This is a genomic window from Pseudomonas sp. PLB05, from assembly GCF_021106615.1.
Classification (GTDB): Bacteria; Pseudomonadota; Gammaproteobacteria; order Pseudomonadales; family Pseudomonadaceae; genus Chryseomonas; species Chryseomonas benzopyrenica.
In genome coordinates, this window is the sequence record NZ_JAJOHO010000003.1 from 1 (window position 1) to 227079 (window position 227079).

At 65.2% G+C, this 227079-nt stretch carries 208 protein-coding genes, 10 tRNA genes, 1 other RNA gene and 5 pseudogenes (1 of these 224 only partly in view); 100 read left to right on the forward strand and 124 right to left on the reverse strand.

The genetic code is table 11. The features are described 5' to 3' along the window. The first annotated feature begins 385 nt into the window (after positions 1-385). Positions 386-2326: a UvrD-helicase domain-containing protein gene (locus LRS53_RS12700; RefSeq protein ID WP_231356127.1), complete on the forward strand. Its 1941-nt coding sequence runs from the start codon at positions 386-388 to the stop codon at positions 2324-2326. 88 nt (positions 2327-2414) lie between these two features. Here the strand turns inward: LRS53_RS12700 and LRS53_RS12705 are convergent, their stop codons facing one another. The 4 genes from LRS53_RS12705 to LRS53_RS12720 form a co-directional block, all read right to left on the reverse strand. Next, the gene (locus tag LRS53_RS12705) at positions 2415-3590 is read right to left on the reverse strand and encodes an L-rhamnonate dehydratase (RefSeq protein ID WP_231356128.1); all 1176 of its coding nucleotides are present in this window, start codon (positions 3588-3590) and stop codon (positions 2415-2417) included. Between the two features lie 93 nt (positions 3591-3683). Then, positions 3684-4697: a 4-hydroxythreonine-4-phosphate dehydrogenase PdxA gene (locus LRS53_RS12710; RefSeq protein ID WP_231356129.1), complete on the reverse strand. Its 1014-nt coding sequence runs from the start codon at positions 4695-4697 to the stop codon at positions 3684-3686. Continuing rightward, positions 4694-5644 carry an amidohydrolase family protein gene (locus tag LRS53_RS12715; RefSeq protein WP_231356130.1) on the reverse strand — a complete coding sequence of 317 codons (951 nt, stop codon included), beginning with the start codon at positions 5642-5644 and terminating at the stop codon, positions 4694-4696. The genes LRS53_RS12710 and LRS53_RS12715 overlap by 4 nt, the downstream gene beginning before the upstream one ends. After that, positions 5637-6959, reverse strand: a complete 1323-nt coding sequence (locus tag LRS53_RS12720; RefSeq protein ID WP_231356131.1) for an MFS transporter — start codon at positions 6957-6959, stop codon at positions 5637-5639. Before LRS53_RS12720 ends, LRS53_RS12715 begins: the two co-directional genes overlap by 8 nt. Positions 6960-7250: 291 nt before the next feature. On the opposite strand from LRS53_RS12720, the gene LRS53_RS12725 reads away from it, so the two are divergent. From LRS53_RS12725 to LRS53_RS12770, 10 genes are all read left to right on the forward strand, one after another. Then, positions 7251-8249: a tripartite tricarboxylate transporter substrate binding protein gene (locus LRS53_RS12725; protein WP_231356132.1), complete on the forward strand. Its 999-nt coding sequence runs from the start codon at positions 7251-7253 to the stop codon at positions 8247-8249. A gap of 28 nt (positions 8250-8277) precedes the next feature. Next, positions 8278-8796, forward strand: a complete 519-nt coding sequence (locus tag LRS53_RS12730; protein ID WP_231356133.1) for a tripartite tricarboxylate transporter TctB family protein — start codon at positions 8278-8280, stop codon at positions 8794-8796. Continuing rightward, positions 8793-10313, forward strand: a complete 1521-nt coding sequence (locus LRS53_RS12735; RefSeq protein ID WP_231356134.1) for a tripartite tricarboxylate transporter permease — start codon at positions 8793-8795, stop codon at positions 10311-10313. The genes LRS53_RS12730 and LRS53_RS12735 overlap by 4 nt, the downstream gene beginning before the upstream one ends. A 92-nt stretch (positions 10314-10405) precedes the next feature. After that, positions 10406-11359 (forward strand): LysR family transcriptional regulator, encoded by a 954-nt coding sequence (locus LRS53_RS12740; RefSeq protein ID WP_160923206.1) that lies wholly within the window; start codon positions 10406-10408, stop codon positions 11357-11359. 128 nt (positions 11360-11487) lie between these two features. Beyond that, positions 11488-12222, forward strand: a complete 735-nt coding sequence (locus LRS53_RS12745) for an SDR family NAD(P)-dependent oxidoreductase (protein ID WP_231356135.1) — start codon at positions 11488-11490, stop codon at positions 12220-12222. 199 nt (positions 12223-12421) lie between these two features. Continuing rightward, the gene (zigA, locus tag LRS53_RS12750; protein ID WP_231356791.1) at positions 12422-13657 is read left to right on the forward strand and encodes a zinc metallochaperone GTPase ZigA; all 1236 of its coding nucleotides are present in this window, start codon (positions 12422-12424) and stop codon (positions 13655-13657) included. A 14-nt stretch (positions 13658-13671) separates the two neighbouring features. Then, complete coding sequence (gene folE2 / locus LRS53_RS12755) at positions 13672-14571, forward strand: GTP cyclohydrolase FolE2 (RefSeq protein WP_231356136.1); 900 nt, start codon at positions 13672-13674, stop codon at positions 14569-14571. A 112-nt stretch (positions 14572-14683) separates the two neighbouring features. Next, the gene (locus LRS53_RS12760) at positions 14684-14947 is read left to right on the forward strand and encodes a hypothetical protein (RefSeq protein ID WP_231356137.1); all 264 of its coding nucleotides are present in this window, start codon (positions 14684-14686) and stop codon (positions 14945-14947) included. 266 nt (positions 14948-15213) lie between these two features. Continuing rightward, complete coding sequence (locus tag LRS53_RS12765) at positions 15214-15795, forward strand: hypothetical protein (RefSeq protein ID WP_231356138.1); 582 nt, start codon at positions 15214-15216, stop codon at positions 15793-15795. 395 nt (positions 15796-16190) lie between these two features. Beyond that, positions 16191-16412, forward strand: a complete 222-nt coding sequence (locus LRS53_RS12770) for a hypothetical protein (RefSeq protein WP_231356139.1) — start codon at positions 16191-16193, stop codon at positions 16410-16412. A gap of 447 nt (positions 16413-16859) precedes the next feature. On the opposite strand, the gene LRS53_RS12775 is transcribed toward LRS53_RS12770, so the two are convergent. Then, positions 16860-16947 (reverse strand) — tRNA-Ser (locus LRS53_RS12775). A gap of 127 nt (positions 16948-17074) precedes the next feature. Here LRS53_RS12775 and LRS53_RS12780 point away from each other — a divergent pair. The 7 genes from LRS53_RS12780 (at position 17075) to LRS53_RS12810 (ending at position 21206) form a co-directional block, all read left to right on the forward strand. Further along, positions 17075-17743, forward strand: coding sequence for a Bax inhibitor-1/YccA family protein (locus tag LRS53_RS12780; protein WP_017641775.1), 669 nt, complete (start codon positions 17075-17077; stop codon positions 17741-17743). 49 nt (positions 17744-17792) lie between these two features. Then, positions 17793-18188, forward strand: a complete 396-nt coding sequence (gene tusD, locus LRS53_RS12785; RefSeq protein ID WP_160923202.1) for a sulfurtransferase complex subunit TusD — start codon at positions 17793-17795, stop codon at positions 18186-18188. Between the two features lies 1 nt (position 18189). Then, positions 18190-18546, forward strand: coding sequence for a sulfurtransferase complex subunit TusC (gene tusC, locus LRS53_RS12790; protein ID WP_231356140.1), 357 nt, complete (start codon positions 18190-18192; stop codon positions 18544-18546). Further along, entirely contained in the window at positions 18543-18842 is a 300-nt protein-coding gene (tusB, locus tag LRS53_RS12795; protein WP_231356141.1) for a sulfurtransferase complex subunit TusB, read from the forward strand. The genes tusC and tusB overlap by 4 nt, the downstream gene beginning before the upstream one ends. Positions 18843-18844: 2 nt before the next feature. Then, entirely contained in the window at positions 18845-19159 is a 315-nt protein-coding gene (locus LRS53_RS12800) for a TusE/DsrC/DsvC family sulfur relay protein (protein ID WP_231356142.1), read from the forward strand. Then, on the forward strand, positions 19156-20139 hold the full coding sequence (locus LRS53_RS12805) for a glycosyl transferase family protein (RefSeq protein WP_231356143.1): 984 nt from the start codon (positions 19156-19158) through the stop codon (positions 20137-20139). Before LRS53_RS12800 ends, LRS53_RS12805 begins: the two co-directional genes overlap by 4 nt. Before the next feature lie 65 nt (positions 20140-20204). Further along, complete coding sequence (locus LRS53_RS12810) at positions 20205-21206, forward strand: glutathione S-transferase family protein (RefSeq protein ID WP_231356144.1); 1002 nt, start codon at positions 20205-20207, stop codon at positions 21204-21206. A 3-nt stretch (positions 21207-21209) separates the two neighbouring features. Here the strand turns inward: LRS53_RS12810 and cysG are convergent, their stop codons facing one another. The 5 genes from cysG to LRS53_RS12835 are packed head-to-tail and all read right to left on the reverse strand — an operon-like array spanning position 21210 to position 28391. Further along, the gene (gene cysG / locus LRS53_RS12815; protein WP_231356145.1) at positions 21210-22604 is read right to left on the reverse strand and encodes a siroheme synthase CysG; all 1395 of its coding nucleotides are present in this window, start codon (positions 22602-22604) and stop codon (positions 21210-21212) included. Beyond that, positions 22604-23881, reverse strand: a complete 1278-nt coding sequence (serS, locus tag LRS53_RS12820; RefSeq protein ID WP_231356146.1) for a serine--tRNA ligase — start codon at positions 23879-23881, stop codon at positions 22604-22606. The genes cysG and serS overlap by 1 nt, the downstream gene beginning before the upstream one ends. Positions 23882-23928: 47 nt before the next feature. Further along, complete coding sequence (locus LRS53_RS12825; RefSeq protein WP_231356147.1) at positions 23929-25257, reverse strand: replication-associated recombination protein A; 1329 nt, start codon at positions 25255-25257, stop codon at positions 23929-23931. A 9-nt stretch (positions 25258-25266) separates the two neighbouring features. Beyond that, a complete protein-coding gene (gene lolA, locus LRS53_RS12830; protein WP_007162303.1) occupies positions 25267-25890 on the reverse strand; it encodes an outer membrane lipoprotein chaperone LolA in 624 nt (207 codons plus the stop codon). A 17-nt stretch (positions 25891-25907) separates the two neighbouring features. Continuing rightward, the gene (locus LRS53_RS12835; protein WP_184290701.1) at positions 25908-28391 is read right to left on the reverse strand and encodes a DNA translocase FtsK; all 2484 of its coding nucleotides are present in this window, start codon (positions 28389-28391) and stop codon (positions 25908-25910) included. Positions 28392-28646: 255 nt separating this feature from the next. Here LRS53_RS12835 and aat point away from each other — a divergent pair, with 255 nt between their 5' ends. The 3 genes from aat to infA all read left to right on the forward strand — a co-directional run bounded on the left by aat (position 28647) and on the right by infA (position 30392). Next, positions 28647-29336 carry a leucyl/phenylalanyl-tRNA--protein transferase gene (gene aat / locus LRS53_RS12840; protein ID WP_017641764.1) on the forward strand — a complete coding sequence of 230 codons (690 nt, stop codon included), beginning with the start codon at positions 28647-28649 and terminating at the stop codon, positions 29334-29336. Between the two features lie 35 nt (positions 29337-29371). After that, positions 29372-30079, forward strand: coding sequence for an arginyltransferase (locus LRS53_RS12845; RefSeq protein WP_017641763.1), 708 nt, complete (start codon positions 29372-29374; stop codon positions 30077-30079). A gap of 94 nt (positions 30080-30173) precedes the next feature. Then, positions 30174-30392 (forward strand): translation initiation factor IF-1, encoded by a 219-nt coding sequence (infA, locus tag LRS53_RS12850; protein WP_002553999.1) that lies wholly within the window; start codon positions 30174-30176, stop codon positions 30390-30392. 71 nt (positions 30393-30463) lie between these two features. Here infA and clpA read toward each other — a convergent pair whose 3' ends face one another. Together clpA and clpS are read right to left on the reverse strand one after the other, a co-directional pair. Further along, the gene (gene clpA, locus LRS53_RS12855; protein ID WP_093248996.1) at positions 30464-32734 is read right to left on the reverse strand and encodes an ATP-dependent Clp protease ATP-binding subunit ClpA; all 2271 of its coding nucleotides are present in this window, start codon (positions 32732-32734) and stop codon (positions 30464-30466) included. 48 nt (positions 32735-32782) lie between these two features. After that, complete coding sequence (gene clpS, locus LRS53_RS12860; protein WP_017641761.1) at positions 32783-33139, reverse strand: ATP-dependent Clp protease adapter ClpS; 357 nt, start codon at positions 33137-33139, stop codon at positions 32783-32785. A gap of 221 nt (positions 33140-33360) precedes the next feature. Here clpS and cspD point away from each other — a divergent pair, with 221 nt between their 5' ends. Beyond that, positions 33361-33636 (forward strand): cold shock domain-containing protein CspD, encoded by a 276-nt coding sequence (gene cspD / locus LRS53_RS12865; RefSeq protein WP_093248999.1) that lies wholly within the window; start codon positions 33361-33363, stop codon positions 33634-33636. A gap of 2 nt (positions 33637-33638) precedes the next feature. Here the strand turns inward: cspD and LRS53_RS12870 are convergent, their stop codons facing one another. Continuing rightward, positions 33639-33959, reverse strand: a complete 321-nt coding sequence (locus tag LRS53_RS12870; RefSeq protein WP_231356148.1) for a SelT/SelW/SelH family protein — start codon at positions 33957-33959, stop codon at positions 33639-33641. A gap of 70 nt (positions 33960-34029) precedes the next feature. Between LRS53_RS12870 and LRS53_RS12875 the strand changes: the two genes are divergently transcribed. After that, positions 34030-36228, forward strand: coding sequence for a patatin-like phospholipase family protein (locus tag LRS53_RS12875; protein ID WP_231356149.1), 2199 nt, complete (start codon positions 34030-34032; stop codon positions 36226-36228). Here the strand turns inward: LRS53_RS12875 and LRS53_RS12880 are convergent, their stop codons facing one another. The 3 genes from LRS53_RS12880 to recQ form a co-directional block, all read right to left on the reverse strand. Beyond that, positions 36229-38436: a FimV/HubP family polar landmark protein gene (locus tag LRS53_RS12880; RefSeq protein WP_231356150.1), complete on the reverse strand. Its 2208-nt coding sequence runs from the start codon at positions 38434-38436 to the stop codon at positions 36229-36231. Between the two features lie 240 nt (positions 38437-38676). Then, on the reverse strand, positions 38677-39111 hold the full coding sequence (locus LRS53_RS12885; RefSeq protein WP_017641756.1) for a MarR family transcriptional regulator: 435 nt from the start codon (positions 39109-39111) through the stop codon (positions 38677-38679). Between the two features lie 73 nt (positions 39112-39184). Then, positions 39185-41323, reverse strand: coding sequence for a DNA helicase RecQ (gene recQ, locus LRS53_RS12890; protein ID WP_231356151.1), 2139 nt, complete (start codon positions 41321-41323; stop codon positions 39185-39187). A gap of 162 nt (positions 41324-41485) precedes the next feature. On the opposite strand from recQ, the gene LRS53_RS12895 reads away from it, so the two are divergent. Next, positions 41486-42070 (forward strand): UPF0149 family protein, encoded by a 585-nt coding sequence (locus LRS53_RS12895; protein ID WP_173148137.1) that lies wholly within the window; start codon positions 41486-41488, stop codon positions 42068-42070. A gap of 3 nt (positions 42071-42073) precedes the next feature. Further along, the gene (locus LRS53_RS12900; RefSeq protein WP_068383999.1) at positions 42074-42472 is read left to right on the forward strand and encodes a YbaN family protein; all 399 of its coding nucleotides are present in this window, start codon (positions 42074-42076) and stop codon (positions 42470-42472) included. A gap of 63 nt (positions 42473-42535) precedes the next feature. On the opposite strand, the gene LRS53_RS12905 is transcribed toward LRS53_RS12900, so the two are convergent. The 5 genes and pseudogenes from LRS53_RS12905 to LRS53_RS12920 all read right to left on the reverse strand — a co-directional run bounded on the left by LRS53_RS12905 (position 42536) and on the right by LRS53_RS12920 (position 46016). Then, positions 42536-42712 (reverse strand): hypothetical protein, encoded by a 177-nt coding sequence (locus tag LRS53_RS12905; RefSeq protein ID WP_017641752.1) that lies wholly within the window; start codon positions 42710-42712, stop codon positions 42536-42538. A 57-nt stretch (positions 42713-42769) separates the two neighbouring features. Then, positions 42770-43381 carry a tRNA-uridine aminocarboxypropyltransferase gene (locus tag LRS53_RS12910; protein ID WP_068383997.1) on the reverse strand — a complete coding sequence of 204 codons (612 nt, stop codon included), beginning with the start codon at positions 43379-43381 and terminating at the stop codon, positions 42770-42772. 62 nt (positions 43382-43443) lie between these two features. Beyond that, positions 43444-44445 (reverse strand): annotated as a pseudogene (locus LRS53_RS23935) (methyl-accepting chemotaxis protein); the annotation flags it as partial. Positions 44446-44727: 282 nt separating this feature from the next. Next, positions 44728-45009: pseudogene (locus tag LRS53_RS23940) on the reverse strand (PAS domain-containing protein); the annotation flags it as partial. A 104-nt stretch (positions 45010-45113) separates the two neighbouring features. Then, entirely contained in the window at positions 45114-46016 is a 903-nt protein-coding gene (locus LRS53_RS12920) for a LysR family transcriptional regulator (RefSeq protein WP_231356153.1), read from the reverse strand. 136 nt (positions 46017-46152) lie between these two features. On the opposite strand from LRS53_RS12920, the gene speB reads away from it, so the two are divergent. From speB to LRS53_RS12935, 3 genes are all read left to right on the forward strand, one after another. Next, positions 46153-47103, forward strand: coding sequence for an agmatinase (speB, locus tag LRS53_RS12925; RefSeq protein WP_231356154.1), 951 nt, complete (start codon positions 46153-46155; stop codon positions 47101-47103). Between the two features lie 135 nt (positions 47104-47238). Further along, positions 47239-48744 (forward strand): purine-cytosine permease family protein, encoded by a 1506-nt coding sequence (locus LRS53_RS12930; RefSeq protein WP_231356155.1) that lies wholly within the window; start codon positions 47239-47241, stop codon positions 48742-48744. Between the two features lie 63 nt (positions 48745-48807). Then, positions 48808-50187: a sodium:solute symporter gene (locus LRS53_RS12935; protein ID WP_231356156.1), complete on the forward strand. Its 1380-nt coding sequence runs from the start codon at positions 48808-48810 to the stop codon at positions 50185-50187. 53 nt (positions 50188-50240) lie between these two features. Here the strand turns inward: LRS53_RS12935 and LRS53_RS12940 are convergent, their stop codons facing one another. Next, complete coding sequence (locus tag LRS53_RS12940) at positions 50241-51503, reverse strand: cytochrome P450 (protein ID WP_231356157.1); 1263 nt, start codon at positions 51501-51503, stop codon at positions 50241-50243. Positions 51504-51702: 199 nt separating this feature from the next. On the opposite strand from LRS53_RS12940, the gene LRS53_RS12945 reads away from it, so the two are divergent. Then, positions 51703-52356, forward strand: coding sequence for a DUF2238 domain-containing protein (locus tag LRS53_RS12945; protein WP_231356158.1), 654 nt, complete (start codon positions 51703-51705; stop codon positions 52354-52356). On the opposite strand, the gene LRS53_RS12950 is transcribed toward LRS53_RS12945, so the two are convergent. Beyond that, a complete protein-coding gene (locus LRS53_RS12950) occupies positions 52353-54047 on the reverse strand; it encodes a dihydroxyacetone kinase family protein (RefSeq protein WP_231356159.1) in 1695 nt (564 codons plus the stop codon). The genes LRS53_RS12945 and LRS53_RS12950 overlap by 4 nt on opposite strands. Positions 54048-54259: 212 nt before the next feature. On the opposite strand from LRS53_RS12950, the gene msrP reads away from it, so the two are divergent. Together msrP and msrQ are read left to right on the forward strand one after the other, a co-directional pair. Continuing rightward, positions 54260-55270: a protein-methionine-sulfoxide reductase catalytic subunit MsrP gene (gene msrP / locus LRS53_RS12955; RefSeq protein WP_231356160.1), complete on the forward strand. Its 1011-nt coding sequence runs from the start codon at positions 54260-54262 to the stop codon at positions 55268-55270. Beyond that, positions 55270-55881 (forward strand): protein-methionine-sulfoxide reductase heme-binding subunit MsrQ, encoded by a 612-nt coding sequence (gene msrQ / locus LRS53_RS12960; protein WP_231356161.1) that lies wholly within the window; start codon positions 55270-55272, stop codon positions 55879-55881. The genes msrP and msrQ overlap by 1 nt, the downstream gene beginning before the upstream one ends. A 168-nt stretch (positions 55882-56049) precedes the next feature. Here the strand turns inward: msrQ and LRS53_RS12965 are convergent, their stop codons facing one another. Beyond that, on the reverse strand, positions 56050-56649 hold the full coding sequence (locus LRS53_RS12965) for an START domain-containing protein (protein ID WP_231356162.1): 600 nt from the start codon (positions 56647-56649) through the stop codon (positions 56050-56052). A gap of 50 nt (positions 56650-56699) precedes the next feature. Next, positions 56700-56954, reverse strand: a complete 255-nt coding sequence (locus LRS53_RS12970; RefSeq protein WP_231356163.1) for a YkgJ family cysteine cluster protein — start codon at positions 56952-56954, stop codon at positions 56700-56702. Positions 56955-57139: 185 nt separating this feature from the next. Here LRS53_RS12970 and LRS53_RS12975 point away from each other — a divergent pair, with 185 nt between their 5' ends. Beyond that, positions 57140-57691 carry an exonuclease domain-containing protein gene (locus LRS53_RS12975; RefSeq protein ID WP_068383975.1) on the forward strand — a complete coding sequence of 184 codons (552 nt, stop codon included), beginning with the start codon at positions 57140-57142 and terminating at the stop codon, positions 57689-57691. A gap of 83 nt (positions 57692-57774) precedes the next feature. Further along, entirely contained in the window at positions 57775-58056 is a 282-nt protein-coding gene (gene ppnP / locus LRS53_RS12980; RefSeq protein WP_017641737.1) for a pyrimidine/purine nucleoside phosphorylase, read from the forward strand. An 84-nt stretch (positions 58057-58140) separates the two neighbouring features. Here the strand turns inward: ppnP and pdxB are convergent, their stop codons facing one another. Next, the gene (gene pdxB / locus LRS53_RS12985) at positions 58141-59304 is read right to left on the reverse strand and encodes a 4-phosphoerythronate dehydrogenase PdxB (RefSeq protein WP_231356165.1); all 1164 of its coding nucleotides are present in this window, start codon (positions 59302-59304) and stop codon (positions 58141-58143) included. Between the two features lie 130 nt (positions 59305-59434). On the opposite strand from pdxB, the gene LRS53_RS12990 reads away from it, so the two are divergent. The 3 genes from LRS53_RS12990 to LRS53_RS13000 all read left to right on the forward strand — a co-directional run bounded on the left by LRS53_RS12990 (position 59435) and on the right by LRS53_RS13000 (position 63779). Then, on the forward strand, positions 59435-60796 hold the full coding sequence (locus LRS53_RS12990) for an MATE family efflux transporter (RefSeq protein WP_017639686.1): 1362 nt from the start codon (positions 59435-59437) through the stop codon (positions 60794-60796). Positions 60797-60889: 93 nt separating this feature from the next. Further along, complete coding sequence (locus tag LRS53_RS12995; RefSeq protein WP_231356166.1) at positions 60890-63043, forward strand: mechanosensitive ion channel family protein; 2154 nt, start codon at positions 60890-60892, stop codon at positions 63041-63043. Between the two features lie 109 nt (positions 63044-63152). Then, entirely contained in the window at positions 63153-63779 is a 627-nt protein-coding gene (locus LRS53_RS13000) for an SGNH/GDSL hydrolase family protein (protein ID WP_231356167.1), read from the forward strand. Between the two features lie 231 nt (positions 63780-64010). Here the strand turns inward: LRS53_RS13000 and LRS53_RS13005 are convergent, their stop codons facing one another. From LRS53_RS13005 to rlmM, 3 genes are all read right to left on the reverse strand, one after another. Continuing rightward, on the reverse strand, positions 64011-64592 hold the full coding sequence (locus LRS53_RS13005) for an Sbal_3080 family lipoprotein (protein ID WP_231356168.1): 582 nt from the start codon (positions 64590-64592) through the stop codon (positions 64011-64013). A 75-nt stretch (positions 64593-64667) separates the two neighbouring features. Then, positions 64668-64907, reverse strand: a complete 240-nt coding sequence (tusA, locus tag LRS53_RS13010) for a sulfurtransferase TusA (protein ID WP_231356169.1) — start codon at positions 64905-64907, stop codon at positions 64668-64670. Between the two features lie 56 nt (positions 64908-64963). Then, a complete protein-coding gene (rlmM, locus tag LRS53_RS13015) occupies positions 64964-66025 on the reverse strand; it encodes a 23S rRNA (cytidine(2498)-2'-O)-methyltransferase RlmM (RefSeq protein WP_231356170.1) in 1062 nt (353 codons plus the stop codon). A 188-nt stretch (positions 66026-66213) separates the two neighbouring features. On the opposite strand from rlmM, the gene acnA (LRS53_RS13020) reads away from it, so the two are divergent. Further along, positions 66214-68913: an aconitate hydratase AcnA gene (gene acnA / locus LRS53_RS13020; RefSeq protein WP_231356171.1), complete on the forward strand. Its 2700-nt coding sequence runs from the start codon at positions 66214-66216 to the stop codon at positions 68911-68913. A 48-nt stretch (positions 68914-68961) separates the two neighbouring features. On the opposite strand, the gene LRS53_RS13025 is transcribed toward acnA (LRS53_RS13020), so the two are convergent. The 12 genes from LRS53_RS13025 to LRS53_RS13080 form a co-directional block, all read right to left on the reverse strand. Then, positions 68962-69855: a LysR family transcriptional regulator gene (locus tag LRS53_RS13025; RefSeq protein WP_231356172.1), complete on the reverse strand. Its 894-nt coding sequence runs from the start codon at positions 69853-69855 to the stop codon at positions 68962-68964. Positions 69856-69984: 129 nt separating this feature from the next. Further along, positions 69985-71166, reverse strand: a complete 1182-nt coding sequence (locus tag LRS53_RS13030) for an acyl-CoA dehydrogenase family protein (RefSeq protein WP_231356173.1) — start codon at positions 71164-71166, stop codon at positions 69985-69987. Further along, entirely contained in the window at positions 71167-72492 is a 1326-nt protein-coding gene (locus LRS53_RS13035) for an LLM class flavin-dependent oxidoreductase (RefSeq protein ID WP_231356174.1), read from the reverse strand. It abuts the gene before it with no gap. Next, a complete protein-coding gene (locus LRS53_RS13040; protein ID WP_231356175.1) occupies positions 72489-73436 on the reverse strand; it encodes an ABC transporter substrate-binding protein in 948 nt (315 codons plus the stop codon). The genes LRS53_RS13035 and LRS53_RS13040 overlap by 4 nt, the downstream gene beginning before the upstream one ends. Before the next feature lie 69 nt (positions 73437-73505). After that, the gene (locus LRS53_RS13045) at positions 73506-74594 is read right to left on the reverse strand and encodes an LLM class flavin-dependent oxidoreductase (RefSeq protein ID WP_231356176.1); all 1089 of its coding nucleotides are present in this window, start codon (positions 74592-74594) and stop codon (positions 73506-73508) included. 834 nt (positions 74595-75428) lie between these two features. Then, on the reverse strand, positions 75429-76295 hold the full coding sequence (locus LRS53_RS13050) for an ABC transporter permease (protein ID WP_231356177.1): 867 nt from the start codon (positions 76293-76295) through the stop codon (positions 75429-75431). 15 nt (positions 76296-76310) lie between these two features. Next, entirely contained in the window at positions 76311-77192 is an 882-nt protein-coding gene (locus tag LRS53_RS13055) for an ABC transporter ATP-binding protein (RefSeq protein ID WP_017639670.1), read from the reverse strand. Positions 77193-77206: 14 nt separating this feature from the next. Beyond that, complete coding sequence (locus LRS53_RS13060; protein WP_231356178.1) at positions 77207-78088, reverse strand: TauD/TfdA dioxygenase family protein; 882 nt, start codon at positions 78086-78088, stop codon at positions 77207-77209. A gap of 26 nt (positions 78089-78114) precedes the next feature. Continuing rightward, positions 78115-79122, reverse strand: a complete 1008-nt coding sequence (locus LRS53_RS13065) for an ABC transporter substrate-binding protein (protein ID WP_231356179.1) — start codon at positions 79120-79122, stop codon at positions 78115-78117. A gap of 136 nt (positions 79123-79258) precedes the next feature. Then, the gene (locus LRS53_RS13070; RefSeq protein WP_231356180.1) at positions 79259-79924 is read right to left on the reverse strand and encodes an aspartate/glutamate racemase family protein; all 666 of its coding nucleotides are present in this window, start codon (positions 79922-79924) and stop codon (positions 79259-79261) included. 49 nt (positions 79925-79973) lie between these two features. Then, positions 79974-80447 (reverse strand): ribonuclease E activity regulator RraA, encoded by a 474-nt coding sequence (gene rraA / locus LRS53_RS13075; RefSeq protein ID WP_231356181.1) that lies wholly within the window; start codon positions 80445-80447, stop codon positions 79974-79976. A 30-nt stretch (positions 80448-80477) separates the two neighbouring features. Then, positions 80478-81161, reverse strand: a complete 684-nt coding sequence (locus tag LRS53_RS13080; protein WP_231356182.1) for a TerC family protein — start codon at positions 81159-81161, stop codon at positions 80478-80480. Positions 81162-81396: 235 nt separating this feature from the next. On the opposite strand from LRS53_RS13080, the gene acnA (LRS53_RS13085) reads away from it, so the two are divergent. The 8 genes from acnA (LRS53_RS13085) (at position 81397) to LRS53_RS13120 (ending at position 92095) form a co-directional block, all read left to right on the forward strand. Next, positions 81397-84084, forward strand: a complete 2688-nt coding sequence (gene acnA / locus LRS53_RS13085; RefSeq protein WP_231356183.1) for an aconitate hydratase AcnA — start codon at positions 81397-81399, stop codon at positions 84082-84084. A 160-nt stretch (positions 84085-84244) separates the two neighbouring features. Further along, a complete protein-coding gene (phbB, locus tag LRS53_RS13090) occupies positions 84245-84988 on the forward strand; it encodes an acetoacetyl-CoA reductase (RefSeq protein WP_017639663.1) in 744 nt (247 codons plus the stop codon). Between the two features lie 68 nt (positions 84989-85056). Continuing rightward, positions 85057-86394 (forward strand): CitMHS family transporter, encoded by a 1338-nt coding sequence (locus LRS53_RS13095; protein WP_017639662.1) that lies wholly within the window; start codon positions 85057-85059, stop codon positions 86392-86394. A gap of 141 nt (positions 86395-86535) precedes the next feature. Further along, positions 86536-87456 (forward strand): GntR family transcriptional regulator, encoded by a 921-nt coding sequence (locus LRS53_RS13100; RefSeq protein ID WP_017639661.1) that lies wholly within the window; start codon positions 86536-86538, stop codon positions 87454-87456. Positions 87457-87680: 224 nt separating this feature from the next. After that, positions 87681-88751 (forward strand): isocitrate/isopropylmalate dehydrogenase family protein, encoded by a 1071-nt coding sequence (locus LRS53_RS13105; protein ID WP_160923158.1) that lies wholly within the window; start codon positions 87681-87683, stop codon positions 88749-88751. 66 nt (positions 88752-88817) lie between these two features. After that, positions 88818-90089 carry a 3-oxo-tetronate kinase gene (otnK, locus tag LRS53_RS13110; RefSeq protein WP_231356184.1) on the forward strand — a complete coding sequence of 424 codons (1272 nt, stop codon included), beginning with the start codon at positions 88818-88820 and terminating at the stop codon, positions 90087-90089. A 19-nt stretch (positions 90090-90108) separates the two neighbouring features. Further along, positions 90109-91005: a LysR family transcriptional regulator gene (locus tag LRS53_RS13115; protein WP_231356186.1), complete on the forward strand. Its 897-nt coding sequence runs from the start codon at positions 90109-90111 to the stop codon at positions 91003-91005. A gap of 28 nt (positions 91006-91033) precedes the next feature. After that, on the forward strand, positions 91034-92095 hold the full coding sequence (locus LRS53_RS13120; RefSeq protein WP_231356187.1) for an AbrB family transcriptional regulator: 1062 nt from the start codon (positions 91034-91036) through the stop codon (positions 92093-92095). 75 nt (positions 92096-92170) lie between these two features. Here LRS53_RS13120 and LRS53_RS13125 read toward each other — a convergent pair whose 3' ends face one another. The 9 genes from LRS53_RS13125 to LRS53_RS13165 all read right to left on the reverse strand — a co-directional run bounded on the left by LRS53_RS13125 (position 92171) and on the right by LRS53_RS13165 (position 101416). Next, the gene (locus LRS53_RS13125) at positions 92171-92905 is read right to left on the reverse strand and encodes a transporter substrate-binding domain-containing protein (protein WP_231356188.1); all 735 of its coding nucleotides are present in this window, start codon (positions 92903-92905) and stop codon (positions 92171-92173) included. Between the two features lie 18 nt (positions 92906-92923). Continuing rightward, positions 92924-94240, reverse strand: a complete 1317-nt coding sequence (locus LRS53_RS13130; RefSeq protein WP_231356189.1) for an MFS transporter — start codon at positions 94238-94240, stop codon at positions 92924-92926. Positions 94241-94303: 63 nt separating this feature from the next. Continuing rightward, entirely contained in the window at positions 94304-95347 is a 1044-nt protein-coding gene (locus tag LRS53_RS13135; protein ID WP_231356190.1) for a lactonase family protein, read from the reverse strand. Between the two features lie 278 nt (positions 95348-95625). Continuing rightward, positions 95626-95958 (reverse strand): helix-turn-helix domain-containing protein, encoded by a 333-nt coding sequence (locus LRS53_RS23720; protein ID WP_331275305.1) that lies wholly within the window; start codon positions 95956-95958, stop codon positions 95626-95628. A gap of 14 nt (positions 95959-95972) precedes the next feature. After that, positions 95973-97313, reverse strand: a complete 1341-nt coding sequence (locus LRS53_RS13145; protein WP_231356192.1) for a CitMHS family transporter — start codon at positions 97311-97313, stop codon at positions 95973-95975. Positions 97314-97382: 69 nt separating this feature from the next. After that, positions 97383-98126 carry an acetoacetyl-CoA reductase gene (phbB, locus tag LRS53_RS13150; RefSeq protein ID WP_231356193.1) on the reverse strand — a complete coding sequence of 248 codons (744 nt, stop codon included), beginning with the start codon at positions 98124-98126 and terminating at the stop codon, positions 97383-97385. A gap of 135 nt (positions 98127-98261) precedes the next feature. Beyond that, positions 98262-99074, reverse strand: coding sequence for an amidohydrolase family protein (locus LRS53_RS13155; protein ID WP_231356194.1), 813 nt, complete (start codon positions 99072-99074; stop codon positions 98262-98264). A 109-nt stretch (positions 99075-99183) separates the two neighbouring features. Next, the gene (locus LRS53_RS13160; RefSeq protein WP_231356195.1) at positions 99184-100254 is read right to left on the reverse strand and encodes an isocitrate/isopropylmalate dehydrogenase family protein; all 1071 of its coding nucleotides are present in this window, start codon (positions 100252-100254) and stop codon (positions 99184-99186) included. Positions 100255-100537: 283 nt separating this feature from the next. Next, positions 100538-101416: a GntR family transcriptional regulator gene (locus LRS53_RS13165; protein ID WP_231356196.1), complete on the reverse strand. Its 879-nt coding sequence runs from the start codon at positions 101414-101416 to the stop codon at positions 100538-100540. A 301-nt stretch (positions 101417-101717) separates the two neighbouring features. Between LRS53_RS13165 and LRS53_RS13170 the strand changes: the two genes are divergently transcribed. From LRS53_RS13170 to LRS53_RS13195, 6 genes are all read left to right on the forward strand, one after another. Further along, positions 101718-103091, forward strand: a complete 1374-nt coding sequence (locus tag LRS53_RS13170) for an NAD-dependent succinate-semialdehyde dehydrogenase (protein ID WP_231356197.1) — start codon at positions 101718-101720, stop codon at positions 103089-103091. A gap of 22 nt (positions 103092-103113) precedes the next feature. Beyond that, positions 103114-103527, forward strand: a complete 414-nt coding sequence (locus LRS53_RS13175; RefSeq protein WP_231356198.1) for a cupin domain-containing protein — start codon at positions 103114-103116, stop codon at positions 103525-103527. A 67-nt stretch (positions 103528-103594) separates the two neighbouring features. Further along, entirely contained in the window at positions 103595-103780 is a 186-nt protein-coding gene (locus LRS53_RS13180; protein WP_231356199.1) for a tautomerase family protein, read from the forward strand. A gap of 23 nt (positions 103781-103803) precedes the next feature. Next, a complete protein-coding gene (locus LRS53_RS13185) occupies positions 103804-104097 on the forward strand; it encodes an antibiotic biosynthesis monooxygenase family protein (protein ID WP_231356200.1) in 294 nt (97 codons plus the stop codon). Between the two features lie 59 nt (positions 104098-104156). Then, the gene (locus LRS53_RS13190; protein WP_231356201.1) at positions 104157-104924 is read left to right on the forward strand and encodes an SDR family oxidoreductase; all 768 of its coding nucleotides are present in this window, start codon (positions 104157-104159) and stop codon (positions 104922-104924) included. A gap of 198 nt (positions 104925-105122) precedes the next feature. Continuing rightward, positions 105123-106463: a 2-hydroxycarboxylate transporter family protein gene (locus LRS53_RS13195; RefSeq protein ID WP_231356202.1), complete on the forward strand. Its 1341-nt coding sequence runs from the start codon at positions 105123-105125 to the stop codon at positions 106461-106463. A 128-nt stretch (positions 106464-106591) separates the two neighbouring features. Here LRS53_RS13195 and LRS53_RS13200 read toward each other — a convergent pair whose 3' ends face one another. Then, positions 106592-107554: an aliphatic sulfonate ABC transporter substrate-binding protein gene (locus tag LRS53_RS13200; RefSeq protein WP_442968522.1), complete on the reverse strand. Its 963-nt coding sequence runs from the start codon at positions 107552-107554 to the stop codon at positions 106592-106594. Between the two features lie 269 nt (positions 107555-107823). Here LRS53_RS13200 and LRS53_RS13205 point away from each other — a divergent pair, with 269 nt between their 5' ends. Next, complete coding sequence (locus tag LRS53_RS13205; protein ID WP_231356205.1) at positions 107824-109191, forward strand: LLM class flavin-dependent oxidoreductase; 1368 nt, start codon at positions 107824-107826, stop codon at positions 109189-109191. 17 nt (positions 109192-109208) lie between these two features. Further along, complete coding sequence (locus LRS53_RS13210) at positions 109209-109994, forward strand: MetQ/NlpA family ABC transporter substrate-binding protein (protein WP_231356206.1); 786 nt, start codon at positions 109209-109211, stop codon at positions 109992-109994. Between the two features lie 24 nt (positions 109995-110018). Here LRS53_RS13210 and LRS53_RS13215 read toward each other — a convergent pair whose 3' ends face one another. The 14 genes from LRS53_RS13215 to LRS53_RS13280 all read right to left on the reverse strand — a co-directional run bounded on the left by LRS53_RS13215 (position 110019) and on the right by LRS53_RS13280 (position 123581). Next, positions 110019-110621 carry a class I SAM-dependent methyltransferase gene (locus LRS53_RS13215; RefSeq protein ID WP_231356207.1) on the reverse strand — a complete coding sequence of 201 codons (603 nt, stop codon included), beginning with the start codon at positions 110619-110621 and terminating at the stop codon, positions 110019-110021. 29 nt (positions 110622-110650) lie between these two features. Continuing rightward, positions 110651-111397 carry an ABC transporter ATP-binding protein gene (locus LRS53_RS13220; RefSeq protein WP_231356209.1) on the reverse strand — a complete coding sequence of 249 codons (747 nt, stop codon included), beginning with the start codon at positions 111395-111397 and terminating at the stop codon, positions 110651-110653. A 3-nt stretch (positions 111398-111400) separates the two neighbouring features. Beyond that, positions 111401-112723: an ABC transporter substrate-binding protein gene (locus LRS53_RS13225; RefSeq protein ID WP_017639645.1), complete on the reverse strand. Its 1323-nt coding sequence runs from the start codon at positions 112721-112723 to the stop codon at positions 111401-111403. Positions 112724-112799: 76 nt separating this feature from the next. Further along, positions 112800-113846, reverse strand: coding sequence for a branched-chain amino acid ABC transporter permease (locus LRS53_RS13230; protein ID WP_231356210.1), 1047 nt, complete (start codon positions 113844-113846; stop codon positions 112800-112802). 10 nt (positions 113847-113856) lie between these two features. After that, positions 113857-114738 carry a branched-chain amino acid ABC transporter permease gene (locus tag LRS53_RS13235; RefSeq protein ID WP_017639643.1) on the reverse strand — a complete coding sequence of 294 codons (882 nt, stop codon included), beginning with the start codon at positions 114736-114738 and terminating at the stop codon, positions 113857-113859. Between the two features lie 28 nt (positions 114739-114766). Beyond that, positions 114767-115555 carry an ABC transporter ATP-binding protein gene (locus LRS53_RS13240; protein WP_231356212.1) on the reverse strand — a complete coding sequence of 263 codons (789 nt, stop codon included), beginning with the start codon at positions 115553-115555 and terminating at the stop codon, positions 114767-114769. Positions 115556-115558: 3 nt separating this feature from the next. Next, a complete protein-coding gene (gene sfnG / locus LRS53_RS13245) occupies positions 115559-116650 on the reverse strand; it encodes a dimethylsulfone monooxygenase SfnG (RefSeq protein ID WP_231356213.1) in 1092 nt (363 codons plus the stop codon). 291 nt (positions 116651-116941) lie between these two features. Beyond that, a complete protein-coding gene (locus tag LRS53_RS13250; protein ID WP_017639640.1) occupies positions 116942-117595 on the reverse strand; it encodes a methionine ABC transporter permease in 654 nt (217 codons plus the stop codon). After that, positions 117588-118685, reverse strand: a complete 1098-nt coding sequence (locus tag LRS53_RS13255; protein WP_231356214.1) for a methionine ABC transporter ATP-binding protein — start codon at positions 118683-118685, stop codon at positions 117588-117590. Before LRS53_RS13255 ends, LRS53_RS13250 begins: the two co-directional genes overlap by 8 nt. After that, complete coding sequence (locus tag LRS53_RS13260) at positions 118682-119524, reverse strand: MetQ/NlpA family ABC transporter substrate-binding protein (protein WP_231356215.1); 843 nt, start codon at positions 119522-119524, stop codon at positions 118682-118684. Before LRS53_RS13260 ends, LRS53_RS13255 begins: the two co-directional genes overlap by 4 nt. Positions 119525-119587: 63 nt before the next feature. Further along, a complete protein-coding gene (locus tag LRS53_RS13265; RefSeq protein WP_231356216.1) occupies positions 119588-120616 on the reverse strand; it encodes an ABC transporter substrate-binding protein in 1029 nt (342 codons plus the stop codon). A gap of 264 nt (positions 120617-120880) precedes the next feature. Then, on the reverse strand, positions 120881-121846 hold the full coding sequence (locus LRS53_RS13270) for an ABC transporter substrate-binding protein (protein ID WP_231356792.1): 966 nt from the start codon (positions 121844-121846) through the stop codon (positions 120881-120883). A gap of 5 nt (positions 121847-121851) precedes the next feature. Beyond that, the gene (locus LRS53_RS13275; RefSeq protein ID WP_231356217.1) at positions 121852-122805 is read right to left on the reverse strand and encodes an ABC transporter substrate-binding protein; all 954 of its coding nucleotides are present in this window, start codon (positions 122803-122805) and stop codon (positions 121852-121854) included. Beyond that, a complete protein-coding gene (locus LRS53_RS13280; protein ID WP_231356219.1) occupies positions 122802-123581 on the reverse strand; it encodes a class II aldolase/adducin family protein in 780 nt (259 codons plus the stop codon). The genes LRS53_RS13275 and LRS53_RS13280 overlap by 4 nt, the downstream gene beginning before the upstream one ends. Before the next feature lie 252 nt (positions 123582-123833). Here LRS53_RS13280 and LRS53_RS13285 point away from each other — a divergent pair, with 252 nt between their 5' ends. Beyond that, positions 123834-124436 carry a cysteine dioxygenase gene (locus LRS53_RS13285; protein WP_231356220.1) on the forward strand — a complete coding sequence of 201 codons (603 nt, stop codon included), beginning with the start codon at positions 123834-123836 and terminating at the stop codon, positions 124434-124436. Continuing rightward, positions 124433-126001 (forward strand): rhodanese-related sulfurtransferase, encoded by a 1569-nt coding sequence (locus tag LRS53_RS13290; protein ID WP_231356221.1) that lies wholly within the window; start codon positions 124433-124435, stop codon positions 125999-126001. Before LRS53_RS13285 ends, LRS53_RS13290 begins: the two co-directional genes overlap by 4 nt. Here LRS53_RS13290 and LRS53_RS13295 read toward each other — a convergent pair. Further along, positions 125998-126645 (reverse strand): alpha/beta family hydrolase, encoded by a 648-nt coding sequence (locus LRS53_RS13295; RefSeq protein WP_231356222.1) that lies wholly within the window; start codon positions 126643-126645, stop codon positions 125998-126000. The genes LRS53_RS13290 and LRS53_RS13295 overlap by 4 nt on opposite strands. Before the next feature lie 112 nt (positions 126646-126757). On the opposite strand from LRS53_RS13295, the gene hemN reads away from it, so the two are divergent. Then, the gene (gene hemN / locus LRS53_RS13300; protein WP_231356224.1) at positions 126758-128140 is read left to right on the forward strand and encodes an oxygen-independent coproporphyrinogen III oxidase; all 1383 of its coding nucleotides are present in this window, start codon (positions 126758-126760) and stop codon (positions 128138-128140) included. A 63-nt stretch (positions 128141-128203) separates the two neighbouring features. Further along, entirely contained in the window at positions 128204-128935 is a 732-nt protein-coding gene (gene fnr, locus LRS53_RS13305; RefSeq protein WP_017639628.1) for a fumarate/nitrate reduction transcriptional regulator Fnr, read from the forward strand. A 45-nt stretch (positions 128936-128980) separates the two neighbouring features. Here the strand turns inward: fnr and LRS53_RS13310 are convergent, their stop codons facing one another. The 12 genes from LRS53_RS13310 to LRS53_RS13365 all read right to left on the reverse strand — a co-directional run bounded on the left by LRS53_RS13310 (position 128981) and on the right by LRS53_RS13365 (position 142088). Then, on the reverse strand, positions 128981-131398 hold the full coding sequence (locus LRS53_RS13310) for a TonB-dependent siderophore receptor (RefSeq protein WP_231356225.1): 2418 nt from the start codon (positions 131396-131398) through the stop codon (positions 128981-128983). Positions 131399-131473: 75 nt separating this feature from the next. Further along, positions 131474-132403 carry a DUF4880 domain-containing protein gene (locus LRS53_RS13315; protein ID WP_231356226.1) on the reverse strand — a complete coding sequence of 310 codons (930 nt, stop codon included), beginning with the start codon at positions 132401-132403 and terminating at the stop codon, positions 131474-131476. Further along, complete coding sequence (locus LRS53_RS13320; RefSeq protein WP_017639625.1) at positions 132400-132909, reverse strand: sigma-70 family RNA polymerase sigma factor; 510 nt, start codon at positions 132907-132909, stop codon at positions 132400-132402. The genes LRS53_RS13315 and LRS53_RS13320 overlap by 4 nt, the downstream gene beginning before the upstream one ends. Before the next feature lie 98 nt (positions 132910-133007). After that, complete coding sequence (gene recR, locus LRS53_RS13325; RefSeq protein WP_231356227.1) at positions 133008-133607, reverse strand: recombination mediator RecR; 600 nt, start codon at positions 133605-133607, stop codon at positions 133008-133010. Positions 133608-133669: 62 nt separating this feature from the next. Further along, positions 133670-133996, reverse strand: a complete 327-nt coding sequence (locus LRS53_RS13330) for a YbaB/EbfC family nucleoid-associated protein (protein ID WP_007162246.1) — start codon at positions 133994-133996, stop codon at positions 133670-133672. Between the two features lie 33 nt (positions 133997-134029). After that, the gene (gene dnaX, locus LRS53_RS13335; protein WP_231356228.1) at positions 134030-136012 is read right to left on the reverse strand and encodes a DNA polymerase III subunit gamma/tau; all 1983 of its coding nucleotides are present in this window, start codon (positions 136010-136012) and stop codon (positions 134030-134032) included. Positions 136013-136190: 178 nt separating this feature from the next. Continuing rightward, on the reverse strand, positions 136191-136472 hold the full coding sequence (locus LRS53_RS13340) for a hypothetical protein (RefSeq protein WP_173148215.1): 282 nt from the start codon (positions 136470-136472) through the stop codon (positions 136191-136193). 190 nt (positions 136473-136662) lie between these two features. Beyond that, positions 136663-136759: signal recognition particle sRNA small type (gene ffs, locus LRS53_RS13345), an RNA gene on the reverse strand. 88 nt (positions 136760-136847) lie between these two features. Next, positions 136848-138614, reverse strand: a complete 1767-nt coding sequence (locus LRS53_RS13350; RefSeq protein WP_064308480.1) for an ABC transporter ATP-binding protein — start codon at positions 138612-138614, stop codon at positions 136848-136850. After that, positions 138611-139732 carry a beta-glucosidase gene (locus LRS53_RS13355; protein ID WP_017639611.1) on the reverse strand — a complete coding sequence of 374 codons (1122 nt, stop codon included), beginning with the start codon at positions 139730-139732 and terminating at the stop codon, positions 138611-138613. Before LRS53_RS13355 ends, LRS53_RS13350 begins: the two co-directional genes overlap by 4 nt. A gap of 8 nt (positions 139733-139740) precedes the next feature. Then, complete coding sequence (gene glf / locus LRS53_RS13360) at positions 139741-140919, reverse strand: UDP-galactopyranose mutase (protein ID WP_093249076.1); 1179 nt, start codon at positions 140917-140919, stop codon at positions 139741-139743. Then, positions 140910-142088, reverse strand: a complete 1179-nt coding sequence (locus tag LRS53_RS13365) for a glycosyltransferase family 1 protein (protein ID WP_093249078.1) — start codon at positions 142086-142088, stop codon at positions 140910-140912. Before LRS53_RS13365 ends, glf begins: the two co-directional genes overlap by 10 nt. 359 nt (positions 142089-142447) lie before the next feature. On the opposite strand from LRS53_RS13365, the gene galE reads away from it, so the two are divergent. Beyond that, entirely contained in the window at positions 142448-143536 is a 1089-nt protein-coding gene (gene galE / locus LRS53_RS13370; protein WP_231356229.1) for a UDP-glucose 4-epimerase GalE, read from the forward strand. A gap of 213 nt (positions 143537-143749) precedes the next feature. Here the strand turns inward: galE and ligA are convergent, their stop codons facing one another. The 3 genes from ligA to smc all read right to left on the reverse strand — a co-directional run bounded on the left by ligA (position 143750) and on the right by smc (position 150840). Continuing rightward, positions 143750-146134 (reverse strand): NAD-dependent DNA ligase LigA, encoded by a 2385-nt coding sequence (gene ligA / locus LRS53_RS13375; RefSeq protein ID WP_231356230.1) that lies wholly within the window; start codon positions 146132-146134, stop codon positions 143750-143752. Positions 146135-146249: 115 nt separating this feature from the next. Continuing rightward, the gene (gene zipA / locus LRS53_RS13380; RefSeq protein ID WP_231356231.1) at positions 146250-147149 is read right to left on the reverse strand and encodes a cell division protein ZipA; all 900 of its coding nucleotides are present in this window, start codon (positions 147147-147149) and stop codon (positions 146250-146252) included. Between the two features lie 205 nt (positions 147150-147354). Next, positions 147355-150840 (reverse strand): chromosome segregation protein SMC, encoded by a 3486-nt coding sequence (gene smc, locus LRS53_RS13385; protein WP_231356233.1) that lies wholly within the window; start codon positions 150838-150840, stop codon positions 147355-147357. A 168-nt stretch (positions 150841-151008) separates the two neighbouring features. Between smc and LRS53_RS13390 the strand changes: the two genes are divergently transcribed. Then, positions 151009-152004: a sulfate ABC transporter substrate-binding protein gene (locus tag LRS53_RS13390; protein ID WP_231356234.1), complete on the forward strand. Its 996-nt coding sequence runs from the start codon at positions 151009-151011 to the stop codon at positions 152002-152004. A gap of 91 nt (positions 152005-152095) precedes the next feature. Here LRS53_RS13390 and LRS53_RS13395 read toward each other — a convergent pair. The 6 genes from LRS53_RS13395 to LRS53_RS13420 form a co-directional block, all read right to left on the reverse strand. Next, positions 152096-152171: transfer RNA gene (locus LRS53_RS13395), tRNA-Gly, on the reverse strand. Positions 152172-152175: 4 nt separating this feature from the next. Continuing rightward, positions 152176-152251, reverse strand: a tRNA-Glu gene (locus LRS53_RS13400). Positions 152252-152315: 64 nt separating this feature from the next. After that, positions 152316-152391 (reverse strand) — tRNA-Gly (locus LRS53_RS13405). 4 nt (positions 152392-152395) lie between these two features. Beyond that, positions 152396-152471: transfer RNA gene (locus LRS53_RS13410), tRNA-Glu, on the reverse strand. 64 nt (positions 152472-152535) lie between these two features. Beyond that, a tRNA-Gly gene (locus LRS53_RS13415) sits at positions 152536-152611 on the reverse strand. 6 nt (positions 152612-152617) lie between these two features. After that, a tRNA-Glu gene (locus tag LRS53_RS13420) sits at positions 152618-152693 on the reverse strand. A gap of 171 nt (positions 152694-152864) precedes the next feature. On the opposite strand from LRS53_RS13420, the gene LRS53_RS13425 reads away from it, so the two are divergent. Next, the gene (locus tag LRS53_RS13425) at positions 152865-153632 is read left to right on the forward strand and encodes a hypothetical protein (RefSeq protein ID WP_231356235.1); all 768 of its coding nucleotides are present in this window, start codon (positions 152865-152867) and stop codon (positions 153630-153632) included. Positions 153633-153657: 25 nt separating this feature from the next. Here LRS53_RS13425 and LRS53_RS13430 read toward each other — a convergent pair whose 3' ends face one another. The 4 genes from LRS53_RS13430 to msrB all read right to left on the reverse strand — a co-directional run bounded on the left by LRS53_RS13430 (position 153658) and on the right by msrB (position 156020). Then, on the reverse strand, positions 153658-154146 hold the full coding sequence (locus LRS53_RS13430; RefSeq protein WP_231356236.1) for a GAF domain-containing protein: 489 nt from the start codon (positions 154144-154146) through the stop codon (positions 153658-153660). Continuing rightward, complete coding sequence (locus LRS53_RS13435; protein WP_231356237.1) at positions 154143-155030, reverse strand: ATP-binding protein; 888 nt, start codon at positions 155028-155030, stop codon at positions 154143-154145. The genes LRS53_RS13430 and LRS53_RS13435 overlap by 4 nt, the downstream gene beginning before the upstream one ends. Before the next feature lie 106 nt (positions 155031-155136). Next, positions 155137-155622: a glutathione peroxidase gene (locus LRS53_RS13440; protein ID WP_184290829.1), complete on the reverse strand. Its 486-nt coding sequence runs from the start codon at positions 155620-155622 to the stop codon at positions 155137-155139. Continuing rightward, complete coding sequence (gene msrB / locus LRS53_RS13445; protein ID WP_093249097.1) at positions 155619-156020, reverse strand: peptide-methionine (R)-S-oxide reductase MsrB; 402 nt, start codon at positions 156018-156020, stop codon at positions 155619-155621. Before msrB ends, LRS53_RS13440 begins: the two co-directional genes overlap by 4 nt. 156 nt (positions 156021-156176) lie before the next feature. Here msrB and LRS53_RS13450 point away from each other — a divergent pair, with 156 nt between their 5' ends. Continuing rightward, on the forward strand, positions 156177-157388 hold the full coding sequence (locus LRS53_RS13450) for a pyridoxal phosphate-dependent aminotransferase (protein WP_017642581.1): 1212 nt from the start codon (positions 156177-156179) through the stop codon (positions 157386-157388). Between the two features lie 193 nt (positions 157389-157581). Further along, complete coding sequence (gene htpX / locus LRS53_RS13455) at positions 157582-158460, forward strand: protease HtpX (RefSeq protein ID WP_017642582.1); 879 nt, start codon at positions 157582-157584, stop codon at positions 158458-158460. Positions 158461-158499: 39 nt separating this feature from the next. Here htpX and LRS53_RS13460 read toward each other — a convergent pair whose 3' ends face one another. Both LRS53_RS13460 and LRS53_RS13465 read right to left on the reverse strand, forming a co-directional pair. Then, the gene (locus LRS53_RS13460) at positions 158500-159675 is read right to left on the reverse strand and encodes a vWA domain-containing protein (protein WP_231356238.1); all 1176 of its coding nucleotides are present in this window, start codon (positions 159673-159675) and stop codon (positions 158500-158502) included. 8 nt (positions 159676-159683) lie between these two features. Continuing rightward, on the reverse strand, positions 159684-160517 hold the full coding sequence (locus LRS53_RS13465; protein ID WP_160923236.1) for an AAA family ATPase: 834 nt from the start codon (positions 160515-160517) through the stop codon (positions 159684-159686). 111 nt (positions 160518-160628) lie between these two features. Here LRS53_RS13465 and cysK point away from each other — a divergent pair, with 111 nt between their 5' ends. Continuing rightward, positions 160629-161603: a cysteine synthase A gene (gene cysK / locus LRS53_RS13470; RefSeq protein ID WP_231356239.1), complete on the forward strand. Its 975-nt coding sequence runs from the start codon at positions 160629-160631 to the stop codon at positions 161601-161603. 103 nt (positions 161604-161706) lie between these two features. Here the strand turns inward: cysK and LRS53_RS13475 are convergent, their stop codons facing one another. From LRS53_RS13475 to tig, 5 genes are all read right to left on the reverse strand, one after another. Beyond that, a complete protein-coding gene (locus LRS53_RS13475; RefSeq protein ID WP_231356240.1) occupies positions 161707-163563 on the reverse strand; it encodes a SurA N-terminal domain-containing protein in 1857 nt (618 codons plus the stop codon). 174 nt (positions 163564-163737) lie between these two features. Then, complete coding sequence (lon, locus tag LRS53_RS13480; RefSeq protein WP_064308841.1) at positions 163738-166134, reverse strand: endopeptidase La; 2397 nt, start codon at positions 166132-166134, stop codon at positions 163738-163740. A 126-nt stretch (positions 166135-166260) separates the two neighbouring features. Further along, positions 166261-167541 carry an ATP-dependent Clp protease ATP-binding subunit ClpX gene (clpX, locus tag LRS53_RS13485; RefSeq protein ID WP_017642587.1) on the reverse strand — a complete coding sequence of 427 codons (1281 nt, stop codon included), beginning with the start codon at positions 167539-167541 and terminating at the stop codon, positions 166261-166263. 110 nt (positions 167542-167651) lie between these two features. Continuing rightward, positions 167652-168293: an ATP-dependent Clp endopeptidase proteolytic subunit ClpP gene (gene clpP / locus LRS53_RS13490; RefSeq protein WP_007162222.1), complete on the reverse strand. Its 642-nt coding sequence runs from the start codon at positions 168291-168293 to the stop codon at positions 167652-167654. Positions 168294-168383: 90 nt separating this feature from the next. Further along, positions 168384-169694: a trigger factor gene (gene tig, locus LRS53_RS13495; RefSeq protein ID WP_160923123.1), complete on the reverse strand. Its 1311-nt coding sequence runs from the start codon at positions 169692-169694 to the stop codon at positions 168384-168386. A 281-nt stretch (positions 169695-169975) separates the two neighbouring features. On the opposite strand from tig, the gene LRS53_RS13500 reads away from it, so the two are divergent. Together LRS53_RS13500 and LRS53_RS13505 are read left to right on the forward strand one after the other, a co-directional pair. Then, positions 169976-171283 (forward strand): Nramp family divalent metal transporter, encoded by a 1308-nt coding sequence (locus LRS53_RS13500; protein WP_231356241.1) that lies wholly within the window; start codon positions 169976-169978, stop codon positions 171281-171283. A 54-nt stretch (positions 171284-171337) separates the two neighbouring features. Beyond that, on the forward strand, positions 171338-172288 hold the full coding sequence (locus LRS53_RS13505) for a 2-hydroxyacid dehydrogenase (RefSeq protein WP_231356243.1): 951 nt from the start codon (positions 171338-171340) through the stop codon (positions 172286-172288). Positions 172289-172317: 29 nt separating this feature from the next. Here LRS53_RS13505 and LRS53_RS13510 read toward each other — a convergent pair whose 3' ends face one another. Together LRS53_RS13510 and LRS53_RS13515 are read right to left on the reverse strand one after the other, a co-directional pair. Beyond that, entirely contained in the window at positions 172318-172764 is a 447-nt protein-coding gene (locus tag LRS53_RS13510) for a hypothetical protein (RefSeq protein WP_173148240.1), read from the reverse strand. Positions 172765-172862: 98 nt separating this feature from the next. Then, positions 172863-173819, reverse strand: coding sequence for a LysR family transcriptional regulator (locus LRS53_RS13515; RefSeq protein ID WP_231356244.1), 957 nt, complete (start codon positions 173817-173819; stop codon positions 172863-172865). 208 nt (positions 173820-174027) lie between these two features. On the opposite strand from LRS53_RS13515, the gene LRS53_RS13520 reads away from it, so the two are divergent. The 7 genes from LRS53_RS13520 (at position 174028) to LRS53_RS13550 (ending at position 182033) form a co-directional block, all read left to right on the forward strand. After that, a complete protein-coding gene (locus LRS53_RS13520) occupies positions 174028-175761 on the forward strand; it encodes an AMP-binding protein (RefSeq protein ID WP_231356245.1) in 1734 nt (577 codons plus the stop codon). Beyond that, on the forward strand, positions 175758-177272 hold the full coding sequence (locus tag LRS53_RS13525) for a CoA-acylating methylmalonate-semialdehyde dehydrogenase (protein WP_231356246.1): 1515 nt from the start codon (positions 175758-175760) through the stop codon (positions 177270-177272). Before LRS53_RS13520 ends, LRS53_RS13525 begins: the two co-directional genes overlap by 4 nt. A gap of 13 nt (positions 177273-177285) precedes the next feature. Then, entirely contained in the window at positions 177286-178182 is an 897-nt protein-coding gene (gene mmsB, locus LRS53_RS13530; protein WP_231356247.1) for a 3-hydroxyisobutyrate dehydrogenase, read from the forward strand. Beyond that, positions 178179-179231 (forward strand): enoyl-CoA hydratase/isomerase family protein, encoded by a 1053-nt coding sequence (locus LRS53_RS13535; protein WP_173148244.1) that lies wholly within the window; start codon positions 178179-178181, stop codon positions 179229-179231. The genes mmsB and LRS53_RS13535 overlap by 4 nt, the downstream gene beginning before the upstream one ends. An 11-nt stretch (positions 179232-179242) precedes the next feature. After that, positions 179243-180394: an acyl-CoA dehydrogenase family protein gene (locus tag LRS53_RS13540; protein WP_064308847.1), complete on the forward strand. Its 1152-nt coding sequence runs from the start codon at positions 179243-179245 to the stop codon at positions 180392-180394. A 137-nt stretch (positions 180395-180531) separates the two neighbouring features. Continuing rightward, the gene (locus tag LRS53_RS13545; protein WP_231356248.1) at positions 180532-181332 is read left to right on the forward strand and encodes a universal stress protein; all 801 of its coding nucleotides are present in this window, start codon (positions 180532-180534) and stop codon (positions 181330-181332) included. A gap of 149 nt (positions 181333-181481) precedes the next feature. Then, positions 181482-182033, forward strand: coding sequence for an ATP-dependent Clp protease proteolytic subunit (locus LRS53_RS13550; RefSeq protein WP_007162210.1), 552 nt, complete (start codon positions 181482-181484; stop codon positions 182031-182033). Between the two features lie 62 nt (positions 182034-182095). On the opposite strand, the gene LRS53_RS13555 is transcribed toward LRS53_RS13550, so the two are convergent. Next, positions 182096-183868 (reverse strand): glycoside hydrolase family 5 protein, encoded by a 1773-nt coding sequence (locus tag LRS53_RS13555; protein WP_231356249.1) that lies wholly within the window; start codon positions 183866-183868, stop codon positions 182096-182098. A gap of 397 nt (positions 183869-184265) precedes the next feature. Here LRS53_RS13555 and LRS53_RS13560 point away from each other — a divergent pair, with 397 nt between their 5' ends. Together LRS53_RS13560 and LRS53_RS13565 are read left to right on the forward strand one after the other, a co-directional pair. Beyond that, positions 184266-184673, forward strand: a complete 408-nt coding sequence (locus LRS53_RS13560; protein WP_231356250.1) for a response regulator — start codon at positions 184266-184268, stop codon at positions 184671-184673. Positions 184674-184737: 64 nt separating this feature from the next. Beyond that, positions 184738-184950 (forward strand): hypothetical protein, encoded by a 213-nt coding sequence (locus LRS53_RS13565; RefSeq protein WP_231356251.1) that lies wholly within the window; start codon positions 184738-184740, stop codon positions 184948-184950. Positions 184951-184963: 13 nt separating this feature from the next. On the opposite strand, the gene LRS53_RS13570 is transcribed toward LRS53_RS13565, so the two are convergent. Next, a complete protein-coding gene (locus LRS53_RS13570; protein WP_017642824.1) occupies positions 184964-185425 on the reverse strand; it encodes an Lrp/AsnC family transcriptional regulator in 462 nt (153 codons plus the stop codon). A 223-nt stretch (positions 185426-185648) separates the two neighbouring features. Here LRS53_RS13570 and LRS53_RS13575 point away from each other — a divergent pair, with 223 nt between their 5' ends. From LRS53_RS13575 to LRS53_RS13595, 5 genes are read left to right on the forward strand one after another with little or no spacing between them, the layout of a single operon-like run. Then, positions 185649-186881, forward strand: coding sequence for a thiamine pyrophosphate-dependent enzyme (locus LRS53_RS13575; RefSeq protein ID WP_231356252.1), 1233 nt, complete (start codon positions 185649-185651; stop codon positions 186879-186881). A 4-nt stretch (positions 186882-186885) separates the two neighbouring features. Beyond that, a complete protein-coding gene (locus tag LRS53_RS13580; RefSeq protein WP_231356253.1) occupies positions 186886-187944 on the forward strand; it encodes an alpha-ketoacid dehydrogenase subunit beta in 1059 nt (352 codons plus the stop codon). A gap of 1 nt (position 187945) precedes the next feature. Beyond that, positions 187946-189232 carry a dihydrolipoamide acetyltransferase family protein gene (locus LRS53_RS13585; protein ID WP_231356254.1) on the forward strand — a complete coding sequence of 429 codons (1287 nt, stop codon included), beginning with the start codon at positions 187946-187948 and terminating at the stop codon, positions 189230-189232. Positions 189233-189234: 2 nt separating this feature from the next. Continuing rightward, a complete protein-coding gene (gene lpdA, locus LRS53_RS13590; RefSeq protein ID WP_231356256.1) occupies positions 189235-190617 on the forward strand; it encodes a dihydrolipoyl dehydrogenase in 1383 nt (460 codons plus the stop codon). After that, on the forward strand, positions 190614-191633 hold the full coding sequence (locus LRS53_RS13595) for a helix-turn-helix domain-containing protein (protein WP_231356258.1): 1020 nt from the start codon (positions 190614-190616) through the stop codon (positions 191631-191633). The genes lpdA and LRS53_RS13595 overlap by 4 nt, the downstream gene beginning before the upstream one ends. Here LRS53_RS13595 and LRS53_RS13600 read toward each other — a convergent pair. The 6 genes from LRS53_RS13600 to tyrS all read right to left on the reverse strand — a co-directional run bounded on the left by LRS53_RS13600 (position 191630) and on the right by tyrS (position 196847). Beyond that, complete coding sequence (locus tag LRS53_RS13600; protein WP_231356259.1) at positions 191630-192025, reverse strand: ester cyclase; 396 nt, start codon at positions 192023-192025, stop codon at positions 191630-191632. The two genes, LRS53_RS13595 and LRS53_RS13600, sit on opposite strands and share 4 nt — an antisense overlap. A gap of 26 nt (positions 192026-192051) precedes the next feature. Beyond that, positions 192052-192837 (reverse strand): enoyl-CoA hydratase, encoded by a 786-nt coding sequence (locus LRS53_RS13605; protein ID WP_231356261.1) that lies wholly within the window; start codon positions 192835-192837, stop codon positions 192052-192054. A 14-nt stretch (positions 192838-192851) separates the two neighbouring features. After that, entirely contained in the window at positions 192852-194036 is a 1185-nt protein-coding gene (locus LRS53_RS13610) for an acetyl-CoA C-acyltransferase (RefSeq protein WP_231356263.1), read from the reverse strand. A gap of 10 nt (positions 194037-194046) precedes the next feature. Further along, the gene (locus tag LRS53_RS13615) at positions 194047-194814 is read right to left on the reverse strand and encodes an SDR family NAD(P)-dependent oxidoreductase (RefSeq protein WP_231356264.1); all 768 of its coding nucleotides are present in this window, start codon (positions 194812-194814) and stop codon (positions 194047-194049) included. Between the two features lie 100 nt (positions 194815-194914). Next, positions 194915-195592, reverse strand: coding sequence for an SDR family oxidoreductase (locus LRS53_RS13620; RefSeq protein ID WP_231356266.1), 678 nt, complete (start codon positions 195590-195592; stop codon positions 194915-194917). 10 nt (positions 195593-195602) lie between these two features. Continuing rightward, positions 195603-196847 carry a tyrosine--tRNA ligase gene (gene tyrS, locus LRS53_RS13625; protein ID WP_231356268.1) on the reverse strand — a complete coding sequence of 415 codons (1245 nt, stop codon included), beginning with the start codon at positions 196845-196847 and terminating at the stop codon, positions 195603-195605. Between the two features lie 607 nt (positions 196848-197454). On the opposite strand from tyrS, the gene LRS53_RS13630 reads away from it, so the two are divergent. Beyond that, complete coding sequence (locus LRS53_RS13630; RefSeq protein ID WP_231356270.1) at positions 197455-198627, forward strand: GAF domain-containing protein; 1173 nt, start codon at positions 197455-197457, stop codon at positions 198625-198627. Positions 198628-198632: 5 nt separating this feature from the next. After that, positions 198633-199244: a histidine phosphatase family protein gene (locus LRS53_RS13635; protein WP_231356272.1), complete on the forward strand. Its 612-nt coding sequence runs from the start codon at positions 198633-198635 to the stop codon at positions 199242-199244. Here the strand turns inward: LRS53_RS13635 and LRS53_RS23945 are convergent. The 8 genes and pseudogenes from LRS53_RS23945 to LRS53_RS13665 all read right to left on the reverse strand — a co-directional run bounded on the left by LRS53_RS23945 (position 199241) and on the right by LRS53_RS13665 (position 206141). Then, positions 199241-199783 (reverse strand): methyl-accepting chemotaxis protein, encoded by a 543-nt coding sequence (locus tag LRS53_RS23945; RefSeq protein ID WP_442968523.1) that lies wholly within the window; start codon positions 199781-199783, stop codon positions 199241-199243. The two genes, LRS53_RS13635 and LRS53_RS23945, sit on opposite strands and share 4 nt — an antisense overlap. Beyond that, positions 199784-200554 (reverse strand): annotated as a pseudogene (locus LRS53_RS23950) (PAS domain-containing protein); the annotation flags it as partial. A 248-nt stretch (positions 200555-200802) separates the two neighbouring features. Further along, on the reverse strand, positions 200803-202266 hold the full coding sequence (locus tag LRS53_RS13645; protein ID WP_231356793.1) for a chemotaxis protein CheW: 1464 nt from the start codon (positions 202264-202266) through the stop codon (positions 200803-200805). After that, positions 202266-202874, reverse strand: a complete 609-nt coding sequence (locus LRS53_RS23955) for a methyl-accepting chemotaxis protein (protein WP_442968525.1) — start codon at positions 202872-202874, stop codon at positions 202266-202268. The genes LRS53_RS13645 and LRS53_RS23955 overlap by 1 nt, the downstream gene beginning before the upstream one ends. 51 nt (positions 202875-202925) lie before the next feature. Next, positions 202926-203285 (reverse strand): annotated as a pseudogene (locus LRS53_RS23960) (PAS domain-containing protein); the annotation flags it as partial. 20 nt (positions 203286-203305) lie between these two features. After that, positions 203306-204730: pseudogene (locus tag LRS53_RS23965) on the reverse strand (PAS domain-containing protein); the annotation flags it as partial. Between the two features lie 144 nt (positions 204731-204874). Beyond that, on the reverse strand, positions 204875-205660 hold the full coding sequence (locus LRS53_RS13660; protein ID WP_231356277.1) for a sulfite exporter TauE/SafE family protein: 786 nt from the start codon (positions 205658-205660) through the stop codon (positions 204875-204877). A 118-nt stretch (positions 205661-205778) separates the two neighbouring features. Continuing rightward, positions 205779-206141 carry a hypothetical protein gene (locus LRS53_RS13665; protein ID WP_064307150.1) on the reverse strand — a complete coding sequence of 121 codons (363 nt, stop codon included), beginning with the start codon at positions 206139-206141 and terminating at the stop codon, positions 205779-205781. Between the two features lie 166 nt (positions 206142-206307). Here LRS53_RS13665 and LRS53_RS13670 point away from each other — a divergent pair, with 166 nt between their 5' ends. The 3 genes from LRS53_RS13670 to LRS53_RS13675 all read left to right on the forward strand — a co-directional run bounded on the left by LRS53_RS13670 (position 206308) and on the right by LRS53_RS13675 (position 207088). Next, positions 206308-206511 (forward strand): hypothetical protein, encoded by a 204-nt coding sequence (locus tag LRS53_RS13670; protein ID WP_017642805.1) that lies wholly within the window; start codon positions 206308-206310, stop codon positions 206509-206511. A gap of 76 nt (positions 206512-206587) precedes the next feature. Further along, positions 206588-206716 (forward strand): hypothetical protein, encoded by a 129-nt coding sequence (locus LRS53_RS23645; RefSeq protein ID WP_017642804.1) that lies wholly within the window; start codon positions 206588-206590, stop codon positions 206714-206716. Between the two features lie 177 nt (positions 206717-206893). Next, positions 206894-207088 carry a hypothetical protein gene (locus tag LRS53_RS13675; protein ID WP_231356279.1) on the forward strand — a complete coding sequence of 65 codons (195 nt, stop codon included), beginning with the start codon at positions 206894-206896 and terminating at the stop codon, positions 207086-207088. A gap of 119 nt (positions 207089-207207) precedes the next feature. Here the strand turns inward: LRS53_RS13675 and LRS53_RS13680 are convergent. From LRS53_RS13680 to LRS53_RS13690, 3 genes are all read right to left on the reverse strand, one after another. Then, positions 207208-207292, reverse strand: a tRNA-Leu gene (locus tag LRS53_RS13680). A 51-nt stretch (positions 207293-207343) separates the two neighbouring features. Further along, positions 207344-207419, reverse strand: a tRNA-His gene (locus LRS53_RS13685). Between the two features lie 35 nt (positions 207420-207454). Further along, positions 207455-207531, reverse strand: a tRNA-Arg gene (locus tag LRS53_RS13690). A 248-nt stretch (positions 207532-207779) separates the two neighbouring features. Between LRS53_RS13690 and folD the strand changes: the two genes are divergently transcribed. After that, entirely contained in the window at positions 207780-208634 is an 855-nt protein-coding gene (folD, locus tag LRS53_RS13695; protein WP_017642802.1) for a bifunctional methylenetetrahydrofolate dehydrogenase/methenyltetrahydrofolate cyclohydrolase FolD, read from the forward strand. A 42-nt stretch (positions 208635-208676) separates the two neighbouring features. On the opposite strand, the gene LRS53_RS13700 is transcribed toward folD, so the two are convergent. After that, entirely contained in the window at positions 208677-209522 is an 846-nt protein-coding gene (locus LRS53_RS13700; protein WP_371099831.1) for a glycine betaine ABC transporter substrate-binding protein, read from the reverse strand. A 269-nt stretch (positions 209523-209791) separates the two neighbouring features. Here LRS53_RS13700 and LRS53_RS13705 point away from each other — a divergent pair, with 269 nt between their 5' ends. Together LRS53_RS13705 and LRS53_RS13710 are read left to right on the forward strand one after the other, a co-directional pair. Further along, positions 209792-211102 carry an alpha/beta fold hydrolase gene (locus LRS53_RS13705; protein WP_231356280.1) on the forward strand — a complete coding sequence of 437 codons (1311 nt, stop codon included), beginning with the start codon at positions 209792-209794 and terminating at the stop codon, positions 211100-211102. Between the two features lie 97 nt (positions 211103-211199). Continuing rightward, the gene (locus LRS53_RS13710) at positions 211200-211916 is read left to right on the forward strand and encodes an MlaA family lipoprotein (protein WP_231356795.1); all 717 of its coding nucleotides are present in this window, start codon (positions 211200-211202) and stop codon (positions 211914-211916) included. 3 nt (positions 211917-211919) lie between these two features. Here LRS53_RS13710 and LRS53_RS13715 read toward each other — a convergent pair whose 3' ends face one another. Then, entirely contained in the window at positions 211920-213056 is a 1137-nt protein-coding gene (locus LRS53_RS13715) for a patatin-like phospholipase family protein (protein WP_231356282.1), read from the reverse strand. Continuing rightward, a complete protein-coding gene (locus LRS53_RS13720; RefSeq protein ID WP_231356283.1) occupies positions 213057-213992 on the reverse strand; it encodes a lipid A biosynthesis lauroyl acyltransferase in 936 nt (311 codons plus the stop codon). A 151-nt stretch (positions 213993-214143) separates the two neighbouring features. Between LRS53_RS13720 and minC the strand changes: the two genes are divergently transcribed. The 6 genes from minC (at position 214144) to LRS53_RS13750 (ending at position 218833) form a co-directional block, all read left to right on the forward strand. After that, positions 214144-214890 carry a septum site-determining protein MinC gene (gene minC, locus LRS53_RS13725; protein ID WP_017642795.1) on the forward strand — a complete coding sequence of 249 codons (747 nt, stop codon included), beginning with the start codon at positions 214144-214146 and terminating at the stop codon, positions 214888-214890. A 134-nt stretch (positions 214891-215024) separates the two neighbouring features. Further along, positions 215025-215843 carry a septum site-determining protein MinD gene (minD, locus tag LRS53_RS13730; RefSeq protein WP_017642794.1) on the forward strand — a complete coding sequence of 273 codons (819 nt, stop codon included), beginning with the start codon at positions 215025-215027 and terminating at the stop codon, positions 215841-215843. Then, on the forward strand, positions 215840-216094 hold the full coding sequence (minE, locus tag LRS53_RS13735) for a cell division topological specificity factor MinE (protein ID WP_017642793.1): 255 nt from the start codon (positions 215840-215842) through the stop codon (positions 216092-216094). The genes minD and minE overlap by 4 nt, the downstream gene beginning before the upstream one ends. Before the next feature lie 119 nt (positions 216095-216213). After that, the gene (locus LRS53_RS13740; protein WP_231356284.1) at positions 216214-216849 is read left to right on the forward strand and encodes an RluA family pseudouridine synthase; all 636 of its coding nucleotides are present in this window, start codon (positions 216214-216216) and stop codon (positions 216847-216849) included. A gap of 45 nt (positions 216850-216894) precedes the next feature. Continuing rightward, positions 216895-217473, forward strand: a complete 579-nt coding sequence (locus LRS53_RS13745) for a class I SAM-dependent methyltransferase (RefSeq protein ID WP_231356285.1) — start codon at positions 216895-216897, stop codon at positions 217471-217473. Between the two features lie 70 nt (positions 217474-217543). Beyond that, on the forward strand, positions 217544-218833 hold the full coding sequence (locus LRS53_RS13750; protein WP_231356286.1) for a M18 family aminopeptidase: 1290 nt from the start codon (positions 217544-217546) through the stop codon (positions 218831-218833). Positions 218834-218840: 7 nt separating this feature from the next. On the opposite strand, the gene LRS53_RS13755 is transcribed toward LRS53_RS13750, so the two are convergent. After that, positions 218841-219578 (reverse strand): UTRA domain-containing protein, encoded by a 738-nt coding sequence (locus tag LRS53_RS13755; RefSeq protein WP_231356287.1) that lies wholly within the window; start codon positions 219576-219578, stop codon positions 218841-218843. Between the two features lie 182 nt (positions 219579-219760). Here LRS53_RS13755 and LRS53_RS13760 point away from each other — a divergent pair, with 182 nt between their 5' ends. From LRS53_RS13760 to LRS53_RS13785, 6 genes are read left to right on the forward strand one after another with little or no spacing between them, the layout of a single operon-like run. Then, complete coding sequence (locus tag LRS53_RS13760; RefSeq protein ID WP_231356288.1) at positions 219761-220822, forward strand: ABC transporter substrate-binding protein; 1062 nt, start codon at positions 219761-219763, stop codon at positions 220820-220822. Positions 220823-220826: 4 nt separating this feature from the next. Further along, positions 220827-221624 carry an alkaline phosphatase family protein gene (locus LRS53_RS13765; RefSeq protein ID WP_231356289.1) on the forward strand — a complete coding sequence of 266 codons (798 nt, stop codon included), beginning with the start codon at positions 220827-220829 and terminating at the stop codon, positions 221622-221624. Then, entirely contained in the window at positions 221621-222454 is an 834-nt protein-coding gene (locus tag LRS53_RS13770; RefSeq protein WP_231356290.1) for an ABC transporter permease, read from the forward strand. Before LRS53_RS13765 ends, LRS53_RS13770 begins: the two co-directional genes overlap by 4 nt. After that, the gene (locus tag LRS53_RS13775) at positions 222441-223226 is read left to right on the forward strand and encodes an ABC transporter permease (protein WP_017642785.1); all 786 of its coding nucleotides are present in this window, start codon (positions 222441-222443) and stop codon (positions 223224-223226) included. Before LRS53_RS13770 ends, LRS53_RS13775 begins: the two co-directional genes overlap by 14 nt. After that, positions 223223-224212 carry an ABC transporter ATP-binding protein gene (locus LRS53_RS13780; RefSeq protein WP_231356291.1) on the forward strand — a complete coding sequence of 330 codons (990 nt, stop codon included), beginning with the start codon at positions 223223-223225 and terminating at the stop codon, positions 224210-224212. The genes LRS53_RS13775 and LRS53_RS13780 overlap by 4 nt, the downstream gene beginning before the upstream one ends. Then, on the forward strand, positions 224209-224862 hold the full coding sequence (locus LRS53_RS13785; protein WP_231356292.1) for an HAD family hydrolase: 654 nt from the start codon (positions 224209-224211) through the stop codon (positions 224860-224862). The genes LRS53_RS13780 and LRS53_RS13785 overlap by 4 nt, the downstream gene beginning before the upstream one ends. A gap of 419 nt (positions 224863-225281) precedes the next feature. Here LRS53_RS13785 and LRS53_RS13790 read toward each other — a convergent pair whose 3' ends face one another. After that, the gene (locus LRS53_RS13790; protein ID WP_231356293.1) at positions 225282-226244 is read right to left on the reverse strand and encodes an NAD(P)H-quinone oxidoreductase; all 963 of its coding nucleotides are present in this window, start codon (positions 226242-226244) and stop codon (positions 225282-225284) included. Positions 226245-226481: 237 nt separating this feature from the next. Between LRS53_RS13790 and LRS53_RS13795 the strand changes: the two genes are divergently transcribed. Then, positions 226482-227079, forward strand: partial view of a carboxy terminal-processing peptidase gene (locus LRS53_RS13795; RefSeq protein WP_231356294.1) — the start only. Its footprint extends 1484 nt past the window's final position; the window shows 598 of its 2082 coding nt (coding positions 1-598); its start codon is at positions 226482-226484; its stop codon lies beyond the right edge, outside the window.

Below are 227079 nucleotides of genomic sequence, written 5' to 3' on the forward strand. Positions count from 1 at the left end.
ATCCTGTCAAGCGTTGATTTGAACTTTTTCGTTTCAACTCAACCACTTGCGCTTGCCTGACCGGTCTAACCAATCTCGGCAGCGGGAGGCGAATCCTACAGCATCCTAAGACGCTGTCAACCCCCTCCGCTTCATTTCGTCATCACCCGGAGGTGAGAGCCAAATGGCGAAGAATCCGTGGACCCCTCGCCCGGCTCAGACCTAAGCGCTTGATTTTCAAGCCGCTTCAGCGTCTGCGCCGGAAGTGGGGCGCATTATAGGGGAGTTTCAAGGTAGGTCAACAGGTTATTTCAAGAAACTTTCAACAGAGACCAAAAAGCCTCCATGAGATCGAGCTGTCACCTGCGCAGGGTAAGATGCAGGCAGACGATGTTTCGAGGATTGCATGACTTCCATCCTGGCCCGCTACCGACAACAGCTGAAGAACTCCCTGGGCAATTGGTTTCCCCGCACCACGCTCTTCCTTAAAGGAGAGGCACCTATAGAGGGAGAGCCCAAGTCAGGCAGGCAGAACACAGCCGAGCCAGTAAAAGGCCGTAAGCGGCAGACCGCGTCCAAAGCCACCATCAAGGACGCGGGGAAGGAGCAATCCGTTACCCAATCGTCTGCGGCTATCCCCTCCCCTATCGCTATCTATGGCCATGCGATCCCGATAAAGCGCTCTCAGGAACAGCGGATGAAGGCGCGTGTCGAGCAAGCCGTGGCTCAGGGCATCATCCAGCCACCGTCGCCGGAGCAGTGGAAGATGATCCTGACACGTACGCCAGCGACGCGAATCTTCGCGGGTGCCGGCTCCGGCAAGACCACGACCCTGGTACTGCGGGTGGTGTTCATGCTGTGTCACCTGGAGATCCCCCGCGAGCAATTGACCGTCATTTCCTTTACCAAGGCATCCTGCGAAGAACTACGTGCCCAGCTCAAGCGTGTTCTGGCCTTTTGGGAAGCGCCCCTGGATGACGAATCGGCTCGGGAGCTGGTACGGACCTTTCACTCGGCCCTGGCGCAAATGGCGCGCACAGAACTGAGGGCGACACAGTGGTTCGAGCAGCTATCTGCCCACTCAACAGGTGAGGAAGAACCGAATAACGGCATGCTGGCAGGGGCGACCCTGAATGATGGGCAACGGCAACTCCTGCTCCTGGCCTACAGGAACTGCTATCGCGAGGAGGCCAGTTTTCGCCGCCGCGTCCATCTGTTGCTGGAACTCGCGGCGCCCAACGAAGAAGAGTTGCCAGGCGAGCCGCCCTTGCAGCCCTTCGTACTTAATGGTGAGCGTCAACCGCAACCGCTGCCCGACCTCTTCTATGGCCAGGCCTCGTTCGCCGAAACCCTTGGTCTGAGGGTCGGCGCGATAAAGAGCAGCCAGCTGGAATGCTCGATGCGGGATCGGATCTTCCTGGAGGCCATGCAGCAGTTCTGGCGACACTTCGACAAGGTGCTGAAGGAACAGCGGCTGATCACCTTCAATACAGCCTTCGCCGTGCTGACGGATCGCCTGGAAAAGAAACCCAGTCGTGCGCTGATTGAAAGGCTGCGACCCTTCACCCATCTGCTGATCGATGAATTCCAAGACATCTCGCCGCAGATCGCTCTTTGGCTGCAGCAGGTGCAACTCAGGCTTGCCGAGGAGAAGCTCGCGCCCTCGCTGATGGCCATCGGTGACGACTGGCAATCCATCTATGGCTGGCGGGGCAGCTCGCCGGAGCTGTTCATTCATTTCGATCGCTGGTTTCCTGGCCAGACGCCCAGTCAAACGCTGATGCTGGGGACCAACTATCGCTCTTCACCCGCCATCGTGGCGGACGGCGAGCGCATCCTGACGCAGGTGCGGCACAGGCAACCCAAGAAAACCCAGGCCTTTCGTGCAGCGGATGAGCTTGGGCACGGAGTGAAGGTCGTACCGCAATTCGATATAGGTCGCCAGTTGACCTCATTGCTGGGTGAAATCGAAGCTCAGCGAAGCTATGCAGCGGAGCGAGAACGGCCGGAGCGTTGCGCGGTCATGGTGATGAGTCGCCTGAATGCACCTTTGAAAGCCATCCACGAGCAGCTGGGCCGACAGCCGGGAGTGCGCACCTGCACCATTCACCGCGCCAAGGGACTGCAGGCCGAGGTGGCTATCGTGCTGGACGACGGTCAGCCCCAGCAGCCGCACCCGCTGCGCAATGCGCTCTATGCAGTCAGCGGACATTTCCAGCAGAGCTACGACGATGCCATGGCCGATGAAGCGTTGCGCCTGAGTTATGTGGCGGTGACCCGCGGGGTCAGCCGAGTACTGTGGTACACCCGGCAGCCACGGGGGGCAGCGGCGATCCTGGCGGGGTGAGTCGAACAACGCGGCGACTCGCGCCACTCAGCGTCGCGGCGGTGAAATGGCCACCGCCCTCCCCGCGGGTTGGCGGCCAGTTGGCGCCCTATTCGATCACATCGAAGTCCTTGAGATGGTCTTCGGACAACTCCAAACCCAGGCCGGGCTTTTCATCATCCAGCTGCAGATAGCCACCGACCGGCTGGGGTTCGCCCTTGAAGACGTAGTAGAAGAGTTCGTTGCCCACCTCGACGTCGAACACCGGGAAGAACTCGGCCATGGGCGAAGCGGTGCTAGCCATGGTCAGGTGGTAGTTGTGCATCTGGCCGGCGTGAGGAATGACCGGTACCGACCAGGCTTCGGCCAGGGCGTTGATCTTGCGCGCGGCGGTGATGCCGCCGACGCGGTTGGTGTCGTACTGGATGACGTCCACCGCGCGGCGTTCGAGGAGGTCCTTGAAGCCGTAGGAGGTGAACTCATGCTCGCCACCGGAGATGGGCATGATGCCCATCTTCTTGAGTTCGACGTAGCCTTCGATGTCGTCGGCGATGACTGGCTCCTCCAGCCAGCGCGGTTCGAATTCGGCCAGTTTGGGCAGCATGCGCCGGGCGTATTCCAGGGTCCAGCCCATGTAGCACTCCAGCATGATATCGACGTCCGGGCCGGCCAGTTCGCGCAGGGCGCGCACCTGCTCGAGGTTACGCCGCATGCCGGCGGGGCCGTCCTTGGGTCCGTAGCCGAATCTCATCTTGAGGGCGTCGAAGCCCTGGTTGAGATAGCCCTGGGCTTCTTCCAGGAACAGGTCCAGGTTGTCGTTGGCGTAGAGCTTGGAGGCGTAGCAGGGAATCTTTTCCTTGGTACGGCCGCCCAGCAGCTTGAATACCGGCTTGTTCACGGCCTTGCCCATCAGGTCCCAGAGCGCCAGGTCGACGGCGGAGATGGCGGCCATGCCGATGCCCTTGCGGCCCCAGGCGTGGGTGCGGCGGTACATCTTCTGCCAGAGGTATTCGTTGTCGAAAGGATCCTGCCCCATGACGATGGGGGTCAGGTACAGATCGATGATTTCCTTGGCCACCCGCGGCGCCAGGGCGCAGTTGCCGAGGCCGACCAGGCCGCTGTCCGTCTCGATCTCCACCACCAGCCAGCCATGGAAGCGGAAGGAGCCCATGGCGTCGCCGCGCTCATAGAGGATGTCGGTGGCGTTGGTGCAGAAGTGCGCCTGGGGTGGGACGACCTTGCCTTTCCATTCGAAGACGCGGGTACGGACACTGGTGATTTTCATGGTGAGTTTCCTTTTTCGAGCATGAGTCAGGCCTGCCGGCCCCTTGGGCCGGCTCGGCGGATTCGGTAAGCGCCTAGGGCGCCTCGGTCGCTATCAGTGGCGGGACGTGCCCAGGCGACAGGCGATCTCGAAGGCCTGGCGGGTGGCGCCGACGTTGGCGCGCCCCTGGCCGGCGATGTCGAAGGCGGTGCCATGGGCCGGCGTGGCGATGGGAATGGGCAGGCCGCCCTGCACCGTGACGCCACGGGAGAAGCCCATCAGCTTGATCGCGATCTGGCCCTGGTCGTGGTACATGGTCACCACGGCGTCGAAGGCGCGGGCGTCGCCCTGGACCTTGAGAAAGATAGTGTCGGCCGGATAGGGACCGTCGGCGGCGATACCCAGCGCCTTGGCTCGCTCCACGGCCGGACCGATGAGATCGAGCTCCTCCCGGCCGAAGCTGCCGGTGTCGCCATTGTGGGGATTGAGGCCGCAGACGCCGATGCGCGGTCGGGCCAGGCCGCTGCGCTTGAGTTCATTGTCGATCAGCTCGATGGCTTCGATCACCCGTTCCTGGCTGAGCAGGCCAGGGACGTCCTTGAGCGCGACATGGGAGGTCACCCGCGAGGTCCAGAGATCGTCCAGCACGTTGAATTCGCAGAACGGTCCCGTGTACCCCAGGCGCTCGGCGAACCAGTGCAACTCGTCGTTGTGGCCCAGGCCGGCGAGGTGCAGCGAGGTCTTGTTCAGCGGGCCGAAGAGGATGGCATCGGTGTGGCCGGCCTGGGTCAGGTCCAGGGCGACGGCCAGGGTGTCCAGGCTGTAGCGACCACCGACGACGCTGGCTTCGCTACGGGGAAATGCACCCTCGGCGGCGCCGCGGTAGGGATACAGCAGGGGTATGTCGTCCTGGAAGTCGAGAGCATCCAGGCTGTCGATGCGGCGATAGGGGTATTCGCAACCGGCGATGCGCATGCCGGCACGGGCCTCCTCCTCGTCGGCGATCAGCACCATCCGGGCGCGACTGCGCACCTCGGGATCGGCCAGCAGGCGGGCGATGAGTTCGGGACCGATGCCGGCCGGGTCGCCCAGCACCAGGGCCAGGCGGGGAAGCGGGGAGTTGCTCATGCGGAAGTCCTCAGGTAGGGATCCAGGCGGATGACGTCGGCCACCGGGCGATACAGACGCTGGGCGGTGTCATGGAAGAGTTGGCGTTGGGCTGTGATGGGCAGGTCGGCCACCAGGCGCTTGAAGCCGCCAAGGATGGTGGCGTAGCTGCCGCACAGGCGATCGACGGGAAAGTTGCTGGCGAACATGGCCCGCTCGGGGCCGAAGATGGCGATGGCCTCGCGGACGATCCAGGCATTGTCCTCGGCGCGCCAGGGTTGGCCGGCGAGGCCCAGACCGGAGATCTTCAACGCCACATTGGGCCATTCGGCCAGGCGGGCCAGGGCGGCGCGCCAGGCGGTCAGGCCTTCGGGACGGCGATCGGACGGCAGGCCGGTGTGGTTGAGGATCAACTGGATGGCCGGGAAGTCCCGCGCCAGGCGGCAGGCCTCGTCGAGATTCCACCAGGGCGTCTGCAGGTCGAAGTGCAGGCCGTGGCGCTGCAGTTCGGCGTAGCCCTGGCGCCAGCGGTCATCGCTCATCAGGGTGCGCTGGCTGCCGACCTCCTCCGGACGACCAGGACCGCCCGGTTTGTGTCTTACGCTACGCACCCGCGCGAAGGCGGCCTGGGCGGCGAGCAGCTCGGCAGCGTCTTCGGCATCCAGCCAGGCCTGGGCGACCACCGCATTGGGCACGCCATGGCGGCGCGCTAGTTCGTGAATGTAGCGGGTCTCGCCCAGGGGATCGCGGGGATCCCACTCGGTCTCGACATAGACGGTCTGGACCACGTCATGACCGGCCGCATCGGCGAAGTAGTGCTCGGGGAGGTAATCGCCCTTGATGGCGCTGTAGTCGCCATAACGGAAGGGAATGGTTTCCGCGCCGGACAGCCAGGGGTGGAAGTTGCGCCGGGGCTCCCAGAAGTGGTGGTGAGCGTCGATGATGGGGCCGCTATAGCGCTCAGTCATGCTGCACCTCCCGCTGGTCCAGGACGATCAGCAGGGTGCCGAGGATGAACAGGCCGGAGCAGAGGGCGAAGAAACCCAGTACCGCCGGATAGCCACCCAGGTGCTGCAGCAGCAGGCCGACCAGAATGGGCACGGCGATACCACCCAGGCTGCCGGCCAGGTTCATCACCCCGCCGATCAGACCCACCCGTGCTGGCGCCGCCAGCAGCGCCGGGAAACTCCAGTAGAGGCTGCCCCACATGAGGAAGAAGGCGGTGAGGGACAGCAGTGCCACGGCGGCATAGGGATCGGTGAGGTGCGGCAGCAGCAGAAAGGCCGCCAAGGCCACCAGGCCGGAGCAGGACAGCAGTCCCTTGGCGGCGAGGCCACGGCGCACGCCCTTGCGCACCAGCAGGTCGCAGAGAAAGCCACCGACCAGGGAGCCGGCCGCCCCGCAGAGAAAGATGACGAAGGTAGCGGCGCCGATGCCCTTGATGTCGAAGCCACGGGCCTGGGCCAGGTAGCTGGGCCCCCAGGTCAGCAGGCCGAAGAAGACCATGGCCCAACTGGCGCGACCGATGAGGATGCCGGCCAGGGAGCGACGGGCGATGCCCAGGCCCCGGGCGCCTGCCTTGGCCGCCTGGGCCACCGAGGTGGTGCGGCCTTCGTTGATGCGTGCGAGTTCAGCGGCATTGACCCCGGGGTGGGTCGCCGGGTCGTCCCGGAGATAGCGCCAGGCGAGCCAGGCCATGGCCAAGGTGGCAATACCGGCAATGAAGAAGGCGGTGCGCCAGGAACCGAAGACGGCGATCAGGTAGGCGATGAGCAGACCGCCCAGGGCCACGCCCAGGGGACCGCCGCAATCCATCAGCACCGCGCCCCGGCCACGTTCACTGGAGGCCAGCCAGAGCGAATTGAGCTTGCCACCGGCGGGGAACAGCGGTGCCTCGGCAGCGCCCAGGGCGACCCGGGCGAAGATCAGCGATAGGCCGCCGGTAGCGAAGGCGGCCAGGGTCTGGAATACGCCCCAGAGGCCGGTGGACCAGCCGATGACCCGGCGCGGGCCGTAGCGATCGATCAGCCAGCCGCCGGGAATCTGCAGGAGGGCGTACGCCCAGAAGAAGCTGCTGAGAATCAGCCCCTGGATGGCCGGAGTCAGCTGGAACTCATGGGCGATGGTAGGCATGGCGATGGACAGGGAGACGCGGTCCACTAGGTTGATGACGGTGAGGCCGAAGATGATGGCGAAGATGCGCCAACGCACGCGGGAGGCCTGCAGGGCCGTGGGTATGACGGCGGCTTCGTCGAGGTGGTTGGCGCGGGACGTCGAGAGCATGGCGTGACCCCTGATTATTGTTATGGGCGTTCAGCAGCCGGCTGGCGAGGTCGACTATCGTCTGCCGGTTCGATAACCGTCTAATCAAATCTGCACATAGGTGTATAGCCTGAGGATATAGGTGCCTTTCAGTGTTTCGCTGGAGAGCCCTTGGCGCCGAGGTCTCCGCAAGCTAACCCGCTACGACATAACCTCAGGCTATCGGTGCATGCCTTTTTTTGAGTGGTCAGGATTGCCCGGGGCTGCGCACACTCGGTCCACCCAAAACAACGACAAGAAAGAGGTAGTCCCATGCGCAGCACCTCCCTGCTCGCCGCCCTCCCCCTGTGTCTGGCCGCTGCGGTGGCTCCCCTGGCCCAAGCCGCCTGGCAGCCCGACGGCAAGGTGGAGATAGTGGTCGCCGGTGGCCCCGGTGGCGGCACCGACCAACTCGGCCGACTGATCCAGTCGATCATCACCCAGCACAAGCTCCTCGATGCCAGCACCGTGGTGATGAACAAGGGAGGCGGTAATGGCGCCGAGGCCTTTCTGGAGATGAAACTGGCCAAGGGCGAGGCGGACAAGCTGGTCATCGCCACTAACAACGTCTATCTGCTACCGCTGACCGCCAAGCTCGGCTACCAGTTGAGCGATCTCACCCCGGTGGCGGCCATCGCCGAGGATGACTTCATCCTCTGGACCTACGCCGACGCGCCCTGGAAGGATGCCCGCGGCTACATCGACGCCATCAAGCAGGATCCAGCCGGCAAGCGCATGGGTGGCAGCCAGTCGAAGGACGTCGACCAGACCCTAACCCTGCTGCTCAATCGCACCGAGGGCACCAAGCTCACCTACATCCCCTTCAAGAGCGGCAGCGAGGCGGCGACCCAGCTGGCCGGCAAGCACATCACCTCCAACGTCAACAATCCCAGCGAGAGCCTGAGCCAGTGGCGCGGTGGACAGGTGGTGCCGCTGTGCGTGTTCAGCCAGAGCCGCATGGCCTATACCGCCAAGGTCACCGAGACCCAGGCGTGGTCGGACGTACCCACCTGCAAGGAGCAGGGCCTGGGTATCGATCAATACCGCTTTCCGCGCACCGTGCTCTTGCCGGGCGGCGTCAGCGAGGAGCAGCGCGCCTTCTATGTGGAGCTCATGCGCAAAGTGAGTCAGACGCCCGAATTCAAGGCCTATATCGAGCGTAACGCCCTGGTGCCGACCTTCCTCGAAGGCCAGGCGCTGCAGGACTACATCACCCAGGACACCGCCCGGGTCACCCCGGTGTTCGAGGCCGCGGGCTGGCTCAAGCGCTGATCGGCGCACCGACACAGGAGAGACGGCCATGGCCGGAGATTCCCTGATCACCACCCGCTGGGTGGAACTGGGCGTGGCGGCGTTCACCGCCGGCCTCGGTGGCATCGTGATGATGGGCAGTCTGGAGCAGGGTATCGGCTGGGGCGATGCCGGCCCCGAGCCGGGCTACTTCCCCTTCTACATCGGCCTGCTGCTTGCCCTGGCTAGCCTGGCGACGGCGCTGCAGACCCTGTGGCGCTGGCAGGCGCTGCGCACGGGCTTCGTCGAGCGCGCCGCCTTCGGCCAGGTGCTGCGAGTGTTCCTGCCGATGCTGGCCTTCGTCGTCGCCCTGCCCCTGCTGGGCCTCTATGTCACGGCCTTTTTGTTCATCGCCTGGTTCATGGCGCGCGATCGCCAGCGGCGAAGGCGCTACGGCGCCTGGCAGATCCTCGCCACCGCCGGCGGCGTGAGCCTCGCCAGCTATCTGATCTTCGCCCTCTGGTTCAAGGTGCCACTGGATGCCGGCCCCCTGGCCGACCTCGCCCGCCTGCTGAGGAGCCTGTCATGAGCGAATTCGATTCCCTGATGCACGGGATGGGCCTGATCCTGTCCTTCCATCACCTGGCCCTGATGGTGATCGGTGTGCTGCTCGGCATCCTGGTCGGGGGGCTGCCCGGCCTGGGCGCGCCCAATGGCGTCGCCCTGCTGCTGCCGCTGACCTTCACCATGAGCCCGACCTCGGCCATCATCCTGCTCTCCTGCATGTACTGGGGCGCGCTGTTCGGCGGCTCCATCACCTCTATCCTGTTCAACATCCCGGGCGAACCCTCATCGGTAGCCACCACCTTCGACGGCTATCCCCTGGCGCGCCAGGGCCGTGCTGGCGAGGCCCTCACCGCGGCCTTCACCTCGGCGCTGCTGGGCGCCTTGGTCGGGGTGCTGCTGCTGACCTTCCTCTCCAGCCGCATCGCCGCCTTCGCCATGGAATTCAGCTCGCCGGAGTTCTTTGCCGTCTATCTGCTGGCCTTCTGCACCTTCATCGGCATGAGCAAGAATCCGCCGCTGAAGACGGTGGCGGCCATGATGATCGGCTTCGCCATGGCCGCGGTAGGCATGGATACCGTCTCCGGCAATCTGCGCCTGACCTTCGATCAACCGGCGCTGCTCTCGGGCATCAGCTTCGAGGTGGCGGTGATCGGCCTGTTCGGCATCGGCGAGATCCTCTGCACCGTGGAGGAAGGCCTGGTCTTTCGCGGCGAGCAGGCGCGCATCACCCTGCGTACGGTGCTTGCCACCTGGAAGCAATTGCCGCGCTACTGGCTGACCTGGCTGCGCAGCGCCCTGGTCGGCTGCTGGATGGGCGTGACCCCGGGCGGCCCTACCGCCGCCTCCTTCATGAGCTATAGCCTGGCGCGGCGCTTCTCGAAGAATCGCGAGGGCTTCGGCAAGGGCGAACTGGAGGGGGTGATAGCGCCGGAGACCGCCGATCATAGTGCCGGTACCAGTGCCCTGCTGCCCATGCTGACCCTGGGTATCCCCGGTTCGGCCACCGCCGCGGTGATGCTCGGCGGCCTGATGATCTGGGGCCTGCACCCGGGGCCGACCTTGTTCGCCGAACAGCACGACTTCGTCTGGAGCCTGATCGCCAGCATGTACCTGGGCAACGTGGTCAGCCTGATCGTGGTGCTGGCGACGGTGCCGCTGTTCGCCGCCATCCTGCGCATTCCCTTCTGCATCATCGCGCCCATCATCTTCACCGTCTGCGTCATCGGCGCCTATTCGGTGCACAACAGCCTGTTCGACGTCTGGCTGATGCTCGGTTTCGGCGTCCTTGGCTATGCCTTCAAGAAGCTCGGCTATCCCATCGCCCCCTTGGTGCTGGCGGCGGTGCTGGGCGACAAGGCCGAAGACGCCTTTCGCCAATCGATGCTGTTCTCCGACGGCCAGCTGGGCATCTTCTGGTCGAATCCCCTGGTGGGCAGCCTGACCACCGCGGCGCTGCTGATGCTCTGCTGGCCGCTGCTGGCGCGCGGACTGCAGGCCCTGCGCCAGGGCGCGCCGCGAGCCAAGGTCCGCCCCTCGTGAAGGCCCCGGCCTGGCGCAGACGCACCCCAGCTGCGCCAGGCCCCGGTTCATGCGCTACCCTAGCCGGCTCCCCTGCCCCGAGGTCCGCCAGCATGACGCGCATTCCCGATGCCCACACCATCCACAGCCGTCTGCGCCTACGCCAGTTGCGGCTGGTGCTGGCGCTGGCGGAATTCGGCTCCCTGCGCCGCGCCGCCGACGACATCGGCATGACCCAGCCGGCCGCCACCAAGATGCTCCACGAGATCGAGAGCCTGCTGGGCGTGGGGCTGTTCGAGCGGCTGCCGCGGGGCATGCGCGCCACGGCCTTCGGCGAGACGGTGATCTACTACGCGCGCATGGTCTTCGCCGAGCTGTCGGGTATGCGCGAGGAGCTGGTCGCGCTGGAATCGGGCAATCTCGGCCGGGTCGCGGTGGGCGCCATTCCGGCGCTGGCCTCGGGACTGCTGACCCGCACCATCGCCACCCTCAAGCAGAGTCATCCGCGGCTGTCCATGTCGATCCAGGTGGATACCAGCGACGTACTGGTCCAGGCGCTCTTGCAGGACCAGCTGGACGTGGTGCTGGGGCGCATTCCCACCGGCGCCCGCGCCGAGGAACTGCTGTTCGACAGCCTGGGCGAAGAGGTGCTCTGCGTGATCGCCGGCGCGCAGAACCCCCTGGCCCAGGCCACGCACCTGACCTGGGGCGAGTTGCAGGAGCACACCTGGGTGCTGCAGCAGCATCCCAGCCCGATGCGCGCCATCATCAACCAGGCCTTCCACGACGCCCGGGTCGATATTCCCGGCAGCATCGTCGAGACCACCTCCATCATGACCCTGCTGGCACTGCTGCAGCAAACCGACATGCTCGGGGTGACCCCACTGTCGGTGGTCAACGACTACCCCGGTCGCCACCTCCTGGCGGTGCTGCCCATCGCCTTCGAACCCCGGTTGCCGCCCTACGGGCTGATCCGGCGGCGCCATCGGGTGCAGTCGTCGGCCATGCAGACCTTCATGGCCACGGTGCGCAGCGAACATGGCCGGTTGCGCCAGGACGACGCCTGAGCACCTTGGCCGCGGATTGCTGCTGGCTCCCAGCTTGGGCATAGTGAACCGGCCTGCCAGACGCCGGAGTCGTCCACCATGCCCATCCTGTCGCCTCTCACCCGCCTTGCGCCCCGCCGGGGCCGCCCATGACCCAGCGCACCATGCTGCTCACCGGCGCCAGTCGCGGGATCGGTCATGCCACCGTCAAGCTGTTCCGCAACCTGGGCTGGCGGCTGCTCACCGTTTCCCGCCAGCCGTTTTCCGCAGAGTGCGCCTGGCCGGAAGCTCGCGATGCGCACATCCAGGCCGATCTCGCCGACCTTTCCCAGATCGACCGCCTGGTCGCCACTGTCCGCGAGCGCCTGCCCGGGGGCAAGCTGCACGCCCTGGTCAACAACGCCGGCATCTCACCCAAGGGGCCCGATGGCAGCCGCCTCGGCGTACTGGCTTCCGATGCCGACACCTGGACCCAGGTGCTCAACGTCAACCTGGTGTCCACCGCCCTGCTCGCGCGCGCCCTGTTGCCGGAGCTGGAAGCGGCCCAGGGCAGCATCGTCAACGTCACCTCCATCGCGGGCTCCCGGGTGCATCCCTTCGCGGGCGTGGCCTATGCCGCCTCCAAGGCGGGCCTCGCCGCGTTGACCCGCGAACTGGCCCATGAATTCGGTCCCCGGGGCGTGCGCGCCAACGCCATAGCGCCCGGCGAGATCGCCACCGCCATCCTTTCGCCCGGTACCGACGGCCTGGTGGAAGCCGAAGTCCCACTCAAGCGCCTGGGCACTCCCGACGAAGTCGCCGAGACCATCTACTTCCTCTGCAGCGAACGCTCCTGCTACATCAACGGCGCCGAAATCCATATCAATGGCGGTCAGCACGTCTAGGCGGGGCCCGCCTCAGAAGCCCGCCCGCACAGACTAGGAACGGGCAGCCAGGCCACCACCATCAACGTTCCGGGTGGCGCTTCAGCGCTAGGCAGAGGCGCCTTCTTAACGCACCATTAATGTTATGTTATAACGTGACCAAACATCCCGATGCCCATATCACAGGGATGCATCCGTCCTACGACTTCTTCTACCCGTGATGACCATGACGACCCAAACCAGCCTTTCCAGCCAGAAACTCCCCGTCACCGTACTGTCCGGCTTTCTCGGCGCCGGCAAGACCACGCTGCTCAACCATATTCTCAAGAACCGCGAAGGCCGCCGGGTGGCGGTCATCGTCAACGACATGTCCGAGGTCAACATCGACGCCGCCCTGGTCCGCGACGGCGGCGCCGAGCTGTCGCGCACCGAGGAAAAGCTGGTCGAGATGAGCAACGGCTGCATCTGCTGCACCCTGCGTGAAGACCTGCTGCTCGAGGTGGAGCGGCTCGCCCGGGACGGCCGCTTCGATCAGCTGGTCATCGAATCCACCGGTATCTCCGAGCCGCTCCCGGTGGCCGAGACCTTCACCTTCGCCGGTGAAGACGGTCGCTGCCTCGGTGACGTCGCCCAGCTCGACACCCTGGTCACCGTGGTGGACGCCTTCAACTTCCTACGCGACTACGCCTCCAGCGACTCCCTGGAGTCCCGCGGCGAGTCTCTCGGCGAGGAAGACGAACGTACCGTGGTCGACCTGCTGATCGAGCAGATCGAGTTCTGCGACGTCCTGGTGGTGAACAAGCTGGACCTGGTCGAACCGGCCGAACGCGATCGCCTGCTGGCCATCCTGCGCAGCCTCAATCCTCGCTCGCGGCTGGAATTGGCGAGCTTCGGCGCCGTCCCCCTGGAGCGGGTGCTGCAGACCGGTCTCTTCGACTTCGACGAAGCCGCCAAGGCGCCGGGCTGGCTGCAGGAGCTGCGCGGCGAGCACACCCCCGAGACCGAGGCGTACGGCATCGCAAGCTTCGTCTACCAGGCGCGTCGCCCTTTTCATCCCGAGCGCTTCTTCGCCCTGGTCGAGCAGGAATGGCCAGGCGTAGTCCGTTCCAAGGGCTACTTTTGGCTAGCCAGCCATCCCGCCCATGCCGGCACTTGGTCACAGGCCGGCGCCGTCGCCCGCCATGGCGTCGCCGGGCGCTGGTGGGCCGCGGTACCGCCCGAGCAATGGCCGGACGATGAAGAAACCGTCGCCATCATCAAGGAGAAATGGCACGAGGGTGTCGGCGATGCCCGCCAGGAGCTGGTCCTCATCGGCATGGACATGGACGAAGCCGCACTGCGTGCCCGCCTGGATGCCTGCCTGCTGACCGACACCGAACTCGCTGCTGGCCCCTCGGCCTGGATGCGCCTGCACAACCCCTTCAGCGACTGGCCCCCGGCCGCCGATCCCCACTGAGCCAAGCCCTGCCCATGAGCGCCATCCTCCCCGACGTCTCCCTTAGCGAGACCGCCACCCTGCCCGCCGCCCTCGATTGGGTCGGCATGCAGGGCATCGACCTGCCCATCCGTCTCGGCGAAGGCGATCTCGACAGCTTCGTGCCTGCCAGGGCCGACGTTCAGGTCGATCTGCCCGCGGCCACCGCCAAGGGCATCCACATGTCCCGGCTCTACCGGTTGCTGGACCGCCTGGGTGAGCCGCTCACGCCCGAACGCCTGCGCTCGCTGCTGGCTGACATGGTCACCAGCCACCGCAGCTGCGACTCCCGCGCCGCCCGGCTGCGCCTCGACTTCGCCCTGCTGGTTCGTCGCTCAGCCCTGGTGACCGCCGAGCTGAGCGGTTGGAAGCGCTATCCAGTGCGCCTGGAAGCCAGTTGGGTTGCCGGCGTCTTCCAGCTCAGCGCCCGCGTCGAAATTCCTTACTCATCCACCTGCCCCTGCTCCGCCTCCCTGGCCCGCCAACTGGTCGAACGGGCCTTTCTCGAAGAGCACGGGACCGCCGAGCACGTGGATCCGGTCACCGTCGCCTGCTGGCTACGCCGCCACGCCTCCCTGGCCACCCCGCACAGTCAGCGCAGCCTGGCACAGGTGCGGGTCAGCATTCCGGCAGGCGCCGTCGACCTCAAACTGCTGCCCTTGATCGACCAGTGCGAAAGGGCCCTGGGCACCCCGGTGCAAACCGCCGTCAAGCGCGCCGACGAACAGGCCTTCGCCGCCCTCAACGGCAGCAATCTGATGTTCGTCGAGGACGCCGCCCGCCGCCTGCTGGTGGCCCTGCGTGATAGCCACCAGGAAGTGCGCATCCACGTGCGCCATCTGGAGAGTCTGCACCCGCACGATGCGTCCGCCTGGGCCTCCAGTTCGCCCGCTTGACCAAAACGCTTCGGCAGCTTTCCTTTTCCAATGCCAGCTTTAGCGCTTTACTGCAAACGAAGCGGTCGCTTTGGGCGACCACTCCCGCTGTCTCGACTCAGGAGCGCCTCCGATGAAATCACGGCTTACCGTAGCAACCCTGACCGTTTTGCTAAGCGTCCTCAGCACGGGCGTCGCGCTGGCCGAAAGCGCGCTGGAAAAGAGCGTCCGCCAGGACGGCCGTGACGTGAGCGAGGACGCGCGCCACGACCGGAAGGAAATCGACAAGGGTGCGGCCCATGCCGCTGACGAAGCCGACCGCACCGATACCCAGCTGGACAAGGAACGCCACCGCGAAGACAAGAAGGCGGACAAGGAATACAAGAAGACGCTGTAACCCTCGCGGGCAGAGCACAGGGGCGGTCTTGTCCTCCAACTCTGCCCTTCCCTTCACGCCCCGACAGGCTGCGTGAATTTCAACCACTGAACGCAGGCAAACCTCTGGCCTGCCTATCCAACTGATGAGTGTGTCAGGGGCATCCGCCCGGCTGCAGAGCCCGGCAACCGACTCGCGCCCCATGAAATTAGTGACCTGAATCACATTATTTTGGCATGACGAGTCTGATGGCTTAGACTGCGCGCCTCTCGAAAAAGGAGTTTCGCATGAAGCCATCTCATCTCTTGTTCATCGCCTTCGCCACGCTGCAACTCGCCGGTTGCGCCATCGGCCAGAAGATCGACTACCGCCAGACCGCCCCGCAACTCAGCGTCAAGGCCGACAAGCCGGTTGCCGTCGCGGTACTCGATGAGCGTCCCTATGTGGTCGCCCAAGACAAGGACGCCACCTACGTCGGCAACATCCGCGGCCTCTACTACAATCCCTGGAGCGTCCGCACCTACAGCGGCAGCCCCCTTTCCGCCGACCTGCAGGACGCCGTGCAAAAGGCCCTGGCCCGCGCCGCCATAACCGCTATGCCCAGCCAGGCCAGCGACCGCGCGCCCCAGGGTCAGAAGCTGCTGGTGCTGAAACTGCGGGAATGGAAATCCGACGCCTACATGCGCGTCCGCTTCGACTATGATGTCATCACCCAGGTCCTCGACGACCAGGGCAAGGTGCTCGCCAGCGACGAGATCAAAGGCAGCGGCCCGACCAACAGTGTCATCCTCTCGGGCACCCAGGTCCTGACCAACGCCATCGATGCACCGGCCATCGCTGCCGCCCTGGCCAAGGGCAACACGCCCTGACTGGGACGCCGCACCTCGGCATGAAAAAGCCCGCTTCGCGCGGGCTTTTTCATGCCCACAGGTGCTGGGGCAAGATACGCAGCAGAGCGAATCGCACGGCCATCGAGACGAGCGCCAAGGCGCACAAAAGGTTTCAGCCAGGCTGCAGTGATCAGCGGCTACAGCCTGTCGGAGCAGGAAGACCGGGGTACAAAGTAGTCAGACAGGATCGGGCTAAACCAGTATTCAACCGCCCCGAACGCAACGCTCGGGCTGTGGACTGCGACATCGCGCTGGGCGACGCCTTACCGCAGTTACGGGCCTTGGTTGATCGTGAGAAGCCAACGACCTCCGCACTTCTGCCGCCTGCAGTTGTCAGACCACCTCATTCGACGTGGCCCTGCTAGGCAAGCAACATGAATGCACCTGTGAAAGAACAGAAGGTGATCAATGCGATTGCTATAGGAACCTGCGTAGCAGCAATGGTCTTGCTGTTGAGCTTCGCTGAAGCCACAATCGCGGCCAATAGCTGGGTACCGCAGCCCAATACCGAAACTGAAAAGGATACTTCAGCTGCGCTATCAATTGACAAGGACAGTGACGCTCTTCGAGTCGAGGCCCCACGGCCGGCTAAATAGCGTCCCGCTTAAATCTGCACTCATTCGTCCGAGATCGCTCACCAGCGATCAGGGCCTACTGGCGCTCACCCTGGGTGCCATGTGTATTGGGCTGGCAACCATCTTCGTGGTGGCCATGGTAGCCTGCTGACGATGGTGCGTGACCAGGGTCGGTAGCTTCGGTGGGTAACCGATAGTTTGGCGATGCTTTGCACGCCCTGACTCAAGCAGGCCTGCCTGCTCATCTCATAAGGCAGTTTCCAACGATCGCACGCAGCTCAGCCCTCGCTCTCGTGCGGGGCCTGGGTTGCCGCGATGCCCACCCTCCTCGGGGCGAGTGCTATAGAAGGTCAGGCCTCGGCGCTGTTCCGAAAGAACTTTGGAACTCCTCCTTTTCACTCGCCCAACAGGTCTTGAAATTCGACCCTGCAGACAGCAAAAAGCCCCGTAGGAACGGGGCTTCGAAGATGGCGGAAGCGCAGAGATTCGAACTCTGGGACCCTTGCGAGTCGGCGGTTTTCAAGACCGCTGCCTTAAACCACTCGGCCACACTTCCGTAAGAGGGGCGCATAGTACCTGATGGCAACACACTGTCAAACACTCGCAAGCGATCCTTAAGCAACATTTGCTATCTTCGGGGTCGTACGGTACATCACACCGTTAAATTAGCTTTGGAGTACACCATGAACGAGCGTCAATACGCCTACAACCCTGCCATCGCGCAACCGCGGGACGTCAGCCGTGTATTGCGCAACACCTACGCCCTGCTGGCCATGACCCTGGCATTCAGTGGCTTGGTTGCCTTCGTCTCGCAGCAGATGCGGCTACCCTACCCCAACATCTTCGTGGTACTGATCGGCTTCTACGGCCTGTTCTTCCTGACCATGAAGACCCGTAACAGCGGCTGGGGGCTGGTCAGCACCTTCGCCTTGACTGGCTTCATGGGCTACACCCTGGGCCCGATCCTGAACATGTACCTGGGTCTGCCTAACGGCGGCAGCGTGATCGCTTCGGCTGCCGGCATGACCGCCCTGGCCTTCTTCGGTCTGTCGGCCTACGCGCTGATCAGTCGCAAGGACATGAGCTTCCTCGGTGGCTTCCTGATGGCAGGCTTCTGGATCCTGCTGGGCGCCGTGGTGCTGTCCTTCTTCGTCCAGATCAGTGGTCTGCAACTGGCCATCAGCGCGGGCTTCGTGCTGTTTGCAGCCGCGGCCATCCTGTTCCAGACCAGCGCCATCGTGCACGGTGGTGAAGACAACTACATCATGGCTACCATCACCCTGTACGTCTCGATCTACAATATGTTCATCAGCTTGCTGCAGATCTTTGGATTCGCCAGCAATAACGATTGATCATCGGCGGTAGCCCAAGAGGCCCGCTTCGGCGGGCCTTTTTACATCCATGAAATTTGCCATCGTTGTCCTTTCCCCGCCCCAGGCGCCTTCGGCCCGTCGGGCCCTGCGCTTCTGTGAGGCACTGCTGGCCGGGGGTCACGAGCTGTCGCGACTTTTCCTCTATCGCGATGGCGTTCATAACGCCTCCCACGCCACCGTCAGTGGCCAGGACGAGTCGGATCTACCCGCGCGCTGGCGTGAGCTGATCGAACGTCACCAGATCGACGCCGTGGTCTGTATCGCCGCCGCCCTCAAACGTGGGCTGCTGGATGAAAACGAGGCACGGCGCTATGAACGTGAGGGCGCGGTGAACGTGCGGGCGCCCTGGCAGCTGTCCGGTCTGGGCCAACTGCATGAGGCGGTGCAGGACGCCGATCGCCTGCTCTGCTTTGGAGGCGACTAGCATGGCCAAGAGCACCCTCGTCATCTCCCGCCAGCCCACACTGAGCGGCCCCGGTCCGCGCGAGGCCCTGGATATCGTACTGGCCGGCGGTGCCTTCGAACTGCCCCTGGCGCTGCTGTTCGCCGGTCCTGGCGTGACCCAGTTGCTGGCAGCCGACAGCGCTGCCTTGGAGCAGAAGGATCTGAGTGCCAATCTCTCCGCGCTGCCGCTGTTCGGTGTCGAGGCCATCTACGCCGAAGCCACCGCCCTGCAACGTCTGGGCATCACGCCCGAGCAGTTGCCCGCCTGGGTGACACTACTGGAGCCCGAAGCCCTGGCGGCGCTGATCCATGACCATGATCAGGTGATCTCCATTTGACTACTCTGCACCTGTTTTCCCGTTCGCCGCTGCTAGATGCCGACGCGCTAGATGGACTCACCTGGGTGCGCGACGAGGACGCCGTCCTGTTGACGGGAGGCGCCGTCGAAGCGTTGCGCCCAGGCAGCGTCGCGGCAGCGCTGTTGATACAGCTTCCCGCCAAGACGACCCTCTATGCCCTGGCGGAGGATGTCCAGGCCCGTCGCTTACACCCAGAAGGAGCCGTGACCCTGATCGACTATCCCACTTTCGTCGACCTTAGCGTGAGCTGCGCCAAGGTCATCAGCTGGACCTGAGCATGGCCCCTCTCGACCTCGACGCCGAAGGCTACCTGCGCGATCTCTCCCATTGGAGTCCCGAGGTGGCCCAGCACCTGGCACTCAAGGAGGGCATCGAGCTGACCGATCGCCACTGGCAGGTGCTGCAGGCGCTACGCGACTTCTACGCCCAATTCCAGCTTTCGCCGGCCAACCGGCCGCTGATCAAGTACATTGCCCAGACACTGGGCCCGGAGCTGGGCACCAGCCTCCAGCTCAATCTGCTATTCAAGGGCGCGCCAGCCAAGCTCGGCGCCAAACTGGCCGGCCTGCCGAAACCGGATAATTGCCTATGACCTTCACCACGCCCGAAGAACATCCCTTCGCCGTCTATGTCCGGGCCCTGGGCAAGGGCAAGCGCGGCGCCCGCAGCCTGACCGAGGCCGAGGCGGAAACGGCCATGGGCCTGATTCTCGACGGCCGGGTCACCGATGCGCAGCTCGGTGCCTTTCTCATGCTGCTGAGGCACAAGGAAGAAAGCGCCGAAGAGCTGGCCGGCTTTACCCGCGCCGTCAGGGCGCGGCTGCAGCCGCCAGGCTTCGCCGTCGACCTCGACTGGCCCTCCTACGCCGGCAAGAAGCGTCACCTGCCCTGGTACCTGCTGGCGGTGAAATGCCTGGCCGGCGGTGGTGTGCGGGTGGTCATGCATGGCGGCGGCACCCATACCGCGGGCCGACTCTACACCGAGCAATGCCTGACCGACCTGGGCATGCAGAGGGTCGATAGCTGGCAGGACGCCGGCGCCCTACTCGACCGGGGCCAGCCGGCCTTCCTGCCCCTGGCGGCCTGGATGCCCGAACTGCAGCGGATGATTGATCTCAAGGCCGAGCTCGGCCTGCGCTCGCCGATCCACTCCCTGGTCCGGCTGCCCAATCCCAGCCAGGCGCGTTGCATCCTGCAGAGCATCTTCCATCCGGGTTACCAGGAGGTCCATCGCGAGGCCAGTCGCCTGCTGGGTGACGACAGCATCGTCATCAAGGGCGAAGGCGGCGAAGTCGAGCGCAATCCCGATGTCATCGCCCACCTCTATGGCACCCGTGGCGGTGAAGCCTGGGACGAAAGCTGGCCGGCGCTGACCGAGCGCCGCCAGGTCAAGCCGGAGCGCCTCGACCCGGCGTTGCTGGCCACCACTTGGCGCGGCGAGGCAGAAGACCCCTATGGCCGTCTGGCGGTCATCGCCACCCTGGCCGTGGCCCTCCGCGCCCTGGGTCAGGATCAAGTCAGCGCCCAAAGCGAAGCCGAACGCCGCTGGGAAGCGCGCGACCGCTCGCTCTGACGTCGCCTCAGGAACCCGGAGCGGCTCCCTGGGTTCCTAACCGCAACGCAGCGGAGGATGACGATATGGGCTTGTTGGTCGATGGACAGTGGCAGGACCGTTGGTACGACAATGGCAAGGATGGCCATTTCAAGCGAGAAGAGGCCCAGCGTCGTGACTGGATAGCTCGCATCGAGCAGGCCATTCCCGAAGGGGTCTCGCGCTACGCACCGGAGGCCGGTCGCTACCACCTCTATGTGTCCCTGGCCTGCCCTTGGGCTCACCGCACCCTGATCTACCGCAAGCTCAAGGGCCTCGAAGAGCTGATCGGCGTTTCAGTGGTCAGCTGGCTGATGCGCGAGGAAGGCTGGACCTTCGATACAGCCAAGGGCTCCAGTGGCGACGAGCTCTATCACCTCGACCGCCTCTACCAGCTCTATCAACGCGACCAGGTCGATTACACCGGCCGGGTCACCGTACCGGTGCTCTGGGACCGCCAAGAAGAACGCATCGTCAGCAACGAATCCGCCGAGATCATCCGCATGTTCAATGGCGCCTTCGACGAGCTGACCGGCAATTGCCTGGATCTCTACCCCGAGGCCCTGCGCAGTCGCATCGACGCCCTCAACGATCGCATCTATCCGACGGTCAACAACGGCGTCTACCGAGCTGGCTTCGCCACCACCCAGGAGGCCTATGAAGAGGCCTTCGACGAGGTCTTCGCCACCCTGGACGACCTGGAAAAGCTGCTGCAGACCCAGCGCTATCTGACCGGCGAATGGCTGACCGAAGCCGATTGGCGCCTGTTCACCACCCTGATTCGCTTCGATGCCGTCTACCACGGTCATTTCAAGTGCAACCTGCGGCGCATTCGGGATTATCCGGCGCTACAGGGTTGGCTCAGGGAGCTCTACCAATGGCCAGGTATCGCCGAGACCGTCGACCTCCAGCACATCAAGCATCACTACTACGGCAGCCATGCCCAGATCAATCCGACCGGCATCGTGCCCAAGGGACCGGCCCTGGAGCTGGAGCTGCCTCATGGCCGCGAGGCCCTGAGCAGTGCCGGAATCCAGGGTGCGGCCTGAGGATCACACCGCCGTCTGAGCACCTTCGAACCAGGCCAGCTTCTCGCGCAGCGCCACAACCTCGCCGACGATCACCAGGGTCGGCGCATGCACCTCATGCTCTGCGACCAGCTGCGGCAGATCCTGCAAGGTACCGGTGAATACCCGCTGATTGAGCGTGGTGCCTTGCTGCACCAGCGCAGCCGGCGTGGCCGGGTCCTTGCCGTGGGCGATGAGTTGCTCGCAGATGGTCGGCAGCCCCACCAGTCCCATGTAGAACACCAGGGTCTGCCCCGGTGCCACCAGATCGGTCCAGGGCAGATCGGCCGAGCCGTCCTTGAGATGACCGGTGACGAAGCGTACCGACTGGGCATGGTCGCGGTGCGTCAGGGGAATGCCGGCATAGGCCGCACAGCCACTAGCCGCGGTGATGCCCGGCACCACTTGGAAAGGAATGCCTTCGGCCGCCAGCTCTTCGATCTCTTCGCCGCCACGGCCGAAGATGAAGGGATCGCCGCCCTTGAGCCGCAGGACCCGCTTGCCTTCCTGGGCTAGCTTGACCAGCAGGCGATTGAGATCCTCCTGGGGCACCGCATGCTCGGCGCGGCGCTTGCCGACATAGATGCGATCGGCATCGCGCCGGCACATGTCGAGGATGGTCGGAGCTACCAGGCGGTCGTAGAGCACCACGTCGGCCTGCTGCATCAGCCGCAGGGCGCGGAAGGTCAGTAGATCCGGATCGCCGGGACCGGCGCCGACCAGATAGACCTCGCCGCGAAAGGTGGCCGTCTCGCTGGTCAGCTTGGCTTCCAGCAGTTGTTCGGCGGCCTGGGGCTGGCCGGAAAAGACCTTTTCCGCGACCTCGCCCTGGAACACCTCTTCCCAGAAGATGCGTCGCGCCTGCAGATCGGCGAAACGCGTCTTGACCCGGGCGCGGAAGCGCTGCGCCAGTTGCGCCAGCTGACCGTAGGTAGCGGGGATCCAGCTCTCCAGCTTGGCCCGCACCAGGCGGGCCAGCACCGGAGCATCTCCGCCACTGGAAATGGCGATCACCAGCGGCGAACGATCGACAATGGCCGGAAAGATCACGGTGCACAGCTTGGGCGCATCCACCACGTTGACCGGCAAACCCAGCGCCTGGGCATCGTAGGACACCGCCTCGTTGACCCCGTCGTCATCGGTGGCCGCGATCACCAGGCAATGCCCGGCGAGTTGGCCCGCCGCATAGCGCTCGACCCGGCAACTACCGCCCCGCGCCTCGACGAAGGCACGTACCTCCGGCTCGATCTCCGGCGCCACCAGGGTGATGCGGGCACCGGCTTCGGCCAGCAGCACGCTCTTGCGCAGGGCGATGTCGCCCCCGCCGACCACCAGCACCGGACGGCCATCGAGCTTGTGGAAGAGCGGCAGGTAATCCATCAGCCGATGACCTCGAGGCCACCCATGTAGGGCTTGAGTACCTCGGGGACGCGGATGCTGCCGTCGGCCTGCTGATAGTTCTCCACCACGGCGACCAGCGTACGGCCCACGGCCAGGCCGGAGCCGTTGAGGGTGTGCACCAGCTCGGGCTTGCCCTCGGCGTTGCGGTAGCGGGCCTGCATGCGGCGCGCCTGGAAGTCACCGCAGTTGGAGCAGGACGAGATCTCGCGATACTTACCCTGGCTCGGCACCCAGACTTCCAGGTCGTAGGTCTTGGTGGCGCCGAAACCCATGTCGCCGGTGCACAGCGAAAGCACCCGGTAGGGCAGTTCCAGCCGTTGCAGCACGGTCTCGGCGTGGCCGGTCAGTTCTTCCAGGGCCTGGAAGGAGGTACTCGGCTCGACGATATGGACCATCTCCACCTTGTCGAACTGGTGCTGGCGGATCATGCCGCGGGTGTCGCGACCCGAGGCCCCGGCTTCGCTGCGGAAGCAGGGGGTATGCGCGGTGAACTTCAGCGGCAGGCGCTTGGCGTCGAGGATCTGGCCAGCGACCAGGTTGGTCAGAGTGACCTCGGCGGTGGGGATCAGGTAGAGATCGCTCTCGCCTTCCCGGCCGATCTTGAACAGGTCTTCCTCGAACTTGGGCAGCTGACCGGTGCCCTGCAGGGTCTCGGCCTGCACCAGGTAGGGGGTATAGGTCTCTTCGTAGCCGTGCTCACCGGTGTGCAGGTTGAGCATGAATTGCGCCAGGGCACGGTGCAGACGGGCGATGGGACCGCGCATGACGGCGAAGCGAGCGCCGGAGAAGCGTGCAGCGGTCTCGAAGTCCAGCCAGCCGTGGGTCTCGCCCAGGGCGACGTGGTCCTTGATCTCGAAGTCGAAGTCGCGCGGGGTGCCCCAGCGCCGGACTTCGACGTTGTCGTCTTCATCCTTGCCGACCGGCACCGAGGCGTCGGGCAGGTTGGGCAGGCCCAACAGCAGGGCATCCAGCTCGCCCTGGACCAGATCCAGCTCACGCTTGGCTTCTTCCAATTCGCTGCCCATGCGATCGACTTCGGCCAGCAGCGGCGCGATGTCTTCACCGCGCGCCTTGGCCTGGCCGATGCCCTTGGAGCGGGCGTTGCGCTCGGCCTGCAGGGTCTCGGTGCGAGTCTGCACGGCCTTGCGACGAGCTTCCAACGACTCCACCAGGCTGACGTCGAGGACGTAGCCACGGGTCGCCAAGCGTGCGGCCACCTCCTCGGTTTGGGTGCGAACCAGTTTCGAATCAAGCATGTCCGTGTCTCTTGCTTAGGAATGGGGGCAGCCGCGACGGCCAGGCGTCAGGAACGCGGCCGGCGCTGGCGCGGGCTGGACCGGTCGAGGTCCGCCAGGTGCTGCAGTTTATCGCGGATCTTCAGCTCCAGCCCACGGGGAACCGGCTCATAGTAGCGGCGCGGCTCCAGCTCTTCGGGAAAGTAGTCCTCGCCCGCGGCATAGGCTTCCGGTTCATCGTGGGCATAGCGGTATTCGTCGCCGTAGCCGAGGTTCTTCATCAGCTTGGTCGGCGCATTGCGCAGGTGCAGCGGCACCTCGCGCGAGCCGTTCTGGCGCACATCGGCCAAGGCGGCCTTGTAGCCCATATAGACGGCATTGCTCTTGGGCGCGCAGGCCAGATAGACGATCGCCTGGGCGATGGCCAGCTCGCCTTCCGGACTGCCCAGGCGCTCCTGGACATCCCAGGCATCCAGGCACAGGCTCAGGGCGCGGGGATCGGCGTTACCGATGTCTTCGCTGGCCATGCGCACCACCCGCCGGGCGATGTACAGCGCATCACAGCCACCGTCGATCATCCGGGCGAACCAATAGAGAGCGCCATCGGGATTCGAGCCCCGCACCGACTTGTGCAACGCGGAGATCTGGTCATAGAAGGCCTCGCCGCCCTTGTCGAAACGCCGGCGCTGATCGCCGAGCAGACTCTGGAACAGCTCGGCATCCAGGACGCCACCGTCCTCGGCCAGGTCCGCGGCATTCTCCAGCAGATTGAGCAGCCGCCGGCCATCGCCATCGGCGGCCGCCAGCAGCAGCGCCAGGGCATCGTCGGGCAGGCTCAGGCGCCGCTTGCCCAGACCCTTGGCGCTGGTCAGGGCGCGGCGTGCCAGGCCGCCGAGCGCCTCGTCGTCCAGACTCTTGAGCACATAGACCCGCGCCCGCGAGAGCAGCGCGTTGTTGAGCTCGAAGGAGGGATTCTCGGTGGTCGCCCCGATGAAGATCAGGGTGCCGTCTTCGACATAGGGCAGGAAGGCATCCTGCTGCGACTTGTTGAAGCGATGCACCTCGTCGACGAAGAGGATGGTGCGCCGGCGGTACTGGGCAGCCTGCTGCTTGGCCACCTCCACCGCATGGCGGATCTCCTTGACCCCGGAGAGCACCGCCGAGAGCGTTTCGAAGTGGGCATCGGAAACCTGGGCCAGCAGCCGCGCCAGGGTGGTCTTGCCCACCCCGGGCGGCCCCCAGAAGATCATCGAATGCAGCGCACCCTGTTCCAGCGCCTCGCGCAGGGGCTTGCCCCGCGCCAGCAGGTGCTGCTGACCCGCGTATTCATCGAGGGTCTCGGGACGCATGCGGGCAGCCAAGGGCTGCCCGACGGGTGCGGCGCTGAAGAGATCCATGGGGTGCGATCACTCCTGGATGACGTCGGCTCCCTTGGGCACCTGGAAGGTGAACTGGGACGCGGCCACCGGCTCGTTGAGCTTGACGTTGAAGAAGAGGATGTTGGTTCTCTGACCGGCACCGTCGATCAACTGCATGTCGTTGATCACGCCGTTGCGGAACGACAGCCGCAGGCTGTCGAACAGAGTGTCCTTGGTCTTGGGCTTGAGCACGAAGTCGACGACGTTGCCGGCGTCCTTGCTGGTGACGTCGAAGCTGCTTTCGATCTTGGAGATGTCACCCGACAGCAGCAGCGCCGGCGTCTGGGTCAGGCGCAGGTCCAGCTTGCGGATCGTGACCTGTTCCAGGTCCGGGTCGTACAGCCAGACCTGCTTGCCGTCGGACACCAACAGTTGCTCCTGGGGCGCATCGGAATGCCAGCGGAACAGCCCGGGACGCTTGAGGCTCATGTTGCCGGCGGTTTCCTGCAGCCGGGTACCCGAACCATCCAGGGTCAGCTGGGAAAAACGCGCGGTCAGGGTCTGGGCCTTGTCCAGCAGTTGCGACAGGCGACCCACCGACGCCTGGTCGGCATGGGCGGAAAAGCTTACAGCGGCCAAGGCGGCCAAGGCGAAGCAACGCAGCTTGTGCATCGAAGTCCTCATGGATGTCAGTCTCTCACCGGAGCAGGCGCTGTGACCTCGCGCGAACCGTTGGTGTTCATGGGCGATACGACACCGGCCATTTCCATGGTTTCGATCATCCGTGCCGCCCGGTTGTAACCGATCTTGAGCTTGCGCTGAACCGCGGAGATGGACGCCCGCCGGCTCTCGGTGACGAAACGCACCGCTTCGTCATAGAGCGGATCGTCCTCGTCGCTCTCCCCGCCTTCGCCGCCACCACCGTCGAAACCCGCACCACCGCCCTCGTCCGGGCCGCTGAGGATGTCTTCGATGTAGTCGGGTGCGCCCCGCTCCTTCCAGGCCTCGACCACGCGATGGACCTCGTCGTCGGACACGAAGGCGCCATGGACCCGAATCGGCAGACCGGTACCCGGCGGCAGATAGAGCATGTCACCGTGACCGAGCAGCTGCTCGGCGCCGCCCTGGTCGAGAATGGTCCGGGAGTCGATCTTGCTCGACACCTGGAAGGCCATCCGCGTGGGGATGTTGGCCTTGATCAGACCGGTGATGACGTCCACCGAGGGGCGCTGGGTGGCCAGGATCAGGTGGATACCGGCCGCTCGCGCCTTCTGCGCGATCCGCGCGATCAGCTCTTCGACCTTCTTGCCGACGATCATCATCATGTCGGCGAATTCGTCCACCACCACCACGATGGTCGGCAGTGTCTTCAGCAGCGGCGCCTCGTCGTCCATGCTCTCGCGACGATAGAGCGGATCGGTCAGCGGCGTACCCGCTTCCTCGGCGTCCTTCACCTTGCGGTTGAAGCCGGCCAGGTTACGCACGCCCATGGCCGCCATCAGCTTGTAGCGCCGCTCCATCTCCGCCACGCTCCAGCGCAGGGCGTTGGCGGCTTCCTTCATGTCGGTCACGACCGGGCAGAGCAGGTGTGGAATGCCCTCGTAGATGGAGAGTTCCAGCATCTTGGGGTCGATCATGATCAGGCGCGCGTCTTCCGGACTCGACTTGAACAGGATCGACAGCAGCATGGCGTTCACGCCCACCGACTTACCGGAGCCGGTGGTACCGGCCACCAGCAGGTGGGGCATCTTGGCCAGGTCGGTGATGACCGGCTTGCCACCGATGTCATGACCCAGGGCCAGGGTGACGGGCGACTTGGCCGCCGCGTACTCGGGCGACTCGAGCACCTCGGAGAAACGCACCATCTGGCGATCTTCGTTGGGAATCTCGATACCCACGGTGGTCTTGCCGGGAATGACCTCCACCACCCGCACGCTGAACACGGCCAGCGAACGCGCCAGGTCCTTGGCCAGGTTGGAGATGCGGCTGACCTTGACGCCGGCCGCCGGCTGAATCTCGAAGCGGGTGATCACCGGGCCGGGATGGACGCTCTCCACGATCACTTCGACGCCGAACTCCTTGAGCTTGACCTCGAGCAGGCGCGACATGTTCTCGAGGAATTCCGGCGAATAGCTCTGCTGTTTCTTCTCGGCGCGATCCAGGATCGACAGCGGCGGCAGCGTACCTTCCAGATCCGCGTCGACCCGGACCACGGCAGCCGCCGGCGAATAGGGCGCGGGGGCCGGTGCTGGCACCGTCTTGCGTGGCGGCGGCGTGGGCGCGGCGACATTGGCAGGCGCTGGGACAGGCGCGGCAGCCACAGGCGCGGACTCGGGTGCTTCGGCGACAAAGCGACTGGGCGCGGGCATCTCGATGCGCGGCGCGGCGCGCTCCACCCGTGGGGGCGGTGCGATGTCGAGCAGGTCATCCAGGTCTTCGTCGGCGACCGGAACCGGCACTTCGCGGGCCTTGCTCTTGCGCGCCACAGGCGGCGACACCGGCTCGTCGAAGGTGTCCAGCTCCGGGGCCTGACGGCGACCGCCGGCCAGGCGGCTGAAGCCACCCTGCACCAGATCCAAGAGATCCAGCACCACCTTGCCGGTGAAATCCATCACCTTGAACCAGGACAGATCGGTAAAGACCGTCAGTCCCAGCAGGAAGAGCGCGAGGAACAGCAGCGTACTGCCCTGGACATTCAGGGCGGCGACCGACAGCTGCCCGAGGCTCTCGCCCAGGGCACCGCCCGCCGATGCCGGCAGGGCGGACACGGCATGGAAATGAATGTAAGCGAGCACCGAACCCGAGATCACCAGCAGCACCAGGCCGGTCAGGCGCCAGGAAAACAGCCAGCCGCTCCACTCCCAGGGCAGATGCCGCTTACGGAAGATCTGCCAGGTCTTGACGGCGAGCAGGACGGGAAACACAAAGGCGAAATAGCCGAGTGCCATGAACAGCACATCGGCCAGCCAGGCGCCGGCGCGGCCAGCGGTGTTATGGACCTGGTCGATGCGACTGGTGTGGGTCCAGCCTGGATCGGAAGGGTCGTAGCTCAGCAGAGCCATGAGTAGATACAGGCACAAGGCGGCCAGTGCGATGAGCACCACCTCCTTGAGACGATAATGCAGATGCTCACGCCATTGGTTGACGTGGCTGACAGAACTGGATTGCTTCAAGCGCGCTTTTCCCGCACACGGAACGTGTGACCGTGAATCAAAAACAGTGCGCCATTCTAGATCGTCCGGGCCCTGGTTCTACAGTCCCGCAACGAAACATGGCACGATAGCGGACGGCCGTACCGGAACCGCCTTCAGGCACAACATTGGAGCATTCTTTCGTTGTCCTGACAAAGAGTTATGACGATTTCTTGAGCTTGTTACGCACAAGCTCATACCCTCAGCTTCCTGTATCAGAAGGCGCCCTCCCCTACCATGGTGAAATGGCTGACCCGCGAAAGCCCTGACTTCCCGCCCCTGCAGCAGGCGTTGCGCGAACCCAACGGCCTGCTGGCGATCGGCGGCGACCTGAGCGCGGCGCGCCTGGTCAATGCCTATCGTCACGGCTGCTTTCCCTGGTATCAAGCTGGCCAACCCTTGCTCTGGTGGTCGCCGGATCCCCGTACGGTGCTCTTCCCGCCGGACCTGCATGTCTCCCGCAGTCTGGCGAAGACCCTGCGCAAGACCCCACTACGCGTCACCTACGACCAGGCCTTCGCTCAGGTGATCCTGGCCTGCGCCGGTCCGCGACGCGATGCCGACGGCACCTGGATCACCGCGGAAATGCGCCAGGCTTACCAGGAATTGCATGCCCAAGGCTGGGCCCATTCCGTGGAGGTCTGGGACGGCGATCAGCTCGTCGGCGGGCTCTATGGTATCGCCATGGGCAAGCTATTCTTTGGCGAGTCCATGTTCAGCCATGTCGACAACGCCTCCAAGATCGGCTTCGTGACCCTGGTACGGGATCTGGCGGCCTGGGGCTTCGTGATGATCGACTGCCAGATGCAAACCGCACATTTGCAGAGCCTGGGCGCGAGCAGCCTGTCACGGGAACGCTTTGCCGATTACCTGGCCAAATACCTGGATCAGGCCAGCATGGCCGCCTGGCCTACCTCCTGCGGGTGACTTACACTCAGGCCAGGCTTATGTAGAGATTCGACATGACCGAGCTGGCGAGACTCAAGTTTTACGCAACCCAGCCTCACGCTTGCAGTTACCTGCCCAACGAGCAGGCGACCACGCTGTTTCTCGACCCCTCGCAGCCCATGAACGGTCAGATCTACGCCGAGCTGTCCGAGCTGGGCTTTCGCCGCAGCGGCGATCATCTCTACCGCCCCCACTGCCAGCTCTGCAAAGCCTGCGTTCCCGCGCGCATTCCCGTCGCTCGTTTCCGCCCTAGCCGGAAGCAGAGTCGAGTGCTCAAGCGCAACCTCGACATCAAGGTCACCCGCTGCGACCCGGGCTTTACCGAGGAGCGTTACCAGCTGTATGCCCGCTACATCAGCGAACGCCACGCCGACGGTGACATGTTCCCGCCGAGTCGAGGCCAGTTCTCCACCTTCCTGGTCAGCCATCTGCCCTACGCCTTCTTCTACGAGATGCGCGTCGAGGACCGCCTGATCGGTCTTGCCGTCACCGACGTGCTGCCCAATGGCATGTCGGCGGTCTATACCTTCTACGACCCCAGCGAAGAAAAGCGCAGCCTGGGCGTGTTCGGCATCCTCTGGCAGATTGCCGAAACCCGCCGCCTGGGGCTGAATGCGGTTTATCTCGGTTATTGGATCAAAGGGTGTCGCAAGATGTCCTATAAGACCGAGTATCGCCCCATAGAGCTCTTCGTCAACCAACGCTGGGTCGCCCTGGCCTGATGAAATAGCGCTTTTTCTGAATTTCTGTCAGAATATGGGCCTTTTTCGCCCGGACTGCTCTGGGCCTATCTTGTCACCGAGGGCTTTTCTATATATGTCGAAAGAAGACAGCTTCGAAATGGAAGGTACTGTCGTCGACACCCTTCCCAACACCATGTTTCGCGTGGAGTTGGAAAATGGGCACGTCGTCACCGCGCACATCTCTGGAAAGATGCGTAAGAACTACATCCGCATCCTGACGGGCGACAAGGTTCGCGTGGAACTGACGCCTTACGATCTGAGCAAGGGCCGGATCACCTACCGCGCGCGCTAAGCGGATCCTTTCATGAAAAAGCCCGGCTATGCCGGGCTTTTTCATGAGCGATTGTAAATCGCGACCTGCCCTCAGGCAGGTTCGGCCGTGGTCTCGAACTCGAATTCCAGCTCGTCATCCACCGCATCGATATGAACGATGCCGCCATGGTCAGCCAGTTCCCCGAACAGGATCTGCTCGGCCAGCGGCCGCTTGATCTTGTCCTGGATGAGCCGCGCCATGGGACGAGCGCCCATCTGCACGTCATAACCTCGTTCCGCCAGCCAGCCACGGGCAGCATCGCTGACTTCGAGCTGTACACGCTTGTCTTCGAGTTGCGCCTGGAGTTCGGTGAGGAACTTGTCGACGATGCTCTTGATGACCTCGGTGCTCAGGCGGCCGAACTGGATGATGGTATCCAGACGGTTGCGGAACTCCGGCGTGAAGCTCTTCTTGATGACTTCCATGGCATCGGTGGTGTGATCCTGCAGCGTAAAGCCAATGGACGCTCGTGAAGCGGTTTCGGCGCCAGCGTTGGTGGTCAGGATCAGGATCACATTACGGAAGTCGGCTTTACGGCCGTTGTTGTCCGTCAGGGTGCCATGGTCCATGACCTGCAGCAGCAGGTTGAACACTTCCGGGTGAGCCTTCTCGATCTCGTCGAGCAGGAGCACGCAGTGGGGGGTCTTGGTGATGGCCTCGGTCAGCAGACCGCCCTGATCGAAACCGACATAACCGGGAGGTGCACCGATGAGACGGGACACGGTATGCCGCTCCATGTACTCGGACATGTCGAAGCGTACCAGCTCCACACCCATGGCCTTGGCCAGCTGCCGCGCCACCTCGGTCTTGCCGACACCCGTAGGCCCGGCGAAGAGGAAGGAGCCGACCGGCTTGTCCGGCGATTTCAGACCGGCACGAGACAGCTTGATGGCGGTGGACAGGGATTCGATGGCCAGATCCTGACCGAAGACGGTCAGCTTGAGATCGCGCTCCAGGTTGCGCAGCAGTTCCTTGTCGGAGCTGTTGACGGTCTTGGGGGGAATCCGTGCGATCTTGGCGACGATGTCTTCGACCTGCTGGACATCGATGCGCTCGGCACGCCGGTCTTCGGGCTGCAGGCGCTGGTAAGCACCGGCTTCGTCGATGACATCGATGGCCTTGTCGGGCATGTGCCTGTCGTTGATGTAGCGCGCGGCCAACTCGGCTGCTGCGCGCAGCGCCTCGTCGGTATACTCGATGTGGTGGTGCTGTTCGAAGCGCCCCTTGAGGCCACGGAGGATGCCGTAGGTGTCATCCACCGACGGCTCGACGACATCGACCTTCTGGAAGCGCCGCGCCAGTGCCCGGTCCTTCTCGAAGATGCCGCGGAATTCCTGGAAGGTGGTCGAGCCGATGCAGCGGATCTCACCGGAGGACAGCAGCGGCTTGAGCAGGTTGGAGGCATCCATCACCCCACCCGAGGCAGCCCCGGCGCCGATGATGGTGTGGATCTCGTCGATGAAGAGCACCGCATGGGGGCGCTTCTTCAGTTCCGCCAGCAGTGCCTTGAATCTCTTTTCGAAATCGCCACGGTACTTGGTACCCGCCAGCAGGGCGCCAAGATCCAGAGAGTAGACCACGCTGTCGGCCAGCAGGTCAGGCACCTGGCCATCGACGATGCGCTTGGCCAGGCCTTCGGCGATGGCGGTCTTGCCGACGCCTGCCTCACCCACCAGCAAGGGATTGTTCTTGCGACGACGGGCCAGGATCTGAGCGACGCGCTCGACTTCCTGCTCGCGACCGACCAGCGGATCGATACGACCCTGACGGGCCTGCTCGTTGAGATTACTGGCATAGGCTTCGAGCGGATTGTTGGAGGAGCTGGGCTCGGCACCCTCCTCCTCGCCCGCATCCTGGTCCTGCTCGGCTTCGGGTGCAGCGCCGGGGACCTTGGAAATACCGTGGGCGATGAAGTTGACGACGTCGATCCGGGCCACGCTTTGCTGCTTGAGCAGAAACACCGCCTGGCTTTCCTGCTCACTGAAGATCGCCACCAGCACATTGGCGCCGGTCACTTCGCGCTTGCCCGAACTCTGCACATGGAAGACTGCGCGTTGCAGGACGCGTTGGAAGCCCAGCGTCGGCTGGGTCTCGCGCTCGTCATCCTGCTGTGGGATCAGGGGCGTGGTGGAATCTATGAATTCCAACAGATCGCGGCGCAGGCGATCGATGTTGGCGCCGCAGGCTCTCAACACGGTGGCGGCCGCTTCGTTATCCAACAGCGCCAGCAGGAGGTGCTCAACGGTCATGAACTCATGACGCTTCGTCCTCGCCTCCTTGAAGGCGAGATTCAGGGTGACTTCGAGCTCACGATTCAACATAGCTTCACCTCATAGCCCAAGCAGCACAGTAGCCCAAGCAGCACAGATCTAACTTTCGATTTCGATTTCACACAACAGCGGGTGGTTGCACTCCCTCGCATATTGATTGACTTGCATGGCCTTGGTTTCAGCGACATCGCGAGTAAATGTTCCGCAGACCGCCTTTCCCTGGGTATGCACGGTAAGCATCACCTGGGTAGCGGCCTCGCGGTTCATGCTGAAATAGCTCTCCAGCACCTCTACGACGAACTCCATGGGGGTGTAGTCATCGTTATACATCAGAACGCGATACCTGGCTGGCCGTTTTAGCGCAGGTTTTGCCTCCTGCACCGCCAGGCCACCGTTGTCGCCGTCCTGATGTTGGTTGTCGTCCGCCGCCAGTCGGATGGGGTCGATTACACGCATTCTGATCGATTCCGAATTACGGGATGAATAGCAGGAAAAAAAGAGCTTGATCCACGTCTCAGCCGCCTAGTGCCTCGCCTTGACTAAGGCTGAAAGGGTGTTACAAACATCCTGTACCGACGAGGTACCAAGGGTTCCGTTGTAGTGGCGTCTGTGTGGATTCACTGGAACTGTAGTCGAATGATACTCCAGGCTTGGAGTCCTTTGCAGAGGGAGCCGGTATGCTCAGTGGCAAGGTCAAATGGTTCAACAACGCCAAAGGATATGGCTTCATCGTTGCAGATAACAGTGATGAAGACCTATTCGCTCATTACTCGGCCATTCAGATGGACGGTTACCGCACACTGAAGGCGGGCCAGGCGGTCAACTTCAATATCGTTCAGGGCCCCAAGGGCCTGCACGCCGTCGAGATACGCGCGGCCGAAGTGAGCGCACCCGCCGCTGCGCCGGCCACCAACGCTCTCGATGTACGGGACACGGTCAGTACGGAAGCCTGATCTCACGCCCCTTCGGGGGCGCCATCTCCCCCGTCGCGCCGCTGTCCTTCGCCGTGACCCAGATCGCGTTCCGGAAACATCAGGTCCCTGACCCGGTTCTTCAGCGTTCTGGCGTCGGGAAAGCCGCCGTCTCTCTTGCGCTCCCAGAGCACCTCCCCGCCACAGGCGATCTCAAAGACGCCACCGGTTCCCGGTAGCAGCGTCACCCCACCCAGATCGGTACCGAAGGTGCTGAGCAGTTCCTGAGCCAGCCAGCCCGAGCGCAACAACCAATGGCACTGGGTACAGTAGTGGATGGTGATGAAGGGTTTGGCGTCCGCCACGGTACACCTCGCAAGGCCTGGGTTCCCTATAATACGCAGCCCCGATCCTGTCCGCCATGTGGTCCATCCTATGCGCCCGTTGCTGCTGGTTGCCTGCCTTCTGCTGTCCACCCTGGCCTGGAGCGCGCCGCCGACCAAGGTCGGACTGGTGCTGTCCGGCGGTGCCGCGCGGGGACTGGCGCATATCGGCGTGCTCAAAGCCTTGGAAGAACAGGGCATTCAGGTGGATGCCATCGCCGGCACCAGCATGGGTGCGGTGATCGGCGGACTCTATGCCGCCGGCTACAGCGCCGAGGAGCTGGAACGCATCGCCCTGGAAATGGACTGGGGCCAGGTGCTCTCCGACCAGCCACCGCGCAAGGACGTGCCCTTTCGCCGCAAGCAGGACGACCGAGATTTCCTGATCAAGCAGAAGCTCAGCTTTCGTGACGACGGCACCCTGGGCCTGCCCATCGGCGTGATCCAGGGGCAGAACCTGGGGATGATGCTGGAAAAGCTGTTCGTACATACCAGTGACACCAGAGATTTCAATCAGCTGGCCATCCCCTTTCGCGCCGTGGCCACGGATATCACCAGCGGCGAGAAGGTGGTCTTCGACCATGGCCACCTGCCCCGCGCCATTCGCGCCAGCATGTCGATTCCGGCGGTGTTCGCCCCGGTGGAGATCGACGGCCGCCTGCTGGTGGATGGCGGCATGGTCGACAACATTCCCATCGATGTCGCCCGTGACATGGGTGCGCAACGAGTGGTCGTCGTGGACATCGGCACTCCCCTGCTCAAGCGCAAGGACCTGACCACGGTACTGGACGTGCTCAATCAATCCACCACCCTGATGACCCGCAACAATTCCCAGGCGCAGCTGGCGACGCTGGGCAAGCAGGACCTGCTGATCCAGCCGCCGCTGGCCAGCTATACCAGCGCCGACTTCAGCGAGGTCGAGGCACTGATCGATGCAGGCTATCGGGCGACCATGGCCATGGCGGGCGAACTGGCGGTGCTGCGCAAGGACGCGCACGGTGAACGCTCCACGGCGGTCGCGGCCGCGCGCGCACCCAGCAGCCGCACCCCGGTCATCGACGCGATCCGCATCGAGAACGACTCCAAGGTCGAAGACGAGGTCATCCGGCACTATATCCGTCAGCGACTGGGCGAGCCGTTGAATGTCGAGCGCCTGCAGGACGACATGAGCACTCTCTACGGCCTGGACTATTTCGACCAGGTGGAATACCGCATCCGCCGAGACGGCCCCGGCGACAACGTGCTGGTGATCTATGCCCGCGGCAAGCGCAGCGGCACCGACTTCCTGCGACTGGGCCTGAATCTGTCGGACGATCTGCGGGGTGACAGCACCTTCAACTTCGGTGCCAGCTATCGCGTCAACGGCCTCAATCGCCTGGGCGGCGAATGGCTGACGCGGGTGCAGATCGGCGATCACCAGGAGCTCTACAGCGAGTTCTACCAGCCGCTGGACGTAGGTTCCCGCTACTTCATCGCGCCCTACGTCGGCGGCGAGGCCCGCAACATCGAACAGCTGGAACGCAACGACCCCGTCGCCGAATATCGGCGCGAACGCTATGGCTTCGGTCTGAACCTGGGTCGGCAAATCGGCAACAAGGCCGAGGTACGGCTGGGTATCGGTCACGACTGGGGCAGTACCAAGGTGCATGTCGGACCGCGCGATACGCCGGAGGAATCCTTCACCGAGAGCTTCTACGAATTGCGCTATTCCCTGGACGATCTGGACGACGTGAACTTCCCGCGCGAGGGCCAGGACCTGGCACTGACACTCAAGCAATTCGATCCAAGCCTGGGCTCCGACTCCCGCTACCGCCAACTGGATCTGCACCTGAACAAGGCGCTCAGCTACGGCTACAACACCTTCGTGCTGGGTGGCGGTCTGGGACGGACGCTGTCGACCGACAGCGACACCAATGTGGTGACCAGCAGCTTCCTGCTGGGTGGCGCCTGGCAACTTTCCGGCTATCGGCAGGACGCCCTGTCCGGCCAGAACTACGGTCTGGCGCGGCTGATCTACTACCACCAGCTCACCCAGAGATCGCTGTTTCCGCTGGACACCCCGGTCTATCTGGGCGGCAGCCTGGAAAGGGGGCGGACCTGGAATCGGGACGATGACTACGACAGCGGCGATATCAGCGCGGCCAGCCTGTTCCTCGGCCTGGACACGCCCCTGGGACCACTCAAGTTCACCTATGGTCTGAGCGACCAGGGCCAGCACGCCTTCTACATCAACCTGGGCAACAGCTTCTGATCAGGCGATCCGGGAGAGCAGGATCTCGGCCCGTTCGCGCTGGCTGTCACTGCCTTCGCTGACGATTTCCTGCAACAGCGAGGTGGCGTGCTGGACGTCACCCTGGTCGAGACAGGCCTCGGCCTCGGCAAACCGCCGGGCGATGGTATCGGCCATGAAGTGCTCATCGAGACTCAGGTCCAATTCCATGACCGCCGGCAGCTCACCGAGTCCCTCGGGGAAATCGTCCTCCAGGGTGACTTCCAGGGCGTCGGCCTGCTTCCAGCCGGAATCGGCGTCCAGCTCCTCGGTCAGGGCGATGGCTTCGTCGAGGCTCAGGTCGGCCAGATCCAGATCGTAGTGCTCCTCGGTCACCGGCGCGGGTACCGCTGGCTCGGCGAACTGCAATTCCGCCGACCATTCGCTGGCCGGCGCATCGAAGGCTGGCAAGTCGAGGTCCAGATCGTCCTCCAGCAGGGGCTCCACCGGATCGGCGGACATCCCGGGAAACTGGGCGTGCAGCACCGCCAGACTCGCCGCCACGCCTCCCAGCGCCAGAAAACGCTGCTCGTGCTCCCTGAATGCCGGGGCCTCGCCCAGGGTGGCCAGCACCCTGAGCAACAGCAGCCGCAGATCCTGGCGACGATCGTCTTCGGCAAGGCCGCTTTCCAGCACTTCCCGCGCCTGGCCATAGCGGCCATAGGCGATGTAGATCTCCGCACGACCGGCATGATCGTCGACCGGCGCCGGGCTGGCAGCGACGGCTGCGGGCTTGGCCTTGGACTTGGCGATCACCGGCTGAGTAGCGGCCAGCACAGGCTCGGGCAAGGGCTCGACCATTTCGACACTTTCGACGTCACCCGCGTCGTCGAAGACGACGTCTTCCGCCTGCCGCCGGCGCCACCAGAGCACACCGGCCAGGGCCAGCAGGGCCGCGCCACCCGCTAACAACAGCGAGCGCAGTGACAACAGACCTTCGCCGATGCTGCCTGCGGTAGGACTGGAGGCGACGGGCGCCGCTTGAGCGGCAGGGCTTTCCGGTGCCGGCGTCGCGGGTACGGGCGTCGGCGTGGCCAGGGCCACCGAACGCGCCTGCTTCAATTGTTGCTGCAGACCTTCACGGTCCTGCTGGAGCTGCTCGATCATCACCTCTTTCTGTGCCAGCAATGCGTCGTAACGCTCCTGCAGCTGAGTCAGCTGACCTTCCAGGTCGCCAACCTGACGCCCGAGGTCCTGCGTCACCAGCAGGGGCCTGGTGTCTTCGGCAGAGCTTCCGGCCGGCTGCGGCGCCACTACCTGAGGCGCCACTGATTCTGGCGCCGGTGCCGGTGCCGGCGCAGCGACAGGTGCCGCGGCAGGTGCTGGCGCAGCAGGTACCGGTGCCAGGGCGGGCGCCGTGGCGACCGGTGCGGCGGGTACCGGGCTGGGCGCGGGCGGCGTGGTCCTGGCGACTACCGGCTGCCGCGGCGCAGGTTCGCTGACACCCACGGGCAGGCGCAGGCGCTGACCGGCCTTGAGTCGTCCGGGATCATTGTTGGCGAAGGACGCCGGATTGAGGGCGAACAGATCGGCCATGAGCTGCTCGGCCGATCGATTGGCCATTGGCCCCAGGCGCTTGGCGATGCTCCAGAGGGTATCCCTGGGACGCGTCTGGTAAACGCCCTCCCCAGCGGCTAGGTCTGGCGAGGGCGCCAGCCCCTGGCGCGGTGCAGATACGGCTTGGCGGACCACCGGATCGGCGGCCGGGGCAGCGGCGCGAGCGGACGCCGCCTGGACGCGCGCCGGGGCGGTACTGGCGACGCTGGTGGGCGTGCCACCACTGCGCGGTGGATCCACCAGCAGGGTGAATTCGCGCAGCTGCTTGCCACCCAGCTGCTCGAGCTGAACGATGAAGCCCAGATAGGGCTCGACCAGTGAGCGGCGCGAGGTCACTTCGACATAGCTGCCCGCCGCCGTGCGCAGGTGCGGAGTGAACTTCAGATCGTCGAGGAACTGGGTGCGATCCACACCGGCTTGGGCGAACGCCTCGTTCGCCGCCAGGTGGATGCGGAAGTCCCCGGCATCGGCATCGCCGAGGTTGACCAGCTCGATCCGTGCACGCAGGGGTTCGTTGAGAGCTGACTGCAGGGTGATGCCCCCCAGGCCGAGCGCGAGCGCCGCTTGAGGAAGAGTAGTCAGCGCAGCGGCCGACAGGATGACAAAGGCAAGGGGACGGCGTTTCGCGACCATGGATACCGCTGCGTCAGGTATTCGAAGAAACCGGTGTTTTAGCGCGGTGACTCACAAAAATCGCCTCCGCCACGCTGGAACGTAGCATCGATACCGACAGACGGCAAACCGATGACCAGCAGCGCGAAAAGGACGGCTGCGGATGGGATGGAGCGCTAGCGGCGATGCCAGACGCTCCGGCCAGATCCAGTACCTGTGCTGGGTGGAGGTACCCTGACGGAGCGAGCCGCCAGACGGCGGTCAGCCGCGCTCGAGATTGGCGAGGACGCGCTGGTGCACCTGCTGGCAGATGGCGATCTCTTCATCGTCGAGACCACTGAGCAGCTCCTTGCGCAGGGCCTCGGCGATGGTCTCGATCTTCTCGATCAGCGGACCGGCTTCCTGGGTCAGCATGATGCGCTTGGCACGACGGTCCTCGGTGACCGCCAGGCGCTTGACCAGTCCCTGCTTTTCCAGGCCGTCCAGCAAGCGGGCCAGGGTCGGCCCCTCGATGCTGATGCTCTGGGCCAGTTCACGCTGGGTGGGCTGGACGCCCTTCATCCGCGCCAGGTTCAGCAACACCTGCCAGCGCGCCTGAGACAACCCCAGGTGACTCAGGCGACGGTCGAGCTCGGCGCGCCAGGCACGGGAGACATGAAAGATCTGGCGGCCGAACAGGTGTGGATCGGTAGTCATTCAGGCTAAACCTTGTACTTGGATTTTCTCATTATTCTGGGTGTAGGCCCTGCGGAGCAACCGCCGTCCGCAGCTAGTCGGCCAACTCGGCCTGCAGGGCAGCCCGCACACAGTACAGCGCGCCACTGGCCACCTGGCCTTCGAAACGCGGAGCGATCTGGGCTACCGACGGCAATTCGCCTTCGTCTTCGAGGAAGGCATCCTGGATTTCCGCCAGCAGCTCCTCCGGCAGGTCCAGGGCCTGCTCCAGAGCTATCTGCTGTTGGGCAATGGCTTCGGCCAATAGTGCATAGACATTCTTTTCAGAGCAATTCAGTTGGCGCGCGGCCTGCTCCGGGGTCATGCCGGCGCGTACCAGGGTCAGCACCTCGTGACGCACGTCGGCGACCGGAGCCGGCGCCGCGCCACCGTCATTAAGGGCGTCGAGAAAGGCCTGGCCATAGCGCTCCAGCTTGCGGGCACCCACACCACTGACGCGACTCATTTCATCCAGCGAGCGCGGCTGGCTGCGCAGCATCTCCAGCAGGGTGGCGTCGGGAAAGATCACATAGGGCGGTACCGAGTGCTCTTCGGCCAGCTTGCGTCTCAGGGTGCGCAACACTTCCCAGTGCTCGCGTTCGTCGGCACGAACCAACTGGCTGGCGGCGCTGGCCGAGGAGCCGCTACTCGCGCCACGCCCGCGCTGAGGCTTGGGATCACGACGCAATTCGATGCGGACTTCGCCTCGCAGCAGGGGGCGGCAGCTTTCGGTCAGGCGCAGGCCGCCATAGCCGTCGACGTCCACCTCGGCCAGGCCACGGGCGACCAACTGGCGGAACAGGGTGCGCCACTCGTCTTCGCCGCGCGCCTTGCCCAGGCCGAAGACCGCCAGGCGTTGATGGCCGAGACTGACGATCTTCTCGGTCTCGCGACCGAGCAGGATGTCGACCAGGTGCCCTACCCCGTAGCGCTGACCGCTGCGGTAGATGGCCGACAGCGCCTGGCGCGCCGGCTCGGTGGCATCCCAGGTCTCGACGGTGTCGATGCAGTTGTCGCAATGGCCACAGGACTGCGGCAGGTGCTCGTCGAAATAGGCCAGCAGCACCTGGCGCCGGCAGCGGGTTTCTTCGCACAGGGCCAGCATGGCTTCGAGCTTGTGCCGCTCGATGCGCTTGTGGCGCTCGTCACCTTCGGAGTTCTGCATCATCTGCCGCAACAGCAGTACGTCCTGCAGGCCGTAGGCCATCCAGGCGTCGGCGGGCAGGCCATCCCGCCCGGCGCGACCGGTTTCCTGGTAGTACGCCTCCAGGCTCTTGGGCAGATCAAGGTGGGCGACGAAGCGCACGTTGGGCTTATCGATGCCCATGCCGAAAGCGATGGTAGCCACCATGATCAACCCTTCCTCGTTGAGGAAACGCTTCTGGTTGGCGGCGCGGACGTCGTTGGGCAGGCCAGCGTGATAGGGCAAGGCGGGGAAGCCCTGATTGCTGAGCTGCTCGGCCACCTCCTCCACCTTCTTGCGCGACATGCAGTAGACGATGCCAGCATCACCGCGACGCTCGGCGAGAAAGGCCAGCAATTGCTTGCGCGGCGCTTCCTTGGGCACGATACGGTAGAAGATGTTGGGGCGATCGAAGCTGGAGAGAAAGCGCTCGGCCTCTTCCAGGTGCAGGCGGCTGGCCATCTCCTCGCGAGTGCGGGAATCCGCCGTGGCGGTGAGCGCCAGGCGCGGCACGTCGGGGAAGTGTTCGGCCAGTTGGCCAAGCTGCATGTATTCCGGGCGGAAGTCATGCCCCCACTGGGACACGCAGTGGGCTTCGTCGATGGCGAACAGGGCGATGGGCAGGCGCTTGAGGAAGTCCAGCATGCGCGGCTGCACCAGGCGCTCGGGCGCCAGATAAAGCAACTTGATCTCGCCGCGCTCCAGCTGCGCGGCGACGGATCTCTGCTGTTCGCCGGTCATAGTGGAGTTGAGCGCGGTCGCTGACACGCCCAGTTCCAGCAGGGTGGCGACCTGGTCGTCCATCAGCGCGATCAGCGGCGAGACCACCACGGCCACGCCGGGCCGCAGGAGGGCCGGCACCTGGTAGCACAGGGACTTGCCGCCGCCCGTGGGCATCAGCACCAGCGCATCGCCACCGCTGGCCACACGCTCGATGATCCGGGCCTGGTTGCCACGGAACGCGTCGTAGCCAAAGACGTCTTTAAGGATGCGCAGCGCAGGTTCTGACATGAAGCCTCCTCGAATGGAAAGGCCATTATACGGATGCCGAGGTCGCTGCGGCGGTGCTTTTCCGTCGGCCGGCCCCGGGCCGTCAGGTTCGACGTGACCCGGGCGCTCGTCTACAATTCCGGCCGTTCTGCCCTTTCGAATCCTTTCCGAGGTAAGTAGCCGATGTCCTTCGCCGAACAATTGACCCGTCTGCGCGATTTTCTCGATGCAGACGATCTGCACGAAGAAGCGCTCGACTACGTAGCCGCCCATGGCTACCTGACCGCCCTGTCCATTTGCCCGGAAGAGGTTCCCGAACGCGAGTGGATCGATGCCCTCTTCGCCGAACCGCCGCAGTATCGCGATGCCGCCCAGCAGGAAGAGATCGAGCGCGCCCTGGTGCAGCTCAAGGCGCACATCCTGCGCGTGCTGGGCAGTGACGAAGAGCTGGACCTGCCCTGCGACCTGGAGCTCGGCCCCGAGCCGGACGACTCCGAGCTGCGCGGTTGGTGCATCGGCTTCATGGAAGGCGTGTTCCTGCGCGAAGCCGTGTGGTTCGAAGACGCCGAAGACGAGGTCAGCGAGCTGCTGCTGCCGATCATGGTCGGTTCGGGCCTGTTCGATGAGCAGCCGGAATTCGCCGAGATCGCCCAGGATCGCCGCCTGGTCGCCGACATGATGGTGCAGATCCCGGAATTGCTGACCCAGCTATTCCTGCTCTGCCATTCCCCCGAAGAAAAGCCGGCGCTGCTCAAGCCGCGTCACTGAGCGATGGACGAAGCCACTCCCAGACCCCGCCAGCGCAAGGGCTGGGTCCGCTACCTGCTGCTGGGCCTCGGCTGGCTCAGCGTGGCGCTGGGCATCATCGGCGCCTTTCTGCCGCTGCTGCCCACCACGCCCTTCCTGCTGCTGGCCGCGGCCTGTTTCATGCGCAGTTCGGAGCGCTTCTACCTGTGGCTGATCAACCACAGGTGGCTGGGACCCTGGGTCAAACCCTACCTGGAAGGCGACGGCATCCCCCTCAAGGGCAAGGTCTACGCCATCGTCGCCATGTGGATCAGCGTGGGGTTTTCCTGCTGGCTGGTGCCCTATGTCTGGGCACGGGTGGCGGCCTTTACCAGCTGTGCGGCGGTTACGGTCTACCTGCTCAAGCAGAAGACCCGGCGCTAGCCGATAGGCATGAAAAAGGGCGATCGTTGATGATCGCCCTTTTTCATGGGTGACGCCGTGGCGTCAGGCGGCGCTGGCCATGGGGGTTGGCGGCGCCTGATCGGGGACGGTGGGCTCGCCCGGCTCGCTGGGCTGGATGGGCGCCGGATCGGGCTGATCGGGCTCGCCGCCCGCGCGGGGCAGGCCAAAGGCGGCAAGGCTGGCGAACTCGTCGTGCGAATGGATCGGGAAGCGGGACATGGCGTGACTCCTCTGCTGACTCTCTAGGTAGAGTGGTCCGGCACCTGGGTAATTCCCCTAGTCACGCTGCTCCGGTCCGCCATGATTGCGTGCAAAGGTTTCCGGCCCCATGGCGGCGATCTGGCCGTCGATCAGCGCCTCGAAAGGCGCGAGCAGCGCATCGAAGCGGCGTGGAGCCTCCAGCGCATTCAGCGCCGCCACCACGGCCTCCACGGTCGATAGCGCATCCGGCGCCGGGGCCTTGCGCACCCGGTAGCGCGAAGGGGCGCCAGGCGGCAGGGTGAGCCTGGGCAACGCGGCCAATAGCGGATTGGCGTGCAGCAGCAGCCGTGCCTTGCGCCAGGTGCCGTCGGGAATCACCAGCAGCCGTTTCGACTCGATCTTAGCCGGGGGTGGCACGAGGTTCACCGTGAGCGCTTCGGGTCCGGGAAACAGCAGCCAGGCGTCATGATCGGCGAGCCAGAGCGGCAGGTCGGCAAAGGTCTCGCCGATCTCCAGTTGCGCATTGCTGAGCCCGAGGGCGACCAGACGTGCGGTGTTGAGGGGATGGCGCCGCTCGCTGGGATGCTGCAGCAACAGCACCCGCGTGCGACTGGCCAGCGCAGGGATCAGCGCGCACAGGCAGAGCGACAGGGGACGCTGGCAGCGCGCGCAAGCGGGACGGGACATCAGGGCTTCCAGAGCGAATCGAGGCGGCGATCATACCGGATCGCCGCCGCCCTCCCCGTGACTCAGCGATTGAAGCGGGCGGTGAGATCGTGCAGGTAGTCGGCCATGCCCTCCAGTTCGCGACTCAGTTCCGAGCCGCGCCGGGCCTGGGCGGAACTGTGGTCCGAGAGATCGGCGATGCGGCTGATCTGCCGATTGATGTCTTCGGACACGTGGCTCTGCTCCTCCACCGCGGTGGCCATCTGCTGGCTCATGGCGGTGATGAGGCTGACCGATTCGCTGATGCCTTCCAGGGACTCGCGTACCGCCGCCGAATGGCGTTCGCTCTGGCGCGAGGTCTCCTCGCCGCGACTGGCGGTGGCCACGGCGCGGTCGGCATTGGCCTGCAGATTGGCGATGATCTGGTGGATCTGCTCGGTGGACTCGCGGGTACGGGAGGCCAGCGAGCGGACCTCGTCGGCCACCACCGCGAAGCCGCGACCGGCTTCACCGGCGCGGGCGGCCTCGATGGCGGCGTTGAGCGCCAGCAGGTTGGTCTGTTCGGCGATGGCGGTGATGACATCGGCGACGCTGCCGATGCTCTGGGTGGAGCTGGCCAATTCGCCCACCGCCTGGCCGATGTCGCTGACCGCCGCGCCGAGTTCACGCATGGAGGTCAGGCTCTCTTCAGCCTTGTCGCGTCCGGAATGCACCATGTTCTCCGCGTTGGCGGCGGCTTGGGCGGTTTCCTGGACGTTTTGCGAGACCTCGTGGATGGTGGAGGTCATCTGGGTGATGGCGGCGGCGGATTGATCGGTCTCATGGCGCTGCTGTTCCAACAGCTCCGCCCCGGACTGGGACAGCTGCGAAGACTCGCGGGCCTTCTGGCGCACGCTGTCGCCAACGTCGGCCAGACGCGTCAAGGCGGTCTGCAGGCGCGCGGCTTCGCTGTGCAACGCCAGGTCCAGACGCGCCGGAGCGCCGATCTGGTCGCTGTAGGTCGGCGCGACCACATCGCTGGAGAACATCTTGGGATGATCGGCGAGGATGCGCTCGATACTGGCGCGCTGGCGATACAGCTGGTGGGCACTGACACCCAGCAGGGCGGCGACGATAAGGGCTGCCTGGGTCGTGTCATCGAGCAGGAAATGGCCGCTCAGGATCACCCCGGTAGCCGCCACCGCCGACCAGCAGGCGGCGATGGCGCTGCCCAGGCGGCGAGTCATAGGCACGGGAGCCTTGCCGGCATTGATCCGGGCATAGAGCTCGCTGGCGCGGCGCACCTCGTTGGCACTGGGCAGGGAACGCACGGATTCGTAGCCGATCACCCGCCCCTGTTCCAGGATCGGCGTGACGTAGGCACTGACCCAGTAGAAGTCGCCGTTCTTGCAGCGATTCTTGACGATGCCCATCCACGGCTTGCCTTCCTTGAGGGTCGCCCACATGTGGCCGAATACGGGCGGCGGCATGTCGGGATGACGCACCAGGTTGTGCGGACTGCCGATCAGCTCCTCCCGCGTATAGCCACTGATGGCGATGAACGCTTCGTTGCAGTAGGTGATGTTCCCCTGCAGGTCGGTGGTGGAGATGAGTCGTTCTTCTTCCTTGAAGGTACGGCCTTGCTGGGTGACCGGCAAATTCGTGCGCATGCGGGTGCCTTATCTAGCGGGTTATCTACTCCATGGGACATCAACCATTTAAATGGTGGCTAATTGCCCGCACAGGTGAAAACGGTAACCCCTTGGTTATCGTCCTAGTCACTATCGGCATGTTGCATCTGGGCTTTAAGGATGCGTTGAAAACTTTGGATAAGTGGCTCGCGACCCCGCCCTCGGCGGGTGATGAGGGAGAACGGCGCCTGATAGCCAAAGGTCGCCGGTTGCAGCGCCTTGAGGCGCCCCTGGTCGACCCAGGCATGGACGTAGTGCTCCGGCAGATAGCCGATATAGGCGCCGGAGAGGATTAGAATCAGCTGGGCCTCCATGCTTTCCACGGTGGCGGCGCTTTCCTTGAAGCCATGGCGTGCCAGCTCGGCCTGACTCCAGTAGCCGCGCCGCACCATGCGCTGGCGGGTGATCACCTCGGCAGGGATACGCCGCTCCTGGAACAGTGGATGCCGATCGCTGCAATAGAGCCAGTGCTGCTCGCGATAGAGCGGCTGGTAGACCACCCCGTTCATGCGCGCGGAAAAGGCGCCCACGGCGAGATCCAGCCGTCCCTCCAGCACGCCCAGCTGCAACTCGTAGGGACTGGTCACCGCCAGATGCAGGTGAACGCCGGGATAGTCGTGGGTATAGCTGCCGATCACCTGAGCCAGCGGCAGCGCCGGCTCGCTGGATAGTGAATCCAGTACGCCCAGGTTGAGGGTGCCGCTCAGTTCGCCCTTGAGGGTGGTGGCATAGCGTTCGAAGCCTTCGATCTCGCCCAGGATGCGCAGCGTCTCCTGGTGGAAGAGTTCGCCCTTGCTGGTCAGGGCGAAGCCACCCCGGCCGCGATGACAGAGGGTGACCCCGAGCTGCCCTTCCAGCTGGCTCATGTAGGTGCTGATGGCCGAGGTGGACAGGTTCAGCTCCTGCTGCGCCGCGGCGAAGCCCTGGTGGCGTACCACGCAGGCGAACAGCTTGAGCAGGCGGATGTCGTGGAGAGCATTGGCCATGGCGGACTCCCGGTGGACGCGGCCCGGCAGTCTAGCCATTAGTTCAGAAATCTCTGAAGTGATTTTTTGCCCGCGCCGATTCTTCGCCTGTCAGCGACTTTGCACAATCGGGTCATCAGCACAACGAGGATGACCCGTGGAAAAGATCCTGCACCAGCCGCTGGGCGGCAACGAGATGCCCCGCTTCGGCGGCATCGCCAGCATGCTGCGACTGCCCCACCTCGCTTCCCCGGCCGGACTTGACGCCGCCTTCATCGGCATACCGCTGGACATCGGTACCTCGTTGCGCTCCGGCACCCGCTTCGGGCCGCGGCAGTTGCGCAGCGAATCGGTGATGATCCGTCCGTACAACATGGCCACCGGCGCGGCGCCCTTCGACTCCCTGAGCGTCGCCGACCTGGGCGACGTCGCCATCAACACCTTCAACCTGCTGGACACGGTGCGGCTGATCGAGGAGCACTACGACCGGGTGCTGGAGCATGATGTCATCCCCCTCACCCTGGGCGGCGATCACACCCTGACGCTGCCCATCCTGCGGGCCATGAAGAAGAAATACGGCAAGATCGGCCTGGTGCACGTGGATGCCCATGCCGACGTCAACGAGCACATGTTCGGCGAGAGGATCGCCCATGGCACCACCTTCCGCCGCGCCGTGGAAGAAGGCCTGCTGGACTGCGACCGGGTGGTGCAGATCGGCCTGCGGGCCCAGGGCTATGCCGCCGACGACTTCGACTGGTGCCGCGAACAGGGCTTCCGGGTGGTGCAGGCCGAGGAGTGCTGGCATCAGTCCCTGACCCCGCTGATGGCCGAGGTGCGCGAGCGGGTGGGCGGCGGGCCGGTATACCTGTCCTACGACATCGACAGCATCGACCCGGCCTGGGCGCCAGGCACCGGTACCCCGGAGATCGGCGGCCTGACTACCATCCAGGCGCTGGAAATCATCCGCGGCTGCCGCGGCCTCGATCTGGTGGGCTGTGACCTGGTGGAGGTGTCGCCGCCCTACGACACCACCGGCAACACCGCCCTGCTCGGCGCGAACCTGCTCTACGAGATGCTCTGCGTGCTGCCGGGGGTGACCTACCGCTAACCCCTTAGGTGCGGTGACCCGCCATGACGGTCGCCCACCCGCTGTCTTTCGCTGCCGAACACCGGCGGGCTCCTGGCCCGCCGACAACAAGAACGCGGGCCCTGCCCTGCGTATAACCGTGTCGAGGCGTCATCCATGGACCATCATGACGGCATCACCCGTATCGAAACCTTCGGGGTCGAGCAGATTCCCGACCACGAACGCCATGCCACCCCCTTCGATCTCTTCCGCCTGATCTTCGGCGGTGCCAACACCTTCGCCACCGCCGTCCTGGGTAGTTTTCCGATCCTATTCGGCTTGTCGTTCCAGGCCGGGGTGCTGGCCATCGCGAGCGGGGTCCTGTGTGGGGCGCTGATCCTGGCGCCCATGGGTCTGTTCGGCGCGCTCAACGGCACCAACAATGCCGTCTCCTCCGGCGCTCACTTCGGCGTGCATGGGCGTATCGTCGGCTCCTTTCTCTCCCTGCTCACCGCCATCGCCTTCTTCTCGCTGTCGGTGTGGAGTTCCGGCGATGCCCTGATAGGCGGGGCGCAGCGCCTGGTCGGGCTGCCGGAGAACGCCCTGACCCTGGGCCTGGCCTACGGACTGTTCGCCGTGCTGGTGCTGACGGTCTGCCTCTATGGCTTTCGCTTCATGCTGTGGGTCAACAAGATCGCCGTGGTCAGTGCCAGCCTGCTGTTCCTGCTCGGCATCCCGGCCTTCGCCGGCAGCTTCGATGCCAGTTACGCCGGCACCCTGCGACTGGGCGAGCCCGGCTTCTGGGCCGCCTTCATCGGCGCGGCGCTGGTGGCCATGAGCAATCCGGTGTCCTTTGGCGCCTTTCTCGGCGACTGGTCGCGCTACATTCCCCAGCGGACGCCGCGCCGACACATCCTGCTGGCGGTGATCGCGGCTCAGACCGCCACCCTGATTCCCTTCCTGTTCGGCCTGGCCACCGCCTCCCTGGTGGCGGTGCAGGCCCCCGCCTATATCGCGCAGAACAACTATGTGGGTGGCCTGCTGGCCATAAGCCCCACCTGGTACTTCCTGCCGGTGTGCCTGCTGGCGGTCATCGGTGGCCTGTCCACCGGCACCACGGCGCTCTATGGCACCGGCCTGGATCTCTCCAGCGTGCTGCCACGGTTGTTGACCCGGGTGCGGGCGACCCTGCTGATCGGAATGGCGGCCATCGCCTTCATCTTCGTCGGGCGCTTCAGCTTCAACCTGGTGCAGAGCGTCTCCACCTTCGCGGTGCTGATCGTGACCTGCACCAGCCCCTGGATGGTGATCATGATCCTGGGCCTGCTGGTACGCCGCGGTTTCTACTGCCCGGACGACCTCCAGGTGTTCACCCGTGGCGAGCGCGGTGGCCGCTACTGGTTCCACCATGGCTGGAACTGGCGCGGCATGGGCGCCTGGATTCCCAGCGCCCTGCTCGGGCTGGCCTTCGTCAACCTGCCCGGCCAGTTCGTGGGTCCCCTGGGCGAGCTGGCCGGCGGCATCGACCTGAGCCTGCCCCTGGCCCTGGGCAGCGCCGCCCTGCTCTACCTGGTCCTGCTCCTGCTGTTCCCGGAACCGGTTGCCGTCTATGGCCCGGCCGGTGCACGGCGCCCCAGACGCCGGCGTGCCCGCGCAACACCTCCAGGCATCCGCGCCGCCTGATCCCGAACCCTGTCACGGGGCCGGCGCGCCCGGCCTTGCTCAGCCCTACAAGAGATCTCGTCAATGATCCTGGATATTTCCGTCGTCCTGGCCTATGCCCTGGCCATGTTGTTGCTCGGCTGGTACGGCATGCGCCGTGCCCGCAATCAGGAGGAATTCCTCGTCGCCGGCCGCAACCTCGGTCCGGCCTGCTACCTGGGCACCATGGCCGCCACCGTACTGGGGGGAGCCGCCACCGTGGGCACGGTGCGACTGGGCTACGTCCATGGCCTGTCCGGCTTCTGGCTGTGCGCCATGCTGGGGGGCGGCATCCTGGTGCTCAACCTGTTTCTCGCCAAGCCACTGCTGAAGCTGCGCATCTATACCGTGACCCAGGTGCTGGAACGGCGCTACACGCCTCTGGCGCGCCAGGCCAGCGCCGCCATCATGTTCGTCTATGCGCTGATGCTCAGCGTGGTCTCGGTGCTGGCCATGGGCACGGTGATCCAGGTGCTGTTCGAGTTGCCCTTCTGGAGCGCCATTCTGCTCGGCGGCAGCGTGGTGGTGATCTATTCCAGCATCGGCGGCATGTGGTCGCTGACGCTGACCGACATCGTCCAGTTCGTCATCAAGACCGCGGGCCTGATGTTCGTGCTGCTGCCGATCTGCGTGACCCGGGTCGGCGGCTGGGACGCCCTGGTGGCCAAGCTGCCGGCCAGCGCCTTCGCCCTGACCACCCTTGGCTATGACACCATCTTCACCTACTTCCTGATCTACTTCTTCGGCATCCTCATCGGCCAGGACATCTGGCAGCGGGTCTTCACCGCGCGCAGTGAAGGCGTGGCGCGGGTGGCGGGCAGCCTGGCCGGCGTCTATTGCGTACTCTATGGTCTGGTAGGTGCGCTGATCGGCATGTGCGCCCGGGTGCTGCTGCCGGACCTGGGCGATGCCAACAACGCCTTCGCCGCCATCGTGCGCAGCGCGCTGCCGGACGGCATCCGCGGCCTGGTGATCGCCGCCGCGCTGGCCGCCATGATGTCCACCGCCAGTGCCGGACTGTTGGCGGCCTCCACTACCCTGACCGAGGACCTCCTGCCCCGGCTGCGTGGCGGCAAGGCCTCGACCCTGGGCATGGCACGTGGTTTCACCCTGCTCACCGGCCTGGCCGTGCTCGCCGTCGCCTTACTGGTGAATGACGTCATCGGCGCCCTGACCCTGGCCTACAACCTGCTGGTGGGCGGCATCCTGGTGCCGTTGCTCGGTGCCATCCTCTGGCCGCGCGCGACCACGGCCGGAGCGCTGGCGAGCATGCTGCTGGGCTCGATCGCGGCCATCGTCTTCATGCTCAAGGACGGCCTGGAGGCGAATACGCCGATCTATTTCAGCCTCGGCCTGAGTCTGGTCAGCTTCGTGCTGGTGAGTCTGCTCACGGCGCGTACCCATGTGGCGCCGCGGGCTGCCTGACCGGCCGCTGCTGCGCGAGCGCCATGACGAGGCGCTCTGACACCTGTGGCAAGCTAGGCCACCGAACTACGGGTGCGCTGCACTGCCTGGACCTCGCTCAGGATCAGGCCACTGGCGGGGCGCATCGGCATCCGCGCCAGATCGATGCGCAGATCCTGGGTTGGCACTTGGTAGGTCATGTCCTGCAGCAGCAGGCGCAGGGCGGAGGTCATGAGCGCCAGGGCGATGCCTTCGCCCGGACAGCGGTGCTGACGGGCCACATCACCGCCGCCCTGGGGTACGAAGGCGGCGCCCGGGATCGCCTCGGCGACAAAGCGCATGGGCTCGAACACCTCGGGACGCTCCCAGCTGCGCGGATCGCGATTGGTGCCATAGAGATCCAGCACGACGCGGGTGCCGCGGCGGAAGTCGACGCCGTGCCACGCGAAGCTTTCCCGTACCCGCGCCACGGTGAAGGGAAAGAAGGCGTAGAAGCGTCGCACTTCCTGGGCGAAAGGCAACCGGGCGGCGGGATCGGCCCGCAACCGTTCGCGCCAGGCCGGTTGCTTGTACAGCGCCAGGGCGGCAAAGGTGGAAAAGCGTGCTACGGCCACCGTTGGCCGCAGCACATTGAGCAGCTCCACCGTGGCCACCCGTGGTGACAACGGCTGACCATCCGGCTCCCGGTGCTGCGCGATCAGCGCCAGGGCGCTGCCAGTCGGTGCCGGCCGCTTGCGGGCCTGCTCGACCTGCCCGCCAAGCCAGCGCTCCAGCCGCCGACGTGCCCGGCGAGCGCCCAGGTTGGCCAGGCCTGGGCTGCCGGCGCCTTCGAGCAGCGCGACCAGGTCGGCACAGCGCTGCCCCTCCTCTTCCAGGGCCAGGGTGACGCCCGCCCAGTCGCAGACCGCGCGGGTATAGAGGCGATGCAATTCGTCCAGCAGGATAATCTCGCCGCGGCTCTGCCAGCTGGGCAGCCTGGCGCGCCATTCCCGTTCCACCCGGGTGATCAAGGCCTCCACCCGCGCCGGCCGGGTAATCTCAAGGAAGAGCGCCTTGCGCTGGCGGTGAGCCGCACCATCCAGCACCTGGACGCCGCCTTCGCCGAACAGTGTCTGGCGCAGCGACCGGGGCGCGGCATCCACTCGGGTGAAACGTTCCTCACGATAGAAGAGCTCCACCGCCGCCTGGCCACGCAGACAGAGGGTGGGCTGCAGGAACAGCCGGGTGGCGAAGACATCGCTATCCAGGCGATCGCAGCGATTGCTGATGAAGGCATAGCCTTCGCGCAACAGTGCCAGGCTCGAATCGAAAGCCGAGAGCGGTGGCAGGATGGACATCGAGAGCTCCAGGGGAGGGAAAGGTCCTGCCCGTGGGACCGCGGGCAAGCGGCGCCGGTGCCTCCGCTGCGCTTGCTGTTTTTGCAGCGACGCCGCGACGATATCGGGTCGCCGCATTCGAACGCTGGCGGTCGAGCGGAGGTCCACGCAGCAGGGGCCGTCGTCGCGACGCTCCGCATTCCGGACAAGGCTCTCGCGTTTGAACCCCACCCGCTGTTCCCGTCTGCAACTCCTTCTTCTGCTGACCCTGGCCGTCCTTACCCTGGCGCTCGGCTGGTCCCCCTTGGACCGTTTCACCTGGACGATCGAGCAGCTACTGGTGATCATCGCCGTGCTGGGCGTGGCCCTGGTCCAGCGACGGCTTCGGCTGTCGGCCAGCGCCAGCCTGCAACTCTTCGGCTTTCTGGTGCTGCACCAGATCGGTGCCCACTACACCTATTCCCGGGTACCCTACGACGACGCCTGGCAGGCCCTGACCGATTACCGGCTGACCGAGGTCCTGGATCTGCAGCGCAACCACTACGATCGGCTGGTCCACCTCGCCTATGGCCTGCTGTTGGCCCGGCCAATTCGGGAAGTGGTCCAGGGCCTGACCGGACTGCGCGGCTGGCGGAGCGCCTATGTGGCCCTGGAATTCATCCTGGCCTCCTCAGCCGGTTACGAATTGATGGAATGGCTGGGCGCCGATCTGCTGGCGGGCGACGCCGCGGAAGCCTTCGTCGGCGCCCAGGGCGATCCCTGGGACGCGCAAAAGGACATGGCCCTGGCCTTCGTTGGCGCCCTGCTGTCGCTGGTCTGCCGCCATGGCTGGCCCGGTCGCCGCGGGACCGTCCATGGCGCTGACTCGCGCTAGCGGGCGATCACGGGTTCCAAGGCTTCCAGCCAGCAGACCACCGCCACGGCACCGCCATCGGGAATGCCGCGGGCCCGTTCGCCCAGGTAACTGGCGCGACCCTGGACCGGCAGCATCTCGGCGGTAGCCGCGGCGCCCTCGCGAGCGGCGGCGAGGGCCGTGGCAAAGGCCTGCGCCGGGCTGGCACCAGCCCGGGCACCGTCCGACAGGGCATCCGCTGCCGGTCGCAAGGCATCGAGCATGGTGCGCTGGCCCGGTTGGGCGCCGCCGAGTTCGGCAAGGGCCTGGACGCCGCCATCGAACGCTTTGGCCCATTGAGCCAGCGTGGGTCGCTCCACCCCGTCCAGCACCTGGGCGGCGCGGACCAGGGCGCAGGCGTAGAAGGGTCCGGAGCTGCCGCCGATGGCGCGGCGCAGAGCCTGCCCCATGGCTGCCAGGGCACTGGCCGGGGCGTACCAGGCGCTGGCTGGCAAGGCGCGCAGCGCTTCGGCGCCACGGGCCAGGCTGGTGCCGAGATCGCCATCCCCGGCGCGGCTGTCCAGGTCGGTGAGGCGAGCTTCGTTGGCCAGCAGGCTGGCGATGATCGCATCTGCCGCCCCCTGCAGGCGCTCGGCCAGGGGACCAGGGGTGCGTGGGGTTGTTTCGGCTACCGCTACAGGTGCGGGCAACAGCGTGGGTGCAGCCGGTACCTGGCCGAAGCCCGGCCAGGCGCGGGCCAGGGTCGGCGCATCGAGCAGCGCCAGGCGCGCCTCATCCACCGGTAGCAGCGACAGCGAACAGCCGGGCATGTCCAGGGCGCTGAGAAAGATGCCGGTCCAGGCCCGCGCCACCACCAGACCGCGCTGACGCAACTGGAGCAGTGCCGCCCGCGCCATCAGCGCGAGTTCCAGCGGCGGCGTCGCGCCCAGGCCATTGACCAGCAGCGCCAGGCGCGTCCCCCTGGCGTAGCCGCCGTCTTCGATGAGGGTATCCAGCAGCCGCGCCACGGTGGCGTCGGCGCCCAGCCAGGGGCCGCGCTCGACGCCCTGCTCGCCATGGATGCCGAGGCCCCACTCCACCTCGTCCTCCGCCAGCTGGAAGCCTGGGTGCCCCACCGCCGGTACCGTGCAGGCGCCCAGGGCGACACCCATGCTGCGCAATTCGGCACTCGCGGCGTGGGCCAGGCTGGCCACCTCCGCCAGCGGCCGACCGGCTGCGGCCGCCGCGCCGGCAAGCTTGTGGATCAGCACGGTGCCGGCGATGCCGCGGCGCCGCTCCGGAGCCACGGTATGGCGCAGGGCGGCGTCGTCGGCCACCAGCACCGTCTCGACCGGAATGCCCTCGCTGCGCGCCAGTTCCGCGGCCAGGCCGAAGTTGAGACGATCACCGGTGTAGTTCTTGACCACCAGCAGCGCCCCGGCGGGACCGGCGACCGCCCGGATCGCGGCCAATACGGCATCCACGCTGGGCGAGGTAAAGACGTCACCAGCCACCGCGGCGGTCAGCATTCCGTCCCCGACGTAGCCGGCATGGGCCGGCTCGTGGCCGCTGCCCCCGCCGGAAATCACCGCCACCGGGCGTTCGGCGGCGGCCAGGGGCTGGCGCAGGATGACCTGTTCCTCGGCCAGCAGGGCCAGGCCGGGATCCAGGCTGACGAGACCTTCGAGCAGTTCGCGAACCACCGCGGTGGGGCTATTGATCAGCTTCTTCATCGGGCACTCCTGAGGGCGAGAGGTCGCCGCAGTATGGCACGGGGTCCCGAAGGTGCCTGGCGACGGCCTGAACGTCCCGCCCGTCCGAGCGCAACGGCCTTCCGCCGGACCGGGACGGCGGGCTATCGTTGGCGTGGGAAGCTTTTCACGACCGGGATGTCTCACGCTGTTAGCCAGCCGCTCCCTGTCGAGCGCCCCCATCGAGGTCCGTCATGCCGATCAAGATCGTTCCGCGCTCTGCCTGTCGTGGGTCGGAGATCACTCCCGAAGCCGTCTACCTGTCCCGGCGCCAGTTGCTCGGTACCAGCGGCGCCCTGCTCGCCGGCGCCGCCCTGCCCGGCTGGGCCCTGGCCGCCGCGTCCAGCTACGGCGACGTCGAAGCCGCCAAGGGCCCGGACTGGTTCGAGCGCAAGCTGCCGGATACCCGCTGGCAGGCGGCCACGGTCAAGGGCGAAGACATCACGCCCTTCAAGGACGCCACCCACTACAACAACTTCTACGAATTCGGGCCGGACAAGAGCGATCCCGCGGCCCATGCTGGCCAGCTGCCGACCCAGCCCTGGAGCGTGGTGGTCGACGGCGAGGTGGGCAAGCCAGGCACCTACGGCCTGGAAGACCTCTTCGGCCCCGAAACCCTGGAAGAGCGCATCTATCGCATGAGATGCGTCGAGGCCTGGTCCATGGTCATTCCCTGGCTGGGCTTTCCGCTGGCCAGCCTGCTCAAGCGCGTCGAGCCCACCGGCAAGGCCCGCTACGTGAGGTTCGAGACGCTCAAGGATCCGCAGCACATGCCCGGCATGAACTCCAGCTTCGCCCTGCTGGACTGGCCCTATGTCGAAGGCCTGCGCCTGGACGAGGCCATGCATCCGCTGACGCTGATGACGGTAGGCATGTACGGTCGGGTGCTGCCCAACCAGAATGGCGCGCCGCTCCGCCTGATCGTGCCCTGGAAATACGGCTTCAAGGGCATCAAGTCGATCGTGCGGATCAGCCTGGTGGAAGAACAGCCGCGCACCACCTGGCAGGGCATGGCACCCAACGAGTACGGCTTCTATGCCAACGTCAATCCGGAAGTGGACCACCCGCGCTGGAGCCAGGCCCGCGAACGGCGCCTGCCCAGCGGCCTGTTCAGCCCCAACGTGCGGCCGACCCTGATGTTCAACGGCTATGGCGAGGAAGTGGCTTCGCTCTACAGCGGCATGGATCTGCGGAGAAACTACTGATGGGCTTGCTGCTCTGGCGGGTCGCGGTGTTCATCGCCGCGCTCTGCCCGCCGCTGTGGTGGCTGTACCAGGCCTGGATCTTCGCCCTCGGTCCGGATCCGGGCAAGGCACTGGTGGACAAGCTGGGCACCGGCGCCCTGGTGCTGCTGTTGCTGACCCTCACCCTGACCCCGCTGTCGCGCCTCACCCGCTGGAAGCTCTGGCCGGTGATCCGCCGTCAGCTCGGGCTCTGGACCTTCACCTACGCCCTGTTGCACTTCCTGGGCTACCTGGCTTTCGTCCTGGGCTTCGACCTGTCGCAACTGGGGGTGGAATTGCAGCGCCGGCCCTACATCATCGTCGGCGCCGCGGCCCTGCTGATCCTGTTGACCCTGTCCGTCACTTCCAACCGCCCCGCCATGCGCCGCCTGGGCAAGCGCTGGAAGGAACTGCATCGGCTGGCCTACCTGGTGCTGGGCCTGGGGCTCTTGCACTATCTCTGGATCGTGCGCTCGGACCTGGAAGAGTGGTCGATCTACGCCACCATCGGCGCCGCCTTGCTGGCCTTCCGCCTGGTGGACGGCTGGCGGCGCAAGAAACGCAGTCATTCGGCAGCCAACCCGGCTCGTTGATTACCACCGCTGAAGCAGAGAGGTGAATCCCCTGTGCTTCAGCGCTATAGGGGTGGTATTAAAAAGGGCTACCAGGGAATACCTATGGACCGGCAAGATCCAGCATAGGGGTGGTATAAGAAAGGCCCGGCGCCACGGGAACCAGGCCTTTTGCCTAGAGACGCCGGATCAGCGCTGCGCGGCCTGGCGCAGACCCTTCAGGGTGTTGAGCGGGGCATCCACCACGAAACTGTTGGCCAGCCAGGACGGCACGCTGCCACCGGGCTCGCTCTGGGCCTCGTAGGTCACTTCCGAGCCACCGTTCCTCGGCACCACGCGCCACTGGCCTTGGAAGCTCGCCACTCGCACATAGCCATCGGCGGCAGGACGATAGTCGGGCTGGCCTTCGAGGGTGCGGGTGAAGCCGCCGTCGGGGGTCTTCTGCTCGGTGATATGCAAGACCACGTCGCGCGCGGTCACCGGCCAGGGCATGTCGATGCGCATGTAGGTCCAGGCCTGGTTGTCCTGGCGCTTGAGCACCTGCAGCGACTGGCAACGGAAGATCCATTTGCAGGAGCCCACCGGATCGTCCTGCAGCTTGGCGATGGTGGCTGGATCGGCCTTGATCTGGACCACGCCGCGATAGGCCTTGTACTTGGAGCCAGCGACGGCGCGGGTATAGACCTGGATACCGTCTTCCTGCTTGGCGAGTTGCCAGTCTTCGGCCTGGGCCAGACCAGTGGCGGCGAGCAGGGTCAGGGCGAAGATGGAGCGAAGCGGCTTGTGCATGGGACGTCCCTTGTTGTTGTGATTGTTGGAGAGCGCAGTTCAGAACCGGATCAGGCGGCGGTTTCACCCTCCAGCCGCAAGAGGTTGGCCATGGCCTCGGCGCTGTTGCTGCCGCAGAAGGCCAGCTCGGCCCGGAAGCCGCCGCACACCGCCGGGCGCAGCGGAGAGCCGAACAGATCGCAGCGATTGGTACTGTCCAGGTGGGCGCAGCGCACGCCGGAAGGCTTGCCCTGGGGCATGCGTGGCAGCGGTGAGGAGATCGACGGCGCGATGCAACAGGCGCCACAGCCCGGACGGCATTCCATGGTGAAACTCGCTGGAGAAGAGGCTTGAAGCTTAAAAGCAAGGCTGGAGCCTCACAAGCAAATCGTGACCAGATGTCGCTATCGAGTCATGAATGTAACATTCATTCGCACGATGCTACGCAACCCAGAGATTTTTCGGCCGTCATATCTGCGATGAGCGGGGCGGCTGGCCCGAGGGCGTGACGATGAAGCATTGGCTGGTGCTGGACCTGGAGGCGACCACCGACGAAGGCGGCTGGCCGCTGGAGTTGATGGAAATCATCGAGATCGGCGCGGTGATGGTGAACGCCGAGGGGCAGGAGCTGGATCGCTACCAGAGCTTCGTCCAGCCCGAGCGCCTGCCGCTGCTGACGCCCTTTTGCCGCGACCTCACCCACATCAGCCAGGCGGATGTCGATGGCGCCGAGCCTCTGGCGGGCACCTGGCTGGGCTTCGAGCGCTGGCTGGGCGCCTATGAAACCACCCTGGCCGGCTGGTGCAGCTGGGGCGATTTCGACCGCCGCCTGCTGGAGCGCGCCTGGCGCGAGCATGATCTGCACACCCATCTGGCGCGGGTACCGCACCGCAATCTCAAACAGGCCTTCGCCAAGGCCCGCGGTCTGGCGCGCCCGCTGGGTCTCACCGCCGCGTTGGAGTCGGCGGGGCTGGCCTTTACCGGGGTGCTGCACCGTGCCGAGACCGATGCGCGCAATACCGCCAAGCTGCTGCCGGCCAGCCTGCCCGCCTTCGCCCGCTAGTCGCGGTGTGGACCGGTGACAGCCGGGGACGGCCTTGGGCATACTCGCGGACGCTTCTAACCGCTCTCGCACAAGGAAATCCGATGTTCAAGGTCAACGAATACTTCGACGGCACCGTCAAATCCATCGCCTTCAGCCTCAAGTCCAAGCCGGCTACCCTCGGCGTCATGGCCCCTGGCGAATACGAATTCGGCACCAGCCAGCTGGAGATCATGCACGTGGTGGCCGGCGCCCTGACCGTCAAGCTGCCGGGCAGCGAGAGCTGGGAAACCTTCGCTGCGGGCAGCCAGTTCACCGTGCCGGCCAACGCCAAGTTCCAGCTCAAGGTCGCGGAAGACACTGCCTACCTCTGCGAATATCACTGATTTCGCGCGTCCCGTCTCTCGGCCATCCAGGCCGACTGGCGGGGAGCCGCTGTCCTGCCTGAACGCTTCCGCTCCGCCTCGGTCCTAAGCGACACCGCCGCTTTCGGAGTCGTCGCCATGTCGCCAGTCGCAGCCCAGGGCACTCGCCAGCCGAGCCACGCCCGCCCCTTCGAGCAGCAGCCCCGGAATCTCCCGACGCATGGGATAGCCCTTGCGCAGGGCGTCGAACGCCTGGGCGCGCGCCAGGGCCGGCAGGCCGAGGGTCGCGCGTAGCGCCGCATCGTCGTCGCGCGGATCGTAGACCGCGCGACAGACACGCTTGAAGGCCGTCGCCTCGGGCGCATCTCCGCTGAACACCAGGCGCTTTAGCTGCTGCGGTGGCAACAGCTCGCCCAGACTCAACCGTGGCGTCTCTCCCGCCCAGGCGCAGAACGCCTCATAGATCTGCGCGGTGCCGCGCCACTTGCCTTCCAGGCTGTGCCCGGCGATATGGGGCGTCACCAGCTGACAGAGACGGGCCAGTTCAGGATCGATACCTGGCTCGCCTTCCCAGACATCCAAGGCCACCTTCAGCTCGGCGCCACCGGCCAGATGCGCACGCAGCGCGGCGTTGTCGACTACCTCGCCCCGGCAAGCATTGAGCAGCCAGCTGCCCGGACGCAATCTCGCCAGGCGCGTCGCATCGAACAGGTGCAGGGTGCGCTGTTCGCCATCACGGACCAGCGGGGTGTGCAGACAGACCACGTCACACCGCGCGATCAGCTCATCCAGGCTGTGGAAGTCGCCCTGCTCAGTCGCCTGACGCGGCGGATCGCAGACCAGTACCTTCCAGCCCAGTCCGCGCAGCACCTTGGCGAGGCGGCCGCCGACCTGACCGGCGCCGACGATGCCATAGGTACGCTGCGCCAGGTCCGTACCGGCGCCATCGGCCAGCGCCAACAGCGCGCCAAGCACCCAGTCCACCACCCCACGGGCATTGCAGCCGGGGGCATTGCTCCAGCGGATGCCCGCCTGCTGCAGATAGCCGAGATCGAGATGATCGGTGCCTATGGTGCAGGTGCCGACGAAGCCGACCTTCGAACGTGCCAGCAGCGTCTCATCGATGCGGGTGATGGAGCGCACCAGTAGCGCATCGGCGCGGCGCACGGCTTCGCGATCGAAGGCGCGGCCGGAAAGGCGTTCGAGGGTCGCATGGGGTCCGAAAAAGGCGTCCAGCAGCGGTATGTTTTCGTCGGCAAGGATGTGCATGGCCGGGCACTCGCAAGGGCGGGGATCGGCACTTTAGCAGGCCATTCGCACCAGGCAACGGTCGCCACGAGGCTTGCCACGGCGGCCATGAGGTCTAGACTATTGGCCCCGAAGCTGACCGACCGCTCAAGTGACCTCCTCTCTACCTCGTATCAGACGCGAATTCGGCGCCCTGCTCTCCCTGGCCGCGCCCATCGTCATCGCCCAGCTCTCCCATTCGGCCATGGGCTTCGTCGACGCCGTCATGGCCGGTCGCGTCGGCCCGCTGGACCTCGCCGCCGTCGCCCTGGGCAACTCCGTGTGGATTCCGGTGTTCCTGCTGATGACCGGCATCCTGCTGGCGACCACGCCCAAGGTGGCCGAGCGCCACGGCGGCGGCCGCAGCCAGGAGATCGGTCCGCTGGTGCGCCAGGCGTTGTGGCTGGCCCTGGGCTGCGGCCTCATCGCCAGCCTGCTGCTGCTCAACGCCCGGCCCCTGCTGGTGGCCATGCATGTCGACGCCCAGCTGATCGGCCCGACCCTGCTCTATCTCAAGGGCATCGCCATGGGCCTGCCCGCCACCGCCTTCTACTATGTGCTGCGCTGCTTCAGCGACGGCCTCGGGCGCACCCGGCCGGCGATGCTGGTGGGCATCGCCGGTCTGGCGCTGAACGTGCCGCTGAACTGGATCTTCATCCATGGGCACCTGGGGCTGCCGGCCCTGGGCGGTGCTGGGTGCGGCTTCGCCTCGGGCACGGTGATGTGGGCGATGCTGCTGGCCATGCTGGCGATCATCCGCACCGAGCGCTATCGCGCCTGCGCCCTCTTCGCGCGCTTCGAGCGACCGCACGGGCCGACGCTGCGCGCCCTGCTGGCCATCGGCGTACCCATCGGCATCGCGGTGTTCGCCGAATCCAGCATCTTTTCCGTGGTGGCCCTGCTGATCGGCGAGCTGGGGCCGACCGTGGTCGCCGGGCACCAGGTGGCGCTGAATTTCTCCGGCCTGGTGTTCATGGTGCCCCTGGCGCTGGGCATGGCGGTGACCGTCCGCGTCGGCCAGGCGCTGGGGCGCGGCGAGCCGCGCGAGGCCCGTTTCGCCGCCGGCGTCGGCATGGCAGCCGGGCTGCTCTGCGCCTGCGTCTCCTGCACCCTGATGCTGACCGCGCGCACCTTCATCGCCGGCCTCTACTCCCAGGACCTGGCGGTGATCCAGCTGGCGGCCTCGCTGCTGGTGTTCGCCGGTATCTTCCAATTCTCCGACGCCATCCAGGTCACCGCCGCCGGCGCCCTGCGCGGCTATCAGGATACCCGGGCGACCATGGTCATTACCCTGCTGGCCTACTGGGGCGTGGGCTTGCCGGTGGGCTGGGCGCTGGGCCTGAGCGACTGGTTCGGGGCACCGCGTGGCCCAGCCGGGCTGTGGCAGGGGCTGGTGCTGGGTCTGACCTGCGCGGCCATCCTGCTGTCGGTGCGCCTGGCCCGCAGCGCCCGTCGACGCATCCACAGCGCCTAGCGCGCTGCCCTTGCTACACTGGCCACCTCGTCGCGGACGGCTGCCCTGCCGACCGGGACGAGGGTTTCCCTCTTTCGTGAGCGTGCGGCTTCGATGATCTTTCGCCTGCTACAACTCCTCTGCCTCTGCTTTCTGCTCATCGGCCCGGTCCAGGCCGCCCTGCCGGGGCTGCCGGGCACCCAGAAGGACCAGGTCGATCCGCAATTCGGTCAGTCCCTGGACCAGGTCATCAAGACCCTGGAAAGCGAGCAGCAGCGCAATCGCCTGCTGGCGGATCTCAAGAAACTGCAGGCGGCCCAGGCCAAGGCCGAACCCAGTGCTTCCCAGGGCGTGATCGGGCTGATCACCGACACCATGACGGTGGTCGAGCAACAGCTGCAGCGCGACAACCTGCGCCAACGCTGGCAGTACCAGCTGGAGCAGGCCGGTGCCGAACTGGCCGCGCTGGCACCGGCGCCCGAGCAGCGCCTCAACCTGCTCTCCGGCTTCGTCATCACCCTGGCCTTCTGGGCCGGCTGCGCCCTGGGCTTGAAAAGCATCAGTCACCGCCTGCGGGTGAGATTCGGACTGGCGGAGGAGTTGCCGCTCCAGCCGCGGACCCTGGATCTGGTGCGTTTCGCCCTGCGCAAGCTGGCGCCCTGGCTGCTGGCCTTCATTCTGACCCTGGTGGTGTCCCTGTGGCTGCCGGATTCGCTGGGCAAGACGGTGGCCGTTGCCCTGGCCTATGCCGCCGTCACCGGCCCGCTGTTCGCCGCCACGGTGGTGGTGATCTGCTCCCTGCCCAGCGGCGCCCATCGCAACCGCGCCCTGCTGATCCTGCGCCGACGCGCCTTCCGTCCCCTGTGGATCATCGGCAGCCTGGCCGCCCTCGGCGGCGCAGCCAGCGATCCGCACCTGGCCGAGACCCTAGGGCCCCACCTGGCCGCCGTCATCGCCATCGGGGCCAATATCTGCGCGGCGCTGCTCACCGCCCAGTTCGCCTTGAGATTCCGCCGCCCCATCGCCCACCTGATCCGCAACCAGCCGCTGGCCAAACGGCAGGCCCTGCGTGGCCTGCAGGGCGTGCGCCACCTGATCGCCCGGCTCTGGCACCTGCCGCTGCTGATCCTGGTGGCGGTATCGGTGGTGGCCACCTTCGTCTCCGCCGGCGACACCAGCGACGCCCTGCGTCGCGCGCTGCTGTTCGCCGTGACCATGGGCGCCGCCCTGGGCCTGAATGCGTTGGTACGGGCGCGGCTGCTGCGCCGCCGGCCCAGTGGACGCATCCAGGAAGCCTATGCCGAACGGCTGCGCGCCTTCTTCGTGCTGGTGCTGGGCATCGTCATCTGGCTGGTAGGCATCGAGCTGGCCCTGCGCGCCTGGAATCTCTCGCTGCTGAGATTCAGCCAGGGCGACGGCCATGCGGTCGCCAGCAAGTTCTTTGGCCTGGGCGGCACCCTGCTGCTGGCCTGGCTGGTGTGGATCCTGGCCGACACCGCCATCCACCGCGGCCTCAATCTGCACCGCGTCAGCCCCAACAACGCCCGCGCCCAGACCATGTTGCCGCTGATCCGCAACGTGCTGTTCCTGACCATCTTCGTCATCGCCCTGATCGTCGCCCTGGCCAACATGGGCGTGAACGTCACCCCGCTGCTGGCCGGTGCCGGCGTCATCGGCCTGGCGGTGGGCTTCGGCGCTCAAAGCCTGGTAGCCGACCTCATTACCGGGCTGTTCATCATCATCGAGGACTCCCTGGCCATTGGCGACTATGTCGACGTCGGCAACCACCTGGGCACCGTGGAGGGCCTGACCATCCGCACCGTGCGGTTGAGGGATATCGACGGCATCGTCCACACCATCCCCTTCAGCGAGATCAAGAGCATCCAGAACTACTCGCGGCAGTTCGGCTACGCCATCTTCCGCCTGCCGATCCCCCAGGCACTGTCGGTGGACAAGGCCATCGAGATGGTCCAGGAAGTCGGCCGCTCGCTGCGCCAGGACCCGCTGATGGGCCGGGACATCTGGTCACCGCTGGAGCTGCAGGGGGTGGAGAGCTTCGATTCCGGCATGGCCATCCTGAGATTCCGTTTCAAGACTGCGCCGATCAAGCAGTGGGAGGTCTCGCGCGCCTTCAACCTCAAACTCAAGCGCCACCTGGACGACGCCGGCATCGAACTGGCCTCGCCACGCATGAACGTGCGCTACGAGGTAGGCGGTTCGCCACTGGACCAGGCGACGCGGGGCAGCGAAGCGCCGAGCGAAGGCTGAGGTCGCTGCCACGACCGTCGGTTCTCGCGGCGCCGCGGAAAAGCCTCTAGGGTGGACGTCACTCTGTCCTGGCGAGGTCCTGACATGCCCCTGCGTACCCTGCTCTGCTATGGCGACTCCAACACCCACGGCACCCGGGCCGCTGACCCAGCCCGGCGTACTCGAGCGCTTCGGCTGGGACGAACGCTGGACCGGCGTCCTGGCCCGCGGCCTGGGCCGCGACTGGCGGGTGATCGAAGAAGGCCTGCCGGCGCGGACCACGGTGCATGACGACCCCATCGACGGCCACCACAAGAATGGCCTCACCTATCTCCGGCCCTGCCTGGAAAGCCAGCTGCCCGTGGATGTCCTGCTGCTGATGCTGGGTACCAACGACCTCAAGGCACGGCTGTCGGTGACGCCCGCGGACATCGCCAGTGCCCTGCAGGTGCTGCTGGAAGAGATCAAGCGCTGCAATGCCGGCCCGGACGGCGCTACGCCCAGGCTCATCGTCATGGCCCCGGCGCCCATCGAGGAAGTGGGCTTTCTCGGCGAGATCTTCGCCGGCGGCGCGGCCAAGTCTCGCCAACTGGCCGCACGCTATCGCCAGGTAGCCGAAGCCCAGGGCGCGACCTTCGTCGATGCCGGGGAAATCATTCAGGTAAGCCCAGTGGACGGCGTGCATTTCGAGGCGGACCAGCATCGCCGGCTAGGGGAGCATCTGCTGGGCGTGGTCAAAGGCTTGGGTGCTGCCTGAGCGTAGGCTGGACAACGGCATGCCCTTGTCCACGGGTTCGGGGCTCGACGGTGGAAAACGCTGCGCGGTTTTACACGTTACGGGGTGACGGGCATCGTCCTGTTGGGCTTCGACAATGGAGCCATCTCAACCCAACCTACGAAAGCCACCCCCGTGCGGTGGGGCCTTGGCTACGCGTCGTAGGTGGGCTGAGCGTAAGCGAAGCCCAACGTTACGGGCTCCACATTGAAGTCAGCGATCCAGACCATAGCGCTGCCGAAGCGCACGGTACTGATTGCTGTAGTCCTGATAGCTGAGGTTTTTTGCCTGAAGCGCAGCCAATTCGTCTTCAAAGGTCAGCCCGGCAGCTGCGGAGGTAGGGACAGCACTCGGGGTCGGTCTGGTGACAGGTGCGGGAGGCATCTGACCCAAGAGCTCATCTACCACCGGATTGATCTTTGTTGCGGTCCCCTGCCACTTCATAAGGGAGAAACCACCCTTACCCCGCAGGTGATAGTCAGCCTGACCCACCAGGCGCCCACTGGCGTCACGCAGGGTCAGCCCGGCAGCTGATAAGTAAGGCACGCCGTCCCAGGTTTGCCGCGCGGTGTACTCAAGAACGTATGGGCACTCGCGTGGCACCTGCGTATAGCTCTCGGTAGGCACACTGTGCCGAGCAAAGCCGGCCCGGACCACGGGGAGAAAGTCCTTCACCCAAACCGCAGGATTCTCCTGGATACATACCAAATCTGGGCGTACGGCGACGGGCTGGACCTGTACCGACGTGCACCCCGCGAGAATGAGCGAGACAACACCCAGCATCCTGGCTTTCATAAAAAGGCTTCCTTGCTTGCTAGATCACTTATTGTGAGCCAATTCACAATATCCAAGCGAGCTTTCGCGCAACCCTCACTCCACCTTCTTGCGAATCCAGTACAGATAACGCCCGTCCCCTTCGCTCTTTTCCACCAGTTCATGACCGAGGAAGACGCAGAACTTGGGGATGTCGCGCTGCGTGGAGGGGTCGGTGGCGATGACCTTGAGCAGGGCGCCGGGGGCGATGTCGCGCACCTTGTTGTGCAGCATCATCACCGGCTCCGGGCAATTGAGCCCGCTGGCATCGAGGGTGGTATCGGCTTCGAGGGTCATGGGGTCTCCAGGGATAGGACGGTTACAGCGATCTGCATTCAGAGCCTGATGGCGGCCTAGGGTTTCCGATCCAGCCGGCGCAGATGACAGGTCACTTCCTCGCGGTCGTGATACAGCTGCTTGCAGCCGATGGCGATACGCTGACCGCGATCGGCGAAATGGGCGTGCAGGCGTTCGAGGATGCCGGCCACTTCGCGATAGCGCTGCTTCATCGGCAACTTGAGATTGACCATCGCCTCGCGGCAGTGGCCCTCGCCGATCCAACGCTCGATCAGCGCCGCGGTGCGCGCGGGCTTCTCGACGATGTCGCAGACCATCCAGTCCACCGGGCGCTTGGGAACATAGGCATAGCCGTCGACCTGCAGGTGCTCCACCAGGCCGCTGTCCATCAGCGTCTCGTTCATCGGACCATTGTCCACCGCCGTCACCAGCATCTCGCGGGCCACCAACTGCCAGGTCCAGCCACCAGGCGCTGCGCCCAGGTCCACGGCGCGCATCTCCGGCGCCAGACGGGTCTCCCATTCGGCGCGGGGAATGAACTGGTGCCAGGCTTCTTCCAGCTTGAGCGTCGAGCGACTGGGGGCCTCGCGAGGAAACTTCAGCCGTGGGATGCCCATGGGCCAGAGCGCGGCGTTGTCCGGCTCGACCACGCCGACGAAGACTTCGCGGCCACTGAGAAAGGTCAGCTGCAGACGCGGCGCCCGCGCATCGTCTACCAGGCGGCCAGCTTTGCGCAGCGCCAGGGTCAGGGGACGTTCGAATTTCTTGCAGAAGGTGGAGAGCGCCTTACCGTCATTGGTATCGGGCATCTCCAAGGCCAGGCTGCCGCAGACGGGATAGCCCGCCAGCAGCTCCAGCAGCGGACCGATGCGGTCCTGCTCGGGCAGGCTGAGAAAGGCGCCACGGGACCACTGACGAGGGAAGATCAGCTCGCCGAAGGTGATGTTCTGCATCAACCGGGCGGCACCCTCGGCGTCGCCACAGACGAATTCCGCATAGGCCGCACCCGGCTTGCCCTTGGCGTAGCCGCCCACGCCGAGCAGCGCCGCCCGCTCGCCGAGTTCGGCGCAGACCTCGCCTTCGAATCCGGTACGGCACAGCAGCAACAGGGTATTCACGACAGGGCTTCCTCAAGGGGTCACGCAGGGCGCGCACTATACCCCAGCGCGCCGGCTGGGGAACGCCAGCGGCGGCTGTCGGTCCAGTACTACACCTAGAAAAATCAGTCCGCGCAGCGCTGGATCGGGTCTTGTCTGCCTTTCGAGGCCCGAACGGCCAGCGGGCAACCGTCGATAAGGAGACCCTGATGCCAGCCCTGGACAGCCTCAAAAGCCTCAAGACCCTGCAGGTAGGCGAGCGCACCTACCACTATTACAGCCTGCCCGACGCGGCCAAGACCCTGGGCACTCTCGACAAGCTGCCCAAGTCCCTCAAGGTGCTGCTGGAGAACCTGCTGCGCTGGGAAGACAACCAGACCGTTACCGGCGAGGACCTCCAGGCCCTGGCCGACTGGACCAAGACCCGCTCCGCCAATCGCGAGATTCAGTACCGGCCGGCGCGGGTGCTGATGCAGGACTTTACTGGCGTACCGGCAGTGGTCGACCTGGCCGCCATGCGCGAAGCCGTGGCCAAGGCCGGTGGCGATCCGCAACGCATCAATCCGCTCTCCCCCGTCGATCTGGTGATCGACCACTCGGTGATGGTGGACCGTTACGCCAGCGAAAACGCCTACCACGAGAACGTTGAGATCGAGATGGAGCGTAACGGCGAGCGCTATGCCTTCCTGCGCTGGGGCCAGAACGCCTTCGACAACTTCCGCGTGGTCCCGCCGGGCACCGGTATCTGCCACCAGGTTAACCTGGAGTACCTGGGCCGCACCGTCTGGACCAAGGACGAGGACGGTCGCACCTATGCTTTCCCCGACACCCTGGTGGGTACTGACTCCCACACCACCATGATCAATGGCCTGGGCGTGCTGGGCTGGGGCGTCGGCGGCATCGAGGCCGAGGCGGCCATGCTCGGCCAGCCGGTGTCCATGCTGATCCCCGAGGTGGTGGGCTTCAAGCTCACCGGCAAGCTGCACGAGGGCATCACTGCCACCGACCTGGTGCTGACCGTGACCCAGATGCTGCGCAAGAAGGGCGTGGTGGGCAAGTTCGTCGAATTCTTCGGTGATGGCCTGGCCACCCTGCCCCTGGCCGACCGCGCCACCATCGGCAACATGGCGCCGGAGTACGGCGCCACCTGCGGTTTCTTCCCGGTGGACCAGATCACCCTGGATTACCTGCGCCTGTCCGGTCGCCCCGAGGAAACCGTGCAACTGGTGGAGGCCTACACCCAGGCCCAGGGCCTGTGGCGCAATCCCGGCGACGAGCCGGTGTTCACCGACGTGCTGGAGCTGGACATGGGCGAAGTCCAATCCAGCCTGGCCGGCCCCAAGCGACCGCAGGATCGTGTGCTGCTCGGTGAGGTCGCCAAGACCTTTGGCGATTTCACTGCCCTGGCGCCGAAAAAAGCCGAGGCCCCCAAGGCTGGCAGTGGCGTGGAAGTCCAGCTCGACGGCCAGACCTTCCAGCTGGAGGACGGTGCCGTGGTGATCGCCGCCATCACCTCCTGTACCAATACCTCCAACCCCAGCGTCATGATGGCTGCCGGTCTGCTGGCGAAGAAGGCCGCCGAGAAAGGCCTGATGCGCAAGCCCTGGGTCAAGTCGTCTCTCGCCCCCGGCTCCAAGGTAGTGACCGACTACTACAACGCCGCCGGCCTCACCCCCTATCTCAACGACCTCGGTTTCGACCTGGTCGGCTATGGCTGCACCACCTGCATCGGCAACTCCGGTCCGCTGCTTGATCCCATCGAAAAGGCGATCCAGGACGCCGACCTCACGGTCGCCTCCGTACTTTCCGGCAACCGTAACTTCGAAGGCCGGGTGCATCCGCTGGTCAAGACCAACTGGCTGGCCTCGCCGCCGCTGGTGGTGGCCTATGCGCTGGCCGGCAGCGTCAAGGTCGATCTGACCCAGGAGCCACTGGGCACCGGCAATGACGGTCAGCCGGTCTATCTGAAAGACGTCTGGCCCACCCAGCAGGAAGTGGCCGACGCCGTGCAGAAGCTCGACACCGCCATGTTCCACAAACAATACGGCGCCGTATTCGACGGTGACGAGAAGTGGCAGGCGATCCAGGTGCCGGACGCCGAGACCTATGTCTGGGATGCCGACTCCACCTACATCCAGAATCCGCCCTTCTTCGAGACCATCGCCGGCGATCCGCCGCGTATCGCCGACATACACGATGCTCGCATCCTGGCGTTGCTGGGCGATTCGGTCACCACCGACCACATCTCCCCTGCCGGCAACATCAAGAAGGACAGCCCCGCCGGTCGCTACCTCGCCGAGCACGGCGTGGACTATGCCGACTTCAACTCCTACGGCTCCCGTCGTGGCAACCACGAAGTCATGATGCGTGGCACCTTCGCCAACATCCGTATCAAGAACGAGATGCTGGGCGGCGAGGAAGGCGGCAACACCTTCCACGTCCCCAGTGGCGAAAAGCTGTCGATCTACGACGCGGCCATGAAGTACGAGCTGGAAAACACCCCGCTGGTGATCATCGCCGGCAAGGAATACGGCACTGGTTCCTCCCGTGACTGGGCCGCCAAGGGCACCAACCTGCTGGGCGTGAAGGCCGTGGTCGCCGAGAGCTTCGAGCGCATCCACAGATCCAACCTGGTGGGCATGGGCGTGCTGCCGCTGCAGTTCAAGGACGGCGTCGATCGCAAGTCCCTGGGGCTGACCGGCAAGGAAAAGATCGCCGTGCTGGGCATCGACGGTGTCGAGTTGCGCCCGCGCATGCCGCTGACCCTGGAAGTCACCCGTGAGGATGGCAGCCTGGAAAGCGTCGAGGTGCTCTGCCGCATCGACACGCTCAATGAAGTGAGCTACTTCAAGGCCGGCGGCATCCTGCACTACGTGCTGCGGGAGTTCTTAGCGAAACCTGCGGCCTAAGCAGGCGTTAGCGGACGCCCGGTAGCCAGGCTACCGGGCGTTCTGCTGTCAGGAGGCTGCCAACAGCTGACTCGCCGCCCGCCCGAAGCCCTCGACCACCTCCTGCAGCGGCCCGAGAAAGCGCGGGTGGATCAGCCACAGCTGGATTTCCGGCTTGAAGTCCTTCAAGGGGATCACCGCCAGCCGTTCGCGATGGGCGCTCAAGGCCAGCAGCGGTGCCGGGACCAGGCCAAGGCCCTGGCCGTCCGCCACCAGGCCGAGCTGGAGTTCGGTGCCATAGGTTTCCAGATTGATGCGCAGCGCCTGGCCCTGCTCGGCCAGGGTGCGTTGCAGACTGGCGCGAAAGCCGCAGCCATCGGGATTGAGCACCCAGCCCTGCGTTTGGAGGTCGGCCAGGCGCTTGGGTTTGGCCGGCGCCTGCGCGCGGGCGCAGACCACCTGCAAGGGCATGGCGCCCAGGGCCTGGGCCTCGATACCGTCGGGAAAGACCTTGTTGGCCGGAAACAGCACCAGGGCGCCGTCCAGTTCGCCGTGCTCGATCCGGCTCACCAGTACGCTGCCCCAGCCGGTCGCCACCTGGGTGCGCAGCTCCGGGTAGCGGGTGCGGATGTCTTTCACGGCCTCCAGCAACAGCGCATCGCCCAGGGTCTGGGGTACGCCCAGGCGCAGCAGTCCAGACGGCGGGGTATCACCCGCCACCCGCTCGCGCAGGGCATCCATCTCGCGCAGAATGGCACGGCAATGACCGTAGACCTCCTGACCCAGGCGCGTTGGCTTGAGCGGCTTGGTGTGGCGGTCGAGCAACTCGACCCCGAGATCCTGCTCCAGGCTCTGCAGGCGCCGGGTGATGGCCGGCTGGGTAAGTCCCAGGGACAGCGCGGCGGCATTGAGGGAACCGCTGCGGAGCACCGCGACAAAGGCTTCGATATCGTCGGTCTTCATGAGGAGGCGCCTGACTTTTCGGTTCTGGACATGCATCCCAAGCATAACCCAGGCCCACCTCACCTGCCCTTGGTTCAGCACTACGTCGTCCACTCCACACTAAATCCACAGCGGTGATACGGACGTTCGTCAGGTATAGGCGCGGATATCGGGATACTGGCCTTTGACCGCATAACGACCAACCTCCAGTACCTTGTAGGCCAGTGGATCGTGCAGGCTGTGGGTGCGCACATCGCGCCAGAAGCGATCCAGGCCGAGACGGTTGTGCGTGGCGCGAGCGCCCAGGGCGTCGAACACGCGAGTTGTGACGTCCAGCGCGGTGCGCGCCGCCAGCACCTTGGCGCTGGCCACGGCAATGGCCGTCTCGCCGCGCAGTTCGGCGGTAAAGGCATCGTCGGCGTCGAGCAGCTCCTGTACCCATTGCGCCGCTAGATCGGCCAGGGCCACGGCGCCTTGGAGGGCGATCCAGAGTTCGCCCATCTGGCTCAGCACCAGTTGATCCTCGCTGGCGCGGGTGGCCAGGGAATGCACCCAGGGCCGCGCCTCTTCGTGCAGATAGCGTCGCGCCTCGCGCAGGGCGCCCTGGGCTGCCCCCAGGTAGTACTGGGTAAAAGCCGACTGGTTGACCGGGGTGCGGATCACCGCGGCGAAGTCGTCGGCGTCCTCCAGGTCGCAGATCTGGACCTCCTCGGCGCTGGCCCAGACGTCGGTAAGGGTAAAGCTGCCACTGTCGCTGCGGGCCACGCCGAAGTGATCCCAGTCATCGGCGTAGGCCAATCCGGGCCGGTCCGCCGGCAGGGTGACCATCAGCCGTGCGCCACTCTCCCGGTCGCGGGCGCTGATGGTGAGGCGGTCGGCAAAGGCGGCACCGCTACAGAAACCCTTGCGTCCGGTCAGGCGATAGCCACCGCCGGCGAGCGGAAGGGCCAGGATGTCGTCATCACGCGGATTGACCACCCCGGCCAGCCACAGACGGCCTTCCGCGATTTCCGCCAGTAGTCGGTCGCGCCTGGGCCGGGGCTCGCGCCGCAGGTTGACGGTATTGAGCAGGTGGTACCCATAGAGCAGGCCCACTGAACCATCACCGGCAGCGATCTCGCGCAGCACACGCATGGCCAGCGACCAGGGCTGACCGGCGCCCCCGAGGCGCACGGGTATGACCAGGTTGGTCAGGCCGCTGTCCTTGAGTCTTTGCAGCTGGGCGTCGGGACGAATGCGCTCGCGTTCGTCGGCCACCACCCGGGCGGCGAACTCCGCGCCGATTTCGCGGGCCAGCGTCAGCCAGCCAGCAGCCTCCTCGATCGTGCTCATCTAGTCCTCCAGGGGGCCGAGGCCCAGGTGATCTCTCAGGGTCGTGCCTTGGTACTGGCGCCGGAACAGCCCGCGGCGCTGCAGGTGCGGCACCACGCTCTCGCTGAATTCGACGAAGGAACCCGGCAGGTAGCCGGGGGAAATCACGAAGCCGTCGCACCCGCCGACTTCGAACCACTCGGCCAACTGGTCGGCGATCTGGGCAGCGGTACCCACCAGCTGCGGCACGCGGACACTGGCGGCGTAGCTGCGACCCAGTTCGGCCAGGGTGGTGCGCCGCCCCAGCGCCAGCAGCTTCTCGGCAGCGGCCAACGGCAGGTCGCCGACCTCGGCCACCTCGCCCAGGGCGGTGTCCAGGGTGAAGCGGGACAGGTCGATGTTGAGCTGGGAGCAGAGGGTGATCAGCCCCACTTCCGGTTGCGCCAGGGCGTTGTGCCGCTCCTGCTTGGCGCGCGCCTCGGCTTCGCTGCCGCCGATGAAGGGCATCACCGAAGTGAGGATCTTGCAGCGGTCGGGCGAGCGCCCCTGCTCCAGCACCTGGCGGCGGACATCGTCGCGAAAGGTGCGCATAGCGGCGAGGTTCGGCTGGATGGTGAAGATGGCTTCGGCCCAACGCGCGCCAAAGCGCCGGCCACGACCGCTGGAACCGGCCTGGATCAGCACCGGGCGCCCCTGGGGACTGCGCGGGATATTGAGCGGGCCCTCCACGCGGAACCAGTCGCCCTGGTGATCGAGGGCGCGCACCTGCGCGGGATCGGCCAGCACGCCGCCTTCGCGATCCAGCCGAAGAGCGCCTGGTCCCCAGCTGCGCCAGAGCTTGAGTGCCACTTCGACGAATTCATCGGCACGGTCGTAGCGCAGGTCGTGTTCCAGGTGGCGCTCCCTGCCGAACAGCCGGCCCTCGCTGTCGTTCATCGAGGTGACGATACTCCAGGCTGCGCGCCCGCGGGACAGGTGATCGAGGGTGGCGAAGGCCCGGGCGACATGGGCGGGTTCGTAGTAGGTGGTGGAGCGGGTGCAACCGAGGCCAAGGTGGCGGGTATGGGCCACCAGATAGGACAGCAGCGGCAGCGGGTCGAGGCGGGTGGCATCCTGGGCGCCCAGGCGCAGGGCGGTCTCCCGCGAGCCGCCGAGCTGATCGCCCACGGCCAGGCGGTCGGCGAAGAACAGGAAGTCGAACAGCCCCTCCTCCAGCGCCTTGGCCGCGCGGACGTAATAGTCCGGGTCGAGGAAGTCGCCCTGGGTTTCGGGGTGGCGCCAGACGGCGTGGCTATGGACGACCGGACCAGCCAGCAGGAAGCCGGCGAGGTGCAATTGGCGACTCATCGGCTGGCCTCCCGGGGCGCTTGCAGGTAGCGGTTGAAGCTCTGGTCATAGAGCGGCTTGACGTCGTACGGCTGTTGCAGCACCCCGGCCTTGACCAGGAAATCGGCGGTCTTCTGGCCGTCGCTCAAGGTCTGGGCGCTGATCGGCTCGACCCAGGTGGCGTCGCGGCGGAACCACCGTTCGGCGATGGCCGGATCGGAGTTGTTGCGCCTGGCCCAGGCCTGGGCATAGACATCGACGTGGTCGCGCGCCCAGCTGCGAGCGCGTTGCAAGCGGGCGATGAAATCGCCGATGGCGGCGCGGTTCTCGTCCAGGCGCTGGGTGTTGGCCACCACATAGACCGGTGCCGGCATCAGGTCCTTGGCGGTGACCAGCACCCGTCCGCCCTGGCGCTCTACCATGCTCACGTAGGGCTCCCAGGTGGCGGTGGCATCGAGGGTGCCCTGGCTCAAGGCGGCGACCGCCTCGGTGGGCATCAGGTAGCTGTAGCGCGGGGCATCGCTGGGCAGCCCGGCCTGTTCCAACGCCAAGTAGACCAGTTGCTGGCTCCAGAAACCCTTCCAGATGGCAACCCGCTTGCCGGCCAGGTCCGCCACCGTCTTGATGGGTGAATCCTTGCCGACCACGATGGCAGTGCCGTCCGGTCTATTGCGGGTCACCGCCACCACCTTGATCGGCCCACCCCGGGCGGCCAGGGCGATCACCGGGGTGTCGCCGACGATGCCCAGGTCGATGGAGCCGACATTGAGCGCCTCCACCACCGGGCCACCGGCGTTGAATCTCTTCCACTGAATCTCGTACGGCAGGTCCTTGAGTTCACCCGCCTGTTCCAGCAGGGTGCTGCTGTAGTAGAACTGGTCACCGATGGTGAGGGTGACCTCCTGGGCCAGGTTGGCGGAGGTGCCAGCCAGCAGGCCGGCGGCGAATAGCAATCCCTTGATCACGAAGGCGTCTCCTCGAAGGTATCGGGAGCGCTCCGTGGGTACGGTCGCGCAGGTGTCAGGTGTCGGGGTTCAACCAGTGCGGCGAGCACCGGCCAGGCGCGCGGCGACCTTCTGCCGGGTCAGGGGAATCAGTTCGCGGCCGTACTCGACGGCGTCGTTGAGCGGATCGAAGCCGCGGATCAGGAAGCTGTCGACGCCCAGGTCGTAGTAGTCCAGCAGGGCATCGGCCACCTGCTCGGCGGTGCCCACCAGGGCGGTGGAGTTGTGCCCGCCGCCGACCAGGGCGGCGATGCCGGTCCAGAGCCGGCGATCCACACGGTCGCCCAGGGCCACGGTATCGCGCAGACGCTGTGCCCCGACCGCTTCGGGTTTGGCGGGATGCACGGCGCCGTCGGCGGCGAGGCGCGCCTTGGCCTGCTGGCGGATGGCCTCGGCCTTGGCCCAGGCATCATCCTCGGTGTCGCCAAGGATCACCCGGAAGGACACGTTGAACTTCGGGGTACGGCCATGGCGCGCCGCCTCGGCGCGGACCGCAGCGATGGTCTCGCGGGTCTGGGCCAGGGATTCGCCCCACAGCGCGAAGACATCGGCGTGCTTGCCGGCCACCCGCAATGCGGCTGGCGAGGAACCGCCGAAATAGACCGGCAGGCTCCGCTGCTGCAGCGGCTTGATGGCGGAGAAGCCCTTCGCCACCCGGTAATGTTCGCCCTCGTGATCGAAGGGCTGGGTGCTGGTCCACTCCTGGCGGACCACGTCGAGGAATTCCTCGGTGCGGGCATAGCGCTGGTCGTGGTCGAGCCAGTCGCCGTCCTTGCGCTGCTCCCTATCGCTGCCACCACTGATGATGTGCACCGCCAGGCGACCGTCGAGCAGATGATCGAGGGTCGCCAGCTTGCGCGCCGCCAGGGTCGGGGCGACGAAACCGGGACGGTGGGCCAGCAGGAACTTGAGCGTCCGGGTGGCCTGCCCCGCCAGGGCGGTGACCAGGAAGCCGTCGGGCTGATCGGACCAGTAGCCGACCAGGATGCGATCGAAGTCGGCCTGCTCATGGGCCTGGGCGAAGCGGGTGATATAGCCCTTGTCGAAGATGGGACCGGAGGGGGCGATGATCTCCGAGGTGAGGCGGTGGCCGATCATGCCGAGGAATTGGACGCTCATGGTGGTGGATCCCGTGCCGAGGTAAGGGGACGCCTTCAGGAAGGCGTTGGCTGGGTTCCACCTTAGGCAGCCAGGGCATAAGAAGGAAATTCCTTATGCGCATATCCTAATTCGAGTTTTATTTACTGTGCGCATTTAAGACGGATTAGCGTAGAGCTTACTGTCATGACTGCGATGGCACCGTAGCGCGGAAAACGGCGCAGCCTTTTCCACCGGTGGATCGGGTGTGGAGGTGCCCTCACCCCAGCCCTCTCCCAGGGGGAGAGGGAGTGGTCCGAGCGAAGGTCTAGATCCGCTGCTTCCCGACCAAAGCCCGTGCATTGTTGGGCTTCGACGGAAGAGCCGTCTCAACCCAACCTACAGCGTGTTCCCCAGGTTGGGCTGAGCACCGTAGCGTGGAAAACGGCACAGCCTTTTCCGCTGGAAGATCGGATGTGGGGGCGCCCTCACCCCAGCCCTCTCCCAGGGGGAGAGGGGGCGCTGCGAGCGAGGGTCTAGATAGGCTGCTTCCCGGCCAAAGCCCGTGCATTGTTGGGCTTCGACGGAAGAGCCGTCTCAGCCCAACCTACAGCGTGTCCCCTAGGTTGGGCTGAGCACCGTAGCGTGGCAAACGGCGCAGCCTTTTCCACTGCAGGATCAGGTGCAGGGGCGCCCTCACCCCAGCCATCTCCCAGGGGGAGAGGGGGCGGCCCGAATGAGGGTTGAGAAGTGTTGGTCCCGGGGCAGATCCGGTGGTTTGTTGGGCTTCGACGGTGGAGCCGTCTCAACCCAAGCTACGGTGCTATCCCGTAGGTTGGGTTGAGCGGAGCGAAGCCCAACATCCCAGGCAAGACCCTACCGCTGCATCCCCCACTTCTTCACCGTCAGCCGTTCCAGGGTGGCGAACACCAGGCCTTCCACCAGCAGGCCGATGATGATCACCGCGGCCAAGCCGGCGAAAACGCGGTCGGTGTAGAGCTCGTTGCGATTCTGGAAGATGTACCAGCCCAGGCCGCCCTTGCCGCTGGAGGCGCCGAACACCAGCTCGGCGGCGATCAGGGTGCGCCAGGCGAAGGCCCAGCCGATCTTGAGGCCCGAGACGATGGCCGGCAGCGCCGCCGGGATGAGGATCAGCCCGACGTACCTCAGCCCCTTGAGGCCATAGTTGCGCCCGGCCATGCGCAGGGTGTCGGAGACGCCGAGAAAACCCGAGTAGGTGTTCAGCGCCATGGGCCAGAGCACCGAATGCACCAGCACGAACACCAGGCTGTTCTCGCCTAGGCCGAACCAGAGCAGCGCCAGCGGCAACAAGGCGATGGCCGGCAGCGGATTGAACATCGAGGTCAGGGTGCCGAGCAGGTCGCGACCGAACTGGGTGGAGACGGCCAGGGCGCTCAGCGCCAGGGCCAGCACCACACCCAGCAGATAGCCCTTGAGCAAGGTACCCAGGGAGATGGCGACCTTGGCGGGTAACTCACCGGTGACCAGCCCATCCCAGAAGGCCACGGCGGTCTGCAGGAAGCTGGGCAGCAGCAATTCGTTGCCCTGCCAGCGGGCGGCTACTTCCCAGGCCAGCATCAGGATCGCCAGGATCACCAGCTTGCGCAGCCAGGCCTGGCTCCACAGGCGCGTGGCCAGAGGGAGCTCCACCGCCAGCGGCAAGTCGTTGAGGGGCGCGAGGTCCCGTTGGTATTCGGCCCGCACCGGGGGCTGTCGAGTCATGGGTCCACCTCGAAACTAGTAGGAAATGCGGCCCTGGACGATGGCCTGCTGCAGGCGCAGGCGCTCGTCGGCGACCTCCGGCGGCAGGGTCTGGACGTCGTCGGGGAACAGCAGGTTGTGGATGCGCAGTGCGGTGCTCTGGAATTCGGCGCCGCCAAAGTCCTCGAGGCCGAACTGGTGGCAGTTGAGTTCCGCGCGGACCCGGCCCGGATGGGGCGACAGCAGCAGGATGCGATTGCCCACCACCAGCGCCTCCTCGATGGAGTGGGTGACGAACAGCAGGGTGAAGCGCACCTCGTCCCAGAGCGCCAGGAGCTCTTCCTGCATCTTGCGGCGAGTCAGGGCGTCCAGGGCGGCGAAGGGTTCGTCCATCAGCAGGATCTTGGGCTGCATGGCCAGGGCGCGAGCGATGGCCACCCGCTGCTTCATGCCGCCGGAAAGATGATGCGGATAGGCGTCGACGAAGCGCGCCAGGCCGACCTTGTCCAGGTAGTGCAGCGCCCGCTCGCGCGCCTCGCCACGACTGGCCTGGCGACTGGCGAGCAGCGGGAACATGGTGTTCTCCAGCACCGTCTTCCACGGCGGCAGCTGGTCGAATTCCTGGAACACCACGATGCGATCCGGCCCCGGTCCCTTGACCGGCTGGCCGTCCAGACGGATCTCGCCGTGCAGCGGCGGCAGAAAGCCCGCCACCGACTTGAGCAGACTGGACTTGCCGCAGCCGGACGGCCCGAGCAGCACGAAACGGTCGGCGCCATGCACCTCGAAAGATACCTGGTGGGTAGCCCGCACCCGGCGTTCGCGGGTGCGGTATTCGAGGTCGAGATCCTGCACCTGCAGCAGCGGCTGGGTCTGCGCCAGGGTCAGGTGCGGACGGGAAGCTAGAGGGGCATTCATGGTCGTCTCCTCCCTTAAAACGGCGCATCGCCCTGGATGGTGGTGCGATACAGCTTGCGCCGCAGATGATTGGGGCAGCCGGCCGCCAGGTGCAGCAGCGAGCGGTTGTCCCAGAACACCAGGTCGTGGGGCTGCCACTGGTGGCGATAGAGGTGCTCGGGCTTGACGCTGTGGGCATAGAGCTCGGCCAGCAGCTCGCGACTCTCGTCTTCCGGCAGGCCGACGATGTGGGTGGTGAACCCCTCGCTGACAAACAGCGCCTTGCGGCCATTTTCCGGATGAGTACGTACCACCGGATGCACCACCGCCTTGACCTCGGCCAGTTGCGCGGCGGTCAGGGTCGGTCGCCAGTTGCCCTCGAACTTGGGCTTGGCGTAGGTGGCGGTATAGGAATGCTCGGCCTGGAGACCCTCGACCTGGCGCTTGAGCGCCGCTGGCAGGGTGTCGTAGGCCAGGTGCATGTTGGCGAAGAGGGTATCGCCGCCCTCTTCCGGCAATTCCTGGGCATGCAGCATGGAACCCAGGCTCGGCAGCTCCTTGTAGGAGAGATCCGAGTGCCAGAACTTACCAGCATCGCCCAGGCCGATCGGCTGACCGCCTTCGACGATGTTGGAGACGATGAGGATCTCCGGGTGGCCGGCCAGGTGGAATTGCTTGAGCACATGGATCTGCAACTCGCCGAAGCGGCGACTGAAGGCGATCTGCTCCTCGGGGATGATGCGCTGGTCGCGGAACACCACCACATGGTGGTCCAGGTGGGCGCGATGAACGCGGGCGAAGTCTTCGGCATTGAGCGGCTGGGCCAGATCGATGCCGAGGATCTCGGCGCCCAGGTTGCCGAAGGGACGGATCTCGAAAGTCTGGCCGGCGGCCGGACGTGGGGAAGCGAGAGTCATTGGAGTGTTCTCCTTGGTGGTCCAGCTCAGCTGCCGGGACGCTCGTGGGCTTCGGGGAAGAAGTAGTCCTGCCAGGAGGCAGCCTGGTGTTTCAGCACGCCCAGCTCATGCAGCTTCTGGGCGTAGACGAAGGTCCGCTGGGGCTCGACGGTGAACTCGATCTCCGGGTCCTCGACGATTCGCTGCACCAGGGCCAGCGGCAGCTTGGAATGCTCGACGCGGATATAGGCCTCGGCGGCCGCGGTCTTGTTGGCGCGGATGAAGGCGGCGGCTTCCACCAGGGCGCCGTAGAAGGCGCGGTAGGTCTTGGGATTCTCGTCGTGAAATTTCTCGGTGGTGTAGAGCACGTTGAAGGTGCCCGGACCGCCAAGGACGTCGTAGCTGCTGAGGATGCGATGGACCCGGGGATTCTCCAGCGCCTGGTACTGGAACGGTGGGCTGGAGAAATGGGTAGTGATCTCGGAGCCGCCCGCTATCAGGGCGGCACTGGCATCCGGGTGCGGCAGACTCACGCTGATGGCATCGAATTTCTTGAACTGGGCGTCACCGAACACCTTGGCGGTCTCGATCTGCAGGGTACGCGACTGGAAGCCCACGCCCGCCGCCGGCACGGCGATGCGATCCTGGTCGGTCAAATCCTTGATCGACCTGACCTCGGCGCGATTGCTCAGCAGGAAGTTGGGCATGGCGCCCAGGGCGGCGATGGCCTTGACGTTCTGTCGTCCGCGGGTGCGATCCCAGACCGTCAGCATCGGCGGTACCCCGGCGGAGACCACGTCGACCGAGCCGGCCAGCAGCGCCTCGTTCATGGCGGTGGCGCCGGAGATGCTGTTCCAGTCCACCTGGATGTCCAGGCCGGCGGCCTTGCCGTGCTTCTCGATCAACTGCTGATCGCGCACCACGTCGAGGATCAGATAGCCGATGCCGAATTGCTGGGCGATGCTGATCCTGCCCTCGGCGGCGGCACTGCCCGCGAAGCCCAGGGCACCTACCACGGCGGCGATCACCGCCAAGCCCTTCCCTACCCTGCTCATCCTTACGCTCCGTGCCGACTGGCCATCCGAAAGCGTTATAGGCTAATGAGCTGTTATAACTTTTGGTAAAGACGGAATTTGACTAACCATATGCACGGAGATGCGGGACCGGGTGAATTCGATCGCTGGAAAGGTCCTAGTCTTCAAGCAGCTGTCGCAGCCGCCGCACGGCGCTGGCCGGCGTGGTAAGCACCGAGCCGCCCCAGGCGGCTTCGCTGGCCGATTGCGCGGCGGTCATGGAAAACTGCGCGAAGCAGAGCACGTCATAGTCGCCGCGTAGCCGCTCTGCAGCCGCGGCGATAAGGGCGTCGTGGCGGGCCTGGTCACCCGCCTGCAGGGCTTCTAGCGCGCCTTCGCAGAGGATCGGTGTGATGTCCGCTGCCTGGCCACGGCGGCTTGCCTCGAGCTCGAAGTCGTTGACGATGGCCGCGCCCGCCGGACCGAAGGTGGTCAGGGCGGCGATGCGCCCGCCCCTAGCCAGGGCCTCCTGCACCATGGCCTCGTTGGGCTTGAGGACCGGTCGTCGATAGCGGCGCTGGCAGGCTTCGATAGCGCTGGAAAAGGCCGAGCAGGTAAAGAGCACGGCGTCGGCCTGGGCGCGAAAGGCATGCTCGGCCAGGTCCTGGATACGCTGGTCCAGTGCTGGCGTACTGCCGCCAGCGGTGCTGGCGTCTTTCGACAGCGAGTCGTCCCAGAGATCGAAGCGCAGCGCCTCGGGCCAACCCTGGGCGAAGGCCGCGTTGATGGGCTCGATGGCGATGCGGGTGGCGTGAATCAGAAAGATCCGTTTGGCGGCGGTCATGGCGAAAGCACTCGTGTAGGGCCGCCTGAACGGCGGCCGATAGGCGCACCTAGCGGGCGTCGAGAATGATCACGCCGTCGGCATCGGCATAGAGTTGATCACCACTGCGGATCGTCTGCCCGGCGAAGGTCACTGCCTCGCCGATCTGGCCTTCGTTGCGCTTGACCGATTTGCGCGGCGAGACGCCCAGCGCCTTGACCGCCAGCGGCAGTCCCGCCAGCACCGCCTTGTCGCGGACCTGGCCATAGATGAGCGCACCGGCCCAGCCGTTCTTCATCAGGTCCTCGGCGATGATGTCGCCGAGCAGCGCGCAACGGTCGCTGCCACCACCATCGACCACCAGCACGCGTCCCTCGCCCGGCTGCTGGCTCAATTCCTTGATCCGCGAGTTGTCCTCGAAGCACCTGACCGTCAGCGCCGGTCCGGCGAAATCGGTGCGGCCGCCCAGGTCCTGGAAGATCGGCTGCAGGACTCGCGCCTGGTCGCCATGCTCGTCGCACAGGTCGGTGGTCTTGAAGGTCATGGTGAGGCTCCTTGATGGTCGAAAGATCGGTCAGGCCGTAACCGTTCGCCGTGCCAGTAGCCGGCCGGTCACGAGCACGATGAGGACGCCGAGGACGCCAGCCGCATAGGGGGCCCAGTGCAGGTCGGCGGTACCGAGCCAAGCCTGCAGGAGCTCGTCGCTGGCGATCAGCTTGCCGGCGATCCAGCCAAGCAGGGCCGCCCCGGCCATAACCAGCCAGCGGAAGCGTTCCATCAGGCGCAGGATGAGCTGGCTGCCGAAAATGATGATGGGGATGCTGATGAGCACCCCGGTGACGGCCAGGCCCAGATGGCCCTGGGCTGCGCCGGCCACGGCGATGACGTTGTCCAGACTCATCACCACATCGGCCACCATGATGATCCAGATGGCCTGGCCCAGGGTGGTACCGGCCTTGACGTCGGCCTCGTCGTTCTCGGGCACCAGCAACTTGATGCCGATCCACAGCAGCAGCACGCCGCCCACCACCTTGAGCAGCGGCCAGCCCAGCACGTAGCTGGCGACGAACAGCAGCAGGATGCGCAGGATCACGGCACCCGCCACCCCGCCCAGGATGGCCTTGCGACGTTGCGCTTCCGGCAGACGCCGGCAGGCCAGGGCGATCACCACGGCGTTGTCGCCGCCGAGCAGGATATCGATGATGACGATCTGGAGCAGACTGGTCAGGAAGACCGGATCGGACAGGGCGGTAAGCAAGGTGGACCTCGTCTATTTAGGAGCTGACGTCCCTTGGGCAGCAACAGCCCGTAATGATTTCAGGTCACTATTATTGTCTTTTATATCAATACAGAACAATATTGGCCACGCCTGAATTCCAGCGTTCGCCGACCGAGAACGCTGCGTTAGCCAGATACCAATTTCGAGTGACTGCCAGCTTTCCTAGCATGGCGCTCACACCGCCCACGATCACGACAACCAGACCGGACAGCCCATGAAGTTTGCCCTGGATTCCACCTACACCGGCCAGCTCACCCTCGGCGACCGGCATTACGCCTATGTCGACCTCAAGCGTCTGTTCGACGCCGACACCCTGGCGCGCCTGCCCTACTCCCTGCGTCTGCTGGTGGAAAACGTCGCCCGCTGCTTTCCCGAGGCGCTACCGCCGGTGCTGGCCCGTGCCCGTGGCGAAGGCCCGCCATGCGAGGCGCCCTTCCTGCCCAACCGCCTGATGTTCCACGACACCACCTGCCTGCCCGCCCTGGCCGACTTCGCCGGCATGCGCGACATGGTGGCCGAACTGGGCGGCGATCCGAGCCGGATGAATCCACGCATCCCAGCGGTGCTGACCATCGACCACTCGGTGATCGTCGAACGCTTCGCCGAGCCGGACGCGGTGGAAGCCAATCTGGACATCGACTACCGCCGCAACACCGAGCGCTACCAGTTCATCAAGTGGGCGCAGAAGAGCCTGGACAACTTCAAGGTGGTTCCACCGGGCACCGGCATCATCCACCAGGTCAACATGGAGTCCCTGGGCACCGTGGTCTGGGAAAGCGAGACCAGCGACGGCCAGCCGCTGCTGCACCCGGACGACATGGTCGCCACCGACAGCCATACCCCGATGATCAACGCCATCGGCATCCTCGGTTGGGGCGTGGGCGGTCTGGAAGGCCAGGCGGCCATGCTGGGCGAGCCGGTACCGATCAGTTTTCCCGAGGTCATCGGTATCCGTGTGACCAATGCGCTACGTCCGGGGGTAACCGCCACTGACCTTTCCTTGAAAGTCACCCAGTTGCTGCGCCAGCGCGGCGTGGTGGGCAAGTTCGTCGAGTTCTGCGGACCGGGCCTGTCGGGCCTGAGTTGGGCCGCCCGCGGCACCCTCTCCAACATGGCGCCGGAATACGGCGCGACCGTGGTGTTCTTCCCCTTCGATACGGTGACCATGGAGTACCTCGAGCTCACTGGCCGCACCCCGGAGCTGCGCGAGCGGGTCGCGGCCTACCTGGAAGCCCAGACCCTGTGGCGCCACGACAGCGATCCCGAGCCGGTCTTCACCGAGGTCATCCCGCTGGACCTCGCCAGCATCGAGCCCAGCGTGGCCGGTCCGCACCAGCCGCACCAGTGGCAACCGCTGGCCAAAGCCCGCGACTCCTTTCGAGCCGAGGTGCCGATCAACCCGGACGCCGGTCTGATCGCGCGTTCCACCGGAGCTACGGCGGACTACTTCGAGCCGAGCTTCGGCCAGCCGCTGACCCATGGCGCCATCTCCATCGCCGCCATCACCAGCTGCACCAACACCGCCAACCCGAGCCAGATGATCCAGGCCGGACTCCTGGCGCGAAGGGCGCGCGAACGCGGCCTCACCCGCAAGCCCTGGGTAAAGACCTCGCTCTCCCCTGGCTCTCGCGTGGTGGCGGACTACCTGCGCGAGGCCGATCTGCTGAGCGACTTCGCCGCCCTCGGTTTCGACCTGGCCGGCTTCGGCTGCATGACCTGCATCGGCAACTCGGGCACCTTCGAAGCCCACATGGAAGCCTTCGCCGACCAAGGCCTGAAGACAGTGGTGGTGCTCTCGGGCAATCGCAATTTCGAAGGCCGGGTCAATCCCAAGGCGCAATTCGGTTACCTCGCCTCGCCGGCCCTGGTGGTCGCCTATGCCCTGGCGGGCAGCATCGACGTCGATCTCGAACAGGCCGTGCTGGGGCTGGACCAAGCCGGTCAGCCCGTCTACCTACGCGATCTGCTGCCGGGCGATGACGAGGTCCAGGCACTGGTCCGCGAGACAGTGCGCCCGGAGTTGTTCCGCCAGCGCAACGCCACTCTCTGGGATGGGACCCACCACTGGCAGGCGTTGTCGGCCGAGGGCAGCGTGCGCTTTCCCTGGTCGCCCAGCTCGACCTATCTGCGCCGGCCGATCTATCTGCAGGGGATCACCCCAGAGCCGCCCACGTCGTTGGCCGTGCGCGACGCCCGCACGCTGATGGTGCTGGGCGACAACATCACCACCGACCACATCTCGCCCGCCAGTGCCATCCCCCTGGACAGTCCGGCGGGCCGTTGGTTGGTCGCCCATGGCGAGGCGCCGGAAGACCTCAACCAGTATTCGACCCGGCGCAGCAATCATGAGGTGATGATGCGCGGTGCCTTCGTCAACCGCGCGGTGAAGAATCGCCTGCTGCCGGCGCATCCGGGCCAGGGCGGCTGGGCGCGGGCGGCCGACGGCGAGGTGCTGCCGGTGTACGACGCCGCCCTCAGCTGGGTTCGCCAGGGCAGGCCACTGGTGGTGTTCGCCGGCCTCAACTACGGCGCCGGCTCCAGTCGCGACTGGGCGGCCAAGGCGCAGGCTACCCTGGGCGTCAGGCTGGTGGTGGCGCAGAGCTTCGAGCGCATCCACCGCAGCAACCTGATCGGCATGGGCATCTTCCCGGTGCGCTTCCCCGCCGGGCAAGGCGCCGAAAGCCTGTGCCTGAGCGGTGACGAGCGTTTGGACTTCGCCGGGCTGGATGAACTGCGGGTAGGCATCAACCTCATCAGGCTGCAGATCACCCGCCCGGATGGCCAGAATGACAGCGTCACCCTGGAACTGCTGCTGGATTCCAACCAGGAGATCCTCTACCTGCGCCAGGGCGGCATCCTGCCCTACGTGATCCGCAAGACCCTGAGCGAAGGACGGATGTGAATCCAAGGCCTCGCTAGCTCGAGGCCGAAACGCCCAAACCCACTGGAAGCTACCGCCCATCCTCATAATTGTATCTTGTGTATTTACAAGACAATTCGATTCATCTTACCGTGCCTTACACGGCTCACGCCCGACAAGAACGACAACAGGAGAGCTACACATGAGCAAGCGCATCGCCTTCGTCACCGCCGGTATGGGCGGATTGGGAACCGCCGTCTGCCAACGCCTGGCTCGGGACGGCTTCACCGTCATCGCCGGCTGCGGTCCGGACTCACCGCTCAAGGCCGACTGGCTGGAACAGCAACGCAAGCTGGGCTTCGACTTCATCGCGGCCGAAGGGAACGTCGCTGACTGGGAATCCACCCGCGCTGCCTTTGCCAAGATTCGCGACGAGGTCGGCCCCGTCGATGTCCTGGTCAACAACGCCGGTACCGCCTGCAACGTGGTGTTCCGCGACATGCAACCGGGTGACTGGCAGACGGTGATCGATACCAACCTCAACTCCCTGTTCAACGTCACCCGCCAGGTGATCGATGGCATGACCTCCCGCGGCTGGGGACGGATCATCAACATCTCCTCGGTCAACGCCCAGCTCGGTCAGGTCGGCCAGGTGAACTATTCCACCGCCAAGTCGGCGATCCGCGGCTTCACCCGCGCCCTGGCCCGTGAGCTGGCGGCCCGCGGGGTCACGGTCAACACCGTCTCGCCCGGCTACATCGCCACGCCACGGCTAAAGGCCCTGACCCGCACCGAACTCATGGATCGCATCGTCCACGAGATCCCCATGCGTCGCCTGGGCACGCCGGAAGAGATCGCCTCCATGTGCTCCTGGCTGGCATCGGACGAATCGGCCTTCGCCACCGGCGCGGACTTCTCCCTCAATGGCGGTCTCCACATGAGCTGATCGCCACTCCGCCACCGAACACAACGACAACCACAACAAAAGTTGTATTTTGGAATCAGGAGATACAGATGCTCTCTCTGCTCGGCTATGGAATGATCGTGACCTTCATGGTGCTGATCATGACCAAGCGGCTGCCGCCCTTGGTGGCCTTGACCATCATCCCCATCATCTTCGCCATCATCGGCGGCTTTGCACCGGAGATGGGGCCGATGATGATCGATGGCCTGCGCAAGGTCGCACCCACCGCCATCATGGTGATGTTCGCCATCCTCTATTTCGGCCTGATGTTCGATACCGGGCTGTTCGATCCCATCATCCGCACCTTCATCAAGCTGATCAAAGGCGATCCCGCCAAGGCGGTGCTCTTCGCTACCCTGCTGGCCGGCATGGTGTCCCTGGACGGCGACGGTTCCACCACCTACATGATCACCCTGACCGCCATGCTGCCGCTGTTCCGCCGCCTGCGGCTGAATCCACTGATCCTGCCTTGCGTGGTCATCCTCGCTGCCAGCGTCACCAACCTGCTGCCCTGGAGCGGACCCATGGCCCGGGTCGCCGCGGCACTGCAGGTGGAAACCAGCCAACTGTTCATCCCGCTGATCCCGCCGATGATCGTCAGCTTCATCGGAGTCCTGGCGCTGGCCTTCTGGTTGGGGTTGCAGGAGCGGCGCCGTCTGGGCCTGCTGGTTGCACCGGGTGGCAATCCGCTGCGCGCGACGGGCATGGACGAAGACATGGGTGATCTGCTCACGCTGAGCGACGAGAACGCCGAACTGCGCCGGCCCAAGCTGTTCTGGTTCAATGCCCTGCTCACCTTGGCGCTGATGACCTGCCTGGTGATCGAACTGCTGCCACTGCCGATCCTGTTCATGGTCGCCTTCTGCATCGCCCTGACCATCAACTACCGGCAGATGGACGACCAGCGTCGGCGCATCTCGGCCCATGCCCCCGCGGCCCTGACGCAGATCTCGATCTTCATCGCCGCTGGCATCTTCGCCGGCATCCTCTCCGGGACCGGCATGGTCAAGGCCATGTCCGGCTCGCTGCTCTGGGCCCTGCCGGAGAGCTGGGGCAACTACCTGGCGCCTATCACCGCGCTGCTGAGCATTCCCGGCACCTTCTTCATGTCCAACGACGCCTTCTACTATGGCGTACTGCCGGTGCTGGCCCATGCGGCCGAAGCCTATGGCATAGGCGCGGCGGAGATCGGCCGCGCTTCGCTGATCGGGCAGCCGGTACACCTGCTCAGTCCGCTGGTGGCGTCCACCTATCTGCTGGTGGGCCTGGCCGGGGTCGAGTTCAGCGATCACCAGAGATACACCATGAAATGGGCGTTCGCCCTGAGCTTTCTGCTCATGGCGGTCTCCATGGCGCTGGGGTTGTTCCCGCTCTACTCGGCCCGCTGACGGTCTCGGCGACGGTGCATCCGGCGCCGTCGCCCGCTCCGGATGGCCGTGGTTATGGTAACGTCAGGGCGCTCCGCCAGACCCGGCTGGCCAACCTCTTCCGTACCTGCGCTCCGGTACCCGTCGTCCAGAAGATTCCCGATGAAAAAAGACCTCGCCGAACAACTCGCCCCGCGCATCATCGACCTTGCCCGTGCCCGCTCGATGAAAGCCGGTGATCCGTTGCGCGAGGAGGCCTTCGCCAAGGAACTGGGCGTTTCCCGCTCGCCGGTACGACGGGGCTTCGCCTTGCTGGAACAATTGGGCCTGGCGCGCAAGGAGCCCAATCGCGGCTTCTTCCTCACCCGCAACGCCACCACCATCGAGCAGGCCGCCCTGCCCAGCGAGGACGATCCCTATGAGGAGCTCTACCTGCGGGTGGTGGACGACATGCTGCGTGGCGACATCCGCAGCAGCTTCTTCGAGGCCGAGTTGCTGCGGCGCTACCAGATCCCTCGCGGCCAGTTGCTCAAGGTGCTCAACCGCCTGGCCAGCGAGGCCATGATCGAACGCCGCCCCGGCCAGGGGTGGGAGATCAATACCTTCCTGCATGACAGCGAAGCCCATATCCAGAGCTATCGCTTCCGCATGGCCATCGAGCCCTTCGCCCTGCGCGAACCGGGCTATCGCATCGACAAGCGCGCCTTCGCCCAGGCCCGCCAGCGGCAGCAACGATTGCTGGACGGGGAGCTGTTCACCCTGTCCCGCGCCCAGCTGTTCGAGATCGGCTCCAGCTTCCACGAATTGTTGGTGCGCTGCTCGGGCAATGTCTTTCTGCTCGAAGCCATCCGCCGGCAGAATCAGCTGCGTCGCTTCATGGCCTACCGCTCCAACGTCGAACGCTCGCGGCAGATCGGCCAGAGTCAGGAACACCTGCATATCCTCGACCTGCTCGAAGGCGGCAGTCGCGAAGAAGCGGCGCTCTTCCTGCACCAGCATCTCGACGTGGTCAGCCGGCTCAAGGCCGCCCAGGACCGCCAGCTGGAAGCCGCCGAAGAAGACGCGGCAAAGCAGCCAGCCTGATTCGCCCGCGCGCCTGACCCTCAATGCCCCTGCACGCCCGTCACCCATACGGGCGCTGAGCCCACACGTTCGCCAGGCACGAATCGATGTCGCTTTTTTTGTCCTGCGCCGTTGCATGAATTGTTTTTAGATGACATAAAGTACAAATCGTCCTGCCCAGGTTGTGACCTCCTCAGGCTCAGCCATCAGGCCGACGTCCCCACAGAATCTACAAGGAGAAAACAATGCGTATTCTGGTCCTGCCCTGCGACGGTATCGGTCCCGAAATCATCCAGGCATCCATGTCCGTGCTGGATGTCGCCAACGAAAAGTTCGGCCTGGGATTGACCTTCGATTACGACGACGTCGGCTTCACCAGCCTGGAGAAGCACGGCATTACCCTGCGTGACGAGACCCTGGAAAAGGCCAAGACCTACGATGGCGTGATCCTTGGCACCCAATCCCACGCCGACTACCCGGCGCCCGAAAAAGGCGGTCGCAACGTCTCTGCCGGCTTTCGCATCGGCCTCGATCTCTATGCCAACGTGCGCCCGGCGCGCACCCGGCCGTTCCTCGCCTCCAACATGAGGGAAGGCAAGAGCATGGACCTGGTGATCATGCGCGAGGCCACCGAAGGCTTCTATCCGGATCGCAACATGAGCCGCGGCTGGGGCGAGGTGATGCCCTCCCCGGACATGGCGCTGTCCACCCGCAAGATCACCCGCCACTGCAGCGAGCGCATCGCCCGCCAGGCCTTCGAGCTGGCGATGAAGCGCCGGCGCAAGGTCACCGCCATTCACAAGGCCAACAGCTTCCACATGACCGACGGCCTGTTCCTGGAATGCGTGCGCAACGTGGCCAAGGAATTCCCCGAGGTGCAGCTCGACGATCTGCTGGTGGACGCCTCCACCGCGCACCTGGTGCGCAACCCCGAGCGCTTCGACGTGCTGGTGGCGACCAACTTCTATGGCGACATCATCAGCGACCTGGCCAGCGAACTCTCCGGCAGCCTGGGCCTCGCCGGCTCCATCATGGCCAGCAACATCCACTGCTGCGCCCAGGCCCAGCATGGCTCGGCGCCGGATATCGCCGGTCAGGACAAGGCCAACCCGGTGTCGATGATCCTGTCCATCGGCATGCTGCTGCACTGGATGGGCGAGCACCGTGGCAATGCCAAGCTGCAGGAAGCGGCCGCGGCGATCGACCAGGCGGTGGACAAGGTGTTGGAGGATCCGGCCAAGCGCACCGCCGACCTGGGTGGCAGCCTGGGCTGCGCCGCCTTCGGCCAGGCAGTGGCCCAGGTCCTGCGCGGCTGAGGTCATACCCGCCTCTCCGGGGCGTGCGCGCCCCGGGCACCCCAGACAAGAACAAGGAGAATCTCCATGGCCACGCCGCTCCTGGGCTGCATCGCCGACGACTTCACCGGCGGTACCGACCTCGCCAGCACCCTGGTGGCCCAGGGCATGCGCACCGTTCAGGTACTGGGCGTGCCGGACGGTCCCCTGCCCAGCGACGTCGACGCCGTGGTGGTCGCCCTCAAGACCCGTACCCTGCCTGCCGCCGAAGCGGTCGCCGAGTCCCTGGCGGCCCTGGCCTATCTGCGCGCGCTGGGGTGCCGGCAATTCTTCTTCAAGTATTGCTCAACCTTCGATTCCACCGCGGCCGGCAACATCGGACCGGTCGCCGATGCCCTGGCCGGTGCCCTGGGCGCCACGTTGAGTATCGCCTGCCCCGCTTTTCCCGAAAACGGCCGGACGCTCTACCTCGGCCAGCTGTTCGTCGGCGACCAGCCCCTGGCCGAGTCGGGCATGCGCCACCACCCGCTGACCCCCATGACCGACAGCAACCTGGTGCGGGTACTACAGGCACAAACACCCCATCCCGTCGGCCTGGTACGCCTGCCCCAGGTGCGTCAGGGCAGCGCAGCCCTGGCCACGGCCCTGGCCGACCTCCAGGCGCAGGGCGTTCGCCATGCCATCGTCGACGCCGTCGACAACGCCGACCTGCACGCCATAGGTGCAGCCGTGGCGGATCATCCACTGGTCACCGGGGGTTCCGGCGTGGCCCTGGGGCTGCCGGCCAACTTCCGCCGCCGCGGCCTGCTGGCCGCCCATGCCGAAGCATCAGCCCTGCCCGCTGCACCCGGTCTGGCCGCCGTGCTGTCGGGCAGCTGTTCCACCGCGACCCGCGGCCAGGTGGCCGTCTGGCTAGAGCACCGCCCTGGCTTCCGCCTCGATCCGCTGGCCCTGGCCACGGGCGACGATCAGGTCAGTGCCGCGCTCGCCTGGGCCGAAGCGCGCCTGGCTACCGAGCCGGTGCTCATCTATGGCAGTGCCGACCCCGAAGAGGTGCGCAAGGCCCAAGCACAGCTGGGCGTGGAGCGCGCCGGCCAATTGGTCGAAGATGCCCTGGCCCGTATCGCCCAGGGCCTGCACACGCGTGGCGTGACGCGGCTGGTGGTGGCTGGCGGCGAAACCTCGGGGGCGGTGGTCAAGGCCCTGGCGATCGTCAGTCTGCGCATCGGGGCGCCCATCGCCCCGGGCGTACCCTGGACCCTGGGCAGCGGCGCCCGGGGGGACATCGCCCTGGCGCTCAAATCCGGCAACTTCGGCACGTCGGACTTCTTCGAACGGGCCCTGGCCGTCGCCCCCTGACCCCTTGCGAGGATCGCCCATGAGCGGCTCTGCGCCACGCTACGATCTGGTCAGCCTGAACGCCTTCCGGGTCGTGGCCCAGGAGCGCAACGTCACCCGTGCCGCGCGGCTCTGCCATCTGGCCGTCTCCGCCGTGAGCAAGAGAATCAGCGAACTGGAAGATCAGGTCGGGGTGCCACTGTTCATCCGGCACGCCCGTGGCATGGGACTCACCCCGGCCGGCGAGACCATGCTGCACTATGTGGAGCGGGTGCATGGCGATCTGCGCCTCATGCAATTGGAACTCAACGAGCATGGCAGCGGCGCCACCGGCCATATCCGCCTGCAAGCCATCACCTCGGCGCTGACCAATCACCTGACCCCCGATCTCGCCAGCTTCATGAGCCTCTATCCGCGGGTGGATTTCGACATCGAGGAGCGCGTGGGCAGCAGCATCGTCCAGGCGGTGGCCGAAGGCAGGGCGGATGTGGGCATCGTCGCGGCCGATACCGCCGCCCTGGACCTGGAGACCTTCGCCTATCGCCGCGAGCGCCTGGTGGTGATCGCCGCCGCGGATCACCCTCTGGCCGGGCGTGACCGGGTAAGCTTCGCCGAGACCCTGGATCACGAATTCATCGCCCCCCACGTGGAGAGCTCGATGAACGCCCTGCTCTCGCGCCAGGCGGCGCTGCTCCAGCGCAGCATCCGTCAGCGCGTGCGCATCAGCAGCTTCGAGGCCATGTGCCGACTGGCGGCGATTCGCCTGGGCCTGTGCGTGCTGCCCGAGTCCATCGTGCGGCCTTATCTCAAGCCGATGAAACTGGTAGCCCTGGAGCTGGACGAAGCCTGGGCCAGCCGCGCCATCGTCGTGGTGGTGCGACGCTATAGTGCGCTGTCACCGGTGGCCAAGGCTTTTGTCGGTCATCTGCGTCCCTGAACCCTGCAACCGGATCCTGTACCACGCCATGTCGACCTCCCGCTTCGCCCCTCGCCCCTGGTGGCCCACCCCCTTCGTCGGCCTGCTCGGCGGCTGGCTCGCCAGCCTGGTGCACTGGCCGTTGCCCTGGATCACCGGCGCCCTGATCGCCGTGACTCTCTGTCGCTGCCTCGGCTGGCGCATCACCATCATTCCCCACGGTCGCCCCGCCGGGCAATGGCTGATCGCCACGGCCATCGGCCTGCACTTCACCCCGGCGATACTGACCGAGGTCGTCAGGCACCTGCCGCTGATGGCCTTGGCGGCCATCGCCACCCTGGTACTCGCACTTGTCGGCATCACCGTCGTGCAACGCCTGGGCACGGAACCCAAGACCGCCTTCTTCGCCTTCATGCCAGCCAACTTCGCCGAGATGATCAATCTGGCCGAACGCCACGGCGCCGATGCACCCAAGGTCGCCGCCGCCCATACCCTGCGGCTGGTGATCATCGTGCTGGTGGTGCCGCCGGCCATGCTCTGGGGCGTCCCCGGTATCGCCCAGGCCGCCCATGTCCCACCGCCGCCGGACTGGCGCTGGCTGGCCCCGCTGCTGGCGGCCGGCCTGGTGGCGGCCCTGGCCTGGAAGCGTCGCGGCTGGCCCAACCCCTGGATGTTCGGCCCCCTGGCGCTGTGCTGCCTGGTCACCGCCTCCAGCGGCCTGGTCACCAGCCTGCCGCCGACGCTGAGCCACCTGGCCCAGGTGCTTATCGGCGTCACCCTGGGGTGCCACTTCGACCGCGCCTTCTTTCGCCGCTCGCCGCGCTTTCTGCTACTGGCAACCCTCTACACCCTGCTCTGTCTGATCGCCACCTTCCTGATCGCCTGGTTGCTGGCTCAGGTATTCGCCCTGCCCTTCACCACCCTGGCCCTGGGCATGACGCCGGGCAGCACCACCGAGATGTACCTGACGGCCGAGGCCCTGGGGCTGGGCGTAGGCACCGTCACTGCCATGCAGATCCTGCGGCTGGTGGTGGTGATGGCGGTGGCCGAACCGCTCTATCGGCGCTGGTGCGCACGCTCGGTCGAGCCGGTGACCAGGGAATCGCCCTAGCGCCCGCTGCGACGACGCGGCGACCGCTGGACAAAGGGGCTACGGGTACGTGCCCGCAGCCAGGTCCAGCCGATGTCAGGCGTTCAATGCGGGCCCGACCCGTGCCTCGGACTGACCGCTGGCGGCCAGTTCGCGGGCGACGAAGCCATTGCGGATCTGCTCGTCGAGAAAATCCCGGACGAAGGCCGCGCCGGCGCTGCGCCCCTTGGGCACGGCCATGGCCTGACGGATTTCGGTGAAGCTGTCGGCCAGCACCCGGTAGCCGGCGTGAGCCCGGGCATAGGCTTCCAGCGGTTGGCGCACGCCGGCGGCGGCGTCCAGGCCCTGATCGACGAACCAGTCCACCGCCGCCGCCGAGGTCGGCGCCCGCACCAGTTCGGCCTGGGTCAGGGTGCGGCTCAGATAGAGGTCGTAGGCGGCGCCCTGCCCCACGGCGATGCGGCTGCCGGCCCGATCCAGTTCGGCGACGCCCTGGGCGGAATCGGCGTCCCGCAGCAGATAGGTGCCCTCGATGATGACGTAGGGATGGCTGAAGTCGATCTGCGCCGCCCGTACCGGTTCGATGGCCAGGAAGGCCAGGTCCCAGGCGTCGTCTTCGAGGGCGGCGAAGACCTTGCCGGCGGCGTCGTAGGTGCTGAACTGCACGGGCACGCCCAGGCGCTCGGCCAGGGCGTGGGCCAGGGCCGCGGAGACCCCGGCCGGCTGGCCATTGGCGCCACGCTGCGCCAGCACCGGATTACCGTAGTTGATCGCCGTCCGTAGCGCGCCCTGGGGGGCGAGGTCCGCGAGTACCGCTGAGCTGGGGGTCATGGGAGAACTCCTTGGAGGTCAGGTGGTGGCCGCAGCGGCGCGGGTATCGTCGTCGCCACGGTCGAGACGGATCAGCAGGGTCATGATGAAGGCGATCGCCAGCAGCGCACTGAGAAACAGCAGGCCCGCCGAGGCGCTCTGGGTATTGCCCTTCACCATGCCGATCATGAAGGGTCCGACAAAGCCGCCCAGGTTGCCAATGGAATTGATCACGGCGATGGATACCGCGGCCGTGGAACGACTGAGAAACAGTGTCGGTAGCGCCCAGAACGGCGACTTGAAGCTGTACAGGCCGGCCAGCGCCAGGCTGATCAAGCCGATCGCCAAGTAAGGATCGCGCACCAGGCCGGCACCCACCAGCGCCACCGCCGCGACCGCCAGCGGAATGGCCGAATGCAGACGCCGTTCGCCGTGGCGATCCGAACGCCGCGACCAGGCGATCATCACCAGGGTGGCGACGATGTAGGGGATGGTGGCGATCAGGCCGATCTGGGTGTGGCTCAGCGCGGAGGAGAAGCCCTTGATGATCTGCGGCATCCAATAACCCACGCCCAGGCTGCCGCACTGGTAGACGAAGTAGATGAAGGCTAGATAGAGCACCTTGGGATTGCTCATGGCCTTGAGCGCGCCGAAATGCTTGACGTCCTTGCGCGCCTGGCGATCACGCTCCAGCTCGGCCAGCAGCCAGGCCTTTTCCTCGGTCGTCAGCCAGCGCGCCTGTTCCGGCCGATCGGTGAGGTAGAAATAGCACAGCACGCCAAGGAACACCGCCGGGATACCTTCCAGGAACAGCATCCAGCGCCAGCCACTCCAGCCCAGCCAGTGCACGTTGTCCATGATCCAGGTCGAGAGCGGCGCACCGATGATGTAGGACACCGGGATCGCCGCGGTGAAGAGTGCCACCGTGGTGGCCAGTTCGCGGGAGCGAAACCAGTAGGTCAGGTAGACGATGATGCCGGGGAAGAAACCCGCCTCCGCGACACCTAGCAGGAAGCGCAGGACATAGAGGTGCATGGCGCTCTGGGCGAAGGCCGTGGCCGCGGCGATCACGCCCCAGGTGACCAGGATGCGCGCGATCCATACCCGCGCGCCAAAGCGTTCGAGCAAGAGGTTGCTCGGCACCTCGAACAGGAAGTAGCCGATGAAGAAGATACCCGAGACGAAGCCGAAGACTTCGCTGGACAGCGCCAGCTCGGCGTTCATCTGCAACGCCGCGTAGCCGATGTTGGCCCGATCCAGGTAGGAGACGATGTAGAGCAGGAAGACGAAGGGGATGATGCGCCAGGTCACCTTGCGGATGATGGCCTGCTCCCGGCTCACGGGGGTGGTGTTCATGATGGCCTCACAGGGCCGCAACGGGGCGGCCGATCTTGTTGTTATGGGATGCGGCGACGATCTTCAGCGGCTGAAGATCAGGCACACCGGGCTGCCACAGCGCACCGCCGTGCCGGTGGGTTCGAGGATTCCCCGGGTCTCGTCGACCAGGAAGGTGACGATGCTGTCGCTGTCTTCGTTGAGGGCGAACAGCTGGCGGCCATCCGGCGCCAGGGCGAAGGCGCGTGGCGTGCGGCCACCGCTCGCCAGGCTGCCGAGCGGCGTCGGCAGCCCGCTCTGGGGATCCAGCGTGAAGACCATCAGGCTGTCGTGGCCGCGATTGGAGGTGTAGAGCAGACGCCCGCTGCGATCCACTTCGATGGCCGCCGCCCGGCTGTTGCCGGTGAAACTGGCTGGCAGCGTCGAGTGGATGGCCAGGGGTTCAAGGCCCCCGGAGCGAGCATCGAAGGCATAGCTGGTGAGGGTCGAATCCAGCTCGTTGACCACATAGGCCCGCGGCAGGTGCGGATGGCAGACCAGATGCCGTGGCCCCGCGCCCTCGCGGGTCGCCACCTCGGCCACCGGCACCAGGCGTCCGTCGTGAAAGGCGAAGCTGAAGATCCGGTCCAGTCCCTTGTCCGGCACCAGTACGAAGCGGCCACTGGGGTCGAAGGGATTGCAGTGGGGCTTGGCATGGGGTTGTTCCTGGCGATGCGGCCCGGGCTCGCCCTGCAGCTCCAGCAGCTGGACCAGTGGCTCCAGCCGCCCATCCGCCGCCACTGGCAGGACAGCGAGACTGCGACCGAGATGATTGCTCACCACCAGGTGGCGATCGTCCGGCGCCAGCGCCAGGTGCACGGGATTGCGACCGCCACTGGCTTGCTGGTTGAGCAGGGTCAGGCAACCGCTCTGGCGGTCGACGGTGAAGGCGCTGACAGCCTGCTCGTCGCCATGCACCGTATAGAGACGGTCACCCGCCCGATTGAGGGTCAGGTAGGACGGATTGATCAGGTCGCCGACCACCTGGACGAGATCCAGCGCGCCCTGGGGCGTGACCCGGTAAACGCTGATCCCCTCCCCGCGGGCCTGGCGGGCGCGGGTGGTTCGGCTTCCGACATAGGCGTACATAGGGCTCTCCTGGCACCGACTGGAAGGGTCCGACGTCTGCGCCAAGGCAACCGTCCGACCCGCTTGCGCCACCTTAGGCAACCCGTTGCCCAGCGAAAATTGACCTTTGGCCAACGCAGCGTTCGCGCCCGGCGAACGCTTGCCAACCGTTCGTCATGGTCCCCGTGCTGGGTACCAGGTACCAATCGTGTGACGGACACACAGACGCCACCGAAATATCAGGCGGGAACTCTTGCTAGCTTTGTGGCCAACAAAGGTCTCTTCCCGATATTTCGGGCTCAACCTACGCCCAGTGTCCTTTGTCGAGAGTCTACAAACCGTATGCGCCAGCGAGATACCGTTCGCGCAGTGACGCCCATTCGCGCGGCTATATCCACCCCTTTTTCGCCTGCCGCACAAGCCAGGATAATTTGCGCAGCTACCCTTCTATGACCGGATAGGTGTTGGCTGTCTATGATTGCAACCAGCATCCTTCGCTCAAGCGGCGTGAGGTGGACTTCCATCGCTGGACGACCCAGTCGCCGACGACTCGGCTTGGTAGACGGCGCACGTTTTCGGGCGCTGCCTGGAGACGTAACTCCTACGTTGGCTTCACAGTTTTGCATGGCCATAAAGCTCCGCGGGATCAACTGTTCGATGAGTACAGTGGGAACAAGCCGAGCATCATTGAGACGCCCATGAGCAGGAAACTCAGCGCGAAAGCCCACTTCATGGTGTAGCGCTGGTGATCGCTAAACTCCACTCCGGCCAAGCCCACCAGCAGATAGGTGGAAGCCACTAGCGGACTGAGCAGGTGCACTGGCTGCCCGATGAGCGAGGCTCGACCGATCTCTGCCGCACCTATGCCATAGGCTTCGGCAGCCTGGGCCAGCACTGGCAGCACGCCGTAGTAGAAGGCGTCGTTGGACATGAAGAAAGTACCGGGAATGCTCAGCAGTGCAGTGATCGGTGCCAGATAATTTCCCCAGTCGTCTGGCAGCGCCCACAACAGCGAGCCGGACATTGCCTTGACCATACCGGTGCCGGAGAGGATGCCAGCGAAGATTCCCGCAGCGATAAAAATGGCGATCTGGTTCAACGCCGCGGGCGCATGGGCCGCAATACGGCGCCGTTGATCATCCATGTGGCGGTAGTTGATGGTCAGGGCGATGCTGAAGGCAACCATGAACAAGACAGGCAACGGCAACAGTTCGATCACCAGGCAGGTCATTAGCGCCAGGGTCAGAATGGCGTTGAACCAGAACAGCTTAGGCCTGCGCAGCTCTGCATTTTCCTCGCTCAAGGTCAGCAGGTCGGCTATGTCTTCATCCATGCCGGTAGCACGCAACGGAGTACCGCGCGGCGCGACTAACAAGCCTAGGCGACGTCGCTCTTGGAGCCCAAGCCAGAAGGCTAGCGCCATCACCCCGATGAAGCTGACGATCATTGGCGGAATTAGCGGGATAAATAGCTGGGTGGTCTCTACCTGCAGCGCCGCAGCAACCCGAGCCATTGGGCCGCTCCAAGGCAGCAGGTTGGTGACGCTGGCGGCGAGGATGACCACACAGGGCAGGATCAACGGATTTAGCCGCAACCGCCGGAATAGCGGCAGCATAGCGGTGACGGTGATCATGTAGGTGGTGGAGCCGTCGCCGTCCAGAGAGACCATACCGGCCAGCAGAGTGGCAAAGAGCACTGCCTTGGCAGGATCGCCCTTGATCAGCTTGATGAAGGTGCGGATCACCGGATCGAAAAGGCCGGTATCGAACATCAGGCCGAAATAGAGGATGGCGAACATCACCATGATGGCGGTAGGCGCGACCTTGCGCAGGCCATCGATCATCATGGGGCCCATAACAGGGGCAAAGCCGCCTATAACAGCGAACAGAATGGGGATGATGGTAAGCGCCACCAGCGGGGGCAACCGCTTGGTCATGATCAGCGCCATGAAGGTCACGATCATTCCATAGCCGAGCAGAGAGAGCATCGGTATCTCCTGGTGCCAAAGTACAACTGTTGTTGTGGTTGTTGTTGTGGTCCGGTGGCAGTGCGGTGATCAGCTCATGTGCAGACCACCGTTAAGAGAGAAGTCCGCGCCGGTGGCGAAGGCCGACTCTTCAGAGGCTAGCCAGGAGCACATGGAGGCGATCTCTTCCGGGGTACCAAGACGGCGCATGGGAATCTCGTGAACGATGCGATCCATGAGATCGGTTCGAGTCAGGGCCTTGAGACGCGGCGTGGCGATGTAGCCGGGCGAGACGGTGTTGACCGTGACCCCTCGCGACGCAAGTTCTCGTGCAAGGGCCCGCGTAAAGCCGCGGATGGCCGCCTTGGCGGTGGAATAATTGACCTGGCCGACTTGGCCGAGCTGGGCGTTGACCGAAGAGATATTGATGATCCGGCCCCAACCGCGCGAGGTCATGCCATCGATCACCTGGCGGGTGACGTTGAACAGGGAGTTGAGGTTGGTATCGATCACCGTCTGCCAGTCACCCGGTTGCATGTCGCGGAACACCACGTTGCAGGCGGTACCGGCGTTGTTGACCAGCACATCGACAGGACCAACCTCGTCGCGAATTTTCGCGAAGGCGGCACGGGTGGATTCCCAATCCGCGACATTGCCCTCAGAGGCAATGAAATCGAAGCCCAGCTTGCGCTGCTGCTCCAACCAGTCAGCCTTCACTGGCGAATCCGGGCCGCAGCCCGCGATAACCGTGTAGCCGTCCCGTGCCAGTCGCTGGCAAACGGCGGTACCCAAGCCGCCCATGCCGGCGGTAACGAATGCGATACGCTTACTCATCTGGTGCTCCCTGTAGGTGCTTATTGTTCAAACATTTTTTCCAGACATGAGCTCTCCCCTCCTCTGCCACGAGGACGAATTACGTTATGGGAGAGCAAGAAGCGCGCTACCTCCCTGGAGGATTGGCGCTCTCAGTTAGACGTTGAAATGAAACAGCTCGGAAGGCGTATCCCACAGAACTTGCCTTCGAACTGACGGGGCACTGAGCCAGCGATCTCTGTCGTCAATCTGCATCTGATAGGTCTGGCTGTCTTCGCGTTGGGTAAAAGGCCAGTCGCTTGCCCAAACAAGCCGGTGAGCACCGAAGTTCTCTACGAGGAGAGGCACCGCTGCGTCAGCGAAAGACCTGCTCGTCCGATAAGCTCCCGACAGTTTCAGCCAGAGCAGTTGCGTGTCAGCCAACTTCAGTAATCGTTGAAAGGCTTCACCCGACACGCCCTCGTCGGCATTGGGCATACCAAAGTGATCGACTACGACACGTGTTCCGCTTTCCAGGAGGGGCTCAACGGTCATTGGAAGACGATCACAACGATCATTGACTTCGATATGCCAGCGATTTTGCCGACAGAACTCGAGGATGTCGGGCCACTGATCAGACTTGAAATCCGGAACAGGCAGATTGCCTGTCAGGTTAAGACGGATCCCGACAGCTCCCGAATCAGCGTATTCAGGTAAGCGATCAATATCCATGGCTGGATTTATTGCAACGACTCCCCGAAGTCGTCCGTTGCCTCGCTTGAGCGATTCCAGCAGATAGCTGTTGTCAGCCCCGAGAATGCTAATGGCAATGAGCACCGCCTTGTCGACGCCGTGCTTGTTCAATATCTCAATCAGTCGTTCGTAAAAGACGTCATAGTCAGGCGTAAAGCGGCGGCTATCGATGAACTTCAGACCACGATGAAACACGTGAACATGGGTATCGATAACAGCTTCGCGCGAACCGATCATAAGGATCTTCTCCTACGCGGTTACCGCCGACAGCAGCTCGCGAGAATCGCTGTCGGCTATAAGTAGGCGCCGTCGCCCTGGCTGAATGGGAAACGGCGGCCTTCCTGCCTTAGGCGTTGAGCGCTGCGGCGACTGCTTTACCGAAGGCTTCGCAACCCAGTCGTCCGCCCAGATCGGCAGTGCGGGTCGCAGGATCCTGAAGAACGCGGTCGACGGCCTGATCGATGCAAGCAGCTGCTTCCTGGTATTTGGGGCTGCTGCGCTTTTCGCCGAGCCAATGCAGCAGCATTGCAACCGACAGGATCATGGAGGTCGGGTTGGCTTTGTCCTGGCCAGCGATGTCCGGCGCAGAGCCGTGCTGCGCCTGGGCGCAGCAGTGAATGTCACTGGCATTGATGGATCCGGCCAGGCCAAGGCTTCCCGACAGCTCACTGGCCAGGTCGCTCAGGATGTCGCCGTAGAAATTGGTCGCGACGAGGACATCAAAACGTTCCGGATTGCGTACCAGGTAGGCGGTCGACGCGTCCACCAGCAGCGTGTCCAATTGAACCTCTGGGAAGTCCTTGGCGACGTGCTGAACGCATTCCAGAAAGAGCCCGTCGGTCATGTGGAAACTGTTGGCTTTATGGATGGCGGTAACCTTACGGCGGCGCTTCATCGCCAGCTCAAAGGCCTGGCGCGCGATACGCTCGCTGCAGTGCCGCGTGATCTTGCGGATGGACAGTGCCATGTCCGGTGAAGGCATGACCTCACCCCAACCGCGGCTCATGTTGCGGTCTGCATAAAATCCTTCGGTCGCCTCGCGCATGATCACCAGATCCATGGTGCGACCCTCTTTCATATTCGAAGCGAGGAAGGACCGGGTACGGGCAGGTCGGACGTTGGCATAGAGATCCATGCCAACCCGGAAGCCGGCCGAGACGTTACGTCCGCCTTTCTCGGGCGCCGGATAATCCGCGTGCGACTGGGTTCCAAGGATGATGCCGTCATAGCCACGAGCCTTTTCAAGGGTCTCGTCGCGCAGCGTCGTGCCGTACTTTTCCAGGCTAGTGAAGCCCACATCGTCGTAGTCGAAGGCCAGGTCGAGGCCAAATTTGGCGTTGGCTGCATCCAGCACAGCGATGGATGCTTGAACGATTTCAGGGCCGATGCCATCGCCAGGCAGAACCAGAATGCGCATTGTTTTTCTCCGTAAGTAGGTCTGGGCACGATCGCCGTTCAGAGTTCACCTGGTCGAGGCGACAGATCTGGCAACAGCGTGTGGTGGTATTTTATTCCATCAAAAAACATCAAATGCAAGCGTTATCGAAATACACACGCACGCTGAGGCGTCGCTCCGGTAAGGGAACGGGCTTGAAAGGCAGACAGGCTGGGTGCTGGAAGGCAGAAATGCCTACCCAAAAAATAGCTAATGGTCGAGCAATCGCGGGGAGGTACTGCTCGCCGAGCGCGAGCAGGAGGGATCAGGCCTGCAGGAAACTTTGCTTTTCCCTGGCAGCGGTAGTCAGGTGAGTCGTCATGAAGGCTGCGGCCTTCTGAATCTCTCCGGCGAGCAGGAGATCGATGAGTAGCAGATGCTCTTTGCACCGCCTAAGCGTTTGCTCGCGATCTACCGCCTTCTGATACTCCATCAGCCTCCGAATACGATTCAACCGACGTAGGGAATCGAAGATGAAGGCATTCCCCGAGCAGCTGGCGATCGTTTCATGAAGGCGCGTATTCGCATCGAAAATCTCGGCTGGTGACGCCTCGAAAACCCGACCGTTCGCCAGAAGCTCCTGCTCCTCTCGGCAGATCGACAGCCTGAACTCATCGACCTTGAACGTTGGCTCCAGGATGCCCGCCGGTTCGATCAACAGCCGGAAACGATAGCTCTGAGCGTAGGCGGCAGGCGAGGTCATGCCCTCGACGAACTCCCAACCATACCCAGGTAACCGTTCCGCCCATCCCTCTTGGACACACCTGCGCAAGATGTCCGCCAGCTGCGACCTCGTGACCTGATAACGCCGCATGAGCTCGTTCTCGGTCACTTTGAGTGGCAGCTGATCCTCCAACCGATCCTTGGCGATTTGGAGATAGATACGCTCCGTATTCGAGACCTCCTCTTGGGCTTGAGGAGTGGCGTCCAAGGCTGCAGATGCAACGACGTACCCGCCTTCCGGGTGCGCGGCAAGCAGGTTCTGAGTGGCCATTGCCTTGAGTGCGCTGCGCACAGGAGACCTAGAAACGCGAAGCCGCTCCGCAAGCGCGCGCTCGGGTAATCGAGTGCCTACCTCGAGGTTATGGGAACTGATGTACGTCAGGATGTTAGGGATGAGCTGAGAGACCAGCGACGTGCTCATGGCGCAGAAAATTTCGCAGTGAAAGTGCGGATGCTACCACGCAGCTACCGAACTGACGGCGCGTCTCAGTCCGACGATCCGCCGACATCGCACCTTGCACTCACTAAAATCACCGTGGTATATCATTTACACGAAATACCCATAGCGATAATCTGCTGGGGTGAAGGCTCTCAAGCGCCGGTGTTGAAACCGGACCCATACCCTTCCCCTCTAGGGTTCGTGCGACGAAACGACGTTGAGCGTCCCTTCCCGCGCCATTCCGATCTGTTCAAAGACCGCCCTTAGCGAGCTGGAGCTCCAAATGACAATAACCTCGATCAATCCCGCCACTAACCAGGCGTTGGCCACCTACGAGCTGCACACAGCTGAGCAAGTCGAACAAGCGCTGGCAGGCGCGGCTGAAGCGCAAAAATCGTGGGCCACACGTCCCATCGAAGAGCGGTGTTCCCTACTGATCAAGCTTGCCGCTGTGTTGCGTGCGAATCGTGACGAATACGCGCTGCTGATCACCCGGGAAATGGGTAAGCCGATCGTTGAAGCCGAGGGGGAGATCGAGAAGTCCGCGGTGACCTGCGAATTCTACGCACGCCAGGCTCCGGTCTATTTGGCGGACAGCACGGTCGAAACCAACGCTGCAGATAGCCGAGTGGTTTTTGATCCGCTGGGCGTCGTCTTGGCTGTCATGCCCTGGAACTATCCGTTCTGGCAGTTCATCCGTTTCGCTGCGCCCGCGCTGGCTGCGGGCAACGGGGCGATCCTGAAGCACGCGAACAACGTACCTGGTTGCGCACTCGCACTGGAAAAGGCATTTGCCGAGGCCGGCCTGCCGGACGGTCTGGTGGCTACGCTGCTGATCGATGCATCCAAGGTGGCCGGCGTTCTGGCGGATGACCGGATCGCGGCAGTTACTCTCACCGGCTCCACCGCCGTAGGTAAGCTCGTCGCTGCCCAAGCTGGCAGCGTGATGAAGAAGCAGGTACTTGAACTCGGTGGCTCGGATCCCTTCATCGTTCTGAAAGACGCCGATATCGGGCTGGCTGCGAAAAACGCGGTGAAGGCGCGCTTCTCCAACACCGGACAGAGCTGCATTTCAGCTAAGCGCTTCATCGTCGAGGATGCTATCGCAGACGAGTTTGTCGATGCCTTCGTAGCTGGGGTAAAGGCTTTGAAAGTGGGCGACCCGGAGGCTCGCGATACGCAAATTGGTCCTCTGGCACGAGCCAACCTACGAGACGATATCCACTCTCAGGTACAGCGCTCCCTGGAACAGGGCGCTACGCTGCTGACCGGCGGCAACGCGGTCCAAGGCGCCGGCTTCTATTACCAGCCCACCGTATTGGATTTCGTCTCTCCCTCTATGGTCGCGGCTTGCGAAGAGACCTTTGGCCCTGCTGCGGCCGTGATTCGCGTCAAAGACGAGGACGAAGCCATTCAGGTCGCCAACGCCACCGAATTCGGCCTCGGCGCTGCCCTGTGGACCGGCGACGTGAACAAGGGCCAACGCTTGGCACGTCGCATCGAAGCGGGCGCCGTATTCATCAACGCCTTGGTGGCTTCCGATGCCCGCGTACCTTTCGGCGGCATCAAGCAGTCCGGCTATGGCCGCGAACTGGGTGATTTCGGTATCCGCGAATTCACCAACATCAAAACGGTTTGGCAAGGCCCTAACCAATAAACCAGAACAAGAGACTGCCCCAATGATCAAGACTGAATCGGATGCATGGCTGCTCAAGCCTGAAGTTATCCAAAAGCATGACAGAGGCGGTGGCGCCTCGACCACTCCCCTCGTAACGAAGGGGCTCGGTGCCAGCAACTTTATCAACGGCTTTACCGAGTTTGCCGGGGGCGCCAAGATTCCCTTCCATTTCCATAATTGCGAAGAGAGCGTGATGCTCATCGAAGGTCATGCGATTTTTGATATCGATGGCCAGGAGTTCGATATCAAACCGCAGGACGTGACTTTCATCCCTGCCGGTGTGCCTCATCGCTTTCGCAATGCCTCGGAAACTGAACCCATGAAGATCCTCTGGATTTATGGATCTGCCGACGCCACGCGCACGCTCGTCGAAACAGGCGAAACCCGTTCCATTGCCGCGGAACACAAGACCTGAACCCTAAATAGAAACGTTCTCCACGACGGTGGAGAACGTCAACAACTTATATCAGCGGATAAAGATCATGCCCGAGATCGTTGTTTATGCCGTTCAAGGCCGCACCCATGAGCAAAAGAAAATGCTGATGCAGAAAATCACCGAAGCCGTCGTGGAAAGTTTTAATGTACCCACTGACAAGGTGGTGGTCCAAATCGTCGAATCAGACCCGAATAACAAGTCGCGCGGTGGCGTGCTGTATAGCGAACGTTAAATTTATTTCGCTGGAGTCGACAAATGATTATTGAAGTGGCGGACATCGAGGTTTCCCCCGAGCGGCAAGATGAGTTCGCGAAAGCCATCGTTCGGGGTGTTGAAACGGTGATTTCTAAAGCGGACGGTTACCAAGCCTATCAGGTCTTGCATGGTATCGAGTCGCCTGGCCGTTTCTTGCTACAGATCAAATGGAAAACGCTGGAAAACCATACCGTGGATTTCCGTCAGTCCGAAGCCTTTTCAGAATGGCGAAGCATCGTGGGCCCGTTCTTCCTGCGCCCACCGATTGTCGAACACTTTTCAGTTATTTCATAAAAAGATCAAGCGCCGGTATCGGCGCTTGACACCAGCGTCTATCAGAAGGGATCCCCTCGATGAGCGCGTTAAAGAAAATAGCCTTGGTTACCGGCGCCGGCAGCGGTATCGGTAAGGCAGCAGCCTTGGCCCTGGCCAAGGACGGCTATACCGTTATTTTGGCGGGCCGACGTGAAGAACGACTAATAGCAGTGGCTGAAGAGATTAGGTCGAAGGACGGCAATTATCCTTCGGCGGTGACCGCAGTCGTGGATGTTGGTGATTCGGAAGCCGTAAAGGGCCTGTTCGCAGATATCCAAGAGCGCTTCGGCAGGCTGGATCTCCTCTTCAACAATGCCGGTCGCGGCAACCCTCCCGGCGCATTCACCGACTGGGACGCCGGCCAATGGCGCGAGGTCGTCGATACCAACCTCAATGGCATGTTCTTCTGCCTGCAACAAGCCTTTCGAATGATGCGGGACCAGCATCCTCAGGGCGGCCGGATCATCAATAATGGTTCTCTAGCTGCGTATTCTCCAAGACCCAATTCGATCGCCTACACCGCGACCAAGCATGCTGTCACCGGCCTCACCAAGGCCGCGTCCCTTGACGGCAGGGCTTTCAGCATTGCAGTCGGTCAGATTGATGTTGGCAATGCCATGAGCGAGCTCGCATCGAGAATGGCTGCAGGCGTGCCTCAAGCAAACGGTGAGCTCAAAGCCGAACCGCTCATTGATGCGAGCCTCGTTGGTCAAGCCGTTGTATACATGGCTAGCTTGCCATTGGAAGCCAATATCCTCTTTCACACCATCATGGCTACCAATATGCCATTTGTAGGTCGAGGCTAAACTAGGGCTTCACTCGTCCAGCGCCCTAGCTAACTACGTGACCATAGTGAAGCCTTCGCACGCACTTTCCGGATAGCTACATCATCCGTTTTAAATGTTTAAAAGCTAAACACGCTCAGCAGCCCAGCGGCAGCAGGAAGCCTGCTCGCGCACACTCGCGTGCAGGCAATTTTCAATAAAAACAAGCGAGTTTCCGTCATGAGTGAACAACAATTATCGACCCGCAGTGCTTCACCCGACCCCATATCGTTCAAAAAGGGCCTCTGGCAACGCTGGATGGACACCGATGTGGGCATAATTCCACTGCCCATCTACGTCCTACTCGTTGCGGTATTGATCGTCTTTAGCGTGCTGGGAAAATTCAAAAGCGACATTGCTACCGTGATAGGCATCATGACCGCATTCGCCTTTGCACTGGGCGAAATCGGCAAGCGCATGCCTATTGTTAAGAATATCGGCGGCGCCGCAGTGATCGTGACCTTCGTACCCTCTTATCTTGCCTATAAGGGCCTGATACCTGCCCCGATGACAGCTGCTGTCGAAAGCTTTTTCAAATCATCCGGCATTCTGTATGTGTTCATTGCCGCCGTAATTGTCGGCTCCATCTTGAGTATGGAAAGAGAAACCTTGATCAAAGGTTTTCTCAAAATATTCGTTCCACTATTTGTCGGATCCATAGTTGCAGCAGGTGTTGGAACGCTGACCGGCACCCTGCTCGGACTGGGGTCCTGGCATACGTTTTTCTATATCGTGGTGCCCATAATGGCCGGCGGCGTAGGTGAGGGTGCAATTCCTCTTTCCATTGGATACCACGGAATCACCGGAATCGACCAAGGTGAGATTCTCGCACGAGTGATGCCCGCGATCTTGGTAGGCAACCTGACGGCGATTATCTGCGCAGGAAGTCTGGCGTGGCTTGGAAAGCGTAGGCCGCAACTCACTGGGAATGGTCAGCTTCAGCCGGGTGGAGACGAAGAATTTCGTAGCGGTCATCAGGGGCCAATGGACGGCAACGTGCAGAACATAGCCGCTGCGGGAATGATCGCGGTGACGCTGTACCTGGCAGGCACCCTTTCCCAGCAGCTTCTGTCCTGGCCCGCTCCGGTGGTGATGCTAGCGTTGGCAGTGGCACTGAAGCTGTGCCATGGCGTAACCCCTCGCCTGCAGTCGGGCTCCTACACCGTCTACAAATTTTGCCTGACTGCAATCGCCTATCCGATGCTGTTCGCCTTCGGCATCGTGCTGACTCCGTGGCAGACGCTCATTCAGGGTTTTGCTCCGGCAAACCTCATCACCATCGTAGTCACAGTGGTGGCGATGACAGCATCGGGCTATGTGATAGGACGCTGCGTCAAACTCTATCCGATAGAGTCAGCCATAGTGGCCAGCACTCACAGTGGCATGGGCGGCGCGGGTGACATTGCCATCCTCTCCGCCTCCAATCGCATGATGCTGATGCCCTTTGCCCAGATTGCAACGCGTATCGGCGGTGGCATTACCGTTGCCTTGGCACTAATTGCGATGGCGGCGCTTTGGTAGGTTTGTGCCGCAAAGAAGCCGAGTCAGCTTCGTGGGTGCGCCGGAGGTTGCGAGACCGCGGCCTCCTTAGCGCCAAGGATGTTCAAGCCTTCTAGAAGGATTATAGAAAGCCTAGTTGGCTCGCGGGTTCACGGTAACCTCGGGGTCCAGAGGTCTACCGCACTGGCATCCACCGCGGTGGGCAGCAACCTGGCGGCGTGGAAGGCATCGGCGATGCGCTGCTGCTCGCCGAGGGCGGCGTGACTGACCGGCTGGACGTCATAGGTGCGGCGGCTGTTGGCCAGCTGCACGGTGGCCTCGTCCAGGCGGCCCCACTGCGGACCGAGGAGGCGTGCCGCCTCGGCGGGGTGTTGCTTCACCCACTGGCCGGTGCGCTGCAATTGGCCGAACACCAGGGCCAGCACCTCGGGATGGGCCTGGGCATAGGGGCTGGCGGCCAGGTAGTAGCGCTGGTAGCTGGCCAGGCCCTCGCCCGAGGCGAGGATGCGTACCTGCTGCTGACGCTGGGCGCTGGCGACGAAGGGCTCCCAGGTCACCCAGGCATCCACCTTGCCGTTCTCCAGGGCGGCGCGACCGTCGGCGGGGGTGAGATAGGCGGGCTGGATGTCGGCAAAGGTCAGACCGGCCTTCTGCAAGGCGGCGATCAGCAGATAGTGGCTACCGGCGGCCTTGGTCACGGCGACGCGCCTGCCCTTGAGATCGGCCAGCGTCTCCAGCGGCGAATCCTGCGGAACCGCGATGGCCTGGGCCTGGGGCGAGGGCATCTCCCGAGCGAAATAGGTGAGCTTGGCACCCGCCGCCTGGGCGAACACCGGCACGGTGTCGGCGACGTCGGCGGAGAGATCCACATTGCCGACGTTGAGGGCCTCCAGCAGCGGCAGACCGCTGGAGAACTCATGCCAGCTGACGGTGATGCCCCTGGCCGCCAGATCCCGTTCCAGGGTGCCCTGCTCCTTGAGCAGTACCAGCAAGGTGGAGGATTTCTGGTAGCCGATGCGCAGACTGGTATCGGCCTGGGCGGCGTAGGCGAGGCTTAGCAGACCCAGGGCGAGCAGCCCCCGGCGGAAGCCTGAGCGGAACGAACAGCGGATAGCGGCCATGAATTCCTCAGTAGACGGCGAATGGATGCCGGCCACGATAAGGAATAGGCAAAGGTCGGATTGATACCGATTTGGAATTTGGTTAGAGGGGAGCGACATACCCATGAACGCCTTAACTATATTCCAAAAGGCTATTTAAAGCGTCGGATAGCTAGCGGCTAACGTATAACCACCGGACCACCGGATCTCTCCTTCCGCCTTCACCCCGAGGATCCCATGGCTGTGCTCCGGACCTTTCTCCCCGCAGGGGCACCCGCCCCATGACCGCCCCCGCCAAGCAGGTGCTGCTCAACGCCTTCAACATGAACACCGTGGGCCACATCAATCATGGCCTCTGGACCCATCCACGGGACAGCTCCAGTCGCTACCACACCCTGGGCTACTGGACCGAGTTGGCCCAGCTGCTGGAGCGCGGGTTGTTCGACGGCCTGTTCATCGCCGACATCCTCGGTGTCTACGACGTCTATGGCGGCAACGTCGACCTGACCCTGCGCGAGTCCATCCAGTTGCCGGTCAATGACCCCTTCCTGCTGGTCTCGGCCATGGCCGCCAGCACCCGGCACCTGGGCTTTGGCCTGACCGCCAACCTCACCTATGAGCCGCCCTACCCCTTCGCCCGCCGTCTTTCGACCCTGGATCACCTGAGCGAAGGCCGCGTCGGCTGGAACATCGTCACCGGCTACCTGGACAGCGCCGCCCGCGCCATGGGCCTGGACCGGCAGATCGCCCACGACCGCCGCTACGACCAGGCCGATGAATACCTGGAAGTGCTCTACAAGTTGCTCGAAGGCAGCTGGGCCGACGATGCGGTGGTCCGTGACCGTGCCCAGCGGATCTATGCGCGCCCAGAGCGGGTGCGCAAGGTCGAACACCATGGCGAATTCTTCGACGTCGAGGGCTATCACCTCTGCGAGCCCTCGCGGCAGCGCACCCCGGTGCTGTTCCAGGCCGGCTCCTCGGATCGCGGCCTGGCCTTTGCCGGGCGCCACGCCGAGTGCGTGTTCATCTCCGGGCAGGACCAGGCCGCCACCCGCGCCCAGGTCGAGCGCGTCCGTGGCGCGGCAGTGGCCGCCGGCCGGCGCGCGGATGACGTCAAGCTGTTCATGGGCCTCACGGTGATCGTCGCCCCCACCGCCGCCGAGGCCCGCGACAAGCACGCCGAATACCTGAGCTATGCCAGCGCCGAGGCCGGCGTGGCCCACCACTCAGCCTCGGTGGGCATCGACCTGGCCACCTATGGCCTCGACGAACCCATCCGCCCGCAACGGACCGAGGCCATCGAATCGGCGCTCAAGCGCCTGGTGGCCAAGGACGCCGGCTGGACCCGCCGCAAGCTCCTGGAGCAGCACGCCCTGGGTGGCCGCTACACCACCCTGGTCGGCGATCCCGGGCAGGTGGCCGATGCCCTGCTCGGCTGGATCGACGAAACCGGGCTGGACGGCTTCAACCTCGCCCGCACCGTCACCCCGGAGTGCTACGGCGACTTCATCGATCTGGTGATCCCGGAGTTGCAGAGCCGGGGACGCTACAAGACCGCCTACGCCGAGGGCAGCTTCAGACACAAGCTGTTCGGCCGCGGTGACCACCTCGACAGCCGCCACTTCGGCAGTCGTTTCCGCCAGGACTGACCCTTCAAGGACGCCCCATGACCCGCCTCAAACCCCTGCTGTTCGCCCTCGGCCTCTTCAGCACCGCAGCCCTGGCTGCCCCCCTCAAGATCGGTACCACCGCCGCCTTCGCCCCGCCCCTGGAGGTGGCGGTGCAGGAGGCCAAGGCTGCCGGCGTGGACGTGGAGATCGTCGAATTCAGCGACTGGATCGCCCCCAACACCAGTCTCGCCAACCACGACATCGACGCCAACTACTACCAGCACATCCCCTTTCTGGAGAACGCCAAGCGCACCGCCGGCTATGACCTGGTGGCGGTGGCGCCGGGGATCATCAACAACGTCGGGCTCTATTCGAAGAAGTACCGCACCCTGGCCGAGGTGCCCAAGGGGGCGCGGGTGGCTATCGCCAACGATGCCATCAATGGCGGCCGTGGCCTGTTGCTGCTGGAGAAGGCCGGCTTCATCACCTTGAAGCCCGGCGTCGGCTACCACGCCACCCTGGCGGACATCACCGGCAATCCCCGCGATATCCAGATCGTCGAGCTGGAAGCCGTGCAGCTGGCCCGCTCCCTGGACGACGTCGACGTGGCCCAGGGCTATCCCCACTATCTGCGCCTGGCCAAGACCATCGATCCCAACCAGGCCCTGCTGTTCGATGGCCTCGACCACCCCGAGTACGTCATCCAGTTCGTCGCTCGCCCGGACAACAAGGACAATCCACGCCTGGCCAAGCTGATCGATGTCTACCAGCACTCGCCCAAGGTCCGCGCTGCCCTGGACCAGGCCCATGGCACCCTCTACCAGCCGGGCTGGAAGGACTGATCGACGCCTCGTTCTCTTGGAGCGTCAGAGCTTTTCCACGACGAAGGCGCAGCGCCCCCGGTTCCGCCCCCCGTCGGGCAGGTCCATGAGTTCGTCGATGAGTATGCGCACGCCCTGCGCCACGAGCAGGGCACGCAGCTCCTCCGGCGGGTGGGAGTCATAGAAGAATGGCTGGTTGAACATGGTATCGACGAAGGCCTCGTTCGCCGAGCCGCCGGCCGTCAGCATCAGGCGGCCACCCCGTGGCAACCCGGCGATCACCCGCGCCAGGAGCGTCGCGTGCCAGCGGCGCTCCAGATGAAACAGCGAATCCCACAGCAGTGCGCCCTGGTAGGATTCGGCGCAGGCGTAGGTTTCCAACCACGCCTCGATCCAGCGCTGCTTGGGAAATTCCCGCCGCGCATGGGCCAGCATGGCGGCCGCCTGGTCGACACCCAGCACGCGGTGCCCCCGGGCGAGGATGGCGGCAGCCACCGGCGTGCCGGTGCCGCAGCCCAAATCGAGCAGGGTGGCGCCGGGTTCGAGCTTCTCCATGAGCACCTCCAGGTAGCGACGCTCGTCGTCCCTGAGGCTGACGCGGGCCTGGCGAAAGGTATCGGCGATGGCGTTGTAGGAGGTCTTGTTCATGGCGTGGGCTCCCTGGTCGTCACGGGAGCTTAGCCCACCCCCAGGTAGGCCGCCTGCACCGCCTCGCGCGTCAGGCCCGTACCGGGCACGCCGGACTGCACCACCCGCCCGCTTTCCAGCACGAAGGCCTGATGGGCGTAGTCCAAGGCGATGGCGCTGTTCTGCTCGGCCATCAGCACACTCAGGCCCTCCTCCTGATTGAGCCGGGCGACGCTGGCGAAGATCTCCTCCACCAGCAGCGGCGCCAGGCCCATGGAGGGTTCGTCCAGTAGCAGCAGGCGAGGCCGCGCCATGAGGGCGCGACCCAGGGCGATCATCTGCTGCTCGCCACCGGAGGTCAGGCCCGCCAGCTGTCGGCGCTTGCCAGCCAGGCGCGGAAACCAGGCATAGATACGCTCCAGCTCCTCCCGCTGCGCGGCGCGCCCAAGGCGGCGAACGAAGCCACCGCTGAGCAGATTCTCTTCCACGCTGAGCCGCCCGAAGCAGTGGCGGCCCTCCAGCACCTGGACCAGGCCGGCGCGGACCCGGGCATCGGCCGACTGGCCCGCGAGGTCCTGCCCCGCATAGCGGATGGCACCGCGGACCAGGCTACCGCGGGCGGCGCCGAGCAGCCCCGAGATGGCCTTGAGCGTGGTGCTCTTGCCGGCGCCATTGGCGCCCAGCAAGGCCACGACCTGCCCCTGGCCGACCTGCAGACTGGCGCCATCGACGGCCAGGATGGCGCCGTCGTAACGGACTTCGATGGCCTCGACCGCCAGCAAGGGGGTGGTCGTCATGTCTCAGCCCTCCTTGCTGCAGTCACGCGGCGTGATGCCCTTTTCCTTGGCGTACTGCCTGGCCGAGGCCTCGATGATCGGTCGCAGGAAGGCGCGATCGGCCTGCACCCAGTCGCTCACCAGCTGCCATTTCTCGCCATCCCACTGTTGGATGCGGATGGCGCCGCCGCCTTCGTGGTCGGCGCAGGAGAGCTTGAGCGGCTGCACCAAGCCCTTGGCGCCCAGGGCCTGCAGGCGGGCATCGTCCAGGTTCAGGTGCTCGAAACCCCAGCGCACCTGCTCGCCGCTGAGGGGTTTGTCACCGTACTTGGCCTGGGCCAGGCGCAGCGCCTCGACGTTGAGGATGCCGTTGACCACGCCGAGGTTGTAGTAGACGGTGCCGAAGCGCTTGGGATCGGCGAGGTCACTCTGCCCTTTGGCCACCACGTCGCGCGCGATGCCCTGCAGCACCGGGAAGTCGGTGCCCGAGGGGTGGGTGGTGATGGCCAGGAAGCCCTTGGCCGCCGCCCCGGCCGGCCGCACGTCTTCCTCGGAGTTGCTCCAGATGTTGCCGATGATGTGGTCGACCGGATAGCCGACCTTCTGCGCGGTCTTGATCGCCACCGGATTCATCACCCCCCAGCCGCGCAGGATCACCCAGTCCGGCTTGATCCGGCGGATGTTGAGCCACTGGGATTGCTGCTCGTTGCCGGGGTGCGGCACTTCCAGCAGGGTCAGCGCGAAGCCGTAGCGATCCGCCAGCTGCTGCAGCACCTCGTTGGTCTCCTTGCCGTAGGGCGAGCCGTGGTAGAGGGTGACGATCTTCTTGCCCTTGAGGCTATCGACCCCGCCACCCTGCAGGGCGATCCAGTTGAGGATGGCCGAGACCTCCGAATAGGGATTGAGCTGCAGCGGGAAGACATAGGGAAAGACGCTGCCGTCCGTGGAATCGGTACGGCCATGGTTGATGGTGATCAGCGGCAGCCGGTCGGCGGTGGACCTTTCCAGGGTGGCGTAGGCGATGCCCACCGACAGCGGATTGGTGGCGGCCGCGGGCGCGCCGTTCCGCCCATTCTTCAGGCGCTCATAGCACTCCACGCCCTTCTCGACGATGTATTCGGTCTCGCATTCGCTCCACACCAGCTTGACGCCATTCACCCCGCCGTTGGCGTTGACGTATTTCATATAGTCGATGAAGCCACCGAAGAAGCCGGTGCCGCCGGCGGCATAGGGGCCGACGCGATAGCTCTGCAGCGGGAAGTATTGCTCGCCGGCGGCCTGGACCGGACCGAGGGTGGTGAGGCCCAGGGCCAGGACGAGGCTGCCGAGCAGATGACGTTTGCACATGGGGACTTTCCTTGTTGGGGGTGTGGGCCTTGTGAAGGTGTGAGACCGGCGAGCCTTCTCGCCGGCAAACGGGATGTCAGCGGCGGCACAGGCGTTGCCAGCCGCGGGTGGCCAGGCGGGTCAGGCCCTCGGGTTCCTTGATCAGCACCAGGATGATCAGGGCGCCAAAGGCCATCTTCTGCAGGTTCTCCAGCTGGCCGGCGGCAATGAGGTCAGCGGGTAGCCAGCCGGCCAGGTTGGAGAGCAGCAGCGGAAACAGCACCATGAAGGCGGCCCCATAGAGGCTGCCGGCCAGGCTGCCGAGTCCACCGAGGATGACGATGAAGAGGATCTGGAAAGAGCGACTCAGGTCGAAGCCGTGGGGCTCGACGGTGCCCAGGTAGGTGAAGGCCCAGAGCGCACCGGCGATGCCCAGGTAGAAGCCACTCAGGGCGAAGGCCAGCAGCTTGGCCCGGACCACCGACAGGCCCATCACCGCGGCGGCCGTCTCGCGGTCACGGACCGCCATCCAGCTCCGGCCGAGTTCGCCGTGCACCAGTCGCGCCGCGAAGGCGAACAGCGCCAGCACCACCACCAGGGTGGCCAGATAGCGCCCCAGCGGCCCGCTGAAGTCCTGGCCCAGCAACACCAGCGGCGGCGCGCTGATCACCCCCGAGGCACTGCCATGGGAAAACCAGTCGAAGCGGGTCAGGGCCCAGAGGAAAGAAAACTGCGCGGCCAGGCTGGAGACGATCAGGTAGAAGCCGCGAATCCTCAGGCTGGGCAGGCCGAACAGCAGCGACACCAGGGCTGCCAGCAAGCCACCGGCGAACAGGCACAGCGGCAGGGGCCAGCCCAGGCGCACCTGCAGGTTGTAGGTGGCGAAGGCGCCCACCGCCATGAAGGCGGCCGAGCCCAGCGACAGCTGGCCGGCATAGCCGGTGAGCAGATTGAGCCCCAGCCCGGCCAGGGCCAGCACGAGAAAGGGAATCAGCAGGGCATTGAACAGGTAGTCGGTGCCGACCCAGGGCACCACACCGCAGGCCAAGGCCAGGAGCGCGACCAGCGCCAGGCGGACGGGTCGCAGCGCAGGGGCACGGGGGGACAGCGGACGCGCCGTCAGGGCATCGAGGGAGGTGGTCATGGGAAATCCTCTAGACGCGCTCGACCGTGGGTTCGCCGAACAGGCCGACCGGTCGAATCAGCAGGAATACCAGGGCGAAGGCATAGGGAAACCAGTTCTCCAGGCCGCCGCCGATGAGGGGGCCGAGATAAACCTCGGCGAGTTTTTCGCTGGCCCCGATCAGCAGGCCACCGACGATGGCCCCGGTGACCGAGGAGAAGCCGCCGATGATCAGCACCGGCAGCGCCTTGAGCACGATCAGCGACAGCGAGAACTGCACTCCCAGCCGCGCGCCCCAGAGCAGCCCCGCCACCAGGCCGACGCAACCGGCCACCGCCCACACCAGCACCCAGATGCGCGGCAGACGAATGCCCACCGCCTGGGCCGCCAAGGGATCGTCGGCCACGGCGCGCAGGGAGATGCCCAAGCGGGTGCGCTCGAACAGCAGCGACAGTCCGATCACCAGCACCGCCGCCACCGCCGCGGCGAAGAGGTCGAAGGTCGACAGCAAGAGATCGCCCACCTCCAGCGGGGTATCCTCGATACCCAGGTCCAGACCATGCACCTGGGCGCCCCACAACGCCTGGGCGGCGCCCTCGAGGAAATAGGCCAGGCCCAGGGTGGCCATGAACAGCACCAGCGGCGAGCGATTCACCAGCGGCCGCAGCACCGTGCGCTCCACCGCCACCGCCAGCAGCACCATGACGCCCAGGGTGCTGAGCAGCGCCAGCCAGCCGGGCAGCCCGCGCTCCACCAGGCTGACGTAGGTCAGGGCGGCGAACAGCAGCATGGCGCCCTGGGCGAAGTTGAACACGCCCGAGGCCCGGTAGATGAGCACGAAGCCCAGGGCCACCAGGGCATACATCACCCCGGCGAGCAGGCCGCCGAGCAAGACTTCCAAGAAAAACGCCATGGTTTTCTCCCTGAGGCGCAGGTATTCCCTAGTGTCGGGTACCGAGGTAGGCGGCGATCACCGCCGGGTCCTGGCGCACCGCGGCGGGTGCGCCGTCGGCGATGAGCCGACCGTAGTCCAGCACCACCACGTGATCCGCCAGTTGCATCACCACCTGGATGTCGTGCTCGATCAGCACCACGGTGACCCCGCGCTCGCGGTTGATGGCCCGGATGTAGCCGCTCAGCTCGCGCTTCTCCGCGACGTTCATCCCAGCCATGGGTTCGTCCAGCAGCAACAGCCGCGGCTCGGCCGCCAGTGCCCGGGCCAGCTCCACGCGCTTCTGCAGCCCATAGGGCAGGCTGCCCACGGCAGCGTCGCGCCAGGCCCCCAGTTGCAGGAAATCCAGTGCCCGCTCGGCCACTGCCCGTTGCGCCCGCTCTTCGGCCGGGGCGCGGCCCAGGCTTAGGGCCTGCTCCAGCCAGGAGGCCCGCCGATGGCGGCCGCGCCCGGTGAGCACGTTGTCGAGCACGCTCATGCCCTTGAACAGCGCCAGATTCTGGAAGGTGCGCGCCACTCCGGCGTGGGCCGCGGCCTGCGGGCGGCGCAGCGCCGCACTGCTACCGGCCAGCCGTACCCTGCCCCGCTGCGGTCGGTAGAGGCCGTTGATCACGTTGAGCAACGAACTCTTGCCGGCGCCATTGGGCCCGATGAGGGCGCAGATCTCGCCTTCGCGAACCTGGAAGCCGACCTCGGCGAAGGCCGTGACCCCGCCGAAGGCCAGCGCCAGGTCGCTGACCTCCAGAAGGACCGGACGCGTGGCCAGGCTCGCGCCCATGGTCTAGGCCGCCGCCTGGGCCGCGGCCTGGGCTTCGAGTTCGCGCACCAGCGGCAGCACCCGCCGGCCGAAGTACTCCACCTCTTCCTGGAAGTGCAGGAAGCCCGCCAGCACCAGGTCCACACCCACCGCCTTGAGGGCGACGATGCGCTCGGCGATCTGCTCGGGGGTACCGATCAGGTTGGTCTTGAAGCCGTCGTTGTACTGCACCAGGTCTTCGAAGCTGGACCTGGCCCAGTTGCCCTCGCCTTCCGGACTGGCCGCGCCGGCATTGCGCGCCTCGTGACCGAAGGCCTGGACCGCCTCCGGGTTGGCCTTGGCGATGATCTCGTCGAGCACCGCGCGGGCCTCGGCCTCGGTGTCCCGGGCGATGACGAAGGCATTGACGCCGACCTTGATCGAATGACCGTTCGCCGCGGCCTTGGCGCGCAGGTCCTCGACCTGGGCGCGGATACCCTCGGAGGTGTTGCCGTTAGTGAAGTACCAGTCGGAGACCCGCGCCGCCATGTCCCGTGCGGCCCGCGAGCTGCCACCCTGGAAGATCTCCGGGTGCGGCTGCTGCAGCGGCTTGGGTTTGAGGGTGTAGTTGCGGAAGCGATAGAAGTCGCCGGCGAAGCTGAAGCTGTCTTGGGTCCAGATGCCCTTGAGGGCGCGGATGAATTCCTCGGAGCGCCGGTAGCGCTCGTCGTGGTCGAGCCAGGGCTCGCCGATGCCGTGGAATTCGCCTTTGAACCAGCCGGACACCAGGTTGATGGCGACCCGGCCATTGGTGAGCTGGTCGATGGTCGCCAGCTGCTTGGCCGCCAGCGCCGGATTCCAGGGGCCGGGCAGGATGGCGGCGATCACCTTGAGCCGCTCGGTGGCGGCCAGCAACGCATGGCTGAAGGCCACCGATTCATGCTGGTACTCGGCGCCATAACCGGCGGTGAAACGGATCTGCGTCAGGGCATAGTCGAAACCGGCCTGCTCGGCGAGCTGGGCCAGCTTGCGGTTGTAGTCGATGCCCCAGTGGGTGCGCTGCTCGATGGTGCTGACCACCAGGCCGCCGCTGACGTTGGGGACCCAATAGGCGAATTTGACGGGGACGTGGGACACGGTTGTTTCCTCCAGGTGACGCCGCCGTCGAGGGCGGTCGAGATGATGGCTACCCTGGACTAATCAAGAACCGGACCAACAGAGATAATCCTTACAAATCAATCATTTAAAAGAAAATCTTGGCATCGATAGGCTGTTTCGACCCAGGCAGCTGTTGGTTCCCTGTCTCCTCCGCAACAGCAGGCAGAGGCTCTGGCCTGGGCTTTTGCCCGATGACTGTCCAATATCGAAAACGACGACGCCCGGAGGACCAAGGGCCGCTCCGGGCGTCGCAGGGGAAAGAACGAGGAGTTAACGCGCCCGCAGGTGCCGCACGTAGCGATCGCCGATGAACTGGATGCCGCACACCAGCACCACCAGGATGGCGATCACCACGGCCATCACCTGGGTGTCGTAGCGCTGGTAACCGTAGCGGATCGCCAGGTCGCCGAGACCGCCCGCGCCTATGGCGCCGGCCATGGCCGAGGCGCCGATCATGGCCACCAGGGTCACGGTGAAGCCGCCGATGATGCCGGGCAGTGCCTCCGGCAGCAGCACGTTGAAGACGATGTGGCGTCGCTCGCAACCCAGCGCCTGGGCCGCTTCGATCACCCCGCCGCCGACCTCGCGCAGGCTGACCTCGGCGATGCGGGCGAAGAACGGCGTGGCGCTGAGGGTGATGGGCACCACCGCCGCCCAGACGCCGATGGTGGTACCGGTGATCAGCCGCGTCAGCGGGATCAGGGCCACCAGCAGGATGATGAAGGGCGTGGCGCGAAAGGCGTTGATCACCGTGCCCAGTACCCGGTTGAGGGTCGGCGCGGCGAAGATGGCGCCACGTCCGGTGGTGACCAGCACCACCGCCAGGGCGATGCCGGCGAACCAGACGATGGCCGCGGACACGCTGACCATGGTCAGGGTATCGAGAAAGGCCTTCCACAGCGCCTTGAGCATGAAGTCAGACATAGCCCAGCACCTCCGCCCGGGCAAACAACCCGGTCTGGGTCAGGAAGCTGGCCAGCCGTCGCTCCGGTGCTGCGGTCGCCACCAGCAGGCGGCCCAGGGCATGCCCCTGGATGCGGTCGATACCGCCATGCAGCAGTTCGACCGGTGCGCCGAGGGCCTGGCCCAGCGCCTGGAAGTCAGGCTCCGCGCCCTGGCCGTCGTAGTGGAGCTCCAACACGGCCCGGGCACCAGACTGCCGGGTGGTACTGAGCTGCCTGGCCAGATCCGCTGGCAGCTGAGCCGCCAACGGTGCCAGCAGCGCCCGGGTGGCCTCCGCCTGGGGTGCGCCGAACAGCTGCCACACCGGTCCCTGTTCGACGATGCGCCCGTGTTCCAGCACCACCACCCGGTCGCAGATCTGGCGAATCACCGCCATCTCGTGGGTGATGAGCACGATGGTCAACCCCAGGCGGCGATTGATGTCCTGCAACAGCGCCAGGATCGACTGGGTAGTCTCCGGGTCCAGCGCCGAGGTAGCCTCGTCGCAGAGCAGCAGCTCGGGCTTGAGCATCAGGGCACGGGCGATGCCCACCCGCTGCTTCTGGCCGCCGGACAGACGGGATGGATAGACCTGCTCCTTGCCCTGCAGGCCCACCAGTTCCAGCAATTCCCGGGCCCGGACTTCGATCTCGTCGCGGCGAAAGCCAGCGGCCTTGAGCGGCAGCGCCAGGTTCTCCAGCACCGTCTGCGAGGCCAGCAGATTGAAGTGCTGGAAGATCATGCCGATGCGTCGCCGTAGCGCCACCAGCCGGTCGCCCTGCAGGGCGCCTATGTCGACGCCGTCGACCAGCACCTGGCCGGCGCTGACATCCTCCAAACGGTTGAGGGTGCGGATCAGGCTGGACTTGCCAGCGCCACTGCGGCCGATGATGCCGAAGATCTCGCCACGCGCGATGCTGAGGTCGATGTCCGCCAGGGCGGTCACCGGCAGCGCGCCGCCGGTATAGACCTTCTGCACCCCGCTTAGGCGCAGATGCTCGCGCGCGGAGGCGGCTTGGGGCTCGAGGGGCGGCTGCGCCGCCACGGCGGGTTTACGCAGGGCAGTGTTCATCGGGCGGCCTCCTGCCGATTCAGCCAGGCCAGGCTGTAGAGCTGCGGATTGCCATAGGCCTGGGCGATGGCCTCGCGCACCCGCGGATCGTTCTGGAACACCTGGATGAAGGTACGAATCGCCGGGTCATCCGCCTTTTCCGGCTTGGTCACGAATCTCAGGGCATGGAGGTGGCCGCTGGCCTCGTCATCGCTGAACAGCAGCGCGCTGTTGGGATCCGTCGTGCCGGCCGCGAGGATGTGCGAGGGATAGCTCTGCGCCAGGGTCACATCGTCCAGCACCCGCGCCAGTTGCGGCCCGGGCAGCTCGATGAACTTCAGTTGCTTGGGATTGGCGACGATGTCCTGCAGGCTGGCCTTGGGTCCGGCGTCGGGCCGGAGCTGGATCAGGCCGGCGCGGGCATAGAGGTGCAGCCCGCGCCCCTGGTTGACCGGATCGTCAGCCACCGCCACGGTGGCGCCGTCCGGCACCTCGACAAAGCTTTTCACGCGTATGGAATAGAGGCCGACCTTGTTTTCCACCCCGTAGGCGATGGGCACCAGGTCGTAGCCGTTCTGGGCATTGGCATTTTCCAGGAAGGGTTGATGCTGAAAGTAGTTGACGTCGATGTCGCCATGGGCGAGCGCCAGATTCGGCGTGTTCCAGTCGCTGAAGGCGACGATCTCCACCGCCACGCCCCTTTCCCGCGCCACCTCGGCGGCGCGCTCCAGGGCGGCGTTCTGCGGACTGTCGTTGATGCCGAGGCGAATCTTCTGCAGCTCAGCCGCCTGGGCGGACAGCGCCAGGGTCGTGCTCGCCAGGAGCAGCCCAAGGCGCTGGAAAATCGGGGGAATAGCCATGGGAGACCTCGAGATGTCGAGGGCTCGTCCGGTGGTCCGGTGGAACCCGTAAGGGAAAAGGGATCAGCTGCCCTTCTGGTCGGGCGCATCGACGAAGAAATAGTCCTGCCAGCTGCTGGGCTGGTTGCGGATGGCCCCGATGCGATACATGAACTCCGCCAGCTTCAGAGTGTTCTGCGGCGCCGTGTCGAAGTTGACCTCGGGGCTTTCGATGATCTGCTGGATCAGTGCTGGATCGAGACGTGAATTCTCGACCTTCACGTAGGTACGGGCGGCGGCGGCCTTGTCCTTCTCGATGATCTGCCCGGCCTCGATCAGCGCCTCGCGGAAGGCCTTGTAGGTCTTGGGATTGTCCCGGCGGAATTTCTCGGTGACGAACACCAGGTTGGGCGAGACGGCCCCGTCGAGGACGTCATAGGAACTGAGCACCTTGTGCACCTTGCCGCTGGCCAGTTCCTGCTCCTGGAACGGTGGATTGGCGAAATGGCTGTTGATCTCGGTACCGCCGGAGATCACCGCGGCGGTGGCATCCGGATGGGGCACCGCCACGGTCAGGGGATCCAGGCGATTCCAGTTCTTCTCGCCGAAGGCCTGGGCGGCGGCGTACTGCAGGAAGCGCGATTGCACCGAGACGTTGACCGCCGGCACGGCGATGCGGTCCTTGGCGGTGAAGTCGGCCAGGGTCTTCACCTGCGGGTTGTTGGTGACCAGGTAGTTGGGAAAGGCCCCCAGGCTGGCCACGGCCTTGACGTTCTGCCGACCATGGGTGCGGTCCCAGAGCGTGAACAGCGGTCCGAGCCCGGCGGAGCCTACGTCCACCGCCCCCGACAGCACCGCCTCGTTGACGGCCGCGCCACCGGACAGCTTTATCCAGTCGACCTTGATGTCGACGCCCTCCTGCTTGCCGTGCTTCTCGATCAGCTGCTGGTCACGCAGCACATGGAGGATCACATAGGACACGCCGAATTGTTCGGAGATGCGCAGGGTACCCTCGGCCTGGGCCGCCTGGGGTGCGGCGATCAGCCCGGTGAGCAGGCTGACGGCGAGTCCCAAAGTCAGGGGACGATGGGTGAAGGGGAAACGTAAGGACATCGTGGCACGCTCATCCATGGAATTGGCTTATAGCCTAATAAAGTTGTTCAGCGTTTTTGAAATAAGGATGGGTTATATGTATAGGCCGAGTGGCGGTGTGGCTTTTCCCTCACCCCAGCCCTCTCCCAAAGGGAGAGGGAGCGCTAGCGTAGGTAGGCTGGCGCTGAGCTCCGATGGAACCACTCCCACTACCTGGCGCCTGGTCCGTAGGTTGGCGCTGAGCAAAGCGAAGCCCAACGGGCCAGGGACACCTGAACCACTGCCCTACTCCCGCGCGGCCTGCTGCGGCTGGTCCGGCTTGGCTACCTGAAACCCTTCCGCGAAGGTCCTCTGCGCATCCAGCCGCTGCGGAATCAGGCCACTGCGATGGTAGAAATCCGCTGCCGCCTGCTGGTCGGCCACCACCTGGCGGTCGATGGGCTCCCAATGCAGCTGGCGTCTCTCGAATTGCAGACGGGCCACCGCCTCGGGAAAGCCGATGATCTGCGCCAGGGTCTTGGCATAGCTGTCGAGGTGGGCGTAGCCCCAGCGCTGGGCAGCGGCCAGACGATTGAGGTAGTCCTGCAATGCCGCGCGCCGAGCCGGATCGGCCAGAGCCGTGTCGGTGGCAGCCAGGAAGCTGTTGCCCGCCCAGAGCCCACGGCCGTTGACCAGCACCCGGGCGCCGTCGACCTGTTCGGCCTGGGCGGTATAGGGCTCCCAGGTCGCCCAGGCATCCACCGAGCTATTGGCCAGGGCCATCTTGGCGTCCACCGGGCCGAGGAAGCGAAAGCTCACGTCCTTGGCCGTCAGGCCCACCGAGTCCAGCGCCTTGAGGGCGATGTAGTGGCCGATGGAGCCACGCCCGGTGGCGATGCGCTTGCCCTTGAGATCAGCCGCGCTGCGCAGCGGCGAGTCGCGTGGCACGATCACCGCCGTGCCATAGGGATCGGACTTGTCCACGGCGATGGCCTTGACCGGGGCGCCGGCGGCCAGGGCGAACAGCAGCGGACCATCGCCGATGATGCCGGCATCCACCGCGCCGGCATTGAGCGCCTCGGCCAGGGGCGCGGCGGCGGGAAATTCCGCCCATTGGATGCGATACCCCGGCAGGTCGCGCAGGCCATCGGCGGCCTCCAGCTGGGCGCGCATATTGCCCTTCTGGTCGGCGATGCGCAGAGTGAGGGGCTCGGCGGCCAGGGCCGCGCTGGCGGCGAGTAGCAGCGGTAGCGCCAGCAGGGTACGGCGGATGAGGGTCATGGTTTGGCTTCCTGGGTAAAGACACTGGCATCGGCCAGGGCGGCGACGTCGACCGGCTTGGGCAGCACCTGGAGTTCGCTGAAGAGATCGGCCACCTGCTGCACCGCGACAAGGTCCGCCGGCTGCACCGGGCGCAAGCCGTGGGAGGTGCGGGTGGAGATGGCCACCGCGGCGCCTTCCGGCAGGCGCGTCAATTCGGCGTAGACCCGGGCATAGTCCTGCGGATGAGCGACTGCCCAGGCCCGTGCCTGGGCCAGGCGCCCGGCGAAATCGGCGATGGCGGCGCGCTTGGCTGGATCCTCCAGCGACGCTGGCGTGGCAGTGAGAAAGCCCAGGGCGGTGGTCAGCCCCTGGCCGTCGCGCAGCAGCCGGGCGTCGTGCTGCTCGGCGATGCCCAGATAGGGATCGAAGGTCGCCCAGGCCTCGATCTGCCCGGCGTTGAAGGCGGCACTGGCATCGGTGGGTAGCACGAACTTGACCGTCACGTCCTCACGCTTGAGTCCGGCCTCCTCCAGGGCGGCATAGAGCAGGTGCTGGGAGATGCTGCCCTTGGCCGAGGACACCACCACGGTGCGCCCCTTGAGGTCCCTGACCGAACGGATCGGTGAATCAGCCTGCACCAGCAACCCATTGGCCTGGGGATAGCCGACATTGGTGGCGATGAGCTTGAGCGGCACGCCGCCGGATGCGGCCATCAGCACCGGCAGGTCACCGGCGTAGGAGGTGTCCACCGCGCCAACGCGTTGGGCCTCGAACAGCGGCGCGGCGCCCTGGAAGTTGGCCCAGCGATAGCTATAGGGCGCGCCTTCGAGGGTCCCGGCGGCTTCCATCATGGCGCGCAGCCCCCGGGCCTGGTCGCCCAGTACCAGGGTCACCCCGGAAAGATCCGGAGCCGCCTGGGCCTGTCCCAGCAACAGCGCCAAGCCCAGCGTGGCGAGCAGTCGCTTCATTGCACGTACTCCCGGCCTTCGTGACGCTCCAGCTGACGCACCGCCGCGCCCCAGTGACGAGTATGGGCGCCGCGCGCCAGATTGCCGGGGATGAGCTCGCTGACCTTCTGGGCGACGGCGTCCGGAGCGATCACCAGTTCGGCACCGCCGCTCTGGGCCGCCAGTTGCGCCGCGCATGAACGCTCCAGGTAATAGAGGTGCCAGAAGGCCTCTTCCAGACTTGCGCCCACGGTCAGCAGCCCATGGTTGCAGAGGATCATCGCCGGGTGCGCTCCGAGATCGGCCACCAGTCGACTCTGCTCGTCCAGATCCAGGGCCACGCCCTCGTAGCCGTGATAGGCCAGGCGGCCAAAGAATCTCATGGCGTGCTGGGAAATCATCAACAATCCGCCGCGCTGGGCGGAGACGCCGATGCCCGCGGCAGTGTGGGTGTGCAGCACCGCATGGAGTTCCGGCTGGGCACGGTGGATGGCGCTGTGGATCACGTAGCCGGCCGGGTTGATGCCCAGTCCGGTGGGGTCGAGGACGATCTCGCCTTCGATGTCCACCTTCACCAGCGAGGAGGCGGTGATTTCGTCGAAGGTCTGGCCGAAGGGATTGATGAGGAAGTGCGCGTCCGGCCCCGGCACCCGTAGCGAGAAATGGGTGTAGATATGGTCGGTCCAGCGTTCGCAGGCGGCCAGGCGATAGGCGGCGGCGAGCTTGACCCGCGCCTCCCATTCGGCGGCGGACACCTGGGCGCGGACGCTGGCGAGGGCGTTGACGAAGGCGGTCATACAGAGGCTCCGAAAGCGAAAGGAGGTGCCAGGACGACGGGCGTTGTCCTGGGCTGTTTAGAACCTAACCTCACATCGCATCGGCATCTAAATATCGAATCTGCATAACCTAATATGCCCGTATCGGATAACAGATCGATAAAAACATGCGCCTAATTGTTTTCAGCACAGAACCAATCAATCTAAGGTCTCCGGCTTCGGCCTTGCTTTAATGGCTGGCACCAACCACCCGACCTCCACCTGGAGCCCTCCATGACCCTTAGGCTCGACCGCTTGCGCCAGTTCCTGCACGACCTCGCCAGCCTGCTCGACGAACGCCCGGCCGAGCCGCAGCTGCTGCAGCGCGGCGCCGTCCTGCTTGGTGAACTGGTCCGCCATGACGACTGGCTGCCCGAGGACTGCGCCCTTCCCCATCCCGAGCGCTACAGCCAGTACCTCCTGCATGTCGATGCCCGCCAGCGCTTCTCGGTGGTAAGTTTCGTCTGGGGGCCGGGCCAGGCCACGCCGGTGCATGACCATCGCACCTGGGGCCTGATCGGCATGCTGCGCGGTGCCGAGCTTGCCCAGGGCTTCGCCCGGGGCCCCGCCGGTCGCCTGCTGCCGGAAGGCGCGCCCGTGCGCCTGGAGCCGGGCCAGGTGGAAGCGGTCTCGCCGCGGGTGGGCGACATCCACCAGGTCAGCAACGCCCATGCCCACCGCACCTCCATCAGCATCCACGTCTATGGCGGCAACATCGGTGCCGTGCGCCGCGCCGTCTATGCCGTGGATGGCCAGGAAAAGCCCTTCATCTCCGGCTACACCAATCGCCAGCTGCCCAATCTGTGGGACCTGTCCCAGGAGACCGCCACGCCATGACCGCCATCCGTACCGCCGAAGACATCCGCCAGGCCCTGCTTACCGGCACCGAAGTCGCCCTGCTCGACGTCCGCGAGGAAGACCCCTTCGCCGCCGGCCATCCGCTGTGGGCCGCCAACCTGCCGCTGTCGCGCCTGGAGCTGGAGGCCTGGTCGCGACTGCCGCGCCGCGACGTGGCCATTACCCTCTATGATAATGGCGAGGGCCTGGCCGAACGCGCGGCCGAACGCCTGCGGGTCCTGGGCTACACCGACGTGGCCCTGCTCGACGACGGCCTGGCGGGCTGGCGCGCCAGCGGTGGCGAACTCTTCATCGACGTAAACGTGCCGAGCAAGGCCTTTGGCGAGCTGGTAGAGGCACGGCGCCATACCCCTTCGCTGCCCGCCGAGGAGGTCCAGGCGCTGCTGGAGCAGGACGCCGATCTGGTGATCCTCGACGCCCGCCGTTTCGAGGAATACCAGACCATGAGCATTCCCGGTGGGGTCAGCGTGCCGGGTGCCGAACTGGTGCTGCGGGTGGCCGAGCTGGCACCCGATCCGCGGACCCGGGTCATCGTCAATTGCGCCGGCCGTACCCGCAGCCTGATCGGCGCCCAGTCACTGATCAACGCCGGCATTCCCAATCCGGTGGCCGCCCTGCGCAATGGCACCATCGGCTGGACCCTGGCCGGCCAGACTCTGGAACACGGCCAGCAACGCCGCTTCGGTGCGGTGAGTCCGGCGACCCGGGCGACCGCCGCCGTCCGCGCCCGCCAGGTCGCCGATCGCGCCGGCGTCGCCCGCCTGCCCTTCAGCGAACTGGAGGCCTGGCGCAGCGACGCCCAGCGGACCAACTACCTGATCGATGTGCGCACTCCCGAGGAATACGCCGCCGGCCACCTGCCCGGCGCCCGCTCGACGCCGGGGGGCCAGTTGGTGCAGGAGACCGATCACAGCGCCCCGGTGCGTGGTGCTCGCCTGGCCCTGGTGGACGACGACGGCGTGCGCGCCAACATGAGCGCCTCCTGGCTGGCGCAGATGGGCTGGGCGGTTGCGGTGGTCGACGACATCCCGACCGGCGCCCTGAGCGCCACTGGCCCCTGGCAGGCACCGGCGCCCACGCCGGGGCCGGTGGAGCGCATCTCGGTGACGCGGTTGCAGGAATTGCTGGCCGAGCCGGGCACCCTGGTAGTGGACGTCACCGCCAGTGCCAATTATGTGCAAAGGCATATCCCGGGCGCCGCCTGGGTGCTGCGCGCCGATCTGCCCGCAGCGCTGCCACCCGCCGAGCGCTATGTCTTCACCTGTGGCAGTGGCCAACTGGCCGCCTTCGCCGCCGTCGATGTCCAGGCCACTACCGACCGGCCGGTCCTGCTGCTGGAGGGTGGCACCGCGGCCTGGCTGGCCGCCGACCTGCCGGTGGAAGCCGGCGAGACACAGCTCTTGTCGACTCGACGTGACCGTTACCGGCGCCCCTACGAGGGCACCGACGCCCCACGCAAGGCCATGCAGGCCTACTTGGACTGGGAGTTCGGCCTGGTCGAGCAGTTGCGGCGGGATGGCACCAGCGGCTTCCGGGTCATCTAGCCGCCGGTCCGCACGAAGGCCGCCACCCAGGCCGCCGTCTCCACCAGCGCCTGGGAATGGCTCAGGCCGCTGCTCTTGAGCGGCTTGAGATCATGGTCGGCGGTGGCGATCCACTGCACCTCGATGCTTGGCGCCAGGGCATAGCCCGCCACCTCCTCCCGCGTGCCCAGGGCATCGCGCTCGCCCTGGACGATCAGGGTCGGCGTGGCCAGGGTCGCCAGGTGCTCGGTGCGCAGCCGCTCGGGCTTGCCCGCCGGGTGGAAGGGATAGCCGAGGCAGATGAGGCCAGCCGCACCCAGTTCGTCGGCCAGCAGACTGGCCATCCGCCCGCCCATGGACTTGCCCGCCAGCCACAGTGGTCCGCTTTCTGCCGCGCGCCAGGTAGCGACCATGGCCCTCCAGTGCTCCAGCAGGACCGGGGCCGGATTGGGCGGGCGCCGTTTGCCCTCGGCGCGCGCTCGCGCCATGTAGGGAAAGTCGAATCTCAGGGTCCGGATATCGCGCCGGGCCAACTCCTCGGCCAGCTGTTGCAGGAAGGGGCTATCCATCCCCGCGCCGGCGCCATGGGCCAGCAACAGGGTCGCCAGCGGCGTACCTGCGGGTCGGCATTCGTGAAAGCTGTCGAGGTACAACTCGTCTGCCATGGCCTACTCCTCGTCAAAACGCCAGAGCTTAACCGGCTATCCATTGATCTGGATCAATAAAGCGCAGGCCGTGCCCCTCACACTGGACACCTCGAAACCATTGGAGCCCGGCATGACAGCCGCCCTCGCCTGGGACGCCGACCTCATCGCCCGCTATGATCGCGCCGGCCCCCGCTACACCTCCTACCCCACCGCCGTGCAATTCCACGACGGCATCGGCCCCTTCGACCTGCTCGGCGCCCTGCGCCTGAGTCGCCAGGCCGGACGCCCGCTGTCGCTCTACCTGCACGTGCCCTTCTGCGCCAACATCTGCTACTACTGCGCCTGCAACAAGGTCATCACCAAGGACCGCAGCCGCAGCGCCGCCTACCTCGACGCCCTGCGCCAGGAGATGATCCTCACCAGCCGGCACCTGGATGGCGCCCAGCGGGTGGAGCAACTGCACCTCGGTGGCGGCACCCCGACCTTTCTCAATCCCATGCAGCTGCGCGAGCTGATGGCCGATCTGCGGCGCCACTTCACCCTGGCCGACAGCGACCGCGGCGACTACTCCATCGAGATCGATCCGCGCGAAGCCGACTGGAGCACCATGGGCCTGCTCCGCGAGCTGGGCTTCAACCGCGTCAGCTTCGGCGTCCAGGACCTGGACCTGCAGGTGCAACTGGCGATCAATCGCCTGCAGCCCTTCGACGACACCCGCACCCTGGTGGAGGCCGCCCGCGCCCTCGACTATCGCTCCATCAACCTGGACCTCATCTACGGTCTGCCCCGGCAGACCCCGGCCAGCTTCGCCCACACCGTGGAGCGGGTGCTAGAACTGCAACCGCATCGCCTGTCGGTGTTCAACTACGCCCACCTGCCACAGCGCTTTCCGCCGCAGCGGCGCATCGAGGCCAGCGAACTGCCGGACCCCGCGGCCAAGCTGGAGATGCTGCAGCGCACCGTGGAACAACTGCTGGGTGCCGGCTATCGCTACATCGGCATGGACCACTTCGCCCTGCCCGACGACGACCTGGCCATCGCCCAGGAAGACGGCACCCTGCAGCGCAATTTCCAGGGCTACACCACCCACGGTCACTGCGACCTGCTGGGCCTGGGCGTCTCCGCCATCAGCCAGGTCGGCGACGTCCTCTGCCAGAATACCCCCGACCTTGCCCGCTACCAGGAGCGCCTGGGCCAGAGCGAGTTGGCGGTGGCCCGTGGCCTGCGTCGCTCGCGGGACGATCGCATCCGTGGCGCGGTGATTGCCCAGCTGATCTGCCATTTTCAGCTGGATTTCGCCGCCATCGAACGCAGCTGCGAGCTGGATTTTCGCCACTACTTCGCCGACGCCTGGCCGCAGCTCGAGGCCATGGCCGCCGATGGCCTGATCCGCCTCGATGCCCGCGGCCTGCAGGTGCTGGCGCCCGGCCGCCTGCTGATCCGTGCCTTGTGCATGCTGTTCGACCGCTATCTGCCGGGCCACGACAATCAGCGCTTTTCCCGGGTGATATGACCCATGCCTGCCACGACTGCTAAAGTTAGACTTTTGGAACCAGACGAGAAGCGACCCTCCCCCATGACCGAGCCCCTCAAGCTGCGCACCGCCCAGGCCCATTGCAAGGATTGCAGCCTCGCCTCGCTGTGCCTGCCGCTGTCGCTCGATCTGAAAGACCTGGACGCCCTTGACCAGATCGTCAAGCGCGGCCGGCCGCTGGCCAAGGGCGACCACCTGTTCCGCCAGGGCGATACCTTCGGCTCGGTCTATGCGGTGCGTTCCGGCGCCTTGCGCACCAGCAGCCTGAGCGATGCCGGCGAGGAGCAGATCACCGGTTTCCACCTGCCCAGCGAACTGGTCGGGCTGTCGGGCATGGACACCGAGCGCTATCCGGTCTCGGCCCGGGCGCTGGAGACCACCACCGTCTGCGAGATCCCCTTCGAGCGCCTGGACGAACTCTCCGAGCAGCTGCCGCAACTGCGCCGCCAGCTGTTGCGGGTGATGAGCCGGGAGATCCGCGACGACCAGCAGATGATGGTGCTGCTGTCCAAGAAGAGCGCCGACGAGCGCATCGCCACCTTCCTGGTCAATCTCTCGGCGCGCTTCCATGCTCGCGGCTTTTCCGCCCAGCAATTCCGCCTGAGCATGTCGCGCAACGAGATCGGCAACTTCCTCGGCCTGGCGGTGGAAACCGTGTCGCGGGTCTTCACCCGCTTCCAGCAGAGCGGCGTGCTGGCGGCCGAAGGCAAGGAAGTACGCATCCTCGACTCCGCCCGCCTCTGCGCCCTCGCGGGCGGCCAGCTGGAAGGCTGAGCCGCTTGCGCCTGCCGCTCAGCCAGCAGCAGGCGCCCGGCCCCTCTAGAAGCTGTAGCTGACCGTCGCGGTCACGTTGCGCTCCTCCCCGAAATAACAGAAGTCCAGGCTGTAGCAGGACGCCACATAGTCCTTGCCCATCAGGTTGTTGGCATTGACCCGCGCCGTGAGCCCTGGCATCCCCAGTCGGGTGAAGTCATAGGCCAGCATGGCATCCACCAGGGTGTAGGCCGGTACCTTGCGGGTGTTGGCCTTGTCCGCCCAGCTGGTGCCCACATAGCGCGCCCCGGCGCCGACGCTGAAACCCGCCAGGGGTCCCGCCAATTCGTACTGCCCCCACAGCGACGCCTGGTGCCGCGGCGCCTGATTCGGCGTATTGCCCTGGGTGCCGTCCAGCGCCTGGGTGTACTCGATGTCGGTGAAGGTGTAGCTGCCCAGCAGCTTGAGCCGCTCGGCCAGTTGCAGATGGCCCTCCAGCTCCAGGCCCCGGGAGCGGATCTCGCCCACCGAGGAATAGAAGTCTTCCTGGGGCAACTTGGTCGCCACGTTTTCCTGGGTGATGTGGAACAGCGAGGCGGTATAGAAGCTGGCGCTGCCCGGCGGCTGGTACTTCAGGCCCAGCTCCCACTGCTTGCCCTCGGTGGGCTCCAGGGGATTGCCCGCCGCGTCGTTGTAGGCGTTGGGATTGAAGGAGGTGGAATAGCTCAGGTAGGGCGCCAGGCCGTTGTCGAACAGATAGAGCGCTCCGGCACGGCCGCTGGCCTGGCCACGGCGCGCGCTGCTGCGGGTGCCCGCCAGACGATCCTCGATGCCGATTTCCACCCAGTCCTGGCGTAGACCCAGGGAAAGGCGCCAGCGATCCAGTTCGATGAGATCCTGCAGGTAGACGCCGGTCTGCGCCAGCTCGCGGCGGTATTCGGTGCCGGGGGAGACGGCCACCTGGCCGCCGTAGTTCGGCGCGAAGGCGTCCAGCGGATCCGCCGTGCCACTGGGCCAATCCACATGGGTCCAGCGACGCTGGTAGTCCAGCCCGGCGAGCAGGGTGTGCCGGCTGCCGGCCCAGTCGAAGTCCGCCTGGACCAGATTGTCCAGGGTATAGGCGTGCAGGTTCTCGCGACCGCCGGAGTAATAGCGATTGAGCAGGTTGCTGGCGCCGACATAGCCGTAGCCATAGACCTGCTCCAGTTCGACCCGCGACTTGGCGTAGCGGAAGTTCTGCCGCGCGCTCCAGACGTCGTTGAATCTGTGCTCGAACTGATAGCCGACCATCTGCTGGGTGCGTTCGAATTTATCGTGATCGGGCTCGCCGTCGAAAAAGTGGTTGCTGATGTAGCGACCATTGCGCCGATAGAGACTGCCCTCGGCCGGTACCCCACTGTGGTAGCCACCGTCCGGGTCTTTTTGCAGATAGGCCTGCAAAGTCAGGGTGGTGTCGTCGCTCAGGTCGATGGCCAGGCTGGGCGCCAGGGCATAGCGCTCTTCTTCCACGTGGTTGAACTGGGTATCGCTGTGCTGAGCGAGGCCCACCAGGCGATAGGCGATACGCCCCTCCTCGTCCAGCGGCCCGCCGAAATCGAAACCGGCGCCGTGCTGGCCGAGGTTGCCCAGGGTGGCCTGGACCTGGTGATAGGGCTGGTACAGCGGCTTCTTGCTGGTGAGCGCCACAAGGCCTCCCGGCAGACTGCGGCCATAGAGCACCGAGGCCGGCCCTTTGACCACGTCGATGCGCTCGAGAAAGTAGGGATCGACCTGCAGCGAGCTGAAGGTGCCGCTGTCGCCCATGGTCTTGAGGCCGTCGAGAAAGACGTTGTCGACGCTGTTGTCGGCAAAGCCGCGCATCACCACATAGTCATAGCGATTGGACGCGCCGATCTGGCCGGTGAAGATGCCCGGGGTGTACCTCATGGCCTGCTGCACGGTCTTGGCACCCTGGTCATCGATCTGCTCACGGGTCACCACCGAAACCGACTGGGAGGTTTCCAGCAGACCCTTGCTGGTTTTGGTGGCCACGTTGCTATGGGTCGCCAGGTAGCCATCGGTCTCGCCCAGGGCATTGCCCAGGGCGAAGCCGGTCACCGTGGTCTCGCTGAGAGACGTCACCCCGGTCGCGGCCGCCGACTCCAGGCGATAGCTGCCATCGGCCTGACGCACCGCCTGCAAGCCACTGCCCTGGAGGATCTGCTGGAAGCCCTCAGTCGGTGTGTAGCGGCCCTGCAGGCCCGGACTGCGGCGACCCTCCAGCCCCTGGACGGGGGCCGACAGCAGTACCCCGCTCTGGGCGGCGAAGGTGCTCACCACCGTGGCCAGGCTACCGGCCTCGATGCGGTATTCCTGGGCAATGGCGGCAGCCTGGGCCAGGCCCTGGGGCGCGGCCAGGCTGGTGATACCCAGCGGTACGGTCAGGGCGAAGGCGCGCAGGGCGCGGCGCAGGGGATGCAGCGTGAAACGGGTATAGCGATGCATGGAGGGCCTCGAAACAGGGATCGTTTCCCCTAAGCCCCACGAGAACGCCAAAGGGGAACCGCCGGCGGCAATTTTTTAGGCGGGCACGATCTGCACCCACCAGGGCAGGCGCCGCTCCACCCGTACCGGCAGGCTGTCGGCCAAGGCCGCCAGCGCGCGGTCGGTATCCGCGAGGGGATAGCTGCCCACTACCCGCAACGGGGCGACCGTAGCGGTGCAGGTCAACAGGCCCGGGCGATAGCGATCCAGCTCCGCCACCAGGGCTACCAGCGACCAGTCGTCCACCACCAGTCGCCCCTGACGCCAGAGTTGCCGCCCCGGATCGACGCGACCCAGCGGCTGCACGGCGGTAGGCGTCAGCAGGGCCTGCCTCCCTTCCGCCAGAGTCTCGGGCCTGGCCTGGCGTGGCAGCAGCTGCAGAGCACCGCTGTAGGCCGCGACCTCCAGACCGCGGTCACGCGCGCGGACCGCGCAGCAGCCCGCACCGAAGCGCACCCGACCCGGCGTCGCCTCCAGCACCGTGGGCGTGGTTCCGCCGCGGCTTTCGAACAGCGCCTCGCCGCGCAACAGCCGCCAATGGTTCGCAGTCTCCTGCGCCAGCTGGCTGTCGGTGTTGAGCCAGACGCGTACCCCGGCCGCCAGATCGAAGGCGCGGATCTCGCCGACCGCCGTGCTCAGCGCAGCGCTCTGCCCCAGCCGCCAGTCGTCCGGCCGCGCCCAACCAAGGGCCAGACCACCCAGCGCCAGTCCCAGCACCTTGAGCGCCCGCCGTCGTCCCAGGGATTCGCGCCGCGCCAGGGCCATCCGCCCCGACGGCGGCAGACCGCCGAAGCGGGCGCTGATCTCCTCCACCCGCGCCCAGGCCACGGCGTGGCGACTATCCGCCTGTAACCAGCGCTCCCAGGCCCGCTCGGTGGCTGGATCCACCTCGTCGGCGGCGAGTTCGGCGAACCAGTTCGCCGCCTCTTCCAGAGGCCCACCCGGGCTGGGTGTGAGAAGACTCAAGACACCAATTCCAGGCAATGCAGCATGGCCTGGGCCATGTACTTCTTGACCATCCGCTCCGACACGCCCAGACGCCCTGCGATGACGGCATAGGTGAGCCCTTCCAGCTGTGCCAGCAGAAAGGCCTGGCGCACCCGGCCAGGCAGGCGGTCGAGCAGCGCATCGAGTTCGGTGAGGGTTTCCAGGATGAGCGCCTGGGCTTCCGGCGAAGGCTGTACGGCTTGCGGTCGCGCGGCGAGCGCTTCGAGATAGGCGCGCTCCAGGGCCTGGCGCCGCCAGTGGTTGGCCAGCAATCCCTGGGCGATGGTCGCGAGGAAGGCACGGGGTTCACGCAGCCGTTCCAGCTCTCCTTCCCGGGCCAACAGCCGGACGAAGGTGTCCTGGGCCAGGTCGGCCGCCTGCCCCAGGCAACCCAGCCGCCGCTGCAGCCGCTCGCGCAGCCAGCCGTGGTGGTCCAGGTAGAGGGTCCGGATATGTCCGTGCCGGTCGGACTCGAGCGTCTGCATCACCATCCTCGGAAGCAGCTGACTTCCGATAATGATAATGCTTCTCGATCACAAGATACAGGCCTGTTGCCCTTTCAAGGCGACGGGATAGCGCAGCGCTAGAGCGAGATCGGCTTGCGCCCGGCGAAGGCGTGGGTCAGGGTGCCGCCGTCGACCAGATCCAGCTCGCCACCCAGGGGTACGCCATGGGCGATCCGGGAGATGGTCAGGCCCTTGGGCGCCAGCAGTTGGGCGATATAGTAGGCGGTCGCCTCGCCTTCAACCGTGGGATTGGTGGCGATGATCATCTCCTGGAACCCCCCTTCGCTAACGCGCCGTTCGAGTTCGGGCACGCCGATGGCGTCCGGGCCCAGACCGTCGATGGGCGACAGGTGCCCCTTGAGCACGAAGTAGCGTCCGCGATAGCCGGTCTGCTCCACGGCGAAGACATCCATGGGGCCTTCCACCACGCAGAGCAGGCTGTCGTCACGCCGAGTATCGGCGCAGAAGCCGCAAATCTGGTCTTCGCTCAGGGTACGGCAGCGTTGGCAGTAGCCGACCCCTTCCATGGCGGCGTTGAGGGCACTGGCCAGGCGCAGGCCACCCTGGCGTTCGCGTTCGAGCAGTTGCAGGGCCATGCGCTGGGCAGACTTCTGGCCGACGCCGGGCAGGACCCGGAGCGCATCGATCAATTGGCGAATCAGGGGACTGAAGCTCATGGACTACCGTACTGGAAGGCGGGAGGAACGGGTGTCCAGCGGACACCCGCAACTGGAGCGTCTTAGAAAGGCATCTTGAAGCCGGGCGGCAGCTGCATCCCGGAGGTCATGCCGGACATCTTGTCCTGGCTGTTCTGCTCGATCTTGCGCACGGCGTCGTTTACCGCGGCGGCGATCAGGTCTTCGAGGATTTCCTTGTCTTCCTGCATCAGGCTGTCATCCAGGCTGACCCGCTTGACGTCGTGTCGGCCGGTCATGACGACGCTGACCAGGCCGGCACCGGATTGCCCGGTCACTTCGGCGTTCGCCAGCTCTTCCTGCATCTTCTGCATCTTTTCCTGCATCTGCTGGGCCTGCTTCATCAGGCCGGCCATGCCACCTTTCATCATGTCTGCTACCTCGAACTATGAATGGAAAACCGGTCAGGCTTGGGTGTCGACCGGCTCGATGGTACCCGCGCGCACCGTGGCGGCGAACTGTTGCATCATCTGGCGGATGAGCGGGTCGTCCTGGATGGACTGCTCCGCCTGCCGCTGCCGCTCCGCCCGGCGCCGCGCGGCGGCCTGGGCGGGCGTCTCCTGCTCGGGGGTCTGGATGGTGACCTCGAGCGCGATGGGACGTCCTTGCTGCTGATTCAGCGCATCGTTGAGCCGGCGCTGCTGGTTGGCGTTGAACAGGGCGCTCTGCGCCGGATCCAGGTGTAGGTGCCAGCGATCGCCGTCCACCGCGACCAGGGTGCAGTTGGCCGCGATGCTGGCGGTCAACCCGCCCAGCTTGAGGTCGGGGAACAGGGTCTGCCAGTCGGCCGCGAGGCCCGTGGCTGGCTGCACCGCCGGCGTCGGCGCCGCAGCGATTTCGTCGTCAGCCGGATCGCCAAGGCTGTCGAGATAGTCGTCCAGCCCCACCTCGTAGTAATCCTCGGCCGGCGGCGGCTCTTCGTCACCGTCCAGATCGTCACCGGAGGTGTCCGCGGGCAATTCGGCGATCACCGTGGCTTCAGGGGTCGCCTCGACCTGGGGGGTCGGTAGCGTCCTGGATGCGACCGGCGCACCAGCCGCCTCGACCGGAGTCGGAGCCGGAGCCGCCTTGGTCGCCACGGGCGCAGGGTCCTCCCAGGGAAGATCCACCGGCTCTTCTATTGGGGTGGTATTACTCACTACCGGCGTTGCCTGGACAGGCGCAGGGGGCGTCTCTTGCACTGGAGGGCGCGCAGGCGCAGCCGCTGCCGGAACCGCCGCGGCCACCGGACGGGGGTTGGAGTCAGCCGTGGCCGGGCTGGCTCCCGTCGTCTTTAGTGCCGGTCGCTCGGCAATCGCCGCACCGGCAGGCCGGAAGGCCAGCATGCGCAGCAGGACCATCTCGAAGCCGTGGCGTGGGTCGGGCGCCAGCGGCAGATCGCGCCGGCCCACCAGGCCCAGCTGGTAGTAGTACTGGACATCTTCCGCCGGCAGCGTCTGCGCCAGGGTCAGCACCTGCTCGCGATCGCCCTGGCCATTGTCCACCGCATCGGGCAGCACCTGGGCGATGGCCACGCGGTGCAGCACATTGAGCAGCTCGGCCAGCACCCCGCCCCAGTCGGGGCCCTGCTCGGCCAGATGACGGACCGCATCCAGCACGGCACGACCATCCCCTTCCAGCAGGGCCTGGAGCACGTCGTAGACCTGGCCATGATCGAGGGTACCGAGCATGGCGCGCACGTCGGCGGCGAGTACCTTGCCCTCGCCAAAGGCGATCGCCTGATCGGTCAGGCTCATGGCGTCGCGCATGGAGCCATCGGCCGCACGACCCAGCAGCCAGAGGGCATCGTCCTCGAAGGGAATGCTCTCCGCGGCGAGTACGTGCTGAAGATGGGCAACGACCCGCTCTGGCGGCATGTTCTTCAGCGAGAACTGCAGGCAGCGCGAAAGGATGGTGACCGGCAGCTTCTGCGGATCGGTGGTGGCGAGCAGGAACTTGACGTGGGGCGGTGGCTCTTCCAGCGTCTTGAGCAGCGCATTGAAGCTGTGGGTGGAGAGCATGTGCACCTCATCGATGAGGTACACCTTGTAGCGACCGCGGGACGGTGCGTACTGCACGTTCTCCAGCAGCTCGCGGGTGTCTTCCACCTTGGTGCGACTGGCGGCGTCCACCTCGATGAGATCGACGAAACGGCCTTCGTCGATCTCGCGGCACACCGAGCAGGTGCCACAGGGCGTCGAGCTGATGCCGGTCTCGCAATTCAGGCACTTGGCCAGGATCCGCGCGATGGTGGTCTTGCCCACCCCGCGGGTGCCGGTGAACAGATAGGCGTGGTGCAGCCGCTCGTTGTCCAGCGCATTGATCAGCGCCTTGAGCACATGGGTCTGGCCGACCATTTCGCGGAACGACCGCGGGCGCCATTTGCGCGCAAGAACCTGGTAACTCATCGAGACCTGATCAGGAGAAGACGTAGGGGGAGCACATGCTAACGAAGAGGGACCGCGAATGCATCCCGCGGCGCGGCATCGGAGCGATGCCGTGCGGGCTGCGGCTACCTCCCTAGATGAAGGCGGCCAAGCGGCTTTTCAAGCGATCAGGAGGGAAAGCGCCAGCGAAAAAGCCGTTTCAGGCACGCAGGCAGTGGTCTTCACCATCGGCCAAGACCACGCTGGAGACGTAGGCTGCCAGGGCATCCAGCTGGCCACGCAGTCGGGTCACGGTGGCGTTCATCTTGAAGGGATTGCTTGCCTCCTCGTTGGTCAGGTCGATCCTGATCAGCAGCAGGGGCTCACTAGGATGGTAGATGTGGGCGATCAACGTCGCTGCGGTATCGCGTCGGCAATCGATGCGATAGGGATGGAGACCATTGCTCAGGGCGCGTCCTGCGCTTTCGAGTCCGTTCTTCACGATGAATCCTTGGACATTTGTCCAGTAATGATGAGACGGCGCGCATGATGGCATAGAGCCAGGAGCCAAAACAGTGCATTTCGTCACGAAAGCCCTGTGGAGCGGTTAACCAGGCAGTGCGAGCAGAAGGAGGGAAGAAGGCAGGGAGAAAAGCGGAGATGGGAAAAGCGAAGGGCAGAAATGGAGGTGGCCCCGCCAGCCACACCCCGGCACACGACATCACCGCTGCGGCTGCTCCCTTCCGGGCCTGACCGGGTTCACGGTTGATCGTTGCGGGGGGACCGACAGAGCCACCATAACGCCTCACCCTGAGGTGAGGTGCGTCATTCTACGCGGTTGGGGCGAAGTTGCAAGCCATACAAGGACTTAGGTTCGCTAGGGTGCTGCCTGCAGGTCCCAGAGCGCGGCGAAACTGCCCTCCCCCTCGCGCAGCCGCTGCGGCGGGCCGTCCTCGACGATGACGCCCTGCTCCAGCACCAGGATGCGGTCGAAGCCGGTCAGGGTGGATAGCCGATGGGCCACCGCCACCACGGTGCGGCCCTCCATCAATTCCAACAGTGCCCGCTGGATGACCGTCTCGGAATGGCTGTCCAGCGCCGAGGTGGCTTCGTCGAGGATGAGGATGGGCGCATCCTTGAGAAAGGCCCGGGCGATACCCAGACGCTGGCGCTGACCACCGGAAAGCAGCACGCCGCGCTCGCCCACCGGGGTGTCGTAGCCCAAAGGCAACTCGCGGATGAAGTCGTCGCAATAGGCGTGGCGGGCCGCCGCCTCTACCTCGACGTCGCTGGCTTCCGGACGGCCATAGCGGATGTTCTCGCGAATGCTGCGATTGAACAGCGCGGTCTCCTGGGGCACCACGGCGATGCGCTGGCGCAGGCTGTCCTGACTGACCGTGCGGATGTCCTCGCCATCGATGCAGATCCGTCCCTGCTGGACATCGTCGAGGCGCTGCAACAGCCCGATCAGGGTCGACTTGCCGGCACCCGACGGCCCCACCAGCCCGATCTTCTGGCCGGCCGGCACTTCCAGATCGAAACCCTGGAACACCTGCCGCCCATCGGGATAGCGATAGTTCACGCCCGTAAAGCTCAGGGCGCCGCGCGCCTGGGTCAGGGGCCGCTCGACATCACTCTGGCCGTGGGGCTGGATAAGGATGCGCAGCGTTTCGCCGATGGCGCCCAGTTGCTGAGTGGTGTCCACCAGCGCCAGGGCCAGGTCACGGGAGCCGTGCAGGATGCGAAAGGTCAGGGCACTGACCATGACCACGTCGCCGGCGGTGATGCTGCCGCGGCTCCACAGTGCGATGGCCCAGGCCAGCATACCGCCGGCCATCAGCGACAGGCAGGTGTCATGGAGTACCCGGGCCTGTTCCAGATGCATCCAGCTGCTGCGCTGGGCACGCGCCTCGACGCCGATGGCCTGGGCCAGTCGCTGCACCTCGCGCTCCCGGGCGGAAAAGGCCTTGATGGTCCAGACGTTCTGCACCAGGTCCACCAGCTCGCCGCCGACATGGGCCGACTGGGCGGCGAAGCGCTGGTGCCGCGCCCGCCCGCGAATGCCGAAGGCGGTGATCACTAAGGCCACGATCAGCACGAAGGCCACCAGCGCTCCGGCCATGCGCAGGTCCACGGTGCAGAGCACCACCACCGCGCCGATGAAGTCGACGCAGGGCGGCATGATCTTCCAGGCCAGGCCGCCGTAGATGGCCCCCGCGGCCGCTCCGGTGGCGGAGATGCGATTGCCCAGGGCCCCGGCGAAATGCTGGGAGAAGTAGTGCATCGGATGACCCGTGAGATAGCGGAACAGATCGACGCGCAGATCGGCGCAGCTGGCCACCACCGTGCGGCAACCCAGCCAGCCACCGCTGCGCCAGAACAGGTTCTCCAGCACGATCAGCGAGATGAACAGCCAGAAGGGTCCCCACACCGCCGCCCGGCGAGCCGGATCGGCCATGGCATCGACCAGCAGCTTCATGCCGTATTGCACCGCCACCGCGCAGGTCGCCGCGCCGACCACCAGCAACAGCAGGCCGCCGAAGTGCCAGGGTCGCAGGCGGACATAGCGCCAGAGAAAGCCGCCGACCCGCTCCGGCAGGGGCCATTCGGCGCGCCGCTGCTCGCGGCGCCTGGCTGCACTCATCGCCCCTCTCCGCCTGCCAGTATCTGGCGTTGGCGCTGCAGGACCTCGGCCAGGGGCTCGTGCAGCGCCCGGCGCCCTGCCCCGTCGGCCATGCCGAACAGCCCGGTGGGACAGAGGCGATCATCGTCCCAGCCGGGATAGTCGAGCACCGGATACAGGCAGATGCCCTGCACCGGCACGCCCTGGCGCAGCGCCCGCCCGACCTGATCGGCGACGTGTTCCAGCCAGGCGGCCCGCGCCGGACCTTCGGCCCCCGTCTCGGCGATCAGCAATGGCCGGCCATAGCGCTGGTGGACTTCGGCCAGCATCCCCTGCAGGGGTCGATAGGCCGGATCGTCCGCCGCCAGGGTACCGCCGTCCAGATACCACTGGTTGTCGGAGTAGTAGTTCAGACCCAGGATGTCCAGGTAATCGGGGCGACCGCCCAGGCCGGGCCACTGACGCCCGCAGAGCAGGTCCCAGGCCTCGAACTGGGCCTGGCGATAGGCCTCCGCGGCCTGGCGCTGCTCGGGGCGGCGCGCGGCGACATGGATGAGCGGATCGATGGCAAGGAACCGCGCCTCGGGCAACTCGTCACGAATCGCCTCGATGGCGGCGATGCTGGCGCGCACCAGTTGATGCTTGAGCTCCTGACCGCGGCCTTGGGCGGTGGGATTGAACAGACCCTGGTCGCCGCCGGCCCAGGCCCAGTAGGAGATCTCGTTGATCGGCGCCAGGCAGGGATGGGTCTCGCCCTCCTCGCGCAGCAGCCGGGCGAAGGCGGCGGCATAGCGGGCGAAGGCATCGACGAAGGCCGGTCGCCAGATATCCAGGTGATCGGGCCAGCCATAGTGACAGAGGTCCCAGATGACCTGGACGTTAGCCGCCCGCGCGGCACGCACCTGCGGCAGGACACTCGACCAGTCATAGCGCTCGGCTTGGGCCTCTACGCGGTGCCAGCGAACGCCGTCGCGCACGGTGCGCAGGCCCTGGGCGGCCACCGCGCGATAGTCTTCCGCGGCCCAGCGATCATGGCCAGTGCTGGCGAGCAGATCCAGGCGTCGGCCATCGGCGCGTCTATGGCTGGAGCATTCGAAGCCGGCCATGAAGAAACTCTGGAAGGGCGAGCGCTCGGCCATCACGTCTTTCATGGTGCCTGCCGTGCCAGGCTTTCGTGATGTTCGGCGCTCTCCCCCGCCGCCGGCCCCAGTTCCGCTTCCTCGATGCGCTTGTAGGCGGCCAGCGCCTGACCCACGACCTGGTCCATGTTGTAGTAGCGATAGGTCCCCAGGCGGCCGATGAAGACGACATTGGGTGTCGCCTCGGCCAGGTGTTGGTAGCGCCGGAAGAGCTCGGCGTTTTCCGGGCGTGGAATCGGATAATAGGGCTCGCCTTCCGCACTGGGATATTCGTAGGTCAGGCTGGTGCGCTCGTGCGTCTGGCCGGTGAGGTGCTTGTACTCGGTGATGCGGGTGTAGGGCACCGCTTCGCTGGGATAGTTGACCACCGCCACCGGCTGGAAGCGCGGCGTATCGCGCGTCTCGTGCTTGAAGGTCAGGGAACGATACGGCAGGCGACCGAAGCGATAATCGAAGAATTCGTCGATCGGTCCGCTGTAGACCAGATGCTCATGAGGGATCAGTTCACGGATCTCACGGTAGTCGGTGTTCACCATCACCTTGATGTTGGGATGATCCAGCATCCGTTCGAACATGCGGGTGAAGCCGTGCAGGGGCATCTGCTGGAAGGTGTCGCCGAAGTAGCGATCGTCGGTGGTGGTTCGGGTCGGTACCCGCGCCGTCACCGAGCGGTCCAGTTGCGACGGATCCAGGCCCCACTGCTTGCGGGTATAGCCGCGAAAGAAGGTCTCGTAGAGTTCGCGCCCGACCTGGTTGATCACCACGTCCTCGGAGGTGCGGATGTCCTCGACCGGCTCGGCGCGGGCGGCGAGAAAGGCTTCGGCGCCCTGCTCGTCCAATTCCAGACCGTAGAGGCGATTGAGGGTGGTCAGGTTGATCGGGATGGGCACCTGTTGACCCGCGACGTCGGCCAGGACCCGGTGCTCATAGGGCCGCCACTCGGTGAAGCGCGACAGGTAGTCGACGATGCGCTGGGAATTGGTGTGGAAGATGTGCGGACCATAGCGGTGCACCAGCACCCCGGCATCGTCATAGTGATCGTAGGCATTGCCGCCGATGTGCGGGCGCCGATCCACCACCAGCACGCGCTTGCCCAGTCCTGCGGCCAGCCGCTCCGCCAGCACGCTGCCGGCGAAGCCAGCCCCCACGATCAGGTAATCGAAACGCTCCAGCGCCGTTACCGCCATTGGATCTTCTCCCGCATCAGGTTACAGGTGCTGTCCCAGGACATCCCGGTCAGCAGGGCATCGGCGCGCGCCAGAAAGGCTTCGCGCTGGTCTTGACTGGCCAGGGCCGCCTCGCAGGCGGCGACAAAGGCCTCGGCGCCTTCGGCGATCCAGACCACACCGCTGTCGCCGTAGGTGCGCACCACATCGGTGATGGGGGTCGACACCACCGGACAGCCTCCGGCCAGGTATTCGGGCGTCTTGGTCGGGCTGATGAAGCGCGTCGCCTCGTTCAGCGCGAAGGGCATCAGGGCCACGTCCCAGCCAGCCAGATAAGCCGGCAACTCGTCATAGGTCTTGCCGCCCAGGTAATGCAGATTGGGCAGCTGCGGCAGGCTGGTCGGATCGATCTTGACCACCGGGCCCAGGATCACCCACTGCCACTGGGGACGCAGCTGCGCTACCGCGGCCAGCAGGTCGAGATCCAGGCGCTCGTCGATCACGCCATAGAAGCCCAGCCGCGGTCGCGCCAGACCGGCCTGGTCTGCAGGCTCCGACAGGGCCGCGCGAGCCTGACCGAAGTGCGCCACGTCCACGCTGCTGGGAAAGGGAAAGACCCGCGGATGGCGGTCACGCTTGGCCTCGTAGAGGCTGTAGCCCCCGGTAAACACCAGATCGGCGCGCTGCAGCAATTCCCGCTCCCGCTGCAGCAGGGTCGGGGGCGCGCCGCGAAAGGCCGAGAGTTCATCCATGCAGTCATAGACCAGGGTCTGCGCCGGGATCTCGCCGGCATAGTCCAGCGCCATGGGCGTGAAATACCAGGCCACCGCCACCGGTTGCCGCAACTCCTGCAGATAGGTTTGCAGCAGTTCCTGCTGGGCGCAGGCTCGGGCTTCCGCGGAGAGGCCGCGAGGCAGATGCGGCACCAATACCCGCACCCCGTTCTCTTCCACCCGCACCTCAAGGTGCGACCGGCCATCCGTGGCATCCAGGGGCTCTTCGCAATAGAGCACGTTGTAGTGCTCGGCGAAGCGCACCATCTCGTGCTGCGGACGCTGGTAGACGAAGCTCCAGCGCAGATGGGCCAGGCATAGCAGCAGGGGCCTGGCAGGATCCAGGGGGCGCTCCGCAACGCGCGCGGGCTGTTTGGTCTTGCCGATCGTTTCGGTATGGGGGCCGGCCCAACTCATGGTGTGCTCCTGTGAGATCGAACGCCTGGCCGAGCGCGGCAAAACAGCCGCGCCCCGGCCGGCACCTTGGCAACTTGCAAAACGTCCAGAGACCGTCCCGAAGGTATCGGCAGGCTGACTGCGCGATATCGAGCAACGTTATCGACTTATCCAATTGGCAAGGGTTCATAACTTTGTCGATGAACTCCCGCTTCGCTAGAACCAATATCTTCATTCACCTTCAGAACAACGTCTACTCGATGAATTGGCATAACTAACGCTTCGCTCGACAAGAACTAAAGCGAAGCGTTAGTTGCACTCGAGCCTGAACGAAACAGTTATTTCGAATTAATAGCTACAGGTTTGGCGAGGACGGTTGCATGTTGATGATCACGGGCGGCGCAGGCTACATAGGTTCTCATACGACGCTGGAGCTGCTCCGTGCGGGCCACGAGGTGGTGATTCTGGACAACCTGGTCAACAGCCGCGTAGAGGTCGTGCAACGCCTTACCACGCTCGCCGGGCGGGCGCCTCTCTTCGTGCGCGGGGACGTCCGGGATCGCGCCCTCCTGGATCGGCTGTTTCAGGAGCTGCCGATCACCGGGGCCCTGCATTTCGCCGGCCTCAAGGCGGTCGGCGAAAGCGTGCAACACCCCCTGCGCTATTTCGACAACAACGTCGGCGGTACCCTGGTGCTCTGCCAGGCCATGGCCGCCGCCGGAGTGCACCAGCTGGTCTTCAGCTCTTCCGCCACCGTCTACGGCCACTGCATTCCACCCATCAGCGAAAGCTGCCCAACCGCCGAGCCCACCAACCCCTATGGCCAGTCGAAACTCATGGCCGAGCAGGTGCTGCGCGGGCTGGCCGGCGCCGATCCGCGCTGGTCCATCGCCGTGCTGCGCTACTTCAACCCCATCGGAGCCCATCCTTCCGGACTGATCGGTGAAGACCCCCAGGGCATCCCCAACAACCTGGTGCCCTATCTGCTGCAGGTGGCCAATGGTCGCCGGCCCTGGCTGGACGTCTACGGCGACAACTACCCGACGCCCGATGGCACCGGCGTCCGGGACTACATCCATGTCCAGGACCTGGCCCGCGGTCATCTGGCGGCGCTGAACGCTCTGGCCCGACGCCCGGGCGTCTCGACCTGGAACCTGGGCACCGGACGCGGACATTCGGTCAAAGAGGTGGTGGCGGCCCTGGAACAGCAACTGGGCCGCGACATCCCCTGTCACTTCGCCCCGCGACGCGCGGGCGACGTGGCCCAGTGCTGGGCCGATCCGGAAAAAGCGTGGCAGGAACTGGGCTGGCGCGCCGAACGCAGCCTCGCCACCATGCTGGAAGATGCCTGGCGCTGGCAGTCGCTCAATCCCCATGGCTATCGCCAGACGACCAAGGCGGCTATCGCTGTGGAAGAAGTTTATGAGAAAGAACAACGTGCGAGCGAACCCACCACGCGCTTCGCTTGAACCCAGAACTTTTTCTTCTTAAAAAATAAGGCTTCGCTTAAACCAGGCGAAGCCATACTTTTTAATTCGTTAACGTGGCACTGCTTGACAGCAATTTTAAGCGAAGCGATTAATACGCAGAAGTCTTGGCACCGCTTCGTTATAACCCAATAACGCCTGCAGTTATTGGCAGGAACAGTAAAGATCAGACCCTTGCGGGCCTGATCCCTGTCGCTAGCGAACGCCTTGCGCCTCGAGGATCTGCAGGAAGGCATCCTCGTCCAGCACCGTGACCCCTAGCTCGTTCGCCTTGGTCAGTTTGGACCCCGCCCCCGGCCCGGCCACCACCACGGCGGTCTTGGCCGATACCGACCCCGACACCTTGGCGCCCAGGGCTTCCAGGCGCTCCTTGGCCGCATCGCGACTCATGGCCTCCAGGGTTCCGGTGAGCACCCAGGTCTGACCGGCGAAGGGTAATCCCTGTACAACCTGGCGCGTGCTTTCCCAATGCATGCCGAAGGCCTTGAGCTGGGCCTCGATGGCCAGCGCCTGGGCGACGTTGTCCGCCTCGGCGAAGTACTCGCGCAGCCCCTGCTTGGCCCGCTCGTTGAGGCCGGACAGGGTCTTGAAGGTCAACCAGTCCTGGGAGCCTTCGATCAGCGCCGCGAGCGTGGGAAAGGCCGTGGCCAGGGTCTTGGCGCCGGTCTTGCCCAGATAGGGAATGTGCAACTGGTCGAGGAAGTCGGCGAAGGTGGCATAGCCGGAGAATTCGGCGTGCACCTCACCCTCGTCGGCCAGCTCGATGCCGTTGGCCAGCAGCGCCTCCAGCACGTCACCGTTGTGCGCGGACTGGAAGAAGTTATGGATCTCGAAGGCCACCTCCGGCCCGATGTCCGGCAGGTAGACCAGCACCTCGGGCAGGGCCTCACGGATACGCTGCAGGCTGCCCAGGGCGCGCGCCAGGCGCTTGGCGGTCTCCTCGCCCACCTCGGGGATGCCCAGGGCGAAGATGAAGCGCGCCAACGTCGGCTGACTGCTGGCTTCGATGGCGGCCAGTAGGTTGCGACTGGACACCTCGGCGAAGCCTTCCAGTTCGACCACCTGCTCGTAGGTCAGGGTGTAGAGATCGGCCGGCGACTTCACCAGCTCGCGGTCTACCAGTTGCTCGACGATGCGATCGCCCAGGCCGTCGATGTCCATGGCCCGCCGCGAGGCGAAATGAATGATCGCCTGTTTGAGCTGGGCCTGGCAGGCCAGCCGGCCAACGCAGCGATAGACCGCACCTTCGCTGACCGACTCCTTGCCCTTGCCGCGCTTGATCAGTTGGGTGCGCTCCACCGCCGAACCACACACGGGGCAATGGGTGGGGATCGCCACCGGCCGGGCATCCGCTGGCCGCCGCTCCGGTACCACCTGCATGATCTGCGGGATGACGTCCCCGGCGCGGCGCACGATCACGCTGTCGCCGATCATCACGCCCAGCCGCGCGATCTCGTCCATGTTGTGCAAGGTAGCGTTGGTCACGGTGACGCCGGCCACCTGTACCGGCTTGAGCCGGGCGACCGGGGTAATGGCCCCGGTGCGCCCCACCTGGAATTCGACATTGAGCAGTTCGGTCAGCTCTTCGCGAGCGGGAAACTTGTGCGCCAGCGCCCAGCGCGGCTCGCGCGCGCGAAAACCCAGCTCACCCTGCCAGTCGAGCCGGTTGACCTTGTAAACCACGCCGTCGATCTCGTAGGCCAGCGCATCGCGCCGCTGGCCGATGTCCTCGTAGTAGACGCGACAGCCTTCCGCGCCCTGCACCTTGCGCAACTCGCGGCTGATGGGGATTCCCCATTCACGCAGCCGCTGCAGGATGTCGTACTGGGTGTCCGGCAGCGCCCCGCCCTCGACCCGCCCGAAACCGTAGCAGCAGAACTCCAGCGGACGTTGGGCGGTGATCCGCGAATCCAGCTGGCGCAGGCTGCCAGCGGCAGCGTTGCGCGGATTGGCGAAGGTCTTGCCGCCGCTTTCCATCGCCCGGGCATTGAGTGCCTCGAAGCCGGCGCGGGACATGAACACCTCGCCGCGCACCTCCAGCACCGCCGGCCAGCCCTCGCCTTGCAGGCGTAGCGGAACGTTACGGATGGTGCGCACATTGGCGGTGATGTCTTCCCCGGTGGTGCCGTCGCCGCGGGTGGCGCCGCGGGTCAAGATTCCCGCCTCGTACAGCAGGCTGACCGCCAGGCCATCGAGCTTGGGCTCGCAGGTGTATTCGACGCCGGAATCCGGCCCGGCGAAGTCGGTCTCGCCGAATTCCTCGCGCAGGCGCTTGCCGACGCTGCGGTCGAAGTCCTGCAGATTCTCATCGGCGAAGGCGTTGCCCAGGCTGAGCATGGGCACCTCGTGGCGGATGGTGCCAAAGGCGGCCAGGGCCGCGCCGCTGACCCTCTGGGTGGGCGAGTCGGGCGTCACCAGCTCGGGATGCTCGGCCTCCAGCGTCTTGAGTTCGCCGAACAGCCGATCGTACTCGGCATCGGGCACGCTCGGTTCGTCCAGTACGTAGTAGCGGTAGTTGTGGGCGTCGATCTCGCTGCGCAGGGCGGCGATGCGGGTGACAGCATCTTGGGCGTCGGTCATGGCGGTCTCTCACTGTCGCCACCCCAGGGGTGGCCCTGACGGCACCAGCGGCGCCGCGGCAAAACTTACAAACAAAAAGAGCAGCCGAGGCTGCTCTTGGTTCGCTCCGGCGCGATCAACGCTTGAGCATCAGGCTCTTGCGTTCGAAATCGACGATGCGCTGGCGGTAGTGTTCGATGGTCTGGGCGGTCATGACGCTGCGCTGCTCGTCCTTCAGCTCGCCATTGAGTTCGGACGACAGCTTGCGCGCCGCGGCGACCATCAGGTCGAAGGCCTGCTTGGGATGGCGTGGACCGGGCAGACCCAGGAAGAAGCTCACCGCCGGGGTGTGGAAGTCGTCGATGGCATCCAGATCGAAGGTGCCCGGACGCACGGCGTTGGCCATGGAGAACAGCACCTCGCCATTGCCCGACATGCTCTCGTGGCGATGGAAGATGTCCATGTCGCCAAATCTCAGCCCGCTTTCGAGGATGTTCTGCAGCAGTGCCGGACCGGAGAAGCCCTTCTCGTCACGGGAGATCACGTTGATCACCAGCACCTCGTCCACCGGCGCCATGGCCGCCTGACTGTTGCCGCTGCTGCTGACGGGTTCGCTGACCGACTCGCGCTCGGGTGCCTTGCTGCTCAGCGGCTTTTCCTTGCGCGGCTTGTCGCGACCACGGGTCACGACTTCATCGGAATCGGCGGCCAGGCCTGCCAGGCTTTCATCGCTGGACAGATCGAAGCTGTCGGCACTGGGTTCTTCACGGCGTTCTTCACGACGCTTGCGCTGCGTGGAGCGCGGTGGCGTCGGCTCGCCCGGATCGTCCAGGGAAGGCTCCCTGGGTTCTAACACCCGCGTCGGACCGACGATTTCCGGATCCTCGTCTTCGTTTTCCGGCTGATTGTTCAACGACTGGTCAAGTTTGAACTTGAGCTTGCCCTTGCCGCTCATGCGACGCCAACCATCGAACAGAATACCGGCGATGACGATGACGCCGATGATGATCAGCCACTCGCGCAGACCCATATCCATGAAAAAGACATACCCCTGTGAAAATAATGGACCGACACCCGTCGGGAAACTTTGGAAAGTCGACGCTTGCGAGGTCTTTCCAAAACCTCCGAAACCTACGCCAAGTCAGTGTTCTTCTTAGCTTTTTCCACTTACCGCTAGCGCGGCCATAAGCTAGCACGACTGTTGCCAACTTTACACCGCCAAGCCGCGAGGCTGTGGGGCATTAGGCATCGACCATGGCCACGGCCTCTTCCACATCCACCGCGACCAGCCGTGAACAGCCCGGTTCATGCATGGTCACACCCAGCAACTGATCGGCCATCTCCATGGCGATCTTGTTGTGCGTGATGTAAATGAACTGCACCTTCTCCGACATGCTCTTGACCAGGCGGGCATAACGGCCGACGTTGGCGTCATCCAGGGGTGCATCCACTTCATCGAGCATGCAGAACGGCGCCGGATTCAACTGGAAGATGGCAAATACCAGAGCCAGAGCCGTCAGCGCCTTTTCACCGCCCGACAACAAATGTATGGTGCTGTTCTTCTTGCCCGGCGGACGTGCCATGATCGCAACCCCGGTATCGAGTAGATCTTCCCCGGTAAGTTCCAGGTAGGCACTGCCGCCACCGAAAACTTTTGGGAACAATGCCTGCAGGCCGTGATTGATCTGGTCGAAGGTATCCTTGAAGCGATTGCGGGTTTCCCGGTCGATCTTGCGGATGACGCTTTCCAGGGTCTCCAACGCTTCCACCAGATCGGCGTTTTGGGCGTCCAGATAGGTCTTGCGCTCGGCCTGCTGCTGATATTCGTCGATGGCCGCCAGGTTGATCGGTCCAAGCCGGCCGATCCGCGCCGCGACGGCTTCCAGCTGCTCCTCCCAGGCTGTCTCGCTGGCCTCCGCCGGCAGGGTCGCGATCACCGTCGGCAGGTCATAGCCATCGGCCGCCAACTGCTCGGCGAAGCCGCTGCGCCGGGTCGCCAAGCCCTGCCATTCCAGGCGATGCTGCTCCAACTGGCCGCGCAGCAGCGTCGCCTGCTGTTCCGCCTGCAGCCGCCGCCGCTCGAAATCGCGCAACTCCCGATCGGCATCTTCCAGCGCCAGGCGCGCCGTGCGCATTTCCTCGTCCACTTGTAGGCGCCGCTCCAGCAACTCCTCCAGGCGCAGCCGCAATTCGTCGAGGGGCTCGCCGCCCTCCTCTAGGTTGAGATGGAGCTGCTCGCAGCGCTCGCCGAGGCGTGTGGTCTGCAACTCCAGCCGCTCCAGCGCCTGGAGCGTCGACTGGCGCTGGGCTCTCAGGGTGGTCAGGCGCACCGTGAGCTGATGCAGTTGTTCCTGGGCCTGGCGCTGGCGCTGGCGCGCCGCCTCCACTGCCTGCCGGTGGCGGTCACGCTGCTCCTGCAATAGCGCGCGCTGCTCGGTATCCACCGCCATGGCATCGAGGGCGTCCTGCAGGCGCAGCCGGCATTCGCCCAACTCCTCCTGCTCACGCGCCAGTTGTTGCTCGACGTCCTGGAGATCGGCCTCCAGTTGCTGCCGACGGATGCTCAGTTGCTCGGCCCGTGCCTGCTGGGCAGAGAGCCGGGCACGGGATTCGGCCAGCCGCTGCTGCTCCTGCTGTTGGCGCCGCCGCGCCTCTTCGCGTTCGCTTTCCAGACGTTGCTGGGCCGCGCGACGATCCTCCAGTCGCTCCTCCTGAAGGGCGAGCGCCTCGCTCAGCTCCAGGCGTCGCGCCTGCAGCTCCTCCAGTTCGCGGCCGCGCGCCAGGACACTGCCCTCGGCGGCCTGGGCCCGCCGCACACGTAGGAAATGCCGGGAGAGCCAGTAGCCTTCCGGGGTGATGAGACTTTGCCCGGGGGCGAGGGCCGCCCTTCGTGCCAGGGCTTCGTCGTAGCTCTGGGCAATCAGCACCTGACCCAGCCAGGGCGACAGGTCGCGCGGCGCCTGCACCTGCTCCAACAGGCTGCCGGCGGCGACCGGCAGCGAGCCGGGCAGCGCCAGATTCAAGGCACCGCTGGCAAAGGTAGCGAGACGCAGAGGCGCCAGGTCATCCAGGCAGACCGCCTGCAGGTCGCTGCCGAGGACGGTCTCCACCGCCAGCTCCCAACCGGGGGTGACCTGGACATCGTCCGCCAGCTGTGGCGCCTGGTCGAGCCCTTCGGCTTCGAGCCACTGGGCTACACCGGTTGCGGGAGCGAGGGCCGCCTGCTGCAGGGCCTCCAGCGAGGCGATGCGGCCTTCGAGCCGCTGCAATTCGCCCTGGCGCTGACTCTGTTCCCCCGCCAGCGCCAGCAATTCTTCGCGCAACCGTTGCAGCCCATCCGCGACCTGCAACTCCTGCTCGGCCAGGCCCTCCAGCAGCAACTCGTCCTCGGCGATCTGCTCTTCCAGCATGACCAGACGCTCGGAAGGCCCGTCCTCGCCCAGCAGGGTGCGCTCGTCGCGCAGCCGGCGCTGCCGGTCCATGCCGCGCTCCAGGCTCTGCTCCAGCGAGCGGATGCGCGCCTGCTGCACATCGGCCTCCCGTTGCGGCTCGACACTCGCCGCGCTGAGCGCCTCCCAGCGTTGCTGCCAGTCCGCCAGGGCCAGCTCCGCCTCTTCCAGCGCGGCACCGCCCTCCTCACCCAACTCCCGGGCCGCCTCTTCCTCGGGTTCGAGCATCGCCAGCTCTTCCTCGAAGGTGGCGAGCAGCACCCGGTCGTGTTCCAAATGGGATTCGGCCTCGCTACGGGCCTGTTCGGCTTCGCGCAGATCGTCCTGCAACTGGCGCTGGCGCTGCTGACCGTGTTGGATGGTCTGCTCCAGGCGGGCGATGTCACCACCCAGGGAGTAGAAGCGGCCCTGCACCAGGTTGAAGGCTTCGCTCAATTCATGATGGCCATCGCGCAGTCTTTCGATGCCGGCGTCCGCCTGGCGCTGTTCGGCGGTCAGGGCTTCGAGGGCCGTCTCCTGGTCGCGGATCACCTTTTCGCGCTGCTCGACGCGGCCATCCAGCTCGCGCCAGCGCACCGCCTGCAATTGCGCCTTGAGTTGCCGTTCCTCCTGCTTGAACGCCTGGAAGCGCTCGGCCGACTGCGCCTGGCGATGCAGCCGCTCCAGCTGCCGCTCCAGCTCCTCGCGCAGGTCGGTGAGGCGGGCGAGGTTCTCCTGGGTGCGGCGAATGCGATTCTCGGTCTCGCGCCGCCGCTCCTTGTACTTGGAGATGCCCGCGGCCTCCTCGATGTAGTGCCGCAGATCCTCCGGGCGCGCCTCGATCAACTTGGAGATCATCCCCTGCTCGATGATCGAATAGCTGCGCGGCCCCAGGCCGGTGCCGAGGAAGATATCGGTGATGTCGCGCCGACGGCACTTGGTGCCGTTGAGGAAATAGGTGTTCTGGCCCTCGCGGGTCACCCGGCGGCGGATGGAGATCTCCGCGTAGCTCGCGTATTCGCCCACTAGGGTGTGGTCGGAGTTGTCGAAGATCAGCTCGATGGAGGCCTGGGATACCGGCTTGCGACTGTTGGAGCCATTGAAGATGACGTCCGTCATCGACTCGCCACGCAGATTCTTGGCCGAGCTCTCGCCCATCACCCAGCGTACGGCGTCGATGATGTTCGACTTGCCGCAACCGTTGGGACCGACCACCGCTGCCATGTTGCTCGGGAAATTCACCGTCGTCGGATCGACGAAGGATTTGAATCCCGCCAGCTTGATCGACCTCAACCGCATATCAGGAGCCCTTGTTCACCGCGCCGTGCCCAACCGCAGGCGAAAGGGCGAAAGTCTACCATTGGCGGCCACGACTGCCGTCGCTGAGCATGAGCTTATTTCCAGCCGTTCTGCACGCCGCCGGGGCGACAGGCTATAGTCCTGCACCCCCAATCGCAGGATGCCCCCATGAAGATCCTTCGCTTCACCCTGCTCGCCGCCGCCCTGGCGGCCAGCGCCCAGGCCCTCGCCGCGCCGCCGCTGCTCAACGTCTCCTACGACGTCATGCGTGACTTCTACAAGGACTACAACCCGGCCTTCCAGGCACACTGGAAAGCCGAGCACGGCGACACGCCCGTGATCCAGATGTCCCATGGCGGCTCCAGCAAGCAGGCCCGCTCGGTCATCGACGGCCTGCAGGCCGACGTCATCACCATGAATCAGGCCACCGACATCCAGGCCCTGGCCGATCGCGGCCTGGTGCCCAAGGACTGGGAAACCCGCCTGCCCGATCGCAGCGCGCCCTTCACCTCGGCCACGGTGCTCATCGTGCGCCAGGGCAATCCCAAGGGCATCCATGACTGGTCCGATCTGCTCAAGGACGGCGTCCAGGTGATCGTGCCCAATCCCAAGACCTCCGGGAACGGTCGCTACACCTACCTCTCCGCCTGGACCTACGCCCTGCGCCAACCGGGTGGTGACGAGCAGAAGGCCCGCGGCTTCGTCGCCGAGCTGTTCAAGCACGTGCCCATCCTGGATACCGGCGGTCGCGCCGCCACCACCACCTTCATGAAGAACCAGCAGGGCGATGTCCTGGTGACCTTCGAGAACGAAGCCGAGATGATCGCCCGGGAATTCGGCCGGGGCGGCTTCGAGGTGGTCTACCCGAGCATCTCGGTGCAGGCCGAGCCGCCGGTGAGCGTGGTCGACAGTGTCGTCGACAAGAAAGGTACTCGCGCCGAGGCCGAGGACTACCTCAGGTATCTCTGGTCCGAAGAAGGCCAGAAGATCGCCGCGGACAACTTCCTGCGACCGCGCAATGCCCAGATCCTGGCGCAGTACGCCGATCGCTTTCCCAAGCTCGAACTGATCGATGCGCAGAAGGAATTCGGTCCCTGGAGTGGCATCCAGAAGACCCATTTCGCCGATGGCGGGGTCTTCGACCAGATCTATACGCCCCAGTGACAGGCTCGCGCCCGGCCAGGTGCCGGGCGTCTGGCAGGCCGGAAAGACACGCACACAAAAACACCGCCCTGAGGCGGTGTCTTTGTTTATTTGGAGCGGGAAACGAGACTCGAACTCGCGACCCCGACCTTGGCAAGGTCGTGCTCTACCAACTGAGCTATTCCCGCAATGTGGCGTCCCCTAGGGGACTCGAACCCCTGTTACCGCCGTGAAAGGGCGGTGTCCTAGGCCACTAGACGAAGGGGACGAAACCTCTTTCCGCAAGGCCTTTCACCTCGCATCCCACTGTCATGAAACCGTGAGATTGTGTTTGGAGCGGGAAACGAGACTCGAACTCGCGACCCCGACCTTGGCAAGGTCGTGCTCTACCAACTGAGCTATTCCCGCAATATGGCGTCCCCTAGGGGACTCGAACCCCTGTTACCGCCGTGAAAGGGCGGTGTCCTAGGCCACTAGACGAAGGGGACGAAACCTCTTTCCGCAAGGCCTTTCACCCTGCATCCGCCCGCCCTGAGGCAACCGGACTGTATTTGGAGCGGGAAACGAGACTCGAACTCGCGACCCCGACCTTGGCAAGGTCGTGCTCTACCAACTGAGCTATTCCCGCAATTTTTGGCGTCCCCTAGGGGACTCGAACCCCTGTTACCGCCGTGAAAGGGCGGTGTCCTAGGCCACTAGACGAAGGGGACCAGGTAGAATCCCTGAGGACTCTGGCCTACCACTCGGCTGACGCTTGCCGCCGTTGGGAGTGCGCGCATTCTAGGGAGCCTTACCCTGGGCGTCAATAGCTGATTAAATACTTTTCAAATCAACGACTTCGCTCGCACGACAAACGGCGGGCAAGCACCATGGAGAAGGTCATGTCCTCAACGATGATTGCAGCGGTAGTGGGACTTGGCATCCTCTTGTTGATCATGATCGCCTTCGTCAACCAGAAGCTCGAAGCGGGCCGCTTGGAAAAGCAGCGCCTGGTCGCCGACCTCACCGACCGCATCAAGCGCTGCGCCCAGTTGGGCAGCAGTCTGCCCGGCCAGCTGATGACCCCCGCGCTCAAGCAGCTGTTCCACCGTATCGAACTCGGCCTGATCGCCCGCCTTGCCGCCCTGCAAGCCCCTTCCGCCGGCCTTACCGCACGCAAGACCGAACTGGAAGAAGCCCTGGCCAAGGGCGATGACATCGAACTCACCAATGCCGCCAGGCCAGTGCATACCGAGGCGCGGGTCAAGGAAGTTCGTGGCTATATGGAGATGCTGCACGCACTCGTCGCCCATGCCAATCAGATCGGCATTTTGGACGGCCAGGAAGCCCAGCGCTGGGTGGGCGAGATGCGCTACCTGCTCACGGCCACCTATGTGGAGTTCTTTCGCTACCAGGCCGAACAGCAGATCAAGAGCGAACACTATATCCAGGCACGCCAGTCGTACGAACGGGCGATCATGCAGATCCGCAAGCAACAGCAACCCGAGCGCTATACCGAGTTGCTGGCCTATCTGGAAGAGCAGATTGCCCAGGTGAAACGCCAACAGAGCGAACTGGTCGAGCAGGCCAGCAGCAGCGCCAACGAGTTGTCGGATAGCGTGGACACGCTCAAGGACGACAGCTGGCGCAAGAAGAACGACTACGAGTGAGGGCTTCCCTGCCCTCCCCCGCCGATCAGCAATCGGTCGCGGCCAGAAAGGCCTCTACCATGGCTTCGATACCCGCCTGATCCGCCGCGCTGAAGCGCGCCGGATGCGGGCTGTCCAGATCCAGCACGCCGATCAGGCGACCGTCCTGCACCAGCGGCACCACCAGTTCGCTGCGCGAGGCCGCGTCACAGGCGATATGCCCGGGAAAGGCGTGGACATCCTCGACGCGCTGGGTGCGGCGCTCCCGGGCGGCCGCGCCGCACACGCCCTTGTTGAAGGGAATGCGCATGCAGGCCACCTTGCCCTGGAAGGGGCCGAGCAGCAGCTGGTCTTCACCCTCGACGAAATAGAAGCCGGCCCAGTTCAGGTCCGGCACTTCCTGATAGATGAAGGCCGACAACTGGGCGGCATTGGCCACCAGGTTGCGCTCACCGGCCAGCAGGGCTTCCACCTGAGCGGCCAGCATGGCGTAGCCCTCGAGTCCTGCCCCTACGCCCGTCAGTTCTACGGTCATGCGTTCTCCAACAGTTTGAGCCCGACCCATTGGCGGGCGAATTGATAGGCACAACGGCCATTGCGGTTGCCGCGACCGGACGCCCAGCGGATGGCTTCGCGATCCGCCTCTTCGGACCACTCCAGCTGCAGGCCGGACTTGCCGGCCAGGGTCGTGCACCAGTGGCGCACCACGGCTAGGTAGTGATCCTGGGTGAAGGGATAGAAGGACAGCCACAGTCCGAAACGATCCGACAGGGCGATCTTGTCCTCGGCCGCTTCGCTGGGGTGCAGCTCGCCGTCGACGTGCTCCCAGTTGGCGTTGTCGCTCTGCCGCTCCGCCACCAGATGACGGCGGTTGGAGGTGGCGTAGAGGACCACGTTGTCCGGCGCCTGCTCCAGGGAGCCATCCAGCACGCTCTTGAGCACCCGGTAATCGTCGCTGCCGGAATCGAAGGACAGGTCATCGCAGAACACCACGAAACGCTGTGGCTGGCCGGCGAGCTGTTCCACGGCGCGGGGCAGATCGGCCAGGTCGTCGCGCTCGATTTCGATCAGGCGCAGGCCCTGCCCGGCATACTCCGCCAACAGCGCCCGGATCAGCGACGACTTGCCGGTGCCACGCGCGCCCCACAGCAGACTGTGGTTGGCCGGCAGCCCGGCCACGAACTGGCGGGTGTTACGGGCGAGCTGGTCACGCTGCCGATCGATACCCAGCAGGTCGGCCAGGTGCAATTCCAGATTGACGTCGAGCGGCTGCAGATAGCCGCCATGGCCTTCCCGGCGCCAGCGCGCCGCATAGCAGTGCTGCCAGTCCAGCGGCTCGCGACGATGGGGCAACAGGGGTTCGAGGCGCTCCAGCACCTGCCGTGCGTGGAGCAGAAAGTCTTCTAGGGAGGCATTCACAGGGATGATCCTTGACGACGAAAAAAGAAGGCGGGTCAGCCGCCCTTAAAGCCACACATTATCGTATGACTTTTACCGCCCAGACAAAGTCTGGACGGATAGCCTGCTAGGACGCCAGCGCCTGGCGGACATGCTTTTCCAGCTGGGAAGGACGGGTGATGGGCGCGAAGCGCTGGACGCGCCCCTGGGCCGGCGTGACGAGGAACTTGGTGAAGTTCCAGCGGATGGCGCCTCCCAACAAGCCCGGCGCCGCCTGCTTGAGCGCCACGAACAGCGGATGGGCGCCGTCGCCATTTACGTCGAGCTTGGCCATCACCGGAAAGCTGACATTGAAGCGGGTCAGGCAAAAGGTCTGGATCTCGGCATTGCTACCTGGCTCCTGACCACCGAACTGATTGCAGGGAAAGACGATCACCCGCAGTCCCTCGGCCAGATAGCGCTGCTGCAGCGCCTCGAGGCCGTCGTACTGACGGGTGAAGCCGCAACGACTGGCGGTATTGACCACCAGGTAGGCCCGCGCCGGCCAATCGGCCAGACAGGCCCGCTGGCCATCGGCGGTCTCGAACGGCACGCTGAGGAGGTCCCTGATCACGCGGAGGCCCTGGGTTGCAACTGTAGCGCCACCGAGTTGATGCAATAGCGCAGACCGGTCGGCGGTGGACCGTCGGGGAAGACATGCCCCAGGTGGGCATCGCAGCGGGCGCAGAGCACCTCTATGCGCTGCATGCCGTGGCTGAAGTCTTCCTTTTCCCGCACCGCCTCGGCATCGATGGGCGCGTAATAGCTGGGCCAGCCGCAGCCGGAGTCGAACTTGGTGCTGGAGTCGAACAGTGCCAGCTCGCAGCAGGCGCAATGATAGACGCCAGGCGTCTTGGTGTTGCAGTAGGCACCGGTATAGGGTCTTTCGGTGGCGGCCAGGCGACAGACGCGAAACTGATCGTCGGTCAGGCGCTCACGCCAGTCTTCCGGGCTACGCTGTACTTTTTCCATGATGACCTCTCTGGATGCCGGCGCATCTTTTGTAACAGGCGATGCGGCCGTATGATTCCCGCTCAGTCTGGCATCCACCCGCGGATGCTGCCAAGCGCCGGTCGGCGTCCGTCCCCGCCGAGTCTTACTCGCCCCTTTTCCAGGATTCATTTCCCCATGCAGGTCTCCAAGTCGAACAAGCTCGCCAATGTCTGCTACGACATCCGCGGCCCGGTCCTCAAGCATGCCAAGCGCCTCGAAGAGGAAGGCCATCGCATCCTGAAGCTCAACATCGGCAATCCGGCGCCCTTCGGCTTCGAGGCGCCCGAGGAGATCCTGCAGGACGTCATCCGCAATCTGCCGACCGCCCAGGGCTACAGCGACTCCAAGGGCCTGTTCAGCGCGCGCAAGGCGGTGATGCAGTACTGCCAGCAGAAGCGCATCGAGGGTGTCGGTATCGAGGACATCTACCTGGGCAACGGCGTCTCCGAGCTGATCGTCATGGCCATGCAGGCCTTGCTCAACAACAACGACGAGGTGCTGATCCCGGCTCCCGACTATCCACTGTGGACCGCCGCGGTCAGCCTGGCCGGCGGCAAGCCGGTGCACTATCTGTGCGACGAGCAGGCCGGCTGGTTCCCCGACCTGGCCGACATGGAAGCCAAGATCACCAGCAACACCAAGGCGCTGGTGCTGATCAACCCGAACAATCCCACCGGCGCGGTCTATTCCAAGGAGGTGCTGGAAGGCATCGTCGAACTGGCGCGGCGGCACAACCTGGTGCTGTTCTCCGACGAGATCTACGACAAGATCCTCTACGACGAAGCCCAGCACATCTCCACCGCCTCCCTGGCGCCGGACGTCCTGTGCCTGACCTTCAACGGCCTGTCCAAGTCCTATCGCGTCGCCGGTTTCCGTTCGGGCTGGCTGATCGTCTCGGGCCCCAAGCACCGCGCCCACAGCTATATCGAAGGCCTCGACATCCTGGCCAACATGCGCCTGTGCGCCAACGTGCCGGCCCAGCACGCGATCCAGACCGCTCTCGGCGGCTACCAGAGCATCAACGACCTGGTGCTGCCGCACGGACGCCTGCTGGAGCAGCGTAATCGCACCTGGGAACTGCTCAATGACATCCCCGGCGTCAGCTGCGTGAAGCCGATGGGCGCGCTCTATGCCTTCCCGCGGATCGATCCCAAGGTCTGCCCCATCCACAACGACGAGAAATTCGTTCTCGACCTGCTGCTCTCGGAAAAGCTGCTGGTGGTCCAGGGCACTGCCTTCAACTGGCCCTGGCCCGACCACTTCCGGGTCGTCACCCTGCCCCGCGTCGATGATCTGGAACAGGCCATCGGCCGCATCGGCAACTTCCTTGGTGGCTACGCCCAGTAGCGGCAAAGCATTTCCGGGTCTTTCATCGGTTGACGCGCCTCGCGGCGTCAACCGGCGCAGGCACTCGCGCGACAGCCGCCAGCAGTTTCGCCAGCCCCCAGACGACACAGTTTGCAATAGTGGAAACATTGAATGGATCGGGGCCGAACCTTATATAGCCGGCAGATAAACCTGTGAGGAGCTATACCCCACCATGATGCGCATTCTGTTGTTTCTGGCTACCAACCTGGCGGTGCTGATCGTTGCCAGCATCACCTTGAAGGTGCTTGGCGTGGATCGCTACACCGGTCAGAACTATGGCAGTCTGCTGGTGTTCTGTGCCGTGTTCGGCTTTGCCGGCTCGCTGATCTCGCTGTTCATCTCCAAGTGGATGGCGAAGATGAGTACCCGTACCGAGGTCATCAGCCAACCGCGTACCCGCCATGAGCAGTGGCTGCTGCAGACCGTCGAGGAATTGGCCCGCGAAGCCGGCATCAAGACCCCCGAGGTCGGTATCTTCCCGGCCTACGAGGCCAACGCCTTCGCCACCGGCTGGAACCGTAACGACGCCCTCGTCGCGGTGAGCCAGGGCCTGCTGGAGCGCTTCTCGCCCGACGAGGTGCGCGCGGTGCTGGCCCACGAGATCGGTCACGTCGCCAACGGCGACATGGTGACCCTGGCGCTGATCCAGGGCGTGGTGAACACCTTCGTGATGTTCTTCGCGCGGATCTTCGGCAACTTCGTCGACAAGGCCATCTTCAAGAATGAGGAAGGCCACGGCATCGCCTATTTCGTGACCACCATCATCGCCGAACTGGTCCTGGGTATCCTGGCCAGCATCATCGTCATGTGGTTCTCGCGCAAACGCGAATTCCGCGCCGACGAAGCCGGTGCCCGCCTGGCTGGCCCCAACGCCATGATCGGCGCCCTGCAGCGCCTGCGTGCCGAGCAGGGTATCCCGGTGCAGATGCCCGACACCCTGAACGCCTTCGGCATCAACGGCTCGCTGAAGAACGGTCTGGCCGGTCTGCTGATGAGCCACCCGCCGCTGGAAGACCGCATCGAGGCCCTGCGCCGCTACGGTCAGCGCTAAGCGCGAGCGATGAAAAAACCCGGCTTCGGCCGGGTTTTTTCATGGGCGGGTCAAGGATCGGATGGCATCGCCCAGCCCCTCGCCGGTCAAGGGAAACATCCGCTGGGCCATGAGTTCGCGCAGCAACTGGATCGAGGTGCTGCTGGCCCAGCCATCCTGCGGATAGGGATTGAGCCAGACCGCCCGTGGGAAGTGCTGGCAGAGTCTCTGTATCCACAGGGCACCGGGCTCTTCGTTCCAGTGCTCGACGCTGCCACCTGGATGGGTGATCTCGTAGGGCCCCATACTGGCGTCGCCGACGATCACCAAGCGGTAGTCCGCGCCATAGCGGCGCAGCAGTTCGGCGGTATTCAGCCCTTCCTCATGGCGCCGGGCATTGTCACGCCAGACGCGTTCATAGACGCAATTGTGGAAGTAGTAGTACTCCAGGTGGCGAAACTCCAGGCGACAGGCGCTGAACAACTCGCTGCACAGGCGCACATGCAGATCCATGGAACCGCCGACATCGAGCAGCAGGAGCACCTTGGTGGCGTTGTGTCGTTCAGGGCGATAGCGCACGTCCAGCAACCCGCCCTCCCGCGCCGTGGCGGCAACGGTCTCATCCAGATCGAACTCCGCCGCCGCACCCTGGCGAGCGAAGCGCCGCAGCCGCCGCAGGGCCAATTGCAGATTGCGCCGATCCAGGGGCGCGCGATCGTCCAGATTGCGATAGTCACGCTGTTCCCAGACCTTGGCCGCCCGCCCCTGGCGGGTACCGGCCTCGCCGACGCGCACACCGAAGGGATTGTAGCCACCGCTGCCGAAGGGACTGGTGCCACCCGTGCCGACCCATTTGTTGCCACCGGCGTGCCGCTCGCGCTGCTCGGCGAGGCGCTGCTGCAGAGTTTCGAGCAGTTCGTCGAGGCCGCCCAGGGCCTGGAGTCGCTGGCGGTCCTCTTCCGACAGCAAGCGCTGGAACTCCAGCCGCAACCAGTCCGCGGGAATCGCCTTGGTCTCCGCCAGACGTTCGGACCTGGCCAGCTCGCCGGCATAGACCTGATCGAAGCGGTCGAAGAAGCGCTCGTCCTTGACCAGCACGGCACGGGCCAGCAGATAGAAGGCGTCTGGATCGGCCACTGCCAGGCCCGCATCCAGGGCGGCGTGCAGATCCAGCAGTTCGCCCAGGGACACCGGAATGCCGGCGGCCCTGAGTCGGGTGAAGAAGTCGAGGAACATGCCCGCCCTCAGCTCCGCCGGCGGCGCATGAAGGCCTGGCGTTCGAGCAACTGCAGATCTTGCTCGTTTTTCAGCAGGGCGCCCGCCAGCGGCGGCAGGCCACCCTCGCCGTGCAGGGCCCGCTGCGCCGCCTCATCGCCCAGCAACAGGGCCAGCCAGTCCACCAGTTCCGAGGTGGACGGCTTCTTCTTCAACCCCGGCACGCTGCGCAGGTCGAGAAAGAGATCCAGGGCCTCCTTGATCAGGCGCGCCTGAAGGTCGGGGTAATGCACCTGGACGATACGCTCAAGGGTCTCCCGCTCCGGGAAGCGGATGAAATGAAAGAAGCAACGACGCAGGAAGGCGTCCGGTAGCTCCTTTTCGTTGTTGGAGGTGATGATGATCACCGGTCGTCGCTGGGCGCGGATGGTCTCGCCCGTCTCGTAGACATGGAATTCCATGCGATCGAGTTCCAGCAACAGGTCATTGGGAAACTCGATGTCGGCCTTGTCGATCTCGTCGATCAAGAGCACCACTGGATCCTCGGCGGTGAAGGCGTCCCACAGCTTGCCGGGCTTGATGTAGTTCGCCACCTCCTGCACCCGGGGATCCCCGAGCTGGGAATCGCGCAGGCGACTCACGGCATCGTATTCATAGAGGCCTTGCTGGGCCTTGGTGGTGGACTTGACGTGCCAGGTGATAAGACGTGCGCCCTGGCTCTCGGCTACCTGCTCGGCCAGCAGCGTCTTGCCAGTGCCCGGCTCGCCCTTCACCAGCAGCGGACGTCCCAGCTGAATGGCGGCATTGACCGCCAGACTGAGCTCGGCCGTGGCCACATAACGCTCGGTACCCTGAAAGGCCATCATCTATCCTCTGGCAGCTGTTTCGCCTGACGATAACACGCCGTGCCTGGGCTGGACGCCATCGTACGCAAGGCCTAGGCTGCGAGTTTTCCGCGCCGTACAGGATCCGCCATGAGCCGCATCTTCGCTGACAACGCCCAGTCCATCGGCAACACGCCACTGGTCTACATCAACCGCCTCGGCCCCAAGGGCGTCACCCTGCTCGCCAAGATCGAGGGGCGCAATCCGGGCTATTCGGTCAAATGCCGCATCGGTGCCAACCTGATCTGGGACGCCGAAGCCAAGGGCCTGCTCAAGCCTGGCATGAGTCTGGTGGAGCCGACCTCGGGCAACACCGGTATCGGCCTGGCCTATGTCGCCGCCGCCCGTGGTTATCGCCTGGTGCTGACCATGCCGGCCTCCATGAGCCTGGAGCGGCGCAAGGTGCTCAAGGCGCTGGGGGCGGAGCTGGTGCTGACCGAGCCGGCCAAGGGCATGAAGGGCGCCATCGAGAAGGCCCGGGAAATCGCCGAGAGTGAGCCCGATCGCTACTTCATGCCACAGCAATTCGACAACCCGGCCAACCCGGCCATCCACGAGAAGACCACCGGCCCGGAAATCTGGAACGACACCGATGGCGCCATCGACGTGCTGGTGGCCGGCGTCGGTACCGGTGGCACCCTGACCGGCATCTCGCGCTTCATCAAGAACACCAAGGGCAAGCCGATCCTTTCGGTCGCGGTGGAGCCGGAGGCCTCGCCGGTCATCAGCCAGACCCTCGCCGGTGCCGAGGTGAAACCCAGCCCGCACAAGATCCAGGGCATCGGCGCCGGCTTCGTACCCGGCAACCTGGACCTCGCCATGGTCGATCGCGTCGAGCAGGTCAGCGATGAACAGGCCAAGCTGATGGCCCAGCGCCTGATGCGTGAGGAAGGCATTCTCTGTGGCATTTCCTGCGGCGCCGCCATGGCCGCCGCGGTGCGGTTGGCCGAGACCCCGGAGATGCAGGGCAAGACCCTCGTGGTCATCCTGCCGGACTCCGGCGAGCGCTATCTGTCGACGATGCTCTTCGATGGCCTGTTCGACGAGCAGGAGTTGGTCCAGTAAGACCTCGAGGCAACTGCCCCCCTCCCTCCCGGAGGCGCTCGACAGGCACGGACACCTTTGTCGCCACCCAAGAAAAAGCCCGGTTTCCCGGGCTTTTTTCGTATCAGAGATGCTTGATCTCGGCCTTGGCATCCAGGGCTCGACGGTAGGCCGCGAAATCGACCTGCCCGGCTCGCGAGGCCAAGTAGCGACGATACAACGCCTTGTCCTCGGCGCTCAGGGCTTCCTTGGGTACGCCTACCCCCTGCAGACGGATCAGGACAAAGTCACCGTTCTGCAGGCTGATGCCGGCATAGGACGGCTTGTCGGCTTCCGGCTTGGCCATGCGGAATGCGGCCTGCAGCACCTGGGGATCGACGCCCTCCTGGTTGCGCGTGGCGGCTTCGACGGTGCGCCAGTCACCCGCGGCGGCCTTGCCGCCGGCACGCAACGCCTTGAGCTGCTCTTCGCCGGCCTGCTTGGCTACGGCTGCGGCCTTTTCCTGGGTCAGGCGGGTCACGATCTCTTTCTTGACCGCATCCAGGGGTTGCAGCTGCGGCGTGCGGTGCTCCTTGTCACGGATCACCACCAGGGTCTCCGGGTCGAGCTGCAGGGCGGTGCTGTTGGCACCGTTACGCAGGACGTCTTCGCTGAAGGCCGCCTCGATCACCTGGCGGTTGGCGGTCAACCCCTCGCCACCTTCGCGACCGAAGGGTGCGCTGGTCTTGACCTGCAGACCCAGCTCCTGGGCCGGCTGGCTCAGGTCGGAGGATTCGTATGCGGAGCTTTCCAGCTTGCGGCCCGCTTCCACGAACAGGCGGTCGGCGTCTTCCGCCTTGAGCTGCTGTTCCAGACGCGGCCGGACACTGGCCAGGGTAGGCACTTCCGGCGCCTGGACGCCCTGCAGCTTGATCAGGTGCCAGCCAAAGCTGGTACGCACCGGTGCCGAAACCTGTTGCGGTGCCAGGGCGTACAGTGCCTCTTCGAAGGCCGGATCATAGACGCCGCGACCGGCAAAGCCGAGGTCACCGCCATTGGCCGCCGAACCCGGATCCTGGGAGAACTCCTTGGCCAGCGTGGCGAAATCTTCACCCTTGTTCAGGCGCTCCTGGATCTGCTGGATCTTGGCTTTGGCCTGCTCATCATTCTGCTTGTCGTTGACCTCGATGAGGATGTGAGCGGCGTCACGCTGCTCCGACAGATTGGCGATCTCGGACTTGTAGGCGGCCTGCAGGCGGCTTTCGTCGACCTTGGCCTTGGCCAGGAAGGCGGCCTTCTTCAGCTCGACGTACTCGATGACTACCTGCTCAGGCGTCATGAAGGCGTTCTTGTGGCTGTCGTAGTAGGCCTGGATCTCGTCCTGGGTCGGCGTGATGCCAGCCGGCGAGGCCTTGACGGTACGCATGGCGAAATCGCGGGTCTGACGCTCGAGCGCGGCGAAGGCCTCGATATCGGCATCGGTGACGAAATTGCTGCCGACGATACCGGCACGCAGCTGACCGATCAGCATTTCGTCACGCAGCAGATCGCGGAATTGCAGGCGGTTGTAGTTCATCTGGCGAACGGCCTGATCGAAGCGCTGGGGATCGAAACGCCCTTCGGTCTGGAATTCGGGGGTGTTGAGGATCAACTGATCCAGTGCCTGCTCGGAGAAGGCGAAGCGATCGGCCTTGGCGCTCTGCAGCAGCAGTTGCTTGTCGATGAGTGCCTTGAGGGCGGATTCGCGCAGCAACCGGTCATCCAGGGTGGACGGATCGAAGCCCTGCCCCAGTTGTTGCTGCAGCTGGCGACGCTGCATTTCCACGGCCTGGGCCAGCTCCGTCTGCTTGATCTCGTCGCCATTGACCAGGGCGACGGCACCCTGGTGACCCGTGGCGCGGATGATCGCTTCGAAGCCGGTCAGCGCCATCAGCAGGATGATGAATCCGATGATGACTTTGGCAATCCATCCCTGCGAACGGTCCCTGATGTTTTGTAGCATGTTCCCCCCACGAGCTGTGGCCAGACCGGCCATGGCGAAATCGTCGAATAGCAAATAGCGAAAAGGCGCATCTCGAGATGCGCCTTTTCGTCGATCAAGGACCTTGCATCCAGCAGGACGGCGGAACACCAGCAACCTTGGCTGGCGATCCGCCCATCAAGCCCAAGGGCGCCGTCAGTGCGTACTGACGCGCTCCTTGCCTTCCTGATCCCGCTTCTCGTCCTTGCTGACGAGCTCCGGACCATCGTCCGGAAGCGGCTCCGGCGTGTATTGCAGCGCAACCTCCAAGACCTCGTCAATCCATTTGACTGGCTTGATCTGCAAGTCGGCCTTGATGTTGTCCGGAATGTCCCGCAGATCCCGGACGTTTTCCTCTGGAATGATCACGGTACGGATGCCGCCGCGGTGGGCCGCAAGCAGCTTTTCCTTGAGCCCACCGATGGCCAGCACCTGGCCACGCAGGGTGATCTCGCCGGTCATGGCCACGTCGGCACGCACCGGGATGCGGGTGGCGGCCGAGACCAGCGCCGTGCACATGCCGATACCGGCGCTCGGACCGTCCTTGGGCGTGGCGCCTTCGGGCACGTGGATATGGATGTCGTGCTTCTCGTGGAAGTCCTTGGGAATGCCCAGGCTGCGACCACGACTGCGGACCACGGTCAGGGCCGCGGTGATGGACTCGGCCATCACATCGCCCAAGGAACCGGTCTTGATCATCTGACCCTTGCCTGGGACGACCGCGGACTCGATGGTCAGCAGTTCGCCGCCCACCTGGGTCCAGGCGAGGCCGGTGACCTGACCAACCTGATCCTGCTGCTCGGCCAGGCCATAGCGGAATTTGCGGACGCCCAGCCAGTGCTCCAGGGTATCCACGGTGACGCTGGCCGTGCGCTCCTTGCTCAGGGCATGCTGTTTGACCACCTTGCGGCAGACCTTGGCCACCTGACGCTCCAGACTCCGTACGCCCGCTTCGCGGGTGTAGTAGCGGATGATGTCGCGCAGGGCGTCTTCGTCGAACTCCACCTCGCCCTTCTTCAGGCCATTGGCCTTGACCTGTTTGGGAATCAGGTAGCGAGTGGCGATGTTGACCTTTTCCGCCTCGGTATAGCCAGGCAGGCGAATGACTTCCATACGGTCCAGCAAGGGCGCCGGAATGTTCATGGAGTTGGCGGTACAGACGAACATCACGTCGGAGAGGTCGTAGTCCACCTCCAGGTAATGGTCGTTGAAGGTGTGGTTCTGCTCCGGATCCAGGACCTCGAGCAAGGCAGAGGCGGGATCGCCACGCATGTCGTTGCCCATCTTGTCGATTTCGTCGAGCAGGAACAGTGGATTACGCACCCCGACCTTGGTCATCTTCTGGATCAGACGACCCGGCATGGAGCCAATGTAGGTGCGGCGGTGACCACGGATCTCGGCTTCGTCACGCACGCCGCCCAGGGCCATGCGCACGAACTTGCGACCGGTGGAACGGGCGATGGACTCGGCCAGGGAGGTCTTGCCCACGCCGGGCGGACCGACCAGGCACAACACCGGCCCGCGCACCTTCTTCACACGCTTCTGCACGGCGAGGTATTCAAGGATACGTTCCTTGACCTCTTCCAGACCGTAGTGGTCCTTGTCCAGGACTTCCTCGGCACGGCCCAAGTCCAGGCGGACCTTGCTTTCAGCCTGCCACGGCACGTTCACCAACCAGTCGATGTAAGAGCGCACCACGGTGGCTTCGGCCGACATCGGCGACATCTGCTTGAGCTTGTTCAGCTCGGCCGTAGCCTTGGCCAGGGCATCCTTGGGCAGACCGGCGGCTTCGATGCGACGCTTGAGGTCGTCGACCTCGTTGTGGCCTTCGTCGATGTCACCCAGTTCTTTCTGGATGGCCTTCATCTGTTCGTTGAGGTAGTACTCGCGCTGGCTGCGCTCCATCTGCTTCTTGACGCGACCACGGATGCGCTTTTCCACCTGCAGGAGGTCGATTTCCGCATCCAGCAGGGCCAACACGTGCTCGACGCGTGCGCCCAGCTCGGTGATCTCGAGAATCTCCTGCTTCTGTTCGATCTTCAGCGCCATATGGGCGGCCATGGTGTCGACCAGACGGCTGGGATCCTCGATGCTGTTGAGCGAGGACAGGACTTCGGCAGGGACCTTCTTGCCGAGCTGTACGTATTGCTCGAACTGACTCATCAGGCTGCGCGAGAACACCTCGGATTCACGATCCGGGGCTTCGCTGTCTTCGATCAGGGTGACCAGCGCACGGGCATAGGCCTGGTTCTCGACGAAGGATTCGATACGGCCGCGCTGCTCGCCTTCGACCAGGACCTTGACGGTGCCGTCGGGCAGCTTGAGCAGCTGGAGAACGGTCGCGACCGTACCCATGTGATACATGTCATCCGCGGCGGGATCGTCATCGCCGGGATTCTTCTGTGCGACCAGCAGGATCTGCTTGTCGCCAGCCATGGCGGCCTCGAGGGCCTCGACGGACTTTTCCCTTCCGACGAACAATGGGATGACCATGTGGGGATAGACCACTACGTCACGTAGGGGCAGCAGGGGAAGTTCTATCGTCGTAGTCATGGGGTACGGGTCTCGGCAAATAATCGGCCGCAGATGCGGTTAAGGCCTCGGTTTCCCCTAACATGAGGTTGACCGCCGCAAAATACAACCGTCGCTGAAATGAAAAAGGGGCCGAAGCCCCTTCTGTCACGCGTCTGGCGCCGCCTTGGCGGGCTCGCTGTTCTCGTAGATGAGCAGCGGCTGGGAACTCCCCTCGATGACACTCTCGTCGATGACCACCTTGCTGACCTCCTTCTGCGAAGGAATCTCGTACATGGTCTCGAGCAGGATGCCTTCGAGGATGGATCTCAGACCCCGGGCACCGGTCTTGCGCTCCAGTGCCTTGCGGGCGACCGCCTTGAGGGCATCGGGACGGAATTCCAGATCCACGTCTTCCATCTCGAACAGCTTGGCGTACTGCTTGGTCAGGGCGTTCTTCGGCTCGGTCAGGATCTGCATGAGTGCCGGCTCATCCAGCTCGTCCAGGGTCGCGATGACCGGCAGACGACCGACGAACTCGGGAATCAGGCCGAACTTGACCAGATCCTCGGGCTCGGCGTCACGCAGAGATTCGCCGATCTTCTTGCCTAGCTCCACGCTGCGTACCTCGGCGTTGAAGCCGATGCCGCCACCCTTGGTGGAACGGTTCTGGATGACCTTTTCCAGGCCAGCGAAGGCACCGCCACAGATGAACAGGATGTTGCGGGTATCTACCTGCAAGAATTCCTGCTGGGGATGCTTGCGGCCACCCTGGGGCGGAACCGACGCCACGGTACCCTCGATCAGCTTCAGCAGTGCCTGCTGCACGCCCTCGCCCGAGACGTCACGGGTGATAGAGGGGTTGTCGGATTTGCGCGAGATCTTGTCGATCTCGTCGATGTAGACGATGCCCATCTGGGCCTTTTCCACATCGTAGTCGCACTTCTGCAAAAGCTTCTGAATGATGTTCTCGACGTCTTCACCCACATAACCGGCTTCGGTCAGAGTGGTGGCATCGGCGATGGTGAAAGGTACGTTGAGCAGGCGCGCCAGCGTTTCCGCCAGCAGGGTCTTGCCCGAACCGGTTGGACCGATGAGCAGGATATTGCTCTTGCCCAGCTCGACGTCGTCTTTCTTCTCGCGCTGATTCAGACGCTTGTAATGGTTGTAGACAGCAACGGCGAGGACCCGCTTGGCACGCTGCTGACCAATGACATACTGGTCGAGGATGGCGCTGATTTCCTTCGGCGCTGGCAGCTTGTGCGCATTGCTTTCGGCCTGAGCTTCCTGGACTTCCTCGCGGATGATGTCATTGCACAGGTCGACGCATTCGTCGCAGATGAAGACGGAGGGTCCAGCGATCAATTTACGTACTTCGTGCTGACTCTTGCCGCAGAAGGAGCAGTAAAGCAGCTTGCCGTTATCGTCGCTATTGCGCGTATCTGTCATTCGATCGATCCAATGGAATGTGCTTACATCAACAAGATGGAGCCTATTGCACGGTTTTTCAAGCCTACCCGCCCAAACGACCGGCGCTTGGGCAGGTGGTCGAGGCGGGGTCAGGCGGGGATGTTGCGCTTCTCAAGGACCTTGTCGATCAAGCCGTAGGCAACGGCTTCGGGGCCACTCATGAAGTTGTCACGGTCGGTATCGCGGGCGATCACGTCCATCGGCTGACCGGTGTGATGCGCCAGCACCTTGTTCAGACGCTCACGGATGGTCAAAATTTCACGGGCGTGAATTTCGATGTCCGATGCCTGACCCTGGAAGCCGCCCAGCGGCTGGTGAATCATCATCCGCGAGTGCGGCAGGCAGAAACGCTTCTCGGCGGCACCGCCTGCCAGCAACAGGGCGCCCATGCTGCAGGCCTGGCCGATGCAGATGGTGGAGACGTCGGGCTTGATGAACTGCATGGTGTCGTAGATCGACATGCCCGCGGTCACCGAGCCACCCGGGCTGTTGATATAGAGGTGGATGTCCTTGTCAGGATTCTCCGCTTCCAGGAACAGCAGCTGGGCGACGACCAGATTGGCCATGTAGTCCTCGACCTGGCCAACCAGGAAGATGACCCGCTCCTTGAGCAGCCGGGAGTAGATGTCATAGGCGCGCTCGCCCCGGGCGGATTGCTCCACCACCATGGGTACCAGACCGCCAGCGGCTTGAATATCGGGCATGGATTGCATGTATGAATTGCGGGACATGTCCTGCACTAGCTCCCTATCTGGATGACCTGTCAAAAACACATAAGCCAGCACGAGGCTGGCTTAGGTGAACTAGCAACTGGAGGCAGATCAGGCTGCTTGGGGAGCCTCGGCCGGTTTGACCGCGTCCTCGTAGGAGACCTGCTTGTCGGTGACTTTTGCCTGCTTGAGGACAGTATCCACGACTTGTTCTTCGAGTACAACCGAACGCACTTCGTTCAGCTGCTGCTCGTTCTGGTAGTACCACTTCACTACCTGCTCGGGCTCCTGATAGGCCGCGGCCATCTCTTCGATCAGCTCGCGAACGCGGGCGTCATCGGGCTTGAGCTCGAACTGCTTGACCATCTCGGCGATGATCAGGCCCAGCAGCACGCGGCGCTTGGCCTGCTCGCTGAACAGCTCGGCCGGCAGTTGCTCGGGCTGGATGTTGCCGCCGAACTGCTGGACGGCCTGAACGCGCAGGCGATCCACTTCGTTGCTGATCAGGGCAGCCGGTACGTCGATCTGGTTGGCAGCCAGCAGACCGTCCATGACCTGGTTCTTGACCTTGGTCTTGAGCGCCTGGCGCAGCTCGCGGTCCATGTTCTTGCGCACTTCGGCGCGGAACCCTTCGACGGTGGTCTCTTCCACGCCGAACTGCTTGAAGAAGGCTTCGTTCAGCTCGGGCAGCTCGGGTGCGGCCACTTCCTTGACGGTGACCTTGAATTGGGCGGCCTTGCCGGCCAGATCCAGGTTCTGGTAGTCCTCGGGGAAGGTCAGGTCGAGCACACGCTCGTCACCGGCCTTGGCACCGACCAGACCGTCTTCGAAACCGGGGATCATGCGACCCGAACCCAGCACCAGCTTGGTGTTCTCGGCGGAGCCACCGGAGAAGGCTTCGCCATCCTGGGTGCCGACGAAGTCGATGGTGACCTGGTCGTCGTTGGCGGCAGCGCGGTCAACGGCTTCGTAACGGGTACCCTGCTTGCGCAGCACGTCGAGCATCTTGTCGATGTCGGCGTCTTCGACGCTGGATTCCTGGCGCTCGATCTCGATGCCGTCCAGGCCCTTGACTTCGAACTCGGGGAAGACTTCGAAGGTGGCGACGTATTCCAGGTCCTTGCCCTTTTCGAACACCTTGGGTTCGACGGCGGGTGCGCCGGCCGGGTTGAGCTTCTGCTCGACGACGGCTTCGTAGAAGGTTTCCTGAATGAGATCACCCAAGGCTTCCTGACGAGCCGAGGCTTCGTAGCGCTGGCGGATGACGCTCATGGGTACCTTGCCCGGGCGGAAACCGGGAACCTTGGCACGCCGTGCAGTCTGCTGCAGACGCTTGTTCACTTCGGTTTCAATACGCTCGGCCGGCACGCCAATGGTCATGCGACGCTCGAGAGCAGAGGTGTTTTCAACGGAAACTTGCATGGATATTCCTCGTGGCACAAGAACAGGCCGGCACTCCGACCCCCCAGAATCAAGGGCGACCATTCTAGAGACAGTCTCAAGCGAAGTCACCTGGCTTGATCCAGCGGTGCGTACGGCAGCCATCGAAGGACATCTGGCCTGACTCGACGAAAGCAACATTTTGTTGCCCACCTTTAGTTGTACGACGTCGTATGTAGTGCTAAATCCTGAAAGGGCAAGCTAACGAAAAGGCCCCTTCCGGCCCCTTCACAACAACAACAATCGTTAGGAGATCCGCCCCAATGGAGCGATCCGGTCCCGTCGAAAAATCCGTACCTCTGGCCAAGGAACAAGGCTCCGGCCTGCGCCGCCTGGCGAAGCTGCTGGGCCCCGGCATCATCGCGGTGCTGTCCTGGCTGGGCGCTGGCGACCTCATCACCTCTTCGGTGGCTGGCGCCAACTACGGCTACGCCATGATGTGGGTGCTGGCGGTGTCCCTGCTGCTGCGCTTTCTCATCGTCAACATCATCGCCCGCTTCCAGCTGTGCAATAACAAGGGCATGTCGATCCTCGAAGGCTATGCCCAGCTGCACCCGGTGTTCGCCTGGTTCATGCTCGGGTACGCGCTCGTCATGGGGCACCTGACCAACGCCTACATGCTCAAGGGCGCTGGCGAGGCCCTGGCCACCCTCCTCCATGTCGACTATCCGCTGCTCTGCTCGGTGGCGGTGGTGATCGCCGTCTGGCTGCTGGTGGGGCGCAACTTCTATGCCCTGATCGAAGGCGTGATGAAGGTGCTGCTGGCGGTCATGACCCTGGCCTTCATCACCCTGGCGGTGATGTCGGGCCCGGACCTGGGCGGTATCCTGCGCGGCACCATCGGCTTCAGCATTCCGCCGGACGAAGGCGTGCATGGGGCTCTGCTGGTGGCCGTGTCGGTCATTGGCGCCGTGGCCGGTTCCATCGCCAACTTCGTGCATCCCTATGTGATGAAGGAAAAGGGCTGGACCGGCCCGGAGCACAAGCGCATCCAGCGCAACGATCTGCTGTTCGCCGTGGTGGTTGGCATCATCATCAACCTGGCCATTTGGGTTGTCGGCGTGGAAATCCTCAGACCCAACGGCCTGCAGGTGAACACCCTGAACGACCTGGGCTCGGCGCTGGAACTGTTCTTCGGCTCGGGCGGCTGGTTGATTTTCTTCACCGGCGTCTTCGCCACCCTGTTCGCCAGCGTGGTGGGCAAGACCACCGCCTTCCCCATGCTGATCACCGATGCCCTGCAGCACATCCGTCCGGAACGGCGCGAGCGCTATGGCAAGACCTTTCATAAGGACCCGGCGCACAAGTGGTTCCTGCTCTTCATCCTGGTGACGCCGCTGGTGTGGTCGCTGCCGGGCATGCCCGACTTCGTGACCCTGACCATCGGCGTGAATGCCTTGAACATCGTCGGCCTGCCGGTGATCTCCCTGGGCCTGCTGATCATGTCCAACCAGAAGTCGCTGCTGGGCGACGAGTACCGCAACAACTGGTTCGAGAACCTGGCCCTGGGTTTCGCCACCCTGTTGGCGATCTGGGTCGCGATCCAGCTGGGCCTGCAATTGCTGGGCTGAGCCCACCGCTTCAAGGGGCGGTTCGCCGCCCCTTCTCTTTCAAGGAGTCTAGAAATGGCTGAACAGAACCAACGTCCGCTGTTGCTGCAGGTGGGTCCGCTGCTGCCTGCGCTGCAGGACGCGCTGAAGACCCGTTATGAGGTGCTACGACTTTGGGAAGCACCCGATCAGTCTGAACTGCTCGCGGCACGCGGCCAGGACGTGGTGGCCGTGGTGACCTCAGGCGTGCACGGTGCGACCCGCGAACTGATGAGTGCCCTGCCCGCCCTAGCGGCGGTGTTCAGTTTCGGCGTGGGCTACGACAGCATCGACATCGCCGCGGCGCGCGACAGAGGCGTGCTCGTGAGCAACACTCCGGGTGTACTGGACGACTGCGTCGCCGACACCGCCTTTGCCCTGCTGATCGATGTAGCGCGGGGCATCAGTGCGGCGGATCGTTTCGTGCGCCGCGGCGACTGGCGCCAGGGCAAGTTTCCCCTGACCTCGCGCCTGGCGGGCAAGACCTGCGGCATTGTCGGTCTGGGCAACATCGGCAAAGGCATCGCCCGACGGGTGGAGGCTTTTGGCATGGAAGTGGCCTACCACGGTCGCCATCGGCAACCGGACGTACCCTATCGCTATCATGCCGATCTCGAATCCCTGGCGGAGGCAGCGGACTTCCTGGTGCTGTCGCTGCCCGGTGGTCCCGCCACCGATGGGCTGATCGACGCGCGGATCCTCGCGGCCCTGGGACCGCGTGGCTATCTCATCAACATCGCTCGCGGCAGTGTGGTCGATGAGCCGGCCCTGGTGGCGGCCCTGCAGAGCGGCGCCCTGGGCGGCGCCGGGCTGGATGTCTTCGCCGAGGAACCCGAGGTGCCCACGGCGTTGCTGACGCTGGACAACGTGGTCCTCACCCCGCATCTCGGCAGCGGCACCCACGAGACGCGCCAGGCCATGGCTGACCTGGTGCTGGCCAATGTGGAGCGCTATTTCACCGACGGGACCCTGGTCACTCCCGTCTGAAAAGCGGCGGCCCGCGCGGCCGCCCTTTCCTACTCGATGGCGGGCAGGGTCTTGCTGCGGATCCGCCGTGCCAGCGAATCGTAGATCTCGCGGCAGCCTTCGTCCCAGAATCGGTCGGGATCGTCCTGAGGTTCGAGGGCAACGGAGAATTCGCCGTCGCGCTCCTTCAGCACGAAGTGATCGTTGGTATAGAAGAAGGACAGCCCGATGGCGAAGGTCTGGGGCGTGCCGGCCAGGTCATCGACGATCACCGTGAGGTCGTAGCGCGCATAGACTTCCAGTTCGCGGACGATGTTGCCATCGACGCGCTTTTCCAGGCCCAACCCGGCATCGACCTGATCCGCAGGAGTGAGCCCCAGGTAGCGGGTGAAGCACTCCGGCAATTCATGCAGGCGGCGCTCCAGCTCCTGCCAGTAGGCTTCTTCCCGCTCGGCTGACTTGCTCAGCGCCTGACTCAATGCCTGATATCGTTCCATTGCCGTTCCCATCTGTTCACTGGAGGCCGTCGAAGGACGACCGACAGCTCTGAGACCCCGGCCGGGTCTCGGGGTGCCGCAGCGATCGGCGCCGGGCCTCAGGTCGTCGGCCAGCCCAGCACCGGCGCGCGGGTTTCGCCGAGCAGGAAGTCGCGATTGGCGTCGGTGCAGGCGCGCAGGTAGTCGGTCACCAGGGTGATGCGGCGCAGGCGGCGCAAGTCTTCGCGGTAATAGAGCCAGAATTGCCGGGTGATCTGGATCTGTTCCGGCAGCAGCGCCACCAGGCGCGGATCCGGCTCGGCGACAAAGCACGGCAGGATGGCCAGGGCGTGTCCGCACAGGGCGGCCTGATACTGGGCGATCACGCTGGTACTGCGCAGGCCGCTGCTGGCCTCCGGCAGGATGCGCTCCAGATAGAGCAGCTCGGGGCTGAAGGCGAGATCGTCGACGTAGGTGATGAACCTATGACGGTGCAGATCCACGAGCTGCGCGATGGGCGGGTGGCGGGCCAGGTAGTCGGCGGTGGCATAGAGTCGCAGGCGATAGTCGCACAGCTTGCGGCAGACATAGGGTCCGCGCTCGGGGCGTTCCAGGGTGATGGCGATGTCGGCTTCGCGGCGCGACAGGTTGACGAAGTGCGGGACCGGTAGCACATCGAGGGTGATCCCCGGATAGCGATCCTGGAAGAAGCTCAGCTGAGGCGCGACGAAGTAGCTGCCGAAGCCTTCGGTAGCACCGATGCGCACCTGGCCGGAAGGCGCCAGACGGGTATCGGAGATCTGCTCGCAGGCGGTCTGCAGGGTGCTTTCCAGGGTTTCGGCGTGCACCAGCAGCCGCTGCCCTTCCATGGTGAGGCTGAAGCCAGTGCTGCGCGACTTCTCGAACAGCAGGGCACCGAGCGCCTTTTCCAGGGCCGAGATACGCCTCGAGACGGTGGTGTAATCGACCCCCAACCGCCGCGCCGCGGCGCTGGCCTTCTGGGTGCGGGCGACTTCGAGGAAGAATCTGAGATCGTCCCAGTCGAGACGAGCTGCCGGGTTATTGGATTTTTGCATGTCGGTCGGGCGTTTTTGTCGGAAGCCAAGAGACTTTTGCCGGAACTATACTGCTTACCAGGGCGCGTCACGAGTGGTGACGGCGCGACCCGCTGCTACCCAACAACAATAAAGAGCAGGCAACCATGACCCACCCTCAGGCCCCATCCCGGCGCCAAGCCGGACGCTGCGCTTCCCTCCCGATCCTGCAGTCCGCGGGGTATCGCCCATGACGGCCGGCGACGCCTTCCGCGCAGCGCGCGACTTCCTGCTGCGCCATCGCACCGACTACGCCACTGCCGTCCGCGATTTTCGCTGGCCGGAACTGGAACACTTCAACTGGGCGCTGGATCATTTCGATCGCCTGGCCGAGGAGCATGCCGGTCCGGCACTGTGGCGACTCGACGCCGAAGGTCGCGAAGAGCGCTACAGCTTCGCCGAGCTGCGCCAGGCCTCGAATCGCACCGCCAACTTCCTGCGGGCCCAGGGCGTGCGGCGCGGCGAACGCATCCTGGTGATGCTGGGCAACGAGGTGGCGCTGTGGGAGACGCTGCTCGGTGCTTTCAAGCTGGGTGCCGTGGTGGTGCCCGCCACTACCTTGCTCAGTGATGCCGATCTGCAAGATCGGGTGCAGCGCGGGCGCATCGCCCACCTGGTGGTGGGCAGTGCCCATACGGAGCGTTGCGCCAGTCTGGATCCGGGCCTTACCCGGATCTGCGTCGGGTCGCCGGTAGCCGGTTGGCAGCCCTATGCACCGGCCGCCTGCGCCAGCGACTTCCTGCCGGACGGCCCTACCCTCGCCACGGATCCGCTGCTGCTCTATTTCACCTCGGGGACCACCTCGCGACCCAAGCTGGTCCTGCACAGCCACAGCAGCTATCCAGTCGGGCACCTGTCGACCCTCTACTGGATCGGCCTGCAGCCAGGCGACGTACACCTCAACATCTCCTCCCCAGGCTGGGCCAAGCATGCCTGGAGTTGCGTCTTCGCCCCCTGGAATGCCGGTGCCTGCGTGTTCATCCATGACGTGCCGCGCTTCAAGCCCCAGGCGCTGCTGGAGGTACTGGCGCGTTATCCGGTCACCAGTCTCTGCGCGCCGCCCACGGTGTGGCGCATGCTGATCCAGGAGGACCTTGCCGCCTATCGCGAGCGGCTGCAGCTGCGGGAGCTGGTCGGCGCCGGCGAGCCGCTCAATCCGGAGATCATCGACAGCCTGCAGGCGGCCTGGGGGCTGACCCTGAGAGATGGTTTCGGCCAGTCGGAGACCACCGCCCTGGTAGGCAATACCCCGGGCCAGCCGCTCAAGCCGGGCTCCATGGGTCGTCCGCTGCCCGGGTGCCACGTCGAGTTGCTGGATGCCGATGGCCAGCCGGGCAACGACGGCGAGGTGGCCCTGTCGCTGCAGCCGCGGCCAGCAGGGCTGATGCTGGGCTACGAGGACAGTCCGGAGAAAACCGCCGAGGTGATGCGCGACGGCCACTACCGCACCGGCGATACCGCGGTGCGTGACGCTGATGGCTACATCACCTTCGTCGGGCGCGCCGATGACGTCTTCAAGTCGGCGGACTACCGCATCAGCCCCTTCGAACTGGAAAGCGCCCTGATCGAGCACCCGGCCGTGATGGAAGTGGCCGTGGTGCCGAGCCCCGACCCCTTGCGCCTCAATGTACCCAAGGCCTTCGTCATCCTGGCCGCCGGCCACGCGCCTTCGCCTGAACTCGCGCAGGAGCTGCTCGGCTTCGCCCGTGGCTGCCTGTCCCCCTACAAGCGAGTACGCCGCCTGCAATTCGTCGGCGAACTGCCCAAGACGCTGTCGGGCAAGATCCGCCGCATCGAATTGCGCCTCGGCGAGGCCCAGCGCCGCGCGGCTGGCACAGCCGACCTCCACGACTATGCCGAAGAAGACTTCGCCAACCACCCTGCCCCGGCCTCCGTTGCCAACGCCCAGGAATCCCTGTCATGACCCAGACCGCCATCAAAGACGTGCCGCTGCTGATCGACGGCCAATTCGTCACCTCCACCAGCCGCGAAGGCCGCGAAGTGATCAACCCGGCCACCCAGGAGGTGCTGGCGCGGGTGCCCTTCGCCACCGCCGAGGAGGTACAGCGCGCCGTGGCCAGTGCCAAGGCGGCCTTCGCCACCTGGCGCAAGACGCCCATCGGCGCCCGGGCACGCATCTTCCTGCGCTACCAGCAGCTGATCCGCGAACACATGAGCGAACTGGCCGCCCTGCTCACCGCCGAGCAGGGCAAGACCCTGGCCGACGCCGAGGGCGATGTCTTCCGCGGCCTGGAGGTGGTGGAGCACGCCGCGGCCATCGGCAATCTGCAACTGGGCGAACTGGCCAACAACGTCGCCAGCGGGGTGGACACCTATACGCTGCTGCAACCCCTGGGCGTCTGCGCCGGCATCACCCCCTTCAACTTCCCGGCGATGATTCCGCTGTGGATGTTTCCCATGGCCATCGCCTGCGGCAACACCTTCGTTCTCAAGCCCTCGGAGCAGGATCCGCTGGTGACCATGCGCCTGGCCGAGCTGGCGCTGGAAGCCGGGGTGCCGCCCGGGGTGCTCAACGTGGTCCATGGCGGACCGGCGGTGGTGGACGCTCTCTGCGATCACCCGGATATCAAGGCGCTGTCCTTTGTCGGCTCGACCCGCGTCGGCACCCATGTCTATCGCCGCGCCAGCGAAGCCGGCAAGCGCGTGCAGTGCATGATGGGCGCCAAGAACCATGCGGTGGTGATGCCCGATGCGCCCCGTGAACAGACCCTGGCCAACCTGGTGGGCGCCGCCTTCGGCGCGGCGGGTCAGCGCTGCATGGCGGTCTCGGTGGTGGTGCTGGTGGGTGAAGCCAACAGCTGGGTGCCGGACCTGGTGGCCAAGGCGCGTAGCCTCAAGGTGGGTGCGGGTCACGAGAATGGCACCGACGTCGGCCCGCTGATCTCCTGCCAGGCATTGGACCGGGTCAGCAGCCTGATCGAGCGTGGCGTGAGCGAAGGCGCGACCCTGGAACTGGACGGCCGCAATATCCAGGTCGAGCGTTACGAGAAAGGCAATTTCGTCGGCCCGACGCTGTTCTCCGGGGTGACCACGGAGATGACCCTGTATCGCGAAGAGCTGTTCGGCCCGGTGCTCTGCGTGATGCACGCGGCCACCCTCGACGAGGCCATCGCCCTGATCAACGCCAATCCCAACGGCAACGGCGTCGCCCTCTTCACCCGCTCCGGCGCCGCAGCGCGTCGCTTCCAGGAAGACATCGATGTCGGCCAGGTCGGCATCAACGTGCCCATCCCGGTGCCGGTGCCGCTGTTCTCCTTCAGCGGTTCGCGCGCGTCCAAGCTGGGCGACCTGGGGCCCTATGGCAAGCAGGCGGTGCTCTTCTATACCCAGACCAAGACCATCACCACGCGCTGGCCCGACGAGCAGGACGTCGGCGGCGCCGGGGTCGTCAACACCACCATCACCCTCAAGTAAGGGAGACGCCAGCATGCATCTGGGATTTCTGGGACTGGGCAACATGGGCGCGCCCATGGCCCGCAACCTGCTCAAGGCCGGCCACCAGCTGACCGTCTATGACCTTTCCACCGCCGCGCTGGACGCACTGCGCGCCGAAGGAGCGGAGGTCGCCGCCTCGCCCTCCGCCGTGGCGGCGAGTGGCGCGGAGGTGATCATCACCATGCTGCCGGCGGCCGCCCAGGTGAAGACGGTCTACTTGGGCGAGGACGGACTGATCGCCCGGGCCCGGCCGGGCACCCTCTTGATCGATTCCTCCACCATCGACCCGCTCAGCGCCCGCGCGGTGGCCAGCGCCGCCGCCGAGCGCGGCCTGGAACTGCTGGACGCCCCGGTCTCCGGCGGCACCGGCGGCGCCGCGGCAGGGACTCTTACCTTCATGATTGGCGGCAGCGAGGCCGGCTTCCAGCGTGCCCAGCCGCTGCTGGCCGCCATGGGTCGCAACCTGGTGCACTGCGGTGCCAGCGGCAACGGCCAGGTGGCCAAGGTCGCCAACAACCTGCTGCTGGGCATCTCCATGATCGGGGTAGCCGAAGCCATGGCCCTGGGTACCCGCCTGGGCATGGACGCCAAGACCCTGGCCGGGGTGATCAATACCAGCAGCGGGCGCTGCTGGAGTTCGGAGGTCAACAACCCCTATCCGGACGTGCTGCCCCAGGCGCCAGCCTCGCGCGGTTACCAGGGTGGCTTCGCCGCCGAACTCATGCTCAAGGACCTGGGCTTGGCCACCGAGGCGGCGCGCGCCGTGCGCCAGCCGGTGATCCTTGGGGCGGTTGCGCAGCAGCTCTATCAGAGATTCAGCCGCGCGGGTGGCGGCGGCCTGGATTTCTCGGCCATCATCCAGGACTACCTGGACGAGGACGGTGCATGAGCGACGCCAAGGTACTGCTGGAAAGACGTGGCGGGGTCGGCTATCTGACCCTCGATCGCCCGACCGGGCTCAATGCCCTGGACCTGGAGATGGTGCGCGCGCTGCACGGAGCCCTGCGCGATTGGGAACAGGACCCTGGCGTGCGGGTGATCGTGCTGCGCGGCAACGGGCCCAAGGCCTTCTGCGCCGGTGGCGACGTCCGGGCGCTGTACGACAGCTACCAGCGTGGCGACGACCTGCATCTGACCTTCTTCACCGAGGAATACGCCCTGGACCTAGCGCTGCACCGCTATCCCAAGCCGGTGCTGGCGCTGGCCCACGGCCTGGTCTTGGGCGGCGGCATGGGCCTGGTGCAGGCGGCGCGCCTGCGGATCGTCAGCGAGCGCACCCGCATGGCCATGCCGGAAACCGCCATCGGCTACTTCCCCGATGTCGGCGCCAGCCACTTCCTGCCACGCCTGCCGGATCAGCTGGGCCTCTATCTGGGCCTGACCGGCGTGCAGATCGGTCCGGCCGATGCCCTGGCCGCCGGCCTGGCCGATGTCTTCATTGCCGAAGCGACGACCGACGACCTCCTCCAACGGCTGGAGGCGGCCACTGCCCAGGGGCCGACCGATCTGGCCGCCCTGCTGCAGGAGTTCGCCACGGCGCCGGCCGAGTCGGCGCGTCTGACCGACCTGCGCCCCGCCATCGCCGAACACTTCGCCGCGGCGACCGTGGAAGAGTTGCGCGGCAGCCTGCAGGCGGAAAGCCGCTCCGCCTATCGCGACTGGGCCCAGGAGACCCTGGCCACCCTGGACGCCCGCTCGCCACTGGCGGTCGCCACCGCCCTGGAATTGCTGCGTCAAGGCGGCGGGCTGTCGCTGGAGCAGTGCTTCGCGCTGGAGCTGCACCTGGATCGTCGCTGGTTCGAAAAGGGCGAGATCATCGAGGGGGTGCGCGCCATGCTGGTGGACAAGGACCGCACGCCGCACTGGAATCCGGCTCGCTGGCAGGATTTGGATCCACGCCGCGTCGCGGCCTTTTTCACCGATTTTCGCCATTCCTGAGGAAGGCTTCCATGCACGACATCGAACTCACCGAAGAACAACGCATGATCCGCGACATGGCGCGTGACTTCGCCCGCCGCGAGGTCGCGCCCCACGCCCGGGCCTGGGAAAAGGCCGAGTGGATCGACGACGCCGTGGTCGCCCAACTGGGCGAGCTGGGCCTGCTGGGCATGGTGGTGCCCGAGCAATGGGGCGGCACCTATATGGACTACGTCGCCTATGCCCTGGCCGTGGAAGAGATCTCCGCCGGCGACGGCAGCCTCGGCGCCCTGATGAGCATCCACAGCTCGGTGGGTTGCGGCCCACTGCTGCGCTACGGCACCGCCGAACAGCAGGATCACTGGCTGCCCGACCTGGCCGCCGGCAAGGTCATTGGCTGCTTCTGCCTGACCGAACCCCAGGCCGGCTCCGAGGCCCATAACCTGCGCACCCGCGCGGTCCTCGACGGCGACAGCTGGGTGCTCAATGGCAGCAAGCAGTTCGTCAGCAACGGGCGCCGCGCCGGCCTGGCCATCGTCTTCGCGGTGACCGATCCGGAGCTGGGCAAGAAGGGCCTGTCGGCCTTTCTGGTACCCACCGACACTCCCGGTTTTCGCGTCGAGCGCACCGAACACAAGATGGGCCTGCGCGCCTCCGACACCTGCGCGGTCACCCTGGACAACTGCCGGATCCCGGCGGCCAACCTGCTGGGCGAGCGCGGCAAGGGGCTGGCCATCGCCCTGTCCAACCTGGAAGGCGGGCGCATCGGCATCGCCGCCCAGGCCCTGGGCATCGCTCGCGCGGCCTTCGAGGCGGCGCTGGGCTACGCCCGCGAACGCATCCAGTTCGACAAGGCCATCATCCAGCACCAGAGCATCGCCAACATGCTGGCCGACATGCACACCCGGCTCAATGCCGCGCGGCTGCTGATCCTGCATGCAGCGCGACTGCGTACGGCGGGCCAGCCCTGCCTCAGCGAGGCCTCCCAGGCCAAGCTGTTCGCCACCGAGACGGGCGAATGGGTGTGCTCCAAGGCCATCCAGATCCATGGCGGCTATGGCTACCTGGAGGATTATCCGGTGGAGCAGTACTACCGCGATATCCGCATCACCCAGATCTACGAGGGTTCCAGTGAAATCCAGCGCTTGCTGATCACCCGAGAACTCGATCGCTACGAAATGTGAGGGCGTCCGGGATGACGGCCGTGACCTGCCCAGCAAAAGCCGAAGATGACACCCAAGCGTCATCAGCAGGCGCTGAGCGGGTGCTACGCTCCTGACAGGGATCGTGTCTGGTCCCGGTCTCTTCAAGGAATACCGTTATGGCCTCCCTGCTCGCCTGCATTGATGGATCTCCCCACGCCGAAAGCGTCTGCGACCACACCGCCTGGTTGTCGCGGCGGCTGGATGCACCCGTCACCCTGCTGCATGTGCAGGAATCGGCCAGTAGCGGCAAGAAGGTCGCCAATGGCGCCCCGGTCTATCTGGATGAAGACGTCGGTGCCGGGATGGCCAAGGCGCTGCTGCTCAATGCCCGCCAGCGCCTGCTGCAGCAGGGGCTGACCTCCGCCCCGCAGATCCTGCGGCGGCCCGAGGGCTTGGTGGATACCCTCAAGGCCCTGGAAGCCGACACCCGCCTGCTGGTGATCGGCAAGCGCGGCGAGCGCTCAGGGGACAGCGGCATCGGCAGCCAGCTGGAAGCCGTGGTGCGCGCCGTGCACCGGCCGATCCTGATCTGCTCGGGGCCGTTCAAGCCGCCACGGCAATTCACCATCGCCTACGACGGGCGGGAGGCCACCCACCAGGGCATCCTGGCGCTGGCGCGCAGTCCGCTACTGGCCGGCATGAGCGGCACCCTGCTGCGGGTTGGCGAAGACGATCCGATCCTGCGCAAGCGCCTGGAGGACCTGGCCCTGCTGCTGCGCAGCGCCGGTTGCCGGGTGGACACCACCGTCGCCCATGGTGACGTGGAGCGCATCGTCCCCCGCCACCTCGACGAACGCCGGGCGGATCTGCTGATCATGGGTGCCTACAGCCACTCCTCGGTCTGGCGCTTCTTGCGCGGCAGTCGCACCACCCAGTTGCTGCACAAGACCGAAGTGCCGATGCTCCTACTGCGCTAATCTCGCGGCTGCGCTCAGGCGCAGCCCATCCGCCCGGGACGCGCTTCGTCGGCCAGCCGACGCCAGCGCTCAAGCCCGCCCGAAAGCCGCCGAAGCAACTCCTATAGAGCCCGCCTTCCGCCGGGCTCCCCGGCGCGTCGGTAGGCCTCATGAGCACCCATGTCATCCATTTCACCGGTCCCATCAATTCCACCAGCTGCGGCCAGCTGATCGCCCAGTGCTCCCAGGCCGTGCAGCAGGACGCCTCGCGCATCCTGCTCAAGATCGCCACCATGGGCGGCGATTGCAGCTACGGCTTCACGATGTACAACTTCTTGCTGTCCCTGCCGCTGCCGGTGCATACCCACAACCTGGGTACCGTCGAGTCCATGGGCAACATCCTCTTCCTAGCCGGCGAACACCGCACCGCCAGTCGTCACAGCAAATTCCTCTACCACTCCTTCTACTGGAATCTGAACAACTCGGTGGACCACGCACGCATGGCCGAATACGCCATGTGCCTGGACTACGACCTGGACCTCTATGCCCGCATCGTCGCCGAGCGCACCGCCGGTGCCGCAGAGGCCCTGGACATCCACAGCTGCCTCAAGGCCAACGCCCGGCTACTGAGTCCGGAAGCGGCCCTGACCACTGGGGTGATCCATGCCGTGGATGAATGCCGGGTGCAACCGGGAGAGGTCACCACCTTCATCCATCTTTAAGCAGGCAACAAAAAACCCGGTGGCCAATGGCCACCGGGTTTTTTGTTGCCTGATCCCGAGGATCAGCGACTGAAGGACATCAGGGTGTTGGGATAGCCGACGCTGGCATCCAGCCGGCTGGCATCGAAGAACACGCCCAAGTTTTTCGCCCCATCCTGCACGTAGCTGATCTTGAGGATCTGGCCGTTGACGAGGCGTACCGAGCCACCCAGCTTGAAGGCCGAGCGATTGGCTGCGGTCGCCGGGATGGAGATGGCCGCGGCGCGACGGTAGACGCCGCGATTCCAGTCGGCGTTGGTGAAGTCGTTGATGGCACTGCTGACGCTGGCGGCGCTGGTCACCCCGGTGGGCGAGACCGTCACGGTCTTGGGATAGCCCACGGCGTTGCCGTTGAAGGGCGTGCCCTCGGTGAAGACGCCCAGGCTGTTGCCGGCCTGTACCGAGGAGATCCGCCGTACCTGGCCATCCGCGGTGGTCAGGTAGGCGCCGGCCTTGAAGGCGGCGCGATTCACCGCGGTTCCGGGTACCGAGATCGCAGCCTTTTTGAGGAACACCCCCTTGTGCCAGTCCGGGTTGGTGAAGTCGTTGACCACCGAGGTGACAGTGCCTGCGGTGGCACCGGTGCTCGGCGGAATCTGGACCCCGGCGTTGCTCCCCGTATTGCCAGTGTTGCCGGTGTTGCCAGCGCTGCCACCACCGGAATTGCCCACGGCGCCGGCATTGCCACCGGTGGAGCCGCTGTTGCCAGTACCGGTACCGCCGGCGGCCGGCGCGGTGCTGCCACTGGCGTTTGGACCGATGGCGGTGCAGCTGCTGTCGTCCAGGTATTTGCGCAGGGTCGGCCACTGCGGGCGCTCCTGGCCATTGATGGGCTCCACCGACATGAAGTAGCTGCCCCAGCCGGGACCTGCGGCCCAGTAGGAGGCCGGAATGCAGTTCTGCTTCAGGTAAGCCAGCATGTTGTCCATCAGCAGGTTCCAGCGCGGATTGTTGTCCGGGACACCGAACTCGCCGATATAGCCACGCTTGCCGTTCTTCTTCAGCCAATCGACGAAGGGCTTCACCCGCGTCACGCCATAGTTGGCATCGAGCTTGTTGACGTCGGTCTTGTCATAGCTGCCGCCGGCGTTCTCGTCGAAGTAGGAGTGCGCCGAAAAGATGATGTTGTTGGCCGGATCCTTCAGCCCCAGCAGGGCATCATTGAATTCGGCCCAGCGGGTGGCGCTCGACCAGCCGTTGCCTTCGACGATCACCGGCCGGGTGCTGTCCACCGCCCGGACGCCATTGATGCCGTACTGGGCCGCGGTCGGCCAGTAGGCCATGGCATCGTGGGGCTCGTTCATGATGTCGTAGGCGTACAGCGAGGACTGGCCGCTCCACTGCCGCGCGATGTGGGTCATGATCTCCTGATAGCGGGCATAGGGGACGCCGCTGGTGCCGATCACCTGACCGCGATAGCGGGCATAGTTGTGCAGGTCGAGGATGATCTTGATGCCGTGCTTTTGCGCGTAGCCGAAGGTCTGGTTCACCAGCGCCACGTAGGCACTGTCCAGCGGGCCGCCCAGACGCGGCTGCAGGCGTTCCCAGATGATGGGGAAACGGATCAGTTTGACGCCCCGCGCGCTCCACTGCTGGAAGTAGGCTTCCACCGGGAAGATGTAGTTGGTGCCATTGATGCCGGGCAGCACCTGAGGCGCGAAGCCCGCACCCGACAGATTCAGACCGACCAGGCTGACAGGCTCGGCCTGGGCAATGCCAGCGGACAGCGCGAGAACGGTGGCGGCCGCGGCGAGCGGACGACGAAGGGCGGTAGCGAAGGAGCGGATAGGCGTCATGGACAGATACTGCTTTGGGAGGCGTGGCGTCGATGTCCTTTGTGTACGAGCGAAGCCTGGGTTTAGGTAAGGCCACTGGGACGTGACAAAAAAGTACCCTGCGTCCTGCAGTTGCCTTACCTAATACAAGTCATATGCCAGGTAGCTGAAACCTTTCACCGCGCTGGCGGTCAGGCGCGTCTATCGGGCACCGCAAAACAGCGCCCTAGAGCCTTTGCGGGAAACGTAACCAAATATGCGCGGTACAGCGTCGCAGCCCGTGAAAGCTGCGCGCGACAAAATAATCACGGCAGGAAGACAGAAATCTGACGCCAAATTTAGTGGCACATGGCCTGGGGAATTTTCTCGGGTTGCCGCTATCCAAGGCTGAGCAACGTCTTGTATATAAGGTCCAGTCATGCGCGCAGAACAGCCGGGAACCCCTGTCTTCCGACCCACTCTCCTGGTGGTGGACGACGAGCCACTGGTCGCGGATTTCGTCACCGAGATCCTCGAGCCCGAAGGCTTCAATATCATCGCCGCTGACTCCGCCGATGCTGCCTTGTCACTGTTGGAGAAAGAAGACGCCAATATCGACATCCTGTTGACGGACATCCGCATGCCCGGCTCCATGGATGGCGCTCAATTGGCCAATCTGGTGTGCCAACGCTGGGCAGATATGCCCATTATCGTCATGTCCGGCTACGAAACGCCGTCCACGGCCAGCATCAAGTGCAAGGTGCGCTTCCTGCCCAAGCCCTGGTCCATCGGTCAACTGATCGATGCCGTGAATGGTGTCGCCTATTCGGTCACGCCCAGCGCCTGACGATCGGGGAACCCTGGCGATGTGAATGCTGTCACATTGCCACCCTGGTTCTCGGACAATAACAATGCTTGCCCTCACCCACCAGTTCGTCGCGCAACTGCCCAATATCGACTGCCTGTTCGGCCCCCTGACTCCAGATGGTGGCCTGCCGGTGCAGCTCGGTCGGCCTGCCAGCGAACGCCGACTGACCTTGATGCTAGATACCGCCCGCCTGCGGGACCTCGCCTATTGCGCCGCCCAGGCGCAGCGGGCCCGGGACTCACTCGGTATCCACTGACCCTGCGAGCGCTTCAGAGCGGCGGCGCCGGTCGTAACAGCACGGCCTTGAGCGAAAACGCCGAGGTCACACTGGCCACCCCGGGAATGCAGGTCAGGGTATCAGCGAGAAAGTGCTGGTAGGCTGCCAGATCCTGCACCACCACCCGCAGCACATAGTCGGCATCGCCGGTCATCTGGAAACAGCTCATCACCTGGGGCGCCTTGACGATCTCTCGTTCGAAGGCGCGCAGGTAATCGGTGGACTGCTTTTCCAGGCGTACCGAGACGAAGACGCTGACACTGCCGGCCAGCCGGGTTTCGTCGAGCTGGGCGTGATACCCCTGGATATAGCGCTCCTCCTCCAGACGCTTGACCCGCCGTAGCGTCGGGGTCAGCGACAGCCCGATCTTCTGTGCCAGATCGCGCCAGCTCAGACGGCCATCGGCGGACAGGGCATTGAGGATGCGCAGGTCGATACGGTCCAGACCAGCCATGGTGCAAAACCTCTACTGTTGTTCTTGTAGAGAGTTCAATAGCACCAAACGACCCTGCTGCCCACCTCCAAATTGCGGCAAAACGGCTAGCAGAGCCGGCCTATACTCAGGTGACCAATAACAAGAATGCCGAGGCCTCCACCATGTGGCACCCTGCATCGCACCCGGACGGCCAACCCGTCCTGCGACCCGCCCGCCCCCTTACCTACTTGGGGGGTCGGCCGTGAGCGACTACCCACCCCTGCGCCTGCACGTCCCCGAACCCAGTGGCCGACCGGGCCGTCCTACCGACTTCAACTATCTGCAGCTCTGCCCCGCTGGCCGTGCGGAAAAACCACCCGTCCACGTAGCGCCGGTGGATACCCGCGAGCTGGCGACCCAGCTGATCCGCATCCTCGATGAAGAGGGTCGCGCCGTCGGCCCCTGGGCCACGGAAGAGGCGCCCGACCTGTTGCTGCAAGGCCTGAGGGCCATGCTCAAGACGCGCCTGTTCGACGCCCGGATGCTCAAGGCCCAGCGGCAGAAGAAGCTGTCCTTCTATATGCAGTGCCTGGGCGAGGAAGCGATCGCCGTCGGCCAGACCCTGGCCCTGCGTCCGGACGACATGCATTTCCCCACCTACCGCCAGCAGGGCATCCTCATCGCCCGCGAGGCGCCGCTGGACGAGATGATCTGCCAGCTGCTATCCAACGCCCGCGATCCGCTCAAGGGTCGCCAGTTGCCGGTGATGTACTCCTACCGCAACCTTGGCTTCTTTTCCATTTCCGGCAACCTGGGCACCCAGTACATCCAGGCAGTGGGCTGGGCCATGGCCTCGGCGATCAAGGGGGACACCCGCATCGCCGCCGGCTGGATCGGCGATGGCGCCACCGCCGAAGGCGACTTCCATGCCGCCCTCACCTTCGCCCATGTCTACCGGGCGCCGGTGATCCTCAACATCGTCAACAACCAGTGGGCCATCTCCACCTTCCAGGCCATCGCCGGCGGCGAGGGCATCACCCTGGCCACCCGCGGTATTGGCTACGGCATCGCTGCGCTACGGGTGGATGGCAACGACTTCCTCGCGGTACTGGCCGCCTCGCGCTGGGCCGCCGAACGCGCCCGGCGCAATCTGGGGCCGACCCTGATCGAGTGGGTGACCTATCGCGCCGGCCCCCACTCCACCTCCGACGATCCGTCCAAGTACCGACCCGCCGATGACTGGGCGCACTTCCCCCTGGGCGACCCCATCGACCGGCTCAAGGCGCATCTGATCGGCCGTGGTCTCTGGTCGGACGCGCAGCACCAGGCGCTGGCCGCCGAGCTGGAAGCCGAGGTGGCCGCCGCGCAGAAGGCCGCGGAAGCCCACGGCACCTTTGCCAGCGATCTCGCCCCCAGCGCCGCCGACATGTTCGAGGAGGTCTACCAGGACCTGCCGCCGCACCTGCGCCGCCAACGCCAACAGCTCGGGAAGTGACGCCATGACCGTACAACAGGAAACCAACCTGCCGACCCAGGCCGGCAGCCGCAGCACCCTGACCATGATCCAGGCCATCCGCTCGGCGATGGACGTGATGCTCGAACGCGACGACAACGTGGTGGTGTTCGGCGAGGACGTCGGCTACTTCGGCGGCGTCTTTCGCTGCACCGAGGGCCTGCAGGCCAAATATGGCGCCTCGCGGGTATTCGATGCGCCCATCTCGGAGAACGGCATTGCCGGCGCTGCGGTGGGCATGGGCGCCTACGGCCTGCGCCCGGTGGCGGAGATCCAGTTCGCCGACTATGCCTATCCCGCCATCGACCAGATCGTCTCCGAGGCGGCGCGGCTGCGCTATCGCTCGGTCGGCCAGTTCACCTCGCCGCTGGTATTTCGCATGCCTTGCGGTGGCGGCATCTATGGAGGCCAGACCCACAGCCAGAGCCCGGAGGCGATGTTCACCCAGGTCTGTGGCCTGCGTACCGTGATGCCGTCCAATCCCTATGACGCCAAGGGTCTGCTGATCGCCTCCATCGAGAGCGACGACCCGGTGATCTTTCTCGAACCCAAGCGCCTCTACAACGGCCCCTTCGACGGCCATCACGACCGTCCAGTGACGCCCTGGTCGGGACACCCGGCCAGCGCCGTTCCGGATGGCTACTACCGGGTCGAACTGGAGCGGGCCGCCGTGGTGCGTCCGGGCAAGCAGGTCACGGTACTGACCTATGGCACCACCGTCTGGGTCGCCCTGGCGGCAGCCGCCGAGACCGGCATCGACGCCGAGGTGATCGACATCCGCAGCCTCTGGCCGCTGGACCTGCAGACCCTCACCGACTCGGTGACCAAGACCGGCCGTTGCGTGGTGGTGCATGAAGCGACCCGTACCTGCGGCTACGGCGCCGAGCTGGTGTCCCTGATGCAGGAGCACTGCTTCCATCGCCTAGAGGCGCCCATCGAGCGGGTCACCGGCTGGGATACCCCCTATCCCCACGCCCAGGAATGGGACTACTTCCCGGGTCCGTCCCGGGTCGGCACCGCGCTTAAGCGCGTCATGGAGGTCTGAGATGGGTACCCATGTCATCAAGATGCCCGACATCGGCGAAGGCATCGCCGAGGTGGAATTGGTCAAGTGGTACGTGGCGGTAGGGGATGAAGTCGGCGAGGACCAGACCCTGGCCGACGTCATGACCGACAAGGCCATGGTGGAAATCCCCTCGCCGGTGGTGGGCCGGGTGGTCGCCCTGGGCGGTGCTCCTGGCCAGGTCCTGGCCGTCGGTGCCGAGCTGATCCGCCTGGAAGTGGCCGGTGACGGCAACGTGCGCGAAGCCAGCCGACCAGCGCCGGCAGAGCCAGCACCGGCACCGGCACCCAAGGCGGAAGCGTCCAAGTCCGAGGCGGCACCTGCCCCGCGCCGTCCGGAACCGGAGGCCCCTCGCCAAGATGATCGACCGGCCTCCCGCCCAGCCCCGGGCAGCCCCCCGCTGGCGTCTCCCGCGGTCCGTCAGCACGCCTGGGAACTGGGCATCGAATTAAGATTCGTCACCGGCACCGGTCAGGGCGGACGTATCCTGCATGGCGATCTGGAAGCCTATGTGCAGCAACGCGACGCCGGACTGCCACCGGCCACCGGCGGCGGTGGCCTGGCGAAACGCAGCGGCGAGGAGCGCATCCCGCTGATCGGCCTGAGACGCAAGATCGCCGAGAAGATGCAGGCCGCCAAGCGGCATATCCCCCACTTCACCTATGTGGAAGAGGTGGATGTCACCGAGCTGGAAGCCCTGCGTGCCACCCTCAACCAGCGCTGGCAGGGGCGTCGTGCCCATCTCACCCTGCTGCCCTTCCTGGCTCGCGCCCTGGTAGTGGCGGTGCGGGACTTTCCGCAGATGAATGCGCGCTTCGACGAAGACAGCAGCACCGTGACCCGCTACGGCGCCGTGCACCTGGGCATCGCCACCCAGGGCGAACAGGGTCTCGCGGTGCCGGTGGTACGGCACGCCGAGACCTTGGATCTCTGGGGCTGCGCCCAGGAGGTGGCCCGGCTGGCCACCGCAGTGCGCGGCGGCAAGGCCGGTCGCGACGAACTGTCCGGCTCGACCCTGACCATAAGCAGCCTCGGTCCGCTGGGAGGCATCGCCTCCACGCCCATCATCAACCATCCCGAGGTAGCCATCATCGGCGTCAATCGCATCGTCGAGCGCCCGGCCTTCCGCCATGGCCTGGTGGTGCCACGCAAGCTGATGAATCTTTCCGCCTCTTTCGACCACCGGCTGATCGATGGCCAGGACGCCGCCAGTTTCATCCAGGCCGTGCGCCAGCTGCTCGAACAACCCGCCACCCTCTTCCTGGAGTAGCCATGGACACCCGACTCCTCATCATCGGTGGCGGCCCCGGCGGTTATGTCGCCGCCCTGCGCGCCGCCCAGCTGGGCATCGCCACCACCCTGGTCGAGGGCGCCGCCCTCGGTGGTACCTGCCTCAACGTCGGCTGCATTCCCTCCAAGGCGATGATCCATGTCGCCGAGGAATACCATCGCGCCTGCGGTCGCGCTGAGCATGGCAGCCTGGGCATCCGCCACGGCCGCCCGGAGCTGGATCTTGGCCAGGCCGTGGCCTGGAAGAACGGCATCGTCGATCGTCTCACCACCGGCGTCGCCGCCCTGCTCAAGAAGCAGGGCGTGACGGTAATCGAGGGCTGGGCCGAAATCCTCGACGGCAAGACCGTCGAGGTGCAGCGTGCCGGCGGTGAGCGACTGCGCATCCGCACCGAGCACCTGGTGCTGGCCATGGGCTCCACCTCGGTGGAGCTGCCCAACCTGCCCTTCGGTGGCCCGGTGATCTCGGCGACCGAGGCGCTGTCGCCCACCGACATTCCCGAGCATCTGGTCGTGGTGGGCGCCGGCTACATTGGCCTGGAGCTGGGCATCGCCTATCGCAAGCTCGGCGCCCGGGTCGCCGTGGTGGAAGCCCAGTCGCGACTGCTGCCCGGCTATGACGCCGAGCTGACAACGCCACTGCGCCAGCGGCTGGAACGCCTGGGCATCGCGCTGCACCTGAACTGCACCGTCGCTGGCCTGGCAGCCGATGGCGCGGGCCTGCGAATGACCTCCAGTGATGGCCAGGAGCAGGTCCTACCGGCGCAACGCATCCTGGTGTCGGCCGGCCGCCGACCGCGCACCAAAGGCCTGGAGCGCCTGCCGCTGGACTACGACGGCCGCTATATCCGCGTCGACGACGGCTGCCGCACCAGCATGACCGACGTCTGGGCCATTGGCGACCTGACCGGCGAGCCGCTGCTGGCGCATCGCGCCATGGCTCAGGGCGAAGTGGTGGCTGAGCTCATCGCTGGCAAGCGTCGGCGCTTCGCGCCGGTGGCCATTCCGGCGGTCTGCTACACCGATCCGGAGATCGTGGTGGTCGGCCTCACCCCCGAGCAGGCCAAGGCGCAAGGCCTGGAGACCAAGGTCGCCAGCTTCCCCTTCGCCGCCAATGGCCGCGCCCTTACCCTGGAGGCGCCGGAAGGCTTCGTGCGGGTAGTGGCCCGCGCGGATGACCACCGCATCCTCGGCTGGCAGGCCACCGGACAGCAGGTGGCGGAACTGGCCACGGCCTTTTCCCACAGCCTGGAGATGGGCATGCAACTGGAAGACGTGGCCGCCACCCTGCACCCCCACCCCACCCTGGGTGAGGCGGTGCAGGAGGCGGCGCTGCGTGCCCTGGGCCGGGCGCTGCACCTGTGACCGACCTGCCGCGCGACAGCCTGGCCCCGGGCATCCTCGACGAGGCCCTGGCCGGGCTTTGCCGGCAAAGCGGTCAGTTGCCGGACGCCCTGCTCGCCGCCGAAGGCGTCCGGCTATCCGACCTGCTACTTGACCGCGAGCGTCTCTCGGCGCCGCTGTTCGGCCAGCTGTGGTATCGCCTGGCGCGGCGCTTCGATGACGAATTCTTCGCCCTGGGTCCGCGCCCGCTGCCGGCGGGCAGCTTCGCCTTTCTCTGCCAGAGCGCCCGTCTGCAGCCGACCCTGGGCGATGCCCTGCGGCACAGCGCCGACTTCCTGCGCCTGACCCTGGGGGTAAATCTGCGGCTGCAACGCGACGGGGAGCGGGCGATCTTGCGACTGGCATCCGGCAGTCTGCCGAGTAGCTTCGCGGTCCTTACCCTCTGGCTGATCCTGCATGGCCTGGCCTGCTGGCTGGTGGGCCGTCGATTGCCGCTGGCGGAGATCCGCCTGACCGGGCAGGAGCCGCCAGCGGAACTGCTGGCCGACTATCGCCAGCGCTTCGGCTCCAACCTGAGCTTCGCCAGCGACGACGACCGCCTGGTGCTGGACGCCGCCGCCCTGGCCCTGCCGATCCGCCGCAGTGCCGCGGATGCGCGGCGCTTCATCGCCGCCGCACCGGGCAATCTGCTGGTGCACTATCGCGATGATGGCAACCTGATCGCCCGCATCCGCACCCTGTTGCGCAGCCGCGCCCCCGAAGATTGGCCGGACGCCGTCGGCCTGGCCGCAGACCTGGGCCTCTCGCCCGCCACCCTGAGACGCCAGCTGGCGACAGGCGGCCAGTCCTACCAACGCCTCAAGGACGAGCGCCGCTGCCGCCTGGCATGTCGCCAGCTGGATCAAGGCGCCCTGCCCCTGGATGAACTGGCCCTTCGCCTGGGCTTCGCCGATCCTCGCTCCTTCCAGCGCGCCTTTCGCAAATGGACGGGCCTCAGTCCCCTGGGCTATCGCCAGCGCAAGAGCCGCGCCGGTTAGCCCACCATCAGCTGGGCCGCGATGGCGGCCGTATCTATCACCGAGCGCACCTCGCGAATGCGGCCGTTTTCGAAGCGATAGAAGACGTGCTCGCTGAAGCGTACCTGCCTCCCGTTCACCGCCAGCCCGAACAGCTTGCCCCATGGCGTGCAGTCGAAGTCCAGCCGCGCCCCCAGCCAGGGCGCCTCGACCACCAGCAGGCGTGCGACAAAGCACAGATCGGGAATGGCGGCGTGATCGCCTTCGAGCATGGCGTGGTAACCCGCCAGTCCCAGGGGTCGGCCATTGTGCTCGACGGCTTCGTGGACATGGCGGCCAAGCTCCGCCCAGGCCTGGCAGTTGAGGCAGTCGAGATAGGCCTGATAACGCTCGCGTAACCCGTTGGCTGACACGATCTACCTCTCCTCGCCGCTATGGCCTAGCGATGCTCGAACTTCGCCGGACGCTTCTCGACGAAGGCGGCCATGCCTTCCTTCTGGTCGGCGCTGGCGAACAGCGAGTGGAAGACCCGGCGCTCGAAGCGGATGCCCTCAGCCAGACTGGTTTCGAAGGCGCGATTGACGCTTTCCTTGAGCAGCAGGGTCGCTGGCAGGGAACGACTGGCGATGCCACGGGCGGCCTCCAGGGTGCGCTCCAGCAGCTCGTCGGCGGGAAAGACCTGAGCGACCAGGCCGGCGCGTTCGGCTTCGGCGGCCTCCAGCTGTCGACCGGTCAGGCACAGCTCCATGGCCTTGGCCTTGCCCAGGGCGCGGGTCAGGCGCTGGGTGCCGCCGATGCCGGGAATGACGCCCAGGGTGATCTCCGGCAGGCCGAAGCGGGCGGTGTCGGCGGCGTAGATGAAGTCGCACAGCAGCGCCAGTTCGCAACCACCGCCCAGGGCGTAGCCGGCCACGGCGGCGATCAGCGGCTTGCGGCGCTCGGCGATGCGGTCGGCGACGCGGAAGTAGTCGTCCAAGTAGATCTGCGGATAACCCTGCCCGGCCATTTCCTTGATATCCGCGCCGGCGGCGAAGGCCTTGGCCGAGCCGGTGAGCACCACGCACCCCACCTCGGGATCGGCGTCCAGCCGCGCCAGCATGGCGTCCAACTCAGTGAGTAGCTGAGCATTGAGGGCGTTGAGCGCCTTGGGTCTGTTGAGGGTGATGAGGGCCACACGGTCCTCGATGTCCAGCAACAGGGTGGATTCGGCAGAGGGTTCGCTCATGATCTTGTCCTTGTCTAGTCGTTGAGTTCCAGGGCCATGGCCGTAGCCTCGCCGCCCCCAATGCAGATGGCGGCTACGCCACGCCGCAGGCCATGCTGGCGCAGCGCCTGGATCAGGGTCACCAGGATGCGCGCGCCGGAGGCACCGATGGGATGGCCCAAGGCACAGGCACCACCGTGCACGTTCAGCCGTTCCGGGTCCAGCCCCAGGGCATCCTGGGCGGCCAGCGCCACCACGGCGAAGGCTTCGTTGATTTCGAACAGGTCGACATCCGCCAACTGCCAGTCGATGCGCTCGAGCAGCGTGCGAATGGCGCCAATGGGCGCGGTGGGAAAGTCGCCCGGCGCCCCAGCATGGGCGGCGTGTCCACGGATGGTCGCCAGCGGGGTCAGGCCCTCCCGCGCGGCCCTGCTGGCGCGCATCAGCAGCAGCGCCGCCGCGCCATCGGAGATGGAGCTGGCATTGGCCGCGGTCACGGTGCCGCCTTCGCGGAAAGCCGGCTTGAGCGTAGGAATCCGCGCAGGGTCGGCGCGGCGGGGTTGCTCGTCGGTGTCGAGGCGCAGGGTCTCCTTGCGCGTCACCACCTCCACCGGGACGATCTCGGCGGCGAAGGCGCCGCTGGCCTGGGCCTGACGTGCCCGTGCGAGAGACTGCTGAGCATAGGCATCCTGGCGTTCGCGGCTGATGCCCAGACGTGCGGCGCAATCCTCGGCGAAGGTCCCCATCAGGCGCCCGGGTTCATAGGCATCTTCCAGGCCGTCGAGAAACATGCTGTCGATCAGGGCGCCATGGCCAAGGCGATAGCCGCTACGGGCCTTTTCCAGCAGATAAGGCGCACGGCTCATGCTTTCCATGCCGCCGGCCAGCACTACCTCGGCACTGCCGGCGCGCAGCAGGTCGTGACCGAGGATGGCCGCCTGCATGCCCGAACCGCACATCTTGTTCAGGGTGGTGCAGCGCGTGCTCTGGGCCAGACCGGCGCCAAGCGCCGCCTGGCGTGCCGGTGCCTGGCCAAGGCCTGCGGGCAGGACGCAGCCCAGCAGCACCTCGTCGACTCGCTCGGGCGACCAGCCGGCCCGCTCCAGTACCGCGCGGACCACGGTACTGCCCAGTTGCGGCGCTGACAGCGCGGCCAGCTCGCCACCCAGGGCGCCCATGGGCGTACGGGCGGCGGCAACGATGACGATGGGATCATTCATGGCGATTCTCCTAGCGCGGGGCCATGCGCAGGGCGCCGTCCAGACGGATCACCTCACCGTTGAGCATGGAGTTCTCGATGATGTGGCGGACCAGGGCGGCGAATTCCTCGCCGCGACCGAGCCGCGGCGGAAAGGGCACGTTGGCGGCCAGGGCCTCGCGGACCTCGGGGGTCATGCCGGCCATCATGGGTGTCTCGAAGACACCCGGCGCTATGGTCATGACCCGGATGCCCTGCCCGGCCAGTTCGCGCGCTGCCGGCAGGGTGAGAGCGGCGACACCGCCCTTGGAGGCCGCATAGGCCGCCTGGCCGATCTGGCCGTCGAAGGCGGCGATGGAGGCGGTGTTGATGATCACGCCGCGCTCGCCACCGGCATCGGCCTCACCCTTGGCCATCGCCGCGGCGGCCAGGCGCAGGACGTTGAAGCTGCCCACCAGGTTGACCGTGACGATACGGGCGAAGGCGGCGAGATCATGGGGACCGTTGCGCCCGAGGATGCGGGCGCCACCGACGATACCGGCGCAGTTGATCGCGCCCTGCAGACTGCCCCAGCGTTCCATAATACGGTCGATGGCGGCGCTCAGGGCCTCGGCATCGGTCACGTCCACCGGCAGCGCCAGCGCCCGATCACCCAGTCGTTCGGCTTGGGCCTGCACGGCATCGGCCTGCAGGTCCAGCAACGCCACTCGGGCGCCTGCCGCCACCAGCAGCCCGGCGGTGGCCGCGCCGAGGCCGGAGCCCGCGCCGGTCACCAGGAAGGTTCGATCATCGATGCGCATGAGGGCACTCCCAGGGGGGTAATGCCCGCATCTTCGACCCTCGCCCGCAGCCGGACAAGGGCCGGATCGCTCAGCGCGCCTGAGCGATCCGGCCACCGGCTCACCAGGGCAAGGCCTGGCCCTGGTAGTCGAAGAAGGCGCTGCCCCTTTGGCCAGCCCGGGCCTCGATCGTCGCGACCAGACCAGCGACGCTATCGGCGACTTCGACCGGGGCGCGTGCCCCGCCCAGCTCGGTGCGGACCCAGCCCGGATGCAGCGCCAGCACCGTAAAGGCCGGTTGCCGCCCGGCCACCCAGCTTTGCAGCAGGCTGTTCAGCGCTGCCTTACTGGCGCCATAGAGCGGCATCTCGGCGGACCGCGCCAGGCTGACGCTGCCCATTTGCGAACTCAGACAGGCCACCACTCCTTCGGCGGCCATTCGCGGCGCCAGGGCGTCCAGCAACCGCAGGGGCGCCACGGCATTGGTGAGGAACAGCTCGCCCAGCTGCGCGACCGTCGCCCGCTGCCCGTCCTCTTCTACCGGCCCCATGATGCCGGCATTGACGATCAGCCGATCCAGCGAGCCAGGACGCAACTCTTCCAGCAGTCGTGTGCCGAGGTCGGGATCGCACAGATCGCCGGTCACCACCCTCAGCTGTCCCTTGGCAGTCGCCACCAGAGCGTCCAACGCGGCGTTCGGCGTTCGCACCAGCGCCAACACCTGGGCACCCTGCGCCAGATAGCGTTCCACCAGCCCCAAACCTATGCCCCGCGAGGCACCGATCACCCAGACATTCATAGCCTTCTCCTCAGTCCGTCAACGTGATGCGCAAATGTCTTTTCTTGCCCAGACTTACCCGCCGCCCGGCGTCCGTCAGCGCCAGACGGATATTGGGATCCATCACCGGCTGCTCGTCCAGGCGCAGGCCACCGCCTTCCGCCAGGCGACGCACCGCACTGCGCGAAGGTTGCAGCCCGGCTGCCACCAACAACTCGACCAGGCTGACGCCCCCTTCCAGCTCTTTGCGAGTCAGGGCGATTTCCGGCAGGTGACCCGCGCCGTCTCGATCGGCGAATACATCGGCAGCCGCCGCCTCGGCCTCGCGCTGTGCCACCTCGCCATGGGCGAGCCGCGTCGCCTCGTTGGCCAGCACCGTCTTGGCCAGGTTGATTTCGGCGCCGTCCAGGGCGCTCAGTCGGCGGACCTCGTCCAATGGCAATTCGGTAAACAGGGCCAGGAAACGTTCGACGTCCGCATCGTCGCAGTTGCGCCAGAACTGCCAGAAGTCGAAGGCCGACAGCCGCTCCTCGTTGAGCCAGACCGCACCCTGAGCCGACTTGCCCATCTTGCGCCCATCACGGGTGGCCAGCAGCGGCATGGTCAGGCCATGGAGCTGAGGGCCGCCCTGACGGCGCGACAGCTCCACGCCGTTGATGATGTTGGCCCACTGGTCGGCGCCACCCAGCTGCAGGGTGCAGCCATAGCGCCGCGACAGCTCGACGAAGTCATAGGCCTGCAACAGGGTGTAGCCGAATTCCTCGAAGGACAGCGAGTGCTCGCGGTCGAGACGATTCTTGATGGCATCGAAGGTGAGCAGCCGGTTGATGGAAAAATGCCGGCCGACGGCGCCGAGAAAATCCAGGTAGCCCAGGCCGTCGAGCCACTCGGCGTTGTCCACCACCTGGGCACGACCGTGGCCATCGCCCACTTCGAGATAGCGGTGAAAGGCCTTGGCGATGCCGGCCATGTTCAGGGCGATCTGGCCGTCGGTGAGTACCGGGCGACTGCTGTCGCGGAAACTGGGGTCGCCGATGCGGGTGGTGGCACCACCGATCAGCAAGAGGATGGGATGGCCGGCACGCTGCAGCCAGCGCATCAGCATCAGGCCTTGCAGATGGCCGACATGGAGGCTGTCGGCGGTGGCGTCGAAGCCGAGATAGCCGGTCACCGGCCCTGCGGCGAAGGCGCGCGCAAGGCCGTCCCGGTCGGTGGTCTGGTGGATGAAACCGCGGGCTTCGAGGGTGGTGAGCAGGTCTTGCGTGGTGCTGTCCATGGGGTCTCCTGTGGCTGGACGGTGCCAGGGAGACCGGGAGAAGTTGCCTTGACCGAGCCGCCCTAGGCGGTTCGGTCATGCAGCGCAGTACCTACCACCCGATGTTGGTCAGGCAGTAGTAATAGGCGCTGATGGGGCAAAGAAAGGTTCGCATGGGTCGCCACGCTACCGGCTCGCCTGCCGCTTGGCAACTGCGAACCGCTCGCACTGCCGCTTCGACCAGATGTCGCACCTCCTCTGGCAGCGGCTGAACGAACAGCGACAGTGGCGTTCCGACTCCTGTCCTTTGCCAGCAGTATCGAGACGCAGAGATGAACGTACCCGCTCCACCCCGCGAGATCCCCAGCACCGGCATGGCAGTCCCAGGCGTACCTGGACATGGAAAAGCCTTTGCGTGAGAGGATCCCCCCAATGAAATGCATTACCCCAGCCAACCTGCTGTTGCTGCTGCTCTGCCTCACGGTGCTGGCCTACGCCACCGACCTGATCGGCTAGACGAGACCTGACCGTCCGGACGGTCAATCGGGTGGCATGGCAGGGCCACGGTTGCCCTCGGCCGTCTCTTGGCCTAGCGTTCAGGGCCTGTCCGTCAGAGAACTACAGCGTCATGCCCAGCCAACCTTCCAGTACCGTCGAAAGCATCGAGCTGATGGCGTCCCTGGATTCCGTCGCGGCGCTCCTGCGCGTCGTCTGTGATGTCAGCGGCCTTGGGGTCGCCACCGTTGCCGAGGTCACCGAGCAGCGCTGGATCGCCTGCGCGGTGGAGGATCGTATCGCCTTCGGCCTGCGACCCGGCGCCGAACTGGATCTCGAGTCCACCCTGTGCAACCACGTGCGCTCCTCCCACGACGCCGTGATCATCAGCGACGTGACCCGGAACCCCACCTACTGCGATCATCCGGCACCCAGCCTCTATGGCTGGAAGAGTTATCTATCGGTCCCGGTATTTCGTCCCAACGGGACCTTCTTCGGGACGCTATGCGCCTTCGATCCCCAGCCCAGGCCGCTGCTGGAGCAGCGCTCGGTGATCGATACCCTGGACGGTTTCGCCCGCCTGCTGGGTGAATTGCTCGCCCGCGAAGAACAGCGTCGCGAAGAAAGCCCCGGTGCGCGCGTCGACCGGGATCTGACGCCCTTGCACGACCAACTGCTGGTACTGCTGGAGGAGGATCTGCAGCGCCCGCTGCAGGCGCTGGCTGCGCAGGACCTGCACGCGGACGCATCCCAGATGCGGCACTGGCACACCGAGGCCCAGCGCCTGGCCGAACGCAGCGGCGTGGCCGCCGACTTCGTCCGCGCGCGCCTGGGCCATGGCCTGCCCCTGAAACCGGCGCTGGTTGACGGCTTCAATGAGCAGCTCCTAGGCTTGTTCGCCACGCTGCAGACGCGCTTTCCCGGGCAGACCTTGAGCAGCAAATTGCCGGCCTTACCGGCTGCCTTGCGCCTGGATCTGCCGCGGGTGCTGCAGGCGCTGGACGCCGTGCTGGAGCAGGTCGCTTCCCGCAATCCTTCTGGGGGTAACCTGTTGCTGCGTGGCGCGATCAAGGATCGCTGCTACAGCCTTATCGTGGAAAGCAGCACCGCCGTGGTGGAACCTGGCACCCTGAGTCAACTGTTCCAGCCGGCGCTGACCAGGGCCGACCTTGCGCAGCCCGCCCGCCTGGACCTGGGCCTCTATCTCGCCCAGGAAATCGCCCGCGGCCATGGCGGCAGCCTGGTCGCGCGCCTGGAAGCCGGTCACTTGAGATTCATCCTTACCCTGCCCACTGCTCTGGATTGATGCCCTTGCCCTTCCCTTCTCCCTTGCTGGTGATCCGTCACGGCGAAACCGACTGGAACGCCAGCGGCCGCCTCCAGGGTCGCCAGGACATACCGCTCAACGCGCGCGGTCGTGCTCAGGCCGAAGCCGTAGGCCTGGCCCTGCGCGACCGCCTCGACATCTCTCGCTTCGCCTGCCTGAGCAGTCCGCTGCAACGCGCCAGCGCAACGCTCGATCTGATCCTAGCGCAGCTGCCAGGCACGCCAAGAAGCCTGGCCCGTGATGCGCGCCTGGCGGAAAAGGCCTTTGGCGACTGGGAGGGCCTGGACATGCCCACCATCGCCCAGCGCTATCCCGAGCAGCACGCCCGACGCGCCGCCGAGCCCTATACCTTTCGGGTATCCGGTGGCGAAAGCTATGCCGATGCCGCCGAGCGGGTGCGCCCGCTGCTGGAGGAGCTCCAGGGCCCCACCCTGCTGGTGGCCCACGGTGCTCTGATCCGCAGCCTGCTGGTAGCCGCCGGCCTGGCCAGTCCGGAGGTGGCGACCCGGATGGTCATCCACCAGGGCCGCTGGCTGGAGCTCACGACCGCGGGCTATGAGTGGTACAGCGCCCCGGGCTGGGGCGAACAGCCCTAACTCAGCCGGCGGGCGAATTGGCTGACCGCGCCCACCACCTGGCGGGCGCCATCCTGGATCTCGGTGATGCGCACCCCGGCGTTGCTGGCCAGGTGCAGCCCCTGCTCCGCCTGCTGCCGGCTGGCGGCCATGTTGCTGACCGCGGTCTGCGCCAGTTGCTGGTTCTGCTGCACCACCCCGACGATCTCCTCGGTGGCCTTGCTGGTGCGCCCGGCCAATTGCCGGACTTCGTCCGCCACCACCGCGAAGCCACGCCCCTGCTCACCGGCCCGGGCGGCTTCGATGGCGGCGTTGAGCGCCAGCAGATTGGTCTGCTCGGCGATGCCACTGATGGTCTTGACGATGGCGCTGATCACCAGCGACTGCTTGCCGAGGTCTTCGATGCCGTTGGCGGCGACCTGGATCTCGTCGGCGATGCGGGTCATCACCGCTACCGTGTCCTGCACCACGGACGCGCCCTGGCGCGCGCTTTCATCGGTGGTCTGGGAGATGTCGAAGGCGACCCGCGCGGCTTCGGCCACGGCCAGTTCCTGCTCCACCTGCTCGGTGATGACGGTGGCGAACTTGATTACCTTGTACAGCTCGCCGCGGGTGTTGAGGACGAGATTGTAGGAGGCTTCCAGCCAGACCGTGCGGCCATGGCTGTCGATGCGCTTGAAGCGACTGGCGACGTAGTCGCCACGATTGAGCCGCTCCCAGAAGACGCGATAGTCAGCGGACTCCGACTCTTCGCGGCTGCAGAACATCCGATGATGCTTGCCGACGATCTGCGCCAGCGAATAACCCATGCCCTGCAGGAAGCGCTCGTTGGCGGTGAGCACCTCGCCGGACAGGTTGAATTCGATCACCGCGGTGGATCTCAGCAGCGCATTGATGATGCCCGAGTGCTCGGTGGAAGTTTCCACCTGCTCGGTACGGTCATAGGCATAGCAGCGGATCTGTTTGACCTGGCCCTGGGTGTCGCGCACGGGCGTCCAGATCGCATAGAGCCAGGCGACGCCACCCGTCCCGCGCAGTAGCCGATAGATGCCACTGGCCTGGCGACCCTCGTTGAAGCTGCGCTTCAGATCGCCATAGCAGACCAGCTTCTTCACGTAGTCCGGAATGATGTCGTCCAGGTTGCGCCCGGTGAGGCTACCCGGCGCGTAACCCAGGCACTGGGCGAAATTGTCATTGAAGTCTTCGATCCGGCCCTGGGCGTCCAGCAGTAGGCAAAGGGCATCATTGCAGAACGCCGCGCGCAGCTGACGGTGCTCGGCCAGCTCGGCTTCGAGATCAGCGATACGGCGTTTGAGTGCGGAGTTGAACATGGGATCACCCAGGAAAGCTGTGTCTTTCTCTGGTTCGACGCGCCGCGAGATTTCTTGACCAGGTGCTGATGAACGCTGGACGCGGACACGTCAGGAGAAGCGTCGACGATGCGCTTCCCGTGGTGCCGGCTGGAAAGCGCGACGGGCTCTAGCCTGCCGCCACCGCTTTGATAACGAACTCCGCCGAGGTCGACAAAGGCGCGGGCAATCCGTTACCCGACCGCTCAGCGAAGTGACGAGCGGTCGAGTCAAATAGTCGCGGGCCCAGGCTCGGGCACGGCCTGGCGGGCCTGTCGCTCCAGGCGATGCACCAGCGCGCCAAGATCGATCAGGGTGGCCTGGCGGCTGTTGCCTCCGGTACTTACGCCCACCCAGCTCTGCGCCCGCTGTGCCGGCATCGCCCCGCCCTCCCCGGGCAATTGCCAGCTGCGCGCCAGAGCATCCGCCCGCAGGTCGGTAAAGGCCTCGATGGCCTCCACCCGCTGTACCACGAAGCCCAGGCGCTGGCGCTGTCCTTCCACCACGATCACCTGATCGCCCGGACCGGACTCGACCCTCTGCGCACCGGTCAGGGTCCGCAGGCACACCAGGGTGATCTGCTGGCCCCGGACCTCCATCACCCCCAGCAGCCGCGGATCCCGCTGCCCGAGGCGCAGGTAGCGCGACGGCAGGGGCAAGACCTCGGCCACCTGCTCCAGCGGGACGGCGAACAGCAATTCGGCGAGAAAGGTGAGACAGGGCTGGCGGCGGAGCTGGCGCCGTTCCTCCTGCAACAGATCGCGGTCGGTGCGATAGATCCGCGCATAGGCGACCGCCGCCGCCTGGCAACCCAGGACCAGGTGATCGATCACGATCGCCGTCTCGCCATCCGCTGCGCTGAAAACCCCGCACAACAGCTCGGGCTGCTCCAGGCCAAAGCCGAGCAGCGGCGCGCACTGCGCCGGATCCCGTCGCCACATGCCGAGCAGCCGCTCGAAACCGAAGGCCACCCGATACTGACCCTGGTCGCCCGCCGCCAGCACCAGCAGTTGCTCACGGCGACTGTGCCCGGGCGTGGTCAGCCCCAACAGTGCGGACAGCTCCAGCACCGGCAACGTCTTGCCGCGTAACTGCACCTGGTGGCGACAGCTGTCGCTGGCGAATTCGCTAGGCGCCAGCTGCGGTCGATCCACCAGTTCCTGCACCACCGCCGCATCCAGGCAGAGGCGGCGCCCGTCGCATTCGAACAGCAGATAGAGCCGCTCGCCATCCTTGCCAGCGCTGGCCCCCTGCCGATGGGCGTGGGGCACGTCGGCGCTGACCTCGAAGCCTGGCAAGGCGGCCAGGGCTTCCAGGTCCAGCAGATGGACCAGCCGGCCGCTTTCCGGGCGCAGGTGGACCTGCCCCAGGAGGCGCCCGGGTGCCCCCTGCAGCTGCACGATGGCGTCCGCCGGCAGCCTGAGGATATCCACCACGTTATCGATGGCCAGGCCGAAGCGACCGCCGCCCTGGCGAATCACGGCGATCCGGCGCTCGCGCTCGACCGGCGGCACCCCCAGCAAGCCATGGCCGTCCACCAGCGGCAGTGGCTGACCGCCCAACTCGAAGAGACCGAGCAGCCAGGGCACCGGACTCGGATGGGCGGCCAGGCGGTCCGGCCAGGGCACCACGCGTTCCAGGGCCTGGGCGGGCAAGGCGACTTCCAGTTCGCCGATCCGCACGACACCCCGCATCACGAAGGGGCGCCTCCGACGATGGGCGCCACCGTGGTGGCCGCATCGAGCTCCTGGATCAACTGATTGACCCGCGCCGCATCGTCGAGCTGGGCGGCGGTGGAGCCGTTGATCGCCTCGATGGACTGTTGGGTCTTGCCCACCCCTTCGGCGATCAGCCCGAAGGCCTCGCCCACGCTGCGCGAGATTTCGCTGCCCTGGGCGATGCTCTTGACCGATTCCAGGATCAGCTTGTTGATCTCCTTGGTCGCCTGGGACGACTTCTCGGCCAGCTTGCGCACCTCGTCGGCCACCACCGAGAAGCCCAGGCCATGCTCACCGGCGCGGGCGGCTTCGATGGCCGCGTTGAAGGCCAGCATGTTGGTCTGGTTGGCGATATCGCTGATCACCTGGACGATGTCCTGGATGCCGCCGGCGGTGGTGCCTATGGCCGCCATTGCGTCCAGCGAGCGCGTCAAGGTCAGGGAGCCGCGCTCCGCTTCCTCCAGCGTGCGGCGGGCCATGCGGTTGGCGTCGTCGGTGGTCTCGGCGATCTGGTTGATGGAGCGGGTCAGGGCGTGCAGCGAGAGATTCATCTGCTCGATCTTCTGCCGCACATGCTGCTCCATCTCCACCTGGCGGGTGATGTCGGTGGCGAACTTCACCACCTTGTGGACCTGGCCTTCGGCATCGAAGATCGGGTTGTAGGTGGCCTGGATCCAGATGCGCTGACCGAACTTGCTCAGGCGCATGAAGCGGCCGCCGAACACCTCGCCCTGGGCCAGCCGCGCCCAGAATTCGCGGTATTCGCTGGAGGCGACGTGGTCGGCCTCGCAGAAGATGCGGTGGTGCTGACCGCGGATCTCCTCCAGGCGATAGCCCAGGGTCGCCAGAAATTGCGGTTGGCCTCGAGGATCTTGCCGGTCAGGTCGAATTCGATCACCGCCTGGCCGCGGTCGACGGCCGCCACCTTGCCGGCATAGTCGCTGTTGCGAATCTGGCTTTCGGTGATGTCCACGGCGAACTTCACCACCTTGCACGGCTTGCCGTCGGCGTCGAAGACGGGGTTGTAGGTGGCCTGGATCCAGATCTCCTCACCCCGGCTGTTGCGCCTCTTGTACACCCCGGCGTCGAATTCGCCGCGCGCCAACTTATCCCAGAACAATCGGTACTCGGCCGAACGGGCGTAGTCGTCGGAGCAGAAGAGGCGGTGGTGTTTGCCCACCACCTCGTCGGACTGGTAACCCAGGGCCAGCAGGAAGTTGCGGTTGGCGGTGAGCACCGTGCCGTCGACGGAGAACTCGGCGATGGCCTGGGATCGGTCGATGGCCGCCACCTTGCCCTCGTAGTCGCTGTTGCGCAGCTGGCTCTCGGTCACGTCGCTGGCGAACTTGACCACCTTGTAGGGCTTGCCCTCGGCGTCGAGGATGGGATTGTAGGTCGCCTGGATCCATACCTGGCGGCCGTCGCTGGCGCGTCTCTTGTACAGGCCGGCATCGAAGTCGCCCCGACCGAGTTTTTCCCAGAACAGGCGATAGCCCGGCGAACGGGCATGCTCGGGTTCGCAGAAGATCCGGTGATGCTTGCCACGTACCTCGTCCAGGCTGTAACCCAGGGCGGACAGGAAGTTTTCGTTGGCGGAGAGGATGTTGCCGTGCAGATCGAATTCGATCACCGCCTGGGCGCGGTCGATGGCGGCCATCTTGCCTTCGAATTCGGCAGCCTGCAGTTGCGCGTCGGTGACGTCAGTGGCGAACTTCACCACCTTGTAGGGACGACCGTCGCTGTCGAGGATGGGATTGTAGGTGGCCTGGATCCAGATCGGCCGGCCATCCCGGCGAATGCGCTTGTAGACCCCGGTATCGAAGAGACCCTGTCCCAGGCGATTCCACAGCAGCGCGTATTCTGGCGAACGGGCATAGTCGGCCGGGCACATCAGGCTGTGATGGCGGCCGCGCAACTCCTCCAGCGCATAGCCGGTCATGCCGAGGAAATTGTCGTTGGCCCAGAGCACATTGCCCTGCAGGTCGAATTCGATCACCGCCTGGGAGCGGTGAATGGCAGCGATCTTGCCCTCGTACTCCACCGCCTGCAGGCGACTCTCGGTAATGTCGGTGGCGAACTTGATGATGCGCTGCGGTCGTCCCTCGGCATCCAGCAGCGGATTGTAGGTGGCGCGGATCCACCTCAGGCTGCCATCCTTGTGCTGGCGCCGATAGACGCCGCTGTGGAACTCGCCGCGCCCCAGGGTCTGCCAGAACTGCTGATAATCCTCGCTCTCCACCACCCCTGGCGGGCAGAACAGACGATGATGCCGGCCGCTGACTTCCTCCAGGCGGTAACCGAAGGCCTGCAGGAAGTTGTCATTGGCGTGCAGCACCGTGCCTTGCAGATCGAATTCGATCACTGCCAGAGAACGGTCCAGCGCCTGACGCAAGGCATGATAGGCGGAGGTATCGTCGACAGTGACAGATTCGGAAAACATGGGCAGCTCCAGGAAGGGGACTCGACAATCAGGTTATCGGCAATCGCGATAACAAATTGAACGCTGCCTATCCTAGAACTGTTTTCCGCTGGTGGAATCGCCAATGGTCGTCCGACGAACGACCCCCATACTGGCCAGACGCCTTCAGACCACCAGCTTGATGCCTATGACCAATAGCATGACCGCCAGACAGGGCCGCAGCACGCCATCCGGTACCCGCCCCGACAGGTGACTGCCCAGGAAGATGCCTGGCAGTGAGCCCAACAGCAGAAAGCCCAGCACATGCCAGTCCAGATTGCCCAGGCCGGCATGCCCAAGTCCCGCCACCAGGGTCAGGGGCACCGCATGGGCGATCTCGGTGCCGACCAGGCGCCGAGTCGCCATCAGCGGATAGAGCAGGAACAGCGCCACCGTGCCCAGGGCGCCGGCGCCGATGGAGGTCAGGGTCACCATGAAGCCCAGCACCGCACCGGTCAGCACCGTGAGGGCATTGAGACGCCCCGCACTCAGGTGAAATCTGTCGCCGGCATGCCGGCTGGCAAAGGCGAAAATCTGTTGCTTGAACAGGATGGCCAGGGCGGTCAGCAGCAGCACGATACCGAGGGCATGCTTGATGAGCGCATTGGTGGCGTGTTGATCACCCGGGAGCAAAGCCAGCGCGAGGAGTGTGAGAGCCGCGGCGGGTACGCTGCCAGCGGCCAGCCAGCCGGTCACCGTCCAATCGATGTTGCGATTACGTTGATGGACGAAGACGCCGCCCGCCTTGGTGATGGCGGCATAGAGCAGATCGGTGCCCACGGCCGCGGCCGGGTTGATGCCGAACCAGAGCAGAATGGGCGTCATCAGGGACCCACCGCCTACCCCTGTCATACCCACGATGAAACCTACCACCAGCCCCGCGATCACGAAGCCCATTGCCCCAACTTCCATTACAGCCCCAATTGCCGTTGTCGGCTCATCTTGCGGCCGCACAGGATAACCACTCAGGTTATGCCGAGATATATTGAAAGAGTCTTTGCTTATAACAGCTGGAACTATGAATCAGCCGTCATCGTGGGCGACGGGCGTCCAGATAGGCCAGGACTTCCTCATCGCCATAGCCCGCACGTCGCGCATGGGCCTCAATGGCCGCGCGGCAAGCGGGATCGGTGATGGTCGCCGGCATCGAGGCGCCACAGGGCGCCAGTGCGGCCTGGGCCAGGAAGCTGTCCAGATCCTGCTTGTGTTCGTCAGCGACGGCGTGGGTGCCCGTGGTGGGCGCATGCGCTGCGACTGGCGGCGTGGTGGTCGCCACGACGGCTGGCTCACTGGCTGTCGAATCGCCTTTGTGCGTGGTCGCCACCGCAGCCACCACCAGCAGGCCAAAGCCTGCCGTCAACACCAGCAACTGGCGTGTCGAACTTCCGCTCATGATCTCTTCTTACCTCTAAAAAGCTTACCGTCCTGGACCTGAAAACGACCTGGGCCGCCTAACGTCCGACTTTTGACCAATCGCATTGGACAATATTTTTCCAGCTTGTGTTCAGCCCAAGGTGGGTCATGCCACACTCGGCGGCATCAGGAGACAGGAGCGGCTCATGCAGCAGAAGGATTTCGTCGGCCCCCGTTTGCGCCAGCTCAGCGCCGATCTCTCGCTCGCCGATCGACTGGCCGAGAGCGCTCAAATCGATCTCAACGCCGATCTCAAGCGCCGGGTCCGGGATGACCTCGAACGGGCGCTGCGGGAGATCGGGCAGCTCAGCGAAGAGCAGACCCTCTGGCTGAACTGGGCGAACACCTAATCCAGGCATGCCCAACGTCGTCGCGCTGTAACGCGCGACTGCTATCTGTAGCGGCATCCACCCTCTGGAGCCGAGCATGAAAGCGGAATACGAAATCAGTGACGACATCGCCCAGTTCGTCGGCGGTGCCTTGATCAGCCTGGTATTGCTCAGTGGCGGAGCCATCGGCGGCGCCTGCTTCCTGCTGGCCGAGACGCTTGGTTGACCGCCCGCTGCCTGCCCCCTAGCTAGCGTCAGGCCTGCGCAGCCATTCTTGAGCGAATGCCTGGCCGCCTATCCGGCTGACATCCATTGATTCATAGGCAACTTGCATTGCCCTGAGGGCGCATTACTCTTGAAAGGTGACAGTAACAATTAGCGCACACAGTTAAGAGGTCGGATCATGCGAACCCAACTGACCCGTTCGATCACCCTGTTCGACGCCCCTCGCCCCCAGGCGCAAGCCAAAGATGAGTCGGCGGTGCCCGCCGATAATGGTTTTACCGGTCGTACCAACCAGCGGTGGGCGGCAACCTTACTGTGCGGCACCGCCCTGCCGTTCGTCTTCTGCGCGCCACTGTTCCGGCATCTACACTAGCTCTGCTGGCCGATAGCAGCTATTCGGGAACGGTGCGCAACCATGGCGTTCCAGCTGCTAGCTGAATCGCGGGCACAAAAAAACCGGCGCTGGGCCGGTCTCTTGTTGTGCATCTTGAATGGTGCGGACGGAGAGACTCGAACTCTCACACCTTGCGGCGCCAGAACCTAAATCTGGTGTGTCTACCAATTCCACCACGTCCGCGAGACGCTTGAAAGACGAACGCCAGACACGAGGTCTGGCGTTCGCTGAATATGGGGTGGACGATGGGAATCGAACCCACGACACCAGGAGCCACAATCCTGTGCTCTACCAACTGAGCTACGCCCACCATATCTTACCTGCTTGCCGTCGCCGAACCGCCAATGGCGCGCCCGGCAGGACTCGAACCTGCGACCATCCGCTTAGAAGGCGGATGCTCTATCCAGCTGAGCTACGGGCGCCTGTTACGGCAGCTGCCCTAGCAGAGACTTCCTTGGTGAGAAGTCTCTTGCCTGGCCCTTGTCAGTGACTTGGGCTGTGCTCGGCAAGCGGGGCGAATGTTATAAAGCTCCCGCAGGTCCGTCAACTAATTTTTTAAAAATTTTTAAGCAGAAAGAATGAGTTAGCCGCCACAGAGGCTTCTCTGTTGTCAGCGGGCCCGTCCATGCGAAAATAGCCGACCCTTTTCCGTCACCACCAGAAATCGCCCATGACCGCCCAACTGATCGACGGCAAGTCCATTGCCGCCCGCCTGCGCCAGGATATTGCCCAGCGAGTCTCTCAACGTCGTAGCGCCGGCCTGCGCGCCCCTGGCCTCGCCGTCATCCTGGTCGGCACCGATCCCGCCTCGCGCGTCTATGTGGCGCACAAGCGCAAGGATTGCGAAGAGGTCGGTTTCGACTCCTATGCCCATGACCTGCCGGCCAGCACCACCCAGGCCGAGCTGGAAGCCCTGATCGACCGGCTCAACGACGACACCAGCGTCGACGGCATCCTGCTGCAGCTGCCCCTTCCCGCGCACCTGGATGCTACCCAGCTGCTGGAGCGCATCCGTACCGACAAGGACGTGGACGGCTTCCACCCCTACAACCTGGGTCGTCTGGCGCAGCGCAACCCCCAGCTGCGCCCGTGTACGCCCAAGGGCATCATGACCCTGCTGCACAGCACCGGCGTCGACCTCTATGGTCTGGACGCGGTGGTGGTCGGCGCCTCCAACATCGTCGGCCGCCCTATGGCGCTGGAATTGCTATTGGCCGGCTGCACCGCCACCGTGACCCACAGATTCACCCGCTCCCTCGAACACCATGTCAGCCAGGCCGATCTGGTGGTGGTGGCCGTGGGCAAGCCCGGACTGGTCAAGGGTGAATGGATCAAGCCCGGCGCCATCGTCATCGACGTCGGCATCAATCGCCAGGCCGATGGCCGCCTGGTCGGCGACGTGGAATACGAAAGCGCCTGCGAACGCGCCAGCTGGATCACCCCCGTTCCGGGCGGCGTAGGCCCCATGACGCGGGCCTGCCTGCTGGAAAATACCCTGTACGCAGCCGAGCAGCTGCACAGCTAGCAAAACGGGCCCCGCGGGGCCCGTTCTTCATTCGGCCAGGCTTCAGGGCAGCCAGGACTTCACGCGATCCGGATGGGCCGCGATCCAGGCCTTGGCGGCCTCTTCCGGCTTCTTGCCCTCTTCCACGGCCAGCATCACCTCGTTGACCTCACCGGGTTGCCAGGCGAACTTCTTCAGGAAATCCCAGACCGGCTTGGCCTTGGCTTCCAGGGCCGGGTTGGCCACGGTGTCCACGTGCTCGGAACCGCCGAACACACCCTTGGGATCTTCGAGGAACTTGAGTTTCCACTTGGCGAACATCCAGTGCGGCACCCAGCCCGTCACCACGACGGCCTTCTGGTCCTTTTCGGCGCGGGTCAGCTCGGCGATCATGCCGCTACCCGAACTGGCCACCAGCTTGTAATCCAGACCGTAGTCCTTGATCGCCTGATCGGCCTTGAGCATGACCCCGGCCCCAGCGTCGATGCCGACGATACGGCCACCGAAGTCGGCCTTCTGCGCCTGCAGATCGGCGATGCTGTTGGCCTTGACGTATTCCGGCACGATCAGACCGATCTTGGCGTCGGGTGTATTGACGTTCAGATTGACCACCTGGTCCTTCATCTTGTCGTAATAGGCACCATGGGTGACCGGCAGCCAGGCGGACAACATGGCATCGAGCTTGCCGCGCGCGACGCCCTGCCACATGATGCCGGCGGCGACCGGCATGAGCTTGACCTCGTAGCCCAGATTCTGGCGGATCACTTCAGCTGCGGTGTGGGTCGTGGCCACGCTATCGGCCCAGCCATCGACATAGCCGATGGTGATTTCGGGCTTGGCCGCCTGAGCCAAGCTCATGGCCGAGGTCAGCGCGACACCGAGTCCTATTCCCAACAGTTTCTTCACCATGCTCATGCAGCAGTCCTCTCGCTATGGAAGTCGGGCGGTTGCCCCACCCCCATCATTCGGGCAATGCAAGATGGCCACTACCGCCTGGACGACGCATAACGACCGGTTAGCGACAGGAGCTGCACTTTCCGCGACATCCGATGTCGCTTGACGCAGCCCGTCGACCGCTCTGTAATCGACGCCTCGCAGAAACCTGCGGCTGCCGATGCAACCTATTGGCGGACCGTTGTCTTACCTACGCTCTCAAGCCCTCTGAAAGGACTCTGTCCATGCGTCTTCCGTTGCGCGTCGCCGCCCTGCTGGGCGCGCTGTTTTCCGGCCTCTGGGGTACCGCGCACGCGGCCGCCGAAGTGGATGCCGCCACCTATGGCTATCCACTGGTCAATCCTTTCGAAGCCACCATCGTCACCACCCCGGAAAAATTCCGGCCCGAGCTGCCGCCCGAAAGCACCATCGACCAGGACGACTACAGCCTCAACCTGCGTCCCGAGCGGGAGTATCAGCTGCCCGGCAACTTCTGGCCGGTGAAGAAATTCCATTACCGGCTCGCGCGGCAGGACCATCCGGCACCGCTGATCTTCCTGATCGCCGGCACCGGGGCCAACTACTCCTCCAGCACCCAGGAATACCTGAAGCGGCTGTATTACGCGGCCGGCTACCACGTGGTGCAGCTGTCGTCGCCCACCAGCTGGGACTTCATGGTGTCGGTATCGCGCACCGCCACGCCGGGCTACACGCCGAACGATGCCGAGGATCTCTATCGCGCCATGCAGGCGGTGCGCGCCCAGCACCCCAAGCTGCCGGTCACCGACTATTACCTGACCGGCTACAGCCTGGGCGGCCTGGATGCCGCCTTCGTCTCCTATCTCGACGAGACCCAGCGCAGCTTCAACTTCAAGAAGGTGCTGATGGTGAATCCGCCGGTCAACCTGCTGACCTCGGTACGCAACCTGGATCGCCTGGTACAGACCGAGGTGAAGGGCGTTACCAACAACCGCACCTTCTATGAGCTGATCCTGTCCAAGCTGACCCGCTACTTCCAGGAGAAGGGCTACGTCGACTTCAACGACGCCGTGGTCCGCGACTTCCAGCGCTCGCCGGAGCGACTGAGCAACGAAGAGCTGGCCATGCTGATCGGCTCGTCCTTCCGTTTCTCGGCGGCGGACATCGCCTTCACCTCCGACCTGATCAACCGGCGCGGCCTGATCACCCCGCCGACCTACCCGATCAGCGAGGGCACCAGCCTGACGCGCTTCTTCGCCCGTTCGCTGCAGTGCGACTTCGACTGCTACATGACCGAGCAGGTCATGCCGTTCTGGCAAAAGAACTTCAAGGGGCAGAACCTCGACGATCTGGCGCGCAAATCCAGCCTCACGGCGCTGGAAGACTATCTGAAGAGCAGCTCCAAGATCGGCGTCATGCACAATGCCGACGACATCATCCTCGGCCCGGGCGACCTGGGTTTCCTGCGCAAGACCTTTGGCGATCGCTTGACCGTCTACCCCCACGGCGGCCATTGCGGCAATCTCAACTACCGCGTCAACGCGAACGCCATGCTGGAGTTCTTCGCCCGTGGTTAAGTCCCTGCTCGCTCTCCTCCTGATGGCCAGTGCTTCGGTATTCGCTGCCGAATCGAGCCCGCCGCCCTCCTCCACCCTGACCATCGGCTCGGACACCATGCCGGCCGCCCCCGTGGGCGCCGACGGCTTCAGCAATCCGCTGTCGACCCTCAAGTACAACCCGGGGCTGGATCAGCGCGAATTCGAACGGGCCTCCCTGGTCGCACTGGACGTCTACGATCCCTTCGAATCCTGGAATCGCCACGTCTACCACTTCAACTATCGGCTGGACGAGTGGGTCCTGCTGCCGGTGGTCAACGGCTATCGCTGGATCACCCCGCGCTTCGTGCGTTCAGGCGTGAGCAACTTCTTCAGCAACCTGGGCGACGTCAACAACCTGCTCAACAGCGTGCTGCAGTTCAAGGGCCGCCGCGCCCTGGACACCACCGGCCGGCTGCTGCTCAACACTACCGTCGGGGTGTTCGGCCTGTGGGATCCAGCGACCCGGGTGGGGCTGATCAAGCAGCCGGAAGACTTCGGCCAGACCCTCGGTTTCTATGGCGTGGGCGATGGTCCCTTCCTGATGCTGCCGGTCTTCGGCCCGTCCAACCTGCGCGACACCGGCGGCTTGGCGGTGGACTTCGCCGCCGAGGCGCAGATCAACTTCCTCAACGTCAGCGACGAAAGCGGTCGCCACCCGGAGATCATGGTGCTGCGCGGCATCAACCTCAGGTACGTGACCGACATGAGATACGGCCAGCTCAATTCGCCCTTCGAGTACGAGAAGATCCGCTATTTCTACACCAAGGCGCGGGAACTGCAGATCGCCGAATAAGGCCTAGGCGCTGGCGAGAAAGGCCCGCAGCTCCGGTAGGCGGGCCTGCGCATCGGCCCGCCCCAGCGCCATCAGCTCCTGGCAGTAGGGGGCCTCGAACAGCAGATAGCTGAGCAGGGCGCTGCCCGAAGGCCGATTCACCCCCACCCCCCGCAACAACTGCCGCAACGCCGGCGGCAGGCGCTTGCGGTGCCGGGTGGCGATGTCGCCCAGTGGCTGGCTGGGTGAGATCACCAGCATCTCCACCGGTCGGCACAGGCGACCACTGACCGGATCCCCCGCCGGCAGCGCATTGCTCAGCAGGTTGAGGCGGCGCAGGGTTTCGGTATCGCTGTCCAAGGCATCGACAAAGGTGCTGTTGAGCAGGTGGCCGCCGATCTGCGCCACGGTCGGCGGCCGACCCTGCACGCCATGCTCCTGGCCACCCGGTGCGCCCAGCCCTATCACCAGGATGCGATCCGCGCCAAGATGCAGCGCCGGACTGATGGGCGCCGTCTGCCGGACGGAGCCATCGCCCAGGAACTCACGCCCCACCTTCACCGGCGGAAAGAACAGCGGAATGGCCGTGCTGGCCAGCAGGTGGTCGACCGCCAGCCGCGCCGGCACCCCGACGCGCCGATGGCGGAACCAGGGATCGAGGACGCCCTGACTCTGGTAGAAGGTCATCGCCTGTCCGGAGGCATAGCCGAAGGCGGTGACCGCCACCGCCCGCAGCGCGCGCTGGCGCAAGGCCGCGGTGATGCCGGAGAAATCCAGCTCGCGGCTGAGCAGCGCCCGCAGGGGCGCGTTGTCGAGCAGCGCCAGCGGTTCCTGCCGCCAGGCACCGAACAGGGTCTGCAAGCCGAAGCGCGCCGCCTGGCGGGTCACCCCGCCCCAATCGCTGCGATAGATCATCGCGGTTTCCAGGCCCGACCAGACCGCGGCCAGGCGCTCCACCGCGCGACCGAAATCCAGGGCGCCGCAGCCCAGCACCGCCGCGTTGAGGGCACCGGCCGAGGTGCCGACCAGAATGGGAAAGGGATTCTCGGAGCGCACCGCCAGGGTATCCGCCACCACCTGCAGCACCCCGACCTGATAGGCGGCCCGCGCGCCGCCGCCGGCCAGAATCAGCCCCGTGCGCTGCTCGGCGGCCAGGCTCATCTAGCGCCTCTTCTTCGGATACAGCTTGGGCTCGCCAGGCGGGCGGGTCTTGAACCGCCGGTGGGCCCAGAGGTATTGCTCGGGCAGCTGGCTGACGCAGCGTTCCACCCACTGATTGATGCGCAGGCAGTCGGCCTCCTCGCTCTCGCCAGGGAAATCGGCCAGGGGCGGATGGATGACCAGGCGGTAACCCGATCCATCCGCCAGGCGCTCCTGGGTGAAGGGCAGCACCCGGGCCCGGCCCAGGCGGGCGAACTTGGTGGTGGCGGTAACGGTAGCGGCCGGAATGCCGAACAGTGGCACGAACAGGCTCTGCTTGGCGCCGTAGTCCTGGTCGGGCGCGTACCAGATGGCGCGACCGGCCCGCAGCACCTTGAGCATGGCGCGCACGTCCTCGCGCTCGATGGCGGTGGCGTCCAGGTTGTGGCGCTCGCGACCGCTACGCTGGATGAAGTCGAACAGCGGATTCTTGTGCTGGCGGTACATGCCATCGATGGTATGCCGCTGACCGAGCAGCGCCGCGCCGATTTCCAGGGTGGTGAAATGCAGCGCCATGAGGATCACGCCCTGCCCGTCGCGCTGAGCGGCCTGCAAATGTTCGAGGCCTTCGATATGGGCCAGCCGGGCCAGGCGCTGGCGCGGCCACCACCAGCTCATGGCCATTTCCAGCAGGGCCATGGCGCTGCTGGCGAAGTTGCGCCGCAACAGCCGATCGCGCGCCCGCTCGTCGAGCTGGGGAAAACAGAGTTCCAGATTGCGGCGAGCGATGGCCCGGCGCTGGCGAGCGACGTGGTAGAAGATCCAGCCGAGGCCCTGGGCGAGACGCAGCAGCATGCCATAGGGCAGTTGCACCAGCAGCCAGAGCAGGCCAAGCCCCAGCCAGAGCGGCCAGTACCGTGGATTGAGAAAGGCGAGGCGGAAAGACGGCCGCTCCATCGGAACTCCTGCATGAAAAAGTCGCGCCATTCTACAGGCCTCGCGCAGATTTCCCGTAGCCTTCACAGTCACGGCCCCCCACACCCGGTGAGGGTTGCGGCACGCGGGGCATCCCGCTATAAGTCCCGCCATCCAAGCACAAGTACCCACCATGACCGCAGCCGATCCTTCCGAAAGCGACTCCGTCTTCCAGCTCAAGGGCAACATGCTCGCCGTGACCGTGCTGGAGCTTCTCCGCAACGACCTGGGGCGCCTGGACCGGCAACTGGCCCAGAAGGTCGCCCAGGCGCCCAATTTCTTCCAGGAAACGCCGTTGGTGCTGGGCCTGGACAAACTCGCCGAGGACGCCGGCCCGCTCGACCTGGGCGCCCTCCTCGATCTCTGCCGTCGCCACGGCCTGCGTACCCTGGCGCTGCGCGCCAGTCGCAGCGGGGATCTGGCCGCCGCCAACGACTACGACCTGCCGATCCTGCCGCCCAGCTCCGGCGGTCGTGAGCGCCAGGTCGACCCGCGTGACCGCGAACCGGTCAAGCCAGCCGAACCTGTCGTACCGCCCGCCCCGGCGATCAATCCGACCAAGATCATCACCGCGCCGGTGCGCGGTGGGGTGCAGCTCTATGCCCCGGCCGGAGACCTGGTGGTACTGGCGCCGGTCAGCCCGGGCGCCGAGTTGCTCGCCGACGGCAATATCCATGTCTACGGCCCCATGCGTGGCCGAGCATTGGCGGGCGTAAAAGGTGATACTAAAGCGCGGATTTTCTGCCAGCAGCTGACCGCGGAACTGCTCTCCATCGCCGGCCAGTACAAGGTCGCCGAAGACCTGCGACGCCATCCGCAATGGGGCAATCCGGTACAGGTCGCTTTGGTGGGAGATGTGTTGAACATCACCCGCCTTTAACGGATAATTTCGCGAATTTTTCGCAATTGGCGCCTAAACCGCCAAGGGCAATACGAAGCGCGACACTGCCTGCAATCTCGTCACCGAGGGCACCGAGTCGCTTCAGTTATTACTTTCGATCAAGGTGAATCAGTTTGGCCAAAGTACTCGTAGTCACCTCCGGCAAGGGCGGCGTCGGCAAGACCACCAGCAGCGCTGCCATCGGTACCGGTCTCGCTCTGCGCGGCCACAAGACCGTCATCGTCGACTTCGACGTTGGCCTGCGTAACCTCGACCTGATCATGGGTTGCGAGCGCCGGGTGGTGTATGACTTCGTCAACGTGATCAACAACGAAGCCACCCTGAGCCAGGCCCTGATCAAGGACAAGCGTCTCGAAAACCTGTTCGTGCTGGCTGCCAGCCAGACCCGCGACAAGGACGCCCTGACCCAGGACGGCGTCGAGCGCGTGATCAACGAACTCAAGCAGACCTTCGACTTCATCGTCTGCGACTCTCCCGCAGGGATCGAGAAGGGTGCCCACCTGGCGATGTACTTCGCCGACGAGGCCATCGTGGTCACCAACCCCGAGGTCTCCTCGGTGCGTGACTCCGACCGCATGCTCGGCCTGCTGGCCAGCAAATCGCGCCGCGCCGAAAAGGGCGAGGAAGCCATCAAGGAGCACCTGCTGCTGACCCGCTACAACCCCGAGCGTGTCACCAAGGGCGAGATGCTTGGCGTCGAGGACGTGGAAGAGATCCTGTCCATTCGCCTGCTCGGCGTGATCCCCGAATCCCAGGCGGTGCTTAAGGCCTCGAACCAGGGCATTCCGGTGATTCTCGACGAACAGAGCGACGCCGGTCAGGCTTACAGTGATACCGTGGAGCGACTGCTCGGCAAGGAAGTGGCCTATCGCTTCCTCGACGTGAAGAAGAAAGGCTTCCTGCAACGTCTGTTCGGGGGTGGTGCCGAATGAACATCTTCGACTTCTTTCGCGACCGGAAGAAGCAGAACAGCGCTTCGATAGCCAAGGAACGGCTACAGATCATCGTGGCCCACGAGCGTGGTCGCCACGAGCAGCCGGACTATCTGCCGCAGTTGCAGAAGGACCTGCTGGAAGTGATCCGCAAGTACGTGCCCATCGAGCAGGACCAGATCCAGGTAGAGCTGGAAAACCAGGGCAGCTGCTCCATCCTCGAACTCAACATCACCCTGCCCGACCGCTAACGCGAACCAGGCAGGACAGCGGCGGCCCCAGGGCCGCCGTTGGCGTTTAAGCCCTGTCGAATTTCCGGGCACCTGCCAAGCGGACGCCAGGATTCGAAACCATGGCCTCTAGGAATCCCATGCCTCTCTCCAACATCCGCATCATCCACCAGGACGACGCCCTGCTGGTGGTCGACAAGCCCACCCTGCTGCTGTCGGTCCCCGGTCGCGCCGAAGACAACCGCGATTGCCTGGTGACCCGCCTGCAGGACAACGGCTATCCAGAGGCCCGCATCGTCCATCGACTGGACTGGGAGACCTCCGGAGTCATCGTGCTGGCGCGGGATGCCGACAGCCATCGCGAGCTGTCGCGGCAGTTCCATGATCGGGAAACGGAAAAAGCCTACACCGCGCTCTGCTGGGGCGAGCCGGAGGCCAACAGTGGCCGCATCGAATTGCCGCTGCGCTACGACCCGCCGACCAAGCCGCGCCATGTGGTGGATCACGAGCTGGGCCGCCATGCCCTGACCCTCTGGCAGGTGCTGGAGCGCCACGGCCACTACAGCCGGGTGGAACTCACCCCCATCACCGGCCGCTCCCATCAACTGCGCGTCCATATGCTGAGCATCGGTCATCCGCTGCTGGGCGATCAGCTCTATGCCGAAGGCGAGGCCCTGGCGGCCCAGCCGCGGCTCTGCCTGCACGCGCGCCTGCTGACGCTGACCCATCCCCTCTCGGGCGAGCGCATGAGCTTTACCAGTCCCGCGCCTTTCTGACCGTCGGTGCTGGCATACTGAGGCGCTCAGCCAAAGGAGTGCCTCTTGTCCCCCTGGACCTCCTACTACGCCGCCACCGCCCAGGGTGCCCCGCGCGACACCCTGCTGCAGGCGCTCGCCTGCTGGTCGAGTCCGCCAGGATTGGCACTGGATCTGGGCTGTGGCACCGGACGCGATACCCTCGTCTTGCTGGAACGCGGCTGGCAGGTGCTGGCGGTGGATGCCGAGGCCGAAGCCCTGAGCGGATTGCGCCAGCGCGTGCCGGTCCTGCTGCAGGCCCGTCTGGAGACCCGCCAAGAGCGCTTCGAGACGGCCAAAATTCCCCGCTGCGACCTCGTCAATTCCAGCTTCGCCCTGCCCTTTTGCGAACCGGCGCGTTTTCCCGCGCTCTGGACCAGGATCACCGCGGCCGTGCGCCCGGGTGGTCTGTTCTGCGGCCAGCTCTTCGGCGAGCGGGACGGTTGGGCCAGCCGGGGCGTGACGGTCGTCGCCGCCGCTGCCCTGGAGCAGTTGCTCCAGGACTGGCAAGTCCTCCAGCATGTCGAGGAGGAAGAGGACGGCCACACCGCGGTCGGACGGCCGAAGCACTGGCACATCCACCACCTGGTGCTGCAGCGCCGTTGAGCCTGGGCGCTACGCTCGACTCCCCTTGGTCCAGAACCTAGACTGAACGCCTTGTCGTCCGGAGTCGTCCATGCGTACCGATCAGATCCAAGGCCTCATCGATTTCCTCTCCACTTCGCCCACGCCCTTCCACGCCACCGCGGCCCTTGCCCGCCGTCTCGAAGCCGCCGGCTACCAGCGCCTGGACGAACGCGAAAGCTGGTCCGTGCAGCCGGGTGGCCGCTACTACGTCACCCGCAACGATTCCTCGCTGATCGCCGTGCGCCTGGGCGCCCAGCCGCTGGAGCGCGGCCTGCGCCTGGTCGGCGCCCATACCGACAGCCCCTGCCTCAAGGTCAAGCCGCAGCCGGAGCTGCAGCGGCAGGGCTTCTGGCAACTGGGGGTCGAGGTCTACGGCGGCATGCTGATGGCGCCCTGGTTCGACCGCGACCTGTCCCTGGCGGGCCGGGTGACCTATCGCGCCGCGGGTCGGGTGCAGAGTCGGCTAATCGACTTCCGCAAGCCGCTGGCGATCATCCCCAACCTGGCCATCCACCTCAATCGCGAGGCCAACCAGGGCTGGGCCATCAACGCCCAGAACGAGCTGCCGCCGATCCTGGCCCAGGTGCCGGCCGGCGAGCGGCGCGACTTCCGCGCCCTGCTGGCCGCGCGCCTGCACCAGGAGCACGGCATAGACGAAGCCGAGGTGCTGGATTTCGAACTGAGCTTCTACGACGTCCAGCCCGCTGCCCTCATCGGCCTGGACGATGACTTCATCGCCGCCGCGCGCCTGGACAACCTGCTGTCCTGCCATGCGGGTCTGGAAGCCCTGCTGGCCGCCGAGGGCGACGAGAACGCCGTGCTGGTCTGCACCGATCACGAGGAAGTGGGCTCCACCTCCTGCTGCGGCGCCGACGGCCCCTTCCTCGAACAGGTGCTGCAGCGCCTGCTGCCCAGCGGGGATGCTTTTACCCGCACTCTGCAAGGTTCGCTGCTGATCTCCGCGGACAATGCCCATGGCGTACACCCCAACTATGCCGACAAGCACGATGGCAACCATGGTCCGAAGCTGAATGCCGGGCCGGTGATCAAGGTGAACGCCAACCAGCGCTACGCCACCAGCAGCGAGACGGCGGCCTTCTTCCGCGACCTCTGCCAGCGCGAAGGGGTGCCGGTGCAGAGCTTCGTGGTGCGCAGCGACATGGGCTGCGGCTCCACCATCGGCCCCATCACCGCCGGGCAACTGGGCGTGCGCACCGTGGACATCGGCCTGCCCACCTTTGCCATGCATTCCATCCGCGAACTGGCCGGCAGCCACGACCTCGGCCATCTGATCAAGGTGCTGACGGCCTTCTATTCGAGCAGCGAACTGCCACTCTGAAGTCGGCCTAGTCCGGCACCTCGACCCTGACCTGGATGGCGTCATGGCGCCAGAACTCCAGGTCGCAGTCGATCAGTCGTCCCTGCTGGTCGTGGTTGATGCGGGTGATATGCAGCGCCGGACTGCCCTGGGCCACCCGCAGGGCCTGGGCGGCCTCCGGCAGCAAGGCGGTCGGCAGGATCTCGAAGCGCACCTCGCCGTAGCGGATGTCGTAGCGGTCGCGATACAGCTCGGTGAGGGAACGCTGCAGGTCGTGCTCCAGCAAGCCCGGGAAGTAGGCCGCATTGAGGTAGTGCTCGACATAGAGCACCAGCCGGCCGTCCACGCGGCGCACCCGCCGGATCTGATAGACGCTGGACAGCGCCGGCAATTCCAGCAGCCGACAGACCTCCGCCGAGGCCAGCATCTGCCGCGCCGCCAATACCTCGGTAGCCGGTCGGCGACCCTGGGCTTCCACCATGGCGTGGAAATGGGTGCGGGCCAGGGGGTTGTAGGCCAGGCGCGGCGGCGCAACGAACCAGCCGCGCCGCTCTTCGCGATAGATCAGGCCCAGGGCTTCCAGTTGCAACAGGGCCTCACGCAGGGTGATGCGGGTGGTGGCGAACAGCTCGCTCAGCTGGCGCTCGGACGGCAAGCGCTCCATCGCCGGCAGCAGGCCATGGGCGATCTGCTCCTGCAGCGCCTGGCGGATGGCGCTGGCGCCGGGCGCACTTCTTTGGACTAGACCAGCTTCGGATTGGTGCACCCGGAACGCCTCGACTAGGGTTTGCTGGGAGACTAGGGCGCCCAGATGACCGCTTGGTGACGACTGCAGCGTCGGTGCCAGCGGAGGAACGGGGCGAACTGCCATCAAATCGTCATACCTCGCTCCTAGATTGGCCGGTGTCTTGCTGACCTAGACCAAGCCCTAACACCTGGAGCGCCCGTATGACCCGTCTGCTTGCTTCCTTGTTGGCCACTGCCGTTGCGATACAGGCCGGTACCGCCTTCGCCGATACCGTCGATCTCAAAGCCCTCGAAGCCGCCGCCCGCAAGGAAGGCCAGGTGAACAGCGCCGGCATGCCCGATACCTGGGCGAACTGGAAAGGCACCTGGCAGGACCTGGAGCAGAAGTACGGCCTCAAGCACCAGGACACCGACATGAGTTCCGCCCAGGAGATCGCCAAATTCGCCGCCGAAGGCGAAAACGCCTCCGCCGACATCGGTGACGTGGGTGCCTCCTTCGGCCCCATCGCCGTGCAGAAGGGCGTTACCCAGTCCTACAAGCCCAGTACCTGGGATCAGATCCCCAACTGGGCCAAGGACAGCGACGGCCACTGGGCGCTGGCCTACACCGGCACCATCGCCTTCATCGTCAACAAGCAGACCGTCAAGGACGTGCCCCACTCCTGGGCCGACCTGCTCAAGGGCACCTACAAGGTCACCATCGGTGACGTCAGTGCCGCCTCCCAGGCGGTGAGCGGCGTGCTGGCCGCGGCCTACGCCAACGGCGGCGACGAGAAGAACATCAAGCCGGCGCTGGATTTCTTCGCCAAGCTGGCCAAGCAGGGCCGCCTGTCCTTCACCAACCCGGTAGTGGCCAACCTCGAGAAAGGCGAGGTAGAGGTGGGCGTGGTCTGGGACTTCAATGCCCTGAACTACCGCGACCAGATCGACCGCTCGCGCTTCGAGGTGCTGATCCCTTCCGACGGCTCGGTGACCTCCGGCTACGCCACCATCATCAACAAGTACGCCAAGCACCCCAATGCCGCCAAGCTGGCTCGTGAGTACATCTTCTCCGATGCGGGCCAGATCAACCTGGCCGAGGGCTATGCCCGACCGATCCGCGCCGAGCACCTGACCCTGCCGGCGGACGTCCAGGCCAAGCTGCTGCCCCAGGCGCAATACGCCAAGGCGCGCCCCATCACCGACGCCAAGGCCTGGGAAGAGACTTCCAAGCGCCTGCCACGGCTCTGGCAGGAACACGTCCTGATCAACATGCAGCAGTGACGTCATGAACGTCATCCTGGTCGTGCTGGACGGACTCGCCCTGAGGGTCGCCGAACACGGACTCGGCTTCCTTCAGGCGCTGTGCCTGGCCGGCCGGGGTCGCCTCTACCGCCTGGAGTGCGAGTTGCCTTCGCTCTCCCGGCCGCTCTACGAATGCCTGCTCACCGGGGTACCACCGGTGAGCAGCGGCATCGTCCACAACGGTGTCAACCGACTCTCGACCGAGACCAGCCTGTTCCATCTGGCGCGGGCCGCCGGTCTCACCACCGCGGCAGCCGCCTATCACTGGGTCAGCGAACTCTATAACCGCAGCCCCTTCGAGCCGGGCCGGGACAGGCACGTCAGCGACACCGGCCTGCCGATCCAGCACGGCCACTTCTACTACGCCGACCACTACCCGGATTCCCACCTGTTCGACGACGCCGAGCACCTGCGGCTGGCCCATGACCCGGACATCCTGCTGGTGCATCCGATGAACATCGACGATGCCGGTCACCGGCACGGCCTCTCCAGCCCCGAATACCGCAATGCCGCACGCCGGGCCGATGGCCTGCTCTCCCACTACCTGCCCACCTGGCTGGATGCCGGCTACCAGGTGCTGGTGACCGCCGATCACGGCATGAACGACGACCGCAGCCATGGCGGAACGCTAGCGGAAGAACGCGAGGTGCCCCTGTTCGTCTTCGGCGAAGGCTTCTCCCTGGGCGAGGCCACGCCGCGGCAGGTGGAGATCTGCGGAACGGTGTGCAGCCTGCTGGGGCTGGCCCACGACAAACCCTGGTGCCGGGAGCTGCTGGCATGAAGCGGCCCTGGCTCGCCCTGCTGCTGATCCTGCCTTTCCTGCTGGTGTTCGGCGCCTTCCAGCTGGCGCCCCTGGCCTGGATCGCCTTCAACAGCTTCGACTCCAGCGAAAGCGGCTGGGGCCTGGGCAACTACGCCGAGGTCCTCGGCTCGCCCTTCTACCTGCAGGCCATCCGCTTCTCCCTGGAGATCTCGCTCTGGTCCAGCGTCTGCGGTCTGCTCATCGCCCTGGTCGGCGCCTATTCGCTGACCCGGGTGGACTCGCGACTGCGTGGCTTCGTGGTGGCCTTCACCAACATGACCAGCAACTTCGCCGGGGTACCGCTGGCCTTCGCCTTCATCATCCTGCTGGGCATCAACGGCTGCCTGACCCTGGCGCTCAAGCAGCTGGGACTGATCGAGAGCTTCAACCTCTACACCAAGGGCGGCCTGATCCTCATCTACACCTACTTCCAGATACCCCTGGGCGTATTGCTGCTGTTTCCGGCCTTCGAGGCCTTGAAGCAGGACTGGCGCGATGCGGCGGCACTGCTCGGCGCCGGCACCTGGCAATACTGGCGGCATATCGGCCTGCCGGTGCTCAGCCCGGCGCTGGTGGGCACCTTCATCATCCTGCTGGCCAATGCCCTGGGCGCCTACGCCACCGTCTACGCCCTCACCGTGGGCAACTTCAACGTGGTGCCGGTGCGCATCGCCGCCCTGGTCTCCGGCGACATCTATCTGGAGCCCAACCTGGCCGCCGCCCTGGCCATGCTGCTGGTGGCCTTCATGACCCTGATCACCCTCGTCCATCAGTGGCTGCTGCGGCGGAGTCGTCATGTCCAGAGCTGAGCATCTATATCATCGCCTGGTGGTCTGGCTGCTGTTCCTCATCCTGTTCGCGCCCCTGGCCGCGACCCTGGTCTATTCCCTCGCCACCCAGTGGTCGGCGACCCTGCTGCCGGCCGGCTTCACGTTCAAGTGGTACCTGCAACTGTGGAGCGATCCGCGCTTTCTCGCCGCCTTCGGCCGCTCCCTGGCGATCTGTTTCGGCGCCCTGGCGTTGTCCTGCGTGCTGATCCTGCCGGCCATGTTCGCCATCGCCTACCACTTCCCGCGGCTGGATGCGTTGATGAACGTGCTGATCCTCTTGCCCTTCGCGGTACCGCCGGTGGTGTCGGCCGTGGGTCTGCTGCAGCTCTATGCCGGCGGCCCGCTACCGCTGACCGGCACGCCCTGGATCCTGGTGTTCTGCTACTTCACCATCGCCCTGCCCTTCATGTACCGCGCCATCAGCAACAACCTCCAGGCGCTGAATCTGCGTGACCTGATGGACGCCGCCCATCTGCTCGGCGCCAGTTCCTGGCGCGCCGCCCTGCTGGTGGTGCTGCCCAACCTGCGCACCGGGTTGATGGTGGCGCTGTTCCTGTCGTTCTCTTTTCTCATCGGCGAATTCGTCTTCGCCAACCTGCTGGTGGGGACGCGCTACGAGACCCTGCAGATTTACCTCTACAACCTGCGCAACGGCAGCGGCCACCTTACCAGCGCCCTGGTCATCTCCTACTTCTTCGCGGTGCTGCTGATGACCTGGATCGCCAATCGCCTGAATCGGGAGCGGACATGAGCTATCTCGCAGTCAAGGGGCTGCACAAGCGCTACGGCGCCAACACCCTGTTCACCGACATCGAATTCCACGCCGACCAAGGCGAACTGGTGACGCTGCTCGGCCCCTCGGGCTGCGGCAAGTCCACCCTGCTGCGCTGCCTGGCCGGCCTCACCGAGGTCGATCGCGGCGCCATCGTGCTGGCCGGCCAGGACATTACCCAGTTACCGCCGCAACGCCGCGGCATCGCCATGGTGTTCCAGAGCTATGCCCTCTTCCCCAACATGACCGTGGCGCAAAACGTCGCCTTCGGCCTGCGCATGCAGCGGCTGGCGCGGGACGAAATCGGGCAGCGGGTGCAGGAGGCCCTGACCCTGGTGGAACTGCAAGGCTTCGCCGAGCGCTATCCGCATCAGCTCTCCGGTGGGCAATGCCAACGGGTGGCCCTGGCGCGCTCGCTGATCGTGCGGCCGCGCCTGCTGCTGCTCGACGAACCCCTCTCAGCGCTGGATGCCCGCATCCGTCGCCACCTGCGTGAACAGATCCGCGCCATCCAGCAGGAGCTGGGCCTGACCACGGTGTTCGTCACCCATGATCAGGAAGAAGCCCTGACCCTGTCCGATCGCATCGTGCTGATGCGCGAAGGACGCATCGTCCAGAGCGGCGATGCCGAGACGCTCTACACCGCGCCCGTGGATGCCTTCGCCGCCGGCTTCATCGGCAACTACAACCTGCTCAGCGCCGACCAGGCCAGCCGGCTGTTCGGCCAGACCTTCCAGGGGCAGGTGGCGATTCGCCCCGAGGCCATCCGCCTCGGCGTGGCGGGTGGCTTCAACGGACGCATCGTCGGCCACAGCCTGCTGGGTAACGTGATCCGCTACCGGATCGCCACCGAAGCCGGCGAACTCAATGTCGACGTTCTCAACCATGGCCCGACGGCCTTGCAGCCGAACGGCACAGCCGTCACCCTTGCCGTCGATTCCGACAGCCTGAGAGAAGTGGCATGACCCTGGCGATTTTCGATCTCGACGAAACCCTTATCGACGGTGACTGCTCCAGTCTCTGGAGCCAGCAGATGGGCGTCCTTGGCTGGGTCGACCGCGAGTCCTTCGTGCAGCGCGACAGCGAACTGATGGCGGCCTATGCCCAGGGCGAACTGGCCATGGAAGACTACATGGTCTTCCACCTCGAACCCCTGGTGGGCCGTACGCCCGAAGAGGTGGATTTCGAGGTCGGACCCTGGGTCGAGGACGTCATCGAACCGCTGATCTTCAGCGACGCCATGAAGTGCATCGCCGCCCACCGCGCCGTCGGCGACCGGGTGATCATCGTCTCGGCCTCCGGGGTGCATCTGGTGGAGCCCATCGCCGAACGTCTCGGCGTGGAAGAGGTGCTGGCCATCGACTTGCAGGTCAGCCACGGCGTCTACAGCGGCCAGGTGGAGGGGGTCATGACCTTTCGCGAAGGCAAGCTCACCCGCCTGCTGGAACTGCTCGGCGGCGACCGCAGCCTGCTGGATTCCGCCAGCTTCTACTCCGACTCACGCAACGACCTGCCGCTGCTGGAAGCAGTGGGCAAGCCACACGTGGTCAACCCCGATCCGGTACTGCGCGAACGCGCCACAGCGGCCGGCTGGCCGATCCTCAGCTGGCGGTAACTCGCATCGCGACCATAGCGGCGCGGGGACGTAGGTTGGGCTGAGACGGCTTTATCGTCGAAGCCCAACATGGCCGGTTCCGAGCAAGCCCTGTTGGGCTTCGCTGCGCTCAACCCAACCTACGGCCACTCCCACTAGTTGCCGATGTTTTCGTAGGTTGGGCTGAGACGGTTCCATCGTCGAAGCCCAACATGACCGGCTCCGAGCAAGACCCGTTGGGCTTCGCTGCGCTCACCCCAACCTACGGGCGTTCCTACAGGCTGGCGATGTTTTCGTAGGTTGGGCTGAGACGGCTCTATCGTCGAAGCCCAACATGGCCGGCTCCGAGCAAGACCCGTTGGGCTTCGCTGCGCTCAACCCAACCTACGCCCAATCGTCGGCGGACCGCCCTGACCGCGATCGATAGGCGCCTGCCGGTACTATTCCAACCCTTCGTCCAGCACCAACACTACCTTGCCGTTCACCTCGTTGCTTTCCAGGGCGGCAAAGGCCGCTTCGGCGTTCTGGGCGGTGAAGCGGCGTTCTAGGTTGACGTTCAGCTTGCCTTCGGCGAACAGTGGCCAGACCTTAGCTTCCAGGGATCTCATGGTCTTGGCCTTGAATTCCACGGAGCGGTTGCGCAGGGTCGAGCCGATGATGCGGATGCGCTTGCCAAGCACCTTGCCCAGATCCATCTCGGCCTGGCGGCCGCCCATGAGGCCGATCAGCACCCAGCGCCCGTCCTGGCCCAGCAGATCCAGGTTGAGCGACGCATAGTTCGCCCCGACCGGATCGAGGATGACGTGGAAGGGCGCGAAGTCGCGCAGGCCTTCCAGATCGGTCTTACGCAGCACCCCACCCTCGGCGCCGAGGCGCTCGCAGTGGGCCAGGCGCTCCTGGGAGCCGACGCTGACCCAGCAGGGATTGCCGAAGGCTTTGCACAGCTGGATGGCGGCCGAGCCGACGCCGCTGGCACCAGCGTGCAGCAGTACCTTTTCCCCCGGCTGCAGCGCGGCCAGGTCGAACAGATTGCTCCAGGCGGTCGCCCAGACTTCGGACAGCGCCGCCGCCTCGATCAGCGACAGGCCGTCCGGTACGGACGCCGCCTGGCGTCCATCCACCACCACCTCGCTGGCCATGCCACCGCCGGCCAGCAGCGCGCAGACGCGGTCACCGACCTGCCAGCGCGAATCCGCGGTGGTCTCGCTGACCACCCCGGCGCATTCGAGGCCCAGGGTGGCCGGCGCACCGGGCGGCGGCGGATAGTTGCCGGCCAGTTGCAGCAGGTCGGCGCGGTTGAGACCGGCGGCCGCCACCTTGATGCGAATTTCCCCGGGCGCCAGAGCGCGAGCGCTCAGTGACTGCCATTCCAGTTGCCCTTCGATACCTTGCAATGCGTTCACGGTGCCTCCATAGTGGCTCAGGCTTTGACGAAAAGCGCCTGCGCCGGCGGGTTCTGCGGGAGTCGAGCGGACCGGAAGACGCGGGGCTGTCACAGCCGTCCCCTCCGATCGTCGCTATCCTTCAGACCGCCGTCAGACGACTTTCGTCAGCGCCCGTCATACTTCCCCAGGCCGCGGAACCGCCCGGGCCGGGAAGGGCCTATAGCCTATTCCTTTCCGTGCATTAGTCGAATACACATGAAGCAGCTCTTGTCCCGTACCGCCCTCGTTGTCCTGCTTGGCGTCAGCGCAACGCCCCTCTTCGCCAAGCCCAACGCGCCGGTTGGCGCCGAGAAGCTGCAACCCGACCGTGATCAGGTGATCGCCAGCCTCAACATCGTCGAACTGCTCAAGCGTCATCATTACAGCAAGCCGCCGCTCAACGATGCTCAGTCGATCAAGATCTACGACAGCTATCTGAAGATGCTTGATCCCGGCCGGCTGTATTTCAATGCGGCCGACATTCGCGAATTCGATGCGGCGCGCACGCGCTTCGATGATTACCTCAAGCAGGGCAATCTCGAACCGGGCTTCGCCATCTACCGTCGTTACGCCCAGCGCATGACCGAGCGGCTGAACTATGGTCTGGGCCTGCTCAACGCCGGCATCGGCAAGCTCGACTTCACCGCCGACGAGTCCTTCGACACCAATCGCGAAAAGGCTGCCTGGCCGGCGGATACCGCCGCGCTGGACGATCTCTGGCATCGCAAGCTCAAGGACGAAGTCCTGCGCCTGCGCCTTTCCGGCAAGACCGATCAGCAGATCCAGCAGCAGCTGACCAAGAGGTACAAGAATC

Coding starts and splice junctions, on each gene's coding strand:
- LRS53_RS12700 (WP_231356127.1), top strand. CDS start 386: ATGACTTCCATCCTGGCCCGCTACCGACAACAGCTGAAGAACTCCCTG.
- LRS53_RS12705 (WP_231356128.1), bottom strand. CDS start 3,590: ATGAAAATCACCAGTGTCCGTACCCGCGTCTTCGAATGGAAAGGCAAG.
- LRS53_RS12710 (WP_231356129.1), bottom strand. CDS start 4,697: ATGAGCAACTCCCCGCTTCCCCGCCTGGCCCTGGTGCTGGGCGACCCG.
- LRS53_RS12715 (WP_231356130.1), bottom strand. CDS start 5,644: ATGACTGAGCGCTATAGCGGCCCCATCATCGACGCTCACCACCACTTC.
- LRS53_RS12720 (WP_231356131.1), bottom strand. CDS start 6,959: ATGCTCTCGACGTCCCGCGCCAACCACCTCGACGAAGCCGCCGTCATA.
- LRS53_RS12725 (WP_231356132.1), top strand. CDS start 7,251: ATGCGCAGCACCTCCCTGCTCGCCGCCCTCCCCCTGTGTCTGGCCGCT.
- LRS53_RS12730 (WP_231356133.1), top strand. CDS start 8,278: ATGGCCGGAGATTCCCTGATCACCACCCGCTGGGTGGAACTGGGCGTG.
- LRS53_RS12735 (WP_231356134.1), top strand. CDS start 8,793: ATGAGCGAATTCGATTCCCTGATGCACGGGATGGGCCTGATCCTGTCC.
- LRS53_RS12740 (WP_160923206.1), top strand. CDS start 10,406: ATGACGCGCATTCCCGATGCCCACACCATCCACAGCCGTCTGCGCCTA.
- LRS53_RS12745 (WP_231356135.1), top strand. CDS start 11,488: ATGACCCAGCGCACCATGCTGCTCACCGGCGCCAGTCGCGGGATCGGT.
- zigA (WP_231356791.1), top strand. CDS start 12,422: ATGACCATGACGACCCAAACCAGCCTTTCCAGCCAGAAACTCCCCGTC.
- folE2 (WP_231356136.1), top strand. CDS start 13,672: ATGAGCGCCATCCTCCCCGACGTCTCCCTTAGCGAGACCGCCACCCTG.
- LRS53_RS12760 (WP_231356137.1), top strand. CDS start 14,684: ATGAAATCACGGCTTACCGTAGCAACCCTGACCGTTTTGCTAAGCGTC.
- LRS53_RS12765 (WP_231356138.1), top strand. CDS start 15,214: ATGAAGCCATCTCATCTCTTGTTCATCGCCTTCGCCACGCTGCAACTC.
- LRS53_RS12770 (WP_231356139.1), top strand. CDS start 16,191: ATGAATGCACCTGTGAAAGAACAGAAGGTGATCAATGCGATTGCTATA.
- LRS53_RS12780 (WP_017641775.1), top strand. CDS start 17,075: ATGAACGAGCGTCAATACGCCTACAACCCTGCCATCGCGCAACCGCGG.
- tusD (WP_160923202.1), top strand. CDS start 17,793: ATGAAATTTGCCATCGTTGTCCTTTCCCCGCCCCAGGCGCCTTCGGCC.
- tusC (WP_231356140.1), top strand. CDS start 18,190: ATGGCCAAGAGCACCCTCGTCATCTCCCGCCAGCCCACACTGAGCGGC.
- LRS53_RS12800 (WP_231356142.1), top strand. CDS start 18,845: ATGGCCCCTCTCGACCTCGACGCCGAAGGCTACCTGCGCGATCTCTCC.
- LRS53_RS12805 (WP_231356143.1), top strand. CDS start 19,156: ATGACCTTCACCACGCCCGAAGAACATCCCTTCGCCGTCTATGTCCGG.
- LRS53_RS12810 (WP_231356144.1), top strand. CDS start 20,205: ATGGGCTTGTTGGTCGATGGACAGTGGCAGGACCGTTGGTACGACAAT.
- cysG (WP_231356145.1), bottom strand. CDS start 22,604: ATGGATTACCTGCCGCTCTTCCACAAGCTCGATGGCCGTCCGGTGCTG.
- serS (WP_231356146.1), bottom strand. CDS start 23,881: ATGCTTGATTCGAAACTGGTTCGCACCCAAACCGAGGAGGTGGCCGCA.
- LRS53_RS12825 (WP_231356147.1), bottom strand. CDS start 25,257: ATGGATCTCTTCAGCGCCGCACCCGTCGGGCAGCCCTTGGCTGCCCGC.
- lolA (WP_007162303.1), bottom strand. CDS start 25,890: ATGCACAAGCTGCGTTGCTTCGCCTTGGCCGCCTTGGCCGCTGTAAGC.
- aat (WP_017641764.1), top strand. CDS start 28,647: ATGGTGAAATGGCTGACCCGCGAAAGCCCTGACTTCCCGCCCCTGCAG.
- LRS53_RS12845 (WP_017641763.1), top strand. CDS start 29,372: ATGACCGAGCTGGCGAGACTCAAGTTTTACGCAACCCAGCCTCACGCT.
- infA (WP_002553999.1), top strand. CDS start 30,174: ATGTCGAAAGAAGACAGCTTCGAAATGGAAGGTACTGTCGTCGACACC.
- clpA (WP_093248996.1), bottom strand. CDS start 32,734: ATGTTGAATCGTGAGCTCGAAGTCACCCTGAATCTCGCCTTCAAGGAG.
- clpS (WP_017641761.1), bottom strand. CDS start 33,139: ATGCGTGTAATCGACCCCATCCGACTGGCGGCGGACGACAACCAACAT.
- cspD (WP_093248999.1), top strand. CDS start 33,361: ATGCTCAGTGGCAAGGTCAAATGGTTCAACAACGCCAAAGGATATGGC.
- LRS53_RS12875 (WP_231356149.1), top strand. CDS start 34,030: ATGCGCCCGTTGCTGCTGGTTGCCTGCCTTCTGCTGTCCACCCTGGCC.
- LRS53_RS12880 (WP_231356150.1), bottom strand. CDS start 38,436: ATGGTCGCGAAACGCCGTCCCCTTGCCTTTGTCATCCTGTCGGCCGCT.
- LRS53_RS12885 (WP_017641756.1), bottom strand. CDS start 39,111: ATGACTACCGATCCACACCTGTTCGGCCGCCAGATCTTTCATGTCTCC.
- recQ (WP_231356151.1), bottom strand. CDS start 41,323: ATGTCAGAACCTGCGCTGCGCATCCTTAAAGACGTCTTTGGCTACGAC.
- LRS53_RS12895 (WP_173148137.1), top strand. CDS start 41,486: ATGTCCTTCGCCGAACAATTGACCCGTCTGCGCGATTTTCTCGATGCA.
- LRS53_RS12900 (WP_068383999.1), top strand. CDS start 42,074: ATGGACGAAGCCACTCCCAGACCCCGCCAGCGCAAGGGCTGGGTCCGC.
- LRS53_RS12905 (WP_017641752.1), bottom strand. CDS start 42,712: ATGTCCCGCTTCCCGATCCATTCGCACGACGAGTTCGCCAGCCTTGCC.
- LRS53_RS12910 (WP_068383997.1), bottom strand. CDS start 43,381: ATGTCCCGTCCCGCTTGCGCGCGCTGCCAGCGTCCCCTGTCGCTCTGC.
- LRS53_RS12920 (WP_231356153.1), bottom strand. CDS start 46,016: ATGGCCAATGCTCTCCACGACATCCGCCTGCTCAAGCTGTTCGCCTGC.
- LRS53_RS12930 (WP_231356155.1), top strand. CDS start 47,239: ATGGACCATCATGACGGCATCACCCGTATCGAAACCTTCGGGGTCGAG.
- LRS53_RS12935 (WP_231356156.1), top strand. CDS start 48,808: ATGATCCTGGATATTTCCGTCGTCCTGGCCTATGCCCTGGCCATGTTG.
- LRS53_RS12940 (WP_231356157.1), bottom strand. CDS start 51,503: ATGTCCATCCTGCCACCGCTCTCGGCTTTCGATTCGAGCCTGGCACTG.
- LRS53_RS12950 (WP_231356159.1), bottom strand. CDS start 54,047: ATGAAGAAGCTGATCAATAGCCCCACCGCGGTGGTTCGCGAACTGCTC.
- msrP (WP_231356160.1), top strand. CDS start 54,260: ATGCCGATCAAGATCGTTCCGCGCTCTGCCTGTCGTGGGTCGGAGATC.
- msrQ (WP_231356161.1), top strand. CDS start 55,270: ATGGGCTTGCTGCTCTGGCGGGTCGCGGTGTTCATCGCCGCGCTCTGC.
- LRS53_RS12965 (WP_231356162.1), bottom strand. CDS start 56,649: ATGCACAAGCCGCTTCGCTCCATCTTCGCCCTGACCCTGCTCGCCGCC.
- LRS53_RS12970 (WP_231356163.1), bottom strand. CDS start 56,954: ATGGAATGCCGTCCGGGCTGTGGCGCCTGTTGCATCGCGCCGTCGATC.
- LRS53_RS12975 (WP_068383975.1), top strand. CDS start 57,140: ATGAAGCATTGGCTGGTGCTGGACCTGGAGGCGACCACCGACGAAGGC.
- ppnP (WP_017641737.1), top strand. CDS start 57,775: ATGTTCAAGGTCAACGAATACTTCGACGGCACCGTCAAATCCATCGCC.
- pdxB (WP_231356165.1), bottom strand. CDS start 59,304: ATGCACATCCTTGCCGACGAAAACATACCGCTGCTGGACGCCTTTTTC.
- LRS53_RS12995 (WP_231356166.1), top strand. CDS start 60,890: ATGATCTTTCGCCTGCTACAACTCCTCTGCCTCTGCTTTCTGCTCATC.
- LRS53_RS13000 (WP_231356167.1), top strand. CDS start 63,153: ATGGCGACTCCAACACCCACGGCACCCGGGCCGCTGACCCAGCCCGGC.
- LRS53_RS13005 (WP_231356168.1), bottom strand. CDS start 64,592: ATGAAAGCCAGGATGCTGGGTGTTGTCTCGCTCATTCTCGCGGGGTGC.
- tusA (WP_231356169.1), bottom strand. CDS start 64,907: ATGACCCTCGAAGCCGATACCACCCTCGATGCCAGCGGGCTCAATTGC.
- acnA (WP_231356171.1), top strand. CDS start 66,214: ATGCCAGCCCTGGACAGCCTCAAAAGCCTCAAGACCCTGCAGGTAGGC.
- LRS53_RS13025 (WP_231356172.1), bottom strand. CDS start 69,855: ATGAAGACCGACGATATCGAAGCCTTTGTCGCGGTGCTCCGCAGCGGT.
- LRS53_RS13030 (WP_231356173.1), bottom strand. CDS start 71,166: ATGAGCACGATCGAGGAGGCTGCTGGCTGGCTGACGCTGGCCCGCGAA.
- LRS53_RS13035 (WP_231356174.1), bottom strand. CDS start 72,492: ATGAGTCGCCAATTGCACCTCGCCGGCTTCCTGCTGGCTGGTCCGGTC.
- LRS53_RS13045 (WP_231356176.1), bottom strand. CDS start 74,594: ATGAGCGTCCAATTCCTCGGCATGATCGGCCACCGCCTCACCTCGGAG.
- LRS53_RS13050 (WP_231356177.1), bottom strand. CDS start 76,295: ATGACTCGACAGCCCCCGGTGCGGGCCGAATACCAACGGGACCTCGCG.
- LRS53_RS13055 (WP_017639670.1), bottom strand. CDS start 77,192: ATGAATGCCCCTCTAGCTTCCCGTCCGCACCTGACCCTGGCGCAGACC.
- LRS53_RS13060 (WP_231356178.1), bottom strand. CDS start 78,088: ATGACTCTCGCTTCCCCACGTCCGGCCGCCGGCCAGACTTTCGAGATC.
- LRS53_RS13065 (WP_231356179.1), bottom strand. CDS start 79,122: ATGAGCAGGGTAGGGAAGGGCTTGGCGGTGATCGCCGCCGTGGTAGGT.
- LRS53_RS13070 (WP_231356180.1), bottom strand. CDS start 79,924: ATGACCGCCGCCAAACGGATCTTTCTGATTCACGCCACCCGCATCGCC.
- rraA (WP_231356181.1), bottom strand. CDS start 80,447: ATGACCTTCAAGACCACCGACCTGTGCGACGAGCATGGCGACCAGGCG.
- acnA (WP_231356183.1), top strand. CDS start 81,397: ATGAAGTTTGCCCTGGATTCCACCTACACCGGCCAGCTCACCCTCGGC.
- phbB (WP_017639663.1), top strand. CDS start 84,245: ATGAGCAAGCGCATCGCCTTCGTCACCGCCGGTATGGGCGGATTGGGA.
- LRS53_RS13095 (WP_017639662.1), top strand. CDS start 85,057: ATGCTCTCTCTGCTCGGCTATGGAATGATCGTGACCTTCATGGTGCTG.
- LRS53_RS13100 (WP_017639661.1), top strand. CDS start 86,536: ATGAAAAAAGACCTCGCCGAACAACTCGCCCCGCGCATCATCGACCTT.
- LRS53_RS13105 (WP_160923158.1), top strand. CDS start 87,681: ATGCGTATTCTGGTCCTGCCCTGCGACGGTATCGGTCCCGAAATCATC.
- otnK (WP_231356184.1), top strand. CDS start 88,818: ATGGCCACGCCGCTCCTGGGCTGCATCGCCGACGACTTCACCGGCGGT.
- LRS53_RS13115 (WP_231356186.1), top strand. CDS start 90,109: ATGAGCGGCTCTGCGCCACGCTACGATCTGGTCAGCCTGAACGCCTTC.
- LRS53_RS13120 (WP_231356187.1), top strand. CDS start 91,034: ATGTCGACCTCCCGCTTCGCCCCTCGCCCCTGGTGGCCCACCCCCTTC.
- LRS53_RS13125 (WP_231356188.1), bottom strand. CDS start 92,905: ATGACCCCCAGCTCAGCGGTACTCGCGGACCTCGCCCCCCAGGGCGCG.
- LRS53_RS13130 (WP_231356189.1), bottom strand. CDS start 94,240: ATGAACACCACCCCCGTGAGCCGGGAGCAGGCCATCATCCGCAAGGTG.
- LRS53_RS13135 (WP_231356190.1), bottom strand. CDS start 95,347: ATGTACGCCTATGTCGGAAGCCGAACCACCCGCGCCCGCCAGGCCCGC.
- LRS53_RS23720 (WP_331275305.1), bottom strand. CDS start 95,958: ATGGCCATGCAAAACTGTGAAGCCAACGTAGGAGTTACGTCTCCAGGC.
- LRS53_RS13145 (WP_231356192.1), bottom strand. CDS start 97,313: ATGCTCTCTCTGCTCGGCTATGGAATGATCGTGACCTTCATGGCGCTG.
- phbB (WP_231356193.1), bottom strand. CDS start 98,126: ATGAGTAAGCGTATCGCATTCGTTACCGCCGGCATGGGCGGCTTGGGT.
- LRS53_RS13155 (WP_231356194.1), bottom strand. CDS start 99,074: ATGATCGGTTCGCGCGAAGCTGTTATCGATACCCATGTTCACGTGTTT.
- LRS53_RS13160 (WP_231356195.1), bottom strand. CDS start 100,254: ATGCGCATTCTGGTTCTGCCTGGCGATGGCATCGGCCCTGAAATCGTT.
- LRS53_RS13165 (WP_231356196.1), bottom strand. CDS start 101,416: ATGAGCACGTCGCTGGTCTCTCAGCTCATCCCTAACATCCTGACGTAC.
- LRS53_RS13170 (WP_231356197.1), top strand. CDS start 101,718: ATGACAATAACCTCGATCAATCCCGCCACTAACCAGGCGTTGGCCACC.
- LRS53_RS13175 (WP_231356198.1), top strand. CDS start 103,114: ATGATCAAGACTGAATCGGATGCATGGCTGCTCAAGCCTGAAGTTATC.
- LRS53_RS13180 (WP_231356199.1), top strand. CDS start 103,595: ATGCCCGAGATCGTTGTTTATGCCGTTCAAGGCCGCACCCATGAGCAA.
- LRS53_RS13185 (WP_231356200.1), top strand. CDS start 103,804: ATGATTATTGAAGTGGCGGACATCGAGGTTTCCCCCGAGCGGCAAGAT.
- LRS53_RS13190 (WP_231356201.1), top strand. CDS start 104,157: ATGAGCGCGTTAAAGAAAATAGCCTTGGTTACCGGCGCCGGCAGCGGT.
- LRS53_RS13195 (WP_231356202.1), top strand. CDS start 105,123: ATGAGTGAACAACAATTATCGACCCGCAGTGCTTCACCCGACCCCATA.
- LRS53_RS13205 (WP_231356205.1), top strand. CDS start 107,824: ATGACCGCCCCCGCCAAGCAGGTGCTGCTCAACGCCTTCAACATGAAC.
- LRS53_RS13210 (WP_231356206.1), top strand. CDS start 109,209: ATGACCCGCCTCAAACCCCTGCTGTTCGCCCTCGGCCTCTTCAGCACC.
- LRS53_RS13215 (WP_231356207.1), bottom strand. CDS start 110,621: ATGAACAAGACCTCCTACAACGCCATCGCCGATACCTTTCGCCAGGCC.
- LRS53_RS13220 (WP_231356209.1), bottom strand. CDS start 111,397: ATGACGACCACCCCCTTGCTGGCGGTCGAGGCCATCGAAGTCCGTTAC.
- LRS53_RS13225 (WP_017639645.1), bottom strand. CDS start 112,723: ATGTGCAAACGTCATCTGCTCGGCAGCCTCGTCCTGGCCCTGGGCCTC.
- LRS53_RS13230 (WP_231356210.1), bottom strand. CDS start 113,846: ATGACCACCTCCCTCGATGCCCTGACGGCGCGTCCGCTGTCCCCCCGT.
- LRS53_RS13235 (WP_017639643.1), bottom strand. CDS start 114,738: ATGGCGTTTTTCTTGGAAGTCTTGCTCGGCGGCCTGCTCGCCGGGGTG.
- LRS53_RS13240 (WP_231356212.1), bottom strand. CDS start 115,555: ATGGGCGCGAGCCTGGCCACGCGTCCGGTCCTTCTGGAGGTCAGCGAC.
- LRS53_RS13250 (WP_017639640.1), bottom strand. CDS start 117,595: ATGTCTGACTTCATGCTCAAGGCGCTGTGGAAGGCCTTTCTCGATACC.
- LRS53_RS13255 (WP_231356214.1), bottom strand. CDS start 118,685: ATGAACACTGCCCTGCGTAAACCCGCCGTGGCGGCGCAGCCGCCCCTC.
- LRS53_RS13260 (WP_231356215.1), bottom strand. CDS start 119,524: ATGGCTATTCCCCCGATTTTCCAGCGCCTTGGGCTGCTCCTGGCGAGC.
- LRS53_RS13265 (WP_231356216.1), bottom strand. CDS start 120,616: ATGTCCTTACGTTTCCCCTTCACCCATCGTCCCCTGACTTTGGGACTC.
- LRS53_RS13275 (WP_231356217.1), bottom strand. CDS start 122,805: ATGAAGCGACTGCTCGCCACGCTGGGCTTGGCGCTGTTGCTGGGACAG.
- LRS53_RS13280 (WP_231356219.1), bottom strand. CDS start 123,581: ATGACCGCCTTCGTCAACGCCCTCGCCAGCGTCCGCGCCCAGGTGTCC.
- LRS53_RS13285 (WP_231356220.1), top strand. CDS start 123,834: ATGACCCTTAGGCTCGACCGCTTGCGCCAGTTCCTGCACGACCTCGCC.
- LRS53_RS13290 (WP_231356221.1), top strand. CDS start 124,433: ATGACCGCCATCCGTACCGCCGAAGACATCCGCCAGGCCCTGCTTACC.
- LRS53_RS13295 (WP_231356222.1), bottom strand. CDS start 126,645: ATGGCAGACGAGTTGTACCTCGACAGCTTTCACGAATGCCGACCCGCA.
- hemN (WP_231356224.1), top strand. CDS start 126,758: ATGACAGCCGCCCTCGCCTGGGACGCCGACCTCATCGCCCGCTATGAT.
- fnr (WP_017639628.1), top strand. CDS start 128,204: ATGACCGAGCCCCTCAAGCTGCGCACCGCCCAGGCCCATTGCAAGGAT.
- LRS53_RS13310 (WP_231356225.1), bottom strand. CDS start 131,398: ATGCATCGCTATACCCGTTTCACGCTGCATCCCCTGCGCCGCGCCCTG.
- LRS53_RS13320 (WP_017639625.1), bottom strand. CDS start 132,909: ATGCAGACGCTCGAGTCCGACCGGCACGGACATATCCGGACCCTCTAC.
- recR (WP_231356227.1), bottom strand. CDS start 133,607: ATGAGCTTCAGTCCCCTGATTCGCCAATTGATCGATGCGCTCCGGGTC.
- LRS53_RS13330 (WP_007162246.1), bottom strand. CDS start 133,996: ATGATGAAAGGTGGCATGGCCGGCCTGATGAAGCAGGCCCAGCAGATG.
- dnaX (WP_231356228.1), bottom strand. CDS start 136,012: ATGAGTTACCAGGTTCTTGCGCGCAAATGGCGCCCGCGGTCGTTCCGC.
- LRS53_RS13350 (WP_064308480.1), bottom strand. CDS start 138,614: ATGAGTGCAGCCAGGCGCCGCGAGCAGCGGCGCGCCGAATGGCCCCTG.
- LRS53_RS13355 (WP_017639611.1), bottom strand. CDS start 139,732: ATGGCCGAGCGCTCGCCCTTCCAGAGTTTCTTCATGGCCGGCTTCGAA.
- glf (WP_093249076.1), bottom strand. CDS start 140,919: ATGGCGGTAACGGCGCTGGAGCGTTTCGATTACCTGATCGTGGGGGCT.
- LRS53_RS13365 (WP_093249078.1), bottom strand. CDS start 142,088: ATGAGTTGGGCCGGCCCCCATACCGAAACGATCGGCAAGACCAAACAG.
- galE (WP_231356229.1), top strand. CDS start 142,448: ATGTTGATGATCACGGGCGGCGCAGGCTACATAGGTTCTCATACGACG.
- ligA (WP_231356230.1), bottom strand. CDS start 146,134: ATGACCGACGCCCAAGATGCTGTCACCCGCATCGCCGCCCTGCGCAGC.
- zipA (WP_231356231.1), bottom strand. CDS start 147,149: ATGGATATGGGTCTGCGCGAGTGGCTGATCATCATCGGCGTCATCGTC.
- smc (WP_231356233.1), bottom strand. CDS start 150,840: ATGCGGTTGAGGTCGATCAAGCTGGCGGGATTCAAATCCTTCGTCGAT.
- LRS53_RS13390 (WP_231356234.1), top strand. CDS start 151,009: ATGAAGATCCTTCGCTTCACCCTGCTCGCCGCCGCCCTGGCGGCCAGC.
- LRS53_RS13425 (WP_231356235.1), top strand. CDS start 152,865: ATGTCCTCAACGATGATTGCAGCGGTAGTGGGACTTGGCATCCTCTTG.
- LRS53_RS13430 (WP_231356236.1), bottom strand. CDS start 154,146: ATGACCGTAGAACTGACGGGCGTAGGGGCAGGACTCGAGGGCTACGCC.
- msrB (WP_093249097.1), bottom strand. CDS start 156,020: ATGGAAAAAGTACAGCGTAGCCCGGAAGACTGGCGTGAGCGCCTGACC.
- LRS53_RS13450 (WP_017642581.1), top strand. CDS start 156,177: ATGCAGGTCTCCAAGTCGAACAAGCTCGCCAATGTCTGCTACGACATC.
- htpX (WP_017642582.1), top strand. CDS start 157,582: ATGATGCGCATTCTGTTGTTTCTGGCTACCAACCTGGCGGTGCTGATC.
- LRS53_RS13460 (WP_231356238.1), bottom strand. CDS start 159,675: ATGTTCCTCGACTTCTTCACCCGACTCAGGGCCGCCGGCATTCCGGTG.
- LRS53_RS13465 (WP_160923236.1), bottom strand. CDS start 160,517: ATGGCCTTTCAGGGTACCGAGCGTTATGTGGCCACGGCCGAGCTCAGT.
- cysK (WP_231356239.1), top strand. CDS start 160,629: ATGAGCCGCATCTTCGCTGACAACGCCCAGTCCATCGGCAACACGCCA.
- LRS53_RS13475 (WP_231356240.1), bottom strand. CDS start 163,563: ATGCTACAAAACATCAGGGACCGTTCGCAGGGATGGATTGCCAAAGTC.
- lon (WP_064308841.1), bottom strand. CDS start 166,134: ATGACTACGACGATAGAACTTCCCCTGCTGCCCCTACGTGACGTAGTG.
- clpX (WP_017642587.1), bottom strand. CDS start 167,541: ATGACAGATACGCGCAATAGCGACGATAACGGCAAGCTGCTTTACTGC.
- clpP (WP_007162222.1), bottom strand. CDS start 168,293: ATGTCCCGCAATTCATACATGCAATCCATGCCCGATATTCAAGCCGCT.
- tig (WP_160923123.1), bottom strand. CDS start 169,694: ATGCAAGTTTCCGTTGAAAACACCTCTGCTCTCGAGCGTCGCATGACC.
- LRS53_RS13500 (WP_231356241.1), top strand. CDS start 169,976: ATGGAGCGATCCGGTCCCGTCGAAAAATCCGTACCTCTGGCCAAGGAA.
- LRS53_RS13505 (WP_231356243.1), top strand. CDS start 171,338: ATGGCTGAACAGAACCAACGTCCGCTGTTGCTGCAGGTGGGTCCGCTG.
- LRS53_RS13510 (WP_173148240.1), bottom strand. CDS start 172,764: ATGGAACGATATCAGGCATTGAGTCAGGCGCTGAGCAAGTCAGCCGAG.
- LRS53_RS13515 (WP_231356244.1), bottom strand. CDS start 173,819: ATGCAAAAATCCAATAACCCGGCAGCTCGTCTCGACTGGGACGATCTC.
- LRS53_RS13520 (WP_231356245.1), top strand. CDS start 174,028: ATGACGGCCGGCGACGCCTTCCGCGCAGCGCGCGACTTCCTGCTGCGC.
- LRS53_RS13525 (WP_231356246.1), top strand. CDS start 175,758: ATGACCCAGACCGCCATCAAAGACGTGCCGCTGCTGATCGACGGCCAA.
- mmsB (WP_231356247.1), top strand. CDS start 177,286: ATGCATCTGGGATTTCTGGGACTGGGCAACATGGGCGCGCCCATGGCC.
- LRS53_RS13535 (WP_173148244.1), top strand. CDS start 178,179: ATGAGCGACGCCAAGGTACTGCTGGAAAGACGTGGCGGGGTCGGCTAT.
- LRS53_RS13540 (WP_064308847.1), top strand. CDS start 179,243: ATGCACGACATCGAACTCACCGAAGAACAACGCATGATCCGCGACATG.
- LRS53_RS13545 (WP_231356248.1), top strand. CDS start 180,532: ATGGCCTCCCTGCTCGCCTGCATTGATGGATCTCCCCACGCCGAAAGC.
- LRS53_RS13550 (WP_007162210.1), top strand. CDS start 181,482: ATGAGCACCCATGTCATCCATTTCACCGGTCCCATCAATTCCACCAGC.
- LRS53_RS13555 (WP_231356249.1), bottom strand. CDS start 183,868: ATGACGCCTATCCGCTCCTTCGCTACCGCCCTTCGTCGTCCGCTCGCC.
- LRS53_RS13560 (WP_231356250.1), top strand. CDS start 184,266: ATGCGCGCAGAACAGCCGGGAACCCCTGTCTTCCGACCCACTCTCCTG.
- LRS53_RS13565 (WP_231356251.1), top strand. CDS start 184,738: ATGCTTGCCCTCACCCACCAGTTCGTCGCGCAACTGCCCAATATCGAC.
- LRS53_RS13570 (WP_017642824.1), bottom strand. CDS start 185,425: ATGGCTGGTCTGGACCGTATCGACCTGCGCATCCTCAATGCCCTGTCC.
- LRS53_RS13580 (WP_231356253.1), top strand. CDS start 186,886: ATGACCGTACAACAGGAAACCAACCTGCCGACCCAGGCCGGCAGCCGC.
- LRS53_RS13585 (WP_231356254.1), top strand. CDS start 187,946: ATGGGTACCCATGTCATCAAGATGCCCGACATCGGCGAAGGCATCGCC.
- lpdA (WP_231356256.1), top strand. CDS start 189,235: ATGGACACCCGACTCCTCATCATCGGTGGCGGCCCCGGCGGTTATGTC.
- LRS53_RS13605 (WP_231356261.1), bottom strand. CDS start 192,837: ATGAGCGAACCCTCTGCCGAATCCACCCTGTTGCTGGACATCGAGGAC.
- LRS53_RS13610 (WP_231356263.1), bottom strand. CDS start 194,036: ATGAATGATCCCATCGTCATCGTTGCCGCCGCCCGTACGCCCATGGGC.
- LRS53_RS13615 (WP_231356264.1), bottom strand. CDS start 194,814: ATGCGCATCGATGATCGAACCTTCCTGGTGACCGGCGCGGGCTCCGGC.
- LRS53_RS13620 (WP_231356266.1), bottom strand. CDS start 195,592: ATGAATGTCTGGGTGATCGGTGCCTCGCGGGGCATAGGTTTGGGGCTG.
- tyrS (WP_231356268.1), bottom strand. CDS start 196,847: ATGGACAGCACCACGCAAGACCTGCTCACCACCCTCGAAGCCCGCGGT.
- LRS53_RS13630 (WP_231356270.1), top strand. CDS start 197,455: ATGCCCAGCCAACCTTCCAGTACCGTCGAAAGCATCGAGCTGATGGCG.
- LRS53_RS13645 (WP_231356793.1), bottom strand. CDS start 202,266: ATGCGGGGTGTCGTGCGGATCGGCGAACTGGAAGTCGCCTTGCCCGCC.
- LRS53_RS23955 (WP_442968525.1), bottom strand. CDS start 202,874: ATGGAGCAGCATGTGCGGCAGAAGATCGAGCAGATGAATCTCTCGCTG.
- LRS53_RS13660 (WP_231356277.1), bottom strand. CDS start 205,660: ATGGAAGTTGGGGCAATGGGCTTCGTGATCGCGGGGCTGGTGGTAGGT.
- LRS53_RS13665 (WP_064307150.1), bottom strand. CDS start 206,141: ATGAGCGGAAGTTCGACACGCCAGTTGCTGGTGTTGACGGCAGGCTTT.
- LRS53_RS13670 (WP_017642805.1), top strand. CDS start 206,308: ATGCAGCAGAAGGATTTCGTCGGCCCCCGTTTGCGCCAGCTCAGCGCC.
- LRS53_RS23645 (WP_017642804.1), top strand. CDS start 206,588: ATGAAAGCGGAATACGAAATCAGTGACGACATCGCCCAGTTCGTCGGC.
- LRS53_RS13675 (WP_231356279.1), top strand. CDS start 206,894: ATGCGAACCCAACTGACCCGTTCGATCACCCTGTTCGACGCCCCTCGC.
- folD (WP_017642802.1), top strand. CDS start 207,780: ATGACCGCCCAACTGATCGACGGCAAGTCCATTGCCGCCCGCCTGCGC.
- LRS53_RS13700 (WP_371099831.1), bottom strand. CDS start 209,522: ATGGTGAAGAAACTGTTGGGAATAGGACTCGGTGTCGCGCTGACCTCG.
- LRS53_RS13705 (WP_231356280.1), top strand. CDS start 209,792: ATGCGTCTTCCGTTGCGCGTCGCCGCCCTGCTGGGCGCGCTGTTTTCC.
- LRS53_RS13710 (WP_231356795.1), top strand. CDS start 211,200: ATGCCGGCCGCCCCCGTGGGCGCCGACGGCTTCAGCAATCCGCTGTCG.
- LRS53_RS13715 (WP_231356282.1), bottom strand. CDS start 213,056: ATGAGCCTGGCCGCCGAGCAGCGCACGGGGCTGATTCTGGCCGGCGGC.
- LRS53_RS13720 (WP_231356283.1), bottom strand. CDS start 213,992: ATGGAGCGGCCGTCTTTCCGCCTCGCCTTTCTCAATCCACGGTACTGG.
- minC (WP_017642795.1), top strand. CDS start 214,144: ATGACCGCAGCCGATCCTTCCGAAAGCGACTCCGTCTTCCAGCTCAAG.
- minE (WP_017642793.1), top strand. CDS start 215,840: ATGAACATCTTCGACTTCTTTCGCGACCGGAAGAAGCAGAACAGCGCT.
- LRS53_RS13740 (WP_231356284.1), top strand. CDS start 216,214: ATGCCTCTCTCCAACATCCGCATCATCCACCAGGACGACGCCCTGCTG.
- LRS53_RS13750 (WP_231356286.1), top strand. CDS start 217,544: ATGCGTACCGATCAGATCCAAGGCCTCATCGATTTCCTCTCCACTTCG.
- LRS53_RS13760 (WP_231356288.1), top strand. CDS start 219,761: ATGACCCGTCTGCTTGCTTCCTTGTTGGCCACTGCCGTTGCGATACAG.
- LRS53_RS13765 (WP_231356289.1), top strand. CDS start 220,827: ATGAACGTCATCCTGGTCGTGCTGGACGGACTCGCCCTGAGGGTCGCC.
- LRS53_RS13770 (WP_231356290.1), top strand. CDS start 221,621: ATGAAGCGGCCCTGGCTCGCCCTGCTGCTGATCCTGCCTTTCCTGCTG.
- LRS53_RS13775 (WP_017642785.1), top strand. CDS start 222,441: ATGTCCAGAGCTGAGCATCTATATCATCGCCTGGTGGTCTGGCTGCTG.
- LRS53_RS13780 (WP_231356291.1), top strand. CDS start 223,223: ATGAGCTATCTCGCAGTCAAGGGGCTGCACAAGCGCTACGGCGCCAAC.
- LRS53_RS13785 (WP_231356292.1), top strand. CDS start 224,209: ATGACCCTGGCGATTTTCGATCTCGACGAAACCCTTATCGACGGTGAC.